Genomic DNA, 227,249 nt, shown 5'->3' with positions numbered 1-227,249 from the left:
CGTCGTGCGTCAGGCAAACTGGAAAAGGCTTCCACAATGGCAAGCGTTCTCATAGCTCGATAAGAAAAATTCGTTGAGCTTTAGCTTACTGGATTTCACCCTCTCTGTCTAGAATGAAATAGCCCTGACACCATCGTGATACAACTTTCCTAAATATGTGTGGATGGCTCGGTAAAAACTTTAACTCTGTTCAATGGGAGACTTTCTCTGAATCAGAGTTGCTAATTGTCCTTTCTTCAATGCTAGGACAGCGGTGTTGTTGCTGTTTTGGCTATCAGTAAAGTGCAAAATAACAGGATGATGAAACGATACCTCACCATGCCAAATATTTTGCCGTTAAAGTATTCGGTTTTAATTTTAGCAAATGCCGAAAATGCCAAATACTTCTACGGCAAATATCTTTTTCCATTTTGAGTGACATCGCTATTTCCTAGGGCACCCAAATTTAAAGTCCTGGCAAGGAGTTCTGAAAGTTGCGAGGACCTGTATAACTCGATAAATCAGCCAGTTTCTCTAAAGATTTCACACCTGGCTCGATCAATTTACCGTTGACTTCCCAGCTGGGGTAGCTTTGAATCCCTGCCTTTTGGCAGATTTCTGCCTGCTTCTGTGGCTCTTTGGGATCGGCGCACTCAATGTAATTGATTTGGCTGAATGCCTCTTTACCAAACAATTGCTTTTGATCGTGGCAGTGAGAACACCAGAAAGCACCGTACATCTTAGCTCCTGCTTCTTTGAGATGTTTCGCTAGAGCAACTTCTGCAACGCTAGAGACGGTGGTAATGGGAAACGTTTGCGATCCGGTAGTGGCGGAACCACCACCGGAAGCGACGGGTGACTTCACAGTGGCATAGACGCCCAGAGTACTAATCAGCGCTACCATTCCCACGACGATGCCAGTAAAAAATAGTTGTCCCCAGTCCTCCCAAGCGCGACCGATCAAGGTCAGCACTAACAAGCTAAGGGAGAAGAAAGCGGAGGCAAGACAGTAGAGACAAACAGCTTTGATTTCAAATGCCAGTAAATACATCAAGTAGCCGCTGAAAACCGTCATAGCGGTGCCACCGGCAAATAATAGCATCCATGTCCAGTTGTCCAGTTGAGAGTGCAGGTCTTTCTTTTCAACTGGGTTCACTGCCATCGGAGCGAGGGCGAAAGCAACCATGCTGACATAAGCCAGCAAGCCAAACAAAGTTAAGGGAAGACCAAAGACGCTGGCGTAGGGGCTGGAGAGGACTTGATTGCAACCGCTGGTGGGGCAGGCAGCAGAGCCTCCTGCTAGCTTGACTACGGTTAGATAGCCTGTTACTAAGGCACCTAAAATAGCGATCGCCGCAATCAGCAGACGGGACCAGCGATGAATCCAGGGAGTAGAACGTCGGCGGCTCATGTCAAAACTGAGGTAGGAGGACACAGAAGTGAGAATCGAAAACTGAAGATGTGAAACTATCGCCAGTTAGAGGACTCAGTAAAAAATTTGGGGATGTTAGTTTTTTGGAGTTAATTAGAAAACTAACAACTAAAAACTAACAACTAACAACTAATAAGTGACCGAAGAAACTGGCTTGGGTTCCGCTTTGGCGGCAAAACTGCGTCGGGTTGCTTCCACAAATTGGCTGACCCGAATCGGATCGATGGGCTGCTCGATCCGCCCGTGGCGCTTGAGAGAGCTGGAAACAATCACGCCATCTGCGGCTTGCATCAGTGTAGAAATATTTTCCCAGTTGGCACCACTGCCGATAAATACGGGCGTCCCGTTGGCAGCGGCGGTTGCCAGTTCCAAGTCTTCCAGACTGGGAGGGCTACCCGTCGCCCAGCCACTTAAAATGACGCCATCTGCTAAACCCCGCTCAATCGTCTCTTGCACTGCTGTGGTTAGATTTGGGGAACCTAAGGGGCGACCGTGCTTGACTAAGACATCTGCCAAAATTTTTACATTGCTGCCCAATTCTCGACGGTAACGGAGCAATTGATGCGCCTCTCCCTCAATCAGCCCTTGGTCAGTTGCCATGACGCCGGTGAGGACGTTGACGCGGATAAACTGAGCGTGGACGCAGGATGCAATGGCGATCGCGCTATGAGCATCATTGCGTAATACATTAATGCCCACAGGTAACGTCACCAAATTCATCAGCCGCTGCACAATCAGTGTCATCGCACTAACGACCGCTGGATCTACCTGGTTTTTAGTAAAAGGGGCGTCGAAGAAATTTTCCACAATAATGCCGTTCACGCCGCCCGCTGCCAACGCTGTCGCTTCCTGCTCAGCTCGATCGATAACCGTTTTCAGGCTACCTCCCCAGCGGGGAGATGTCGGCAGCGGCAGAAGATGAACCACGCCAACGATGGGATTCGGTGTCTTGAAGATTTGATTTAAGTCCACTTGTCTACCTGAAAACACCGGCGAATTCTTGCTACACCTGTCGGTTATTCTCCTCCAAGCGGCAAAAATGGCAGTGAAATGAATCGCATCTCGGATGATGCCATTCTAGAATTTTATCTAGAATGGAGACCGGGGAAGATACCACTATCCAGTTCCCTACTCTGGTTGGTGAGTGGAAGATAGATTCTTTAACTGCTCATCTCCCATCTCCATACCCCATCCCGATCCTCCCAGTTTGAGACTCACGTCCCACTGGGCAGTACACTGCTGTGCCTAAAATAGGGTATAATATTTTGGCTTCAGCTTTTCACAGATTTTCTTTAGCCGTATCTAAACCGCATGGGCAATAAGCCAACAATTGCAATTTCTCACTTGGGCTGCGAAAAAAACCGTATTGATACCGAACATATGTTGGGTCTATTGGTACAAGCAGGGTACCAGGTAGACAGTAATGAAGAATTAGCAGAATATGTTATAGTTAATACATGTAGTTTTATTGAGGCTGCAAGGGCAGAGTCTGTCCGCACCTTAGTAGAACTGGCGGAAGCGAATAAAAAGATTGTAATCACAGGCTGCATGGCGCAGCACTTCCAGGAGCAGCTGCTGGATGAATTGCCAGAAGCGGTTGCCGTGGTGGGCACCGGCGATTATCACCAAATCGTCGATGTGGTTCAACGAGTGGAAGGCGGCGAACGGGTCAAGCAAGTTTCAGAGCTGCCGACCTACATAGCCGATGAAACAACGCCTCGCTACCGCACGACATCGGAAGGTGTCGCGTACCTACGGGTAGCGGAAGGATGTGATTACCGCTGTGCGTTCTGCATCATTCCCCATCTCCGGGGAAATCAGCGATCGCGCTCCATTGAATCCATCGTCGCCGAAGCCCACCAGCTAGCATCCGAAGGAGTCCAAGAGTTAATTCTCATCTCCCAGATCACCACCAACTACGGTCTGGATATTTACGGGAAACCGAAACTGGCGGAACTTCTACGGGAATTGGGAAAGGTTGACATTCCGTGGATTCGGATGCACTATGCCTATCCCACTGGCTTAACACCAGCTGTCATTGAAGCAATTCAGGAGACTCCTAACGTATTGCCTTATTTGGATTTGCCGTTACAGCACTCCCATCCGGAAATTCTCCGCGCCATGAACCGACCTTGGCAGGGACAGGTAAACGATCAAATTATTGAGCGGATTAAAACAGCCCTGCCTGATGCCGTGCTGCGAACCACGTTCATTGTCGGGTTCCCTGGCGAAACGGAAGAGCATTTTGCACACTTGCTACAGTTCGTCCAGCGCCATGAATTTGACCATGTAGGTGTGTTTACTTTTTCCCCAGAAGAAGGAACCCCTGCCTACACCTTGCCCAATCAACTGCCCCAAGAAGTCATGGATATCCGCAGGGATGCCTTGATGGAAGTTCAGCAGCCAATTTCCTTGAGAAAAAATCAAGCTTGTGTCGGCAAGATGGTTGATGTCTTGATTGAGCAAGAACATCCAGAGACTGGGGAACTAATCGGTCGATCTGCCCGATTTTCTCCGGAGGTAGACGGATTAGTCTACGTCCAAGGCGACGCCCCATTGGGGTCGATAGCATCGGTGGAAATTACAAGCACTGACATCTACGACCTGTATGGTCATGTCGCCAAGCCCGAAGCATGAAGAATGACAACTCAAGAATGAAGGCTGAAGAACCAAGGCAAATATTAATTCATACTTCAAACTTCATACTTAAAAACTTCATACTTCGCCATTTACAATTCTCGAACACTAACAACTAACAACAAATTATGACCCTTTCGTTCACAAGCCTAGGCCTTTCAGAAGCTCGCATTCAGCAACTAGAAAAACTAGGCTTTACTGCACCCACCCAAATTCAATCCCAAGCCATTCCTCATCTGTTGGCTGGTCGGGATGTGGTGGGACAATCCCAAACCGGAACCGGCAAAACAGCAGCTTTTTCGCTGCCGATTTTGGAACGGCTCGATATTAAAAATCCCGCAGTCCAATCGCTGATTTTGACGCCAACGCGAGAATTAGCTCAGCAAGTCGCTCTGGCAATTCGCAGCTTTAGCAGCGATCGCCGGTTGGGCGTGCTGACAGTATATGGCGGTCAAGCCATTGACCGGCAAATCCAGCGCCTAAGACAGGGCGTTCAGATCGTGGTCGGAACCCCAGGACGGGTGATTGATTTGCTCCAGCGGGGGGATCTCAAGCTCGATCAAGTCAACTGGTTGGTATTGGATGAAGCCGATGAAATGTTGAGCATGGGCTTTATTGACGATGTGGAAACTATCCTCAAGCAAGTCCCCGCCGAACGTCAGACGGCATTTTTCTCGGCGACAATGCCGCCAACCATTCAAAAATTGATTGCGAAGTTCCTGCGATCGCCGATGAACGTCTCCGTCGAGCAGCCCAAAGCCGCTCCCTCCCGGATTAACCAGTTGGTGTACATGGTGCCCCGTGGCTGGTCAAAATCTCGCGCCTTGCTGCCCATCCTAGAACTGGAAGATCCCGAATCTGCCTTAATCTTCGTGCGGACGCGCAAGACAGCCGCTGAACTGACCAACCAACTGCAAGCTGCCGGTCACAGTGTAGACGAGTACCACGGCGACCTCAATCAACAAGCGCGGGAACGGCTGCTGATGCGGTTCCGGCAACACCAGGTGCGCTGGGTAGTCGCCACAGATATTGCGGCGCGGGGTTTAGACGTTGACCACCTGAGCCATGTGATCAACTATGATCTGCCCGATAGTGTGGAAAGCTACATCCACCGGATCGGTCGCACGGGTCGCGCTGGTAACGCAGGAACAGCCATTTCCCTGATTCATCCAATGGATCGACGGAAGTTGGTGCTAATTGAGCGCAAAGTCCGACAAACCCTGAAAATTGTCCAAATTCCCACACGGGCGGAGATTGAAGGGCGGCGTCTGGAAAAACTGCAAGCTCAAGTACGCGAAGTATTGAGCGGAGAGCGTATGGCTTCGTTCTTGCCCGTCGTGGCGCAACTGAGCGAAGAATACGACGCCCACGCGATCGCAGCAGCAGCACTGCAAATGGTGTACGACCAAACTCGTCCCTCTTGGATGTCAAGCGAACAAGAAATGCCAATGGACGATCGTGGAATGTCTAGCAAGCCAAGGCTGATCAAGCGTTCCAACCCAGAAGCTAAAAGCGAGAACATAGAAGTCAGAAGGCAGAAGCCCGAAGAAATCCGCAATTAAGTAGCGTAGGTAGCGAAAATTTCTCCTAGCTTCTGTTTAAAGAGAGAGAATAAGTGACAGGGGTGAACTTCTCCCCGTCCCCCTCTCCATTTTGAAAAGAGTGGGTTTAGTTCAAGGGTCAGTTTCTAAAGACAGGCTCTGGATCAAACCCACTCCTACAATCCCCTTTCCCCTCTCTGACTCCTGTGGCTTTAACTGTATCTGCTGCGAATTCCCCTGCCCTAAACAACCCTGTTGGACGGCAGTCCTGGCCTGGACTGATTCAGGCATACCGGCAATATCTGCCGGTGACGGACACAACGCCGGTCGTGACGCTGCTTGAGGGCAATACCCCGCTGATCCCGGTTCCCGCGATCGCTCAGATTGTGGGTAAACAGGTGCGCGTGTTGGTGAAGTACGACGGTCTCAATCCCACTGGTAGTTTCAAAGACCGGGGGATGACGATGGCGATTTCTAAGGCAAAGGAAGCGGGTGCCAAAGCCGTCATTTGTGCCAGTACCGGCAACACTTCAGCCTCTGCCGCTGCCTATGCCCGTCGGAGCGGAATGCGGGCGTTTGTACTGATTCCCGATGGCTACGTGGCGCTAGGCAAGTTAGCTCAGGCGTTACTGTATGGGGCCGAAGTTTTGGCAATTAAGGGAAATTTTGACCGGGCGCTAGAAATCGTGCGGGAGATGGCCCAAAGTTACCCCGTGACGCTGGTGAACTCGGTAAATCCCTATCGATTGGAAGGACAAAAAACTGCTGCTTTTGAAGTGGTAGAAGCGTTAGGGAATGCTCCAGATTGGCTGTGCATCCCCGTAGGTAATGCCGGAAATATTACAGCATACTGGATGGGATTTTGTCAATACCATCAGGAAGGGAAATGCGATCGCTTACCCCGAATGATGGGATTTCAAGCGGCTGGTGCATCTCCTCTGGTTACGGGTCAGGCGGTGGCTCATCCAGAAACCCTGGCAACCGCCATTCGCATCGGCAACCCCGTTAACTGGGAACGCGCGATCGCCACTCAACAAGCCAGCATGGGTCAGTTCAACGCGGTGACAGACGCCGAAATTCTAGAAGCCTATCGTCTCTTGGCATCCGAAGAAGGTATTTTCTGCGAACCGGCTAGTGCGGCTTCCGTTGCTGGGTTGCTGAAAGTAAAAGATCAAGTGCCCGCAGGCGCTACCGTGGTGTGCGTCCTGACCGGGAATGGTTTAAAAGACCCAGATACGGCAATTAAACACAGCGAAAATTCGTTTAAACAGGGAATTGAGCCAGATTTAGCGACCGTGGCTCAGGTGATGGGATTTTGAGCAGTTAGGCTCGGTTTCATCGCTTATTTCTGGCTTGTGCGCTCCCTCCAAACCTCCCTGATGAAGGCGGCAAGGAGGAAACTGCACGCGCTTTAAGCTTTTTGTCCGGGATTGCGCCCCTCCTCTTCTCCAGAAGACGGAGGGGTTTGTTTGTTGTTTTTGCTAGCTTGAGTACTAACCCCTACCCACTGACCGCGAGGAGCCGACTGACCTGAATTTGCCGCTGGTTGGCGGGTTATGCGCTCTCGGCTAAGCCGATCGAGGGTATCCCCAATCGCCGTAGTTAAACTTCTGCGGGTTTGTGCATGATTGGTCTGCTCAGATTTTAAAGCCTGGGCAAGGCGATCGCGCTCGACCATCGCCTCGGTCAGTTTCGCTTTCAAATCCTCCAGATTTTCTAGTTGTTCTACTTCGGCACGAATCGCCTCCACAGCACCCGGATCGTCCTCTGTGGGTTGCGGTGAACTCTGGAGTTGCCGTAGTTGGCTTTTGAGCTTTTCAATCTGTTGTTGAGCTAGCTTTGCCTCAGTTCGGCGTTGCTGCGCTTCTGTGGTGTACAGTTGACGCCAGTTTGCCGCACTTTCCAAAGCCGCATCGCGATCGCGCTCTAACTCTGCTAGCTGCTGTTTCAGCGTCTTAATTTCAGCCAACCACTGCGCTACCTCGTGGGTCATCAAAAACGACTCCTCATCGGTTACAACGATCAATTTTTAACAAAATTTGCCTGTTTGTAATAGACACTATCGATAGTTTGACAAAACCCCTGTAACCTTAGTAGTTGATTTGGCACAGTATAGAAAACGTTGTATACGGAATCAAACAATAATGCGCTCGTTCTTAGCCCATGCCGCTCTTAGAGGCTCCTCAATCCGTTTTTTCCGTTTCTTTCGACATCTCAGCTGGGCAACCTTAAAGAAAACCTTCCAGCGCGTAGGCCAACGGCGGTTAACCGGGCTTTCGGCAGAAATGGCCTACAACGCCATGTTAGCTTTGTTTCCAGCCATTTTGGCAATCTTGACGGCAATCGGTCTGTTTCAATCTTCATCAAACACTTTTGAAGGATTGGCTAAGCAATTGAGTGAAATTGCCCCCCAAGAAGCTCTTTTCCTCATTGAAGGTTTTGCCCACGAAATCAGTCAATCGCAAAATCAAGGGCTGTTTTCCCTCAGCTTCGTTGCTGCTATTTGGGCTTCTTCTGGGGCGTTGAGTGCTGCCATGACCGCCCTCGATCAAATCCATCAGATTCCTCCAGAACAAACACGACCCTTTTGGAAAGCCAAGTTAATTTCTATCGGTCTGACGATTGGCACCATTGTGCTACTGATCATTGCTTCCTTTTTAGTGTTTATTAGCGACCTGATTGTGAAGCTATTAATCAGCCAAAGTGGATTATTAGAATTGTTGAGTATTTGGCGGCTTTTTAGCTGGCCTTTGGCATTAGGCATCGTCGCCTCAGCCTTTGCCTTCATCTATCGCTATGGTCCCAGTCGCTGGGTTACTGGAACTCCCATTATGCCAGGAGCAATTTTGGCGGCGGTCTCCTGGGCTATCATATCAGGTTTATTTCGGCTTTACGTCTCTAACTTTGGTAATTACAACAAAGCCTATGGTGCAGTGGGTGCCGTTATTGTTTTAATGCTATGGCTGTATATGAGTTCTCTGGTACTCCTGATTGGCGATCAGTTAAACGTTACGGTGGGAGAGTCTATGCAGCACCACAGCAAGGCGTAATTAGCGTCTTTAGAGACATCGGCACCAGAATCAAAAGCTGGGTAAATCAAGATTTAAACTTTTTCTGTGTACTTCATTGAGGGAACCTCCGGTGTTTCCTCCTCAATGCGGATTTGCACTTCTTTGATATATGAACTCATGTAGGACATCAGCGCATAAATGAACAGAACCACACCTACCATCTCCAAGCATTCTTCCAGGTTCGACATCAGCATATATACGATTGCCTGTATTGTCTGCTTGCTTGAGGTGGCTCCCCAAATTAAACGACTATAGTTAGATACGTAAAATCCACTCACTATCTCCATGCCAATCGAGCCTCCAACAAAGACACCTCCGGCAATCAGAAATAAACGCCGTGTCTTTGCGGGAAGATGGGCGAGAAATTTTAAAAAGAATAGTAAGACAAGAACTACAAAAGCGATGCCGAAAAGTACCCAAGTATAGTATAAAAATCCGGTAGCTTTGAATGAATCTCGAAGTGGCTCAATCGTCTTTTCATGGAAACTCAGCCATTCGTCCGCCGATAAAAGTAGAAAAAGAATCGACAGAGCGCCCCAGTGGAACGCATAGCGATCGCTTTCCGTTTTCTTAGCGTAGGTAATAATCGCTAGCAAAATTGAACAAAGTAATAACAGCGATGCTGAAAACAACGCCGGAAAATTTTTCTCGCGATCGACGTTGAATAGCTCTACTAATTTATTCAACCATAAGAGCTTATAGCCTTGCTGGTACAGGAAGTGCCTAGTTAACTGACTGGCAAGGCTGGCAAAAATGAAACCCAGCACTGCGAAGCTCAGAAATTTCCTGGCTTTCTTTGGAGAGATGAAAAACTGCATTTTGAAACCTCTCTTAAAAAATTTAAGGTCGGTAAAACGGAGGATTGAAAAATCTCCCCTCATTTTTAGAGTGCTATTTGAGTGCTAATTGCGATTAAAAAGCAGGAAGTAGGTGCGATTTCTCCGCTGGCGATCGCTATATCCAGCACAACGGACACGAGGTGGCGCTCGTGTTTTTGTAGAAGCCCCGCGTTGGAATGATTAACAATAAGTTAATGATAGATTAAGCAAGATTTAACGAAGTGTCAAGTCAAAGTCTGTTGAGATTTCTGCCAAAGTATGGACACTGGCACCCAAAAGTGTTGCTAGGTTTGCTTTTCAGGAAAGTTTGGCTCTGAACTATTAATAATTAAAATAATAATTAAAACTAAGCTCTATCAAAAGCAAAAACCACCTTGTACTTTTGGGTAGAAGGTGGTTTGAGAAAGTAATTAGAAGTGGAGCCTACGGGAATCGAACCCGTGTCCAAATTGGGTATTAACCTATCGCTCATTCACAGGTTTAGCCTATCTAATCCTCAAGGCGGGAACCATCCATTATCCCGGATGACAGGATTCTCTGATGAGGTCTTAGCTAGCAAATCTACCAGAGACAACTTGCTATCGCATCCGTTGGGGTTGTTCTGTAGCCCTTAACGGAGTCAGACTACAGACGCTCAGAAACCTATGAGAGGTTTTTAGGCAACTACAGCTGCCTGACGAGCGAATGCTACGATGTTATTTTTCGCAGTTACTTTTTTTTGAGTCCAGTATTAACGAGAGAAGACTCACTCTCGACCTGAATCACGGGGCAGCGTTCGCCAACCTGTCGAAACCATTAAGGCCCCCTGTCTTACATATCCTATTATAGTTATTTGTTGAAGCAGTGACTGGATTTAGGAAAGTTTCCAGAGAGATTTTTGGGGTGTAATAGCCGAACGATTAAGTTCGGTTTAATAGCGGTTGGCATCTCAAATTGAGAGGGAAAGGCGATCGCTGTCAACTGCAAACGTCGATCCAAGCAGTAGCTAATTATCCTTCTGCTTGTCCAGCTTGTTCTGCTTGTCTGGTTTAGACTTCTTTTCCGATTCCGGTTGGGGTTGAGTTTCTGGTTTTGTAATCGGCACGATAACTGAACTCGGCGGTGCGGAAGTCTCTGGTGCAGAAGATGAGGGTGCAGGATTAGTCGGCTTGCGATCGCTGCGAGGGAATGGCGGAGTCACCTCCGAAGCGGGGGGAGGCTGCGGACTGGCAGCCGGGGATGGTGGCGGCTGTTGGGAAGCGGGAGAAGGTTGTGGATTGCCAGCAGCAGGTGGAGTTTGTTCGGATGTAGGAACCGGCTGTTTTTGCTCCCGACGTTCTATGTTTGCCTGTCCGGCGTTATTGTTCGTCTCACCACGGGATTGCGGCTTGTTCGAGTTCGAGGATTTCGATGAAGTGTTTGAGGCAGGAACATCGCGGTTAAGGCGCTGCTGCTGGGATTTTCTGCGGAAGGATTTTTGAACTTCAACGGGTTTCCGTTCAGACTCAGCAGGAGTGCTATTGACTTTCTCTACGGGTTCGGGAGTGACGATTTGCGCCTCTTGCGGCTGATTTTGCGGCTGAGAAACCGGGGCAACAGGGGAGGCGTCGGGCGGTTGAGGCTGACGCCAGATAGAACTCAACGCGATCGCTAAACCCGATGCTAGAGCGACTCCTGTAGCAATGAAAAGACTGCGGGCACTTCGGAAGGAGGAAGGACGGGATTGATGGTTTCTGGCTTCTGGTAGGGGCGAAGCGATCGCGTCCCCATCTCTTGAACCCGAATTTTTTCCCGCCAATGCTTCTCCTCTAGGCGGTGAGGGGAGGATAACTGGGACAGTTGCCGCCGTATGAGTTGGCGGCGTTGTTCCGGCAATGGAACCTTCAAACTGAAGATCGGGCAACAGAGACAGCCACTCATCTACACTGCCAGGTCGATATTGAGCATCAACAGCCATCCCGCGCATCACCGCCTGATTTACCGCCGGACTTAGGTAGGGTTTCAAGTCGCGGAGTGCTGGCATCGGTTGCCTGTCTCTCAGTACCGCAGGCGTCGGTACTGTCGCCGTCAACAGCGCGTAAAGTGTGGCGGCTAACCCATAAACATCCGTCGCTGGGGTGCGCTTGGCTTGGGGTAGGTACTGCTCAATAGGGGCATAACCTTCAGAAACAATACTTGTGTGAGTTTGGGTTGAGTCTGGCGTAAACTCCCGCGCAATCCCAAAGTCAATCAGCACCACCTCTTGAGTTCCTTGGCGCAGAATAATATTCTGGGGCTTGATATCCCGATGCAGCAGATTATTTTGATGCACCACTTTGACTGCTGCCCCAATCTGCTGCATGAAGTGGATGGCAGCTGACTCTGGCAGAGGCTTGTCCGGAAACACAACCTCTTGCAAAGTTTGACCGGCGATATAGTCCATCACCAGGTAGGGCAACCCTGCTTCCAAAAAGAAATCGTTAACCCGAACAATATTGGGATGGACGCACAACGCCAAACGTCTTGCTTCATCCTGAAACTGACGCCCAAATCGAGCAAAGTCAGGATGCCGACACAGGGAATCGTTGAGCGTTTTAATCACTACGGGTTGACCCAAGTAGTGGTGGGTGGCTTGAAAGGTAACGCCAAAACCACCCCGTCCCAGTTCTCGATCGAGAGTGTATTTGCCACCCTGCAAAGTTTTGCCAACTAGCGTGTCCATGCAATCACCAAGAATCAAGGATGAGCTAATTTGAACTCATTTTAAATTTCTCCTTCGCCTGCCGATGTTAGAACCTTTGACCGATGCCGAATTGGAGTCGGCTTTCACCGTGGTCGTTGATGCCAAAGTCAGCCCTGAGCAAGCCAATCGGGGACTGGACGCGCACACCGGCTCCATAGCCAAAGCCAGTTCCTTGTTTGCCGCGCACGGTTCCAGGTTCTCCCGGCACCGTATCGCCAGAGCCTAAGTCGGAGCCAAAGTCAGCGAATAAAACGCCACCTACCGGCTTAAAAACTGGGAAGCGATACTCGGCAGAGGCTAACACATAGCTGCGACCGCTGGCAACATCACCACTTCCGTAACCCCTTACAGAATTGATGCCGCCAAGATTAAAGGCTTCATAGGGCGGGAGATTGCCGATGGTTGTGCCTCCCTGCACGTTAAAGGCTAATACATCTGGAGTTTCACCGTTCGTTAAATTAAAGGGGACGTACTGGCTGTAGTTTGCCTGAACCCGGTTCATCAAAATACTGCCGTTCCCAACTGGAATCGATTGTTCCGTGCTGAGACTGACGACTGAGCCTTTCGTGGGGTTAATCGGATTGTCTCGTTTGTCTTGAGCGATACCAGCAGACAAGGAAACTTTGTCGTCAATACCGCTTTGGCTATAAGAAAGGCGATTTCCTAATTCATCTACGGGTGAGAGATTGCCTTTGCTATCGCGGATGCTGGTGCGGGCGTAGTTCACTCCTACCGATGCCTGCACATCCCCCACAGGTTTCGTGAAGGTGACGCCGCCGCCAAACTGCCCTTCCCGAACTTTGTCCCCATTCGGCAGCTTGACATCTTCATTAAAGGTTTCGGAAAGTTGCCGCTGTCGAAATGCCTCGATATTATATCCAGGGCGGTCTGGATTGCTGGCGCGATAGGGACTGGTAACATTCCCATTAAACTGCAAGTCGCTGCGGCTTGCTTGCACATTCAAACCCACCTGCTGGTTAATGCCGCCAAAATTCTGGTCTTTATAATTAATGCTGCCGAAGATGCCGCTGTTCTCGCTGTAACCACCACCGACGTTGACGGCGCGGGAAGTGCGTTCGGTAAGGTCGTAGCTAACGTCAACTTTTCGAGAATCGCCATTCAGAGAAACGTCCGCGTTGTCAAACAGCCCTAACTGATACAGTCGTTGCAAGTCTGTCCGTGCCGCATCGACCCGGAAGGGTTGACCGGGCTTCAGTTTTAACTCCTGACGGATGAAATTTTCTTGGGTGCGTCCTTTGGTTGGCTTGCCCTCCGTGTCTAAAAAGCGGATTTTCACATCCCCAACGGTGCCCTCAGCGACTTCAATGGTTATTACGCCGTCGCGGCTGGGTTGCACGGCTAGCACTTGTGCTACTACATAACCATTTTGCTTGTACCACTGGTTGAGTTGTTCGGCACTTTGGTTGAGGGCATTGGGGCTAATTTTTGCCCCTAGTTGGGATTTGAAAATGTCGTTGGCAACCGCTGGGGTCAGGACTTGGGCACCTGAAAGTTTGAGCGATCGCACGACGAGGGGTTTCACCTCGAAGATTGTCCTCAGTCCACTTGGCTCGGTATAAGTGGTTACGTTGGCATCAGTAAATAACCCGGTCGCTAAAATCGCCGTCACATCCTTTTGCAGCTGGCTTTGACTGGTATCTCCACCCGGACGAGTTTTAATCGTTTGACGGACAATTTGCTGCAACTCTGGTGTCGCTCCCGCTACCTCTATATCTGTTGCTGTTACTACCAAATCTGGTGAATTGATAGAGCCAGCAGGCGTTTTTTGGGGAATGCGAGTCGTCTGAGTAAATTGAGGCAGTGTCCGCGTTTCCGGTGCAGCAATGGCTCCCACGGAACGGATCGTGGCACGATTAACTGGAACTACTACCTGGGTATTAACTGGTTTTTGAGCTGGGGCGGTTGGCTGGCGCGTACCAGAATTAACCGGGACAACGACCTCAGCATCTGCTATTTTTTGAGTTGTGGCTGTTGAGGAGCGCACATCCGAAGTGACTGGGACAACCACAACTTCTTCAGTGTCTGGTGTCTGGGTCACAGAGGGAGAAGTTGTACTGGCGCTAGCAAGGAAACCGAGATCGCTTGCAGCCAAAACCGCTAAGGTACAAATAGCAACAGAAGGAACGCGCATTACAGAAAACCACACAGAGAGAGGAGGAGGAGAGGGAGATTGCATACAGATATCCAGCGAAATGGTATAAGACGGTAGCTAGTGTAAAATCGCTAATTGCTTATCGCTTACGAGGTTTTGTTAAATTTGACACTCGTTATTGCCGTCTGGTTCCATTCGTCGATTTTGAATTTGGAAATTTCCCCCTGGCTTCTCTGGAGCAAGGAAGGTTGGATTTTGGATTGGCGATGGAGAAACAATCAAAAATCTAAAATCTGTGGAGGTCTGGGATGAGGATACTGTGCCTCAGCAATGGTCATGGGGAGGACATTATTGCCGTCCGGATTTTACAAGAACTTCGGCAACATTCTCATTCTTTGGAACTAGCAGCCTTGCCATTGGTGGGTGATGGGCGAGCTTACGCTGAGTTAGATATCCCCATCATTGGCCCTGTGCAGACGATGCCCTCCGGTGGCTTTATCTATATGGATGGGCGTCAGCTGGTGCGAGATGTACAGGGCGGTTTACTACAGCTCACCCTAGCTCAGCACCGCGCGATCAGAAAGTGGGCGTCCCCAGGCAGAACCAAGGAGCGAGGTAGAGGGGTAATCCTGGCGGTGGGGGATATTGTCCCGCTGTTGTTTGCCTGGTTAAGCGGCGTTCCCTATGCTTTTGTGGGTACGGCTAAATCAGAATATTATTTGCGAGATGAAGCGGGGCCATTGCCACGCCGCGACCAACGAGGGCGCTGGGAAGGTTGGTCTGGGTCTGTTTACTTGCCTTGGGAACGTTGGCTGATGAGTCGGCGGCGTTGTAAGGCGGTGTTTCCCAGAGATGGACTGACAACTCAGATGTTACAGAAGTGGTCTATCCCGGCGTTTGATTTAGGGAACCCGATGATGGATGGTCTGGAACCACCCAGACCTAGGGCAATATTTTATTCGTCAAATGCTGAACAGGAAGAGATGAGGCGATCGCTAATTGTGACTCTTCTCCCCGGTTCTAGACCTCCAGAAGCTTACGCCAATTGGCAGCAAATTATGCAAGCTTGTGTGGGGTTAATGCAGGCGTTTGCACCCCGATCCGTCCTATTTCTGGGAGCGATCGCACTTGGGTTAAATTTAGACCCTTTGCGCCAAACTCTTGAAGCTCACGGTTGGCGAGAATCTAATGCACCGGCAGAAAGTACCTCACCGATTTCTGACCCAGAAGCACTGACTTTTACTAAAGAAAATGGCACTCTGATTCTGACTCAGCACGCTTATAACGATTGTTTAAATCAAGCAGATTTAGCGATCGCAATGGCTGGTACGGCAACCGAACAGTTTGTCGGATTGGGGAAACCTGCGATCGCGATTCCAGGCGTTGGCCCTCAGTTTACGCCCGCCTTTGCCGAAGCTCAATCTCGCCTGCTGGGACTATCCCTGATTTTGGTAGATCAACCAGCTAAAGTTGCCGGTGTTGTGCAATATTTATTACGCGATCCCGACCGGCTGCAACTGATTGTTGAAAATGGACGCCGCCGCATGGGAGAAGCAGGAGCCGCCGATCGGATTGCCGCTTGTGTGATGGAGCGCTTGTTGGGTTTTTACTTTTGAATTTAGGCTCAACTCATTGCTAATTGCCATCGGCAGTAGGGGAGCAAATTTGTTCCTCCCCTACTCTGATGGCGTAGCATTGTTGAAAGGAACGATTGCCCAATCCGTTTATTTAATTGAGTTGATGTCCAAACTATAATAGAGAATAGAGGATGAGGTTCTGTGAGAGTAGATTGCTTGACTTTAGCAAATAAATTTTAGGTTTGGGTTTCGCCCAGCTATTGATTAGAGAGGGATCAAAATCCATGTACAAGATAGGTGTATTGGATGATGATGAGAATTGGTGCTTGATCGTAGAGCGTTTTTTACGAAAAGATTTTGAAGTCCATATTTATAAAACAGTCTTTACATTTTTACAAGAAATAGAAGGTTACGATTTACTGATTATAGATTTTTCTCTTCCACCGGCTCCTTATGAAAAAGGTATGGATGGTTGCGAGATCATCAATCATATAAAAAATAATTTAATAAATCCTCCTTTATTAGTTTTAGCAACCGGATTTATTAGTGCCAACCAGTTAGAATTCGGTAGGGAAATTTGCCCAGAGGCGGATGCTTTTTTAGCTAAAGATGCAGGATTAGATACAATTTTGAATGAAATCAAACGACTGCTGGAGTCTAAAGATCGTGATGCATCCGATCGGGCGAACGCAAATCCACCCAGTTAGATGCTTCATGACTCTAAGCAACGCTAAATTTCCCGTTCGTATTAGCTTTATAAACTGCATTCTACCGGCGGGGAAAAGTGAAAAAGCGTGCTTAGATATTCTTGACCAACACTCCGAGTTCTCGCTGGATCGGCAGCACATCTAAAATATCGGTTTGAGAGCAATATTTCAGGTCTTCTTGACAGTCGAGGCGTAACAGCCGTTGACCGTGACTGGCGTTGTAAAACAGCTCTAGTAAATTATTCTGCCACTGCTGGTAAAGAGCGATCGCGGCAAATCCTTCATCATTACCTAATTCTAGCGACCCTTTTTCTTGTAAAGAGTGAGCGATCGCACCTGCACACACCGTATCCTCCAGGGAAAAACTGCCTTCCCAACCCGATCCCAGCAGCCAAACCGTCTCTGGCTGCTTGCTGAGAACGTACTCCACCACCGCTTGACGATTCACCAGCGCTGCTGCCAGAACCGCTGGAGCATTCTGCACGCGCTGTAGGGCGCGAGTGCCATTCGTGGTACTGATAAACAACCGCCGTCCCTGTACGCGCTCTGGAGTACAATCCAGGGGAGAATTGCCCAAATCGCAGCCAGACACTTTAGCACCACCGCGTTCTCCGGCACGCAACCGGAGATCGGCTTGCCACTGTTCGCTGACTTGCATCAAGGTTTCCATATCGCTGAAGACTTGGACAGCCTCAGCACCCGCATTCAGTGCGGTGGCGATAGTGGTAGTGGCGCGGAGTACATCGATCGCGATCGCGCACTCAGGTACGCTGTCGGAGGGCGTAAGTTCGGGCGTGTGGTAGACAAATAACTTCACAATTAAAGCTTTACCTGCAATCAAAACTATTGATTTAACATTTTAGGTAGCATTAGGTAGGAAAGCCTACCAATTTAGATTAAACTGCCGAAAGTCGTGCCAACGCATCCTTCATCGTGGGTGGTAACTGGCGCATAATCTTACCCTTCTCTCGATCTACTACCACTAACGTGACTTTGGCAGTGACGTACAACTCTTGTCCATCGGCAGATTGAATCTGATAATCCCAATTGATGCGGACGCCCTCGGTATCTGCCATGCGCGTCTTCAGCACAGCACTCATTCCCATCCGCAGGGGGCGGTGGTAGCGCACCGAAAGATCCACAACCGGCATATCGCATCCCAAGGCGACTAAATCTGCAAATTCGATGCCAATTGAGCGCAGGCATTCCACCCGCGCTTCCTCCATCCAGGCAATATATGAGCCATGCCAGACAATACCTGCATAGTCAGTATGGTGAGGTTGCGCTTTGACTGGGTATTCAAACCAGTTCTCCGTCGTAGCTGTTAGAGATACGCTTTCAATCGCGCCCGTAGGTGGCAGTGATGGCGAGGTTTGTGGTTCTTCTGACACGTTGCCTATCGTCCTCAGTACACCTAGAGGATTGTACCTCTAGACTGAGCGCGATCGCCTCCTGAGATCGTCAGATAACTCTTCTCCCTGATACCCATCAACAGCGACAGCCAGCCTGTACGCGATCAACCCGTTTCAACGAGTTGCGAGCTTTTAGCCCAAACTTTCGTTTAGGGCTTTAGTTCAGTGCGATTCGTCCGTAACGAGCGATCGCAAGCGTGGATCTCTTCCAGTAGCATAGAAATTTTACTGTCGCCAACCGTGATTTCCTCAGAAAGCATCTGGTTTTTGCCGATTCCCTACTGATGAAATTACCAATTTCTAAGCCAGCCATCTGCTAAACCGCTTGTGGAGGAGTCGTCCCATGCATCGTCGCGTCTATCACCTCAGCCTTGTCACTATCACCCTGCTTCTCTCCCTTCACCCTTCATCCTCCATCCTTCATCTTTTAGAAAGCGCTTTAGCACAGGCACCAACGTCTCAAGACCGGAAAACCGAAGCAGATCGACTTTTTCAACAAGGAGTACACCAATATCGCCACGGGCAATACCGAAAGGCAGTCGCTACCTATCAACGAGTGCTGGAGATACGCCAACAACTGAATGATAAAGCCGGAATTGCCCAAACCCTCAACAACATAAGCGAGGTTTACCTCGGTTTATCGCAACCTGACAAAGCCGAAGAAGTTTTGCCGCAAGCATTGACTATTCGTCAGGAACTCAAAGACCGCGCTGGAGAGGGAGAAACCCTGGATAACCTTAGCTCAGTTTACAACCGCAAAAACCAATATGACAAAGCCTTGAAAATTTTACAGCAAGCCTTAGCAATTCGTCTGGAAGTAAAAGACCGTGCTGGGGAAGCTAAGACACTCAGAAAGATAGGGGCGAACTACGCTGATTTAAAACAATATCCTAAAGCCTTAGAAACCTTAAACAAGCCCTAGCGATTCAGCAAGAAATCGGAGATAAATTTCAAGCCGGATTTACCCTGTCTGTAATAGCATCAACTTACTCCGATTTACAAGACTATCCCCGTGCCTTGGAATGGTACGAGAAAGCCTTAACCGCCCACCGAGAGGTAGGCAACCGCGCCTTGGAAGGCGTTACGCTACTGCAAATCGGGTTTGTTTATGTCTCCCAACATAAATATGACCAGGCTTTGGAAACTCGCCAGCAAGCACTACCTATATTTCGAGAATTAGGGTTGCGGTGGCACGAGTCCTTAGCGCTGTCGCAGATAGGCAACACTTACATCCTCAAAGACGACAAAGAACGTGCTGTGGAGTTTCTCCAACAATCATTGGCAGTTCAACGCGAAATTAATGACAGCACGTCCCAACTGCAAACCCTGGGGCTGATAATGCTGCTTGATGATTCTAAAGCACGTAATCTCTCCACAAAAGGATTACATTCTCAAGCCAGAACACAAGCAACCCGCGTGATTAAGTTAGCGCAGGAAGTTTTGACTTTTGCAAGAGAAGAGAAAAATCCTGAATGGGAAGCAGAGGCTTTGTCTAATTTGGGAAGTGCTTACCGAATTTTATATGACAACGACAAAGCAATCGAATTCTTGCAACAAGCAGTGAACATTGCTCGCCAAATTAAGGCATTACAGGCAGAATCAAATGCTTTGTCTGCTCTTGGCGTCATTTACTCTTTTCAAGGAGATGATCACAAAGTTATTGAGTTAAATAAGCGATGATTAGAAATTGCACGAGAACAAAAGGATACAGTGGGAGAAGTAAGTGGTTTAAACGGTCTTGGTAGCACCTATTATGTTTTAAGAAAAATTCAGAAAGGGATTGAATTATTCCAGCAAGCCTTAGCAAAGTCGCAAGAAATAAATTTTTATGAATTAGCTCCAATTCGACAAAAGGGTGCTTTGCAATTGCAGTCTAATGCACTAGCCGGGTTGAGTTTAGGTTATAGGAATCTAGGGGAATATGACACAGCCATTGAGTTTGCCAAGCAACGCTTAACATACGTGCAAACCCTCAACAAACCAGATTGGAAGGCAGAGGCGGTACTGAGTTTAGGCGAACTATACACAGATTTGCGGGATTTCCCCAAAGCTATTGAATCAACTCAGCAAGCCTTAACCATTGCACGGCAAATTAAAGACTCCAAACTAGAGACACAGGCGTTGCAACAACTGAGTCAAGCTTACACGAAACAGGGCAACCATCCCCAGGCGCTAGAGTCAGCAAACCAAGCATTGCAAATTGCCAAGCGTCTGGAAAACACCGATATAGAGCAGCGTATTTTGGATGAATTCAACGATATTTACAATAACCAAGGGAACTATCAAAAAGCGCTAGAATTTGCCCAACAACGCTTGATGCTGCTGCGACAAACTAACAAGGGTTCCTATGAAAACTCAGCTTTGTATAGTTTAAGCCGCAGTTTTCTTGCTTTGGGAGACACCCAAAAAGCAATTGAGGTAGCTAGCCAAGTTCTAGAAAACGCCCAACAACAACAAAATCCGGGTTGGGAACTGCAAGCTTTAGCAACGCTAGGGGAAGCATACACCTCTCAAGGAGAATTTGACCAAGCAATTGATGCAGGGCAAAAAAGTTTAGCTATTGCCCAAAAAATTAAAGACTTTCGCGGCGAAGCTTGGGCGGCTAGTGTATTAAGTCAGGCTTATCAAAAGCAGGGAGACTATCAAAAAGTAATTGCCGTCGCTGAACCCGGTTTGGTATCTGCACGCAAATACAAAAGGCGCGAACAGGAAGCAGAGTTGCTGATGAATTTGGGTGATGCTTACCAAGTTTTGGGAGAATACAGCAAAGGTAAGGAATTCATCGAACAAAGTTTGGCAATAGCACGAGAATTAAAAAATCCCGCTTTGGAATCAATGGCATTAGCTTATCTAGGTAATCTTTACAACAATAGCAACGAATTCCAAAAATCCCTAGAGTTGAATCAAAAAAGTTTAAAAATCGCTGACGAAATCAAAAGTCCTCCTGCCCAAGCTATCCCCCAATTTGAATTAGGCGATGTCTATTATAGCCTGGGAGATTACCCAAAAAGCCGCGACTATTACCAACAAGCACTTGCCACCATGCGGCAACTGAAAAACCGCCAAGGCGAAGGGGTGGCTTTATTGAATATCGCTTCTACCTACTTTGTCCGACGAGAACCACAAAAAACTGTAGAATTTGCTCAACAGGCGTTAGCAATTTTCCAAGAAATTAAAGTACCTGGATTAGAAGCGTTTGCCAATAAAATGCTGAGTACTGGTTACGGTGAGTTGGGCAATGATGCCACAGCAATGGAAACAGCTCAAACCTTTTTGGATTTTACTCGAAAAACCCAAAATTCCATTTGGGAAAAGCAAGCACTTACTCTTATTGGAAGTCTACATCGCAAATTCGGACGCAAAGAGCAAGCCATCGCCGCCTATCAACAAGCCTTAGCTATTACAACAGATAACCAAGTTACGGGTGGTGATGCTTACATATACGCCGGGTTAGCTCGCATTTACCGCGATTTAAATCAGCCTAACATTGCCATTGGCTACTACAAGCAATCCGTTAATAAAATCGAGGAAGTACGGCGCAATATCCAAGGTTTACCCCCAGAGTTACAGAAATCATTCTTGGAAGCTATCGTCGATTTTGACCGAGTTAAAATATCTGATATCTATCGCCAGTTAGCAGCCTTATTGCTCTCCCAAGGACGAGACAAAGAAGCACTGCAAGTACAACAACTGATGAGAGAACAGGAAATTCGAGAAGCTATTAGTCCTAGAGGTAATACGGGTGATAAGCCAAACATTCCACTCACTCCAACAGAGACAAAGATTCCTCCTCAAAGTGAGTCTATAATTGCCTTGGCAAGAGAAATTAATGAGTGTGAAAGCACTAAATGTAGTCAACTTAAAGAGCTTACGACTCGCCGCACCTCTCTGATCGTTGAATTTGACCAACAATTGCAAAAAATTGACCAAGAAATTCGCGCTAACCGTGCCAAAGATGACGCTTTCTTTGACCCTAACAAACTGGCAAAAGCTCAAGAAATTGTCGAAGCACAACCAGGCACGGTGATGATTTATCCCTTGGTGCTAGAAAATGAACTGTGGTTACAGCTATATGCCCAAGGGGGTGCGGTCAAAACCGTTAAAGTTAACGTCACAAGAGATGAATTAGGAAATGCAGTCAAAGAGTTTCGCGATTTAATGAATGAGTGCGAGAAGGTTGCTAATTGCGGTTCTGCTGAAGCTACCAAAGTGCAAGCAGTTAGCCTAAAACTTTATAACTGGCTAATGAAAGACTTAGAGGCGGAACTTCAAAATAAGAATAGCCAGGTGAAAAACTTAGTCTTTGCCCTCGATAGGGTGACGCGCTACATTCCCATGAGCGCCCTTTATGACGGGAAACAATATCTGATTGAAAAATACACAATCTACAATGTATTGACAGAAGATACGGACACCCGCGATAAACTACCTGTAGGTACTCAAAATAGCCCTGTTTTGGCAATGGGATTATCTGATGCTGTCCCTGGTTTCAGTCCTCTACCAAATGTGCCTGCCGAAATCGATGCCATTGTGCGTCAGGACACCAAAAATAATCATGGAATTTATCCAGGTCAAAAGTTCCTGAACCGCGCCTTTGACTTCGCAACCCTGCAAGACAATCTCAAAGGTTATAAAATTTTACACCTAGCGACTCATGGTGTATTTGTTCCTGATAGCGCCGATAAATCCTACATTCTTTTAGGAACCGGCGAACAACTCACTATTCCCCAGATAAAAACCTTAACCGGGTTAAGCAACATTCATTTGGTAGTGCTGTCAGCTTGCCAAACCGCCTTGGCTGGTCCTCGTCAAGACGGTATAGAAATTGCTAGTATGGCTTACCACTTCTTGAACCGGGGGGCAAAGGCGGTGATGGCTTCTCTGTGGCTCGTGGACGATGGCAGTACCAGTCTATTGATGCAACAATTTTACAAAAATTTAGCCAACAGCACCTCTGAAAAGCCGATGACCAAAGCCGAAGCGTTGCGCCAAGCTCAACTCAATCTGTTACAAGGTAATGTCTCAACAGCAGCCAATACCGAGCCTCGCGGTGGCATTCTTGTCGAACAAATACCTGACTCTCGACCGCCGATAACCCCTAGCAATGGCTCAGAATTTTCTCACCCCTATTATTGGGCACCCTTCATTTTGATTGGAAATGGACTTTAAAGAGTTTTGAGTTTTGAGTTAAGACAGTAACACCAATCTAGTTAAAAGTGATTATGCCTCACATTAAGCGCCGTCAGTTTTTGCAGTTTGCCGGATCTACTTTGGCAACGCTGGGTTTGAGCCAGCTGGATATTATGCAGCAAGGCGATCGCTTTGCTCGTGCGATCGCTCAAGGGACGCCTCGGAAGCTTGCCTTGCTGGTGGGGATTAATGCCTATCCAACAGCACCGTTGCGAGGATGCATCACCGATGTCGATTTGCAGCAGCAACTGCTGATTCACCGATTTGGCTTTCACCCGAAAGACATTCTGATCGTGACCGATCAACAAGCGACTCGCAAAGGCATTTTGGACGCCTTTGAAGAACACCTAATTAAACAAGCGAAGTCCGGGGATGTCGTGGTGTTTCACTACTCCGGGCACGGTTCTCAGGTCGCTGACCCCGACTGCGACTTCAAAGACCCGACAGGGAAGTGTCTCAATAGTACCTTTGTGCCCATCGATAGTTCGCTCCCTACCGGATTTCCCGGTGAAAGAGGCGTTGTAGAAGACATCATGGGGCACACTTTATTTTTACTGATGGACGCCCTGAAGACAGAGAACGTCACTGCGGTGCTAGATAGCTGTCACTCAGGTGGCGGCAAAAGGGGGAATTTAGTCGTGCGATCGCGTGATGGTGGCGCTCAACTTCAACCAGTTCCCGCCGAAATAGAATATCAGCAGCAATGGCTAAAGCGCCTGAATCTCTCACCCGCTGAATTTGTGCGCCGCCGCCGCGAGGGTGTCGCCAAAGGGGTCGTCATTGCCTCAGCCAAGCGCGACCAGTTTGCCGCTGACACCCCCTTCAGCGACTTTTATGCCGGTGCCTTTACTTATTTAATGACTCAATATCTGTGGCAACAAACCGGCAGCGAATCTTTCGCCAGCGCCCTCCCCAATATTGGTCGTAACATCACACGAATGTCATCTCGTCAAGATCCAGAATTTGAGGCGAAACCAGGCAGCAGTAATCTCAAGCAACCCATTTACTTTATTGGTCAACAAACGCCTCCAGCGGAAGCTGTAATCACTAAAGTAGAGGGCAACCAAGCTCAATTATGGCTGGGGGGACTCAACCCCCAAAGTCTCGTAGCCTTCGATCAAGATGCCATCCTGACCGTAGTAGACTCCCAAGGGCGCGAACAAGGAGTCGTGCAGTTAGAATCTCGTCAAGGCTTAATCGGACGCGGCAAATTGTTAAATACTGCCAAACCCGGATCGCTGTTGCAGGAACGCACTCGCGGAATTCCCAGTGATGTAACTTTAAAAATTGGTCTTGACCCCTCTTTAGGCAACGACACCGCGCCAGCGAAACAAGCTTTACAAGCGATCAAGCGCCTTGAAGCTCTACCTTTACAACAGCAAGAGGTGCAATACATCTTTGGAAGGATGAACAGTGGCGGCAGTTTAGGTTTATTTTCTCCAGCGATGGAGCCGATTCCTGGCTCCTTTGGTGCTGCCGGTGAAACCGTAGCCGATGCTGTCAATCGCCTGCAAGCCAAACTGAAGTCCTTACTCGCAGCCAGGATTGTCAAACTCACTCTGAATACCAATTCATCGCGCCTAAAGGTCACTGCTTCGATGAATCGAGCCGGTCAAAATGAAATTCTTGCCAGCGCCTTCACCGTTCGTGGTATCGGTCAAGGGACTTCTTCCAATAATCCTTCGCAGAATCTTCCCTCGGATGATCGCAAGTTACCGCTCGGAACGTCGGTGCAGTTCCAGATTACCAACAATGAGCCGCGCGACCTCTATTTCAGCGTCCTAGTAATTGACCCAACTGGAGAAATATCAGCGATCTTTCCGAATCAATGGACGGCGACCGATGATGTTACGCAGGTGAGGGCTGGGCAGACACTACAAATTCCTGGGGCTAACGATCAATTTAACCTCATCACCCAAGAACCCAAAGGAGTCGCAGAAGTCCTGATTGTTGCCAGTAGCACGCCCCTGCGAAAAGCCCTGCAAGCACTGCGAAACCTGGCACCACGGGATAAAAGAGGCCCCGTATCTCTTTCGGAGCCAACTCAAGTGGTCGGCGATTTGCTCGATGACCTCGCGGAAGGCACGCGCGGCACCTCTGGAACCTCACCCCAAGGCGTGAGCAACGTGGATACAACTCAGATGGCGGCGATGTCGATTACCTTTGAAGTTATTTGACCGTTCCGGCGATAACAGAAGGCAGTATCTTGAGAACCGATCCACTTGGGGTGTGGAGGTTGAGTGCTTCAGTCCTGAAAATACTGCTAAAGACGGAAATCTACTATTTAAACTAGCCCCATCGCAGAGACCGTGATACCTTTAGAAATAATGTAAATATCCTGCAATAATTGGGAGCAACCAAAAACGTCTTGCTTCGATACTGCTGTAGACAACTCGATATCCATAAAGGTCGAGTGCAAAGATTACAGTAATTTAGGATACAATTCTCTAATGAGAATCGCCCATCAGTATCGATTGCGCCCAACTCAGCAGCAGTTAGTTACAATGAAGGAGTGGATAGGAGCGCTCAGATGGCAGTACAATTATCGGTTGACTGAACGCTTTAACTGGTGGGAGCAAAATGGTTGCAACACCAACTGCTATTGCCAAAGCAGTTGTTCAATCGCATCACTTAAAGATAAGCCAGATTCTTGCAGCCAAAAGCGCAAATTTAAAAAAACAAACCCTTTATTTCCAGCCGATAAAAGACTTTTTTTTCAGCTATTACAAAACTGCGTTGAGCAGGTGGCAATCCCTCGATACAATAGGAAAGCCCAGAAGCGGATTGAGCGGTTACAGCGTCGGTTGTCTCGCCAGAAACAGGGCAGTAAGCGTCGAGTTAAAGCTGTCCAGCAGATTGAATTGTCACCGTTAAATGTTGCTTCCCAGCGTCAAGATTTTTCCCAACAAGTTGCCAACTGGCTATTGAAACAATTAATGGTCGTTGCCGATCGAGATTTGATCAATAATAAACTCGCCGGGAGCAAATTGGCAAAGTTTGTTACGGGTGCTGGATGGGAACAATTCTTGTCTATCTTGGCGCTCATCGGTGCTGGGAAGAAGCGCTATTCGGCGTTTAAATGGTTGATAGCAGGAAGGCGTTTCTATGGGCTGATACATCCATCTGGCACGATTCAAGAAGATTCTAGCTGTGAGGCGGAATTTTCCAAGACGCAGGCTGACAGATGGTTTTTCTATTCTGATGACGGATTGGCTCTTAATCGAGATGAAAACGTTTTCAGGAAAATGAAGAAAAAGGCGGCGGTCATCCCATCAGGCTGTCGGGTTGGGGTAGACCAAAAGGCTCTCGCTGAAACGAGAATCCAAATAAGCCGTAAGGTTGATTGGGAGAATCTGTCACCGAAGATCGGGTTTAGTGCGAGCAGCCCCATCGGGCATACGCTTTGCGATCGCAATTTTTGTTTAAAGATATTGAGTCTGGAGGTATTTTTCCATGTCTATCCGTTTGTATGTAGGCAATTTGCCCAAAGAAGAAGTAGACCGTCAGGAGTTACAAGCCATCTTTGGGGACATGAGCGATTCTGTTTCCACCAAGGTGATTAAAGACCGGAAAACCGGCAAATGTCGGGGTTTTGCTTTTGTAACCGTGAAGACGGATGAACTAGCTGATGAAATTATTGAAAAGTTCAACGGTCAGATGTTCCAAGACAGCCCTTTAAAAATAGAAAAGGCATTGCCAAGAGCTAAGGGTGAAGGAGAAGAAGAACCTCGCCCAGCAGCGCCAGCTCCTATCAAGGAAAGCAACAAAGCTGCTGGCGGTGGCGGTGGCGGTGGCGGTAGCGCTCCCGCTCCCACTCCCACCGGGGGTGGTCGTCGTGGCGGCAGTAACAAGAAGTCGCGACGCTCTGAAGGGTCAACATCTAATGAATCAGATACCTTTCAACCAGATCCCCGCTGGGCTGGCGAATTGGCGAAGCTGAAAGAACTGTTGGCTGCTCAAAGCAATTAGTCATTAGTCATTAGTCATTAGTCAAAGGCTAATGACTAATGACTAATGACTAACGACAAACAGCTAATTACTCAAAGGTACTTGCAACCAGTCTTGTAGGTAGCAGCGTAGCTGCTTGGCAAATTCTGGTCGCTGGTTAAATCGTTCGGTGCGAACGGGCTTGCGATCTTGATCGAGAGTCCAGCCATAATCACTGCTTAGACGCAATTTGCCTTGCCAGTCTGCTACTGAGACAATCAGCTGACTTGCAGGGCTGTTGTCTATCTCTAGAACCCGAAATACGTAGTTAAACGTATTCTGGCTGGCTGCGGCAATTGTAGAAGGCTGACCGTATTTGAGGTCGAGGCGCTCTAGCACTTGTTCTATTAAGCCCGGTTGCTCCACTTCCTCCAAAGTTTTTACGGCTAAGGTTAGTGCAAAATAAAATTCTTCGACTGGGATAAATTCAAGCTGCATAGATAAGAGTCAGTTGTAACAGGAAAGCATCTTAGCAGCATCTGGTTTTAACAGGTGCAGGGATCTGTGTAAGACAAAATCCTGAGCGACGACTTCACCAAATCGAGCCGTTGCTGCTGCAAAGTCACCTGTGGCATTGCCAACCCAAATCCCTGCCCGTAATCTACCTCTATCTCGCAGCAGAACTCAATATCTTCCATGTCTTCAAGTCCCTCAGCGACGACTCGAATGCCCAAGTTATGAGCAGAATTCACTAAACTTTTGAGCATCACCTGCTTGAGAGAATGCTGACTGCAACCATGTACCAATCGACGATCTATCTTGATCAAATCCGGGCAAAACTCCATGAAGTAGTTATCTGGGGAAACACAGGCGCACAAATCATCCACAGCAATCCCAAACCCCCATTCTCGCAGGCGGTTGATGGTTTTCAATAGTTTTGGGCAACTAACCAGCGCTTCTACTTCGGTTAATTCAAATACAATTTGTTCGGGCTGTAATCCCAGATCGAGAATTAACTTGATGTTCTGATCTAGGGATGCAGGATCTTTGCTAATTACATTGGGTAATATATTGATAAAAAAGGTTTGATGGCTCTTCGTGTCAGCAATTGATTGTAAACAAATTGTCCGAGCCAGTTCATCAAACTCGCAAGCCAATTTCGTCGAAAGAGCTGCTTCAATCAACTGATAACCGCTAAAGTGTCCTTCCCGATCATCTTTGGCGCGTGCCAAACATTCATAAGCAATTATTTCGCCTGTTGATAAATTAAAAATAGGCTGATAGTGAAAAAATATCTGCTGCTTCGCTAAAATCTGAAAAAACCAAGCATATTTAACCGCCTGGGTAATCGTGCTAATCGGTTGCGCTTTTAAAAAATCCCCTAGTAAATTTTGATAATCGCGTGGCGATGTCCCAAGGGAAGAATCTCTTTGCTCGGTTCGCGTCAGGAAAAAGCGTGAGGAAGCTTGACTGGTTTCTGAAAGTACTTGGCTGATCTTGAGAAAAATACTAACCAGTTCACGATTAGTTACAGTTTGATAGAGAAGCTGAGGCATGGCAGGAAGCTCCTGAAACCCAATGCTGGAAAGACAGCAGCTAGTTTCTTTGTCATCAGGTTGGATAACCAGATTAAGCGGATGAATCTGTGACATTACAGCAGAGACTACCAATATTTTCTTCTAACGAATAAAGATATATCAACCTAGGAAATACCCTGTATCAACTGAAACTGTCTTCTATCTGAGGGCGTAAGAGGTATTCCCAACGGTACTATAGGTTAGTTTTCAAAAAATGGGAAGCTCGTAGCAAACATTATTCGCTCCTAGGCTGCGATCAAGAAGCCATGAGCCGTTTTAGGCAATAACTTTGGCTTATCTATATTCGGGAACCCACAGGAGGTGTCCCCGCAAAATCATGCCGCAATTGGGCAACACCTTGGTATAGAGACTAAAAAATTTTACCTATAGCGGGCAAGCAGTTGAGTCCAATACAGACCTAACCCCTTCCCACCTCTCCCTAACCCTCTCCTATAAGGAGAGGGAAGCGGAATAAATATTTTTTACGGGGAAGGGGAGTAAGACTCAAAGCCTATCTCCTATAAGCAGAGAGGTCATGCACTGTACTGCACCCAACCAAAAACCGCTATAGTACAGGGAGGTTTCTTGCATAAATCCGCACGTAAGTAAAGAAGTCTGTTGTGGACAGATGGATGCTACCTTCGCCGCTGCTGGTGGAAGTGCTAGCTTAGTGCATCGCTTCTATGAAGGGAATACTGCTGGCGCGGCGCTAGGTGAGTGACATGAGAATAGAGAATGCGATCGCATCCTTATCTGATTACGCCGTTAACATTACAAAAACCAAAAAAGTTATCAGGATCGCATTGTAGATTGCATGATCTGCTGTACTTGCCTGAACTCCTGCTTCCTGAGCTACTTTTTCATTATTATTTTTTCTGAAAGACTTGTCATGTACAAATTTATAGCGACAAGCAAATAAGAAGCCAGGAATAATTAGCAGAAAACCTGCATAAATTGGAATTCCTACGGAGATATGCACTAAGCCAAAAGCTGTAGAATTTCCGATTATCTGCTTCCAGGTGTTAGCACCTTGACGAAAAATCTTTTCCTCCAATCCAGCCCAAAACGGAACCATTAAAATTAAACATAGCCAAAAAATAACCATTAAAACTTTTGTGTAATCAAAAGGTGCTTTCTGAGCCGTACTGTTGGTTGGGACTGCTTTATAAGTCTGAGTTGCAACCTTTTCATCGGGTAAGTTCTGGGGTTGAGTTGCAACATTTTCATCAGGTGACTCCTGGGGTTGAGTTGCAATCTTTTCATCAGGCGGTAAGCTTTTACTGGGGCTGGGAAGTTGAGAATTGAGATTTTCTGGTGGAGGCTGAATGCTTTTAATAGTATCAAAGGGTTGAAATATGATATTTCCCGAATTTCCGAAAACTGCACTAGCCCATCCCCATTGCATAAATTGGGGAACGTAAGGCGTTACTACTGCAAATGTCGTTAGGGTAACAAATAGAATAAAAACTGCCCGGACATAACTTAAAATGCCACTTTTAAAATAAATTCCTAATACCCAATTTAATTGGGACTTGTTTTTCCAAAGATCGCGGAGAATAAACCAAATGATTGCAATCGAAAACAAAGTAGAGAATAATTGCTTAAAATTTGTTGCCCAAGGCGATTGAGCAGAACTGATGACAAAAATAAAGGCGGCGAGAAATAATAATTGATACTTAAAGGCATTGACAATAATTTTCAGTTCGTTGAACAGGCGCTTTCTTTTTTCAGAATGCACTAGATGTGGAAAAACCTTACCTGTTACGAGCAAGCAGATCAGTTTATAGAAGGCAGCCGCAGGGTATTCTGGTTTAAGTTGTAGGGCTTTTTCAAAGCTAGCGATCGCTTCTTGATAGCGATGTAATTTTCCCAGGACAAAGCCGCGACCATACCAGGCTTGGGGAAACCAGAATTCTTGACAATCTGGTTGAATTGTGATAGCTTTTTCAAAACTAGCCAGTGCTTCTTCATTTCGTCCTAAATTCACCATTAACAAACCGCGATTGTACCAAGCTCGCTGGTAGTCTGGATTGAGTTCCAAAGCTTTTTCAAAATTGGAAAGTGCTTCTTGGCGGCGTTTGGGTAGCGGTAGCACAACCCCACGGGTACACCAGGCTTCATAGCTATCCGGCTGAATTTCCAAAGCTTTATCACAGCTAGCGATCGCTTCTTGACGGCGATTTAATTTGCTCAGCACCCAACCCCGCTTGTACCAGACTTGATAAGATTCCGGTTGAATTTTCAAAGCTTGTTCGCAACTAGCCAGTGCTTCTTTACCGCGACCTAACATCATCAGTGCATGGGCGCGATCGCTCCAAGCTTCGGAATAATCTGGATTTAACTTTATGGCTTTATCGTAACAACTAACAGCTTCGTTGTAGCGGCTTAGATAAAATAAGGAAAGTCCATAGTTGTATAGAATTTTATCAGAGTTAGGTTGAATATCTAAAGCTTCTTGATAACGGGCAACAGCCTCCTTATACTTTCCTAATTCTGCTAATTTTAATCCTTCTTCAAGCAGCAATAAGGCTTTGCGTGTAGTGCTTGTTTGCTCATCCTGAATTTTTTGACGGTGTGCTTCTGGAGTTAGATTTGAGTCGTGTTGATAATCTGAATGAGAAAAATTTTTACCCTGAGTCATAGGAAGGGAACTCCAGATAGTAGACTGATTGCAGCTGAGTTGGTTTAGGTTTACGCGATCGCCTACTTTTCGGATCGGATCGCACCCCTCAAACCCCCCTTCCATACACGGGAAAGAGGGAAATTGGACTCTCCTCAAAGCTAAAAACACTCTTCTTTTAGAAGTGGTGCATGGCAGAGGTGGAGAGGAATGGGGGAGAAATTAACCGAGTAGTATTGCTAAGCGATCCTAGCCTACAGAGCCAAGTTGTCAATATCGCCAGGAGTTTTCAGAATGACCGCAGAACAAGATCCCGTTAAGGTGATGAAGCAGGAAGTCGGGAAAGCCGCCGCCGCCCGCGTCCAGTCGGGTACGATAGTGGGGCTGGGCACCGGATCGACGACCGCTTATGCAATTGAATTTTTGGGCGATCGCTTGAAGTCCGGCGATCTCAAAGACATCAAAGGCATCCCTACCTCATTTCAAGCATCCGTGCTGGCTAAACAGTACGGAATTCCCTTAACCACCCTGGATGAAGCCGATCGCATTGATATTGCCATTGATGGAGCCGATGAAGTCGATCCGCAGCACAATTTGATTAAAGGGGGCGGTGCTGCTCACACTCAGGAAAAGATAGTAGATTATTTGGCAGAACAGTTTATCGTCGTGGTCGATAGTTCCAAGCTAGTTGACAGACTGGGTTCCAGCTTCCGCGTGCCAGTAGAGGTAATTCCGATGGCGATGACACCCGTGATGCGGGCGATCGAAAAGCTAGGCGGTAAGCCAGAATTGCGGATGGGCGTCAAAAAAGCGGGTCCCGTCGTCACCGATCAAGGCAATCTGGTAATTGACGTAAAATTTGACACCATCGATAATCCTGGAGAACTGGAAAAGACGCTCAATAATATTCCTGGCGTTTTGGAAAATGGTTTATTTGTGGGCGTCACAGATTTAGTGTTAGTGGGCGAAGTGGTAGATGGTAAGCCGATTGTGCGAGAAGCTTAATCTTCTTTTGTGATGCTCAGAGCAAAATTACCAATCTGCTCTATATCAGGATTTTGTCTCTTTTACCGTGCGAGACAAAATCAGGACTTACGCAACTTGCGCGACATCTCTTGGGCAACCACAGGGGGATTGAACCGACAAGAACGCTATATGTATAAGCTTTGCGTAAGTCCTGAAAATCCGACCCTATCCTAGTTTCAGGCGTTTTTTTGTTGACGCTAAATCCTAGCGATCGCATAAACTTAAACTCGGATTTTTAACGATTTCTCCTTAGCACGGCTACCTGATAGTTGCGCTTGAGAATCTCCTGTCCTCCCCAACTAATATTGCAATTGCTACCGACAATTTTTCCGGGATGGACGCCATTATTGTGAGATGCCCGACAGATAAATATATCTCGATCTGCTTCTATACCACCAGCGATCGCACCTGTTGGCACCCGTCCGTTCGATGCTTCTATCCAAGCAATCCGAACGTTTCGCGGCGCGGTTAAAACTTCATAGAAAGGGCTGAGAATTTCCTCTTCTCCCCAACCAAAATTACAATTGTTGCCGACAACTTTTCCCGGATGCACGCCACCGTTATATTCGGCACGACAGATGTACAAACGACGCCCTGATTCATACCCACCAACCACGGCATCGGGCGGAATTTCTCTATTCGATGCACCTACCCAATTCAAGGCTCCTTCAGGACGGGGGCTATTCTGAGCCAGGATAGCAGAACTTGATGCCAGCAGCAGGGTTGCTGGTAAAAAAGATAGCAAGGTAGTACGAACAACGTTTGCAAGCATACTGAATTACCCTAAAAATAGTTGTGCTTAACTACAAGCACAATTCAGCAGTTTTCTTATGTATTTAGAAAGATGCAGTATCGGCGCTTTGGGCGTACAGAATTACAAATGCCCGTGTTTTCTTGTGGGGGAATGCGCTATCAGTTTAAGTGGCAGGATGTCCCCGCCTGGCGAATTCCCCGCGATAATCAACGGAATGTAGAAGCAACGATTCGCCGAGCCTTAGAAGTCGGAATCAATCACATTGAAACTGCCCGTGGCTACGGCACCTCCGAGATGCAATTGGGGCGGATTTTGCCGACTTTTCCCAGAGAAAAACTGATTGTCCAGACGAAAATCAGCCCGAAAGCAGACGCTAAAGAATTTCGCCAAGAATTTGAGAAGTCGCTGGCTTACTTGAAGCTAGATTACGTTGATTTGCTGTCGCTACACGGCATCAATAACGCCGATTTGCTGCACGATAGCATTAAACCTGGCGGCTGTCTGGAGGTGGCGCGACAGCTACAAGATCGAGGCAAAGTTCGGTTTATTGGCTTCTCGACTCACGGACCGACCGATATGATTGTGAAGGCGATTGAGACGAACCAGTTTGACTACGTTAACCTGCACTGGTACTACATCAATCAGTTCAACTGGTCGGCAATTGAGGCAGCTTCTCGGCACGATATGGGCGTTTTTATTATCAGCCCTTCGGAGAAAGGAGGAATGCTGTTTAAACCACCGCAAAAATTGGTGGATTTGTGCTATCCCCTCAGCCCAATGGTGTTTAACGATTTGTTTTGCCTGAGTCATTTACAGGTGCATACTCTTAGTGTGGGGGCGTCACGACCTGAGGATTTTGACGAACACCTGAAGACCTTGCCGCTGTTAGAGAAGGCAGAGTCAGTTTTGTTGCCAATTCTTCATCGCTTGGAGAAAGAAGCGAAGTCTACCCTAGGAGAAGACTGGGTAAAAACCTGGCACATTGGCTTACCAAAGCCAGAAGCAACGCCTGGTGGACTGAATATACAAGTGATTCTGTGGCTGAGAAATCTAGCGATCGCCTACGATATGATTGAGTACGCTAAAATGCGCTACAACCTACTGGGCAACGCCAGCCACTGGTTTCCCGGAGCCAAAGCGGATCGGGTGCGAGAACTAGACCTCCGGCAATGTCTCGCCCATAGTCCCCACGCCGACAAAATTCCCGCATTACTGGAAGAAACTGACCGACTGCTAGGAGGTCAAACGCTCAAACGCTTATCCCAAACATAAGATGGTATTAGGTAATGGCTAATCGAAGAGTGCTTGAACAATCCTTCAATTAGCCATCAGCAATTAGCCATTAATATTTAATATTTAACAATGCCGCGATCGCCCAATTATACTCAGCTATCTGAGGCAGAAACTTACAGCGAAATTATTGATGTCCGCTCACCCAGCGAATTCGCTGAAGATCGGATACCAGGTGCCATTAACCTGCCCATTCTGGATGACGACGAACGCGCTAAAGTCGGAACGCTCTACAAACAAGTTTGTCCTTTCACCGCCCGTAAACTAGGCGCTGCCTTCGTCTCTCAAAATATTTCCCATCACCTCACCCATCACTTTGCCGAAAAAGGCAAAGACTATCATCCCCTTGTATACTGCTGGCGTGGAGGACAGCGTTCTAACAGTTTGGCGACAGTCTTAAGTCAAATTGGTTGGCAAGTTACTGTCCTCCAAGGTGGCTACAAAACCTATCGTTCCTTGGTACGAGAGCAACTGCAACACCTACCAGAACGCTTTACCTTCCGGATATTATCTGGAATGACTGGCAGCGGTAAAACCCACATTTTGCGCCGTCTGGCTCAGTTTGGCATTCAGATGCTGGATCTGGAAGGTTTAGCAAACCATCGTGGTTCTCTCCTGGGTGAAGAGTGGGAGAATGGGAGCCAAGGAGCTAAGGAGCAGCTTGTAGAGACAAGGGCGATCGCATCTGAAGCAGAGAGACAATTATCGATTACCCATCCCCAGCCTCAGCCATCCCAAAAACACTTTGAATCCCTGCTACTGCAACAGTTGCAAAGCCTCGATCCCAACTTTCCGGTGTGGGTGGAAGCAGAGAGTAATAAAATTGGGCGCATTTATTTGCCCCCATCTCTCTGGCAGCAAATGAAACAAGCAAGCTGTTTAGAAATTCAGCTGCCTGTAGAAGCTAGAATTCAGTGGCTTTTGCAAGAATATCCTCACTTAATCGCCCACCCAGAGGTTTTGAAAGGGAAGTTGCACAGACTGAAATCTCGCTATGGTTGGGAAAAACTCCACGAATGGTACCAGCTCATTGATGCTGGGCAGTGGGAAAAATTGGTGAGAGACTTACTAGAGTGCCACTACGATCCGAGCTACAACCATGCTATCCGCCGCTGCTTTCCCAATTTAGAGCGAGTGGTTTCCCTGGCGGATTTATCGGATGCCAGTGTTGATGCTTTGGTCGAAATTTTAGATTTTAGAGCGGGTTCTACGAGCGAACAACCAGAATCTATCCGTTGCTCAACCCCAGCCTAATCATCCAAAATCCCAAGTCGAAAATACGGAAGCCCCATTAGATGCTCTAAATTGTTCTGACATCAATGGGGCTGAGGACGCAGTTAGGAGGTATCTTGCAGTCCAAGTTATCCGCAGAAATTTCCCCAAGCCGAGACTCTTAATAAGTTCTTAAGAAGCTATCAATCAGTCATTCGTCATTTGCGCTTAGCTTCGGTCTTTTTGCAGTTCTCTGAGGGCGGAATTCGCTCTCTGAGAGCCTTCCGTCTGACCCTGACGCTGGTAAAGGTCGCGGGCTTGCTCAAAAGCAGCGATCGCTTCGGGTACCCTTTCTCTCCCTCTGAGCGCCATTCCCAAGTTGTAGAAAGCTTGGGCATTTTCCGGCGACATTTCCACCAGCCGCCGATAGGCAACAATTGCCATTAGGTAGTCCTGCTGCTTTAGCAAAATATCAGCGATCGCTGTCTGAGCTTCCACTAGATCGGGTTTGATCTGCACTGCCCGTTGATAAGCCTTTAAGGCATCATCCAGATTATTCCCGGTTTGGAAAATTTTGCCAATCTGGAGGCTAATCTGAGCATTGCGAGGTTCTATCTTGGCTGCCCGTTCTAAAGCCGCAATCCCAGCCGTGACGTTGCCTTGCTTCATGTAAGCGGCTCCCAAGTTCAACTGCACGCCGCTGTCATTAGGGGCGAGGGCGACAGCCTGCTGGAGAGCTTGAATGGCTTCTGCGGGACGTCCCTGCTTCAGGAGGGCGGAGCCGATAAATTCATAAGCTTGCAAATTTTTCGGATCGAGCTGGAGGGCAGTTTCATAGGCTTGCATCGCGCCTTGATAATCTTCCTGACGCTGTAATACCACCCCTAATCCTAGATAGGCATTCAGGTTCTTGTTGTTGAGCTGGGCAGCACGCTGGTAGGCGGTTGCGGCACTGGCATTGTCTCCAAGATTCGCGAGAGTGTAACCCAAAGCATACTGAAAATCAGCATTCTTGGGTTCGAGGGTGACAGCCTGTTGATAAGCTTTGGCTGCTTCTCGGTAGTTGCCCTGAACTGCTTGTAAATAGCCGATGCCGGAGAATATGCGGGCGTTTTCGCGATCGAGAACGGCAGCTTGTTGATAAACTGCCAAAGCTCTGGCAATATCTCCCGCATCCACCAACTTACGCCCCTGCCGCAGCAGTTCGCTCACCTGCTGTTGATTGTCCTGGGCTACCAGTTGAGCAGCTTGGACAACTGGCATTTTGACGGTGGCGATCGCTGGCACCAACAAGAGACTGGCTACTAATAAAGTCTGTTTTTGCACGGTCGATTTTATCTTGAGTTTCTACAATTTTTCAGTGTTTCCATTCCGGAAGCATAAATCCCGAAGCTTTAAACACAGCAGATAGCTTGGCTTTACCTCGTCTATGCCCCAAATTCCCAGAAAAAGAAATTTTTGACGAGGATAGTTAATGATTGTAACAACAACTGATGTCATTCAAAAAGCTGTGTTAAAAGCATTTTTAGCAATTGTCACCGTTGAAGTCGTCTAGGGTAGTCATGCCCTGCGGATTTTTTTGCTGGGATTCCGGATATTATCGGCGGACGGAGTGGCAGTTATTTGTTGTGTTTTTGAGCGGAACGGGATGCGATAGTACAGCGACCAGTCTGGCTTTTTATTGCTCATCACTGCCATCGAAACAGCCGTAAAGCTCAAATTTTTTGGCTCTTCATTACTTGGTATGCTAAAAAGTTGATTCCAAAACTTGAAAGGCTTACCTAGCAAGGTATAACGATTTTGGACTGTATTTTCTATTTAATAAACGCTAAATTGGCTTAAATTCATGGCTAGTATAGCTTGTGGCGCTTCTTGACTATAAATTTAGCATACCAACTACGGAAGAGCCAATATTTTTTTAATGATTGCGATCGCGCTTTTCAACTAAATAGAACACTTATTATTTCTAGCGATAGATATCATGATTCTTCCTACTGATAGATATACTCAGATAAATACCAGCATAAAGTATAACCCAAGGGTGAAAGTTAGAAAAAAGTAGCTCTATAAAAAATAAAAACAGGAAAAGCGGTGAGCTATGTCATACACAAATCGCGAAGACAGGGTTGTTGTAGAGCCAATTGCTGGCAATCAAATTGTTGAGTACCACGATCGTGTAAGGTGGGGTCCCATTTTTGCCGGTATTGTCACTGCTTTAGCCACTCAGCTAATTCTGAGTGCTTTAGGAGCCGCAATTGGTGCTACTAATATTGCCGGTTCAGGCGCACCCAGATCCTATGCCGATGATGTTGGGAGAGCAGTCGGAATTTGGTCGATTATCTCTTTGTTCCTTTCACTTTTGGTTGGTAGTTGGGTAGCCGCCCGTGCCAGTGGCCCGATGAACCGAAATACGGCAATGTTAAATGGAGCCATTCTCTGGGCGACTACTTTGGCATTGAGTTCCTGGTTATTGGCAAGTGGAATATCGGGTGCATTCGGCATCGTCGGAGCAAATGCTGGAGAAATCGTCAACCAAGCACAACAAGGTGGGGTAAATGTACCCAACAACGCGCCTAATGTAACGGCTCAGCAAACTCGTGATATTGCGGGTGCCACAGCTAAGGCAGGTTGGTCGTTTACAATCGGTTCTCTATTAGGTTTAGCAGCATCGCTAATTGGCTCATCTTTAGGTGCCCGGACTCCCCGGCATCATACATAAAAATTGATGACCAACATTTAAAACACCTTTTTCAAGGTGTTTTTTTTGCAGATTAATTGTGAACTGCGGCAAGATTATCGCTGGCGACTATAACGCCCAATGAGTTCTGCTGCTGCCAGAATATGACCATTCATTGCCGCTTCCAACTGGTTTTTAGTGGCACCCGCTGCTAAATTTAATAGTCGATCTAGTGCGTAGAGTTTGAAAAAGTATCGATGCGTACCACTAGGCGGGCAAGGGCCACCATAACCTAAATTGCCAAAATCATTTTTACCCTGGACTCCCCCTTCAGCTAGGTTTGCTTGACTAGGAATGCCTCCAGGCAGATGGCGAATTTCAGGCGGGAGATCGTAGAGAACCCAGTGGACAAAAATTTCTCCAGGCGCATCCGGATCGTCAACGATTAAAGCGAGGCTCTGAGTACCCTCTGGAGGGGAATTCCAGCTAAGAGATGGGGAAATGTTTGAGCCGTCGCAGGTGTATTTAGACGGAATTACACTATTTGCAGTAAAAGCCGTACTTTCAAGTTTCATCGTTAGTGTCAGTTTAGAATAAAAGTTGTTCGCATTCATTCATATATAACAATCCTATTTGAGTCGTGAGATGTCAGCCCTTCAGATCCGCGACAACTCTTACGAAGTCGCGGATCTCGCCTTCACGAATCTAGGACTGCTATAGAGATAGAGAAGGATGCGATCGCGCGTTGCGCTGACTTGTCAGTTCCCATCTTCCTCTAAACTTGGCGAATCCACCCCAGCCACTTCATCTGGCTTGTTTCCACAACCATAGCGTGAGACGCGATCGCCTTAGCTCAATCAAAATAAATATAGATAAGACAATCGATTCAGCACAACGAATGACCACAATCGCAGTCAATCCCTATCTAGATGGCAACTTTGCACCAGTACGGGAAGAAATCGCACCCACCAACCTGAAAGTAATTGGCAACCTCCCCCCCGACTTATCTGGGATGTTCGTGCGGAATGGCCCCAATCCCCAATTCTCACCTATCGGTCGCTATCACTGGTTTGACGGGGATGGAATGTTGCACGGAGTGCGAATAAACAACGGCAAAGCTCAATATCGCAACCGTTATATCCGGACGCGGGGATTTAATATTGAGCGCGAAGCAGGTAAGGCGATTTGGACGGGGTTGGCAGAACCGTCACCAGGCAACAATCCTTACAATTTCCCTAAAAATACTGCTAACACGGCTCTGGTGTGGCACGATGGACGACTGCTGGCGCTTTGGGAAGGAGGCGAACCTCACGCTATCAAGGTTCCCAGCTTAGAGACATCCGGCGCTTACACTTACGATGGCAAGCTGGTTTCTGCCTTCACCGCCCATCCCAAGGTAGATGCCGAAACTGGGGAGATGATGTTTTTTGGCTACTCCTTTGCCCCACCGTACCTGAAATACAGCGTCGTTTCAGCTAACGGTGAGCTTTTGCGGACAGTTCCCATCAACTTGCCGATGGCGGTGATGATGCACGATTTTGCCATCACCGAACACTACACCATTTTTATGGATCTGCCGCTAACTTTCAGCATGGTACGAATGCAGCAGGGTAAACCACCGTTGATGTTTGAGCGCGATCGCCCTAGTCGTTTTGGTATTGTCCCCCGTCATGGCGATAACAGCAACATCCGCTGGTTTGAAAGTCCTCCCTGCTATGTCTTCCATACTCTCAATGCCTACGAGGAGGGGGATGAAGTGGTGCTTGTCGCTTGTCGCATGAGTTCCACCAGTGTCTTAACGACTGATATGACCCCCGGTGAAAATGAGGGAGACGCTGGTCGGTTGTATCGCTGGCGCTTTAACCTCAGCACGGGTACGGTAAAAGAGGAAATGCTGGACGATGCGCCTTCTGATTTCCCGCGTCTGAACGAACAGCGAATGGGACGACCAATGCGCTACGGTTATACGGCAAAGATGGCAAATAATCCCATGCCTCTATTTGAAGGTGTCATCAAGTATGACTTCAATAGTGGTAAGTCCGAAACTCACAAATTCGGACGGGAACGCTATGGTGGCGAGGCGGTATTTGTTCCCCGTCCCAATGCTACTGCTGAGGATGACGGTTGGCTTATGACTTTCGTCCACGATGATCGGGCAGATACTTCTGAACTGGTGGTCGTAAATGCCCAGGACGTGACTGCTGAACCAGTGGCGCGTGTCCTCATCCCCCAGCGAGTGCCTTACGGTTTCCACGGTGCTTGGGTTTGGGAGGAACAGTTAGGCGCTTCTGTCTAGCTTGTGGTGAGACGCGAACTGACAAGTCAGCGCAACGCGCGATCGCATTCTTGCCAAAATTATCTTAACTTGACAATATTCAGCTAGGTTTGGGACTGTAGCAAGGTTTTTATGGGGAAAGCGAATCTCCTTCGGAGACGCTTCGCGATCGCATTTGGTTGCGCTGGTATGATGCCGATGATAACTGGATTCCTACTCCTCAAGAGCGAGAAAGTCAACTACTTGAGCGAGAAAGGCGACGAGTAGAGAGATTAGCATCACAATTGCGCGCCCTTGGCATTGAACCGAATTTAGATTTTGAGACAGAGTTATGGAAGGAGAGAATGAAAATTGCAATTCCAAGAAACACTCTAGAAGAATTCTTACAACTTTCGTATATTGATGAATCACCAGCTTGGGAATATATCAATGGAGAGGCTGTTCAGAAACCTATGGGAGGCGGTAAACATAGCCTATTACAAAAACTTTTAGTTGCCAAAGTTGATGCAGCAGCTACTAATTACGAAGCTTTTCCAGAATTGCGTTGTAGTTTTGGTAATCGTTCGGTAGTTCCTGATGTCGTTGTCGTAGCTAGCGATAAACTACCATTGGATGAAAGCGGTGATATTTCTAGCACTGGTATTAATTTTGCACCAGAGTGGGTAATTGAAATACTTTCACCCGACCAAAGTCAAACTAAGGTTACTGGTAACATTCTGCACTGTCTGCGACATGGTACTCAGCTAGGATGGTTGCTCGATCCCAGCGAACGCTCAATTTTAGTTTATCAGTCGAATCGCCTACCAGATTTGTTAGCTAAAGCAGATGTTTTGCCTGTTTTAGAGAGTATAACTTTGACGCTTACAGTTGATGAAGTATTTGCTTGGTTGAAGCGGAGATAATGTTTTAAGACAAAGAGTAGAGAGATTAGCAGAACAATTGCGATCGCTTGGCGTTGAAGCCAATCTAGATGCTGAGGTGGAGTGATTGGAGGAGAGAACGCGAACTGACAAGTCAGCGCTTCGCTATCGCATTCTTGAAATCGTAAAAGATGCGATCGCTCATGTCTTGTTCGTACTCAAACAGGACTTACGCAACATCACTAGATATGGGGGCAACCACAGGGGGATTGCCCCTACAAAACACTATATGTATAAGCTTTGCGTAAGTCCTGTCAAATTCTAATTTTCTACCTCTTTTGTCGCCTCGCGCAGAATCGGTTTACCCATTGCCTTCTCAATCCGATCTAAAAGTGCATTTTTTCTAGCTTGGAAGAAGGTATCGAAGTTATCTATACGTAGTCTAGCTGGCTCTATAACGTGCGATCGCAAAATCTCATCAAGATTTTCTACTGAGATGTCGGATTTCTTCTGAATATCTGTTAAGTAGATGCTTGGTGCTTTACCTCCAATCATCTTATTAGTTTTGGCTGAAAGTGGGGTTTTGTTGATCGCGCAGTCGTAAACCTCGGCTGCAATGCTGTTGTTCTTACACCACTGTCGCGGAAAAATGTGATGGATATCAATAGCTTTATTAAAGTCCATCAAAGTGTCAATGGGATAACTTGTAAAGAAGTCGCACCCACCATCCCTCAACAACAAAGCAGATAAACCTTTATAAGCAGCACTTCTGCGAGTATACAGGCTTAAAAGACGATCGGGAGTAAAGTTAGCATCTCTGATAGTGTCAGGTTCAGCACCACCATTAATCCAGTCCCGCACTTGTGATACATCTTTCGCTAAACGACTTTCAATAGCACTACTGTAGAGTTCGCCAAAAACTCCACACCAATACCAATTAGCTAATTTTGCATTTGCTCCCGCTCCAATAGCGCGATCGCTAAGTGCTGCGAAAATAGCTGCAAGGGCTGTAAGTTGAGTTTGATAAGGCAGATCGCGATCGCTAAATATCTTTTGCGTGTGGAGAAATTTTGCTGCTTGCTCAAACCCTTGAGTAACTAAATCAGCCCATTCCTTGTATTGCTTCAAAGTCAGGTTTAGAATATCCTTGCGCTTACAACTTACTGAGGAATCTTCTAAGGTAGCAAGCAAAGTCACCGCTTGTAAAAAATCAGTTTTTTGAATATTTTTTAGTACCGAATGCTTCTTCAATTCCTTCTCCCGCTTAGTCCAATCTTCTCGGAGTTTGAACTTATAAATAGCAAAAGTTGCTGTAACTAATTCAAAAACATCAAGAGGTACGCCACCTGTATTCATTTTCTCAAAAACTTTACATACTGCCTCTCTAGGTGTTTCCTTATGTAGCAGAATAACTGGTACGTCGTAATGCTCAAACTGCTTTAAGATGTCATTATTAAATTTATTAAAAAACTTGACTTTTTCCTTTTCGTAATCCCAGTATTCGTTATGACTTGTCATCCAGTCGGATGAGTCAAAAATTTGTGAAACCGGAAACATTTCATTTTGGTACTCTTTTTCAGAGGTCGAGTAGTCTGATACAATTTCTTTACCAAAATTGCGGATTATCTTGTCCTCTGGTACGCTGACAATCGCTTCCTCCCGGTCAATACTTGGGTTGAGCGCTTTGGCGATATCAATGTAATACCATCTGTAAATTTCTTTGCCTCGTATATCTTTTGTTTTGACTGGTTTTCCTGATAGCAATGTCTGAAAAAGCGAAGTCAATCGCTGCTGTCCATCTAGAATTAGTTGCCCTGGTTCTGTCGGATTATTCAGTGTCACTCCTTCAATTGGGCGAGGTTGAAATCGCACATCAGGATTACCTGTTTCGAGCATCATCACTGCCCCAATTGGGTAAGAAAGTGAAATGCTGGCTAACAAGCTGCATATCTGGTCATCGTTCCAAACCCAGCTACGCTGAAAATCTGGCAGTTGAGTTTTTCCTTCTTTAGCGCTTCGCAACAGGTCAAGTAATGGCATACTGTCGCTGTCAAATTTTTTAACTGGTGGCATATCGTTTCTAGTATTGATTGCAGCAGAACTTATCAAAAAGCTCTATTTAAAGTATTCCCAAGAACAGGCCCCAGCTAACAGTAACAAAAATTAATAAAGCACTCATATAGAGGTTTATGCGATCGCTACAATTAAAATAACCACCCTCAAGCTCCAAACAAAGCAAGATGGTACAACAACTACCAACCGATACCGCAGCAGCGATCATCTACCCAGACAGCGACGGTCAACCAATGGCAGACAATACCAAGCAATTTGAGTTGATAGTGTTGATCAAAAAAAACTTGGATCTGCTGTTTGCTAATGACCCAAATGTATTTGTCGCTGGAGATTTACTTTGGTATCCCGTCGAAGGAGACAATAAAACTCGCCAAGCGCCGGATGCGATGGTTGCCTTTGGCAGACCAAAAGGCGATAGGGGTTCCTACAAGCAATGGGAAGAAGATAATATTCCACCACAAGTAGTATTTGAAATCTTATCTCCTGGCAATCGTCTTAAAGCAATGGCTCATAAATTCAAGTTCTACGAACGCTATGGCGTAGAGGAATATTATGTTTACGATCCAGATGACATTGAGCTAATCGGTTGGCTGCGCTTAGGAGAGGATTTAGAGATAATTGAGGAGATGAATGGTTGGGTTAGTCCTCGTCTAGGAGTGAGGTTTCAGGTGACATTTGAGAATCTGGAAATTTATACACCCACAGAAGAACGGTTTCTGAGTTTTGTGGAATTAGCTCAACTTAGGGAACAAGAACGCGATCGCGCAGATGAGGAACGCGATCGCGCAGATGAGGAACGCGATCGCGCAGATGAAGCGCTAAATCAATTGGAACAAGAAAGACAGCGCTATCAAGCCTTAGAGGCGCTACTGCGAGAACGAGGGATTAACCCGGAACAGTTGTAAAGTGTCATGGCGATGCTTGCAACGGCATCGCCACCCGCTTACGCACTGAAATATTTTGCTGCTGGATGATAGGCGATAATCGCCGTTGTAGATTGTTCGGGATACAGTTGTTCGCTTTCATCCATGTGAAGGTTGATGCGATCGCTTCCCAGTAACTCCAACAACTTATACTGATCCTGAATATTCGGACAAGCCGGATACCCAAAACTATACCGAGAACCCTGATAACGCTGCGCCAGAATATCCCGAATATTATCCGGTTCTGATGCCGCCAAGCCCAACTCCCGTCGGATTCGGGCGTGAAGCCACTCCGCCACCGCCTCCGCCGTTTGTACCGCCAAGCCGTGGAAATACAGATAATCGCTGTATTGATTATTTACAAACAACTTCTGCGCGAACTCCGTCGCAATATCCCCCACAGTCACCGCCTGCATCGCAAACACATCAACCTGTCCCGACTCAACAGGTGCAAAGAAATCAGAAATACACAGACGACGCATAGACTTTTGACGAGGGAAATTAAAAGTAGCAATTACCTCTTTCCTCTCTTCCTTGGCGTCCTTCGCGTCTTGGCGGTTCATTCCTTCTTGACTATAAATGTGCAAAGAATTTCCCTCACCCTGACACGGAAAATACCCGTACACAACTTGCGGATGCAGCAAATTCTCCTCTACAACCCGTTGCTTCCACTCCTTCAAAATCGGGTAAACCTTATCCTCTAAAAACTGATTGTACTCCTCGCGAGACTGTTCCTTCGGCTTGCGGAATTGCCACTGTCCAGCAATCAAAGCCTGCAAATCCAGATACTCAAACACCTCCTCTAATGGGATATCTTCAGGCTGTAATAATTTCGTACCCCAGAAAGGTGGAATTGGACGATCGATGTCAATCGCCACAGCCTCAGAACGCCGCGTATCTACTTCTACAGGTTGAGTTTCTTGAGTGCTATTCTCTAATGGCAGACGAGACGCTTCCTCTACAATAGGTGCATGACCAGTTTCCTCAACTTCATCCAAAAATCCCTGCAAATCATCCCAATTTCCAGTGGATTTAGCAGGCATTAATTTATCCATGAAATGCAGATCGGAAAAAGCATCTTTGCCGTAAATAACTTTACCTTTGTAAGTGTTTTGGCAATCTTCATGGACGAATTTAGGAGTCAGCGCCGCACCGCCTAAAATTACTGGGACTGTAATTCCTTTTTGGTTGAAAACCTCCAAATTATCTTTCATAAAAGCAGTTGATTTTACCAGCAAGCCGCTCATCGCAATACAATCAGCTTTGTGCTGCTCAAAAGCATCAACAATTTTATCAACAGGCTGTTTGATGCCAATATTAACCACCTTGTAACCGTTATTTGACAGGATGATATCCACCAAATTTTTACCGATGTCGTGGACATCTCCTTTAACGGTGGCAATTACTACAGTTCCTTTGGCATTATTTCCAGCATCTTTCTTTTCCATCAATGGTTCTAAATATGCCACCGCTGCTTTCATCGTTTCCGCAGATTGCAATACGAAAGGCAACTGCATTTGTCCGGAACCAAACAACTCGCCTACAACTTTCATGCCATCTAGCAAGAAGGTGTTAATAATATACAGAGGCGCATATTTCTCTAAAGCTTTGGTAAGTTGTTCCTCTAAGCCGATGCGTTCGCCGTCGATAATGTGACGCTTCAGACGTTCTTCTACGGGGAGATTTTCGTCATTAGAGCGATCGCGCTTCGTCGTTTTCCCTTCAAACAGCGTTGTCAACTCTCCCAGCGGATCGTAGGTGCAGATGTCTCCATCAAATTGCCGCTCATCGTAGATTAACTTGCGGCAGACTTCTTGATGCTCTGGCTCAATTTTCGCTAGCGGCAGAATTTTGCTAGCGCTGACAATTGCCGCATCCATCCCCACCGCGATCGCTTCGTGCAGAAACATGGAATTGAGGACGACTCGCGCCGCTGGGTTTAAACCGAAGGAAACGTTAGAAACCCCCAACATAACGTGGCAACCTGGAAGTTCTTCTCGAATGCGACGGATGGATTCAATGGTAGCTTTTCCATTAGCGCGGTCTTCTTCGATACCCGTAGAAATAGGTAGAGCGAGAGTATCAAAAAATATCTCGTAGGGTGGAATGCCATATTCGACAGCGGCGCGATAGGCACGTTGCGCGATCGCAAACTTCTTTTCAGCCGTCCGTGCCATCCCATCTTCATCAATCGTGCCAATAACGACACCGGCTCCGTACTTCTTCGCCAACTCCAGCACCTTGAAGAAGCGCTCCTCTCCATCTTCATAGTTAGTCGAATTCAGCAGGCACTTGCCCCCGGCAACCTTCAATCCTGCCTCCATCTTTTCCCATTCTGTGGAGTCGAGCATTAGCGGGATTGTCACATTTGTTACCAGCCGCGACACTAATTCATGCATATCTCGAACGCCATCGCGCCCGACATAGTCCACGTTGACATCAAGGACGTGCGCCCCTTCCCGCACCTGCGACTTCGCCAAAGAAACCAACCCATCCCAATCTTCCCCATTCAGCAAGTCGCGGCACTTCTTAGAACCGCTAGCATTCAGCCGCTCGCCCACAATCAGGAATGAATTATCCTGGTCATAAGGTTGGGCACTGTAAATTGACGCCGCCGCAGGCTCATAGCTAAAGTGCCGCTCTTTTGGCTTCAGAGTTTTGCCAATTTCTGCTAATTGTTGAATATGCTCAGGGCGCGTGCCGCAACAGCCGCCAATTATCTGCACGCCCCAATCTTCTACAAAGTGCATCAGCGCCATCCGCAATTCCATCGGCGTCAGCTTATAGTGAGCATGACCGCCAATATTTTCTGGTAAGCCAGCATTGGGAACGCAGGAAACCACAAACGGGGAGTGCTGGCAAAGATACTTGATATGCTCAGCCATCCGGTCTGGTCCCGTGGCACAGTTAAGTCCGAGAATATCAATCGGGTAACGTTCCAAAATCGTCACTACGGCGCTAATCTCAGAACCGACTAGCATCGTACCCATGACTTCCATCGTTACCGACACCATCAACGGGCGTCGTTCCCCCTTGCGCTGAAAGACTTCCTCAACCGCATTCAGTGCTGCCTTAATTTGCAGCACATCCTGACAAGTCTCGACAAGAAATAAATCAACGCCGCCGTCGTAAAGCGCCTCAGCTTGCTCTACAAAGGAAGCTTGCAGTGTGTCAAAGTCAATATGTCCCAGCGTTGGCAGCTTGGTCGTTGGACCTATCGAACCAGCCACAAACCGGGGTTTCTCCGGCGTCGAAAATTCCGCCGCCACGCGCTTCGCCAGTTCCGCCGCCTTCTTATTCAAATAGTAGGCTTGATCCGCCAGGTCGTACTCTGCCAGCACAATCGAGGCACCGCCAAAGGTATCTGTTTCAATCACATCGGCACCAACTGCCAAAAAGTCCCGATGCACCTTCTCCACCGCTTCTGGTTTAGTGTGTACCAGATATTCATTACAGCCTTCGTATTCTGGTCCCCCAAAGTCAGCGGCGGTCAGGTTTTGCGTTTGGAGGTTGGTTCCCATTGCGCCATCGAAGACGATGACAGGACGTTCAGGACTGTGGAGGCGAGTCAGGAAAGGGCTGTTCATAGATGACGAAGGCTTTTAAATAGGTGTTTGGGTTAAGCTTTGAACGATCAGCTTAATCTATTTTGCAGAATTTCTCGCTTTCGGGAGTAATCAAAACTATGAATGTACAGAAAGTAACGGCGTCTTCTCTCCCACAGCAGCAAGTTCCTCCCGAAGTCAGAGTCATTTTAACAGGCGTCACCTGGCAAACCTTCAAGGCACTACTAGCGGATCTCGGAAGCGATCGCGCCTGTAGACTCGCTTATGACCAGGGAATACTAGAAATTATGGTTCCATACCAAGAACACGAAGAATCTAAAATACTTATAGCGGAAATTGTTACAGCCTTAGCAGATGAGTTAGAAATTGAAATCATCCAACTCGGTTCTCTTACTCTAGAACGAGAAGATTTAACCCGTGCCGTGGAACCGGATACTTGCTTCTATATACAGAATGAAGCGTTGGTCAGAGGAAAAAAAATAGACTTGCAGACCGATCCACCACCAGATTTGGTTGTAGAGGTTGACTACACAAGTCCCTCTCTCAATAAGTTTCAAATCTATGCTTCTCTGGGCGTTCCTGAATTCTGGAGATACGAGAATTAGCGTCTTTATGTCTATCAATTAGGTGGTGGACAATATAATTTTTGCGCTCAAAGTCTGGCTTTTCCATTTCTACCAATTGCAGAAATACCAGCCTTGATTGAGCAAAGCAAAATTATTGGTCAGAGAGCCGCAGTCCGTTTATTTAAGGCAAGAATTCGAGAAATTTTGCAAAATTCTGATTTGGGGTGAGGCTAATGAGTAAAAACTTGGAAGCGATCGCGTTGCGCTGACTTGTCAGTTCGCTACCTGCTTCCCTCACCCTCCCTGTCATCTGTCCTATACTAAGCATGAATACTTACCTACATTGAAGGAAGCAGCGAACTGACTTTTTGGAGCGCTTCGCGATCGCTTTCCAATGTAGTTAAACTGAGATAACAACGCAGCAAAAGCGCCCCAATGTAGCCTATGTCTCCTGTTACTTTTGACCGCACTCCCTGTGTTTTACTCGTCGAAACCGACGAAATTCTTGTCCAACGTGTCAGCATGGATTTGCGAGAAGCTGGATATACTACTGTTGTTGCGCCAGACACCACCAGCGGTTTCCATCAAGCTTGCGAACTTCAGCCAGCTTTAGTCGTCGTAGATCGAGTGCTAACAGGAGATTCTGGACTGAAGTTGTGCAACCAACTGAGGAATGCCGGATCTCGCGTGCCAGTGCTGCTGTTGATGGCTCGCGATACCGTAGAAGATCGGGTTGCTTGTCTAAATTCGGGTGCCGATGATTACTTCCTCAAACCTTATCGCACGGACGCTTTTTTGCAACTGGTGCGTCTCTACTTACAGCCAGAAGCAGGTGCTAGCGAACAGTTACGGTTTGGCGAACTGGTTTTAGACTTGTCCACCCGCAGAGCAATGCGGAACGGGCGAGTGATTGACCTGACAATGAAGGAATTTGAACTCCTAAAGTATATGATGTCGCATCCCCGCGAAGTCTTGACCCGCGAACAGATTCTAGAAAATGTTTGGGGATACGACTTTATGGGAGAGTCAAATGTGATTGAGGTGTATATCCGTTATTTGCGTCTCAAAATTGAAGAAGAGAGCGAAAAGCGCTTGATTCAAACAGTGCGAGGTGTAGGATACGTTTTGCGAGAAGCTTAGAAAGGATTGAGTTTTGAGTTTAAATATCAAGGATAAAGGATGAATTTGGATTGGAGCGAACAGCACTTACGCGCATCCGCCAAAGGCGATCGCAACGCCAGAAAGCAGGCAAGTTTAGTGGTAATGATGCTGGCAGTTTTGCTGATGGGATGTTCAGCATCGGTGCCATCAACCTCCTCTCAGAGTGGGGAACCCGCACAACCATTGCAGCAGGCGTCGCCAGTATCAGCACCGACAACCCCTGCACAACCAGCGCTGTCATCATCGGAGGCATCACCCGCACAGAATAAGATGGGTCAAACTTTGCCAATTTCAGCTAAGGCAACGATGGCAAGTCAGGTGATTCAGCTGGAAGTGGCGCGGACACCCCAACAACAGCAAATGGGGTTAATGTACAGGAAGTCTTTGGCGGACGATCGCGGGATGCTATTTCTTTTCAACCCACCGCAACCGATCAATTTCTGGATGAAGAATACGCTCATTCCGCTGGATATGGTTTTTATGCTGGATGGAGTGGTGAAAGCGATCGCTGCCAATGTTCCTCCCTGTACAACCAGTCTTTGCCCCACTTATGGTCCGAATACGCCTGTTAACCAGGTGATTGAACTCCGAGGAGGACGAGCGGCGGAACTCGGTTTGAAGGCGGGCGATCGCGTCACCATTCAGTAACTCGATGCCAATACAGACGGACTTCCTGGCTCTCTTTTATAGTCCTTATCAAGGTGATTTAAAAATTTACTCGCTCTTTAGACGTATTTGTCGCCAAAATAAGGTACTCTTTCCCAAGATAGAGTTTGAGGCGGCAAATTTCAATTATTGTTACGCTTAAACCTAGATTCTCGCTTCCAGAGACATGGTTCTTCCAAGGATGAGAGCGCTTTGCCTGGAATTTGGTGTGAGGTTAGTGGAATAGACGCTCTAGGCAAGCAAATCTCTCCTATTACAGAGGAATTTCAGTGAATTGCTGAAGAAAATATTAAGCAAAGTTCACTCTTCTAGAGTCGGCTAGGATTTCAGAAAAAAGTGGAGTGAGCCTAAGTTTTTAGTCTCATTCTCTAGGTCAACCCGGAAGGGATGCCTAAAGTGCTGAATCTACTATGAACATTCTTCTGTTAATACCCATACCGGCTGCCGTAATTGTCACACCAGGCTGGTGATCTGTGACACTAGCGTTCCAGTGGGTAGCGGCAAAATAGTATAAAAGGAGCCGAGTAAAGGTGGACAGATAAAATACTGACTACTATCACTCAACAAACCAAGGTTTCAATTACAAAATAGATTCTACAAAGGAGGTAAAAGCCATCATGGCACCTACGAACTTTTCTCGATTTCTCCGTTTTCTTCAAGAAGATTTAGCAATATCCAAGGCATCGATTGCGATCGCTTTGCGGCGTCGAGAACAAGATCCCGGTCCATTGCCGATGATCTTATGGCAATACGGTTTAGTAACGCTGGAACAGTTAGATCAAATCTATGACTGGTTGGAAACTGCATAAGACTTGATGATTCGGCGAGGAGCAAGAAAGTTATGTCAGAGCAATTGGGCGTTGGTACTTTCCCGACCCATCAGCGAAGACTCAACAAATGTTGTCAATTACAATTTACTGCACCAAAAAGAGCGGGTCAAGTATTTGACCCGCTCTTTTTAGTTGTTAGTTTTTAAAAGCTAGTTTTACCACATAATATGCCTCGATTAATTAAGCTTTATTCTACATTTTGCCAATCCATGAATCAAAAACTGTTCGTAAATATAGCAATTCTAAATAAATTGTGAGAAACAGCCATAGGTGAAAAGCTTTGGAAAGTCAAAGAATTGACGATAAGTTACGAACTCAAATAAATACTTCACGACACCAAAAGATTTGCACAGGCGATCGCACTCTCGGATACATTGCTTTGCTTGCAACCAAATATCCTCAATTGGGTTCTGCTGGGAGTTATGGGGCGCAAAGCCTAACTTGTGGATAGAGGAGGGGATAGGTGAAAGCGATCGCTATTGGTGGAGGTGTACTAGCGATCTACTTTGCACGAATGAGTTAGAAATGATGACGTATATTCCACAAGCCCCTATATTTACAACAGCTAAGCTAATTCTTACATCATCTGACAAACTGCAACTTCAAGGCTGATTATTTTAATTCAGCGAAAGTCTCCCTTGCCAGTCTTAGCCTTTCCTTTACATTATATTCGTTAGTTAGATCGCGTATTTTCACGGATACGCCTAGAAATTCTTCATCACTTATTAGACGTTGATAGATTTGTTGGAATTCCTCAATATTCTGAATAGTACCTTTTTCTAGCCTTTTCGCTGTACCGACCATGACTGCCTCAAACCAAGTAGGAACAAATGCCTTTTCTCGTCTGAAAGCTTTATTGCCAACGCATTTATAAATTATTTCAATTGTTGGGATAAATGCTTTGATAATTCTATCCCTAGACTGCTGCTTGAGTTGTCTGTTTTTGGTCATATATCTATTTAAAAATTCCTTCATTGATGGCTTGTAATTATTCCCTTCAAAATAAATTGCCAGGAAGCGTAGAATAAGTTCTTGGTCTTTTTTATTCTTATCACAAATGCCAAATATGTTACGCCATGCTCCGTTCTTGTTCATTTCCTCAAGCAAATCATTGAATTCTCCGTGATAAATGCAACCCCGAATTTCCTGGGGTTTTAATAAAGTCCCACCTGTATTCAACCTTTCAAAAATATAGTATATGCTTTCTTCGTTGTTATCATGTGGTTGAACAACAGTTGCAGATAAAACCGAGTTGTCTAATTGCCGCCGATAGGTATCCGCGAGTGTTTTATATGTCTGGCGCTCAAAGTTTGAATGAACCCCTTTCAAGGAAAACGATGTCCGACCTTCTGGAAATTTACCATCGTAAAAAGATTTAAGACTAATTAATCTTTGCTGACCGTCAAGTACTAGCAACTTGTTCGTTTCTGGCTCTCTTGCCAGGAAAATCCCTGGAACCGGCAGACCAAGTAAGAGAGACTCTATCAAACGCGAAGCTTGTTTGGGTTTCCATACATAGGCACGCTGAAAATTAGGAATATATATATCATTATTTCTCAGACGCTTAACTATGCCATCAACATCAAAATCTGTTCGAGAAACTGATATGGAGAACCTGGAAGGGAGGATGTCATCATCATCTTCCAAGCTTTCTTCAATTTGTGTTTCCTGTTCCTCATCTGCTAAATTTTCTGGGTAGTCTGCTTCATTATTCGGTACAAATGTACTCATACTGTAGCGTCGCTTGTGCATGGGTTATTACCGATTATATGGCGATCGCTCTCACCGCCCAAACCTCACCGAAACGCGATCGCTTCTTATTCAAACTCCCCTTGTCCTGGTAAATCTAAAGCAATTAGCAACGCTTGTTCTAGTTGCGCCAACGATGAGGATGAAAGCATCCCACGCAGACGTAAAAAACGAGTTTTAGCTAAAGTGCGAACTTGCTCTCCCAGTGCCACCGAATCTCGCTCCAGCCCACCATCCGGCGCTTGCAGGAGTACCTGACTCGGATAGATACGCTTTCCAATGCGATAAGTTGTACAGGGAACTGCCAGCACAACCTGACTGGCAGCATTGATGGCATCACGGCTGACAATAATTACAGGTCGAATCTCTGCCTGTTCAGAACCTTCAGTCGGATCGAGACGAGCATCGTAGACTTCCCCTCGCCTCATTGCTGAGATTCACCTATCTGAAATGATTCCCAATCAGCCGTAGCAAATTCATTACTAATTTTCACAACTTCCGCCTGATATTCGACATCATCAGCCATTCCCGCAAAAGCTGCATCAATATCAGCTCGTTTTTGAGCCGCCAACTCATGACGCAATGCTAGGGCAACAAACTCATTACGACTCTTGGCTTTTCCTTCCCGCACAGCCCGATCGGTTGCTTCTAAAAGCTCAGATGGTAATGCCAGTGTTGTTCTGACAGTAATATTTTCCATATAACGATGGCATATTGATGCTTAGTTGGATGCCTATTATGACATCAATTACGGTTTGCAGGCGATGAATTACACTGTAGCCACTTCACAGAGTGATGCAAAACATCAAGTTTTGGGAACCTTCCAGCCCTAACCGGAGCTTGGTGGTAATATTGTCAATCAAGCTAGGGGTGCCTGGATTTACAGGCTGAGATTACACCCTTAGAACCTGAGTCCGGCTAATACCGGCGGAGGGAAGCTGTTAATTGAGGAATTCAATATGCGGACTGAATGGATCGCTAAGCGGCGTGGACAGAGCAACGTCTCTCAAATGCACTATGCCCGTCAAGGTGTGATTACTGAAGAAATGCAGTATGTAGCACAGCGGGAAAATCTCCCAGTTGAGCTGATTCGGGATGAAGTGGCGCGGGGACGAATGATTATCCCCGCCAACATCAACCACACCAACCTAGAACCGATGGCGATTGGCATCGCCTCGAAGTGTAAGGTGAACGCCAATATCGGCGCTTCCCCCAACTCTTCCAATCTGGATGAAGAGGTCGATAAGTTAAATCTGGCTGTAAAATATGGCGCTGATACCGTCATGGACTTGTCCACCGGCGGCGGCAATTTGGATCAGATTCGCACGGCAATTATCAACGCCTCGCCCGTTCCCATTGGCACAGTGCCAGTTTACCAAGCCTTAGAAAGCGTCCACGGCACGATTGAAAACCTCACCGCCGATGACTTTCTCCACATAATTGAGAAGCACGCACAGCAGGGAGTAGATTATCAAACCATCCACGCCGGGATATTAATTGAGCATTTGCCTTTAGTGCGCGATCGCATCACCGGGATTGTTTCTCGCGGTGGCGGCATTCTGGCACGGTGGATGTTGCATCATCACAAGCAAAATCCGCTTTATACCCACTTCCAAGACATCATCGAAATTTTCAAAAAATACGATGTCTCCTTCAGTCTGGGAGATTCCCTGCGTCCCGGTTGTCAGCACGACGCCTCAGATGCCGCTCAATTAGCCGAACTCAAAACTTTAGGAAAATTGACCCGCAAAGCCTGGGAACATGACGTGCAGGTGATGGTGGAAGGGCCAGGACACGTCCCAATGGATCAAATCGAGTTTAATGTCAAAAAGCAGATGGAAGAGTGTTCTGAAGCACCCTTCTATGTGTTGGGACCACTGGTTACAGACATTGCCCCCGGTTACGACCACATCACCTCTGCGATTGGTGCAGCAATGGCTGGTTGGTACGGTACGGCGATGCTGTGCTATGTGACACCCAAAGAACACTTAGGGCTGCCGAATGCTGAAGACGTGCGGAATGGATTAATTGCCTATAAGATTGCGGCTCATGCTGCCGATATTGCACGGCATCGTCCGGGGGCACGCGATCGCGATGATGAACTTTCCAAAGCGCGTTACAATTTCGACTGGAACCGCCAGTTTGAATTATCCCTCGACCCCGAACGCGCTAAGGAATATCACGACGAAACTCTGCCAGCAGATATTTATAAAACTGCTGAATTCTGCTCAATGTGCGGTCCGAAATTCTGCCCGATGCAGACGAAAGTGGATGCCGATGCTTTGACAGAACTGGAGAAATTTTTGGCTAAGGAACCCGTAACTCAAGGCTAAAACAATGTTAAACATCGTTACCAAGTTGAGCATGGTAACGATGTTTTAGGTAGCACGCTATTAAGTAAAATTATAAAATGGAATTCTTTCTATGGCTTTAGATTTTGAAACTGCAAAAGCAGTAGCTGCTTTTGGCGGTTTTATAATAGCTATAGTTAATTTCTGCTATAGCATTTGCTATAAAGAGTTTTTGTTGCAACCTATCTTAAAAGGAAGAATAATTAGCATTGTTTACATAAGTCCAGAAATGATGTTTAATTATGATAATTTTGGTGTGCATAAGCAAATAAAAGGTATTGGATATGCACTAAAATTATCTATAACTGCCTCGAACAAAGCTTTTAATATCAAGCAAATTAGGATGAATTTTAGATATAAAAATGATTCTAACTTGTACGAGGGTTTGATTTATACAAATCCCCGTTTGTCTTTATCATTAATAGATGGAAAAAAGAAGGATTTATGTATTCCAAACTCAGAGCTTCTTCCTTTTTTAAATGTATTAGAAAAAGATAAAAATAATGTATGTTATGTAACTTGCATAGTTGAAAAGCCAATTAATGAAGAAACAAAAAGAAAATTAGATTTTAAGATTAGTGAATCTAATCCTAAACAGATTTTGCTACAGACTGAATTGTTTTTATTTTCAGAAGTAGAAATATTTTTTTATGATTATGATAATAACTGTAAATCTTTAACTTTGAAGCAAAAAGATATTGATCCAAAGCTTCAATTTTATGAAGAGCGTCTATGGGTAGATATGGGTGATGCTCACTAATTTAGGTTTACTTCGTCAACCCAAAATATTCAAAGCTTATTGTAATAGGAAATACTGGGTTGTGTTTCTTAGCCCAACTTGGGGCAATGGGCTTTGGCGTAGCGTACCGTAGGCGATCGCGCTATCTCGCACTACACATAAGTGCGATCGCGCAATTTTTAACAGCAATAGAATTCGCTCAAGTTACGGGAATATTCACTCGGCGAACATCTCAGCCAAGCTATCGAGAACAGCTCTTTGCTCATCGGGGCTAATTTGACCAAGGTGTTTAACTAATCGAGTTTTGTCTACTGTGCGGATCTGGTCGAGAATAATTTGTCCATCTTTACTTTGAAATTGAGAAGCTATACGGGTAGGATATGTTTGACCCTTTGTCGTCATTGGTGCAATGATGACTGTAGCAATATTGCGGTTCATTTCATCTGGAGAAATCACTAAACAGGGTCGTGTTTTCTGAATTTCACTACCAACAGTAGGATCGAGATTAAATAGGAAAACATCAAAACGTTTGACTATCATTCCCATTCAACCTGTTCCCAGTTAGTAGGGATAACATCGTCAAGCAAAATATCATCGTGTCGTTCGGACATTTTGGCAAAGGCTTCATCCCATCCCACACGAGATCTTGCCGCTGGGCGAATAATCAAGCTCGCGCCTTGCACTTCAATTTCAACTTCTGTATGAATACCGCTTTGTTCTAAAAGCGGTTTAGGAATACGAATTCCCTGAGAATTACCAATTTTAACAATTCTGGTTTTGATAGCTGCATTCATATCTAAGTAGCTTTAAAAGGAAAAGTAGCTACATTGTACTTACAACAATCAGACTCGTCAATAGTCGTGGGTGAGAGTGGCATAGTGCGATCGCGTAGCTTACCGTAAATAATCACCTAGCATTGCCAGTGGCGAATACTGAGTTTATTTTAGGTTTAGCACTGCTCAAAAGTCTTTCTCATGAGCAGGATTATCAGTCAGCTAAATGTAAACTTGAGCGACAATATTAAGCCTGCATCTGCTTATATCGTTCCTGAAGATCCTGAATCGAAAACACCGCCTGAAACTTTAGCCCAACTGACTGGTATAACTCGGCACCGCCTTGTTGTCTATCTACCAAAGAAATTACCTGTTCAACCTCATAACCGGCATCTCGCAGACGCTCAACTGCTTTCATTGCAGATTTACCAGTTGTAACCACATCTTCCAAAACTACCACTTTCGCACCCGCAGGGAGAGTAGGACCTTCTATATATGCCTGTGTTCCGTGTCCCTTGGCTTCTTTCCGAATAATTAACGCCGGTAAAGGTCTATTTTCATAGGCGGAAACTACGCTTACTGCTGTCACAATCGGGTCGGCTCCCAGCGTCAATCCGGCAACTGCCTGGGTATCCATCGGCAGCAGCGATAACAGAATCCGACCTGTTGCTAAAGCTCCTTGGGGATGAAGCGTTACTGGCTTGCCGTTAATGTAGTAAGAACTGCACTGCCCCGATGACAGCACAAAATCTCCCTCTTTATAAGCCAGATGGCAAAATAAATCCAGCAGTTGCTGGCGTAGCGTTGTTAGCTCGGCAGTAGCATAAGAGCCAGTTAAATCAGTCTGGGGTTGGATTTTGTGGATCATCACTAGGACAGAAAAAGAGTGGAGATATGACAATTTGACTAACAATCATCCTAAACTTAAACTTTAGATAGTATTCAGCCAAAGTTGAGGGACGAGATGGGAATGCGCTTGACTAATTTAATCAGTGTGTTGGTTCTCAGTGCCGCTTCGACTGTCATTGCCTCTAGCGCGATCGCTCAGCAAACACTCTCTAACTTCCAGCCAGTACCTTATACCTCGATTCCGGACTTATTTAATCGAGCTATCAGTGAAAACTCTAAAGACTTTTTCGGCAACCAATCTTACCGACGGGAGTTAAATTTCATCATTGGCCCTAGTTTTCCAGAAAATGAGATCGAGCAAGACACTAAGATAGTCGATAACCTTTACCGGGAGCTACTCTTTCAGCAGACTTCCAGTGACTTTATTATTCGCACTCCCGATCTCCCTAATCCTTTCAATACCTCAATTCTGCAAAGCCCAGCTATCAATGTAAACGTTACTGGTAGTGGTAGACCCGTAACAGGCAGCGAGTTCGTGTTTGAGAACCCCCCACAGCCCTAAATCAGAAAAAGAGGAAAAGACAAGCAAAGATTGTTTGTCTTTCTTACTTCTGCCTGGTCGCGGTTTAAAATTTGACTTTTTCAAAATTCACGGGGCGAGATTTTGACAAGCTATCAGGGCTGGCTTTTTATAAACTCTATTTCTTGAACTGACGTTAAGCTTCCAACTTACTTTGTTCAGTTGCTTTCCACCATTGGGAAACATCTGGCGTTTTAGATATTCTGCTGAAATTTTCGATAAAAGTAAATTATCGAGAATAATTTTATTAATAGGTTTCTTAAGATCGTGATACGCTAATAAACTGCATTTATCCTGAGCGCATTGTACTTTCCGCTAGAGCGCTTCTGGGGAATTTGCTTCAAGGATACTGAATTTATGGGAATGCGCCCTACCGGAATCGAACCAGTCTGAAGGCGAATTATGAGTTCGCTGCCTCCCCAATCGGCCAAGAGCGCATGATTGATTTCGTTGCCAGGATTGACTGATTTGATGACTGCATCCCATCAGTCAATCCTGGCTGGATTGTTATTTTATACAATTATGGACGCTAAGTCCACTCCAAAGCGGATGCGTAGTATGATTCCTGATAATAAATTATAAGCGCTGTTTTCTAAAATAGAGATAAATCTTCGGCGTGACATTGACCGATTCGCTATCATAGGTTCCACTGCTGTCAGTCGTCAGCTATGTATAGCAGTTAGTCGGTGTCGCGGCAATTTTTGTAGCTTGAGCAACCAATGAAACTAAATTCAACTGTCGCACTTACGTTAATTTTGCTTGCCATGATGTTAGGCGCTGGCTTTGTAAGTGCGATGTGGGGGTTTACTGTAGGTCATGAAGCCCTTAAAGGAGTAACGCAGCCGGATGTGCGCCCTACCAATAAATTGGCTGGTAGCAAGCGGGCAACTCCTGGTAAAGAAGGAGTGGCAATTTTGCGCGAGGTTGATATCCTGGCAAGTGTCAAAGCACAAATGAGCGGTAAGGGTAAAACCGTTATTAAGCCTGAACCGAAAGAAGAGGAAACCAAAAGCAACAGCGAGCCTAACACTCCTGAGGAGACCTCTGAGCAGGAAAATAAACAGCAAAATTTCCCGATTACAAGTCAGGACAAGGGCGTGAAGTTGGAGATAGGCTCAGCGCGTCAGCAAGGAGGGTCTTTGTTGCTGAATGTGAGCCTGAAGAATGAGGGAGGGAATGCTGTACGGTTTCTGTATAGTTTCTTGAATGTAACGGACGACCAAGGTCGAGCTTTAAGTGCTGTGACTGAAGGTTTGCCAGGAGAATTGCCACCAAATGGGCAAAGCTTTTCGGGGACGGTGAGTATTCCCACGGCTTTACTAGAAGACGCTAAGCAGCTTTCTTTGACTTTGACAGATTATCCCGATCAAAAACTCCAGCTGAAAATGTCTGGAATTCCAGTGGTGAAGTAGGCGTTAGGTGGTAGGTAATAGGGGCTTTTCTTGTACCGTGACCGTACAGTGGGTAGTGGATTCTACCCACTACTCATTACCGACTACCGATTACCAACGATTCGTTGCCCAATACCCAATACCCAATACCTTCGTTACGGATGGATACCCCCGTGTTGGCGATCTTGACGGTGAATGCTTTTCCTAGGCTCACCGCGCAAGACGTTCTGCTGCGATTATTATCGGTGCTACTGCTGATTGCCATTAATGGTTTTTTTGTCATCGCTGAGTTTTCGATAGTTTCGGTGCGGCGATCGCGCATCAATCAGCTAGCCGAAGCGGGCGATATTCAGGCAAAAACGGTTCAAAACTTGCAAGGCAGCATCGATCGGCTGCTTTCTACTACTCAACTAGGGATTACTCTCTCTAGTTTGGCTCTCGGCTGGATTGGCGAGAGTACAATGGCAATTTTAGTGTCCGCTTCAATAGCGCACTTGCCTCTATCTTGGAAGGTGAAAGTAGCGATCGCTCATTCCCTTTCGGTGCCGGTTGCTTTCTTCCTGATTGCCTATCTGCAAATTGTTTTGGGTGAACTATCCCCGAAATCAGTGGCACTGCTTTACTCGGAACAACTGGCGAGGTTTTTGGGACTGCCAATCAGAGCGATCGCCCGCTTTTTCAACCCGTTCATCTGGATTCTCAACCAATCAACGCGCTTGCTGTTGCGGCTGGTAGGCATTCAGTACACCGGACAAGGCTGGTATGCGCGCGTTACCCCCGAAGAATTGCAAATGATTATCACCACAGAGCGCGAGTCTACAGGTCTGGAAGCCGAAGAACGAGAGTTGCTCAACAACGTGTTTGAGTTTGGTGAGGTGTTGGCGGAAGAAGTGATGGTTCCCCGCACCAGCATTGCCTCCATTCCCTGTGACGCCACTTTTCAAATCTTTCTAGATGAAATTACCTCCACGGGTCACTCCCGCTATCCCGTCACGGGAGAATCCCTCGACGATATTCGCGGCATTATTTACTTCAAAGAGTTAGCTGAACCTTTAGCCAAAGGGGAACTAACCCTAGATACACCGATTCAGCCTTGGATTCGACCCGCTCGATTTGTGCCCGAAGGACGACCTTTAAGCGAACTTTTGCCGATGATGCAGCGAAGTCACCTGGCAATGGCGATCGTTGTGGATGAATTTGGTGGCACCGCTGGGTTAGTAACAATTGAGGATTTGATTGCTGAAATTATCGGCTACGAGCCAAAATCTGAGAATAAAGAAGAGTTAGCTGTACAAATTTTGGATGAGCAGACTTTTCTGGTGCAAGCACAGATGAATTTGGAAGAAGTCAACGAATTTCTGGATCTCAACTTGCCCCTGATTGATAAATACCAAACTTTGGGCGGCTTCCTGCTTTACCACTATCAGAGAATTCCTACCCAAGGCGAAACCCTACGCTATGACAACCTTGAGCTGACCATCGTTTCTGCCGAGGGTCCACGCCTGCACCAAATTCGCATTCACCGACGAGAGACGACATTTGCTAGCAATGGAGCCAACGGATCTGATGTCTCAGATGATGTCTCAGATATAGATGCTAAGGTTGCAGCAGATGACATAAAGGAATCAGAAATTGCGAATCAGGAATCAGGAGTCAGCATAAATTTTGAATGATAAAGTTTAGATTCTAACTTGCCATTCGTTTACATCTGGGACATCCCCAGCTTTAGTGACTCTTCGCTGCATAGGGAAGCGGATCTTGTAATCCCAGCTCAGCAAAAGCAGCTAGACGCAACTGGCAGGAATCACAAACGCCACAAGCCACTTCGCCTCCGGTATAGCAAGACCAAGTTTGCTCCCAAGGAACGCCTAGCTGATTTCCGAGCTGAATGATTTCCGTTTTTTTCAGGTTTATCAGGGGCGTCATGATGCTAATCGGCTGTCCCTCTCGTCCCTGTTTCGTTCCCAGTCGAAAGATTTCCTGCATTGCCTGGATATAATCGGGACGGCAATCTGGATAACCGGAATAATCTAAAGCATTAACGCCAATATAAACCCGCTGAGCGTTGATAGTTTCTGCATAAGCTAGGGCAAAGCTCAAAAAGATGGTGTTTCGGGCGGGGACATAGGTTACAGGGATACTTTGAGCCATTTCATCAAGCGATCGCCCTTCTGGTACGTTAATAGCACTGTCTGTGAGCGCAGAACCGCCCCAGCGACGCAAATCAAACGCCACTACCTGATGTTCTAGTACACCAGCGAGGTGGGCGATCGCTGTCGCAGACTCTAACTCTCTCTGGTGCCGCTGCTGGTAATCAAACGAGATAGCATAACACTCACAGCCATCAACCTTTGCCTGATACAGTACCGTCGAAGAGTCTAACCCCCCAGACAACAAAACAACCGCTTTCACTTCCCAGCCCCCTCATACCTGGATTTTTACTTCTGCCAACTTTTAGCTCAGGACTTACACAACATCACCACATTTGGGGGCAACCACAGGGGGATTGCCCCTACAAAACACTATATGTATAAGCTTTGCGTAAGTCCTGAGATGTTTCCCTCCGTCGGTTCTTGTAATTGACCGCTGTCCACTGCCTACTAAATCCCTCAGTCCTCACTCCTCACTCCTCACTCCTCACTATTGAATCCTCACTTCCTCAGTCCTCACTTCCTCAGTCCTCACTCCTCACTCCTCAGTCCTCAGCCCTCAGTCCTCACTCCTCAGTCCTCAGCCCTCAGTCCTCAGCCCTCACTCCTCAGCCCTCACCCCTCAGTCCTCACTCCTCACTCCTCACTCCTCACTCCTCCCCAGATGGACGGGAGAGAAAGTGACACATTTACCAGCTGCTAATTTACAAACCTCAACAAAATGGAAGATGAGCCAACTCTCACAAATTTGAGAAAGTTAGACACAGCTTTGAAATTCTTCACAAAAGAAGGCACTATGATACCATCTGGATCGTCTCAGGCGACTAAACGTTGCCAATTGATTTAATCCTAGTGGTGGAGGAGCATACAGGAGTGCAAGATAGCATGTCAGCAAGACAGCCAGACGCTCATCAGCAGCGCAACCAGCCTCAACCAATCCGCATTGGCGTGATTGGGGTCGGCAATATGGGACAGCATCACACCCGCGTTCTGAGTCTGCTTAAAGATGTTGAACTGGTTGGTGTATCAGATATTAATGTTGAGCGGGGTTTGGATACTGCGAGTAAGTATCGCGCCCGCTTTTTTGAAAATTATCATGACTTAATCCCCTATGTAGATGCTGTCTGCATTGCCGTTCCGACAAGGCTGCATCACGAGGTTGGCATAACTTGCCTGCAAGCCGGGATTCATGTCTTGATTGAAAAGCCGATTGCCGCCAGTATTGCTGAGGCTGAATCCCTCGTCAATGCCGCAGCCGAATCTCACTGTATTCTCCAAGTAGGGCACATTGAGCGGTTTAATCCGGCTTTTCAAGAACTCAGCAAAGTTCTGAAAACAGAAGAATTGCTTGCCCTAGAGGCTCATCGCATGAGTCCTTACTCGCAAAGGGCTAACGATGTTTCTGTAGTCTTGGATCTGATGATTCATGATATTGACCTGCTGCTAGAACTATCCGCTGCACCCGTAGTCAAATTGACCGCCAGTGGTAGTCGTGCCGCTGATTCTGGCTATCTAGATTACGTGACGGCTACCCTTGGTTTTGCCAACGGAATTGTCGCTACGCTAACAGCCAGTAAGGTGACACATCGCAAAATTCGTCGCATTGCTGCCCATTGCAAAAATTCTCTAACTGAAGCAGATTTTCTCAACAATGAGATTCTGATTCACCGACAAACGACTGCCAATTATATGACAGATTATGGTCAGGTGCTTTACCGACAGGATGGGTTAATTGAGAAAGTCTACACCAGTAATATTGAGCCGCTTCACGCGGAGTTAGAGCATTTTGTTAACTGCGTGCGTGGTGGGAATCAACCCTCTGTAGGCGGCGAACAGGCGCTTAAGGCGTTGCGTCTGGCGAGTTTGATCGATCAGATGGCTCTTGATGGTCAGGTTTGGCAGCAACCAGACTGGGATTGTCGGTGTCTGAGTTCTCCGGCTGTAGCCGTTTCCTTTTAAAAAATTAAAAATTAAAAATTAAAAATGGGAGTAGTGTTGTAGAAGTAGTGATAATTAGCTTGGAAACCTTTGTATAACAGAGGTTCCACTACTAATTAACACTATGTGTTTACCACTACTAAAATAAAAATTCCGCAATTTTTAATTTTTAATTTTGCATTTTTAATTGATTGAGCGATCGCCCAATTTCTTCATTAACCAGCTGATTTCCTTGAGGGCTGAGATGGATATGATCTCGGTACAGGGTTTCTGGCTGCTCTTTTGAGTTGAAAATGGGCAGAAAATCTATGTAGGCAATGTGTTGGTTTTGGGTTAAGTCGATGAGGCGCACTCGCGCTTTTAGTTCATAATCACGGGGACCCGGTTCGCCGACTTCCCGCTTCAGGGGTGTCATTGCTAGCAAAAAGCTGGCACCTTTTTGCTCTGCGATGGTCTGGATTTCTTGAATGGCTTTTAAATTAAAGCCAACGCGATCGCCTGATTCCGCATTCACCGCTTTCATCTCTGGTACTGGCGGTGCCTTTAACAAATAGCGGCTGAATGCCTCTACAAGAGCTAGGGGCGGTTTTTGGTCGGGGTAATTGCGATCGCGTCCTACGGGGATTGAAGTCGGCGCAGTCCCGAATAAATCGTCGGTATTAATCAGCAACACGACTACCTGAGCTTCAAAAGTACCAAACTGCTTTAGGTAAGCTAATTCATTGCGCGGACACCAGGAATTCGCCGAAGCGTTGAGAACTTCAATCTGGTTAAAAGTCTTACCATCGCTAGATGATTGCAACTGCTGAGTCATCATGGCTGAAAGCGTCTCAGCCTGATCTGTCCACCAGCCACCATTAGCGATGGAATCTCCTAGTAATAGTACCCGCAGCGTAGATTCTGGGCGAGTTTCTGTTATTTTTGGGCTTCGCATCGAATACTGATTAATTTCTATCAGATTGCCAAAGCGACGAGTGCGCTGATTTGGCGCTAATAAATATCCAATCTGCTCATCGGCAATATAAATGAGGGGATTTCCGAAACCGAATAGCAGTCGCAATCCCACCTCTACCGCCAGCACCAACCCCACAACAACTGCCAAAACAATTAGCGCGATTTTCACGGATAATCCCCTGTGTACATAGAGCGTGAACCAATCTAGCTTAAATCTTGCAGCACTTCAGTTTTGCAGTATTAAAAGTCGCTCCCATCTTAGCCCAACCCATTTATGACCCATTCGGGTGATAGACGAATGCTCTAACACCCGCTAACCTAGTCATGAGTACGATATGTTTACAAATCGTTGTCTAGCTCCGAGCCAAGGAGGATCGCAGCCTTATGTCAGACTTGAACCGTGGAATTATGAAGTTCGAGGGAGCTGATAGCCCAAAAGCGATCGCTATCTCATCCGTGTTGGTTTTGGGCGGTATTGCTTTTCTCGTCTGGTGGGCACTCCACTCAGCCTACGCTATGTAACCCGCTACTAAACCGAGGCCACCACCGATGCTGATAAAGCCATAAGTTCAATCGATGGGTTATCTCAAAGTTCCTGTAAAACTCCCTTATTCGGGGAGTTACTTTGTTGTTTAACCCAAAATATCTTTCGCGTATTTTTTGCCCTTAGGCTGCATGGGGCTACACAAACATTTCGCTCGACTAAAGACAAGTGAAGAGTTTTCACGCCCCACGGAGATGGGCTTGGTGTGTGTAGCCGCGATTTAAAGTCGCTGGATGCAAGATACGAGTTTTTCAGAGTCGCTTTTTGAACCGGACTCTGGAATTTTTTATTGGCTATTTTTCATCAAGAAAGAATTATGGCAAGCATTCGGGATATCCTCGGTTATTACCGAAAATATCGGGTAGTCGCGCTTTTGAGTATTGCAGCGTCTAGTCTCTTTGAAATCATCGATCTGGTAGTTCCTTACACAATTGGGCAGATTCTCAACGTGCTGTCCAGTCAACCGCTGGATAAGGGATTGCAAAATGCGATCGCTCTTGTCGCCGACATTACTAACTTACCAGCAAATCGGTTTTTTTCCCTATCAGTGCTAATGGGGTTAATCTTCCTAGTCACCGTAGTTAGAGCGCCCATTCAGATTTGGACAAGTTGGTGGTTTCATTGGGATATCGCCTTGCGATCGCGTCGAGATCAAGCTCAAAAAATACTAGGAAAAATCCTCACTCTGCCCCTAGAATTTTACGAAGAAAACAACCCCGGACGTATCGCCGGACGAGTTGCTAAAGGACTTGAAAACCATACTTGGACTTACCCAGAAATCGCCGGACAGTTGATTCCCAAACTATTCCGAGTGTTGGGTATCTTTGTAATTATCTGGTTTATTGAGTGGCGCATCGCCTTACTATTTCTAGTTTCGTTCTTGTTTATACTCAGCTTCAGCCTCAAAGGTTTAAAGCATCTGATGCAACAAGAACAACGGCTAGATAAATACATGGAAAATACCCAAAGCCGGACCTCTGAAATCGTCACCAATATCAAAACAGTCAAAGCATTTGCCACAGAAGCAATAGAAATGAAACGGCAACGGCAACGCTTAAACCGCGAGTTTAAAGTCATTGTCTACCGCATTCACCTTGGTTACATCAAACTCGCCACTTGGCAAAAAACTCTCATCCAGTTTTGTGTTTTGATGGTGCTAGGTTTAACTCTCGCTGCTGCGCTAAAAGGTCAGATTTCACTTGGTCACTTTGTCACCACTTTAACCGTTTCCAGCATGGCTTATGCAGAGTTGGAACCAATCGCCAATATAGCAGAAATTTTTGCTCGTCGCTATGCCTCAATGCTGCGGTTTCACGAGTTTATGCAGCAGAAAACTGGGGCGGATGCAGCTAATTTTGTTATGGATTCATCTGCCACCGTCACATCCTATCAATTCACCGGCAAAGTCGAGTTTTCTCATCTGACCTTTGGCTACGACAGCAGCCGCCCAGTTTTAGAAAACATCAACCTACTCATCGAACCGTATCAAACTGTAGCCCTGGTGGGACGTTCGGGGTCGGGTAAGTCTACCTTAGTCAAGCTTCTGTTCCGGTATTTTGAACCCCATCAAGGGCACATTTTAATAGATGGTCAAGACATTCGCACTATGGATGTCACAGGTTATCGGCGGCGTCTGGCGATTGTTCACCAGGAAGTAGACATCTTCAACGGTACTTTGCTTGAGAACCTTACCTATGGCAACCCCAAAGCTACCTTTGAACAGGTTCAGGAAGCTTGCCGCATTGCCAGAGTAGACGAAGTCATCGAGCATCTACCGCAAGGGTACTACACCGTTGTAGGAGAGCGGGGGATGCGGCTGTCTGGCGGACAACGGCAGCGCTTGGGGATTGCTAGGGCACTCTTGGTCGATCCGGATATCCTCATCTTTGATGAAGCAACTTCTAGCCTCGACTACGAATCTGAGCGCTCAATTCAGTTGGCAATGCGTAGCATCCTCGGCACCCGCACTACCATCATCATTGCCCACAGACTTAGTACCGTCCGGGAAGCAGACAAAATTGTAGTTCTCGATCAAGGTCAAATTGTAGAAGTCGGCAGCCATGCTGAACTACTGCGCCGCGAAGGGATTTACCGACGTTTGCACTCTTTACAAGAAACGGGTGAGCTACTCTAAAGTTAAAAGGAAAAAGGCAAAGTGAAAAAGCTTTCTTTTGCCTTTTGCCTTTTGCCTTTTGCCTTTTGCCTTTTGCCTTTTGCCTTTTGCCTTTTACAGTTTCCCGTGATTTTTTTACCCGTTCAGTCATATATTCTCGTTACTTCCGATCTTGGTCCCCTTTTAGGAAGTATTTGGCTCGATATCGCGGCGCTGGGATTGATGCTTTTGCTTTCCGCTTTTTTCTCCGGCTCGGAAACTGCGATTACAGCCCTCGACAACCTTAAACTCAGGGCGATGATTCAAGAGCAGGGAGACCCGCGTCGGATGTTTGCGCTGGTCTTAGAAAATCGGGGTCGGTTTATCACTACCCTCCTAGTGGGTAACAACCTGGTCAATAATTTTTCGGCGATTCTGACCAGTAACTTATTTGCCCTCTGGCTGGGGAATGCAGGATTAGGAATTGCTACTGCTGTTGTTACTTTTCTGGTGCTAATTTTTGGAGAAGTTACACCTAAATCTCTGGCAATCAACAATGTGATGCCAGTTTTTAAGTTTGCCGTTCGCCCGATTTACTTGTTATCTATCGTTCTCGGTCCACTCATTTATTTATTTGAGAAAATTACTCAGCAGGTAATTCGCCTGTTTCAGGGGGGCGTTGTCCAAGAGGGAGAGTCTTTAAGAGATCTCCATCTGATGATTGAAATTTTGGGAGGCAAGGGGCACCTGGATTTACACAAACACCAGCTGCTGAACAAAGCCTTGATGCTAGACAGCCTCAGCACCCGCGATCTGGTTAAGCCACGAATTGACATGAGGACAATCTCCCATGAAGCGACGTTGCAGGAGTTTGTGAATCTGTGTCTGGAGACAGGATACTCCCGTATTCCCGTGCAGGAGGAGTCTAAGGATCAAATTGTGGGCGTTGTTCACCTGAAGCGAGCGCTCCAGCAGCTGAGGTTTTTGCAAAAAGAAGGAATTGATAATGGCTTGGTGACAGAGGCGATGGACCCGCCAGTATACGTGCCGGACACGAAACGAGCCGCCAATCTACTTAAGGATATGTTGCAACAACGCCTCCACATTGCGATCGTCGTTGATGAGTATGGGGGCACGGTGGGGTTGATCACGCTGGAAGATATTCTGGAGGAGCTGGTTGGCGAAATTTATGATGAGAGTGACTTTCCCAGTCGGGCGATCGCTACGAGAAATGCCACGCGCTCTGGTGGCGGCTCTGGTGGCGGCTGATTCAGGGGACACGGATCAATGTAAGCGATGTAGACTCGCGCTCTCATCCTCCTGCTTTCACCCCCTGTCACTTTTTCCCAAATCTCTAAAATCAATTTTCAAAAAATCTTTTGCATTTTCTAAAAGTTGTGCTACGATTATTAATCGTGGATCAAATGGGTCGATGCCCGAGTGGTTAATGGGGGCGGACTGTAAATCCGCTGGCTATGCCTACGCTGGTTCAAATCCAGCTCGGCCCACCATACAACTAAAGTTCTGAGTCATAAATTTTGAGTTATTATTTTAAGATAACCCACTCAAAATTTAACACTTAAAACTTCTAAAATTGCCCGTGTGGCTCAGTGGTAGAGCACACCCTTGGTAAGGGTGAGGTCACGAGTTCAATCCTCGTCACGGGCTTTTTCAGCAGATAACTTATCAAGGTTTCATCCGGATGAACCTACCTCAGAAGTTAAGTTTCTGGGGATTATACCCAATCTTTTGGGTATAAGGATTTGTATTGAGTTTAAAACGGGTGCGGAGGGACTCGAACCCCCGCCAAACTGCTTAGAAGGCAGCTACTCTATCCACCTGAGTTACGCACCCACATAAAAACGCATCAGCAACCTTGGCTCTGTCGTAAATTGTATCTGTGCCGAGCGCTGCAAAGCAACCCAGAAAGCCAAAGCTTTCCAAATATATCGCTCAAGCAGCTTTAAGCTCAATGTAAACTAGAAACCAACATACTCAGACGTTTGGATACGATAGTGTATTAGTCAAGGCGATATGCGCTACGCGGACGCACTCGCGACGCTGTCCGATTTTAACCCAGCACCAGCGCTGGATCGCGCCCTTGATAGTTGCGTGGCGATCGCTTTTTAGCCGCACAACGCCCCCGGCCAAGTCAGGAGTCATTTGCCAGTGTCATGTTTATTCTGAAACGGCAGGATGTTGAAATTTCTAGCATTCAGCACCCCAAGCGGGAACAGCAGATCCCGATTCTCACTTATCAGGGGCAAACTTTTCGCTTGATCAGTGTATTTGCGGCTAATCAAGCAGAAGAAGCCAGGGCCTTTTGGCGAGAACTCACCGATAACCGTGGCAAAGCCTGCGTTTTGCTGGAAGAGCCAGATCGGTATAGTGTCTGGGGCAAAATTCGTTTAGATCAGCTGGCTGCGGAGGCTAGTAGTGACCTCAAAATTGTCCCTCTAACCCAAGCTTGCCTATTGTTGCTTCAGGCAGTTTTCATAGACGTTGAAGACCTATTAGGAAACAGACAAGCCGGATTATTTCAAAAAGACCTCACTGATGTCTTGCGACAGTGGCACTTTCCGGGTGCGGATGGGTCGGAAGCAGTAAAAAACTTGCTAACGATGGACCCCTTGACTAGCCTCCAGATTCCCGCTTGGGAGGAACATCATCTGATCACCTTGTTACAAGAACTACATCGCCTGGGTAAGGAATATTTTGGCAATACCAACTTTGCCCAAGGAGTAAAGGATACATTACAAGATATGCAACCAGGGGAGCGGACTCAGTTCCTAGAGTGGCTGAATCAATCTCCCCTAGGTAAGCTGTGGCGATAATCTGAAAAATGTTTAAGAAATATGCCAAAGCTTGCATTAAGATGAGACACTTGCGCTTCTTAGAGGAGATTTGTTAGCCGATTATTAATTGAATTGCATTTGCGATTAAACCTTGCGTGCATCCTTGTTTTGAAAAACTATGAGCAGTTCTTTAGAAAAGTCATCGGAAAAGGCATCCGGTTTACAATCCTTTCTGAGCGTACAGACCGTAATCGTTGCGGGAATAACCTGGGGTGTGCTAGCACTGCTGTATTTTCTGTTGTTTAGCATTTCAGCGCCCGGAGAGGAGCGTCCGCTTTGGTACTCGATTGGGACTTACATTTTTGAAGAGGTGGCTTACCTAGGGGCAGCAGTGCTGTGTTTTAGAAACTGGCGCAGTCCCCAGATTGTCAGCGGACGTAACGTCTGGCTGGGATTTGGACTGGGGATGTCGTGCTATTTTCTGGGGAACCTGTTGTTTTGCTACTGGGAACTGGTTTTACACCAAGAACCGATTGTGTCACCTGGGGATTTGTTTTTTGTACCTGCCTATCTGTTTCTTGCCTGGGGAATGATTTTAGCTGTCATCTCCCGGCGACTGAATCTAGAAGTTTGGCAGTGGGCAATCGTTGCAGCGATCGCAGTCGCCGGAATTGCCTTGGCAGTCTGGCTACAGGTTGCCTCCCCTGATGATGCATCATCAGCAACGCCACCTTTACCCGCAGTAACAACACAGGTAGCTAAGGCGACTTCACCCAAGAAAGCGATCGCTGCCACCAAAGTACCAGCAGTTAATAAAACCGCTACTGTGGTGAAAACAGCACAAGCAAAACCCTCTGCCATTAAATCCCAACCCGCTCCTACTGGAGAAAATCAGGCTCCAGCCTGGGTCATATCAGTGGAAAAATTTCTAGAGCCATTAGGCATATTTTTGGACATTTTTTACGTCGTTAGCGATATCTTTCTGTTGATCGTTGCCTCGACTGTATTGCTAGCATTTTGGGGGGGTCGTTTTTCTCAGTCTTGGCGGATGATTGCTGGGGCAGCTTTTTCATACTACGTTGCCGATATGTGGCTGAAATACGCCAATGCTTTCATTGGTAAGGATTATCAAAGCGGAGGACTATTGGAAGTATTTTGGGTTTTCAGCGGCGTCCTGTTTGCCATCGGCGCTGTCCTGGAATTTGATACATCCAGTCGTTCCCGTCGTACCGGACGCAAACGTGCTTAGGAAGTAGCATGAGTGTGAGAAAACTCTCAGAATTAGATAAGCGCGACATCCTCAACCTGTATCGACAGCCAGGAGAGACAACCTCAACCCTGGCTAGTCGCTATGATGTCAGTAATTCAACGATTAGCCGTCTTTTAAAAACTCGTCTATCCGAGCAAGAATATGAAGCTCTGATACAGCAAAAGCGAACCAATCGCTCCCACTCGATTTCCGAACCTACCACTGAAGCTGACGAGGAGCCAGTAGAAATATCGCTTACCACATCGGTAGAGAGCGAAGAATCCTTTCTCGACAGCCAAGAATCCTTTGCAGACAACGAAGAATCCTTGGATGCAAGCCCTACCTCCCCACGGCGGCGTCGCAGGCGCTCCTCAGTCTCTACTGAGGAAGAGAGGGCACAAGAGCAGGAAGACATTCCTTCCGACATTCTCTCAGGGATCGATTCCTCCATGCCACTTTTCCAGGTGGCTGTGGATGCACCACCGAGCAACAGCCGCGATTTACTTGATAACAATTACAGTGCAGAAGCCAGTGTCATAGAAGAGATGCTGGGGGAAGACCTAACTGATTTGGAGGACGACGAGGACGACGAGGACGACGATTTAGAAGACCTCGAAGACGAAGACGACTGGGAGGATGATACACCAACTCTAGAAAGTCCGATTCCAGCAGGAACGTTTAAGCGAGAAAACCGCGCTAGCGTTCAAGTTTTACCACTGTCCAACGCTGTGCTTCCCAAAACCTGCTACTTAGTCGTAGACCGAGCAGCAGAATTGATCGCAAGACCCCTGCGAGAGTTCAGCGACCTCGGACAAATTCCTGCCCAAGAGGTTCAGCAGAGAACACTGCCAGTTTTCGATAACCATCGGGTAGCTCGAAGGTTCTCTAACCGCACCCAACGAGTGATTAAAGTTCCAGATGGCAGGATGCTTCAGAAAACTTGTTCGCAACTGCAAGCCAAGGGAATTACCCGCTTGCTGATTGATGGTCAAGTTTATTCGTTATAAGAGGTAGCGGTGAAACGCCGTCAAGTTCTCAAACATCTGCTACAAACATCCGGCGGACTGATTGCTGCTAACTTGCTCCCTGGCTGTAAGTTAGCACGGTCAGTGGAGCCGCTGTTTTTGCTTGACCTGCTCAAGCCAGACTCAAAACTGCCAGAACACCTGCTCACGCCATTGAGCGAATTTTATGTGCAATCTTACGCCTCTCCTCCCAGGATTAATCTTGACAACTGGCGGTTAAAAGTTACTGGTGCCGTTGCCCAGCCGCTGACGCTGACCTTTCAAGACATCCTGGCAGCGCCGCCGGAAAATTTCTACCTGACTATGGAGTGCATTGGCAATCCCACCGGCGGTAACCTGATTGGAAACGCTCAGTGGACGGGTACCCCTTTGCTACCTTTTCTAGAGCGAGCTGGTGTTAAATCAGAGGCGATAGAATTTAGGCTGCACGGAGCTGATTCCTACGAGACAACATTGCCGGTTGCAGAAGTCATGCGAAAAGAAGTGCGACTGGTTCACCAGATGAATGGCGAAGCTCTCAATCAGGAGCATGGCTACCCTTTACGAATGATTATTCCCGGTCACTTTGGTCAGAAGCAACCCAAATGGCTGGTCGAGATTGAAGCTATCAGCAGCCAGAAGCAAGGTTTTTGGGAACGTCAGGGCTGGTCTAATACAGCAGAAATTCCCACTCATGCGCTGATACGCCAAGTGCAAAACACTCGCGTCTGGAACCGACAGCATCGGGTGCATTTGGGGCGCACGGGTGAAACAGGTTGGGAAGGCGGCATTTTGATTGCTGGTGTTGCCCTAGACAAATCTAGCCCGATTACAGCCATTGAGGTAAGTACCAACGATGGTAAGACTTGGCAGGATGCCGAACAGAATCAACCGGCGTCTCCTCATGAGTGGACGCTCTGGCGTTATTTATGGATGCCCCAGCAGCCGGGAAATTATACTTTACTCGCTCGCGCTACGTCTTTAAGCCAACAGCAGCGACTGAAAGATGAGAATCGGATGGATGGTAGTAGTGGCGTTCTGCGAATTCAGGTGAATTTGCAAGCCTAAACCCTAGCTCTTCAGTGATTTAAGAAAATTGAGAAATCAGTAGAGACGCGAAGTTTTGCGTCTTTGTTTAAAAATAGGGTTTGAGGAACGGATGTCTGTGTAGGATGTATGGCAGTCTGCCCACACACGCAAGCAGAGTAATCCCCTGTTATGGATGAATCTTGACTAGAGAACTATATTGATCGTTGAACGACGCTTCACCTGTCTATAAAAATTAGAGTAATTTATAGATAAACTGACCACCGTATTTTTACGGAAAATAAGCTTTTTATAGAATTTTTATTAAAAAAAATACTCAATTATTGAGTTTTGAAAAAAGATTAAAAAATATTTGTAACATCATCTGTTTGAGCCTTATAAGGGGAGTAGTCTAGAGAAGTAAAATATTTATTAAGGTTTCGATGAGTAACAGTTAAAAGTTGAGTGAAGAAAGATTCTGTTATAAAAGTAACCGCCAAAAATGTGGTTATTAAGCCAAGTAAGATTTGTTTCAAGCCTCTTCAACGGTTTATATAAACTAGGGAGCGATCGCGCTATGGAAGTAAGCCATTTACTTAAGCTTTATGAAGACGGACAAAGAGACTTTGCCGGGATCGATCTCAACGGAGGCGACTTGAGAGGAGTCACGCTCATTGGGGTCAATCTCACGGGCGCTAACCTGAGGGGAGCCAATCTGAGTCGGGCTTTCCTAACAAAGTCCGACTTGACGGGTGCTTGTCTGAACTGGGCGGATCTGAGTTTTGTCAAACTTAGTGAAGGCAAACTGGTAGAGGCAGACTTGACGAAAGCCAACCTTAGCGGCGCGTTCCTAGTTAAGTCAAAACTGCCAGGAGCCAAACTAAGCGGTGCAAATCTCAGCAGTGCCAATCTTCGAGTCGCTAACCTCTGGGGCGCTAATCTCTGTGGAGCCAATCTGCAAAGGATTAACCTGCGGGAAGCGAATCTCAGCGGTGTTAACCTTAGTTGGGCTAATTTGTGCGAAGCGAGACTCACAGGCGCGAAGTTGTATGGAGCTTCCTTAAATGGTGTTAACTTCAGCAGAGCTTTTTTAAAAGGATTAGACCTGGCTGGAGTCGATTTAGAGGGAGCCAACCTTAATAATGCCAAACTGAGTGGCGCTAACCTGGAAGGCGCTAACTTGGTAGCAGCGGATCTGGGCGAAGCGACACTGCGTCGAGCCAACCTGAAAGGGGCAGACTTGCGGGGAGCAAACCTAACAAGGGCGTCTTTGGAGGGGGCAGACTTGAGCTGGACGATGCTGAGTAAGGCAAACTTGAGTGAAGCAAATCTGAGTGAGGCAAAGCTGGTAGGAACTAACTTGGAAGATGCCCAGATGAATGGCGCTGTGCTGCCGTCAGAAAACCAAAACTCATACTCACAAGCAACCGTAAGTGCCAGTGTGACAACGTTTGAACAACCAGTCAGAGCAATGGTTGGGTAGTTGAGAGAATCGCTAACTGATAGATTGGGGCTTTTTTGGGGAGTAGGTTGCAGGTTATGGATTGGGATTCTGGTACAACTCGTTACGGTGTGGTGTTGGTAACAGCGTCTTCGCGGCAAGAGGCAGAAGCGATCGCCCAAAAATTAGTTGAATCCCAGCTAGCGGCTTGTGTTAATTTAATGCCAGTGCATTCTATTTATACCTGGCAAGGTAAGGTTAACTTAGAAGAAGAATGGCAGCTAACCATTAAAACAGATTTAGCGCAATTCCCCGCCCTCGAAGCTAAGATTCGAGAGTTGCACTCTTATGAAGTACCAGAAATTATTGCTTTGCCAATCTTAGCTGGCTCTCCAGCCTACCTTCAGTGGATTTCCGATAATGTGAAAGGTTAGCTGTAGATAGCTGCTTCCAGACGTGTTGCTAAGTCAATGATGTCTTCAATACTGGCAATTTGATTTATCCATTCTTCGGGAATATTTTCAACGCCGTAATAAATTCCCGCTAAACCACCAGTAACGGCGGCAGTGGTATCAGTATCGTCGCCTAAATTCACCGCTTTTAGCACCGCTTCGGCATAAGAGGAGCTATTTAAGAAACACCAAAGCGACGCCTCTAACGTATCAATTACATAGCCTCCAGAGCGGATAAAGTCTATCTGTAAACTGGCAAGTTCACCGCTGTTAACTCGGTGGAAGTGATGCCTTTCCTGTGCATAGAAAGATTGGGAATAAATTTTTTGGGCATCTTGAACGCCTTGGAGATAAGCAGCTTGTGGATCAAGACCTTGCAATAAACAAACAGCAATGCTGATATAAATTCCACAGGCAATTTGACTCCTTAGATGAGCGTGAGTGATGCAAGAAACTTGATGCGATCGCTCTATTACAGCACTTTTGAAGCTAGTGAGGTACGAGGATCGCCTAAAACCTTTGATTTTGGAAGCTTGACTGTACCTCATCCAGAAAGAAAACGCTGTAGTTCTGAAAAATCTAAAGTTTTGTGATAGTAAACTAGAGGCAAAATTCTCATCAAAGAACCATTGCCATTACTCCTGTCATCTCTTCCTCCCGCTTCCAGGGGTGGAACGCCCTGTTTTAAACGCTTAATAGCATCATGGGTGGTATTGCCGATGTCAAAAACCTTGCCGTGGGGAGTCCAGAAACCTTCGTTCAACCAACGACAGAAAGAGTTAGCTATTACATCCAGAGAAAATCCACCACACAGAGATTCCGCTAAGCAGAAGGTGAGAGAGCTATCATCTGACCAAGTGCCAGGGGGTTGATTATGAGTTCTGTAACCGATCATAGTTGTCACAGGTGACTTCACCCGCTCAGTTCTGCTAGTAAATTCGACGGGAACACCCAACGCATCACCGACACACACACCGATTAGCCCTGCCAAAATTTTAGAGCTAGTTTTCATTTCAAGTGTTTCATCCAGACTACTGATGATTCCAGGGTAGTTTGCGATCGCGACTGTGCGTACATTAAGAAACCAGTGATTTAAGAGCTAGCACGTATCGCATCATTTCAAGGAAAATTAGAGGCTCGAAGGCGTCATTGCTCCTCTACGCTGCCAAAATTCCCCAACTCTTCGCTCCCACTGCTGCCAGTAAATCATCATATTATCTGGTTCAAACCAGAACACCTCAGCAGGCATTTCCGGAACCGCTACAACCAGCAAAGTGTGACTCAGATGGATGCCGTACTCTTGGTAAAATTGATTAACCGCGCCTGTGTAAGCCGCTAACTGGATCGGGCTATCGCGGAGGCGTTCGACTGACCCTTTGGGCTTATCGGCGGTTTTCCAGTCACAGACGCAGGGAACGCCCTTATAATTAGCAACGCAATCGACTCGACCCGCATAACTCAAATCGTAATGGAAGACAGAACCTTCCACCAGCCGCACCTCGTGAATGTCTTGCAATACCGGCTCTATGCTTTCCCAGTAGGGTTTAGCCGCGTCTGGACAGGCGACATTTTCCCCCAGTAGATAGCGCTGAATGTGCTTGTGGGTGGACGTACCACGACGACTAGCAGCACCAGAAATGCGGTTAGCTTCCTCTACTCCGACGCGGTTGCGCCAGTTGAAGAGTGCTTCTCGATCTTCTTGTGGTTTGGTGGCGTTGAGGATAGTGGAGACACTGGGAAAGCGATCGCCCTTCGCATCTACATAATATTGTTTCCCATATTCCCGCAGCGTTTTAGCACGGTGATGAGGCAGCAAATTGATATTTAGCGTCATTATTGTCTAGTTATTAAATCAGCCAGCGATAATGTTGATCAACGGCGGCGTTTGTAAAATATCCATCAGACGCATAGTTTTTGATAGGGTGCAGCTTAATGCTTGCAAATATACGCCCAGAAGCTGAAGCTTGGGGTTACACAGACAAAGCCTGCCAACCCAGCTGCCATTATTTGTTTAAAGCCGATGGGCGGATTTGAACCGCCGACCGTTCGATTACGAATCGAATGCTCTACCACTGAGCTACACCGGCACTGCCGATTTACTATCGTAGCAGGTTTAGATAGAAACTGTTGCACCCAATTCCTGGTGGAAAAGCGATCGCGTCCAAATTTTCTAGCACCAGCCGCTGCCGACCACCATCATGTCAAGATGGATCTAAAGTCGGTGGGGATCTAGACGGATGGTAGACCCAAAATTAAAAAATCGCGCCCGCAACACCAAAGCCACTCGGCAAGTCAGCGTCGAACAGCATGAACGACTGAAAGCTGAACTTGCTACTCCCTACAAAGGTCTGAGGCAATTTGTTTATGTGGCGTGTGGCGCTTCTGGCTTCATCGGAGGCGTGGTCTTTCTTGCCAAACTAGCCTCCGGTCAGGAAATCGCCTCAGCCGTGCCTAACTTGGCGCTACAAATTGGAGTGGTTGCTCTAATGGTTTGGCTGTTTCGCCTAGAACAAAAATCCGAACGTAAGCCATAAAGCTGATTATTTCCAGTAATCTTGCGGATTCCCTAATGGGTAAGACAATCTAAGCTTGAAAGAAGGGATCTGGTGAATATTTCACACCTTTAGAACTTGCGAGGAAAATAGGCTAGATAAGTTATTTGGCTTAACGACCTTCTTGCAGTCTTTGGCTTCCCTTATTGAAAGCCGATAAGGTTCTGCGTTACTTCATCGGCTGACGCCTAACCTAAGATTGAGTTCATCCCCATACATGGAACTAGAACAACGCTTGGGTCTATATCAGGTATTCCTTAAGCTCTATGAGCATCATCGTGGTTTACTAGATGAGATTCTGAAGCTGGAAGATAGCGGCAATAAATTTCTTAGTGGCATTGGACCTCGATATGTACAGGGCGTGGCGCAGGAACAGCAAGTCTATCTGGTCACAAACTTAATCGATGCTAAAACGCAGATGTTGTTTCAGCCGCAGCAGATTTGGACCCTGGGGCGGGCGCGTCAGGTTGCGCTACCGATTCCAGATAGGCGGTTGTCTCGCAATCATGCAGCGATTCAATATATCGACAACCAGGGTTTTTATCTGGTTGACCTAAATAGTACAAATGGGACTTTCGTCAATGGCGAACCCGTATACAAACGTGTTCTTCTTAAGGATGGCGATCGCGTTCGTCTAGGTGGTCTTGCTTTTTCCTTTTTCCTGGGCAATACTATCCGCACGGTGGATAATGTCCCTGCAAGCCTGATGGCAGAAATTAACGCCCTGACAAATGCAGAGCTATCGCTTCCGCCTACAGAGTTAGAAACAGCGACATCTTCTACAAAAGTTCAGACTCCCAACACCGAGTGTCAAAAGGATACTTTACATTTCCTAGGCGACTCTTCTGCCGTTGGAGATCCATTAGTCTCAGTCTTAGAGAATCATTTAGAGCCTCAGCTAACTCCCACTCAGCAATCAGAAATTTTAGACCGTTTTTTTAGTAGACGAATTTCCGATGCAGGTACAAAAAACTAAACTTTATGCGAAAAACCCGTTTTCAACAAGAAAACGGGTTTTTTATGTGTAGGAGTAGCCTTAAGCTTCCCAAAAAGCAATTAATAGGGTAGGATAGCCCACCCTAAAGTGCTTTTAGTCGTCTAGAATTTCTTCCTCTAACTCTTCGTCTTCGGCGTCAACTCGCGTGACAGAGTTGGCAGCAACGACTGCCCCCATCTCCAGCTTTTGACGCACCTTTTGCTCAATTTCTTGAATTAATTCCGAGTTTTCTTCCAGGTACTTAATGCTGTTATCCCGACCTTGGGCGATGTTATCACCGTTGTAGCTGTACCAAGCTCCTTTACGGGTAATGACCCCAGTTTGTTCTGCTAGGTCAACCATACATCCTAGTGTCGAGATCCCTTTGCCAAAGATAATGTCAAACTCGGCGACGCGGAAGGGAGGGGCGACTTTATTTTTGGCAACTTTAACTTTAGCGCGGTTGCCAAATTCTTCGTTGCCTTTTTTCAGCGTTTGAATCCGACGAATATCCAAGCGCACTGAAGCGTAAAACTTGAGAGCATTACCGCCAGTGGTTGTTTCTGGGTTGCCGTAGGTGACGCCAATCTTTTGTCGCAGCTGGTTGAGGAAAACGACCGTACAGCCGGATTTACCAATGTTTCCGGTAATTTTGCGAAGAGCTTGGCTCATCAAACGGGCTTGCAAACCCATGTGGGAATCGCCCATTTCGCCTTCAATTTCAGCCCGAGGCACCAAAGCGGCTACCGAGTCAATGACCACGATATCCACTGCCGCAGAGCGAACTAGCTGATCGACAATTTCTAAGGCGGATTCTCCGGTGTCGGGTTGGGAAACCAAAAGATTGTCAATATCAACGCCCAGTACGGCTGCATAAGCGGGATCTAGGGCGTGTTCAGCATCAACAAAAGCAGCGACCCCTCCTAATTTTTGCACTTCGGCGATCGCGTGCAAAGCCAGGGTTGTCTTACCGGAACTTTCCGGACCATATATTTCAATCACCCGTCCCTTCGGCAAGCCACCGCCTAAAGCTAAATCCAGTGTCAGCGCTCCAGTGGAAATTGTTTCCACCTTCATGCGGGTGGCATCTCCTAGGCGCATAATTGCTCCCTTGCCAAAGCTGCGCTCAATTTGGTTTAGCACCAGGCTCAGGGCTTTTTCCTTGTCGGGATTGTTCGTGATTTGGATAGCCATTAATGCCTCAAGAACAGAATCAGGTGTGGTGAGATTTTTTTCACACTTAGCAAAAGTTGCTTTTGTGTGGGCTTCTCCGCCTTGCGGACTGGAGCTTCCTGCTAGTCTATATAGGAATGTCTAACAAGACACCCTCACAGCCTCCACAGGCAGAAACGATGGAATCCACCGCCTTTTGATACATAATGAATGCTGATTTTAGCTGTTTGCCCACTCAGGTTTACCAAGTTTTTGGCTTTGTAAGTGAGTAGGAAATTTCGACTAACTAAGGTTACGTCAAGAATTGGCACCGAAACTGAAAATTGTCCCAAACAGCGACAGATTTTAGTTTCAGATATTTTATTATATCACTTTTGGCGACAAATTAGAGCCGCAAGTGCCCTTACATCAAGCTTTACACGGATGAGGGAACACCCTGGTAAGGCTAGCGATGGGAACCTCTATTGTAGTTCAAATGTTCTACTTTTATCCAACCCTGAGAGATGAAATCGGTAAATAAACCCCTAGCCTCTTTCAAGCAACGAGTGAGATTAGCGATCGCCACTATGGTCAAAAGTAAACGAATGCAGCCGAGGATCGCTAATCTAGAGACAGAAAGAGTAAATGGCTTGATCTAGGCTTATTTGAGCATCCCCTGCATTTACTGATGTCTCAATTCCTACATTCTCCTTATCTTCAGGCGATGAACTATTATCTTTCCAATCAGCTGGTTCCAGATACAGCTGTATCGGTGGCTGGGTTAACGTCTTATCTGCAACTGCTGTTAGAGCAGGATGAACAACTACAGCAAGTTTGGGTGACAGGTGAAGTCTCTAGCGCCTCTCAGTATCGCAGTGGGCTATTCTTCACGCTGCAAGATCCGGATGCTAAGGCGGCAATGAGTTGTGTGGTATGGAACAGCCAGCTGAATAAACTGATGCAGCTGCCGGTGCAAGGAGAGCAGTTGATTGTTTTGGGCAGTATCCGAGTTTATCCCCAGCGAGGACAGTACCAGATGATTGTCTGGCAGGCGTTACCGGCAGGAGAGGGGTTGCAGGCATTGCGCTACCGCCAGCTACGAAATCGGCTGGAGGCAGAAGGATTGTTCGATCCAGAACGCAAGCGATCGCTCCCCACCCATCCCCAAATCATCGCTGTTGTCACGTCACCGCAAGCTGCTGCTTGGGGAGATATTCAACGCACGCTCAAGCAACGTTATCCGGGTTTGCAAGTTTTGTTTTCACCGGCGTTAGTTCAGGGCGAACAAGCCCCGACATCGATTGTCGCAGCAATTGAGCGAGTCGAACGGGATGGTCGCGCCGAAGTGCTGATTTTGTCGCGCGGGGGTGGTGCGGTTGAGGAGCTAGCTTGCTTCAATGATGAACGGGTGGTGCGAGCGATCGCAAATTGTTCGATTCCCGTGATGACTGGGATTGGTCATCAGCGAGATGAATCTTTGGCTGACTTAGTTGCCGATGTTTATGCTCACACCCCCACAGCCGCCGCCGAACAAGTGGTTCCAGAACTGTCAAGTCTTTACGCGGAACACCAAGAGCGCGTCCTCGCCTTGACTGAAGCCGTAAATCAACACATGGAAAACGCTCAAGAACAATTGCAACGAGTGCGAAGCCGCTTGCGGCGGATTCCTCTAGATCGACAAATTCACCAAGAAAAGCAAGCGATCGCTTGGAAACGTCAACAACTGTTACAAGGAACGGCGCGGCATTTAGCGCAGGCAAATCAACACTGTCAGATGCTCCGACAAAAGCTAACCGCGCTTGACCCGGAAAGCGTTCTGCAACGAGGTTACGCCGTAGTCCGACAACAAGATGGCGCGATCGCGCGTTCCACAGAAGGACTGGCACTCGGACAGGAACTACAAGTTCAGCTGGGCACAGGACAAATTAAAGTCAAAATTAGTGAAATTATAAATAGCAAGGAGTAGCAATTTAACGCAATACGGGTATTTTTTCATGAGCAAACCCACCAGCACCACCGACGGCTCAAGCGATCGCCGTATTGATACCCAATTTCCGCAAGATTGGAACTACGAAGCGACGGTTGCCAAAGTTGAAGCCATCATTCGGCAAATTGAAGCCGGTAAACTAGAACTCGCCGACGTTTTTGAAGAATTTACCGCTGCTGTAGAATATTTGCGCCAATGTGAAAGCTTTCTGCAAAAGCGCCAACAGCAGATGAATTTATTGATTGAGACGCTAGCGGATGAGCCAACGTCCTTTTGAGAGATGCCATCAAGCGATACTACCGCGCTTCCTGGCTTCTTTATAGGAAGTCCCGACATTTCTCAAACCAGCCTTAATCATTTGTTGTTCGAGTAAGGCAAAGAAACGAGCGCGATCGCCCCCTCGCACCACTGCCTGATTGTGCGCCTCTGCAAGCGCCACCGGATAGCCATAACCCTTCTGCACCTGAGCCAACATCAAGCTGAGCGCAACATCCAGCTTCTCTGGATTCTCAGCCACCCAAGCAGGAACTTCCACACGAGCAATTTCAGTCCCGACGTGGACGTAGCAGAAGTAGATTTGATGGGCACCGTACAATTCCAGAATCCGTGCAGAACTGCGCCACAGAGGACTGCGTTGACCGGGCTGCAATTGAGACGCCCAGAGGGCAGTATCCCGCAAGGGGTCGAAAACCTGGCAGGGTGCCCGGTCAAACTGACCGGGGCAATGAGTCATGCAGTCGGGAACTGGGTGCGGACAGGCTGGCAGACGCAGGAAGTTCAGCGCTTCGCTGCTACGAGAGGCACTCAGGTAGCCCAGGATCGGAATCCCCGTGTCGCGCAGAACATCCCAAGCTTCCAGAATCGGAGGCAAAATATGGTCGCGGGCTTCCCCCGGTAACTGCTCTAGAAACCAATAAATTAGCGATCCATCTACCATTGCCAAGGCAGGGATTCGGGATTCGGGATCGGGAATTGGGGATGGGAAACTTTCCGATTCCCTGTTTCCGTTTCCCTGTCTTGAGGTTACTTGCGAAGGTCGGTTAATCCAGCTAGCAGCCAATTCTGCCAACACAGACGCCTCCGAAGCCGTGCGTCGATAGCCCATCCATTCCTCAGTGCGAATTCCCCACTGGCGAGAAATGTAAAGGTCTTCCGAGCGATAAAAGACTTCTGGCAGGCTATCCAAGAGCGGGTACAAGCTTTGCCCATAATGCAGCACCACCCGACCCACGTTAATCAGATAGCAGTAGGCGATTTCATGGTGATTTGGGGCAATCTGAGAACCGTCTGTGGCGATGATAGTATGAACAGATGGAGGGATAGGAAGGTCAATGGCAGTGCTTAGCGACTCAATGGGTGCGGCTGCCGAAAACCCCAAGCGATCGCGCCACTTTTCTTGCAGCTTCACCAAATCTGCCTGAGACTTTTGAGCCAGTGTCAGCAACTGCTGGGCGCGTTCTAAGCGTTGGCGACTGGCAGCAGCCTCTACACTCAGGTGTTGACTAATCCCCTGCATTTGCCGCGCGAGTTTGGTTAGGTCAAGCATAGTCAGCTATCCGCTTTTCGCCTATCAGCTCTCAGCTTAAAGCATGAAACATCAAGGCGATCGGGATGAATTTATAATTTACACTTGACAAGACTTACGCAAAAACTCTCTCAAACTCTTATTCCTTCGTGTCTTCGCGGTTCATTTTTCCGTTACTGGTGCGGTAAGTCCTAACTTGATACTTCTTCATCCCTCTAACCCTCAGTTCTCTGTCCTCATCTAAGCCCAAGCCGAGAAATCTTGAGCAAACTGAGAGAGAGATAAAAGCTCAATTCGCTCCTGATAACCGACAGACTCCCGCTGAGCAGCGGTATTGTAGCCCCAGTCGGCAAGAAACAGCTTGATATCATTGAGGTCTGGTTGCTGTTGCACCGTTTGCAGAGTTTTAAGGCGATCTTCCACAAACCAAAGGCGAACCGATGAATCGCTGCTGAGTTCGCGCAAAATTTCGTACTTAGGACGACGATTTTCTTTGCCAATAATGCATCGATCGGGTAGTTGGATGCCCTGTTGCTGCAACAACTGGCGGACAAAGCGCCCCTCTTTGGTCGTGACAATGTACGTTTGGATGGGTGTATCTGGAAGCGATGCCTTCTCCGATTGCATCCGATGCATTTTTTCTACAACACCCGGATAGAAACGATGCAAAGCTAGCCAACCATCTAAATCGCTAGCAATCCACTCATCCCGGATGCGATCGAGTTTCGTGCCGATATCAGCCGCATTCAGATTATCTTCTAGCAAGATTTGCTGAGCCACCCCTGACCAGTCCTGCAACATCTTTTCGTCAGGAATGCCCAATATTAGCGCCCGGATTGCCACCGGCATTTCCCAACCGATTTCTATAATCGGTCGTAGCGGGTAGAAACTTTCAGCCAAACCATCTGGAGGTATGAGATTAGGAGGTGCCCAAATTTGACAGTAGGTGCGCCAAGCTGTCTGAAAATACTCGATTAGCCCGTCACAGATAACACCGTCAAAGTCAAGGGCGAGAATATTTGGATAACTTGCACGCATGGTTCTAAAGCCGCAATTTTACGGTTTATCTTGGCACAATTTGCCCAACAAGCCCAATAACCAGTAGAGACGCAATGTATCGCGTCTCTACTAGTGTTTTTAAATTTAACTGGGGTGCAAGGATTCGAACCTCGGAATGGCTGGACCAAAACCAGCTGCCTTACCACTTGGCGACACCCCATCGCATCAACCTTCGTTATAGTAGCAGTTCCTACTAGGGACTTGTCAACAACTTTTAGAAAATTTCTCTTCAATACTTCTGCACCAGTGGATAAATGCTGAAGGATTAATATGGATTCCAGAGAGTTGACTCATAGAAAAGGCTTCTCTAACGCTTACCAGCTAAACAGTGTGGTCACAGCAGACTCCTCCTGTGGAAAGCTTACCTGGCAGATGTTTTAGCTTTTTTTGACATCTTTAGCTCCCCGAAACCCATATAGGGTGTTGCACAATCATGCGATGATTTTCCTTTGAATTTCGCGCTGCCGTCGCCAAGACGCAAAGTTTTTCTGAGCATCTTTGCGACTGCCGTCGCTCATGGGGGAAAACCCCAAAACCGCGCTGCCTCGTCTTTGCAAGAGATTATCATCCGTCCACTGTGCAACACCCCATATAGAGCCACAGCTTTTTCAATTAGGCTGGGTAAATTCGCAGCCGTCGGTTCGGTTCTTCCCCAAAACTGTCAGACTTGAGGCGATAGTGTTCGACGAGTTCGTGTTGCATTTTACGAACTTTAGAGGAACGCGGCAGGAGTTCCACCGGCTGTCCTTTGGGAATCACGATTTGCTCCACGGCAAGGCGGGCTTCTTCGAGAGCCTCAATCTCGTCTTCACTACCGCTACTGGTAAATAAGCTAAGTTCCGGGACATCAAGGATGTGGGAGTCATCCATATCCAGCAGACGCCGCAGGGCGCGGGTAATCTGAGGAATGGTACTTGCCTTAATTGCATGGATGGGAACCTGACGGGCTTTGGCAATATGCCGTAGTTTGGAATGGTTTTTAACGTGCGACCGAATCGCCAAAACTGCATCCGCGCTATCCATATCCTTCGTCAGCAAGATGGGCAAATTCAGCACCCGAATGACTTGCTCTAATTGTTGGCTGCTCACCCCATAAGGATAAACGTGCAGCGGCAACTCTTCGCCATTTGGCCCCACAAAGGTCTCATTTTCCATCATCTGAGGTTGATGCCAAGATTGATCCAGCATCTGCTCAAAAGAAGGTGAAAGGCTAGAAGAGACAGGCGATAAACTAGAGTCAGATTCTTCTCCTCTAGTCAATAGATTTTGCGGTTCTGCCCTCATGCCTCGTGTCGGTTCTGGCTGAGTCGGTAGTGGCGTCATCTGCCCAGAAGCTCGCCAGCCCATTGGTCGCGCTGGGGCGTCGTAGGTGGAAGATATGCGGCTGCCTCCGCTCATCGCGGGTCGCATGAGTGAGGGCGTTTGGGGGGTCTCGTGGGTAATCGTAACTTCCCCGGTTTCGCTGGTTGCCCTGACTTGATAACCCGGCTGACGCCCCCGCAGCAGGGTGTCAACGGTATCGGCAACACTTTCATGCACCACCCAGCGCTGCCGTTCTAGCATTTCAACGGCGATTTCAAAGGTTGGCGGGGCTTTCCGCTCCAAAACCGTCTTTTGGCTGCCCCGGCGTCTGGCTTCTTCATCTCCCAGGGTTACAGCCTGAATGCCGCCTACTAAGTCAGATAAAGTTGGATTTTTAATCAGATTTTCAATCCGATTTCCGTGAGCCGTGCCCACCAGTTGCACGCCTCGTTCAGCAATGGTTCGAGCTGCCAAGGCTTCTAGTTCCGTACCAATTTCATCAATGACGATGACTTCTGGCATATGGTTTTCCACTGCCTCAATCATCACTTGATGCTGGAGTTCTGGACGGGCGACTTGCATCCGTCTGGCTCTACCAATTGCTGGATGAGGAACGTCACCATCCCCGGCGATCTCGTTGGAGGTGTCGATAATTACAACTCGTTTCTGTAAATCGTCGGCTAAAACTCTGGCGATTTCCCGCAGTGCTGTTGTTTTGCCAACGCCGGGACGTCCCAGCATCAGAATCGATTGACCTGTTTCTACCAGGTCGCGAATCATGCCGATGGTGCCAAAAACGGCTCGACCTACCCTCAAGGTAAGACCAATAATCTCGCCGCTGCGGTTGCGGATAGCGCTAATCCGGTGCAGAGTTCGCTCTAGTCCAGCTCGGTTATCTCCACCAAAGTGTCCTACCCGGTCTATACAATAATTCAGTTGTTCTCTAGACACTGGCGTTTCGGAGAGATACTCTGCCTGTTTAGCAAACCGAGCCTCTGGAAGACGCCCCAGATCCAGGACAACCTCAACTAACTTATCCCGTTCGGGATGCTGCTCTAAAGGTTGCCGAATTTCATTAGGTAACACGTCCAGTAATTTCTGGAGATCGTCTGTAATCTGCATTCTTTGTACAGTGACGTTTTTATCCACAATCGGCGATTTAAATAACTGCTGTTTGTTTTTTGCCTGGGAATGGTTGCAGGTTGGCGATCGCTAGCTTGAAAAGTTGCTTTGTGCCAACTGTCAATCTTTTAACTTTCAACCTTTTAACCGATGACATATCTAAAATCGCGCTTCAATTGGCTATTGGGGAAAGGCTTTGAGTTGAGAAACTAGTGAGTGAGCAAGACCAACAGCCTGCCAGAGTAAATCTGGCTTTTCTTCCAGGCGTCCAGATAAAGATGTCTGACTTGACGCGGATGCATTCCCACATACTTCGTTCATATTCATTTTTTCCAATTCGTCCAGAATGGGTGATAACAAAACCCTAGCGTAGCTGCCGTAAGCAATCCCGGCGATATAGGAGGATTGAGCGGGAAAAGTTTGAGTTTGTTGGGGCGGGTTTTTCTGCAAGACCGAGTTTCCCCTAGGGATGCTCGATAAATATGCCTTTACGACTTCTGACTCTTGGCGGCTGTTGAGCAGTCCCATTGTCCTGAGTTTGCCAACAGTGTGACGATTGGTGCCTCCTGCTAACTGCACATATCCAGGTAATCCGGCAGTTAGAACTTTTTGACCTAACTTTACAGCAGCTCTAGTTGTGCCATCACCAATATCGCCACTCATGGGACGCCCATCGGTTTGCCAGATCAGGGGGCACGGCAGGGGTGCCATCAATTCGTGCAGTGCCCGGAGGTAATCAATCATACCTTCACCATCCGGACAACTAATGGCTAAAAGCTTGAGCTGGTTTACCCAAGGCGCGATCGCACTCCAGAGTCGTTTAAAATCCTCTACTCTGCCAACTTGCGTGTGAATTTCTAGGGCATCTACGCCGCTTGGAAATACCAAAGGTGCGATCGCTTCCGGTGCGGATACATAAGAACGAGTATAAATTAAATTATTTGGGCATACAGAAATACACCGTCCGCAGCCATAGCAACGTTGATCGATCACCCCAGAGAAACCGTTCTGGCTAAAGTCAAAAGCGATCGCATCAGCCGGACAAATACTTTCACAAGGTCGCCAGCAATCTGTCGGACACTCGGTTGAGTTAAATTCAGCTTTCCGGAAATGAGGATCTTCCCCATCATTCAGGCTGACCATCAGCCACGGCAAACCTTCTACGCAGTAGCCGCGATCGCGGGCGGCATCGGCAAGGGTAGCGGCAGCCTTTAGACCTTCTTGTGCCGCAGCAATGACTGCTGGGTCAGCGGCAACATCGATACAATCAGCCCCAGCTAGGGTATACGCCAACGTGAGATTTCGGACGGCAGGGAGGTGTTGGAAACTAGCTCCGCAAATGAGCTTAAACCAGTGACCCTCTCTTAAGGAACGTAAGGGATAGTAGGTATCAGTCACCTTTATATGCTAGTGCGTTCCCGAACAAATGGGGAGATACAAACAGTAAAAATAAGGGGAGTTTTCACGACTCCCCTTTCATAGAAAACGTAAAGATCTAGCGTTTGCCCTTAGTCAGCGATCGCATTGAGCAGCACTTCCGCCAAAGTCATGTCCGCCATGTCATCCAGCGTTATTGTGTCGCAGATATCAAACTTTGCCCCTGCACCTTGTAAGTCATCATCCAATGCCTTCAGAAACCGAGCTGCTGTGGCGTCTGACCCTACTTGAATCATCGAGATCGCCAGTTCTTCATCCTGTTCCATCTGACGGGATGCCTCAATAATCGCCCGCATCACGCCTTTTCGGTCATCGGGTTCCCCATCTGTCACTACTAAAATGGTTTCGCCACCCGCCTTAGTCTGACCTGCTGTTTTTCGCTGAAAGTAGACAGCGATCGCATCTTGTAATACACCTGCCAAATTAGTTGTGCCAGCCGGGTCGTTTTCTTGAAAAATTTGTGCGACTTTGCTGGAATTTACATTCTCGTAGCGTTTAAATCGGCTGGAAAATAAGTAAACTGTAATCCCATCTGGGTCAAATTGTTCGCATTTTCGCGCCAACGCCAAGGTAGACTCCTGTGCCGCATCCCAGCGGCTTCTGCCTCCCGGTTGGTCTGGCGTAGACATACTACCGCTTTTGTCAATAATTAACGTGTAATCCCGATCTTCTGCGCTCATCAGCTAATCTCCACATTATTTTTTTAGATTGAATGACTTGCTGCTGATTCCACAACAAAGTTGCGATTTAAAACTGGCAAACAAAACTTGGGATTTTGGATTCCACATCCAAAATCCCAAATTAACAAACAGCACCTAGTCGTTAATGGCGTTGAGCAGCACTTCCTGCAAAGTCATGCCCTCCATATCATCCAGCGTTACCGTGTCGCAAATATCAAACTTTGCCCCAGCACCTTGCAAATCATCATCCAAGGCTTTCAGAAACCGACTCGCCGTTTGATCTGAACCCACTTGAATGAAGGAAATGGCTAATTCTTCATCTTTATCCATCCGGCGAGAGGCTTCAATAATCACCCGCATCACGGCTTTGCGGTCATCGGGTTCACCATCTGTAATCACTAGAATTGTCTCGCCATTTGGCTTGGTCTGACCAGCCGCCTTCCGCTCAAAGTAGTTGTCGGTAGCGTTTTTCAAGACATCGGCAAGATTCGTGGTGCCAGAGGGATCGTTTTCTTGAAATATCTGTGCGACCTTGCTAGAAGTCACATTGTCAAATCGCTTAAACCGACCTGAAAACAGGTAAAGCGTAATCCCATCGGGGTCGAACTTTTCGCATTTTCTCGCCAACGCCAGAGTAGATTCCTGTGCTGTTTCCCAGCGACTTCTACCGCTCGGTGGCTCTGGGGTAGACATACTGCCGCTTTTATCGATGATTAATGTATAGTCACGGTCTTCTGCCACAGATCCTCCTTCCACCAAAGATAACCTCCAGTGTTTGTCAAGATTTCCAAGCTCTAGCCTAGCCCACCTGCCGTGACTATCTAGTTGGTTTAGATAAAAGAAACATAAAAATTTCTACACGAGAGAGGGGGGAATTATCATTCTGGCGATCGCTCGTGGCTTTTACGCTTTAGTTTCCCCCAAGGCTTGCAAATAATCAATCGCTGCCTCTAGTTTAGATGGGTATGCATCGGCAAACTCTTCAAACCAAAGACCTTCTTCTGAGAGTGGCTTTAAATTTTTCAGCCATTCTTGCGCTTGGTTCTTGAATACCTCCCGTTGTTGCTGCCTTAGCTGCTCCTGTTTGAGTTGTTCTTCTCTGAGTTGTTGCTGTTTTTTTAGCTGTTCTGCGCGTTCTTGTTCTTCAAATTCAGACCTGACTTGGGCAAGAATTATATCGTCAGCTGAGGCAATGGTATGATTTTGCCATTTTTGTCGGGGCAATTCCGGAATTGAGTTGGCAAGAGGTATGTTAGCAGAATGATTCTGTAAGAAGTTCGCAGATTGCGGTTTGACTGGTTCTTCTTTCAGTTGTGGCGGTTTTGGCAGTTCTTTTGGTTGATCTTTTGTCTCATACTCAGCCTTGACTGCCGCGAGTATGTCATCTATTGATTCCATAAATTTGGACGCCTCTAGAGAGATTTTAGATTTCTCTTCACTATCAAAATCCCAAATCCCAAATTAGACTTTAACCTTAGTCAATAATGGCATTGATCAACACTTCCGTCAGGGTCATGTCCTCCATGTCATCCATCGTGACTGTGTCGCAAATATCAAACTTTGCCCCAGCACTTTGCAGTTCATCATCTAGCACTTTGAGAAATTTCGTTGCCTGTGCGTCTGTGCCAACTTGAATAAAGGAAATCGCCAGTTCTTCATCTCTATCCATGCGGCGAGACGCTTCAATAATTACCTTCATTACCGCTTTCCGGTCATCCGGTTCCCCATCCGTGACGACCAAAATGGTATCTCCATTTGTCTTGGTTTGTCTCGCTGCTTTACGCTGAAAGTAGTTATTCGTCGCATCTAGAAGGACTGCTGCTAAGTCAGTGCGTCCAGACGGTTCGTTTTCGCGGAAAATCTGTGCGACTTTACTGGCGTTTACATTGTCATACCGTTTAAATCGACCGGAAAATAGGTAAATAGTGATGCCATCCGGATCAAATTCTTCACATTTACTGGCTAAGGCGAGAGTAGATTCCTGCATCATTACCCAGCGACTTTTCCCACCTGGTTGGTCTGTAATCGACATACTGCCGCTTTTGTCAATAATTAACGTATAGTCGCGGTTTTCTACCATAAGAGTTTGCCTGATTCGCTTGCTTCTTTAAAGGTATCAAAATCCTCTAGCCGAGTTAAAGGAGCTGGTGGGTCACAAAGCTTAACCATTCAGACGTTCCAGCTCGTTTTGGCTCGGCATGAATGAGCGCCGCACCAGTGCTTGGGTGTGACGCTGAGATTGGATTGACTGACGCTGATTTTAAGCGGCAGCGATCGCGTTTTTAAGCGGTGTCCAGCGGAAAGCGCGATCGCCTCCCATTTCTACAGCAATTTTTAGGCGTGGCTCTATATTTGGCAACGTGGTTAAATATTCCACTTCCTCACGCGACAATACGTGTCCTTCAATCATCCACAGCACCAGTCCCTTCGATTTGGGAGGCAGTTGTTCCAACTGATAGGTCACGATAGGTGGCACGTAGTAAACGCGAATGTCTTTCTTACCCAAATGCGCGGGACGAACGCCGTGTACGCTCGTTAAATACGTTGCTACGTCGCCGAGTCCCCGTGCTGTGATGCTTAAAGTGGTATAGCCAGCTGCACGCAACCGCCGCTGGTAACGCCCCTCAAACCCTCCTTCTAAGGGTACATACATTCCTAAAGCACCTGACTTTTCCAAGTCTTTGACGAATTGATTGCCGATGGTGATCAGTGCCATATTTTTATGTTCTACCCAGCTTTAAGTTTTGTTAATTGCCGCTGGCAATTTATTATAGTTGGACGCTGAGGAACCTATCAACTTTGAGCGAAGAGCGATGTGCAACAAAATCTTTGGTGATTCTACTGAGGAGGGTTGCACTTTTTCAGGACAGTGTTGAGTTTTGAGGCTCTTTTGAATATAGGCTTACAGGCAATCGATCGGTTGAACTGCTTGAGCGATCGCGCTTTTTGTGGAGGTGCAACTGCTACTTAGAGCTAGTAAAGATTTAACTTTATTTGACTCAACATCGACTCAAAATAAGCGAACAGGCTTCTCCCTCACAGCACTTTATACCGCAAGTCGGAAAAGTAAAACTCAAACAGGTGACGTTGAACGGCTGAATCTATGGTTGAAAGCCTGCTTTCAACTATCTGCAATCTCTTGTAGTCCTCTGGGCTTCGGGGGATGTGTAGCCATTGTAATACTGTGTTTACAAATACTGTGCAGACAAATCGTGAAATGCTATAACCGACCTAAATGCCGGTCGTCGGGTTAGCGATCGCCTTCTTCCTTTCTATCCGTTAACCGGACAGTCGTCTTCTGGATCTGGAGTTGCACTTCAAGCGAGGCATACGATCCAGCAGACTAAATTTTTTTTGGAACAATCGCTAGACAAGTTGTAACAAATCGTTTATAGTAAACGATTGTGGTCAAAATTCGAGCAGCTATTACCGCTGAAGTTGAAATCGAGTCCAGGGACAGCACGACTTCCAAGTGAAAAACTATTGAGTCTTTCTCACAAGAGTTCAGTGCCCCCAGCGAGCGTCAAGCGTACCGCGACATCGATTTCAGAATTAGCGATCGCATCTAGAAGGCTTCTTGAGAAGAACTCTTCTAAGCCGGAAAAAGCCCTTTCGCCTTCTCGGGATACTGGATGGCTTGCCATCTAAGTCCCCGCGAATATAGGCAACGCGCTTCTAGCGCTTACCCGACCGTCGAATAGCTTCATACCAGCTAAAGAAAAAGCCTAAATTAGGCTGACTTGAAAGCTTGCCTCTCTCAATCCGAGGATGCGCCACAGCTGGCTGGTTTGATAACAACGTTTGTTGGAGCAAGCGGATTTACGAAACACTCGTAATCCCGCCTCTTTGTACTGTGTAAAAAGGAGAGACCAGAAAGCCGTGTCTGTTGGTATCCTCGGCACCAAACTCGGCATGACCCAAATATTTGACAAAGCAGGAAAAGCGATTCCTGTGACGGTCATTCAAGCAGGGCCATGCACCGTTACGCAAATTAAAACCAAAGAAACAGATGGCTACACTGCCGTCCAACTTGGTTATAAAGAAGTCAAACCTAAGGCTTTGAACAAGCCAGAATTGGGTCACTTGGCAAAATCAAGCGCTCCTCCTTTGCGGAAACTGCGGGAGTATCGCTTCGAGAATGTGGGAGAGTTTGAGCTAGGTCAACAACTCAAACCAGATATTTTTACTGCTGGTCAAATTGTGGACGTGATCGGCACCAGCATCGGAAAAGGCTTCGCCGGTTATCAAAAACGCCACAACTTTAGGCGGGGGCCCATGTCCCACGGTTCCAAAAACCACCGTCAACCCGGTTCGACGGGTGCTGGAACCACACCGGGACGTGTTTATCCCGGTAAGCGGATGGCAGGTCGTTTAGGCGGCACGCGCGTTACCATTCGCAAATTGACAGTAGTGCGGGTAGACTCAGAACGCAATTTACTGCTGATCAAGGGAGCGATTCCTGGTAAACCAGGGGCGCTGGTTAATATTGTTCCTGCCAAGATAGTAGGTCGAAAGTAGTCATTTTCTAAGGTCAGGCTGGCTAATCGCTAATAGCTTTTGATACTTAGCAATCCTTCAATTAGCAATTAGCAATTAGCAACGAACAAAGGACAACGGATATGGTTAACTGTGTAGTACGAAACTGGGACGGGGAAGAGGTCGGACAGGCAACTCTAGAATTAAAGGTTGCCAAAGAAGAGAATGCAGCTCATATTGTCCACCGAGCCTTGGTAAGGCAACAGGCGAATGCTCGTCAAGGCACTGCCAGCACCAAAACCCGCGCGGAAGTTAGAGGGGGAGGTCGTAAACCTTGGCGTCAAAAAGGGACTGGTCGCGCTCGTGCTGGGTCGATTCGTTCACCACTGTGGCGAGGCGGCGGTGTCATCTTTGGTCCTAAGCCAAGAGACTATGACACTAAGATGAATCGGAAGGAACGGCGTTTAGCGCTGAGAACCGCCTTCTTTAGCCGATCCGAGGACATGATTGTGGTGGAGGAATTTGCTGACAAGTTGCCTCGGCCTAAGACTAAAGAATTGGTAGAAGCGATCGCACGTTGGGGCGTCGAACCAGACTCTAAAGTCCTGCTGATCTTATCCGAACGTGAAGAAAACGTTTATTTGTCAGCGCGGAATGTTGCCAAGATGAAGATCATCCCTGCCACCCAGTTGAATATCTTTGACCTGCTGGCAGCTGACAAAATTGTGACGACGCCATCCGCCCTTGTCAAAATTCAGGAGGTTTACAGTGAGTGAGTATAACCCCCGCGAACTTGCGGATTTGGTGTATCGACCAATTGTAACTGAGAAGGCAACTCTGCTGATGGAGCAGAACAAGTATGTCTTTGAAGTCGTTCCCAAAGCAACCAAGCCAGAAATTAAAGCAGCAATTGAAGAACTGTTTAAAGTAAAGGTTGTGAGCGTGAATACCCTTCGTCTACCGCGCAAAAAGCGTCGCGTCGGCAAATTTGCAGGGTTTAAGCCTCAGTACAAGCGAGCAATCGTAACTCTGGCAAGCGGAGATACCATTACCCTTTTCCCAGAAGTTTAATAAGTTGGAAAGTTGACAAGTTGAAATTAAAAATTTCAACAAATTTCAACTTCACTCAACGGAAAGCCGCCCTACAAGCGTCTACAACCTTCAACCTTCAAACCTCTTTTTTAAGTTATGGGCACCCGTTCTTATCGGCCTTATACTCCCAGTACTCGTCAAGTTACCATTTCGGACTTTGCCGAAGTTACGCGGAGTGAGCCGGAAAAGTCACTAACCTACACAAAACATCGCCCCAAAGGTCGAAACAATCGTGGGGTAATTACCAGCCGCCGTCGGGGTGGCGGTCATAAACAGCTTTACCGGGAGATTGATTTTCGGCGCGACAAGCGCAATATCCCGGCCAAAGTGGCAACCATTGAGTACGATCCCAATCGCAATGCCCGGATTGCCCTGGTTTATTACCGGGATGGAGAAAAGCGGTATATTCTTCACCCAGTCGGCTTAACCGTGGGTACAGTTATCACCGCTGGACCAGACGCCCCAATTGAAATTGGCAATGCGTTACCTTTAAGCAAGATTCCTTTGGGAACTGCCGTTCACAACGTAGAACTGACTGCTGGACGAGGTGGGCAAATTGTTCGCGCTGCTGGTGCCACTGCACAAGTGGTCGCTAAAGAAGGCGACTATGTCACCATCAAGCTGCCCTCCGGTGAAGTCCGCATGATCCGCCGCGAGTGCTACGCTACCATCGGACAAGTCGGCAATGTTGAGCATCGAAACTTGAGCGCCGGTAAAGCTGGTCGCAATCGCTGGAAAGGACGCCGTCCGAAAGTAAGAGGCAGCGTCATGAACCCAGTCGATCACCCCCACGGTGGTGGTGAGGGACGGGCACCGATTGGTAGAAGTGGACCAGTAACACCTTGGGGCAAGCCCACTTTAGGTGCCAAGACCCGTAAGCCAAACAAGCCAAGCAATAAATTAATTGTCCGGCGTCGTCGCAAAGCTTCCAAGCGAGGTCGGGGCGGTCGGGAGTCCTAGGATTTAGATTTTGGATTTTAGATTAGCAATAAGTCCAAAATCCAAAATCCAAAATCCAAAAATCCAAAAGTAATTGGGGTTATTTGAACTATGGGTCGTTCTCTTAAAAAAGGTCCTTTTGTTGCGGATCATTTGCTGAAAAAGATTGAAAATTTGAATGCTAGGGGCGATAAGCAGGTTATTAAAACTTGGTCTCGTGCTTCAACTGTATTGCCGCAAATGGTGGGTCACACCATCGCGGTTCATAACGGGCGGACTCACGTGCCAGTTTACGTCAACGAGCAAATGGTAGGGCATAAGTTGGGAGAATTCGCTCCAACTCGCACATTCCGGGGACACTCGAAAGATTCCAAGGCAAAGAGGTAATTTTGAAGTTTGGATTTTGAGATTATTCAGAATTCCAAATTCAAAATTATTAAAAGGGAGAAATCTATGGCAGTTGATACTACAGAAGAAGTGAAAGCGATCGCGCGATACATCCGGATGTCTCCCCACAAGGTGCGCCGGGTTCTCGACCAAATTCGGGGACGATCCTACCGGGAAGCCCTGATCGTTCTGGAATTTATGCCCTATCGGGCTTGCGATCCAGTCCGCAAGGTATTACGCTCAGCAGCCGCTAATGCCGAACATAACGCCGGTTTAGACCCAACAAAATTGGTAGTTTCTCAGGCTTATGCTGACCAAGGATCAACCTTAAAGCGCTTTAGACCCCGCGCTCAAGGTCGCGCATATCAAATTCGCAAGCCAACGTGTCATATCACCGTAGCCGTTGCCCAAGCAGCGGCAGATGAATAACACTACTTTGGCTAAGCGCTAATTGTCACAAACAAGCTTTTGAACAATTAGCAATTAGCAATTAGCTGATTTAAGAGGACGCATTCGTGGGACAGAAAATTCATCCAATTGGTTTTCGGCTGGGGATTACCCAAGAACATCGCTCCCGTTGGTTTGCGGATGCTAAGCGCTACCCAGAACTCCTGCAAGAAGACTACACCATTCGGCAGGTCGTGGAGAAAAAACTCAGTAACGCTGGCATCTCTCAAGTGCGGATTGAGCGCAAAGCCGATCAAATTGACTTAGAAATCCACACCGCTCGACCGGGTGTTGTGGTAGGTCGCGGTGGTACTGGCATTGAAGTATTACGCGGCGATCTTCAAGAAGCTTTAGGCGGTGGCAATCGTCAAATTCGGATCAACGTGATCGAAGTGGCACGGGTAGATGCCGACGCCGGACTGATTGCTGAGTATATTGCCCAACAGCTAGAGCGACGAGTTTCCTTCCGGCGGGTCGTGCGTCAGGCGATTCAACGTGCCCAACGCGCTGAAGTCCAGGGAATTAAAGTACAAGTCAGCGGACGGTTAAATGGGGCGGAAATTGCCCGAACCGAGTGGACGCGGGAAGGTCGAGTGCCTCTGCATACCCTTCGCGCCAACATTGACTACGCTTACCGCACCGCCAAAACCATTTACGGCATTCTTGGCGTTAAAGTTTGGATCTTCAAAGGCGAAGTGATTCCAGGTCAGGAAGAAATTCCGGCTCCTAACAACGCTCAGCCCAAGCGTCGTCAACAGCGCCGCCGTCAGCAATTTGAAGACCGCTCTAATGAATAGGTTGATAGGTAATCGGTAATCGGTAATGGGTAATCAAAAAGAAAACGCCCAATTACCAATTACCAATTACTAATTACCAATTATCAATTACCAATTACCAAGTCATGTTAAGTCCCAGAAGAACAAAATTTCGCAAACAGCAGCGCGGGCGGATGAACGGCTTGGCGACTCGGGGCAATAGCCTAAACTTTGGTGACTTTGGCCTCCAGTCCACAGAACCGGCTTGGATTACCTCCCGTCAAATTGAAGCCAGCCGCCGAGCCATGACCCGCTACATCCGTCGGGGTGGCAAAATCTGGATTCGGATCTTCCCCGACAAACCAGTAACAATGCGTCCTGCTGAAACCCGTATGGGTTCTGGTAAAGGCTCGCCGGAATTTTGGGTGGCTGTCGTGAAGCCCGGACGGATCTTGTTTGAGATTGCCGGGGTTCCGGAAGAAACCGCCAGGGAGGCGATGCGTCTAGCTTCCCACAAGCTGCCAATTAAGACGAAGTTCATCACTCGTGAAGAAGAAGGGACTGTGTGAGTTATGGCTCTGCCCAAGATAGAAGAAGCCAGAAATTTAGGCGAACGAGAACTGGCTGAAGAAATTTTAGCTCTCAAGCGTCAGCTATTTGATTTACGACTGCAACAGGCAACTCGACGCCTGGAAAAGTCACACCAGTTCAAGCATACGAAGCATCGTTTAGGTCAGCTCCTAACCGTAGAAGGGGAGCGGCAACGGGCTGCAAAGGCTCAAAAGCCACAACCAGATGCAACATCCGAGGAGTAGACCCCAATGGCAGTTAAAGAACGAGTTGGCTTGGTCGTCAGCGACAAGATGCAAAAGACCGTAGTGGTCGCCATCGAGAACCGCTCGCCCCACCCGAAATACGGAAAAATTGTAGTGCGTACAAAGCGTTACAAAGCTCACGATGAAGAGAATCAGTGCAAGGTAGGCGATCGCGTCCGAATTTTGGAAACGCGACCTCTGAGTCGCACCAAACGATGGACAGTCGCTGAAATTCTCAATCGTGAGGCTCAATAAGTAAAGTTATGAGTTTTGAGTTTGTAAAGGCGGGTTAATCGAAATTTTCGATTTTATACCGATATTTAATCAAGTAAACCCGCCGGTAACAAGTTCTGAGTGAAAAATCCAAGTAAAGAATTCCGGAAATAAAACCGAACATCTTAAGTTCTTTCTCTTGTTCAAAACTCAAAACTTACAACTCAAAACTATTATTCAAAACTCACGCATCCGAAGCTAAGAACTATGATTCAGCCCCAATCCTACCTTAATGTCGCAGACAACAGCGGCGCTCGCAAATTGATGTGCATCCGCGTCTTAGGTGCTAGTAGCCGACGCTATGGCGGCGTTGGCGATGTAATCATTGCTGTCGTCAAAGACGCCATTCCCAACATGGCAGTTAAAAAGTCAGATGTTGTGCGAGCCGTGATTGTCCGTACCCGAAAAAATATGCGCCGGGACAGCGGTATGAGTATTCGCTTCGATGATAACGCCGCCGTGATCATCAACGCAGATGGCAACCCTAGGGGAACGCGCGTTTTTGGGCCAGTGGCACGCGAACTGCGCGACAAAAACTTCACCAAAATTGTTTCCCTAGCTCCGGAGGTACTCTAATGGCCGCAAAACAGTCTAAAAGAAACGGGATGAAGCTTCCCCAGCGCTATAAAATGCACGTCAAAAAAGGCGACACAGTACAAGTGATTGCCGGTCGTGATAAAGGCAAAGTTGGGGAAATCTTGCGGACACTTCCCCAGGAAAGCCGGGTAATTGTCAAAGGCATCAACATCAAAACCAAGCATGTTAAACCTCAGCAAGAAGGCGAATCCGGTCAAATTGTCACGATAGAGGCACCGATCCACAGCTCTAACGTGATGCTTTATTCGGCTCAACAAAAGATTGCCAGCCGCATTTGCTATACCTTGAATGAAGAAGGACGCAAGGTGCGGATGCTCAAAAAAACTGGTGAAATTATTGACTAAATAGTTGTTAGTTATAGCAAATTGCTAATTACTAACTGCTATTTTCCCTGACCAAGCCCAGGGGTATTAAGGAAAAAACAATGACACAAAAACTGAAAACGCTGTACCAAGAGACGATCGTTCCTAAACTGATGACTCAGTTTAATTACACGAATACCCATCAGGTACCCAAAGTCATAAAGGTCACGGTTAATCGAGGTCTAGGGGAGGCTTCTACCAACGCCAAAGCGCTGGAATCTTCCCTGACTGAAATTGCCAAAATCACTGGTCAAAAACCAGTGGTGACGCGGGCGAAAAAGGCGATCGCTGGATTTAAACTTCGCCAAGGTATGCCAGTAGGCGTGATGGTGACTCTGCGAGCGGATCGGATGTATGCCTTTCTCGACCGATTAATTAACCTGTCGTTGCCACGGATTCGGGACTTTCGCGGCATCAGTCCCAAAAGCTTTGATGGTCGGGGAAATTACAGCTTAGGCATTAGAGAACAGCTGATATTTCCCGAAATAGAATACGACAGCATCGACCAAATTCGGGGCATGGACATTTCCATCATCACTACAGCAAATACCGACGAAGAAGGCCGCGCCTTGCTAAAAGAAATGGGAATGCCTTTCAGGGATCAATGAGGCAGTCAAAATAAGGAGGGAATAATGGCGGCAAACGACACAATTTCAGATATGCTAACTCGCATTCGGAATGCGAATCTGGCGCGGCACCAAACAACAGAAATACCAGCAACAAAGATGACTCGCAGTATTGCCAAAGTCCTCAGGGATGAAGGCTTTATTGCTGAATTTGAAGAAGTTGGCGAAGGGATCAAGCAACACTTGCTAATTTCTCTAAAGTACAAAGGCAAAAACCGTCAACCGATTATTAATACCTTGAAGCGGGTCAGCAAACCTGGTCTGCGGGTCTACTCTAACCGCAAAGAACTACCCCGTGTGCTGGGCGGTATCGGAATTGCAATCATTTCTACCTCCAGCGGGATTATGACTGACCGAGAAGCGCGGCGTCAGGGTGTAGGTGGGGAAGTGCTTTGCTACATCTGGTAGATAAGCTAATAGCTATTAGCTCGATTGGCTGGTAGGTTTCAAAAACCTAGAAAAGCACAGACTTTGGGACTCACCGATAGACCAAAAGCTAACAGCTAACGGCTAACGGCTAATTGATTAGGAGGATTAAGTCATGTCTCGTATTGGCAAACGCCCTATTAATATTCCCGCTAAGGTACAAATTTCGATCGAAGGGCAATATGTTGCAGTTAAAGGACCTAAAGGAGAACTCTCCAGGGTTCTGCCATCTGAGGTAAGTGTAGAGCAGGAGGGAGAAACGATCCTGGTCAAGCGGCGGGATGAATCTCGTGCAGCTCGTCAGCGTCACGGTCTTTCTCGTACCCTGGTTGCCAACATGGTCGATGGAGTTTCCCAAGGATTTCAGCGTCGTCTAGAAATCCAGGGAGTCGGTTATCGTGCCGCAGTTCAAGGTCGCAATCTGATTCTGAACGTGGGTTACAGCCATCCAGTTCAGATTGAACCTCCCGACGGTATTCAAATGGCTGTGGAAAACAACACGAATGTGGTTGTAAGCGGCATTGATAAAGAAATCGTAGGAAACATTGCCGCTCGAATCCGTGCTGTCCGTCCACCGGAAGTCTACAAGGGTAAAGGCATCCGCTATGCGGGTGAAGTGGTAAGACGTAAAGCTGGAAAGGCAGGTAAGAAGTAAAGATGAAGCTAACTCGTAAAGAATTAATCCAACGTCGGCACTACCGGGTGCGTCGTAAGGTAAATGGCAGTGGTGAGCGTCCTCGGTTAGCTGTCTTTCGATCTAATCAGCACATTTATGTCCAGGTAATTGACGACACTCAACAACGCACTCTTGCCTGTGCCTCAACTTTGGAGGCGGATCTGAAATCACAGTTAACAACAGGAGCTACCTGTGCCGCCTCTGTTGAGGTGGGCAAGCTAATTGCTCAGCGAGCGATCGCTCAAGGCATTTCAAAGGTTGTCTTTGACCGAGGCGGCAACCTTTACCACGGTCGAATCAAAGCACTCGCAGACGCGGCTCGCGAAGCTGGGTTGGATTTCTAAAGACAAGTATGCAAAAGGCAAAAGTAAAAAGAAAGAAGTTTTTATCTATATATTTCTACCTTTGATTTCTCTTTCTTTTGCCTTTTTACATTTTTAGTTTTTACTTTCACTCTCAAGGTTCAGGATAAAACTATGGCAAAAGAGCGTCGGAAAAGTTCTGCGCGTCGGGAAAAAGAAATCACCTTTCAAGAACGGGTGATCCAGATCCGTCGTGTTAGTAAGGTCGTCAAAGGCGGTAAAAAACTCAGCTTCCGCGCCATCGTTGTTATTGGCAATGAGCGCGGTCAAGTTGGCGTTGGTGTTGGCAAAGCAAGTGATGTAATTGGAGCTGTTCGCAAAGGCGTTGCCGATGGCAAAAAGCACTTGATTGACATCCCCTTGACCAAGGCAAATTCTATCCCCCATCCGGTCAACGGAGCCGGGGGTGGTGCCCAAGTGATGATGCGACCCGCCGCCCCAGGAACTGGTGTTATTGCCGGTGGTGCTGTACGCACTGTGCTGGAGTTAGCTGGTGTCCGTAACATCTTAGCAAAGCAACTGGGTTCTAATAACCCCTTGAACAATGCTAGAGCCGCCGTCAACGCTCTTTCCACCTTGCGGACATTTTCCGAAGTGGCTGAAGAACGCGGGATTCCTATCGAAAACCTCTACGCCTAAATTTAGCCATCAGCGATTAGCTATTAGTGGTTCTCAGTTTAAAGGCAACTTTAATATCTTAGACAAAAGGCAAAAGACTAACAGCTAATAGCTAAAAGCTTTCTCAAAAAAATTAAGTCGTCAATCCTCTAGGTCAAGCGAATGAGATTAGAAGATGCAGTCCCTAAAAAAGGCTCAAAGAAGCGCCGCCGACGCATTGGACGAGGCATAGCGGCTGGTCAAGGTGCCAGCGGTGGCTTTGGTATGCGCGGTCAAAAATCGAGATCGGGGCGGGGCACACGACCCGGATTTGAAGGCGGACAAATGCCACTGTACCGACGCCTGCCTAAGTTAAAGCACTTTACGGTCATTAATCGTAAACAGTACACTACGATCAACGTAAGTAAGCTGGCATCACTCCCTGCTAACACGGAAGTGACTCTGGACTCATTGATGGAGTCTGGTATTATCACCGCCAATCAAGGTTCGCTGAAAATACTCGGTGACGGGGAACTGAATGTGGCTCTGAACGTAAAAGCAGCTGCTTTCACTGGCTCGGCTCGCAGCAAGATTGAAGCCGCTGGTGGCAGTTGTGAAATCGTTGCTGCCCGTGCCCGTAAGGGTTAAGCACATTGTATGCCAGCGTCTCTTGCTCATCGTTGAGGTACCCCTTCATGGTCGTTAGTCGAGACAAAAGCCCAACTGCTCAGGAAACCTTTGCACAGATGGCTCAAGCAGCCGGTCTTAGAGGTCGGCTGCTTCTCACCATCGGCTTGCTAATTTTAGTTCGCATTGGCATCTTTTTGCCAGTACCGGGAATTGATCGGACTAGGTTTGCTCAAGATATTCAAAATAACCAATTAATTGGATTTCTGGACATCTTCTCTGGGGGCGGCATTACCGCCTTAGGGATTTTTGCTTTGGGGATTTTGCCCTATATCAATGCCTCCATCATTATCCAACTGCTAACAGCCGCTATCCCTGCTTTGGAGAAATTGCAGAAGGATGAAGGAGAAGCTGGAAGGCGAAAAATCTCTCAGGTTACTCGCTATGTAGCGCTGGGGGGGGCTTTGATTCAAACTAGCTTCATTGCGGTATGGCTTGAACGCTATGCAACGAACGTTCGAGGACCTCTGTTCATTGCGGAGACTGCACTCGCTCTAACAGCTGGTTCGATGTTTGTGATGTGGGTGTCAGAGCTGATTACCGAGCGGGGGGTTGGTAACGGTGCTTCTTTGTTGATCTTTATCAATATTGTTGCAGTTCTACCCAGGTCGCTTGGGCAAACCATTAATTACGCCCAGGTTGACAATCGCAATGTGGGACCGGTGATCATTCTGCTATTAGTTTTCCTAGTCATGATCCTGGGAATTGTTTTTGTGCAGGAGGGAACCAGGCGGATTCCGATTATTTCGGCACGCCGACAGGTGGGTAAACGACTCTACCGGGAAAGGACGAGCTACCTGCCCTTGCGGCTGAACCAGGGTGGCGTTATGCCGATCATTTTTGCGTCTTCCGTCTTGATTTTCCCAGGTTTCCTAGCTCAGATTACTCAAAATCCTGGCAACAACCCGTTTTTGGTGCAACTCCATCAAGTTCTGAATCAAGTTGCGAATGCTCTAAATCCCAATAGTCAGACGCCCGGAGTTTATGAGGTCGTTTATCTGATCTTGATTCTGTTTTTCAGCTACTTTTACGCATCTTTGATTGTCAATCCCGTGGATTTGTCACAGAACCTGAAAAAGATGGGAGCCAGCATCCCTGGCATTCGTCCGGGTCGGGCTACTAGCGATTATGTGGAAGGGGTTTTGAATCGGCTAACTTTCTTAGGCGCTATCTTTTTGGGATTAGTGGCAATCGTGCCAACAATTGTGGAAAGAGCCACTGGCATTACGACTTTTCAAGGGCTGGGAGCTACTTCTTTGCTGATTCTGGTGGGCGTGGCAATTGATACAGCCAAGCAAATCCAAACGTATGTCATTTCCCAGCGCTATGAAGGAATGGTGAAGCAGTAGTGACGCGATTGATTTTTTTGGGGCCGCCAGGGGCGGGGAAGGGAACTCAGGCACATATCCTCGCTCAAGAGCTGGAAATTCCTCACATTTCCACGGGTGACATCTTGCGAAATGCCAAGGCTGCCGGAACCGAACTTGGTTTGAAGGCTAAGTCTTATATGGATCGGGGTGAGTTGGTTCCCGATGCTTTGATATTGGATCTGGTGCGCGATCGCCTTAGCCAAACGGATGCCCAACCCGGTTGGATTCTAGATGGTTTCCCGCGTACCGTCTCTCAGGCGACGTTCCTGGATGAATTGTTGCAGGAATTAGACCAAGTCTCCGATAGCGTTCTCAACCTGGAAGTTCCGGACGAAGTGTTGGTGGAGCGGATGCTGGAACGAGGGCGCAAGGACGGACGAACGGATGATACGGAAGAAGTCATTCGTCGTCGTTTGGAAGTTTATCGCAACCAAACGGCTCCGTTAATTGATTTCTACGAGCAACGCCAACAGTTGGTTTCAGTTGATGGCGATCGCTCCCTAGAAGAAGTTACTTCCGCACTCAAACAAGTTGTTCATTCTTGACAGGAGCGGGTGCGATCGCCCAGATGTTTGGGGTCAGTTCGTTGCCAATCCACTTCCCAGGCTGGCGGCTGGGACTGACCCCAAACCGGATGAAGTGAATTTTTGATAAAATATGTTAATAAGACCTTGACTGTCAGTCAGGGGCATGATCCGTGAATGACAATAGGCAAGCTGAAGAATTGAGGAAAAGGATAACTTGGCTAAACAAGATTTAATTGAAATGGAAGGCACGGTAACAGAATCCCTGCCTAATGCAATGTTTCGGGTCGATTTAGACAATGGGTTTAATGTATTAGCCCATATTTCCGGGAAAATCCGCCGGAATTACATCAAGATTCTACCGGGCGATCGCGTCAAAGTGGAACTCACCCCATACGACCTAACCAAAGGCAGAATTACTTATCGGCTGCGTAACAAAAAGTAGTGGCGAAAAAAAGCGATTCGCTCCTCTTAAAAAGCTTGTCTTATTAAAAAATTCGTCAAGCAGATGAACTTTAAAATCCACTTAAAAAGTGATATAATGTAGAGCTTGCAATGTAGCCAAAATAGGCATGAAAGTTCGAGCATCAGTCCGAAAAATTTGTGAAAAATGCCGCGTCATTCGGCGGCGCGGTCGAGTCATGGTGATTTGTTCTAACCCAAAACACAAGCAACGCCAAGGTTAACGAAGGCCCGATCCTCAGGACAAGTTTATAGCACTAAAAGCAAGACTAGGGAGACAACAAGCGTGGCACGGATTGCTGGGGTAGACCTTCCTCGCGATAAGCGCGTAGAAATTGGTCTGACTTACATCTATGGAATTGGACTCTCGCGCTCCAAAGAAATTTTGGCAGCATCCAAAGTTAATCCAGACACAAGAGTAAAAGACTTAAGTGATTCGGACGTAGCTGCCCTGCGCGAAGCAGTGGAAAGCAACTATCAAATTGAAGGGGATCTCAGACGCTGGGAGGCAATGAACATCAAGCGCCTGATTGACATTGGCACCTACCGGGGTCGGCGTCATCGGATGGGCTTGCCAGTTCGGGGTCAACGAACCCGTACAAATGCCCGAACCCGTCGCGGCAGGCGTCTCACAGTCGCAGGTAAGAGAAAGGCACCAGGACCGAAATAACCTTCTTCTGTTAGCTGAAAAGCTAAAAGCAGAGGCTCGAATTTCGTTTGCTAAAGGCAAACTTGACCAAGCAATTCAGCCAACCCATTATAACTACTGTCAACTAGATCCACATGGCGCGACAACCAACAAAAAAAACGGGTCCAAAAAAACAAAAACGCAACGTACCCAATGGCGTAGCCTTCATCCAGTCCACTTTTAACAACACGATTGTCACGATTTCCGACACGAACGGGGACGTACTTTCCTGGGCTTCAGCTGGCTCAAGTGGCTTTAAAGGAGCGAAAAAAGGAACTCCTTTTGCAGCGCAAACCGCAGCTGAAAGTGCGGCTCGCCGAGCGACCGATCAGGGGATGCGTCAGATTGAAGTGATGGTTAGCGGTCCAGGAGCTGGTCGAGAAACCGCGATTCGAGCGCTGCAAGGGGCGGGGCTAGAAATTACCTTAATTCGAGATGTGACGCCAATCCCCCACAATGGCTGTCGTCCGCCCAAGCGACGTCGAGTCTAGGATTGCTTTGAGTGCGATCGCACTCAAAGCAATTAGTAATTAGCAGCAAGTGGCAAACAGCTAACTGCTGAATTGGCATTGGGACAGCAGTGGCAATGCTAGGAAAGCGCTTTCAGCGTTCTTTCCAGGGGTTTTATGAAGAAGGGAGGTCACTCCGTGGCGCAGTTTCAAATTGAGTGTGTAGAGTCCAAAACTGAGAATAATCGGAGCCAATATAGCAAATTTGTCCTGGAACCTCTAGAACGCGGTCAAGGCACCACCGTTGGCAATGCGCTGAGGCGGGTTCTACTGTCTAACTTAGAAGGGACAGCAGTCACAGCTGTTCGGATTGCGGGGGTTAATCATGAGTTTGCCACAGTTGAGGGAGTGCGGGAGGATGTCCTAGAAATTCTACTGAACATGAAGGACATTGTACTCAAAAGTCATTCCTCCCATCCCCAAATTGCTCGATTAACTGTCACAGGCCCAGCAACAGTGACAGCCGGACGATTTGATTTACCCTCCGAAGTTGAGGTGGTCGATCCTAATCAATACGTTGCCACCCTAGCAGACGACGCTAGGCTGGAAATGGAATTTCGCATCGAACGAGGCAAGGGATATCGCGCAGTAGACCGGGGACGAGACGAAACTGCTGCTTTGGACTTCCTCCAGATCGACGCTGTGTTTATGCCGGTGCATAAAGTTAACTACAGCATTGAAGATGCCCGGATTGACGGTTCTTTGGAAAGAGACCGACTAATCCTGGAAATCTGGACGAATGGCAGCCTCAGTCCCCAAGAGGCACTTTCTCAAGCGGCGAGTATTTTGGTGGATTTGTTCAATCCTCTGAAAGATATCACTCTCGATCCGATGACGGTAGACTATACCGATGATGAAGATCCTACCAGCCAGATCCCAATCGAAGAATTGCAGCTTTCGGTGAGGGCATACAACTGTCTCAAGCGAGCGCAAATTAACTCCGTAGCCGACTTGCTGGATTACAGCCAAGAGGATCTGCTAGAGATTAAAAACTTTGGTCAAAAGTCGGCAGAAGAAGTCATCGAAGCCTTGCAGCGGCGACTGGGAATTACCCTGCCCCACGAAAAGGCGGCGAAAACAACTTGAAGTAAGGAGTAATGGGTAATAGGTAGAATCATTTACCTGTTACCAATTACTTTTTCACCGAGTACCAATTAGCAGTTACCAATTACCAATTAGCAATTCAAAATCGTTATGCGTCACTGTCGTCGTATTCCAAAACTGGGTAAGCCCTCCGACCAGCGTCGAGCGCTTTTGAGGTCGCTGGCAACCGAACTAATCCGTCAGGGTCGAATCACTACCACCAAGACGCGAGCCAAGGCGCTGCGCCCGGAAGTGGAAAAAATGATTACTCTGGCAAAGGACGGCTCTCTGTCAGCCCGCAGACAAGCCTTGGGCTACATTTATGACAAACAGTTGGTTCATGCCCTGTTTGAGCAAGCCGCTAGCCGTTATGGCGAACGCAACGGAGGATACACCCGTATCCTGCGAACCGTGCCACGTCGGGGTGATAATGCCGAAATGGCAATTATCGAGCTGGTTTGAAGTGAGGACTGAGAGAATTTAGAACTCAAAACTCACAACTCAAAGCTCATCATGTTAGAAGCCATGCCATTATCGACCCAGCGAGTTGCCCTGGTAATCCAATACCTGGGCACTCATTTTCATGGCTGGCAGCGGCAACCCAATGGGCGCACCGTGCAGGAAGAGATTGAAACAGTTCTGTCCAAGGTGCAGGAGCGACCTGTTACTCTACACGGTGCGGGGCGCACCGATAGCGGTGTCCATGCAGCAGCACAAGTGGCACATTTTGAGGCTACGGGTCCCATTCCGGCTGATAAGTGGGCGGCGATTCTTAATTCTCATCTGCCCGATGATATTCTGATTCGAGCCTCAGCTGCTGTGGGTTCAAACTGGCACGCTCGGTTTTCTGCGAACTGGCGTCGGTATCGATACACGATCTATACAGATCTCAAGCCAAACTTGTTTGTGCAGCCCTTCAGTTGGCATTATTATTATGCACCGCTAGATGAATCTTGCATCCAGGCAGCTTTAACCCCTTTGATAGGCAGCCACCATCTAGCTGCTTTTCACAGGGCGAATTCGGCGCGATCGCATTCCTGGGTGGATGTGCAGGCGGCAGAGTGCTACCGAGACGGCTCATTTATTCATATTGAGATTCAAGCCAACGGATTTTTGTATGGCATGGTGCGGCTGCTGGTGGGATTACTGGTACAGGTGGGAAGGAAAGAGCGATCGCCAGAAAGCTTTACCGAGTTGTGGGTAAACCAGCGCCGTCACGAAGTGAAGTACTCTGCACCCGCTCAAGGTCTGTGCCTGTTGCGAGTTGGCTACCCGGAGTTTCCCTTTCCCCCGGAAGTCTGGTTTGACACCCAGCCTAAGTTGGTCTTGCCGACTGTCACCACTGCCGAATATTGCCTAAGTTGAAAGGTTGAAGGTGAGAAGGTTGAAGGTTAAAAGGTTCTTCAACATTCAAAGCTCCAACTTACCAACTTTTGACTCACCCCTTGAAGCGTATAAAAAGAACCATGAACAAAACCCCCATCCCATCTCAAGACTCCATAGAACGCAATTGGTACGTCGTCGATGCCGCAGAGCAGCGTCTGGGCCGTCTGGCGAGTGAAATTGCCATGATTCTAAGAGGCAAAAACAAGCCCATCTTTACGCCCCATCTGGATACCGGCGATTTCGTGATCGTCGTCAATGCCGAAAAAGTAGTAGTCACGGGCAAAAAACGCACTCAAAAGCTCTATCGGAGACATTCGGGGCGTCCGGGCGGAATGAAGACTGAAACCTTTGCCAAGCTACAGGGCCGTATCCCAGAGCGGATTATCGAACAGGCCGTGCGCGGGATGCTGCCCAAGAGTTCTCTGGGGAAACAACTGTTCACCAAGCTGAAAGTTTATCCGGGACCATCCCATCCCCATGAATCTCAAAAACCCCAGGAAATCAAAATTCAAACAATTCCAGGAGGAGAAAGTTAATGCAAGCAGTAGAACAAAGTGGTCGAGTCGTGTACTGGGGAACAGGTCGCCGCAAGTCTTCCGTAGCAAGGGTTCGCTTGGTTCCCGGAAGCGGTCAGATGATTGTTAATGACCGACCGGGAGACAATTACTTCAATTACCAAGCGGCTTATCTGTCAGCAGCAAAAGCCCCCCTGGAAACCCTGGGTCTGGAAAATGAGTATGACATTCTGGTGAAAGCCCACGGCGGTGGATTAACCGGACAGTCTGATTCGATTCGGTTGGGAGTGGCGAGAGCCTTGTGCCAACTCGACCCGGACAATCGCCAGCCGCTGAAAAGCGAAGGTTATTTGACCCGCGATCCCAGAGCTAAAGAGCGGAAGAAATACGGCTTGCACAAAGCCCGGAAGGCTCCGCAGTACTCGAAGCGATAAAGAAGCGATCGCTTTTGAGTTGGTTATCGATGGTAGGTGCGAGGCAGACCTCGCACTCGCTAATGCTGGAAAGCTAGAATTTGTATAGGGACATTACCCAGTCGAGGAGCAATCATGGCAAAACAAGGAATTCATCCGCAGTGGTATCCAGAAGCAAAAGTTTACTGCAACGGAGAAGTGGTAATGACTGTCGGCTCAACACAACCAGAACTTCACGTTGATGTTTGGTCGGGCAACCACCCCTTTTACACCGGAACCCAGAAAATTATTGACACCGAAGGTCGGGTAGAGCGCTTCCTGCGGAAATACGGAATGTTGGAAACCAACCAAGCCCAAGGTGATGATTCGGGTTCCCAAGGCAAAAAGTAGCGGGTCGGCTTGCTCGTAGCGCGACCCACCTGTTGGGTCGAAGTTATTGATGATAAGCTTTCCTGCTGTTTTTGTGGAGCGATCGCATTTCCTATGGCTGAAACATACCTGCTGGAGAAATTAAATTCCGTTGAGCAAACCTTTAATGAGTTAACCCGCCGACTGGCAGATCCAGATACCGCCTCCAATCCAGATGAGTATCAACGGGTGGCAAAGGTTCGTTCCTCATTGGAGGAAGTTGTCAACACCTACGAAAGTTGGAAAACAACTCAGCAAAACTTGGTGGGCGCAAAACTCGTACATAAGGAATCTGCTAGCGATCCTGAGTTGCAGGAAATGGCAGCCTTGGAAGTGGAAGAACTGGAAAGCAAGCTAGAGCATTTGGAAATACGCCTCAAGATTTTACTTTTGCCCCGCGATCCCAATGATGACAAAAACATCATGCTGGAAATTCGTGCTGGCACAGGTGGAGATGAGGCGAGTATCTGGGCGGGCGATTTGGTGCGGATGTACTCGTACTACGCCCAAACTCAAAACTGGAAGATTAAGTTACTGGGCGAGTCGCGGGCAGAGTCGGGTGGTTTTAAAGAAGCCATCTTGGAAATCCAGGGCGACAACGTTTACAGCCAGCTAAAGTTTGAAGCTGGCGTCCATCGGGTACAACGGGTGCCAGTGACGGAAGCTGGAGGACGGGTTCACACCTCAACGGCAACAGTGGCGGTGATGCCAGAGGTGGATGATGTAGAGATACACATTGACCCGAAGGATATTGAAATGAGTACAGCTCGGTCTGGCGGTGCTGGCGGTCAAAATGTGAACAAGGTAGAAACTGCTGCCGACTTGTTCCACAAGCCGACGGGGATTCGGATTTTCTGTACCGAAGAGCGAAGTCAGTTGCAAAACAAAGAACGCGCTATGCAAATCCTCCGTGCCAAGCTTTACGAAATGAAGCTGCGCGAACAACAGGAAGCTGTTACCTCCATGCGGCGTTCTCAGGTAGGTACCGGCTCCCGTTCGGAAAAAATTCGCACTTACAATTACAAAGATAACCGTGTCACCGACCACCGCCTGAATCAGAACTACAGCCTTAACCCTGTTCTGCAAGGCGACCTGGAACATATTATTCAGGCTTGTATCTCTCAAGACCAGCAGGAACGCTTGGCAGAATTAGCCGCTTCCACTACTAACGCTGAGTCGCTTCATTAAGATCAGAGCTAAAGGTATCGAAAGACGCGATTAATCGCGTTTTTGCCATCCCGCACCCAGCCGACGTGTAAGCGGCTGGATTTTTTATGTCTTTTCATAATATCATCTCCGGTAAATTGCCCATCATTAGAGAAACCCACCTTGCCAGAGAATTAACAAACTTGCTCTCAGACGCGATCGCTTCAACAGCAGGACTTTTGCGTTCTATATCACTATCCGCAAGATGAAATTCTGGCAAAATTAGCTAAGGAACGGTTGTACCCTGCTGTTTTGCTCGAAAATCGGGATGGCAATCGCCCTTACCTAACAAAAAGCTGACTTTCCCCCCTATCTATCTGGGTTGGAAGTGAGAGCAGGATGAATCCAACTGTTCAAAAGCCTTATTTTCTTGTATTTTATTCTTATTAGAGAGATATGAATAATTACTCATATATTATTAATAACACTATTAAGTCAAGTTTCTCTAACTTTAGGCTCAAGTAAAACGGATGTAAAAATAGACTCGTCTAAATTAATTGAAAAAACTGCTTTAAAGGCTTGTATAAATAGCGTTGACCAGAGGTGCCGAGATGTCAAACAATAATAATCAAGCTTCGGATTGGAATTACGATCCAAACGATCCCTATTCTCCAATTTACTATAAGGGAGCCGTCGTTGGATTTATAAAACCAGAATATGCCCTCCGAATCGTTGATTTTCTCGATGAAGATGAAAGGCTACGCAAAGCTCTCAAAATGGCTTGTTTTGACTTGATAACTGAGGCGGGGGGCGATACGAATAGAGTTGATATTCTAATGAAAAAATATATTGCAAGCACCGAACGTCCTAGATATGGATCGGCGGCGATCGCCTTGCTATTAAGGGATAGACAAGATGAACTTGATATTAGTGATAAAGAATTTGCCCGGTTCTGCGATTCTTATCGATTGTCTTGGAAAGAGCTGAAAGAAATTTTTCTAGGAAAAGAAATTAACGATAATCAGCTAGGACCAATTGCACGAATCGTAGGAAAATCCATTGAAGAGTTGATTGAAGTGAGGGATGGGCCAATTCCCAGAGGCGATCGCTAATGCGAGTAAGCGGGCGGAATTAAATACAACTTGTTATTTGGGAAATTTGGGACTAGATAAAATTTCCCAATCTTTAATCACTATCCTGAATCAAAGAATACCAGTAGTTGTTGTTTGCGCTTACCGACTTATAACAAAAGCGCCTGAAGTGATAGGCGAGAAGAAGGACTCAGGTAATCCAAAATCAGCCTTCCCATCGGTACACCTAGAGAAAGACGATCGCGATCTGGGATCTTCAACCTGCCTCCCAACAGTTGCCAGTTTCTAATTTAGAATTAAATTTTGTTAAGATAAACTGGACTCTAGCGATCGCCTGACGGACTTACTGGCAATACCAACTGACATCCGTCAAATAATTCGCTCATCCCCTCAGCATCCTTGGAGACTCTTGATGTTACGACTTGAACATATCAGCAAAATTTACGCGACCGGCGAAGTTCTCAAGGATGTCAGCTGGGAAGTCAAACCGGGCGATCGCATTGGCTTAGTCGGCGTTAACGGTGCCGGAAAATCGACTCAGCTCAAAATTATTGCCGGGGAGATTGAACCCACTGCTGGGGAAGTGATTCGTCCTGCCAATTTGCACATTGCCTACCTGACTCAAGAATTTGAGGTAGATCCTACGCGCACTGTGCGAGAAGAACTTTGGACGGTCTTCAAAGAAGCCAACCAAGTGCAGCACTCTCTGGCGCAGGTGCAGCGAGACATGGAAACTGCCAATCCAGAGGAACTAGATCGACTGATCCACAAATTGGATCGGCTACAGCGGCAGTTTGAAGCGTTGGATGGCTATGGGTTAGACGCACGGATTGAGAAGATGTTGCCAGAGATGGGGTTTGTGCCAGAAGATGGCGATCGCCTCGTTAGTGCTTTCAGCGGCGGTTGGCAGATGCGGATGAGTTTGGGCAAAATCTTACTCCAAAAACCCGATTTATTACTGCTGGATGAACCAACTAACCACCTGGATCTAGAAACCATTGAGTGGCTGGAAACCTATCTCAAAGGGCTGAAAACCCCGATTGTGATAGTATCCCACGACCGGGAATTTCTCGACCGCCTTTGCACCCAAATTGTAGAAACAGAACGCGGCATTTCTACCACCTACTTAGGCAACTATTCGGCTTATTTACAACAAAAAGCGGAAAACCAAGAAGCCCAACTCAGCGCCTACGAACGTCAGCAAAAAGAACTAGAAAAACAGCAAGTCTTTGTTGACCGTTTCCGTGCCAGTGCTACCCGCAGCACCCAAGCAAAAAGCCGCGAGAAACAACTAGAAAAAATTGAGCGGATTGAAGCACCGGCTGGGGGATTAAGGACTCTGCGCTTCCGTTTTCCCGACGCTCCCCGCAGTGGTCGTGAGGTAGTGGAAATCAATAATTTGGTGCATACTTACGACGATAAAATTCTATTTTTGGATGCGAATCTGTTAATGGAACGAGGCGATCGCATTGCCTTCCTCGGCCCGAACGGTGCTGGCAAATCTACTCTATTGCGTCTAATTATGGGCATGGAAAAACCTACCGAAGGCTCAGTTCAATTAGGCGCTCACAACGTTATTCCTGGGTATTTCGAGCAAAATCAGGCGGAAGCGTTGGATCTTTCTAGAACTGTCATGGAAACTATCCATGATGAAGTACCTGAATGGAAAAATGAGGAAGTTCGCACGCTTCTAGGACGTTTCTTGTTCAGCGGTGACACCGTATTTAAAAAGGTTGAGGCTCTTAGCGGAGGTGAAAAAGCTCGTCTGGCGTTAGCAAAAATGCTCTTGCGTCCAGTTAATTTAATGATTTTGGACGAGCCTACTAACCACCTGGATATTCCAGCTAAAGAAATGTTGGAAGAGGCAATCCAAAACTATGAGGGTACAGTGATTTTAGTCTCCCACGACCGTTATTTTATTTCCAAAGTTGCCAATAAAATTGTCGAGATCCGCGATGGAGAATTCCGCCTGTATCGAGGAGATTACCATTACTATCTAGACAAAATTGCTGAGGAAAAAGAACAGGCAAGATTAGATGCGATCGCTGCTGATAAAGCTGCCAAGAAAGCTGCTAAAGCTGCTAAGGAATCAAGCAAACGCAAATAACACAAATAAATTAGTGGGGTGGGTAATGCCCACCCTACAGTTTGTTTAGAGAATATCAAACTTAGGTAAATCAAGCTGATTATTCGCAGCTAATTCTCTCAACTTTTTATCCAAAAGAATATAGTCATTTCGGGTCTTAACTCTAGCAAATTGACTATTCAACTCCTTGATTTCTAAATTGCTTAGATGAGGAGAACAGATAGATATTGCTTGCTTAATATGGGCTATAGCATTCTCTTTATACCAAATATTAGCGGATTCAGATATTATCGAACCAAAGCAAAACAACGCTAAAATTCCAAATATAAATGTATATTTAAGATCATGGGTAACAACACTGTACATTAAATAAGGTTGGCAATAAAGAAACATCGTAATTGAAACAGAGAAAGTAAGCTTACAAACAAATCCTTTAGCTATATCTTGGTAGGTTTTGTTATTCATTTATAAGATTCCTCCCACAATTATTGTTCAGTGCGCTTGATGGGTGGGTACGTTAAGCGATCGCTAACACACCGTATATATTTTATGACTACCGCATAAAATCAGGATTTTCCCAATTACCTCCTTTGCGTTACTCTGCGTAAACCTTTGCATCCTTTGCGTTAAAAAATAGATAAACTCCTCCCCTAGAGGGATGCAAGCTAAAATAGTGGAACAGTTGCCTAAGTCAGGGTGGGGAAATTGTTTTGTTTTTATGACATACCACAGTCGAACTATTTGCAAAGCCAAGAAACCAGCGTGTAACGCTTGTGTAGTGACAGACTTGGGTCCCAGTTGCGTTCAGGTGGGTTAACAGACCAAACCTCGTAAACGCGATAAGTTATGCACAGTATAGGATACGTGACTTGTAAAACCACTGGCGATCGCATCCTGCATTAAGCAATTCTCAGCGTGCGATCGCTTCCTCCCCGGACCCTGTAAAAAAACAGTCATCTCATCTAAAGAGAATTGCTGTGCTGTCCCAGGGAAAAAAACCAAAAAAGCTGACAGGAGCTGCTAAAAATAACACTGCGAGTACAAAGGGCGATGATATCATGACGGAGAAATTACTGAAAACAAAGGGCAATTGAGTATGGCGCAAGCACCTGTCTCTCCCGTGGTGCTAGTCATTCTAGACGGCTGGGGGTACCGCGAAGAAACCGATGGAAACGCCATAGCCGCCGCTAACACACCTGTAATGGATAGCCTCTGGGCAGTCTATCCCCACACACTCATCTATACCTCCGGCAAGGCTGTAGGGTTGCCAGAAGGTCAGATGGGTAACTCAGAAGTGGGTCATCTCAACATTGGTGCTGGTCGGGTTGTACCGCAAGAATTAGTTCGCATCTCAGACGCCGTGGAAGACGGTAGTTTACTGAGCAATCCCGCATTGGTGCAAGTCTGTCAGGAAGTCAAGAGTCGGGGTAGTAAGCTTCACCTAGTTGGGCTTTGTTCCGAAGGTGGGGTGCATTCTCATCTGGCGCATCTTCTAGGATTACTGGATTTAGCGAAAGCACAAGAGATTTCCTCGGTTTGTATCCACGCGATCGCCGATGGGCGCGATACCTATCCCCATGAGGGTGTGGAGGCAATTCAGAAGATTCAAGACCACATTGACCAGATTGGGGTCGGACGCATTGTCACCCTCAGCGGTCGCTACTACGCAATGGATCGAGACCATCGGTGGGATCGGGTTAAACGCGCCTACGATGTGATGACCCAGGATGGCTTGGGAGATGGTCGCTCGGCGCGGGAAGTTTTGCAGGCTTCCTATGCTGAAAATGTCACAGATGAATTTATCAACCCAACCCGGATTGCTCCTGGAGCTGTGGAAGCGGGGGATGGTGTCATTTTCTTTAACTTCCGACCCGACAGATCCAGACAACTTACTCAAGCCTTAGTGTCTCCCGGCTTTAAGAGCTTTGAACGACAGCACATCCAGCCGCTGAGCTTCGTCACTTTTACTCAGTACGAACCGAATTTGCCAGTTTTGGTGGCTTTTGAACCCCAGAACCTGAGTAACATCCTGGGAGAAGTCATTGCCAATCGCGGACTGCGCCAGTTTCGGACTGCTGAAACAGAGAAATACGCCCACGTTACTTATTTCTTCAACGGCGGTCGGGAACAACCTTTTGAAGGGGAAGACCGGGAACTGGTACCGAGTCCAATGGTTGCAACCTATGACCAAGCACCGGAGATGTCAGCAGCAGCGGCGACGGATGTAGCGATCGCTGCCGTTGAAAAACGCATTTACTCCTTCATGGTCATCAACTACGCCAACCCAGACATGGTAGGGCATACGGGTCAGATGGAACCCACGATTCAAGCACTGGAAACGGTAGACCGATGTTTGGGACGCCTTCTGGAAAGCATCAATAAGGCGGGTGGCACGGCGATAATCATTGCCGACCACGGGAACGCTGAATATATGCAGGATAAAGAAGGCAACCCTTGGACGGCTCACACAACCAACCCCGTGCCCTTTATCCTGGTGGAAGGGGAAGGGTTAAAAATTCCCGGCTATGGTACTGAAGTGACTTTGCGAAGTGATGGACGTTTGTCGGACATGGCACCGACGATTCTGGAAATCTTAAAGCTGCCACAGCCACTAGAGATGACGGGTCGTTCGATGCTGGTTCCTCTGGAATTTGATGTCCGCGCCAATCGCACACCCGTGCGAGTTTCTCTGTAAGTTGCTAATCCTTAATAGCTAATTGCATTTTGCTGACAATTAGCTATTAAGGATTAGCAATTAACGATTTTTGAAAACTGACACCTAACAACAAACTATGAATCTATATAGCATCCTCCAAATTATATGGGCACTGTCTTCCATCATTCTGATTGTTTTAGTGCTGCTACATAGTCCTAAGGGAGATGGCATTGGGGGGATTGGCGGACAGGCTCAGCTGTTTACCAGCACCAGGAGTGCAGAAACAGCGCTGAACCGAGTAACCTGGATATTCACTGTCATTTTTCTGGGCTTGACGGTGATTTTGAGCATGGATCGGTTATGGCGATAGCATCAAATCGTGATGCATTATAAATGATGAGTTTTGAGTTAAAAAGTGGGAAAGTTGAAAAGGCGAAACCATCAAACTTTCAAACTCTTAAACAAAGCCTACAGAACCGCCTGCGACATCCAAACTCTTTTCAAAACTCAAAACGATTCATCAGGGTGGGAATCGCGATCGCTACTTGCTTGTTGGCGGTTTTAGTCCATTTTCAGATGGTGGACGCTGGCGATGTTTGGGCATCTGAAATGTCACGCCAGTTATCTGCAACCTCCCTCCCGCCACCCCAAGCGCACGTCCTACCGCCGACACTATTGCAATGGCAAGATACCAGCAACAGTGGTGATTACTTCTCTCAGGTGAAGCCTACCCCCGTTGGCTATCTGGTTTGGTCGCAGTTTCCGGTTAAGGTGTACGTAGAGAGACCAGAAACTTCCACCGTCAGCCAACAGTGGGCAATTGCTGTGTTAAAAGCCGTGCAGGAATGGGGCGTTTATTTGCCCCTCCAGGTGGTCGAGCAGGCAGAGATGGCTGATATCAAGATCGGGCGATCGCTTCCTCCCCTCAAGCCATCCTTCAACCGCCGCACCGGGGAATTTCATCTGCCTCGCGCTCGTTCTGCTGAAACCCGCTATGAATTCTACCTGAACCAAGTGATAGGCACCCCATCTGTGCTTTCCCATCGATTTACGATCCAACTTAGTCCTACTCAAACCGGCGACTATATTCAATCAGCTGCCCGTCACGAACTGGGGCACGCATTGGGGATCTGGGGGCACAGTCCTTTAGAAACAGACGCCCTGTATTTTTCCCAGGTGCGTAATCCTCCCCCGATTTCTTCGAGAGACATCAACACCCTCAAGCGGATCTACGAGCAGCCAACGCGACTGGGATGGCCTTTGCCAAATACCACCCAAAGCCACCTCAAGCGTAGCGTATTGGCTAATAGGCTCATCGTGCCATCTAGGCGTGCAGTGGTGGGGCTAGGGGGCACCTGCAAGCCGTCAATCACTTGCTAGATGGTTCGGAGTATAACTGAACACGGCGTATTTGTTGCCTTTGTGTTCGACTGGAAGTTATGCCGTTTCTCTCATTAAGAACGGAAATCGGGAATCAGAAAACAATCCGCGATTACCCCTTCAGAATTACGATTAGCTGATTTTTGTTCTACCTTGATAACGCCAATCACTCAACTGGACTCGCCGCTCCTCTAGCAACTTAGTATAAAGTTTTACTAATTGCTCGATGTTGCGGCTGAGGGTGTATCGCTCTACAACCCTAGCGATCGCTTTTTGTCCCAGTCGCTTTGTAAACTCCGGGTTGCCTCTTAACACAGGCAGTAGGGTTCGCAACTGCCCAGCTACCCCTTGAGTTCTGAGAATTATCCCAGCGTCTCCCTCCAACGGCTTCCCCTCCAAAACTTCGCCATCAGCACCGGCATCGGTGGCTACACAGGCGACGCCACAAGCCATTGCTTCTAGTAAGGAGAGTGAAAGCCCTTCCACCAGAGAAGGCAGAATAAACACATCGGCTCCCCGCAAAATTTCGATTCGCCGTTGCTCATCCGGTTCGGTTCCCCACCAGATGATGCCGTATTCTGAGTCATAAAAAGGCTCTAAAGACGGTTTCAAAGGCCCATCGCCGACAATTAATAACTTGCACTCCGGCCCCATTTCTGACTCTTTCCAGCCTCGGAGCATTGCTTCCACATTTTTTTCTGTGGCAATTCGACCCTGGTAGACAAATAGACGCTTAGCGTTTAATTCAGATTTGATGTTAGAAGGTCCTGGACAATACTTCTGGACATCAACGCCATTGGGAATCACGGCTACCTTTGACGCCGCGACTCCCAGTCGTGCTAGTAAATCCCGCTGAACTTGAGAAAAGATAATTGTTCGGTCGTAATATGCCAGGAAAGGCGCATACAGCTGATAAGTCAGGAGTTGAGTCCCTGATTTGAGATTGCGTCGCTTTCCATCAAAGGGGGTATGGAAGGTGGCAACCAGAGGTAAATTCAGTTCTTCGCAGATTTCCGGCAGCAGGAAGTCCAGAGGTGATAGGGTGAGCGAGGCGTGTACCACGTCTGGCTTTAGCTCTTCGAGCGATCGCATCAAGACTTTGCTCGATCTCAGCGTCGGGATCGTGTAAACCTGGGACTTGTACAGGAAAGGCAGAGAGACTTCCTCGCATCCAGGCCAAGTCTGGAGGTCAGATTCTTCGTCTAGGGCAAAGTGGAGGAAGCTAACTCGATGGCCCTGATCTAACAACGCATTGGTAACTTCTCGACTGTAGGTGACATTGCCGCAAAAGGGTGATTTTTTTCCGAGCCAGGCTATGTGCATTTTCTAAGAGTTTTGAGTTTTTAGTTTTGAGTTTTGAGTTATGAGTTAATCATTCAAAACTCGTGATTCAAAACTCATCACTTTTCTTTTCCTGTACCGGAAATATACCAGGTTAGGAGTCCTCCTGCGATCGCGATCGCTGCTAAACCCAGAAATACTGCCTGTAACCCCAAAATCGTCTCTGCAACGCCTGCTAAGGCTAAAGGCAGGCTTAGAGCAATATTAATGACGTTGTTTTGTAACCCAAAGACTTTCCCTCGCATTTGGTCGGGGGTTTCTGCTTGGATGGTCGTCTGCATCGGGATAGCCACCATCGACCCGAAAAAGCCCAAAAGCGTTGTCAACAGGAACGCCAGCAATAGATGTTTCGTAAACAATCCCAGACCAACCAGAGATGCCGCCGTTCCCATAGAACCATAGAGGCTGAGCCGATTATGGGAGAACCGCTGCCCAAAGTGCCCCAGAACCGTCGCCCCCCCAGCCATACCAACCCCGCCAGCCGCTAGTAAAAAGCCGAACTGAGAGGATTTCAAGCCAGGGATTACTTCTGCCATCCGCACGGCCAGAACCGACAGCGCCGCAAAGACTGAAAATAAAATTACCAGTTGGATCAGAGCATTGCGGACGCGGCGTTGTTCTTTTAGGTAACGCAGTCCGTCGCGCAGGTCTTCCCAAACGTGGGGTGAATCTTGTTCGGGGTCGTTAGTTTTTTCCCCAGTGCGGAGGAAGAGCAACAGCAATCCCGCGATCGCATAACTGCTACCCACCACCAATTCTTTGCCAATGTCCGCCCCCACACCCAAGCGTCCCACCAGGGTGTCGGCAATTCCCAGTAACGGCTCTCCTACGGCAAATCCCACGATCACCGAAGCCATCATTGTCATCGTGTACAGCGAGTTCGCCGAAAGCAGATGATGGCGTCCCACGACCAGCGGAATCACTGACTGCTCGGCGGGGGCAAAAAACTGCGTCAGCGTAGAAATCAGAAACGTTAATCCCAGCAGAATGCAGAATCCCACCGGCAACCCTCCCAGAGTTGACCAGCCATGCGAGATCCACAGCAGCGGCGGCACCGCCAAAACCAGTGCCCCCCGCAGCAGGTTCGTTGCCACTAGCACTGCCTTCTTAGGCCACCGATCTACAAACACACCCGCAACTGAACCAAACAGCACGGCGGGAATCGTAAATGCCATCATGATCGCCGATACCCACACGCTGATCGTCTGATCGGGTGCTTGAAAGTGAGTCGCAATCAATGCAATCACTAGCACCAGATACACCTTATCCGCTATCTGCGAGAAAACTTGACCACCCCACAGCGCCAGGAAGTTACGGTTTTTTAAAACCGGCAAAAACCCTTGTGCTTCCTCCGTTGCTGCCTCATCGACAACCAGACTGGACGGTGAGGCGCTGTGGCTCAACCCCTCACCGGAGGGATCGTCTGTTTCTGTATCTATCTTTGGGGTTACAGCATCGTCCACTGGGGAGTGGGGGAAAGAAATCGCCGGGCGAACCTTTTCCCATTCAGAGGTTTGAGGGGGTGTCAAGCGCTCGTCAGACAAGGGGCGCGATGTGGTAGGTGTTGACGATCCAGTAAAAGCAGGGTGGGGGCGCTCGGAAGCGGGAACATTGAGTCCGGAAGAGCGAGGAAATTTTCCTTCCTCCGTCCACCGTTCGCCGTCCTCAATTCTCTGTCTAGACTGACTTAGAGACAAACTTCGCGCTTGTAGATCGGAATCATACCGTTGCATCATGGTTCAGGATAAATTCAGCTGGGACGAGAAACAAGCATCCATCAAAGCCGCAGAGCGAATTGACCGACCAAAGTGATACTGGACGTACTGACGTAAGAGTTGCTCTACTGAAACCCAAGCGGCGTCTTCGGAAGGATGAGGGATGAGGGATGTTGGATGAATTAATTCTTCATTGCTCTTTCTGCTCTGGGGTAGCTCTGGCTGAGCCAGCTGCTGTAGCAGCGCCAGCTCGACGGCGTTCAGTTTGGTGTTCAGCATCAGGGGTGTTTGTGGATGAACAACCGTTTGGTAGTTCCCACTGGGTTCCTCTGGTATTGTGCCTTGATCTTGAGGTGAAAAGCCGATGGCTGTAGGCGAGAATTTCTCTACTGCCAAATTGCCTTTTGCTGTACTACCAGAAGTGCGCGATCGCGCTTCGGCTTGCAGGCGTTCTAATGCTGGTAAACTCACCGTTCCACCGGCAGCAGTACTAAACCCAACCCGCCAGTCTGGATCGGTAAATTCCGGCATCAGGGGATGCCGCGAGACACAACAATGTTGAACCTGAGGCGCAACGCCAGCCAAAGCCATCAGGTGAAACACGCCGTGGGTTAAGTGAGCTAAAACCAGAGCAGCGCTGTTGGCAGGCAATCGCTCTAACCGATGCAGATGTTCGTTGAGCAACTCATACAGTTCCATTTGCGGCTGGTCGCTCAACGCCTGACAGAGAACCACTTCCGCCAGGTATTGGCTGGCTGTCAGTTTTTGGAGATCCTGACTTAAGCCGGGGTAAGATTCTAGCGTCTCTGCTTGAGTAATTTTATCGAGCGATCGCCCTTTGGCAATCAGTAGCTCATTCACTACAAACAAAGCACTCCTTCCACCTAGCTTTGAGTGGTGCTTGCGTGCCCCCGGTGCCACAGCCCGAATCAAACCAAATTCAGTCGTCAAAATCGTTAGCAGCCGGTCAGACTCGCCCAGCGCCATACTCTTTAGATTGATTCCGGTTGCTTTGTAAGTTCGACTCATGACGTAGGGTAATTGGTCAAGAGGTGATGGGTAATTGGTCAAGAGGTAATTGGTCAAGAGTTAGCGACTCATTCCCGATTACCCATTACCGATTCCCCTTTCCCTCCTTCTCCAGCGTATCGCGCTGACGAAGCAGATCGGGACCGTGCGACGTGCCTAACCGCGTCGCTCCTGCCATGATTAACTCCAAGGCTTGCTCAGGGGTTCGGATTCCCCCCGATGCTTTAATGCCCACCCGTTCTCGTGCTACTTCTTTCAAAAGTTGGATATCCGCTACTGTGGCACCCCCAAACAAACCAGTGCTGGTTTTTAAAAATGCCACTCCTGCATCCATACATATTTCCGCTGCCAGTCGTTTCTCTGCATCTGTCAGGCGGGTGGTTTCCAAAATTGCCTTGACGATTTGATCCGTTTCACAAATTTCCGCAATTTCCCGATGTAGTTCCTCAGTCTTCCCAATTTTCAACCAACCCTGGTTGATGACAACATCCAATTCCACCGCCCCATTTTCGACGGCTTCTTGGGCTTCGTAGAGCTTAACCGCCGATGTTGTCGCTCCAGAGGGAAAACCGATGACTGTACAGACTTTCGGCTGTTTGCCTTTGAGAAGCTCAGCCGCTTGCCGCACGTATGCCGGATAGACGCACACTGCCGCGAACTGAAACCTGTCAGCCTCTTCACACCACTGCTTAACCTGCTCTGGAGTTGCCGTTGGATTTAGCAGCGCATGATCGATCAATGGAGCAATATCAATATTTGGCTGAGTGACAGCCATTGCTTCTCCTCTCGCTCACCTTACCTATTGTTAAGTTTTATCAGATATTTAAGCAAAATTAAACAAAAGATCGCGGAATCTTTACAGGTTAGTCTGTAGCTTTGACCTTTAATGTAGAAAGATTATATACTTTGAGTCTTAGCTTATTTGAAGGAATTTTGGAACCTTGTCCCGATAATAAGGCAGTTAAGTTTAAAGTGTAAGCTTTAGAGCGATCGCTTTTTGTAACATACTCTAGCTTCAGTTTGATGCAGGTGAGGATAGGGAAGCGATCGCTCTTTATCTTGATTGACGCTAGTTAATCTAAACAGCTTATTTCTTCGGTGTCTTTGCTCCCTCAAATGGCGTGTATTTACCCCCCAAAGCTTCCACAATAGTGCGGGTATTCGCAACCATCATATTAATATAAGAATCTCCATCGCTACCAGCAGCACCAATCGAGTCAGAATAGAGTTGGCGTGGGGCTAATTTTACTCCAGATTCCTCTGCTACCGTCTTAATCAAAGCTGGGTTAATCGTTGTTTCTGCAAAAATCGCCGGTACAGTTGCCGCCTTCACAGATTCTACTAATCGCTGTACTGTTTGGGCACTGGGTTGTTCTTCCGTACTGATGCCAATCAAAGTGCCAGCAACGGGAATGCTGTAGGCACGAGCATAATATTGAAAAGCGTCGTGGGTTGTTACTAATTTGCGCTTATTTTCTGGGATAGTTTTAATTTCCTGGGTAATCCAACCATCCAGTTGTTTTAATTCACCCGTTAGCTGTGCCGCATTCTGAGTAAATTTCTCTCTGTCTTCGGGTAATAGCTCAATCAAGGCGTCACGAATGGCATCTACCATTTGAATGACATTATCAACATCGCCCCAAACATGGGGATCTGGCACCACTTCTCTGCCTTTATCCAGTTGCAAAGGCTTCACGGCTTCCCCCACAGCAACTTTGCGAATCTCGCCGCCGGTTGCGTTCATCAGCTTAATCAGCCCTGGTTCGAGGTTGTAGCCGTTATACAGAATCAGGTTCGCTTTCTCCAAAGCCTGACTATCTTGGGGCACAGGTTCATAAACGTGGGGATCAGTTCCCGGTTTGAGGATTCCTTGGAGCTGAATTTCGTCTCCCGCCACCTTTGCAGCCAAGTCTTCAATGATGGTACTGGTGGCAACTACATTAGGTTTGCCGTTGGCAATTGGATTCGCACGATTTGAGTTTGGCTGGGTACAGCTGAATAAGGCAAAAGGCAAGAGTATTCCCAGGCAAAGGCTAGAAACCAGAGCTAGAGGATTCCCAGATTTTGCTTGGGAACCAGGGCAAAAATAACTTTCTTTTGCCTTTCGGTAGAGTCTAGGGTGCTGTACCATCAATTTCACCTATCTTTCAGATTATTTCTCTTTATAGATGTTTTCATATTCTTTTCATTATTAGAGTAATCTAAAAAGAAAGCAAGATAAAACCACCCTATGAATACTGCCACCTTCTCCCCTGATACTGATTGGGCAAAAATGGTTTGCCATCTGACAGCCGCCCCGCTAGACGCATCTGCAACGATTAACATCAGCCAGGTGGGAGTGCAGTACCGCACGGTTGAGGCGCTACGGAATGTCAGTTGTGTGGTGGCACCGGGACGTTTAACAGGGATTATTGGTCCCAATGGTGCCGGAAAGAGTACCTTGATGAAGGCGATGCTGGGGTTGATTCCCGTGGCGGGTGGCACGGTGCTGTATGGCGATAAACCTTTGATGGAGCAACGGGAACGGGTGGCGTATGTGCCGCAGCGATCGCAAATTGACTGGACTTATCCCGCGACCGTTTGGGATGCGGTAATGATGGGGCGTGTCAAGAAAACTGGCTGGTTTCGTCGCTTCTCATCTGTGAGCCGACGAGTGGCGGCAGATGCCCTGGATCGGGTGGGAATGAGCGATTACCGCGATCGCCCCATTGGACAACTCTCTGGAGGACAGCAGCAGCGGGTATTTTTAGCCAGGGCTTTGGCGCAGCAGGCAGAGGTTTTCTGCTTTGATGAGCCGTTTGCCGGGATCGATCAGAAAACCCAAGCGATTATTTTTGACATTTTCCACGAACTCGCCGACGCTGGGAAAACAGTTCTTGTCGTCAACCACGACTTGGGAGCATCTATCACCCACTTTGATGACTTAATTTTATTGAATACTGAGTTAATTGCCTCCGGTTCGCGCCAAGAGGTGCTGAGTCAGGAAAATCTGTATCGTGCCTATAGTGGACAGGTGATGTTCTTTACAGATGCAGCTGCGTAGAGGCGGTTTTGAGCAAATTATCTATCCGCCTAGAAATATATTGAATCAACCCGCCCGGAGTGAGTTTTAAATTAAAGAAATCACTTCTCACTCGTCCTTCTTAAACTTTGTATCCTTTGCGCCTGGAGCGGTTAGAATCCTCTAAATTTTTATGTTAGAAGTGTTGATTGAGCCGTTGCAGTACGGCTTTATGCAGCGATCGCTGATTATTGCCATTCTCGTCGGTTTGCTGTGCGCTGTTGTCGGCAGCTACCTGATGGTGCAACGGCTGGCATTGCTGGGAGATGCCATCAGCCACTCGGTTTTGCCGGGGTTAGCGATCGCGTTTATGGTGGGAGCTAATATCTTTGTCGGGGCATTTATCGCCGGGGTTTTGAGTACAATGGCGATCGCTTGGATCAGGACGCGATCGCCAATTAAAGAAGATGCTGCAATGGGTATCGTTTTCTCCGCCTTTTTTGCCCTCGGCGTTACCCTAATTACCACGATCCAAAAAGATAACAAAATCGACCTCAATCACTTCTTATTCGGCAATATTCTGGGTGTTACCGTTGAAGAAGTCCGCGACACCGCCATCATTGCCGCAATTGTCCTATTGGTGGTCGTGCTACTGTACAAAGAATTATTGTTTTATACCTTCGATCCACTGGGAGCGCAAGCAGCTGGATTGCCTACCAACTTGCTCAATTTTGGCTTAATGCTGCTGATTGCCTTAACAATTGTTGCCAGCATGAAAGCCGTGGGTGTCATCCTAGTGCTATCGCTGCTAATTACACCAGGAGCAACCGCCTATTTATTAGTGAAGCGGCTGCACAATGTAATGATAGTTGGGGCAGGAATTGGCATTATTTCCAGCATCAGCGGGATGTATCTCAGTTATTACCAGAATCTGCCTTCTGGCCCAGCGATTGTATTAGTTGTATCGGGATTATTTGTTTTAGCTTTATTATTCAGCCCCAGCTACGGAATCTTCACTAATAAACAATCGGATTTTGGGCAAATCCCGCCATTTTGGCGAGAGTTGAAACAGCTGATGAGATCGCGCTTGTAAGACGTAGAGATATCCAAATCAAGTCAATATTTTTTGTCCAAAAACTTCTTGGATGTCTCTACCTGCTCCTGTGCTACCTGGAGGAACTCCTTGTACGAGAGTGCGATCGCCTACAATTCTCAAACCGTCTTAAAAATATCTCTTTACTATATATAGCTCGATAAGTCAAGGTTAAGTTGAAAAAGTTTATCTATGACTTGTGGGGCGATACTGTGAAATCGATACTGTACGAGCATTCCTTGTGGATAACCCTACAGTATCGACTAAGCCTGGGGACGAGAATCTAGATGCTCTTCAGTTCGGTTTATCCCTTTGCAGAGCTTGACTTTTCTGGCGTTCCACTGCTGTGGTGGTCAGTTTTGCCATTTTTGCGATCGGTATGTCCATTGCCGTTACGCGGCAGAATCACTCCATAACCACCGTGGTTGCGCTCATAAATGACGTTAATCTCACCGCTTTCGGCATTGCGGAACATATAGAAGTCATGATCCACCAGTTGCAACTGTTCCAAGGCTTCGTCCATCGTCATTGGCGGCATCGCGAAGTATTTGGTACGCACCACTTCTGAGGGGAGTTCGGGGGTGCGCGAACCAATCAGATCCTCTGCCACTGGCTCTGGTTCTACCACGATGCCAGTCTTGAGCTGAGCTTGGGTCTTCTGATCCAGACGTTTTTCTTTATATTTCCGCAGTTTTCGAGCAATTTTATCTGCAACCAGGTCAATGCTCGCGTAGAGACTCTCGCTGCTCTCTTCAGCGCGGATCACTGTACCATTGGCAAAGATAGTCACTTCAGCCGCTTGTTTTGGATTTATCCGGGGATTGCGAGCCACACTAAGATGCACGTCTACTTCGCTCGTCAAACTCTGAAAGTGGCTGACTGCCTTTTCAATTTTTTGATTTACATACTCACGAATCGCGTCGGTAATTTCAATGTTTTTGCCGTGGATAACAAGCTTCATACCGGATACTCCATGCTGTACCGTTGTGATAATTCAGAAAGCCCACAAGAATTGCGACTTTCTCAGTAGCAATCACGTGCCCGTTTTTTGGTGTAAGCAAACGTTGAACGGAGCCAAAACTTTGAGAGATACAAATTTTTTCCCGATTTCACACTGTTGCTAGGATGTTCTTGCTTGCAGCCCCCTCAGCTAGAGGAGTTGCCAGCAGAGCGATCGCACGAGTAGCAACTGCCGATGTTCACAGTTTAGGTTTCCTAGGGTGCTATTTAACCGAATGTACGTTCCCCAGCTTGGTTGCGATCGCCAAGTCTAATTTTGGGGTGGTTTTGAAGAGGCGTCCTCCCTCAACACTTGAGGTTATAACTTCAACACTAGCACTTTGTATTCTAGAGAACTTCTGCCTTTGACTTCTCTTCAGAATCCTTTGCATCTTTTGACATTTCTTGATTCCAGCAGATTAATTATGCAGAAAATATAAGTCAAATTACTGTTGATTTTTGCCATGATTTTAAGTAAGTCTGAAGATTCTGTCGGGAATGCCTCTGAGCAACTGCGCCAACTCTGGCTATACAATCGGGGGCGGATGCCCTATTCGGCAGCTTGGGATTGGCAGCGATCGCTGGTTTCCGAACGCATCAACGACCCTAGTATGGCTGACGCCCTGATTTTGCTAGAGCATCCGCCGGTTTACACGCTCGGACAGGGAGCCAGTCTGGAATTTCTTAAATTTGACCCCGCAGCGACCGACTGGGAGGTTTTCCGAGTGGAACGAGGGGGTGAGGTGACATACCACTGTCCGGGTCAGCTGGTGGGCTACCCAATTCTCAATCTGCGCTATTACCGGCAAGATTTGCACTGGTACTTGCGACAGTTGGAAGAGGTATTGATTCGGGTGCTGGATGTTTACGGGTTAAAGGGCGATCGCGTTGCCGGAATGACTGGCGTTTGGCTGCAAGGCTGTAAGGTGGCAGCGATTGGCATTAAGGTCAGCAAGTGGATTACCATGCACGGCTTTGCCTTAAATGTTTGTCCCGATCTCAGCGGATTTGAGCGCATTATCCCCTGCGGCATTGCCGATAAGTCGGTTGGCAGTCTCGCCCAGTTCGTTCCCGGAATTGACTTGCACCAGGTGCGCCAAGAAGTGGCGAAAGCCTTTGCGAAAGTTTTCCGCGTTCAGCTAATTGTGCAAAATTGCTAATTGTTTATTGTGACCATTAGCCATTAGTTATAGCCATTAGTTGTAGGTTGGGTTGAGGAACGAAACCTAACACGCATAAGCATTTGTTGGGTTTCGTTCCTCAACCCAACCTACGCAGATTTTGGATTTTTAGCTTTTGCGGAAATTTTCCATTCTTCCATTAGCCCTTATTGAGCGTGTTAACCTGCAAAAAACTATCCAAGTCAGCGTAGGAGCCTGCATAGGTCACAGTGGGCACTTCATAGCCCTTTAGATTGACGATATATTGCTTAAAACCAGTCTCTTGTTTTGCCAAAGAGATGAGATATTCGTGAGTGGTTTCTCCCACAGCAATATCCAGACCCAGTTGCTTGGTGGCAGATTCCAGACGAAATGCCGCATTCACCGTATCCCCAATCGCGGTGTAATCGGGGCGATCGCCACTGCCCGTGTTACCAACCATTGCAAAACCCGTATTAATTCCTGCCCCAATTCGCAGCGGAAAGGGCACGGGATATTTATTACTCAAGTCCATTGTGATTTTATGGAGGTCGCTCACCGCTTGACAAATGTTGAGCATATCCTCCTCGGTCACTCCTTGGGGGCCATGAAACCAAATCGCCATGACCGCATCGCCAATATATTTATCAACCCAGCTGCCATACTGTCGGATGATATTTCCTGCATGACGGAACCAGGTGCCAATCACCGCCGATAATATCTTTTCATCCAGTTGCCGGGTGAGTACCGTGAAGTCGCGGATGTCTACCACCATGACTGACATCAGGCGGCGTACGTGCAAAGTTGAAGTCAGCGTATCCTTGTCCCCACTTGGCAATGGCTCATTGTTGCGGTTGGCAGTGGGACAGTGAAACTCTAGATCCGTCTGACCAAAGGTGAGGCGATCGCCATTGCGTAAAGTAACCGGAATACTGACTCGTCTGCCATTGACAAAGGAGCCGTTGCGACTTCCTAAGTCAATTAGGTAGAACTCGCCGGTTTCGGTACACTGCAACATTGCATGGTTGCGAGAAATCCAACGATCTGGCAACACAAAATTGTTGTCGTCACTGCGACCAACTGTCCAGCAGTTACTACTCACCAAGGGGAGATAGCGATTGCCGGACTCGGTACGAAGGAGCAAGTAAGGAGTGGGTCGCAAAGTCACCACAGGCTAGAGAAGCGACGACGCATCGTATGAAGTGGTTAAATTTTAGCTTTCTTCTGGAAGCTCTGATGGGTAATTTGGGAACCTTGGTGGCTAGATGTCCCTACACCAATAAATTTTTCAGGGGACACTTTCAGATATTTTCAAGCCATAGTAGCAGCCAGCCAAAACAGACCGTCTACCAAAATTGTACTCAAAACGGCTCCACCAAACGCCCACCAATGCAGCTGGCGCGATCGCAATGGTACCAGACCAACACCTAGTAGGACTGCCAGAAGCACGATTGCCCAACTTGTTCCCCAGGGGGTGCTAACTTGGGCGATCGCACTTTGAAAAACCAATGATGCCTCGCTTGGTGCAACTTGCATGACGGTTCGCCAGTGTGGAATCAAACCAGCTAAGTAGAAGTATATATCTGTTACTGCCGTGCCAAACAGGGAGCCAAGATAAAATAGGTTGCCGACTAGACCCCAACGACGCCCCAAACACCATAAGGCAAACGGTAAACCAATTGCTTCCACCGGCAAGTGGATCGTGGGTTCCCAACGCATCCAGCCCCAATAAATCGAGCCTGCCAACCAACTCCAGCTAAATCCCAGCAGCAAATCTCCCCACACATGAGTCGCAGGACGCCGTCTGAGAACCACACTCAGCCAAACCCACCCGGCTGTCATCACTAAACTCAGTTCTGGCAGCAGCCGCACTAAAGGGGCTTGCACAAACACTGGCACTGACACCAGAAAAGACGCAGCTGCGAAAACTAACCAAGCTTGACGGGTGCCAATTCCCCAATCAAAAAGCCCCAACAGAGTTTTACTTGGCTTTTGGAGATTACCAGGGACAGAAGAAGATGAGTTAGAAAACCAGGTATCGTTAAACAAGATTTTGTTAATATTCTTTACTTTAGTTTACATCTTTCAAGATATCACAAGAAAAATGCCCTAGGGGGGGATATGGGAATCTTAGCTGAGTTTTATTGAGCAAGACAAGTAGCTTTTAGGAGTGCGGGGGTGAGAAAATTTGTTGGAATTTGGGGTAGACTCGGCGCTGAGAGTAGGAGATTTCGTAAAAAATGCCGTCTCATGTGTAGTGGCGCAAGATGCCTCTGCTGGTGACTCTCCAAGAAGAAAGGCTGACTTGTCTGCAATGCTGCTTACTAGAGGATTTCATGGCTGTATCAAAACGGAAAATGTTCGCGCTTTTAGGTGCTGGTGCTGCGTTGACTTTCCCCTTAGAAGCGATGATGGTAAGGGCGCAAGACGTGGCACCCGTCGCCGCAACGACACCCCAGATGAATATCTTTCAATCGGTGGTTCTGGGCGTGGTGCAAGGGCTGACTGAGTTCCTGCCCATTAGTAGTACGGCGCATTTGAAGGTGGTGCCGGTGGCGCTGGGATGGGGCGATCCAGGGGTTGCCTTTACCGCCGTGATTCAGCTGGGCAGTATTGCCGCAGTGCTGTGGTATTTCTGGGGGGATCTGAGGCAAATCACGACGGGTGCCCTCAAAGCGATCGCCCACAAGAATTACGAATCCAACGACTTCCGCATGGCACTGGGGATCGTTTTGGGAACGTTACCCATCCTCTTTTTTGGACTGCTGATCAAAAAGTTTATTCCCGACTTTGACAACTCCCCGTTGCGGAGTATGGCAGCGATCGCTATTGCCTCTATTTTCATGGCTTTATTGTTGGGCATTGCAGAGCGCATTGGGAATAAAAAGCGTAACTTTGAGCAATTAACACTTCGGGATGGCATTTTGATGGGCTTGGCGCAGGCTTTGGCGCTAATTCCCGGCGTTTCTCGCTCCGGCTCCACCCTGACTGCTGGACTATTTATGGATTTAGAACGGGCAACTGCTGCACGCTTTTCTTTTTTATTGGGAATACCAGCAATTACTTTAGCGGGGTTAGTGGAATTAAAAGATGTTTTAGAAACAGGGTTGGGAGATGCTGGGTTGCTTCCTCTGGTGGCAGGAGTCATCTCAGCTGCGGTATTTTCGTATCTAGCGATCGCATGGCTGCTGCGCTTCCTGCAAACCCAGAGTACCTGGGTATTTATTTGGTATCGGTTAGCATTTGGGATAGCTATCTTGGGCGCGCTCTTCGTCAAACTAATACCTAATGTCTAATTACTTTTTCCTCTGCGCCTGAAGCGGTTCGTTTCCTCCTAGTTTTATGAGCGATTCTATTCGTCCAGCCTTAATTACCCAGGTTCTCCCCGACTCCATTGCCGCCGAAGTCGGTTTTGAACCGGGAGACGCAATTGTTTCCATCAACGGGATGCGCCCTCGTGACCTCATCGACTACCAGTTTTTGTGTGCTGATGAAGTGCTGGAACTGGAAGTTTTAGATACTGCTGGGAAAAGCCACTCGGTGGAAATTGAGAAAGACTACGACGATGACTTGGGGTTGGAATTTGAAACTGCCCTATTTGATGGCTTAATTCAGTGCAATAACCGCTGTCCTTTTTGCTTCATCGACCAACAGCCACCCGGTAAAAGGCGATCGCTTTATCTCAAAGATGACGACTACCGCCTCAGCTTTCTCTATGGCTCATACTTAACTCTGACCAATCTCACCCAACGGGAATGGGACAGGATTGAGCAGATGCGCCTATCTCCCCTCTATGTTTCCATCCACGCTACCGAACCAGAAGTACGCAGCCGCCTGCTAAAAAATCTCCGCGCTGGTCAGATTTTGCAGCAACTGCGGTGGTTTCAAGAACGGCGTCTGCAAATCCATGCCCAGGTTGTTCTCTGTCCCGGCATTAACGATGGCGATCGCCTTGATACCACTCTGGGGGATTTAGCATCTTTTCACAAGGGAGATATCCCGGCTGTCGCCTCCGTGGCAGTGGTTCCGGTCGGTTTGACACGTTTCCGTCCAACCGAAGACGAACTAACCCCAGTGACCCCCCAGAAAGCCGCTGAAGTGATTTTGCAAGTTCAGGCGCTCCAGGAGAAATTCCGCAACCAGATGGGATCTACTTTCGCCTGGTTAGCCGATGAGTGGTTTTTAATTGCTGGGCAAGAATTACCGCCAGAATCAGACTACGAAGACTATCCTCAAATTGGCAATGGGGTTGGTTCGATTCGCCAGTTCCTTAAGGAATTTCAGCAGGTGCAAGAGAAAAAACTGCCGCGACGTTTAAAGACACCCCGGAAATTAACTTGGGTAGTGGGTAATGCCGTGGAAAAAGCCTTTGAACCCATCGTGCAATGCCTCAATCAAGTGGAAGGATTGCAAGTAAATCTGGCGGCGTTGCGTAGCGAATACTGGGGACAAGAGATTAGCGTCACCGGCTTGTTAACGGGTCAAGATTTGCTGAAATTAAAGGGAAGAGATTTGGGCGATCGCATTCTTCTCCCCTCAGTCATGCTAAAACACGGCGATTCTTGCTTCTTGGATGACATGACTGTGGAACAACTCGCCACTGAGTTGAGTACACCAATCTTGCCCATCAACGGCATCGAAGAACTCATCGACGCCTGCATTCACTGAATCCTTCATGTTCAGGATAAGTCTGGAATTCCTCGTTTTTAAACTGAGGATGGACTCGCCGCACATCACCACATAGTAAGGGCAACCACAGGGGGATTGAACCCGAAAAAATGCTATATGTATAAGCTTTGCGTAAGTCCTGTTCTTACAAAAGTCGAATTAACCCCCACAGTCCCCGAAACAGGGGGAGAAAATCTTACTCCCTCTCCGTTTCGGGGAGGGTTGGGGAGGGGTTCTGGGTATTTTTGCAGGTCTATTCTGCGGTAACTGAAGTCCCGATAGCAGGCTGAGGCAGCATTTTTTCATACAAATCGAGCAAAAGCCTTTCCTTGAGATCCCAATCAAAGACTTCCTGCACCCGCTTTTGTCCTGCTTGTCCCATTCGCACCCGTAACGCTGGATCTTCAGCTAAACGAGTCATCGCCGCAGCTACGTCGCGTGCTACTTGTTCGGGATCTATCGCAGCCACCTTAATCCCAGTTTCCTCCGTTACCTGTACCGCTGGTCCTCCCAAATCCAAGCAAATGACTGGACGCCCCGCCGCCATCATTTCCGCACAGACAAACCCCCCAGATTCGTGCAGACTGGGGTGAACGAGGACGTGGCAATGCCCAATTTTAGATAGGGTTTCCTGGCGCGGTAAAGCGCCCCAGAAGCGAACTTTATCCGCCACTCCCAGGGAGTGAGCGATCGCTTCCAATTGTTGCCGTTCCCGTCCATCTCCCACAATCCAGTATTCTGCTTTGGGAATTTGAGCCAAAGCAAAAGCTCGAATCCCCAGATGGACTCCTTTCCAGTGGATGAGGCGACCCACGGTAATAAACCGTATTGGACTATCATCAGGCAGAATATGGTGCGCCAATTGACTAATTTCTTCTTTAGATAAACCCACTTGCGAAGCGATTTGGACATTTTTTACTCCAAGCGATCGCAACCGTTCTGCTGTCTCCTGAGTGGTTGCTAATCCCACACAACTTCGCTTTGCTGTCAGTCGCACAAACGGATCTTGCTCACCCACCGATTGAGCCAAGTTTCGCAGCAATTCGTAAACCTTGCCACGCCGACTAAAATCTTTCCAGAAAGCTTTTGGAGCCGATTCAGCGCCTCCGACAGGTCCCCAAATAAAGGGAACTGGCAACAGTACTAAAAAGCTAGGAGACCAGTGTTTCACATAAGTGACATGACGCACCAAGTCAAAGCCAATCTCCCGATGTAGCTGCCTTGCCAGAAAATAAGCTTGTATTTGCCAAAGGTAGTAATGAAATTGCACCAACCCTTGCTTATTCCGCCAATCTTCCGTCCAATTAAACGGATCGAAATAAACAAAGTGCAAGTTGGGAACCGGGTGACGATCTAGCTCTGTCTCAATTGCTGCACGATAACCAATTCGAGTTAACACCCAAACTTCGTGATGATTCGCTACTTGCCGAACCGTATTCCAGCCTACCCCTTCCTCAGAGCCGCACCCAGGCTCGCAAGCGTATGCGGACAGAAGGATTTTCATAGGCTTTTTACCTCTTATAAAATTAGCAACTTTCCCTATCTATAGTTCCCACCCACTTTCAAAATTACCCACTTTTCCAAAATTATTTTTCTGGTTCCCCGCCTAAGCTGGGAAACGCAATTTTAGAGACTCTGCCTTAATTCAATATCGTTCGGCATTTATTTGACTTTTTTGTAAAACATTCATTGCTACTTCTGCCATTGATTTTGCTGCTGTCTCTGGAGTGTACTGTCCTATCAATTGCTTGGATTTTTCTCCCATTGAAGCAATCAAATTTGGATTATCTATAAAACGGCGCATCCCTTCAGCAATTTCTTCTGGATTTTGCGGATCGAACAAATACCCATTCTCTCCTTCTATCACCATTTCATAAGCGCCTGCACCTTTAGAACACAATATGGGTTTGCCAAATACCATCGCCTCCAGCACCACCATTCCCCAGACATCTTCAAAGGTAGGAAAAACAAAGACATCGGCATTCTGAAAATATGCCCCTAGTTGCCCGTAATCCACCCATCCCGTCCACGTAACCAGCTCTGTCAAATTGTTGTCTTTAACAAAAACTTCCAGCTCCTCGCGTTGCGCTCCATCCCCAATAATCAGCAGCGAATAATTAGAATATCCCTGACTTTGAAGCAGAGAACACGCCTCCAACAACGGCTTTATCCCTTTCCTAGAAATTACTTGTCCGACAAATAGAAAAACCGGACGTTTTAACTCTAATTCACTAGGTTTAGCAGCTTCAAGACGTTCCCGCAAAGCTTGCGGTTCAGGCACTAGATAAGTTTTAGTAAAAATTTTACTTTTATCCGCTCCAATTGCCTCATAAAGATACTTTTTGCCATCATTACTATTGGCAATAAAAGCATCTGTAAATTGAACCATTAAACGACGCGACAAGGTACGAAGTTTAGAATCTTCAAAGTTCGTATTAGGTGAACTGCCATCATAAATAATTACAACTTTCCAACCTCCTAACGGTTTGAAAAGCAGTGCCAAAACAGTCCATATAGAGAAAGCACTGGCGAAGACAACATGAGGCTTAAACTCAAGTAACTCATTCACAATCTTCGGTGAAGCTACCATAAAACCGCGACCATAGCCACCCGATACTTGAGTTGCTTCTACAAATTTAAATTTTCCTACAAGTTTAACCGCAGAAGCTCCAGGAGCGTCAGCATCGAATTTCGGCCAAAGACAGCCAGTATAAAAAATTGTATTTTTACATATTTTCGTAAGTTCGTACAAAACAGGTCGCCAATAAGAGCCAAATTCGACTGAGGGAATCACAATGGCGATGCGGAGAGCGTCTATCTTTAATTTTTTGCCGTCAGAATGTCTAACTTTCATGTTCCCACCTGTCCCCGTTTGATAAAGCTTGAAAAAAGCAATTTTCTATACGGTAGCAACCAATAAATAGGCCATAAAATCCCAGCATGGCGCTGAGCAAATAACTTCCGTTCTTGGAATGTGAAATTTTTAGGTTGTTCTGCCTTTTGCCATCGTTCGCGAATCGGCAAATTAGAATCCATCCAGTTCGCGTATAAAGGGTTTCCCGAACAGGTTCCGATGTAGCTCGGAGCTAGCCAAACTGTATATCCTTTGCGTCTCGCGCGTAACCCATAATCAAAGTCTCCCGCATAATGCTTGAAGTCAGGATCTAAATTTCCGATTGCTTGGAATATTTCTTTAGGAATCAATACACAATTTCCATGCATGGTGTCACATCGTATAGCTTTTTCGCCCGGTTCTAGCCAGCGAAATTTGAAGGGATGCCACCACGTACTTCTCACGACGCCGCCATAAGAAACCGTATTCGTATCTGGATCGCAAGTCGCCCCTGCTACAATGGCTGCATCTCCTTTCGAGGCTAAAAGATGAGAGGTTGTCAGCAAATTACTTAAAGCTTCTGGGTAAATCAGCGTGTCATCATTCAGCCAGAGATGGTAGTCATGAGGGTGCTTGATGGCTTCAGAAAATGCCACCCGCATTCCTCCATTCCAGAATAAATTTCCATCTCCCTGGATAATCTTTACTTGAGGATAGTTTTGGTTGACGGCTGCTGCTGTACCGTCACTGCTGCCATCATCTACAAGATATATGCAAAGATTAACGTCAGTTGGGAGTACCTGGTTAAAAAGTGCCTGTAGACTTGCTAAGGTCTTTTGCTTTCGGTTATAGCAAGTGATAAGAACGGCTATGCTAGTATTTCCCATCAGCGCCTCAAATTATTAAAATGAATGTAAGTTATCATAATAGCTATGTTATCCCTAAAATTGGGAACGATGGGGAACATTGACAGCGAAGCAAGGTAATCGATTTTTTAATTAACATATATTTTATAATTTAACAAAGTCTGTATTCATTATTTTTACAAATTAAAGAATCTTTTCAATATTCTTGCTATCAATTTTTATTAAGCTAGATTAAAGGTGCTTAATTCACTTTCTGAGGTTAACAATATGTCTGCAACAATGAAATTAAATTTAGGCTCTTTTGACCGAATCTTCTCCGGCTGGATCAATACTGATATTACTCCTCACATTTGGGTTTCAAAAATCCCCTTTTTACCCGATATTATGTATAAAATGGGGAAGCTCGATCGAGAACGATATGAGGAGCATCAAAAAGGTATTTTTCGTCAGCTTACATATCTGGATCTGACTAAAAAATTTCCCTGGCCCGATAATAGCGTCGATGCAGCATATACCTCTCATGTACTAGAGCATTTATACCTTGAAGGTGCCTTGAATTGTATCTCGGAAGTTTATCGAGTTCTCAAGCCAGGTGGAATGTTTCGGGTGGCAATTCCAGACCTCGATCAATTAATAAAGAGTTACGATTCTAGCTGTCCCGAAGTATTTCTGACAGAATTTTTAGAGGCAACGCAGACGTTAGAAAAAAATCGTCACCACTGGCACTATAACGAAAATTCGTTGCGAAAAATCCTCTTAGATACTGGATTTCGGGAAGTGGTTAGATGCAACTATCGAGACAGTCAAATAGCAGGTATTGCAGAACGAGAAGAACGCCCAGAATCCCTATTTATGGAATGTATTAAATAATAATTAAAACCAATAGGGTGGGCAATGCTCACCCGAAAATTTTATATCTATGGAACATAAGTGGAGGGGAAGAGAGGGATAAGATGATAAAGCCCCGTATAAGTCTGAAACCCCGTGTTTAAACCTATATAATAGGAAGGAAGAATAACATTCACGAGGGCAATATAAAACAATATACGATGCCCCGGAAAAACTTTCTCTTCCCGAATTAGGATAGCAAAAGCGATTAACATTCCAAAGAAGCCATAGCCTACATTTCTGCTAGTATCTACAATCAAAAACATTGTAGAAATAGGGAATGCAATGATACTAGCGATCGCGCCTACCAAAAGTGTCTCGCCCTGACGCCAAAGTATCCACAAGATATAGAGGGTAATAATCCACAATAGCTTGTAGGAGAAGAAAAAGCCTGCTAACCCCAACATTGGGTTTTCAGCTAAATACTGCAATGCCGTCTTATTCTCCAGTATCAAGTGTGCCTTTACTGGACTATCCAGAGAAAATCCACTGCCAGCAAACCAGATAAAACAGTAAATGGGGACTAAAGATAAAGCGGTTAATACTTCTCGTCTGGGAAAACAGAAGATAACAATTGGGATGAAGACAAAAGCACTGGCTTCATGTGTCGCCAAGGCAAAAGCAAGAGTTGCGAGTCTTCCCTGCCGAGTCATAGGAATACAAGCTGGAAGTAATAGCAGACTAAAAAATAGCTGATCTACATAACCCGGAAATTGACAATTAAAAATTAAATAACTACTGGTTGCAATTGAAAGGTAATATAAACCAAGTTTTTGATAATTTATCGATTTTGATTCAATTTCTTGTTGTCCCTCCTCAGTCTCCTTTGAACCAAAAATTTTAGACTCGATAAATGTTAAGCTCAAGAAGATTAAAAGATAGGTACAGGCTAGAGAAAAAATGTAATATAGGAACGGCCCACTCATGTGAATAAAGTTAGCGATCGCTAGCATAAACAAGCGTCGATAGTACCAGTCAGCATTTTGGCTAAAAGGCTCTAAACTCCTAATGGCATACTCTAAACCCATTACACCTGGACCTAAAGGATAGCGAAAAGGAACGATGAGTAAAGATATAATTGCGAAGATGGCTAGGGACGCGATCGCTCTCCTTTTAAATCCAGCTTCAAATAGTGAATAGCGCGACTTAATAATCGATATTAAGATTGGGTATGCAATTACTAAAGTCGCTATAAAAAAGAGAAATCCTTTGATAGGGATTATGCCGTAGATAGTAGTAATCTCGGCTAGTTGCTGCGGAGCATTTCCGGCTAAAATTTCTGGGCGAATCAACCCTTGGGTGAAACGACTTTCGATTGCTTGAACAGTTATAGAAACCCAGTCTTGGGGCAGGCGATTGAAGATTGCCTGAAACGCCATGATTATCCTATTTTTCGGCGCATTCGCTACTGCATACAAAGTAGTTACAGCTATCCAGAAAAAGACTGGAGGAATAACATTCTTATCTTTCAGCGTATCAAAGACTACGTAATGTAAGTATTTCTCTGAGCGTTTCAACATCTAAAAAATCCCTAAATAAAATTTGGCTAGTTATACAACGCTGCGTACTATCTCTAAAAAACGTCTACCATATCCTTTGATTTTCTCAACATTATCCTGTTTAGCTAAACTTTCCTTTTCTACATCTGGTCCTGGTGTTAAGGTAGTAAAAGTTTTATCAATGAGTGCTGCTAGCTGTTCCGCATTACTGCGCTCAAAAAAGTGAGAATCAGGAGGATTCTGCTCCAGGTGAACTGGAAAGTCAGAAAGTAACATGGGTTTACCCAGAGAACGTGCGTCCTCTACAACCGTACTCCAACCTTCAAATAAGGAAGGCTGAATTACAGCTAAACACCTCCTCATGAGCTGAATTTGATCTACACGAGGAATTAATCCTAAAAGACGCACTTGTTCGCTAATTCCTAATTCCTCAATTCTTGTCAGGAGGTGATTGTAATAATCAGGATTGCGATAATCAGTAGCACTTCCAGTACAGACAACTGTAGGTGTAAGTCCCTGTTGTTTCAGTAACCCCAAAGCTTCAATTACTACAGCATGATCTTTGTGTTTCCAGAATTGATTACTGACTAGGAAAAAATTATCTGGAAGTTGATAATTTTCTTGAGTTAGTTTGGGATCTAACTCAAACCATTCGGGTGCGGGACAGCTTACGAAGTTCATTACAACACTTCGAGAAGCAGCGTCTGGATAAAGATGTTTAAAGTCTTCCTGCGCCATTTTGCTACTGAGGACGATGATAGGAGCAGCGTGAGCAATTTGTTGCTGATCTCGATTACGTTGAGCGATTTCTTCTTGAGAGAAAAGGTGGGGTAAGTGATAGTGTTGAAAGTCAGGAATCCAACCTCCCCATTGATAAGGTGCGCGGGTTCCTGCTATAGCTGGGTAGAGAAAATTTATTTTTTGAGGATTCAGTAGTTCCAGAGGAATGAAAGAAATACGCTCAGCTAAAAGATTACAAATTTTCAGGTAGGCACGCTGCCACTTGGAAGTAGCATAAATTTCGTTAACGTAACAGCGGGCTGGTTCTATTAAATTTATATCTTTATCGTGAACGGCTATTGTTAGCTTGATATTCGCTTTTTCTATTTCTGGTAAAGTGGCGATCGCGCGAGCTAAATTCTGAATATATAGCACGCCCCCTAGCCAGCCAGAGCCACCCACCATGTTGAGGCAAATATGTAGATTTTTCACCATCCTAAAATCTCAGCTCGACACCATTGAACGTAGACGTTTACACCCCTTTCTATCGTTACTTCAGGGGTAAATCCAATTTTGGCAAGTTTGCTCATATCGGCTTGCCAGTTTATCGGAGTTCCTACAGGAGTATTATTATCAAATCCAACTGGAATATCTTCCCCCAGTTTGGCTAACACTAATGTTGCTAATTCTTTGATTGTTGTTTCGACGCCATTCGCTAGGTTATAAACCTCGGCTTCAAAATTAGCTTTTTCAGAAAGAATATGAAGTGCCCTTGCTACATCTCTACCATGAATAAAGTCGCGGCTTTCGTTGCCAGTTCCTCGTAACTTTAGTGCGGAGTTTGTCAAAGCTTTTTGACACATATCCCAAAGAACTTGCCGCCTCAGTCCTGGTCCATAACCAGAAAAAATGCGTACTATAGCAGTGGGTAAGTTATAAACTTGGAAAAACTCAGCGCAAAGTTGCTCGGACATTAGCTTATGAAAGCCATACGGGGAAATTGGCTTCAAGCTTTGGTTTTCCCGAATGGGTAATGTTTCTGGATTTCCATAGACAGCAGCACTAGAAAGATAGATTAAACGACATTTTGGAACATAAAGACGTAATGTATTTAAAAGGTTGAAAGTGACGGCGACACTGTTGCTGAAATCTGCTGATGGATCGCTAATTGAAAGCTCCACTGATGCTCTTCCAGCGCAGTGAATACAAACTTCCGGTTGCAACTCTTGAACAATTTTTGCTAGCTCGGCAGAAGGCAAATTTAATTGTTGATAGCGAAACAAATCTTGTCTAGGTGCATTCTCTGGAGGACGATTTCCCAACCCTACAACACTCCATCCAGTTTCTGTAAACTGACGAGCAACATATCGCCCGATAAACCCTGTCACACCTGTAATTAGCACGGTTTTCATAAAAATAAAAATTTTAATTTGTTCATAAAATCAGCTATCTCTCTTCTTGGCTTCTGTAGTTTGTCACTCTAAATCTCCGAACAATTTGCTAACAGCGATTGTTGGCATTCTAGTAGCGGGAAAATTTTTCTTTAATATTGCTAAATATTCATCTTCACCAGGAAGATATTGATCGCCATCTTCAGAATAATCTTTAGTCCTTACCCACTCTTGCGATCGCATATCAAATCTTTTAACGATTCGACATGGATTTCCTACTACCACACTGAATGGGGGAATATCACAATTTACTACGGTGCAAGCTCCAATGATTGAGCCGTATCCTACTTTGACCCCTTTCAAAATAGTCACGTCTACACCCAGCCAGCAATTTGTGCCGATATCTATTACTCCATCAGTAGTTGTTGAAGCAGTGTGATAAGGAATAAAGGGAGAAATGTAATCGTGCCCACTTCCTAACAGTTTACAGTCATTGCCAATTAAACTATAGTCGCCGACTTTTATCAAAGCTCCAGCACTATAAAAGTTTCTGCGACCTACAAAACAGTTATCACCAATAATGACAGAGATTTTGTCTTTTTCCCGTTTATTAATTACAATTACTGTTTCTTCACCGATGACTGAATTTTGACCAACTTTTACATTACCCCACCCCAGTACATGAACAGATGGATCAATATAAGAGTTTTTACCTACATTCTGCCTTTTAGTAAAATAGGCTTTTAAGTTACCTCCTAACCATTTAATTCTGTCTATTTGAGCGTCTGTTAGTTTAGATACTATAAAGCGCTTCATTAATTTTTACCCGCGATCGCTCACTACTTCTTTGCCATTTAAAATCTTCTGTTCACCTTCAGGAACCTTGCCAATAATCCGGGCTGGATTCCCCGCGACAATCGTCCAAGCAGGAACATCTTTAGTAACGACTGACCCAGCACCGATAATCGAGCATTTTCCAATCGTCACCCCTCTCAAAATAATTGAGTTACAAGCAATCCAAACATCCTCTTCAATAATGACGGATTTTCCATTTAGGTTTAAATCTTTAGGAAAACCTTTTTGGATAATGTGAACAAATTGCTGATGACGTGCTACCGGATCGAGCGGATGAGTTTGATTGTCGAATATATTGACATTATGAGCAATAATTGCTCTATCTTTTATTTCAATTAAAGTGTCTGACCAAATTCTAGAGCCTTGGGCTAAATAACAGAAATTTCCTACTTTTATTTTTCCTCCGGGGAAAGTCATTAACTGGCCTTCAATGTGAGTGTTGTCGCCCAGAATAATACTATTTTTATCACGATCGTGGCTCACCAGTAAATTATGGTCTAAAACACTTGAATTATTGCCAATTACACATTTTTTATTGACTAAAGCAGCATTAATCTTAGATTTAATTTTGAAGAAGGGGTTCATCTGACAATTACTCCTTAAGCAAACTTTTTTGAAATTTATTTTTGACTTTAGTAAAAAGGCTTCTATTGTCAAAAAAATTTTCTTGAAACAAGGTGTCTGCCTCCACATCTCGAATCATAAAGGGAGGATGCTTTAAAGGAAATATAATTTCTTGCGTCTCCATTTTACCTAGTGGATTTTCAGTGGAAAAAGTGTGAGTTGCATTAGCTCCAAAACCAATATTCGTAATTAAATTAACTTCGGGCACTATTTTTAATCCATGTTGAAGCCAACAAGCTAGCAGCCATTGATAATCCCAACAGGATCTATTTTGATTTTGGTAGGCATTTTGAAATATTTTTTGCCAAAATAAATAATATTTCGGTACCATTAAGTAATTTTCTAGAAACCGACTCTCTAAAATTTCAGGCCATTGCTTAATGTCATAATCAAAATATTTCCAGGCTCTGCGCCAGGATGCCCAACCCCAATTTCCACCAAAGTAAGAAAAGTAATAACTTTGTCTAGGTAATTTCCGTTCGCCTAAAAGATTGGTTCCCGCGATACTCATTACCCTTTCATCATCACGATACTTTTCTAATAACTCTTCGCAAAACTGGAAGAAAGTCGGATGAGGTAAACAATCATCCTCGAAAAGGATGGCTTCTTCTACTTGTTCAAATACCCAATTAATACCCGTAGCTGGACGTAACCCGCAGCCTAAGTTGACATCCGAATAATTTTTTAGAACTTCGCAGTCCCAATCTACAGTGTCAATAATTGCACGAGCAGCAGCGCACTTTTCCGCTTCACCTGGCCGATCGGCACGAGGGCCATCAGCGACTACTAAAAGCTTAGGCGGTTTTGCCTGACGAATTGCCTCAAAAACCTTGGCTGTAGTCTCAGGTCGCTTAAAGATTAACAGAGCAACGGGAGTTTTCATGGTCACTTGTCAGCAGTCATATTCTGCTTAAATTCGGAGTAATGTAGGAGCATACTGGAAGCGATCGCTCCTATTTCATCCAGAGGAGTTTGAAGCGAAACATAGCGATATCGAAAAGCAGCCAATCTAGGATCTGTCTCTTGATAGAGGATATCTTGCGCCAGGTTTCCCCAGCGCTCTTCTGGCATCAGATCGAGAGTCATGCCAGCATGACCAGAAGGTAGCAGCATATTAGAGCCATGTACACCAATCACCAAGCGGCTTTGGGAATAAACTTGACACATCTGCCTCTCAGTGTCTGAATCAAACTTGTTTACCCGCAAATCTTCAATCCAGTCGGGAAACTGAGTTTTCCTTCCCAAACCAGCGATCGCAAACTTTGCTAAAGGAACTCTAGCTCGAATCTTTAAAAATAGTTTTTGCACCCGTTCATTCTGAAGCTTGAGGGCAATATCAAGCATTTTTAATTTTCTCAAGGTTTTGAAGAGAAGCGGATTACACCAGATCCGATCGTCGCGCCAAATAAAGGTTATTTGGTTTGGATCTTTATCAAAGTTATGGCTGGGAACCCGCGTAAATTTACTAATGTCAAAATGCCTCGGATGAGAATATGCTTTGCTTACGCAAATTTCATCAAAACGCTTAGATTCCTCAGAGATAAATTGCTCAAATTTCGGATAGTAGCATTGCCCCCGTCGTAAAGGGATATTCACCGTCCAAATTTCTGTAACGTCCTCTGGAACCATCCATCTCAAGAACTTTGGTACGATGACAATTAAGCCCCAATCCGGATAATTATCCAGATGTCTTTGGACATTTAGCAGCTTTAATAAGCTATGCCCATAAAGATAATCGATACAGTTTAAGATGATGACACGTTGATGCTGCTTAAAAACTTCTTTAGATACCTCAATCTCTTCAGATTGTGGATTTTGCAGAGAGGAAAGAAGCTTTTCGCCTAACCAATATTTACAAGATTCATTTCCAAAAACGTCGCCTTTTGCTAAATCAACTTGATAAGGAAAGGTGACAGCATGACCAACTTCTAAATCCTCAATAATTTCTGTATTGCAAGAGTCGCATTTAGATTTTACGCAAATATGCATTCCTTGCCAAAGAATACCTTGAGGCTTAAGAGCTGTACCGCTGTGGGGACAGGTAGATTGGTGCTGAATATTTGGCTTTATTTCAATCATCGCACTATTCCTTTAATTCTTGTAGCAGCCTTATATAAATTACAAGAACGTAAAATAAACTTACCGATAGGCTTTAAATCAGGAATTATAAAATTGAGAAGTATAGTCACAATGAAATAAGTAATCAAAGTCGCTATAGTGGCTCCAACAGCCCCATACTTGGGAATTAAATATAAATTTAAAATTATATTTACTACTGCTCCTGTAAATGTTAAAACTAATTCATTTTTTGCTTTACCTTCAATCATAATAAACGCATTTCTGGCCAGACCAAAACCACTACCAAACTGTGACCAAACATAGATTGATAGTATTGTAGCTGAAGCTGCATACTTATCTCCGTACAAGAAATGAACGATGTAAGTGGAAAGCAGTGAAACTGGAATTGCTATTATCAGCCATAAAATTAAGGTTAAATCAAAGTAAGCCTGAAATTTTTTGAGATATTCAATCTCCCCTTGAGCCTTAGCTTCGGTGAGTTTGGAAAAAAAAGATATCTGCATGATAGAGGGGATGAAATCAAATATCTGCGATATCTTCACAGCAGCTGCATAAATGCCTAATTCATATTTAGGATCGAACTTCAGTTCTTGGGCAGAGAAGGAACCTAGCATGACCTGATCGATGGTGGAATAGACATAAATTGCGATTCCCGATACAATCAGGGGCCAACTTTCTTTGATTAAGTCCTTCGCCTGAGGAAGACTGCTGCGCCATGCTTTTATATCCTGTCCGCTTGTCTGATAAATTATTACCAATCCCACAGCAGCTAAGGCAAGTTCTCCACATCTTGCCCAGGCAAATGCAATGAGAGGAGCTTTAATTTGAATTAAGACAATTCTGACAGCGCAGACAAGTAAATAGGCGCTATTTTTAACAACAACTGTATATTTGGATTGAACTTGCGATCGGAACCAAAGATCGATCGTCTCGAAAGCTTGAAAAATGGTTCCGGCAGCGATAATTCCTACCAACCAATGAGTTAAAGTGTCCTGGGGCTGTAGTAAGGAAATTGCGCCAACCGCTAACAAAGTTGTTACAGCACCGCCAATAAGTTTTAGTGCTAGGGAAGTCCCAAGCGTTTCATTCTTGGTAAATGGATCGCGCACAATGTCGCGCACTACGATGCTATCAAGCCCAAGATTGGCAATCGGCCCTAACAACGCTACAAATGCGATCGCATAATTAAATAAGCCAAACTGTTCCGGCCCTAGATAGCGAGCCACCCATATTCCTACAATTAGGCTCAAGCCCATTTGGAGGATTTTGTCAGCGAACAGCCACGCGATGTTGCTGAACACCTTGCGTAGACCAGGGCTAAGCTTTTGATTTATCAGACTCAGCTTGTCTAACATCAGAATTGGGCAATTTATGAAGGAATAAAGATAGGGTTTGAGAACTGGGTCGTGCTACAGAACCCTATTTGTTGTTGCGGTAAACAGAATGGAATTGATTATTTACCTTTAGCACCTTGCAAAACTTTTCTTACAAATTTTGCGGTTCGCATCAACTTTGGTTGCTCCCACAAATACTGCAAGAAATCGGTTTTCAGTTTTGCAGCCGCTGAATAATTTTTATACATTGAAGGAATCAAGCGATACTTCATTCCTTTGTACGTGGCATAATCTACAGCAGTCGGAGATTCTGCATTGCGGCTACCGAATTCATACACCGCTGGTAGATAATGAGCTGTTAGAGATTTTCGAGAATATTGGGGATTGAGTGTTTCCAAGGAACCGTGAATAGTTCTAGAGTTCCAGAACAGGACATCCCCTTTTTTCAAGGCAGGAGCTTGAATATTACTCTTGTGAGTGTTGATATACTCCTTCAACTTTTCTAAGTAAAACCGATTAGATAGTTTTTCATCATCCGTTAACTCAAAGTCAACGAGATGGGATGTTGGTAAAACATAGAATCGACCAGCTTCTTCGTGGATGTCTTCCAGAGCAAACCATCCAGCTAACAAATGACCATTAGGCATGGAATCTAAATAGTACCAATCCTGATGAGCTGGAGTAGCCGTGTTCATATCAAAGAACATCGTTTGCATGAGGTTATGCTCCTCACTACCCGTCAGTTCAGTCAGTGCTTCTCTAACCTGCTGTAAACAGAAAATTTCTTTGGCTGCCTCAGTAAATGCTGGATAATCTGGGTAATCGTGAACATCCCGGAAAGATTCTTCAGAGTATCCGTTGGGAGTAATTCTATTGGTTTCCCATTTATTAGTTGACTGCCTAAAGAAAGGAGATTTGGATGAAAGAATATTAGAGTTATACTCTTTTAAAATATTATCAATCACATTTTCAGGAATGAGATTTCTAAATACGTAGTATCCGTTGGTTTCGTAATAATCTTTAGGTCTGTCCATAAACTCAATCCTTTATAAACCGATTGTTTTAGTTCACTTTTAACCGTATATTATTAGATATCGAGAAAAATTTCCTACGTAAATATCCTGAAATTAGATATTGAGAAAAATTTCCTACGTAAATATCCTGAAAAAAACGTTGAATTTTGTGGCAACACGGCTTAACATATTTTGCGAAACTCATCCTTATTGGAGCGATCGCTTACCGATCCTCTGCCCCTTCTAGCGATCGCCTGATTGGTCAGACACCCCTCAATACCGGCGAACCAGTTTAAACTCTGGAATTCTCTTGAGAACTTTTTCCTGTAGCGTCCAGGCACAATCGAACTGTTGCTATAACATAAAACAGCCAAGCAGAGGTAATTGACATCAATCCAGTTTCAGTAATATTTGTCATGACTGCCCAGGTAATCAGTAGCAGGGGCATGACTAATTCAGGTTCTTGAGTACGCTTCATGTACTGGACTGCCAAAGCAATATTGGTTAAGAAAGAAAGACAAAAGAACCCTAATCCCACCAATCCCAAATCTACGGTGATATCTAAAAAACCATTGTGAGAATGCTCTGGCTTAAATTGGGTTTTCACCACTATAATGTCAGCCGCCGGATCGGCTGCTCCTCGCCAAGACTGCCAAAAACCTTGGTATCCATAGCCCAGTAGTGGATGTTGTTTAATATGGTTAATTACCAAGGGCCAGAAGTCTGTGCGTCCGGTCAATGTCAAATCTTTATTCAGGGTATCTACAATAATAAATTCGGCATTTTGGGTAATTACAATACACAAACACATCGCAAGAGCCATAAAAAAGATTATGCAAGCAAAAGCTAATCGGGGAGGCAAGTTTTTGATAAAGCGGATAACGACTAACACGCTTATCAGTAAAACTAATAGAACTTTTCCCATCCCGCTGTTTGAGCGTTGTAGAGCAAAAATAGATAAAGCAGCGAAACCAAGAGATTGCCATTTAGTTTTCGGTTGGCGAACTGACTGTATATAACACATGACCGCCGTTAGACCCATCAAAAAGCCGAAGGCATTTCCGTGGGGTAAAATTCCTTGCCAGCCTTTGGTAGTTACTCCAATTGACGGTCTGAATAAAGCATAAAATATACTCAGCACAAGTATAACTTTGTTAATTGTAAGCAATAAATCAAATAGTTCTTTCCACTTATACTGCTTGCCAACGTAAACACAAAAAGCAGTTGTCCCCAAAAAAACTATACTAGCTTTGAGTGTGTAACTTGGAGTTTCTGACCAAGCCGCAGATAGAACTAACACGAACAGTAATCCGCAAAAATAAATATTATTAATTAACAGCCTAGAAACAACAAAAACTGAATCCTTAAGGTTATGCAGGAGGCGCGAATAGATAATAAACATAAAAGTGGCATAAATGCCGATTTGCAAAATTGTAGAATAAAGTTTTTTTCCCTGTAAATATAAAGCTCTGGGATGGATTTTATCAAAACCACTTAGGGTGACTCCAGCGATCGCAAATATTAATAAAGCAATAAAAACTTTTTCCAAAATTTTAGAAGTGGCTTTACTTCTACCAGCAAAATTAAATAATAATAAAACATAAATGATGGCGCTGGCAGCCGCTATTAGCAAAAATAAAGGGTTTGAAGCTAGAGTATTCATGTTTAATATTCTTAACCGAAAGATAAAGCAAAGCTCACCCTATACGAGTATAGCGGCTGATTAAACAAGAGAGAAACAAGCAATTTGCGTATATTTACGAGTATTTAATTATTTTAAAGATACCAATTAAAAACAAGTATCTTTAAAAAGCTTGCTATAGATAGGGTTAAGAGTTTTACCAAGAAAACTGAGGATAAATAACTACTATTTAGAGTGGCAGATTTATCCTCACACAGCTTAGATTTAAAAATATAAAACAAGTAGGTTATGTATGGGCGATCCAGGTTTTTATAGACAACTCACCCGAACTTCTGCCGGTATAACCTTAGTGGCAACATTTGCCATTGCTTGTCCCTCTCCTACCCAGGCGACTCTGCCGCGTTTTCAGAAACCTACGATTCTTGCACAAGCGAATACCAATCCCGCTCGACCTGATATAGCCTATACATTGGGTGGAGGCGATCGCATCCGCCTTGATATCTTCGAGGTTCCCCAATATAGTGGCGAGTACCAAATTCTAGCAGATGGCTCCTTATCCCTACCCCTGATTGGTACCCTATCGGTTCAGGGGCTAACCGTGCCACAAGCGACTAATGCCATTTCATCTGCATACTTTCGCTTCCTCAAACGACCCATAATCAGCATTAGCGTTCTGTCTCCTCGCCCTATCAATGTTCGGGTGGGAGGAGAGGTGACTCGCCCAGGCGGCTTCACAATTCCCCTGATAGCCGGAGTCGGGAGCGTGCCTGGGTTCCAATATCCCACAGTAACGCAGGCAATTGAGCAGGCGCAGGGAATTACGCTGACGGCTGATATTCGTAAGGTTCAGGTGCGTCGCAAGCTAGCATCCGGTTCCGAGCAAGTTATCAATCTTAATCTTTGGGATCTGATCCAAACCGGCGACAGCAGCCAAGATTTAAATTTGCGGGATGGAGACACTGTTTTTATTCCCACAACCACCACCATTAACTTAGACGAAGTACGGCAAATCGCCACGACTCGTTTTTCACCTCCTTTAGAAGAACCCCGCAGTGTTGCAGTCGTGGGGGAAGTCAACCGTCCTGGCACTTATGTTGTTATCGGAGGAAAGACAACACTAGAGCAAAGAACCCTAGGACTACCAACCGTAACGCGGGCAATTGATTTGGCTGGGGGGATTAAGCCATTGGCAGATATTCGCCGTATCCAGTTGCGGCGACTCACCAAAGCAGGGACAGAACAAATCATCGATCTAAATCTTTGGCAACTCTTGCAGGCTGGTGATTTCAGTCAAGATACACTTTTGCAAGATGGAGATACCATTTTTATTCCCACTGCATCAGCAGTCAACCCGGCAGAAATTTCTGAATTAGCGACCACTAGCTTTTCTCCCAGTATTATTAAGGTAAGTGTGGTAGGAGAAGTGAAAAGCCCAGGAGTGGTGCAGGTTGCGCCAAACACAACCTTGAATCAAGCATTGCTGACTGCGGGAGGATTCAATGATGCTAGAGCAAATCGAAAGGCGGTCGATTTAATTCGCCTCAACCCCGATGGCACAGTGTCAAAAAGTAAAGTCAATATTGATTTAACCCAAGGAATCAATGAGGCAAATAATCCACTCCTCCGCAATAACGACATTATTGTAGTCAGCCGATCTGGAAGCGCCAAGACTTCTGACAGTGTGCGAACATTCTTAGAACCGATAGAGAAGGTTTTCACATTTTTCAACATTTTTAATTTATTTGGAATCTTGGGAAACAATGACTAGGTAAGTATATCTTCAGGGTGTATCTATAAACGTTCTCTTAAACTGTAGTTAGCTGCTTTTTTTCTATCTAATTCTATCTAAATAGGTAAATGGATACCGAACACAATTCACAGCCATTCTTCAATAAACGCAATAGCAAGCCGACTCAGTCGTTGCCTGGGCAACTCACTCGACCGTCTGACGACAGTGATGAACAGAAGCTGGACTTGGCATGGTTGTTGGGCGTTGTGCGCCGCCGACTCCCGGTTATGGCAGGGGTAACAATTGTATTAACTGTCATCTCAGGGAGCATGATTGTCTTCAGCTCAAAGCGGATTGTTCCAGAATATGAAGGAGCCTTTCGGCTTTTGGTGGAACCCGTTACCGCTGAAGATAGATTAGCAAAGCAATTTTTATCGTCTCAAACTAACAACGCAGATATCCAAAAAATTGAAGTTGAAAAATCTAGCTTGTTGGATTATGAGACGCAAATCCGAGTTTTGCAAAGCACGAAATTGATGTTGCCAGCCATCAAAGAATTGCAAAAAAAATATCCGGAGATTACTTATAACTATTTGATGACGAAACTCTTAATTTTTCGAGTCAATTATGAAAAAGATGGAGTTCAATACGGCACCAAAATTTTAGAAGTTAGTTACCGGGATCAAGATCAGCAAAAAATTCAGTTTGTATTGGATAGTCTTTATAAAAATTATCTGAACTATAGCCGCCAAGAGCGCCTGTCAAGCCTCAAACAGGGAATTGAGTTTATCAATCAGCAGCTACCTCAGCTACAGGGGCAAGTTGATACGCTGCAAGCACAACTCCAAAAACTCCGGCAGCAGTACAATGTCAGCGATCCGGAACAAGCAGACTCCTTGCTGTATCAGCAGGCTTTGACGATTGAAAGACAAAGATTAGATACCCAAGCGGAACTGGCTGACGCGCAAGCGCAATATGCCAGTATGCAAAAACAGTTGCGGGAAGGAAATACTACCGCAATTTTGTCTACAGATGCGAAGACTTACGAAACCTTGCTAGCGCAGATTCAGACTCTAGACAGTACCATTGCGGCACAATCCCCCCAATTTCGGGACGACAGCCCACCGATTCTAGTTCTTAGGGAAAAGCAGCAAAATTTGCAACAGCTGATGAGGGAACAAGCCCAAGGGGTTCTAAAAAAATTGCAGGGAAGAATCCAAGGAACACAGGAGCGCTACCAAACAATTCTGAGAACTGAAACTAAAATCAAAGCACAACTGCAAGAATTACCTGCGGTTGCCCGCCAGCACGCGGATATACAGCGAAAATTATTAGTTGCAACTGATAACCTCAAGCAATTTTTAGGCAAACGAGAAGCCTTAAAGTTAGATGCTGCCCAACAGGAAGTGCCTTGGGAACTGATTGAGGAGCCTCAGCTACGGCGCGATGAAGATGGCAACCTGATATCAGTAGCGACCAAACAAACTAAAAAACAGTTAGCGATCGCTATCGTTTTAAGTGCGCTATTGGGCATCGGACTGGGTTTTCTCATCGAGGCTCTCAATACAGTCTTCCACACCCCCGAAGATGTCAAAGGGGAAACGAAACTGCCGATTTTGGGAGTGATTCCTTTTGCCAAGGAACTCAAGAAACCGCCCAAGAAACCCAGTAAACCCGCTACCGTAGCGGAGGTTGCCGGTTTAAATCAACTGTTGGGTGACAATGCAGCAAATGGCAATGGTCGCAAGAAGCTGAATGTATACACCGATTCGCCATTTTTGGAAGCCTTCCGTTCTCTCTATACCAATATTCGCTTGCTCAGTTCTGGGACGCCAATTACCTCTTTGGCAATCAGTTCGGCGACACCGGGAGATGGGAAATCAACGGTTGCCATCCACTTGGCGAAAGCCGCAGCGGCAATTGGTCAGCGGGTATTATTGATAGACGCCGATTTGCGGCGTCCGAGTCTGCATACTCGCTTGAGCTTACCGAACGTGCGAGGACTCAGCGATACCATCGCCACCGATCTGAGTTTGAATGATGCCATTCAGCGATCGCCAGAAGACAACAACCTGTTTGTCTTAACATCGGGTCAAAACTCTTCAGACCCGATCAAGCTGCTTTCGTCAGATAAAATGCAGTATCTCATCGAGCAATTTCAAGCCCGTTTCGACTTAGTGATCTACGACTCACCACCTCTGGTCGGTTTGGCAGACAGCAACATCTTGGCTGCGAATACAGATGGCACCATTTTAGTTGTCGGGATCGATCAAACAGACCGTTCCATGCTAATGAAAGCATTAGATGGACTAAAAATTTCTGGTGGCACAGTCTTGGGTATCGTCGCCAATGGTATTAAAGGGTATACTTCTCCCGCGTATCCTTCCTATAGTCGCAATTAAGGGAGCTTCAGGACAGGGGCGCATTCTGGTGTTCTCTGAGTCTGTGCTTGGCTTTGTGCTAACAGCACTTGAGTCCCCAGTTGCTATGAGAGCGATCGCTCTCATAGCAGAGCTTTTCAAAAATGGGAACAACCGCAATCGAATTGCTTCTACATTACGGCGCTGCTGCACTCAAACGGGGTGAATGGAGATGATGAAGTTAAAGCTGAATTGGTTTCGGGACAAGGTTTTCCCAAAAACGCTTCCGAGAACGCGATCGCCATTTTCAGCAACGGCAAAGCCGATCGGGCGGACGCGCTTACTCGCTCAAAGCTGCTTATGGGGCGTCACCATAACTTCCTTAAGCAACGCTTTCGCACTTTTGTCAAGTGTTGGGGCACCCGTCTTAGCAGCGGAACGGGTAACGCTGCGCTTGGGGCCGTTTCAGCAATCGGTAGCAATCGAAGATTTAGAGGATTTTGCCAAAACGGGGGAAGTTCCCGCCAGTCTCAAGCCTTATAAGGCATTGCTAAGCTCAGAATTTCGAGAAATACTCAACCGTCGCTTGCACCTAGATCCGAATTTGGGAGACAAAGTGGTGAAAGACGTGTTGCGATCGCCCGTTGGAGAAGAGTTAATCAAGAAGCTGGGATTGGCGCTACCGAATAGTACGGTTGAACAACTGCAAGCTGGTCTAACCCTAGCCTTGCGGCAAGCCAATGGCTTAAGCGTCATCAGCTTTTTGCAGTCCTATCCAGCCGACACAATTACCGTAGACGCCTCCTCTGCGATCGCGATCGCCCTAGAATTCAACGCGCCCTACTGGCAAAGCGGAGCTTTAAGCCCGCTACTGGAGCGAGAACTGACCGTCACCAAAGGAAAATTCCGTCCCGCCTTTAACCCCGCCCAAGCGGGTTCCGAAACAGTACAGCAGCAGACTCTGACCTTTCACGACTGGCGACGCCAGGAGCCGATTCTGGGGACATACACCAGCGATCGCCAGATCGTCGTCGATCTCTACTGGGCAAACACAAACGAGAAACCACCTTACCAAAACTCTCAAAATCCCCTTGTCGTCCTCTCTCACGGCTTTGGAGCCGATCGCTCCTTCCTAGCCTACATAGCCCGTCACCTAGCTTCTCACGGCATCACCGTCGCCGCCATTGAGCATCCGGGCAGCAATGCCAACCGAATCTTTGGAGGGCATTTTGGCAGCAACTCCGTGGGAATGCCCGGTTTGGTGTCCTTGTTACCGGCGTCCGAGTTTGTCGCCATGCCCAAAGATATTAGCTTTTTGCTCGATGAGCTGGCTCGGCTAAACCAGCTACCAGGTTCCCTTCAGGGGAAGCTGAATACCGAGAAAGTCAGCGTTATTGGTCATTCCTTGGGCGGCTACACAGCTTTGGCGTTGGCGGGAGGCGAACTGAATCTGGATGCGTTGCGGCAATTTTGCAAAAATCGCAATCCCCTAGGGAAATCGGGAGGGGATTGGTTGCAGTGTGCAGCAGCGGGTCTGCCCGACCAACGTTTGAACTTGCGGGATCGGCGCGTGGTGCAAGCGATCGCGCTTAACCCCGTTGTGGGAGACTTGTTTGGCGAAAAAGGTCTTGGCAAAGTTAGCACTCCCACCTTAATCTTGACTGGCACCAGTGATTCTCTCACCCCATCGCTGAACCATCAACTACGACCTTTTACCCAACTGCCCAGCCCTAAATATCTCCTCACAGCAATTGGCGGAACTCACTTAAGCATTAGCGATTTTGGTCCAGGCAGCCAAGGCGAACTTCTCACTCAAACAACCCTCGTCAACGAACGCACCGGCAAATCAGCGGCTCCCCTGCGCCAGTTGCTTGAAGGCGTCACCTTGGCATTTGTTAAACAACTGACCCCAGCCGCCTCAACTTACGAACCCTTCTTGACACCCGCCTACGCCCAATCTCTCTCTACCCCAGAACTGGCCCTGCGCCTGAATACGCAACTACCCCCAAGCGTCACTTCCTGGCTGGCTTTGCCACCTCTGCCTTAGAAACGCTGGCATCACGGTGGAAATGTTTCTCGGAACTAGGGCAAGGCTCCGAGTCTTGGGCGGAAATCCCGATTTACTTAAAGTAAAGCTGCGACTAATTAAAAGTTAGCATTAAGCTAATAGCTACTTTTAACAGTAGCCTCTTCAGGAGAGAGCGCATTATGGACCCCATCACGATTCTTGCCCCCCTCGTCTTGGTGATCGTTGGCTACACAGTGGGTTCTGTGAAAATTATCAACGAAGGAAATCAAGCTTTAGTAGAGCGCTTGGGTCAGTACAATCGAAGACTCGCGCCCGGTCTCAACTTCATCGTTCCCTTTGTTGACTCAATTGTGGTGGAGGAAACCAGCCGCGAGAAGTTTTTGAACATTGACCCTCAACAGGCAATTACCAAAGATAACGTTTCGCTGAAAGTTGATGCAGTGGTGTACTGGCAGATTCTGGATTTGGAAAAAGCCTACTACGCCGTTGAAGATATTGAGCAGGCAATCGAAAACTTAGTTTTAACGACGCTTCGCTCTGCAATTGGTCAAATGGAACTGGAGCAAACTTATTCTTCCAGAACCGAAATCAATCAGACTTTGTTGCAGCAGTTGGATGAAGCGACTGCTGCGTGGGGAGTTAAGGTGACTCGCGTCGAGGTGCGAGACATTACGCCCGCAAAAACTGTCTTGGAGTCTCTGGAGCTGGAACGAGCAGCGGAAAGTAAGAAACGCGCTTCTATCTTGGAAGCGGAGGGAACTGTGAAGTCGATAGAAATTCTTAGCCAAGCTTTGCAGTCACAGCCTTTAAGTAGAGAAGTATTGCAGTTTCTCGTTGCTCAAAGATATGTCGATGCCAATCAGAAATTGAGTGCCAGTCCTAACTCCAAGGTGGTATTTATGGACCCGAAAGCCTTATCAGAAGCCATGACTGACTTAATGACTACTCCTGAGCCTCCCAATGGCTCTAATGGCAATGGAGCAGGTAGTGTTTAAAAGGTAAAAGGTCAAAAACAAAAAGTAAAAGAGTTTTAAGAGTAGAGAGTCTGATTTGAAATTAAAAACATCAATTTTTAAGGCATTTCAAGACAGCGATCGCTCTTAGCTTTTTTATTTTTATTTTCTGAAAATGGCATCAGCGACGCGACAGACATCGTGCATTGGTTGGACATCGTGAACCCGGAGGATGTCGGCACCTCCCGCGATCGCTCCGCAACAAGCCGCCGCTGTTCCCCACACTCTGGCTTTGGGATCGGGTTGATTTAAAATCCGCCCGATAAAACTTTTCCGGGATGGTCCCACTAACAGAGGAACACCCAAGGAATGCAACATCGGCAGGCGTTGCAAGATTTCCAAGCTTTGGTCGTAAGTTTTGGCAAAACCAATGCCGGGATCGATGATAATCTTCGAGCGATCGATGCCAGATGCGATCGCCCGCTCAATTTGACTTGACAAAAACTCGGAGATTTCCCCCATCAAGTCCTGATAATTCGTCATCTGCTGCATGGTAGCTGGCGTCCCTCGGATGTGCATCAACACAATTGGGACACCCAACTCTGCCACCACAGCAAACATCTCCGGGTCGAAAGTCCCGCCGGAAATATCATTGACCATATCAGCCCCCGCTGCAACAGCTGCCCTTGCCACAGATGCCCGCGTCGTATCTACAGAAATCGGCACCTCAGAAGGATGAGGGATGCAGCGCTTTGCCCTTCCCGAAGAATAGGATAAGGGATTGCAGTGTTGAGCGGATTCTATGACTCCCACCGCCGAATCGGATTCATCCTTCCTGCTTCCGCCTGCATCCTTTCGGAGCGCCTGCACCACTGGCAGCACCCGATTCAATTCCTCTTCCAAAAGAGTTTCAGCGGCTCCTGGTCGAGTTGATTGTCCCCCCACATCGAGGATATCGGCACCGGCTGCCACAAGATGCTTAGCGGCAGCCAAGGCGTCTCCTAGCGTGTTAAAGTCTCCGCCGTCACTAAAACTATCAGGCGTCACATTCAACACACCCATTAAATAAGTGCGCTGTCCCCAGTCAAAGATGTGACCCCGGAGGGTCAAGGGATTTTGGATTTTGGATTGATTCATCCGTCATCCGGCAAAGATTGCGCCGCAACGAAGAGCATCCTTCATCCTTGTTTAAAGTTGACAATTCGGGCAAAACTCGCAGGCTCCAGACTTGCTCCCCCTACCAAAGCCCCATCGATTTCTGGCTGTGCCATGATTTCATCAATATTATTGGGCTTGACCGAGCCACCATACTGAATCGAGACATTTGGATTCGTCAATTGAGTGCGAATTAAGCCAATCACCCGATTTGCTTCTTTTGCCTCGCAGGTGTCACCAGTGCCAATTGCCCAGATAGGTTCGTAGGCGATAACCAGGTTATCTTGGTTAATGTCAACCAGGTCTTTTTTCAGTTGGGTAGAAATCAGGGATTCTGTTTCACCAGCATCGCGTTGTTGCTTGGTTTCGCCAACGCAGAGAATGGGCGTTAAACCATAGCGTTGCGCTGCTTTCAGCCGCAGATTTACAGTTTCATCGGTTTCGCCAAAGTATTGACGCCGTTCGCTATGACCCACAATTACGAAACGCACCCCAATTTCTGTCAGCATGGGTCCGGCAATTTCACCTGTGTAGGCTCCCATTTCGTCCCAGTGGACGTTTTGGGCACCCAGCTGCACGCGGCTACCGTGCAGATTTTTAGACATGATGCTCAAAGCAGTGAAAGGAGCCGCTAGCACTACTTCCCGCTCGTCTGGGGTTTCTTCTAGGTGGGACATGAATCCTTGCAAAAACTCCAGACTCTCTGTCTGAGTTTTGTACATTTTCCAATTACCGGCAATAACTATTTTCCGCACAGCTAACTCAGTCAAGTTCAGAATGCTAAAAAGTGTAATCTCCAGTTTAGTACGGCGGGGGAACCCCTGCTTTCTCATGCGATCGCATTTACACTTTCTGGCTGCTAAAAGCGTAATTCCTTGAGCGTTGCCATGATTTCACCCCGCAATACGCAGCGTACCAACACTCGATCCCCAGAGCGATCGCTCCTGCGAATGCTGTTCTTAGCCGCTACTCGCTTCAAAAATCTTTTTATTACTTTAGTTAAGTATTCAACCGAAAGATTCCTTAAATATTTGACAAAAACGCCAAAGCTCGGTCTATTACCGACCGAGCTTGTGCAAGAGCGATCGCCCAATCGCCCAAAGCGCAGATACAGCAGCGCTCTTGCTCTATCGTGCAGCCTTTGCCGAAAGCCGAGAGGCTTCTTCTGCCTCTACCAGAATCCATGACGAAGACAAATCTTCTACAAAAGTCTTTTGGCTCAAACTTGCGGCTTCAGCCACTCTGACGATGAGTGTTGGTAAATAAGTGCTATTAACCATCTGATAGCCATAGCCAAAAACCTTGCCAGAGCGCCCGGTTTGCTTGTGTAGCACGCAATCTCCGATGTTAAGCATGGTTTTAATCCTGATTCGGTAATTTGCCGTTTTCTTACTTCTTGAATTGCTCTCAAGTTATTGGATGGATATCTCGCTTTGACCGACAATCCATCGATTTGGCAGCAATTTGTCTAGCGTTTGGGAACGAAGAATAGAGTTCTTGCAAAAATATTGAAAACCTTTCCCAACTTCCGGAAACGAAGAGGGAGTCTCATTTCCTCCTTAGGAGGAATACAGAGGATCGTTTGTTTTTTGCAAGAGACATCTATGCACTGAAAGCACACAAACGTTGGATGAAAAATCTCTTTTCTACTGCCTTTTCTTGCTCAGTATCGGTAGGAAAATCCCACCGCAAAAGACTCAGCACTTTTCATTGAAAAAAATCTTAAGCGACTAGCTGAGGTTTGCTCGCAGATCCAGCAGCGGCTTGGCACAATAATTTGGTGTACAGATGGCTGAGTCTTAATGCCACGCTATTCCAGCTAAAGGCAATTTCCACCCGTTGCCGACCCATTTGACCTAATTGGTCTCGCCAATCGGGATTAATTAGGATGCGGTCAATCGCCTGTGCAAAGGCGACTTCATCTTTGGGAGGCACCAGTAAACCCGTTACCTCTGGCACTACGGTAAACTGCAAGCCGCCTACATTGCTGGCAACTACGGGAGTCCGGTTAGCCATTGCTTCAATGGCAACCAAACCAAAGGGTTCATAGTGACTGGGGACAACACACACATCGGCGGCTGAGTAGTAGAGAGGCAAATCGCTATCTTCTACGCGACCGGGGAAGCAGGTGAGATCGCCAATGCCTTGTTCAGCTACGATTTTCTCAATGCGATCGCGTTCGATTCCGTCACTCTGTCCCGGACGACTTCCGCCTGCAATGAATAGCTTCAGGTCACAAGACTCGCGTAAGCTTGATTTTGCTACCGCTCGGACTAGAGTTTCAATTCCCTTTCGCCGATCGAAACGACCCACATACAGCACTACTTTGGCGTCGGTGGCAATTCCTAGCTGTTGGCGTGCCTCTTGGCGCTGAATGGAACCAAATCTTTCAATATCTGTACCGCAGGGAATCATTTCAATCTGTCCCTGAGTGGAAACAAGCGATCGCATTTGATCCGCTTCTTGTGGACTCGTGGCAACAACCCGATCCACTGTTTCCAGACACGCTTTTTCAACTGCTAGTCGTGTGGAAGCGATCGCGGGAATATCGGAAACTGTACGATACTTCACTGCACCCAGAGAGTGATAAGTATGTACCTGCTTCAAAGATTGGTGCTTCTTCAGTTCCATTCCCACCCAAGATGACAACCAATAATTGGTATGCACCAGCGTATATTGCCAACCTTCACGCTGCTGAAATGCCTGGAATTGTTGAACAAACTCTGGTAAATACCCGAAGAGTCGATCCCGACTCATGAATTGGGCTGGCCCAGCGACTAATCGGATTGTCCGGCACTTAGGTGTATGCTGAACTACATCCAGTTGCTCCGGAGTGCTGCGGCGAGTGAACATATCCACCTGCCATCCTTGCTCAGCCAGTGCTAATCCTATTTGACGCACATAGACATTTTGACCTCCAGCTTCTTCTTGCCCAATTTCTACCGCTGGATCGCCATCTACCGAAATTAAGGCAATACGATTTTTTTGGGTCAGTAACATCGGTTGATTTTCTCCTCATGGCTAGCGTACCTGCTTCAGACGCCAGCAGTTGAAGCACGAAATGTGCCTCTACTCATAGTCGAGGGCAGGTACAACGAAGCGAACAGATACCAGCCAAGGACACTGATGAGATCGCGCAAATTCTATAAAATTGCTGACTCTTCAGTCTCCTCTCAATGCCGACGGAGTTAGCTGACGGGCGAGGACTGAGAGATGTCCCTTTCTGAGGAATTAAGAATGCAAAATTAAAAATTAAAAATAGTAATCCTATTTTTTTAATTTTTAATCTGAATTTTTAATTTCCCATAGATAAGCCCCAAAATTTGGTTCCTCCGCTCCAGCTTCACCTTAATCAGATAAGGAACGTTTTTAAAAGCGAGATACTGGATTAGGCTGACTTATGTAGACTGACTGCAAAGGTAACACTACAATTCTAAAATCGTCAATCTATCCTAAGATTGATGATTTTTTGAGATGAGATGATAGTTTTTATGCTTACCATCTAAGGGTCAGGCTTGCTAGGTTAAGCGTTTGATGTTTGCTGAGGTAGTAGACAGAGTAGGGAATGGTTAAAGTAAAAAAAACCATAAGCCTGTTTTTGTTGGGGAACGTTCGCGCACGGGATTAACCTAGACGCGAAGAACTGCAACTCGTTATCAATAAAAGCTTGTACGTCTTTAACCCTTAGTCATTAGTTCAATAGCAACAATACTAATGACTAAGGCAACAACTCGTTACCGTTGCCACTACTCATCAATTAATTCTAATTTTTATATAGCAGTGCTAAATGATTACTTAAAGGGGAGATCCCCGACTTCTTCAAGAAGTCGGGGATCTAAACCGCTGGAGCGCAACTCAAATAGGATTGCTATAGATTCGAGACAATTTATTAGATTTAATCTCAGAAGTAAATCGTAGTTGTTGAGCAACAAAGGTTGTCTTAGCGATTAGGGGTTAGCAATTTCAGTTCCTAATCGCTAACAGCTAATCGCTAATCGCTAATTGCTTTTTTAGCGACTTGCTGCCGCTTCACGAGCCGCCGCCGCTTCATCTGGGTGAATCCCCAAGCGCGTCAGATTAATCCGACCTTTGCTATCAATTTCCCGCACCTTGACAATGACTTCATCCCCGACAGCCACCTCATCTTCGACGCGACCGACTCGGTAATCAGCAAGTTGAGAAATGTGGATCATCCCTTCTTTTCCGGGAAGCACCTCCACAAACGCCCCAATGGGAATAATCCGGGTTACGCGACCGGCGTAGACATCACCCTCATTCAGCCTCCGCGTCATCCCTTGGATGATGTTGCGGGCTTTTTTCGCCTTCTCTCCATCTACCGCTGAAATCGTGATCGTGCCATCATCCTCAATGTCGATTTTGGCACCCGTTTCTTCAGTGATGCTCTTAATCATCTTGCCTCCAGGCCCGATGACCATGCCAATGAGTTCTGGCTCAATCTTGATCGTCAGCAAGCGAGGTGCATAAGGTGACATCTCGGTGCGAGGTTGGTCAATGGTTGCCAGCATTTTCTCTAAAATGTGCAGCCTAGCACCCTTTGCTTGCTCGACGGCTTTGGCAATGATATTCAGAGGCAGTCCGCTGATCTTCATGTCCATTTGCAAGGCAGTGATACCAGTATCGGTACCTGCCACCTTAAAGTCCATGTCACCTAAGAAATCTTCAATGCCCTGAATATCAGTCAGAATGCGAACTTCTTCGCCTTCTTTAATCAGTCCCATTGCTGCGCCACTCACTGGCTTCGCAATGGGCACGCCAGCATCCATTAAAGCGAGGGTAGAACCACACACCGAACCCATCGATGTGGAACCATTGGAAGAAAGAATTTCAGACACCACCCGAATCACGTAGGGGAACTCTTCCTTCGACGGTAACACCGGCACCAGTGCCCGTGCGGCTAGTGCCCCGTGACCAATTTCCCGACGACCGGGTGCCCGCATCGGCTTGGTTTCCCCAACAGAATAGGGCGGGAAATTATAGTGATGTAAATAGCGCTTTTCATCTTCTGGGTGCAGGTCATCTGCGAGATCCTGGGCATCGCCTGGGGTGCCGAGAGTACAAACAGATAACACCTGGGTCAGTCCTCGGTTAAACAAACCGCTACCATGAACCCGATTGGGCAACAGACCAACGCGACAAGAGACAGGGCGCACTTCATCAAGCTTGCGACCATCTACCCGCACGCTGTCTTCGAGAATCTGACGGCGCATCAGCTTCTTGGTGATCTCTTTAAAAACGTTACTCACCGTTTTAGAGTTAGCCGCAGAGGCAACTCGGATGGGGTCGTCTTCTGGTAATTGTGCGATCGCTGCCAGGACTTGTGTCTCTTTGATCTGATCTAAAAGAGCATCGCGGCTATTTTTGTCTAGTTCAAATTTGGAGAGGACTTCTTTGATTTGGGCAGTCGCGCGATCGCGGATAAAATTCTCTAGGGTCGAATCTACTTCCGGCGGCGTCTCTTGCACCAATTCAATCCCCAGTGCTGCCATCAGTTCTCGCTGCGCCTCAATCAAGTCGCGCACCGCCTCATAGCCGAAATCAATCGCCTCAATGACATCCTGTTCTGGCAGCTGGTTCGCTCCCGCTTCCACCATAATCACGCCATCTGGGGAGCCTGCCACCACCAGATCCAAATCCCCTGCCTCGATTTCGGCATAGGTGGGATTGATAATAAAATCATCCCCCACCAAACCAACCCGCACCGCTGCCATCGGCCCCTGGAAGGGAATCTTTGCCAACAGTACCGCAATTGAAGCACCTGTTACAGCCAGGACATCCGGCGGCACCTGCTCATCCATCGACAGCGTGGTTGCCACTACCTGAATGTCATCTCTCAGCCAGGAAGGAAATAAGGGACGCAGGGGACGGTCAATCAAACGACCCGTGAGCGTTACTTTTTCGGGGGGACGCCCTTCTCGCCGCAAGAAACCACCGGGAATCCGACCGGCTGCATAAAGCCTTTCTTCGTAATCTACCATTAACGGCAGGAAATCAATGCCTTCTCGACCTCCGGAGCGAGTCGCCGTGACTAAAACTGCGGTGTCTCCTGACTGAATTAAAACTGAACCCCCAGCTTGAGGGGCAAGCAAACCCACCTTCAGTCGAATATCCCGTCCATCAAAGGATATTGACTTGTCTAGCTCTACCATGTGGTACTTTGTCCTTCTATCATTTTTCTTTATCTTTCGCAATCGTAGCACTTAGGTACTGGTGGTGCCTTTAGGTAGATGACGGCACTCAGGAGACGAGGAGGGACAGGGGAGCAAGGGCGCAGGGGAGCGACGATGACTACTGATGAATTAACTCAAAGAGCGGTACATCCGAAAGGGCGTCTACTACCCCGTCCATCAGATAAATGTCCAGGACTCGGAATCCGCCCGATTGTCTCAAATCCCAAAGATTGCCACAATCGGATAGAGGGCGTGTTAGTTGCAAATACAAAATTGAACATCACCGCCGTGTAACCCTTAATGGGAGCAATTTCTAGCATTGCTCCCATCAACCTAACCCATGCCTTGACCCCGCTCAAGCAGGTTGTACAATAAATCCAGCATTGCAGATGTGGCTGCACCATCCGGGAAAGTTGGGTTTGAGATAGAAAAATCCCAAGATTTTCATCGGCGTTGGTGGATTTAGTGTGGTTGTAAGTGACAACAAAAGCATCGTGGCTCATCCTGTAGTCAGCAAATTCTACTTTGGATAGAGGTTGATTTTGGGGATAAGTTTGACCCTCAATAATAATCTGATTCAGTAACTCTCTGACTGCATCTTGCTCCTGAGGAAACATCCGGTCTAGTTCGACTTTAGTCTCATTTTGCAAGGTAGTTAAAAAAGACAGATTAATTTTCATTTGTTAGTAAAATTTGTAATAATTGATGCTTGTAATTTAGCTGGAGAAAGAAAAAGATCGGATTATCTAATAGCTAATTTTTGATTTAATAAACCTTAATAAATTGAGTTAATTTTCCCAAAAAAAGCTTCTAAATATGGCAATTTTACACGGTAGTTGGCTCGTTCAACCTCAGGGTGGTTATCTATTTGTTTGGGGAGAAATTTGGCGACCCATGACGCCAGCGATGTCTTCTCAAACCGATACGGCGGCATCCCATCCGATGGCGATGACGCAGGCAGAATTAATCGCTTTTTTGCGATCGCGTAGTATCTTTGGAGAATCGAGCCGCCTTTCGAGAAGTCGCGCTAACGAGAAATGGCACAAGAAAGCGATCGCTCTGCCCAGTCAAACTTTAGAAACAGGCGAGCCAATTTACCCGGTGCTGTCTACCAAAATGCTTTCAGAAGGTGCGGATGCTTCAACCTTATCCTTACACCTCTGGCAAGTTGAAGGGCTGTGTCTCCATCCTCTGGAAGCAATACAATTTTTGCAAGCGCTACCCCTTGGCTCTTTTAAAGCGTCTGATGCTTATGTAGGGGGAGATTTACGCTATTGGGCACAGGTTAGCCGATGGATTTTGGATCTTCTGGTGCGATGTAAGTTTTTACCAACCCTGCATCGGCAGTTGGATGGTACAGTTGTCGCCGGTTGGCAACCCCTACTCGATAGTGCGTTAGATCAAGCGCGTTTGGAAAAGTTTACCCAGCTAATGCCCTCTGCTTGCCGCACCTATCAACACTCAGAGGTCAGTAGTAAAGAAAAACCTAACGAACAACTGACACCAGACGCACCAAAGGAATTACTTTTGGGATTCTTAGGCAGTGTGATAGACGCGCAAGTGCGTTCGGGTGTTGGTAATTCTCCCTTACCAGCAGTAGAACCGATAGTTCGGGAGTGGCTGCAAGCCCTTTCGACCGCATCAAATACCCTGAAGGCAGAACCGACGGCAATCGGACGCTTGGAAGTGGCACTTCAGACTTGGACATCGCCAGTGCAAGATCATTTAGTCGCCGCAGTGTTCGCTAGCGGGGAGTTGAGAACCAGCCAATACCAACAAAACCGATTTCGCACCTGTTTCCTTCTCCAACCACCCGCATCAGGCGATGAGAATTGGAGTTTAGAATACTCTCTCCAGGCAACGGGCGACCCAGAATTTTTGGTAGATGCAGAAACTATCTGGAACCATCCCTTAGAGCGTTTGGTCTTCAAAGGGCGCACGATTGAGCATCATCAGGAGACTTTTCTGAGTGGCTTAGGTTTGGCTGCCCGACTTTATCCTCCCATTGAATCCAGCTTGCATGACCGTCGCCCGCAGTTTTGTCGCTTGACACCCGTGCAGGTGTACGAATTTATCAAGGCGGGTGCATGGCGACTAAAAGACAGTGGATTGGGAGTCGTGATGCCGTCCAGTCTGATGCCTGCGGAGGGAGAAAATAGGCACTTGGGGCTGAAAATTCGCTCCAGCACCACACCGGGCAGAGGTCAATCGGGATTGCAAAGCTGGCTGTCTTTCGAGTGGGAATTAGCGATTGGCGATCGCACGATTTCTAAACAAGAATTTGACCGCCTGATCGCCCTGCAAAGTCCGCTGGTGCAAGTAAATGGGGAGTGGATAGCCCTGCAACCCTCCGATGTTAAAGCCGCTCAGTTGCTGCTGGCAACGCCCAAAGACCAGATGGCTCTCTCCTTAGAAGATGCTCTGCGGCTGAGTACCGGCGATACCAAGGTGATTGAAAAACTTCCGGTGGTTAGCTTTGAGGCAGCAGGGCCACTTCAGCAGTTGCTAACGACTTTAACTAATAATCAGGCGGTGGAAGCGATCGCGCCTCCTGCCAATTTCCAGGGGCAGTTGCGACCTTATCAAGCGCGGGGCGTCGGCTGGCTCTCTTTCCTCGAACGCTGGGGTTTGGGAGCCTGTCTCGCAGACGATATGGGTCTGGGAAAAACTATCCAGTGTATTGCCTTTCTGCTAAATTTGCAAGAAGAAGAGAAATTAGAGGCACCGACGCTATTAGTTTGCCCAACTTCAGTTTTGGGTAACTGGGAACGGGAAGTTAAGAAGTTTGGCCCCACGCTGAAAGTGGTCGTCCATCACGGAGATAAACGACCGAAAGGGAAAGCGTTGGAGAAAGCTGTTAAGGGCAAAGATTTGGTGATTACCAGTTATTCACTGGCATTTCGAGATGCCAAAGACCTTCAGAGTGTTTCTTGGCGGGGTGTGGTGCTGGATGAAGCTCAAAATATTAAGAATCCACAGGCGAAGCAATCGCAAGCAGTGCGTCAGTTAAAAGCAGGTTTTCGGATTGCGCTAACAGGAACTCCGGTGGAAAATCGCTTGGCAGAACTGTGGTCAATTTTAGATTTCCTGAATCCGGGGTATTTGGGAACGCGGGATTTCTTTCAACGCCGGTTTGCTTTGCCGATTGAAAAATATGGAGATATGGCTTCGTTGCAGACATTGCGATCGCTTGTTAGTCCTTTTATCCTGCGACGACTGAAAAGCGATCGCAATATCATTCAAGATTTGCCAGAAAAGCAAGAAATGACTGTATTCTGCGGACTCTCTGCCGAACAAGCTGCACTCTATCAAAAATTGGTGGAAGAATCGCTGGTTGAAATTGACAACAGCGAAGGTGTGCAACGCAAGGGAATCATTTTAGCTTTGTTGATAAAATTAAAGCAGATATGCAACCATCCTGCCCAATTTTTAAAGGAAAAAGAACTGGTAGCACAGCGTCGATCTGGTAAACTTCAGCGTTTAGAAGAGATGTTGGAGGAAGCTTTATTAGAAGGCTATCGCGCTTTGATTTTTACTCAATTTGCCGAGTGGGGAAAACTTCTCCAACCTTATTTAGAGAAACATCTAGGTTGGGAAACTTTGTTCTTGTATGGAGGTACTCGCAAACAACAAAGAGAGGAAATGATCGACCAATTTCAGAACGATCCTGAAGGTCCGAGAATCTTTATTCTTTCTTTAAAAGCAGGTGGCACTGGACTCAATTTAACACGGGCAAATCATGTCTTTCATTTCGACCGTTGGTGGAACCCAGCAGTCGAAAATCAGGCAACCGATCGGGTATTTCGGATTGGTCAAACTCGGAATGTGCAGGTACATAAATTTACCTGCACTGGCACTTTGGAAGAAAGAATTAATGAAATGATTGAAAGTAAGAAAGCATTGGCAGAACAAGTGGTGGGCGCTGGTGAACAGTGGATTACGGAACTGAATACTGACCAACTCCGCAATTTATTATTGTTGGATCGTACTGCTGTAATTGATGATGAATAACAAACTGTTTATGGTTCATGGGTTTAAGACTGTAAGGCTGAACCTGGAAATGATAAAAGGGATAATAATGCAAGATGGGATTAGGATAAAAAATGAATAATTACGAAATTCAAAGCCGCGAATGGTGGGTACAAGAATGGATTGATCTATTAGAGAAATCCCGGTTCAAAAAGCGATTGGAAAGGGCACGAAATTATGCAATGCAGGGAAATGTTCTCAGCATTGACTTTCAAGGGTCAAAGGTGTTAGCGAAAGTGCAAGGTACGGCACCAGAACCCTATCAAGTTTCCCTATCGCTAGACCCTTTTACGGATGAACAGTGGGATTATGTGATTGAAACCATGTCTCAACGGGCGATTTTTTCTGCCCAATTATTGGCAGGAGAAATGCCGCTAAACATTCAAGAAGTGTTTACCGCCAATGGTTTGAGCATATTTCCCTTTACCCTGTCCGATATCCAGGCACGGTGTAGCTGTCCGGACAAGGAAATTCCCTGCAAACATATTGGTGCAGTTTATTATCAGTTAGGCGATCGCTTCAGTGAAGATCCTTTCGTAATCTTCCAGTTGCGGGGACGCACTAAAGAACAAATCCTCGATACCTTACGCAAACTAAGACGCGGTAGCGAACAAAATTCTGAGACAGAAACTTCGATGGCTGAGACATCCCAGCCATCGGGCGAGGGTACTTCATCCCTACCAGTAACCCCACTCAAAATTGAGCAATTCTGGCAATACGACGAACCGTTAGATTCTTCACTGGTGGTAATTGCACCTACCGGCGACACCGTATTAAATGTACTGGGGTCAATTCCTCTAGCATCCGATTCTAGTCAAGCGGTGATGCAATATTTAGACACCGTTTATCAAACAGTCAGTCAGCAAGCTTTTCTAGCGGCGATGAATTTAGAAGAAAATTGAGCGTTTGAGAGGCGCAATATTGCATCTCATAAAACCTCTTGTTGTAGCTATACTACCCACAATCCGTCCTTTGAACTGTCACAATCGATACTTTCACAAAACAGTTGGATTGTACGTAGTTCACTTATTTAAAGGGTGGAATTGCAGATGGTAAGCCCACCCGCATAAACAACCGCGCGAAGGCTTGTGAAAAGTGTTCTAAAAATGGTGACTTTAATCGCCAACGCAAGCTGAACTCAGTCGCATATTTCACAAGATAGTCATAGGGCAAGCTATATATTTCTCGAAAATCTACAACGAGTGCTTCTCGATTATTGGCTGGATTTGTTGGCGATGCTAGCAAATGCAATCCTTCAACTCTACCTTTCAATACCTCATTCCATTTACCCTTTTTTGCAAAATCTGGGTTAGCTTCCTCAAACTGTGATAAAGAGAAAATTGGACTCAGCGCCACTAAACGCACCTTTTTGTTTTCCAAGTCACAGCTTTGATTCAAAATTATCAAATCAAATTCGTTTATTTCTACCTCTATGTCTTGTATTTGGTCGTTTTTGCCAAAAGTGGTTGGATCAAACACTGGTACAGGCACAAGACATCCAGGCAGGTAGTCACCCTGCCTGAGGGTTGGCTCATTTACCTGCACCCAGAAAGGCTCTATCGTCATTCTTCGTCTAGTGGGTACGGCAGAGGTTTTCCACGCCCTTTGAACTGGGCACGCATATGCACACGCTCCGAGCGCTTTGGTGGCACTAGATTGTAATTGATTTCTCTAATATTTTCCAGAGACTCTAAGAATTCCTGAATAGCTGTCAAATCTAGCAAAATGTTTTCAGTTACCTGTGCAATTTTTCGCCCCTCAGGGCTTTGCAGCTGAGATGTAACTTTTGATTCTCGCACCAGTAATTTGGGCGGGGTTGTAATTTCGTTAGGACGTAGGGGGGAAACTGTAGCCATTAGTTGATCAACTCCCTTGTGCGATCTGTGATGCAAGCTTCAAAGACCTGATCTGTCCGGATGTGCAGTTGTTCCAGATAATTCCAAAGTCCTACTTGATCGTTGGGTATGTCCCGTTCTCGAAATACGTCAATATCCAAGAGTACAGACACCACATCAGGGGCTGGTGGAGGAACTATCGCTTGATTGAGAACAAGCATTGCTTCTAGATCGTGCTGGGGAATTTGTAATTGCATGAAGTAGCCACTTAGCCCTTGCGGCAAGTCGGGCGAGACTTCAGGCACCGTCCGTAGGTAATCCTTAAAATCATTCAGTGGAAGAGGGATATCTAGTCGATTAATGTACCGAACTGCTATCCGGGCGATCGCCTTTGGGTTCGTCAGTGACCGATAAATACTCCAAAGCCGATGTGCTTGTTCTCGGAATGTCTCCCAAGAGTCGTAGGGAGCAAGCTGGCTGAAGCTGAAGCCATCCAGACGTGCCTGAAAAATCTGTTTTTGATTACTACTGGAGAATCTATAGCCTATTTGGGTTTGACTGGCTGTAGCCCCAACACTAGCACCAGCTATCATTAGCCCCTCTACAACAAACATATCCTCACGGATTGGGTAGTCAGTCTGGATGGTAAGGTACACTTGCGCCAATGTGTCGAGTTTAACTTCTTCAGGAAGTTGAACCCGTAGGTCTATCACCGCTTCGGTGATCGGGGCGCGTGAATAGTGTTTTCGGGCTTGCATACCAATTATCGTAGCCTCCTCCGGCTACGGAAGCAATGGCAGGCTATAGCACCTCTACAAACTTTTCGGCTTCTTGGCTCTCCTGACTTTTTGGGGATAAATAAAAGTAAAAATTATTGTCATGCTGTAGCTTGCTTCCGAAAGATGCCACGCTACTACGCAAGCCAAATTCGTTTATTACTGCCCAAATTCTAGCCGCGCCTGCTCCACTAAATCAGCGGTGACAACTTCCAAACCCCCTGCACGAGCGATCTGCTCAATTCGCTGACGCGCTTGGGAACGAACAAAAAAAGGAATATTTTTCAGCTTTGCCTTTGCTTCCGGCGTCCACTGTAAAACATCTGTAAAATCAGAATCGCGCATGGCACACCAGCCCTTAGCTATCAGCCGGTCGGCTTTTAGCTGGTAAACTTAATCGCATTTTATCAAGTTGCGATCGCGATCGCGTATGCCGCTCCTCGCGCCATGACACACCAGCTTTAGGAGAATCAATTCTTTGGCTGAGCTTGCTTTAGTTTCTTCTGTGCCGATTGCAGCAGTTGTTGGGCTTCTCGATAGTCGCTTGTGCCTGGTTTGACCATTTTCAACTGATGGATAATTTCTTGCATCTGGCTGAATATCTGGTTGCGATCGACTTGGGAACTATCTTTGGGTATAGACACCAGCAAAGCGTTGATTTGTTGTTGAACATTATTGAAGGCTTCGTGAGACTCGCGTTCTGCTTTCAATCGAATTTGCACGGTGTCTAAATTAGTCTGGTACGTTACCAGTAACTTTTGCGCTTCCACATAGTCAACGTCTTCCGCGCGAATGTTTTGCAGCCGTTCAATTGCCTTGCCCCACAAGTTTTCAAGTTGTTGCCACCGCTGTGCTGTATGGGGTGGATTCTGCCCAGCTTTAGCAGCAGCGAAGGCAAATTGCTTGGCACCTTCGATTAACTTGCTGGTGTGTCCCTGAGCCTGGTTTTGCTGTGAAAGCTGGTTCTTTATCTGCTCCAGTCGAAAATGAATCGAGGCTGTTTGCTCATTAGGGATTGTCTGCGTATCATATCCGCTAACATAGCGCCGACCCTTGCGGTTGTAAGAGTATCGCCGGGAGGAGACTGTATCTGAAACAGGCAGATAATCGATTTGTTTTTTGGCTTCACTTAATTTATTTTCGCCCAATGCCAAATCTGTTGCGGTCTTGGCTTGGTTAATTAATTCTTCTGCTTTTTCTAAAGATGCGATCGCTTCCTGATAGCGATCTTCTGTACTCATGGGAGCATTTTGTCCCACTGGCTGATGAGCTGTGGGAGATAGCAAAATTGCCAAAACAAGCGTCCCAGTTCCCCCAACTAGCAACACAGTCCCTCCAACTACCGCACAGCCAGCTAATTTGATTGCGCCGAATATTCCCAGCGGACGGTTGGCTTTTGCTGCCGCTAGCAGTGCCTTCTGGCTGAAGTTTGCATAGGTGGAGATGACGATCTTCCGCAGTTCTTCTAAGGAGGCAGGTGAGCCTGGTTGCGATCGCAGTTTTTCTAATTCCTCTAGTACAAGCTGCTGCTCCATTTGACTTAGAGGATCATTACCAGCGCATTTCTTCACTTCCGCACGGAGGATTTGAAAGGCGCGATTGTTGAGACGGGACATAAACTACACCTAGCAACTCATCTTAGTGTTCCCGTAACTGACTGGAAAATCCCACAAATCAGATTCGCGCAGTGGTTCCCAGAAACTCGCTCAGATGGCAATAACATCTGCTCAGCGTGCAGACGGTGCAGCTCTTATTCCAAAACATCTCCCGCTTTGCTAGACAGTAGAACACGCTTAGTTGAACTAATATCTTCAGGACTCGCCGCACATCACCACATCTGAGGGCAACCACAGGGGGATTGAACCCGAAAAAACGCTGTATGTATAAGCTTTGCGTAAGTCCCGATCTTGCCCCTAGCGAATTATATTTGCTAGGGGCAATCTTTTTAGGAAAGATAAAGTTCCGACTTAGGGTTGAAGATTAAAGATGGCAATCTTTAGATAAACCGTGTCAACTGCACGCGGTAACGTTCTTTTTTAGTGACCGCAATTTCCCCAATCTCTAGCCGTCCTTTGCCGCGAATCGCAATTAAGTCTCCAGACTTAAGAATATGACTTGCCTGGGTGACTTCTTTCCAATTCACTCGCACATCACCGCCGTCAATAAAATCAACCATTTTGCTGCGAGACATTCCAAAGCCAGCGGAAGCGATCGCATCCAGCCTCAAAGAAGCCTCAACCGTGGTCAATTCTTTCTTTTTCGGTTCCCGAATTTTTAACTCGCTCAACTCAATTTGCCGGGTTTTCACCGGGACGGAACGCACCTGATTGAGATGCATTCCCAAAAACTCCACCATTTCTGGAACGACAATCGCCTGCGCTCCTTGCTCTCCCAGCACAATCACGTCGCCAGTTTTTTCGCGCACAATCCCACACCCCAACATTGCGCCGAGGAAGTCTCGGTGGGTGGATTGGTCAAACAAAAAATTACCGGCAATATCGATAGCAGCAATAGAGACTTGTGACGAATCGAGGGGCAATTCTGCACGCGCGATCGCAATTCTCTGTCGTTCAGCTTGCGGATAACCTCCCCAAGCGACCAGTTGGACTTCTGTTAAACGATTAAACGCTTGCTGAATCTCAACCAGTTCTGGAGGAGACAGAAAATCCGTAAACACCACTTCCCAAGTTTTAATTGCTTGATCCGCTTGGTCGATAACACGCGCCACAGTCTCTCGATTTTCGACTCCTTTGAGGAGTTCTTCCCTTGGCAACATACAGCAGATGCTTGATTGAGGTGAAACTGTCTTGATTCTATCGTTGCAATTATGATCCAATGTTTTAGCGATCGCCGTACCGAAACTTTGAGACGGTTCTACCCAAACCGATTATCGAGCCGACAAGCGCAACTCCCAAACAAGTTAGCAATATTTGCATCTATACCACCTCCCAGTGACTTGCGCTCAGGCTGGTACTTAAAGTAACAACGTTCTGTTGATTACTTTCTCTGTCCGTGGATGGAAGCCCCAGCCAGCTCAAACGCTTGGGAGATGTTTATTTTCTAGACTCCCTCTGAGTCAACGTAGCCTTGAATATTTTCTGGCTCAAACTGACGGAGAATCCGAGTAGCTTGGCGGGTGATCGTTTCGGAAGCTTTCACGACAATCAGATACTTACCGGCATTGAGGCGATTGCGGTAAGGCAAGGCGTCACCACTCCCCAGTGCCAAGCCTACCCCACCTCCCACAAACAAGCTACCCATCGCACCAGAGGCGGCACCTAAAAGTCCAGCAATCAGGTAATTGCCGATTTGACCCGCCCAGGCAAAGGTTTCTAAACCCGTGGTGATGTTGAAAGCTACTCCAGCGAAGAATCCAAAGGGGATCAGCCAATAAGCCATCAGCTTTGATTGCTTTTTAGCTTGCTCATTAGGGTCAATTAAGCCAAATTCATCAGCGCTTTTGTATCCTCTGCCCAGGATACTGACTTTTTTCATCGGTAAGCCTTCTTTCTCTAAAGCGGAATAGGCGGCTTCTGCCTGGATGCGGTCTGGCAGTACGGCGACGAGATAATTCATAGCGATTCGTTAAATGCTGAGATAGCCTTAGTTAAAGCCTAGCAGTGCAGGGACAGCAAATCTTCTACCGTAATTAGGATGCACAAGTGCGATCGCGAAGCGCAGAAAAAGTCAGTTCGCGCGATGCTGACGCTGAGGCTGTGTTTTGTTTCCTTGGGCTATCGGCGAGAAGCACTTCGCCCACGCGAATGAAAGTTAAAAACTTTCAGCCAACTAGCCGTACAAAGACACCTGATACAGTTAAAATGACCTTCTGCCTCTGTTGTTCGTGGTGGCGAGTGATTAGACGCGATGCCTAAGCCAACTCCCATCAAGCAAGCCTGCTCCCAAGGTTTTACCTGCACGCGATCGCGTAATGCCAGGGAGCGCTCCTGGCGAAGTGTATGCAACACAACGTGCGACTTGCGGTCTTGACCTTTTAAGAGTCGTGCGTGCGTGTCGCGATGAAATTTTTATCTAGACTCACCTGCCGATCATGTCCAAGGTTCTTGTTTCCGATCCCATAGACCAAGTTGGAATAGACATCCTCTCCCAGGTTGCCCAAGTTGATATTAAAACAGGTCTTTCTCCAGAAGAACTGGTGCGAATTATGCCAGAGTATGACGCTCTGATGATTCGTTCTGGAACCCACGTCACCAAAGAAATTATCGAAGCTGGCACCCAGCTAAAAATCATTGGTCGTGCTGGAGTTGGCGTCGATAATGTCGATGTTACAGCCGCCACCCGACAAGGAATTGTGGTGGTCAATTCCCCCGAAGGCAATACAATTGCAGCGGCAGAACACGCCTTGGCAATGATGCTATCGCTCTCCCGTTATATCCCCGATGCCAATCAGTCGGTGAAAAGCACTCAGTGGGATCGCAAGAGTTTTATCGGCGCTGAAGTTTACAAGAAAACGCTGGGTGTTGTCGGTTTGGGGAAAATTGGTTCCCATGTCGCCAGCGTTGCCAAAGCGATGGGGATGAAACTGCTAGCTTACGATCCCTTCATTTCGGTAGAACGGGCTTCGGAACTAGGTTGTCGTCTGGTAGAGCTGGATTTGCTGTTTCAGGAATCAGACTACATTACCCTGCACATTCCCAAAACTCCAGAAACGACTCACCTAATTAACGCCGAAGCGATCGCTAAAATGAAACCCACGACGAGGATTATCAATTGTGCCCGTGGTGGCATTATTGATGAGACAGCCTTGGCGGAGGCTCTGAAAGCTGGCAAAATTGCTGGGGCGGCGTTGGACGTTTTTGAGACAGAACCTCTCGGCGAGTCGGACTTGCGATCGCTGGGGAAAAATCTCATCCTCACTCCCCACTTGGGAGCCTCTACAGCAGAAGCGCAGGTAAATGTCGCCATTGATGTTGCCGAGCAGATTCGGGATGTCCTGCTGGGGCTACCAGCGCGTTCAGCAGTGAATATTCCAGGCTTGCGTCCTGACGTATTGGAAAAACTCAGACCTTATCTTCTCTTGGCGGAAACCCTGGGTCATTTAGTCGGGCAACTGGCTGGAGGACGGATTGAGTTGTTGAATATCAGCTTGCAGGGAGAATTGGCAACCAATCAAAGTCAGCCTCTCATCGTGGCAGCACTCAAAGGGCTGCTCTCTCAAGCGTTGCGAGAGCGAGTGAACTACGTCAATGCCAGTATTGAGGCAAAGGAGCGGGGAATTCGCGTGATTGAAACGCGGGATGCCTCGATTCGAGATTATTCGGGTTCGCTGCAACTGGCGGCGAGGGGTTCGCTAGGAGAACACTCTGTTACTGGGGCTTTGTTGGGCGATAACGAAATTCGGATCACCAGCATTGATGATTTTCCCATCAACGTCCCCCCCACTTCTAATATGCTGTTTACGCTGCACCGCGATATGCCAGGAATTATTGGGAATATTGGTTCCCTATTGGGCAGCTTTAATGTCAATATTGCCAGTATGCAGGTGGGTCGTAAAATCGTGCGCGGTGATGCAGTGATGGTGTTAAGCCTGGACGATCCCCTACCTGAGGGAATTTTGGCGGAAATTCTCAAGATTCCCGGCATTCGAGATGCCTATACGGTAACTTTATAAGTGCTGAGGACTGAGGACTGAGGACTGAGTATGAAGAAAAGAGGTACAAAAAGAGTAAATTCTTTTTAATTTCTCTTTACTGTAATTCCTAAGCTCTACGCTCTAACCTTCCTTAGTCCTCAGTCCTGATGTATGGCAATTGCGAATTTTCGGCTTGGGTGGGGAAATTTTGCTAACCTTCCTTAGTCCTCAGCCCGTGCTTCGCACCGCGCGTGCTAACAGTCCTCAGTCCTGATGTATGGCAAACACCTGGTGGGAAATTCAAGTTCTCTGCGACCCAGCCTTAGAAGATTTAATCTTCTGGCGGCTGGAAAAATTTGGCTGTCGCGGTACATCCATTGAGGTCAAAGGACACTCGTGCCTGGTATGTGGTTATTTATCCGCACTCCAAGCGCAGTTATTGGATTTGGCAGCGCTGTCTCTGTGGCTGCGTCAAGATGCGCTGAATGTGGGAATGCCGATGCCGGTGATGGATTGGCATTTAATTGATGAGGAGGATTGGGCAAGTAGCTGGAAGCAATACTGGCAACCTCAAGAAGTTGGCGATCGCTTATTAATCTACCCCGCCTGGTTGCCCCCTCCAGAGCAGACGGAACGGCTTACCCTACGCCTCGATCCCGGAGCCGCTTTTGGCACCGGCACCCATCAGACGACTCAGCTGTGTCTGGAAGCATTGGAAATGCGATTGGGGTTGGGCACCCCCGATATCGTCGTGGCAGATATTGGTTGTGGTTCTGGCATTCTCTCAATTGCCGCGATGCTGTTAGGTGCCGAAAGAGTTTATGCCGCAGATATTGACCCGATGGCGGTACGAGCCACTCACAGCAACCGAGAACTCAACAAAATTAGCCCCGAACAGTTGATTGTGGAGCAAGGCAGTATCGAGCGCTTGATGGAACTGATAGATGAGCCGGTCGATGGCATTCTTTGCAATATTCTAGCGGAGGTGATTATCGATTTGATCCCGCAGATGACAGAGATGGCTAAACCCAGCACTTGGGGGATTATTAGCGGCGTTTTGCTGGAACAAGCCAAACCAATTGCCGATACTTTAGAGCAACACGATTGGATTGTTGCCACCCTCTGGCGGCGTCAAGAGTGGTGCTGCTTTAATATTCGGCGCTCATAAATTAGGACTGAGGAGTGAGGAGTCAGGACTGAGTGCTGAGGACTGAGGACTGAGTGAGGAGTGCAGAGTCAGAACTCAGGACTTAGTAATTAATCACTCATAGCTTTTTATAGCTTTTTACTCAGTCCTCAGCCCTCAGTCCTGACTCCTCAGTCCTCAGTCCTGACTCCTCAGTCCTCAGTCCTGACTCCTCAGTCCTCAGTCCTGACTCCTCAACCCTCAACCCTTAATCTGTGCGGACGACATCCTGATAGAATCTGGTGCATATTCACGACTGCACCAATAATGGCGATCGCGGGTGCCCCAAATCCAGTCGCCTCAACTTGCGCCACAATCGTGTCTAAGGTGCCAATGAGTTCTTCCTGTTCCGGTCGAGTTCCCCAGCGCACCAACGCCACTGGCGTCTCTGGGCTTAAGCCTGCTGTCTGAAGTTGTTCCGTAATGTAGGGTAAGTTGTGAACGCCCATGTAGATGACAATGGTTTCGGAACCCTGGGCGATCGCTTGCCAGTTCACAGCAGGTCGATACTTCCCGGCGGATTCGTGTCCGGTAACAAATGTCACCGAGGAGCTATAAGCGCGGTGAGTTAAAGGGATTCCTGCATAAGCGGGTGCTGCAATCCCAGATGTCACCCCCGGTACTACTTCCACCGGCACTCCCGCATTTACTAAGTCTTCCATCTCCTCGCCGCCACGACCAAACACAAAGGGATCGCCACCTTTGAGGCGCACCACGATTGCCTCAGTTTGTGCTTTTTCAATTAACAGTTGAGTCGTCTCTTCCTGCAATAGGGAATGACGCCCCATCCGCTTTCCAGCGTCAATTTTTTCGGCTTGGGGATTAATCATTGCCAAAATTTGGGGACTTACCAGAGCGTCGTAAACTACGACATCGGCACACTCCAACAGCCCTTTCCCTTTGAGGGTTAACAAACCGGGATCTCCCGGCCCTGCACCCACTAGATATACTTTACCCAAACACGTTCTCCTGTTTACCTGTGTGTTCTCTGTAAGTGTGAGGTTCATTGACTTCTCAAATCCCAAATTAAATCCGCTAATTCCGCACTAGCGCCGATTGGTTCAGCCATCTGGAGTTTTGCCGAGGGAAACTGCTGGGATAATCGCTCAACTGTTTGAGCGATCGCATCCGTAATTCCCCCAGCAAATAGAAAATAAGGCAGGATGGCGATTTTCTCCTTCCCCGCCTCAACAAACGCTTTCACCCTGTCCTCTAGGCTGGGTGGCACCGACCAGTAAGCAGGCACTGCTTCCAAAGTCCTTGCAATTGTCTCTACTGGCTGATTTCCCCCGCTACGGCGGCTTCCGTGAGCTAAGAGAATTCGGGCGTCTGCTGTTATCGAAGCGAATTGACTGGCTAACAGACGACTCAAGCCAAGGTGAGTCCCTAAGTGAGGACAAATGTCAAGTTTTAATTTAGAGCCAAACGCGGCTTGAGCGATCGCTACTTCTTCTGGGATATCCTCCATTACATGAACTCCCGGCAGTAGAAATAGCGGCAACACCTGAATGCAGTGGTACTCAGATGCAACAGCGCGATTCTGCTTCACAGACGCTACGCGATCGCCAAATTGCCGAATTTGCTCGTGCAACGGCTGGGTTGCCAATTCAAGCACTGCTGTACCTACCAGTGGTTCTTGTAGAAACGCAAAATTTCGCGTCTCTAGCATCGGCGGCGCAGCCAAGCGGCGAACTGGTTGAGATGCCTGCACCCAGGCAATATCCGACCGCCGCACCTTCTCGTAGATCAGGGTTGCCAGCTGTTCTACAGCGGCTTGGGGGCGAGGGTCGCGGCTTCCGTGAGAGACCAGTAGATAGGCAGATGACTTGGGCAAGAGCGTAACTAAAAGCTTTTGAGCAGTTTCTTTATTCAATTTGATATCTTTTCTAGCAACAATTTCTGTATCAATCGTTTCCAATTGACAATTTATCCTGGTGGTTTACCAATTTGGGCACCGCTGAGGGTTAGAAGATTTCTAATATTATTAATAACTTATTCATAAAAATAGAGCCACTGGACTACACCTCCCAGTGACTCTATTTTTTCTAATTGACTTCTGCCGCTGACTGTTTACTGTTTAACTTACTGTTTAACTTCAGCAGATGGATCGGCGATATACTGGAAATCTGGCTCCGAGTTCCAAGGCCCACGCTCATCTTTACCATTCGTAGACAAGTTGAAGTAAAGATTGACAGTTTCATCAGGCTGGATATTGCCAAAGAAAGGATCGGTCAATTTACCCAACGAAGAAAGCGCATTCATGAACATCTTCGTATGAGAAATTTCGCGGGTCAGCAAATGTACCAAGGTGTCTTTCGTCCCTTGATCTGGAGCCATTTTGATCAACTCCTCATAGGTTTGACGCGCCCCAGCTTCAGCGGCAAGATTTGCCCTCAGATCGCGCACAACATCGCCACCTTCATTGATATACGCCGCTGTCCAAGCGCTTCCCTGGCTATCTAAAAAGTGTGGCCCCATGCCGCGTACAGCGAAAAGCGTACTCCTGTAAGCTTCTGTTTGATCGACATTCTTGGTGTGTGATTCGATCAGTTTGCCCACCATTTCTAAGTGGCTGAACTCTTCGATGGCAATATCTTGGAGCATATCCCGAATACCGGGATTTTCGCAGTGAAAGGACTGCACCCAATACTGTAAAGCGGCTGTTAATTCACCCGTTGCTCCCCCAAACTGCTCTAGCAGCAGCTGGGCAAAACGTGGATTAGGCTCTTTGATACTAACAGTATGGATGGGTTCTTTTTTATGGAAAAACACGAATCAATTCCTCCCCTCTATTTGCCGGATCGCTGAGTGTTTACCAAGATTTTTTGTAAAGAAATTCTAAAAAAGCAATTCTTTTTCTTTTACAAATCAAGGTATATAGCCATACTTTAGATCGGGTATCAAATCTATTCCTGCCTCATCAGGTAGACTTAATTGGGGGATTCTTCTATAACCAGAGGAGGACACAAAAAACCAAATTTAAATGAGCCAATTTTTTAGCTAAAACCGTTCCAATCGCTCAACCGAGGATGAAAATAGCCGAGAAGGCAGAAAAAACTAAGCGATACTGCACTGTTCTAGTTTCCCAGCCATTGCACTGGCGTGACGCCACCATTCATAACCACCCACCCACCGCCGCGATGGCAGATGTCCGATGGGTGCCTTGTCGCTAAATTTTAAACCAGAGTCAGCAACATACGGGTTGTGGGTAGACCAGCCAACGCGATCGCAAAAATTGCTATATTCTCCCCCAACCTCTAGAAAAATTTGCTTTTGCACGCTGAAGCCAAAGCGCCCCTGGCTGTACTTTATCCATAACTGGTCAATTGTCCATAAATCCTCGCAAGGAAACTTTTGAATATCGCTGTTGAATAGATAGTTATTGCTTGACTTGCCGACTACCAGACACATCACTACCCAGGTTTCTTGGTCGGCTTCTTTCCATTTCTTTTTAGCGAGTAAATCCCGCAATTTTGTATAGTCAACTCCGACTTCTGAATTCAAAGCACTACCACCCAATCGTTGAGATTGAGTTGGAACTAGGGGTGTAGGACTGGGGTTTAAATTCTGCTGTACCGCTTGCAAGGCAGAGACACCGTCTTGGTAGCGATCTTTAATATTATTTTGCAGCAGCCGATCCAAAATTTGACCCAGGCGATCGCTGACCTTTCTCTCCTTGGGCAAAAAATCGCGCCACCCCCACCCGTTATTCATAATGTCATACATCTTCAGGGGCGGAACGCCAGTTAGCAAGTAAATACAAGTGACGCCCAGACTGTAGAGGTCGCTGGAAGGAAAGGCTTTACCCCGCGTTTGTTCGGGTGCCATATAATCCGGGCTACCGACAATCGTGCCGGTGTTGAACAAAGCAGTATCGGTGAATAGTTTGGCAATCCCAAAATCGATCAAGATCAACTGACCTTCCCTTTCTCCTGGGGAAGAGGAGGTTGAGGGGGTGCGTCGGATAATATTCGCTGGCTTAATGTCTCGGTGAATTACCCGATGTTCGTGGATATATTGCAAAACTGGCAACAAATCCTGCAAAAATTCCCAAATCTGCGTTTCGTTATAAATGTCCCGTCGCTGCAATTCCTCCGCTAGAGTGTGTCCGGAAATCAACTCCTGCACTAAATACAGTTGCTGCTGCTGTTCAAAGTGGGCTAATAGGGAGGGAATTTGCGGATGTTTCCCCAGTTCATTGAGGTGTATCGCTTCCTGACGAAATAAGGAAACTACCTTTCTAAAATTGGCTGGATCTTGCTGTGGGAAGCAGAGTTGCTTGATGACACAACTGGGTTTGGAGGGAATATGCTCATCCACCGCCAAAAAAGTTCTCCCCATACCGCCTTTGCCGATTGGTTTGACTGGGCGATAGCGGTCTTTAAGCAATAACACTTGCCCGCAACACAGACAAAATCTTTGATCGGAAGGATTTTGGGGTTTTTGACATCCAGAGCCAACACAGTAGATCATGGCAGCCGCGATCGCCCTCCCTGTTGATGTTCATCTCTAAGATATCCTCAATTAGAGAGATGATCGCAAGGCGTATCTATTATATAGCTGAGTAAAGCTGTCAACTCGCAGCGTTACCCGGTTCTCAGCACTTTAAGAGCGATCGCGCATCTTCAAGCAAATATTCGCCGCCAAGAAGATTATTGCTTCTCGGCCTGGTAAATATAGAAATTGTCGAACGCTCCCACCGATTCAAAATGATAAGAAGGCAAGAACGAACTAACCGCCAAATCGGTGCGGTAAATGCTAAAGAAGATAAAATTTTGCCGATGTGTAGTTTCGGCAATCAGCTGCTTAACTTGCGGACTTCCTGTCTCGACTAATAAACTGCATTGACGCTTCAAAAAACTATCGAAGTTTTCTGGAGCTTTTTCACAAACATTGTCTTTTATGTACACCGTTAGTTGCTGTAAGGCAAATTCTTCGTACTCATCCTGACTGGGATTGGTCAGCGCCATCGCTACACCCACTCCAGCCAAGGCGACTCCCGCAATCGTTGTAATAACCTGTAAACCCTTCATGGGATGTTAAAACCATTATTGTGTAGCCTTTGACTACGGCGATCGCAGTCTGAGTTCCAGGTTAACTGACGAAAGACTGGATCAACTGGCAAGCACAATGCTATATTAAAAATCTGAAATGGCGAGCGTAGCCAAGTGGTTAAGGCAGTGGATTGTGATTCCACCACTCGGGGGTTCAAGTCCCCTCGTTCGCCCTGGCTCTTTCTTGTACAGACGTAGATCGTCCGTCTCTCGAAAGTCTATCGCTTTTGGGTGCGACTACTACAAACAAAGACCCCTCCCAGTGTTGCAGCCCACCGAATACGGCTGCAACACTGGGAGGGGTTATTAATATTTTTGTGGAACACACTACTTGACGGGAACAGCCTTTACATCAACCGTGTCTGAATTGGCAGTTGAGCCAACACCTGCGACATCCGCTTCCGCCACCACTTCCTCGTCACGAGACTTGAGGCGTTGAGCTAGCATTTGGGAAACCTCGGAAACCAGCAGTGTCAGAATCACACCATCGTCAATCCATCCGATGATCGGCAAGAAGTCGGGGGCAATATCAATCGGACTGAATAGATAGAGTAATGACCCTAGAATCACCCACCAGCGATACTTGGGATTGCGGATCGTGTTGCGATACCAGTTGTAAATTGATTGGATTGAAAAATTATTCATTATTTAATCCTCCAGTTATTTTTAATATTGACAAATCTACCAGCATTATGTAGGTGTGGATATCCACCCGAAGTTTGACTAGAAGATTCGACAACAGCGGGAGAACCTCGCCCTTTGGTTCAGACTGAATGACAATGCTTGTCTAAAATTGGAATGGCTTCAAGTTGTTAAAGAAAATTAAAAGCTTGGGGAGTGTAGGAGGAAAAAATCGACCGTGACTTTTCAAGAACTGATTGAGAAGGGTGGGCCAACGATGTGGCCTCTGCTGGCTTTATCGCTGCTGTCTCTGGGCACTATTTTTGAGCGCCTGTGGTTTTGGGCAAGAATCTTGACCAAAGAAAGAGAAACTGTGGATCGCGTGCTGGAAGCAGCAACTCGCAACTGGGGAGTTGCCACTGAAATTGCTCACCAAGCTAGAAGACAGCCGATTGGGCGTTATCTATATGCTCCCTTACGACTCTCTGACCCCGATCCAGAAATGTTTAGGCTGGCACTGGAGGCAGCAGCAGACGAGGAATTAGCTTCAATGCGCCAGGGCGATAAAATCTTAGAAGCGGTGATTGCCCTGGCACCTCTACTAGGATTGCTGGGAACCGTATTGGGATTGATCAGATCCCTGAGTGGGATTCGCCTCGGCGATCTCGGAACGTCTTCAACCGCTGGAGTGACTCTAGGGATTAGCGAATCTCTAATCAGTACGGCAGCTGGGCTGATAGTCGCAATTACCAGCCTTGTCTTCTATCGACTGTTTCAAGGTTTTTTGTTTAACCAAGTCAAAATTTTCCGTAAAGCCGGAAATGAGCTGGAGTTAATGTACCGGCAGGAATGGCCCAAACTTGGTATCGATCGTCATCCGATGAAGGCGAAAGTAGAAACTTCAGATACGGCTGAATCCTAGAAGTCATTCGTCATTAGTCATTTGTCATGGGTTATTAGTCAGTAGCGAAGAATTAGGGACTAAGGACTCATGACTTTTTAAATTACCCCTGTTGTTTGAACTTATGAAGATTAACTTGGATGTTCCGGGTGATGACGCCCGAATTGAGATTATTCCGCTGATAGATGTCATCTTTTGTATCCTGACGTTCTTTCTGTTGGCTGGTTTGCAACTCACTCGTCAGCAAGCAATTAGTGTAGATTTACCCAAGGCTAGTAGCGGCACTCCGCAGATGCGAGAGATGTTGATGGTGAGCTTGGATGATTTTGGTCAAATCTACGTGGAACAACAGCAGATCAATTCAAAAGATCAGCTGACTCAGTCTTTGCAGAATTACCGCTCAACAAATCCCAATGGATTGATGGTGCTGTATGCTTCTCGGACTGCAAGTTACAACGATGTCATCCAGGTTTTGGATTTGCTGCGAGATGTGGGAGGCGATCGCGTGTCTTTAGCGACTCTACCCGGAGCCTCTGAAGCGGCGGCTGGCTCTAATACGCAGGTTCCTACGGCTCCCGGTACTCCCGGTTTAGCTCCCTATTCCGGCAACGCTCCCATCCAACCTTATAATCCCTATGCGCCACCCAGTCCATCAGCCAACCCATATAATTTGGGTCAGCCGCAATTGCCGGTGAATCCGGGACAAGCAGAGATTAATCCCACGATTCCCGGCACTATACCCGTGACACCGATTCCTGCTCCCCAAAGGACTGATTCTGCTCCCAAGAGGTAGAGACGATTCTGCCAATTTACAGAGGTCGAGGCGCAATTGTTCGTTTAAGGTAGGAGCATCAAAAGATTTTTTCACGCCTCAACTTCTGGATAGGAGGTTCATAAATATGGATTTAATCGATGTGTTAATTACCTGGTTGGTAACAGCTTCCAGTTTGTTGATTATTAGCAAGTTGCCACTAGGAGTTGAAATTGATAACCCAGGAATCGGCTATATTTCGGCAGCCGTTTTTGGGATTTTAAATGCAGCTATCAGTTTTGTATTTTTCACCTTGCCGAATACGCTAACATTTGGCATCTACGGATTTTTTGCCAAGATCCTGACTTTGGGTTTATTCTCTTTTACTCTCAATGTGATTGCACTGACATTAGCCGCTAGATTGATTACTGGCTTTCGTTTGGAAAAAGGGATTTGGAGTGCTGTCATCGGTGCGATCGCTCTCGCCGCTGTCAGTAGCTTTATTACCAGTGTCGTGATTGGTCAGCCAACAGCAATTGCGTAGGAAGTCGATCGAGGGGTAGGCATCAATTAGCGTAAAATGACCAACAACTTTAAAAACCCGTTTTCTTAGAGAAAACGGGTTTTTTGTTGCTCAGTTTTTCGGCTGGATATCTCCCAACCCCCGCTGAATTGGGGGGTTATGAAAATGTTGCAAGAAATTTAAGCGGGAACTTGGATTTTCTGGCTACCGGCAAGTCCAAAAGCGGCGTGGATGGCTTGTAAGGCGGTGACACCTTGATTTTCCGCGACGACGCAACTGATTTTTATTTCAGAAGTTGTAATCATCTGAATATTGATTTGGTGTTGGGAGAGCGCTTCAAACATTCGGGCGGCGACACCGGGTTGTCCGACCATACCGGAACCGACGATACTTACTTTAGCGATCGCTGTATCCACCAAAACTTCACCGCATCCTAAAGATGGTGCGAGTTTTTCGAGTGCTGCTTTCGCTTCTTGGGCATCTGCTTGGGCGACGGTGAAGGCAATATCGCGGGTCGCGATCCCATTCACCACGCGACAGCGTTGGGACTGGATAATCATATCCACGCTGATATTTTTCTGGGCTAAGAGTCCAAACACTTGAGCTGCCATCCCTGGACGATCGGGGATGTGGCGAATGGCGAGACGCGCTTGATTGAAATCGAGGGCAACACCTCGCACTGGGGGAGAGGAGTGCTGAGGACTGAGGACTGAGGACTGAGGAGAAATTCTGTTTTGTGGGACTGGGGAATTGTTCACCTCGAAGGTTTGGCACAACAGGGCGATCGCGCGATCACCATCATCCGCATCAATGACGCAACTAACTTTCACTTCCGAGGTGGAAATCATCTGAATATTGATCCCAGCACTAGAAAGTGTGGCGAACATCTGCGCCGCCACGCCGGGACGCCCAATCATTCCCGCACCAGCGATCGAGACTTTGGCAATTTGCCTGTCTACCATCACCTCGGCTTCTCCCTGTTCTGGGTTATTTTGGGTGCAAAGGGCGGGCGCGATCGCTGCGGCTACAGCTTCCGCCCGATTGATAACGTTTTTGCTAACCGTAAATGCAATATCGTTAGTATTGCCTTCGTGAATCGACTGGATAATTAGGTCAATATCTAAGGCTTGATGGGCAATTTCACCGAACAACCGCGCCGCCACGCCCGGATAATCTGGCACCCGCAACAGCGCTATTTTCGCTTGGTCGGTATCAAATTCTACCCCATCTACAGGACGGGCAATTTCTAAATCTTGGAGCGATCGCGGCTTGGGCATTGGAGAAACTACCCTAGTACCCGGATCGTCCGTCCAGCTGGAACGCACCACCAACTCTACGCCATAATTCCGGGCAATTTCCACAGCGCGGGGATGCAGCACCTTTGCCCCTAAGCTGGCTAACTCCAGCATTTCATCGGAGGTAATCTCCTCCATCAGCTGGGCTTGGGGCACTAACCGGGGATCGGTCGTAAAAATCCCCGGCACATCTGTGTATATTTCGCAACAGCTTGCTCGTAAAGCTGCCGCCAGTGCTACCGCCGAAGTATCGGAACCGCCGCGCCCCAAGGTGGTAATTTCCAACTCTTCGGTGCTGGTGATGCCTTGGAAACCCGCCACCACAACCACCTTACCGGCGTCTAAGTGACGTTCCATCCGCTGTGTCTGGATATGCAGAATCCGGGCGCGGGTGTGTTCGGCTTCGGTAACAATTCCGACCTGTGCGCCGGTGAGAGAAACCGCTGGCTGTCCCAATTCTTGCAACGCCATACTCAGCAGGGCGATAGAAACTTGCTCGCCAGTAGAGAGCAGCATATCCATTTCCCGACGACAGGGATTTGTAGAGATTTGGTTGGCTAATTTCACCAATCCATCAGTCGTCTTACCCATTGCCGAAACCACAACAACCAGCGAGTTGCCCATCTGGGCTGTTTTTAAAACCCGCTGAGCGACTGCCTGAATGCGTTCCACCGAACCAACTGAAGTGCCACCGTATTTCTGGACAATTAGCGCCATAATTATCTCACCAATCCTGCCTAGATATACCCACAGGCTAAAGCCTGAGGCTACACAAACCAAGCCTGCCTACGCGCGTAAGCACACCAAAGGTGCGATAGGCTGACACGGCAAGGCATCTTATCTTCTTTTAACCTAATTAAATTATCAGACTTGCCGGGACAAAACCGGCTGACTTTAGGTTGCGTTGGTTAATTATTGTGAGGCATCTATCGTGGGTAGTGCGTTAGAGATAAAGCGAAGCGCTTGGGGATTTTCAAGAAGAGGTGATTTCGCGGTTGCAGCAACAGGTTGAGCGGGAACGGTAACGGGTAGCAGAGATGGAGTCTTTGTTAGCTAAGTATCGGAACGCTTTGGCGAGTTGCCGGTAAATTAAAATAAGCGCGATCGCGTTTATACAAAACCGACAGTATCTAAATCAGGGACGTTCTGTAACTGAGTATCTGCTGTGACTAAACTCGCTCCAGATTCAATTGAAGTAGCGGCAATAAGTGCGTCGGGAAGTCGAAGACGATACTGTTGTCTCAGTTGAATTGTCAAATCAATCAAAGATGATTGACTTGATTCTATCCATACAACTTCAACGCGGTGCAAAAATTCATTGAATACTTGTCTATGTGCCTCAGTCAACCCGGCAAAAGCTAAGAACTCAATCTGACTGATAATTGAAATACCAACCCATTCAGCATCTTGCAGGAGTTGCGTTAACTGCTCATTCCCTTGAAGTAGAGCGATGATAGCATTTGTATCTAGTAGGTAACGCTCACCACGCATTTCGCATTTCTTTCTCAATAGCGACTGGATCGCCCGACAAGGTTAATTTGCCTGATAGATCAGAAAAATCATATTTTCGACTACTTGCCTTTTCTGGAGATGTCGGGTTAATGACCAAAACTAGCTCTACCTTTCCTGCTGGCAGTTGAGTCGGTACATCTAGGTGTAGATGTCCGTCTGGGTTAATTGTGCCAGTAAGTGTTAAGACTTGCATTCCGGTGCCTCCAAGTATTTCCATAGTAGCTTTGCTAAAGTATCAAGGTAGCGATCGCTCTTTTTACAACTTCACCCAATTTCATCAAATATTACTAATTAAGTAACAGCAGTAGTAAGTTGGTTTTGACGACAGTGAAGGAGCGATCGCACTAACATTTTTTATTTGTTAGCCATTAAGCAAGCGATCGCTTGCTTGACTGTGAATATTTCAGGAGAGTGAAGCGCTGAGGCGCTACCGCACTCTTTTTCTCCCCATCATTCCATTATTTTATCTGTCGCAGGTTCACCTGGATAGAAGACTTCGCTTAAAGTTTCCTCCAACGTATAAGGACATTCTTGGGGAAAGGTTGAAAAGGGCAGGTTGGCTTCTCCCGATGCTAAATCCCTGCCGTTCTCATAAGCTTCCTGTAGAGCCTCATCACGATAAGGCTTCAGACTAGGGTTATCTCTGAGCAACTTTAAGCTCTCCCGCCGTTGTACTCGAATCGTTGCTAACCAACTACGACTGCGTCGTTCTTGTTGATATTCCCACTTCAACAAATGCCCAAATAATACACTCAGACGATTCCGTAGTTCTGCACGTTCTTGTTTTCCCAATGATTCAATTTCATCGATTAAATTGGGCAGATCAAGTTGGCTCCACTGCTGCTGTTGGAGGAGGAGTGCTTGTTCCTGAGTCCAAGCGTAGAAGTCAGTTTCATAAAGGTTTTGCATCAGATTTCCCGCTGTCTGTTCAGTTTCGGGTGTTTGCATCGTGCGATCGCAACCTAGAAATAGTTATCCTAATTTTAGAAAATCGAACGGTTCTTTTAGTCCCGACAAGCGATCGCGCTAAAGGCGAAATTAATTTAATTCTCGCTTGCTAATTTTTGTCGTAACTCCCGAATCGCAACGCTAGTATTGCGCTCGTAGGCAATTCGGAAACACTCCGCGATCAGTCCTGAAACATTAAGATTGGGGAAATAGCGGCTGCTGGTTACAACTGTGTAGCGATCGCTCTGCAATTGGTAAATCTTAAGTTGGTTCTTTTTATATAACCAAACTTCCGGTACTCGATAAGGCAGGTAGTCGTTTACATCCGTATAGCTGGTTACGTCTATCTCTATTACTAAATCGGGTGATGGCTCGACACCCCAATTAATGCGATCTTTCCTTGCAACTGCTGCCCAGTTATCGATATAAAAGCAGTAGTCTGGTTCAATGCCGCTAATCTCTGGCAGTTCCATCGTAATCGGGGTAAAAGCCTCATAGTCTCGCCCCAAGTGATCCAATAAAACTTTGACCACATCAGCAATCACATTTGCTTCTCGTCCGTGTCGGGGTAGCGGTGACATTAACAATATCTCTCCGGGTCGATACTTGATACGAGGAATCGAGCGATCGCCTAGTTGCTGAGTTAGTGCTTGATAGTCTTGCCAACTGGCAAGTAGGCGCACTATTGCTCCTGGGGGTAACTGGATTTTCTCTGGCGTGACAACTGCAAACATTGAACTTACACCTCCACCTCCACTGTAATCCTTGTATCGCATCTAACACCAAAAATGTTCTGCCTCAAAAAGCATAGAGCGTTCGATCAAAAGGCTGACTAAATCCTTTCATAAACTGATAAAAATTGATGTGGGAAAAATCAGGACTTACGCAAAGCTTATACATATAGCGTTTGTACGGGCAATCCCCTTGTGGGTGCCCTTACTATGTGGTGATGTTGCGTAAGTCCTGAAATTTTGGAAAACGCTCTGGAAGCAATGAATCGGTAATTTAGACAATGTGAATATTCGAGTTTAGAGTGGCAAGGCAAAAGGGCGATCGCGTCTTTTTTGATTCTTAATGCGATCTCGCCATTCCCAAGCATTGGCTTAAGCCTGTGCTGAATACCTTTTACGGCAGACTTATCCTCGCACAACAATCTACCTGTAGCCGTCGCTACGCCTATTTCGACCCTGGCACACTAAGCTAATATGAACATCTGTAACGAAAGCATCGCCAGTTGGTAAAGAAATGTTAGTTCAACGGTAGCCACGGGCAACATAAAACAAAGGATGTCAATTTTATGGTAGAAGCAGTGGAAAATCAGTCTCCTCACCATGTTGTGATTGTCGGTGGCGGCTTTGGCGGACTTTATGCTGCCAAGGCATTGAGCGGCGCACCTGTCCATGTGACACTGGTCGATAAACGTAACTTTCATTTGTTTCAGCCACTCCTTTATCAAGTCGCCACTGGAACTCTATCCCCAGCAGATATTTCATCTCCCCTGCGTGCGGTACTCAGCGACAGCAAAAATACTAAAGTGCTGATGGGAGAGGTGAAGGATATCGATCCACAACAGCGAAAAGTCATCCTTAGTGGCGAAGAACTAATATACGACACGTTAATTGTTGCCACAGGTGTGAGCCATTTTTACTTTGGCAATGAGCATTGGGCAACCGTAGCGCCAGGATTGAAAACAGTTGAAGATGCCCTGGAAATGCGGCGTCGGATTTTTATGGCGTTTGAAGCGGCAGAAAAGGAAACCAATCCCGAAAAACGGCGTGCCTGGTTGACGTTTGCGATCATCGGCGGAGGACCGACGGGGGTAGAATTAGCGGGAGCGATCGCCGAACTCGCTTACAGCACCCTCAAGCGAGATTTCCGCAACATTGACACCGCTGAAGCCAAAATTTTATTGCTGGAAGGAATGGATCGCATCCTACCTCCCTACGCACCAGAGTTATCCGCAAAAGCAGAAGCCTCTCTCCAGCGCTTAGGCGTCACCGTGCAGACAAAGACCCTCGTGACGAATATTGCAGATAATATTGTCACCACAAAACAAGGCGATAAAATCGAACAAATTCCAGCGAGAACTACCTTATGGGCGGCTGGAATCAAAGCTTCACCAATGGGAAAAGTTCTGGCAGAACGCACCGGCGCTGCAATCGACCGCGTGGGGCGGGTTATCGTCGAGTCTGACTTGAGTATATCAGGACATCCTAATATCTTTGTGGTGGGCGACTTGGCAAGTTTTTCTCATCAAAACGAGAAACCACTACCGGGTGTTGCACCCGTGGCGATGCAGGAAGGGGAATATGTTGCCAACCTGATCAAACAGCGGATTGCCGGTTACAGTATGGCACCCTTCCAGTATGTTGACCGAGGAAGTATGGCAGTCATCGGGCGGAATGCTGCGGTAGTAGATTTGGGTTATGTGAAGTTTTCCGGTTTGTTCGCTTGGCTCACTTGGGTGTTTGTTCACATTTACTTCTTAATTGAGTTTGATAATAAACTCATCGTGATGCTCCAGTGGGGTTGGAACTATTGGACTCGCAAACGTGGGGCAAGATTGATTACAGGCGACGAGGTAATTGGAAAGGTAGGAATTGACGCCAACGGCGATTATTACGTGCCACTGAAGAGTAAAGAAACTGTGGAAGTGTAGCTGAAAAAGTTTAAATGCTCTCGGTACGCGAAGGTTTACGCTCTCGGTTCGCAGAGGAAAGATAGTCTTTGCGAACCGAGAGCGTTTAAAAAGACCAAATTAACCTTAAACTCGTCGATTAACTAGCGTAGCAGTGGCTTGATCGGTGGGTACTAAAAGTACCTCGCTGATATTAACGTGAGCGGGTCTGGTGACGCAGAAAAATATTACATCGGCAATATCTTCTGGCGTTAAAGGTGTTAAACCTTGGTAAACTTTTTGAGCGCGATCGCTATCTCCATGAAATCGCACTTGACTAAATTCTGTTTCAACTAACCCAGGATCTACTGAAGTGACTCGCACGGGCGTTCCTAGAAGGTCTTGCTTTAAACCTTCGTTGAGAGATTTCACGGCGGCTTTAGAAGCACAGTAGACATTGCCACCTGGATAGGTTTGATGACCGGCAATGGAGCCAAGATTCACCACATGACCTTTACCCCGATTTACCATTCCTGGCACTAGATAGCGGGTGCAATAAAGTAAGCCTTTGATATTGGTATCGATCATTTCTTCCCAGTCTTGAATGTTGCCTTCGTGGAGTTTATTTAACCCCCGGCTAAGACCGGCATTGTTAATTAAAATATCCACATCAGACCAAGCATTTGAGAGAGAAGAAAAGGCAGATTCAACAGAAGCGCGATCGCGCACATCTAGCGATAACAGATGCAACTGACAAGAAAATTTGCTAAGTTCATCTGCTAGTTCCTGCAACCGCTCTTGGCGTCGAGCCACTAAGATCAGTTTGGCACCCGCTTGGGCAAACACCTTGGCACAGGCAGCGCCAATCCCACTGCTAGCGCCAGTAATTACAACGATTTTGTCTTTGATAGAAATCATTAGCTTTAATTAATTCTATAGCAAGCCTAAGTGATTCGTAAAATTCTCTTCTTTTTCTTTCTCCCTTGTGCTTTGCGATTTGTAAAAAATATTTCTGACAAATCAAACAAGATTGCTATAAATTCTGAAGTTTGAGTTTTTAATCTTAATTAAAAACTCAAACTTCAGACGCGATTAATCGCGTCTCTACAACTCCAGGACTTACGCAAAGCTTATACTATATAGCGTTCTTGTCGGTTCAATCCCCTTGTGGTTGCCCTTACTATGTCGCGCAAGTTGCGTAAGTCCTGAACTCAAAACTATTTGGAGGGGCGAGCGCCTTCTACAACCCGCAGGCGCTGAGTGACTGTTGTCATACCTTGTTCGCGGATTAAAACTGTTGATACCCAATAATTACCTTTTGTAAGGGGGGCGCGACCTACCTTAAAAATTCCACCCGATGACAGTAACTCCAGATCCACCGGCGCGGATTTGACAAAACGATCGCTCCGCACGGGTTCTTCCACAGCTGCTCCCAACATTAAATCGTCACCTAGGGGTTCTTGGACGATAGCATCAAGGCTATAGGATTGACCAATGCGAACCTGCTCCGGTAACTTCATGTCCACCGTGGGAGGCTTTACGCCTGCGGTCATCTGAGTACGCTCTCCCAGAATCTCCTGCTGGACAATTTTTTGACCTTGAAAACGCTGGCGCGATCGCAAGGCGGACTCAAACTTCATATTTTTGCCATCCATTTGCTGGGTGCCAGTAATCTGAGTCACTGTCTCCACAACCAGCGCATCGCCTTCCTTTTCCCAAGATTTGAGTTCTGTACGATAATTCAGGTTTGGGTAGCGCTTCCAGAGTTGAGTTAAAGTCTGTTGCAGACTCTGACGATTTAAGCCATCAGAATGGGTAAAATTCTGGCTATAGAACTGCATCACCGCATTGACATCCTGACGATTGGCAGCCGCATCAATTTGCGTGAGGGAATTTTTTAGCTCGGCGGGTGCTGTTTCTGGACTCGCTGCCCGAACAGTGTTTGGATAAAGCAGGGACGTAAAAATTATCAAGGCAAAAATTTTCGCCTTTTGCTTGATGAGAGACTGGAACAAGCTGGCAGAAGGAGTTATCTGGTTACGCATCACAGACGTGTTTGAATAATTGGATAAAGGAAACCGTGTCGAGCAACAGACGTGCTAAAGAGTAGAAATCCTGGATGCTCTATTGGCTAATTTATAACTGATTTTTAATCTTATCCGAGCCAGGACAGCCAGTAGGAGATAGAAACTTTGGCAAATGAACCGAAACGATTGTTAATTGCGGCGAGTGGGACTGGGGGACATTTATTTCCCGCGATCGCCCTAGCCGAGCAACTGCCAGACTATGAAATTGAGTGGCTAGGTGTCCCGAACCGCCTGGAAACCCAGTTGGTTCCAGCTCAATATCCCCTCAACACCATTGAGGTGGAAGGGTTTCAACAAGGGTTTGGACTGGGGACATTGGGCATTCTGCTGCGACTGACGGGTTCCATCCGACAGGTACGCCAGCTACTCAAAGACAAGAATTTTCAGGGTGTATTCAGCACTGGCGGTTACATTGCCGCACCGGCGATTATTGCAGCGCGATCGATTGGAGTCGCAGTGATTTTGCACGAATCCAACGCCCTCCCCGGCAAAGTGACTCGCTGGTTGAGTCCGTGGTGTAGTAGCGTGGCGCTGGGGTTTGAATATGGAGCGCATTACCTACCCCGCGCCGGAACCGCATACACTGGCACCCCGGTTCGCGCCCAGTTTCGCGCCCCCCAAAAGCTGGAGTTGCCGATTCCTGAAGACGTGCCCTTGATTGCGGTCGTCGGTGGCTCTCAGGGCGCTGTTGCCGTCAATCAAATAGTCCGCGAGTGCGCCCCAGCTTGGTTGAATGCCGGTGCCTGGATTGTCCATCTGACGGGCGATAATGACCCTGATGCCCAAAGTTTCCAGCATCCTCAGTATTTTTCCATGCCGTTTTATGACAACATGGCGGCACTCTTGCAACGGACGAACCTGGCAATTAGCCGCGCTGGCGCTGGGACATTAACCGAACTTGCCGTTACGCAAACCCCAGCCATTCTCATTCCCTACCCCTTCGCCGCCGAAGATCATCAAGTCTACAATGCGGCAATTTTTAACTCAGCGGGCGCTGGTTTGGTGTTCCGGCAGTCAGAACTGACGCCTCAGTTACTAGAAAGTAAGGTATTGAATTTATTGCAGTCGCCCGAACAGCTACAACAAATGGCTCAAAAAGCTGCTACCCTAGCAGTTCCTGACAGTGCCGAACGTTTAGCCGATCTCGTGCGCCGAACGCTGTAGCCAAAAAGTTTTTAGTCACAAAGTCAATGGAATAGGAAAATCAGGGTTTATCTACAAATTGGAACAGCCAATGCAACGCTAGTAATTGTTAGTTTTGAGGAGGGGCAACTTTAATAGAAAGCTGCCCGTACAGTTGTTCCTCGCAGACTATGAAACTCAAAATCGCAACAGTTATACTCCTTGCCACCATTGGCTTCGTGGCTCCAGCTAAAGCGCAGAATCCCGAACCGCACGAGTCCACAACGCCCTCATCTCCAGAGCAACCGACTTCAGATCCAGTTTTGGAAGCCTGTGCCCAAGACCAAGCCGATACTTTACCAAATCCTTTCTCAGATGTGCCGTCGAATCATTGGGCATTCAAAGCGGTTCTAAGTATGTATTATTGTGGCGCTTATCGAGGGTCAAGTCCACCCACTAAAGTTAAACCATTTCTGCAACAACAGATTCCTCAAACATTGCAGCAACCCGGCTGAAACCAGAGTAGAAGTTCCCCGAATTTAGTAGGATTTTGTGTATAAGTTAAGGATGCGATCGCTCTTTGCACTTTTCTCAAGAGCGATCGCTTCTCCTTACGATAGTAAATAGCCGGGTCTATACCCGCTTATCACACAATGCAAGCGCTATACAAGTGGGGTCAGTTGACAATGACTCAAGAACTCACGGACTTAAGAGCTTTCATTCTAGAAGGAAGATATGAAGATGCTTTGTCCCTAGTGGATGAGTTGGAAGGGATGAGCAAAAAAGCTATCTTGCAGAATATTGAGACTTTTCTCAGTAGAATGCTTGTTCACTTGATAAAAAATCAAATTGAGCAGCGTTTAACTAATTCTTGGGCAGCTTCTATTCGAGATTCGCTTCTGAAGATTCAAGCTTTGAATCTTAAAGAAAATAAAACTTCATACTATATCAACTGGGATGAATGGGCATTTCATCTAGAAAATGGTTTTGAAGATGCTATTTTTGCGGCAAGCGTGGAAGTTTTCAATGGAAATTATACTCCCTTTAAACTCCAAGAAATGGTAGATAGAATGCAGATTATTGTCGCAGCGAATAAACTTCTAAATTTGACATATTCCCATTCAGCGAAGGCATTGCGCGACGTTATCAGTGAGGAATTGAGTCAATTACCAGGCGGGGAAGATTGGAAGTTAGGAAGATAAAGTTGATTCGTTTCGGGTAGGATGCAGTAATTACACTGCTACTCTTAAGAAACAAGTCTTCTTACTCGCGCAAAAATGCGATCGCGCCGCCGTCACTAACCTTTCTTCCTCTTTCTCTTTCTCTACGTCCTGGAGCGTTAGTCAAGCGGTTCTCCAACTTAAACAGTGAATTCGTGAATTCCCCCCATTCAATCTCCCTCGAAGTTCAAGAAACAGGCAGTCGCATTGACCGCTATCTTTCCCAACAACTACCAGATTTATCCCGTTCTCGCATCCAGAAACTTATCGAAGAAGGCAACTTGGTTCTTAACGGCACCGTCTGTACGTCCAAGAAAGCAACCATGCAAATGGGCGATCGCCTATCTTTAACGATTCCAGAAGTGCAACCGCTAGACCTCCAACCAGAAGAAATCCCTTTAGATGTTCTTTATGAAGATGATTCCCTGATTATCATCAACAAACCGGCTGGTTTAGTCGTTCACCCAGCAGCAGGACACGAAGCAGGCACTCTCGTCAATGCTCTTTTAGCCCACTGTCCTCTCGCGGAAATTGGCGGAGTGCAACGTCCGGGAATTGTCCATCGTCTTGACAAGGATACAACGGGGGCGATGGTTGTTGCCAAAACCGACCAAGCCCATCAACACCTGCAAGCTCAACTAAAAGCCAAAACCGCACGTCGGGAATATCTCGGCGTCGTCTACGGTTCGCCCCGGACTGAGTGCGGCACGATTGACCAGCCTATCGGTCGTCATTCGGGCGATCGCAAAAAAATGGCTGTCGTACCTCCAGAGAAGGGAGGACGAGCGGCGATGACTCACTGGCGGGTGCAGGAACGCCTGGGACACCACACGCTGATGCTTTTCCAACTTGAAACGGGTCGCACCCACCAAATTCGCGTCCACAGCGCCCACATCGGTCATCCCATTGTGGGAGATCCCGTTTACAGTTCTGGTCACTCAGTCGGCGTCAATCTACCGGGTCAAGCACTGCACGCTTGGCGGCTCCGATTGCAGCATCCGGTAACTGGGGAGTTGCTAGAAGCGATCGCCCCTTTGCCTCAGACCTTCACCACCCTGCTGGAAGTTCTCCGACGACGATTTGGCTCTTTTGATGGAAAAAATTAATACATCATCTTTAATCTTGTTTACATACCCTTACAAATCTATTGCCCAAAAATACCCGAAAGCGGCGAGGAGGTGAAGCCAAAAGTTGTTGATATAACTGACTTTCCCAGAATCTTCACCCGCGTCATTGGTTGCAAAAATTTATGAAGACAAATCAATAAAATTTTCAGAATGTAACGCAATCGGTTGCCGAGTCATGTCAGAAGCTTTGTTTCACAATAAAACACGGCGATAATCTAAATTTGCTTAATTTATTTTCGTGTAAATTAATCATAAAATCGCTCGGTCGGAGATTGCCTACCACGTAGACCTTTACGCCTCTAAAGGCTACGATGCTGAGATCGATTCTTACATTGACAGCCCTGAATACAACAATGCCTTTGGTAGTGATACCGTTCCTTAATTACTGGGGATTTCAGTCAATACCAGGGATGAAAACGGTTGGATTCAACTGAGATATTACACCAGTTGCAATAACCCGCTAGGGGTTCAAACCCCACAGCTTATAGCTCAAGTCCACGTTTCGTGGACTGGGGAAGAATTTCAGTCCATGAAACGTGGACTTGATTCTGTTAGCCCGGAACTTGAGTTCCGGGCGGGATTGGCGGCTTGTTGAGAATGGTGCAAGATCAGGACTTACGCAACTTGCGCGACATCTCTTGGGCAACCACAGGGGGATTGAACCCGAAAAAATGCTATATGTATAAGCTTTGCGTAAGTCCTGAAGATGTCAGATTCAACCTAATGTTTGCGGTTTATCGAGGCAGTGGTAACAGTGATAACGCTCAGTTTGGCGGTAAAAATTCCCGCCTACAGACGAAAGTCGCTCTTGTATCTGACCAACTGGATTATGGCACCCTCATCTTGTTTGGCGCTAACTCAAGCCTGTCGTCGAGCGCTCTCAGTCGCTTTGGTCAGCTCTGGGTGTAGGCTCACATCTGTGGGTAGAGGCAACCTCAATTCAAGGGTTGCCTCTACCTAGTCTTTTGTACGCTCCTTGAGGTTTTATGCCCTCAAGGAGTAGACAATAGGGCGTGCAAGTCAGGAGCGATCGCCAACTCAAAACTCTTCTCTACCCTCAGATCCCTAATAAATCGCTCAACTTACTTTATATATCTATACAAAACTATATGGAGAGATTTTGCAATCTAGAACCCGAATTCCTTGTCATGTCTATATCTTAAGCAAATATTAAGAAAATATAAAAGCACTCCTACTTGAATTCATAAGTATAAATACTTGAATTAATGTAACAACTCATGTGGAAATAAAAAACTACAATCCTTGTTGGTAAAGGGTTTGGAATTTTTTTCTTCCTGTTTAAATAGCTTAATAAATCTTAAAAAACAAAGCTACAAAGGCGTTGTATAAAAATAACCGGAGGGATCAATAACAGACAAAAGTTAAACAAAACACGGATTTATCAAGGTTGCGAATCTCTCATAAAAGCACGGACTTTTCTCATATTTCTGTGAAAACTAGTTGATTGCACGGTAAAGTAACAGAAGGAATGGGAGAGCGACTTAAAAGCGTGTTTAGGCTAATGTCTGGAGTTGACCCATCCTAGAGCTGATTCAATAGATTGAAGTAGCTCTGCTTGACAAATATCGACGTTTTAAAAAACCACACTCGACCAAATCAGTAGGAGATTGAGTTCATGTTAGATGCATTCGCCAAGGTTGTTTCTCAGGCTGATGCCCGGGGTGAATTCCTGAGCATTGAACAGCTTGATGCCCTGACCAATGTTGTCAAAGATGGCAGCAAGCGGTTGGATACCGTCAACCGCATCACCAGCAATGCTTCCAGCATCGTTGCCAACGCCGCTCGTGCTTTGTTTGAAGAGCAGCCTCAACTGATTCAACCAGGTGGAAACGCATACACCAACCGTCGGATGGCAGCTTGCCTCCGCGACATGGAAATTATCCTGCGCTATGTCACCTATGCCACGATTGCTGGTGATTCAAGCGTTCTGGATGACCGCTGTTTGAACGGTCTGCGCGAAACCTACCAAGCTCTGGGTGTACCCGGTGGCTCCACCGCTGCTGGCGTGCAAAAGATGAAAGAAGCTGCGCTCAAAATCGCCAATGACCCCAATGGCATCACCAAGGGCGACTGTAGCCAGCTGATGTCTGAAGTAGCTAGCTACTTCGATCGTGCCTCATCTGCTATTGCTTAAGAACAACTAGCAAGCTTGCTGTTGGATAGACGCGAGCGATCGCGTAGTTTAGCCGAAAACTTTGCAAACACTTTTAGGGAGATACCTCAACAATGAAGACCCCGATTACCGAAGCCATCGGTGCAGCCGATACCCAAGGTCGTTTTTTAGGCAACACCGAACTGACAGCCGTTAACGGTCGCTTTGAGCGTGCCGCTGCCAGCATGGAAGCTGCCCGCGCTTTGACCCAAAAGGCTCAGCAACTGATCGATGGTGCCGCCCAAGCCGTGTACCAAAAGTTCCCTTACACCACCCAAATGCAAGGGCCTCAGTATGCTGCAGACTCTCGCGGCAAATCCAAGTGTGCCCGTGATATCGGTCACTACCTGCGGATGGTTAGCTACTGTCTGGTTGCCGGTGGCACCGGACCAATGGACGAGTACCTGATTGCCGGTTTGGATGAAATCAACCGCACGTTTGAGCTGTCTCCCAGCTGGTACGTGGAAGCCCTGAAGCACATCAAAGCCAATCACGGTCTGAGCGGTCAAGCTGCTAACGAAGCAAACACCTACATCGACTACGCCATTAACGCCCTGAGCTAGTATTCAGGTGCGGTGCCCGGAAGAATCAGCGAGTGTTGGCGTGCTTGCTAGCAGTTGCTAATTTTTCCGGGCATTGTTTTTCTCAATTTGAGTATAAAAATCTTAAAAAGTTGTTGCGTTGGGAGAGCAAGGATGACCGGTTTAGTGGCGTCAAACTTAGCAGCAGCGGGCCGTCTGGGTCTTTCTGCATTTGATGAGACAAGAGTGGAACTGCGACCTGATTGGACGGAGGGCGATCTGCAAGCAGTGTTTCGAGCTGCATACCGTCAGGTATTGGGCAACGACTACGTGATGAAATCCGAACGTCTGACCTATGCAGAGTCGCAACTTCGGCAGGGAAACATAACGGTCAGAGATTTTGTCCGGGCGATCGCCAAGTCGGATCTATACAAATCAAAGTTTTTCTATCCGAATTCAAATCAACGCTTTGTTGAACTCAATTTCAAGCATTTGTGGGGTCGGCCCCCTCATGATGAAGCCGAACTAGGCTACCACACCGGCCTTTGTGAAGAAAAAGGCTCCGATGCTGAAATTGATTCCTACCTCGACAGTAACGAGTACGAAGCAAACTTCGGTAACAACGTAGTCCCATATTATCGGGGATTTATGGTGGAATCGGGGTCGAGAACCATTGGCTTTAGCCGGATGTTCCGCCTGTATCGGGGTTATGCCAACAGCGATCGCTCTCAAGTAGGAGGGAAATCTCCCCGTCTCATGGGCGAAGTCGGTCGAAATCAAGCTTCCACAATTTTCCAACCCTCAGGCGGTTCGTCAACCTGGAGATCGGCTGCTATTCCTAGCGATGCAGCCCCTAGAAAAGCGTTAGGCGGTACCAAGGAACAAAGCGGACGGATCTATCGCTTGGAAGTAACTGGGATTCTTTCTCCAGGCTACCCCAGGGTTCGTCGCAGTAGCAACGCCTTCTTGGTGCCCTACGAGCAGCTGTCCCAAAAGATCCAGCAAGTCACCAAGCAAGGTGGCAAAATTGTCAGCGTTTCACCAGCTTAAGGTGGATTGTTAATCGTTCATAGTTAATAGTTTATTGCAATAAACTATTAACTATGAACGATGCACAAAACTCAACTGTTTTAAACCCAATTACAGGAGCTATTTCAACGATGTTTGGACAAACTGCACTTGGGAGCGGTACTCTGAATGACGCCGCAAATCGGATGTTTCGCTACGAAGTCGAAGGTCTGCGTCAGACTTACGAATCTGACAAACTCAGCTATCCCATTCGCCGTAGTGGCAGTTTCCAGATCACAGTGCCCTACAGCCGAATGAATGAAGAAATGCAGCGGATTAACCGTTTGGGGGGCAAAATTGTCAGCATTCAACCCTTGACTCTTGACGGGAGCAGCGAAGCCAAAAGCCAAGCTACAGCAGCCAATCAAGACCTGGATGCTAAAGGCAAGAGCAAAGCTACAGCCGCTGACAAAGCTGACAAATCAGAAAGTTAATTCGCGCCATCTTGTCTAACGCAAGCCATTGCACTCCTACAATGCGGTCGTCTGATCCCGATCGGTATTCTGAATCAAGCTCACTGCCCGGAAATCCGCCTCCTGGTAGCGAACCGCTAACGGTGGAGCAGGCGATTGCCAATCTCCGCCATGAAGACTTAAGTCTCCGCTACTATGCTGCCTGGTGGCTAGGTAAATTTCGCGTGCGCGAGTCGGCTGCTGTGGAAGCTCTAATTGCCGCTTTGGAAGATGAGGCTGACCGGACTGAGCTGGGTGGATACCCCCTCCGCCGCAATGCCGCACGGGCATTGGGGAAATTGGGCGATCGCCTAGCCGTGCCAGGGTTGATTCGTTGTTTGGACTGCTCTGACTTCTACGTTCAACAAGCAGCCGCTCAGTCACTGGAAATGCTAGGCGATCCAACCAGCATTCCAGCACTGATGAAGCTCCTAGAGGGGGGTGTGGCAGCCGCTGAACCAGTACCGGGGCGACCCCATCTGGCACAACCCTATGAAGCCGTGCTGGAAGCCTTAGGATCGCTCCAAGCAACAGAAGCAATTGCCCAGATTCAACCGTTCCTGGAGCATCCCGTAGTGCCGGTGCAGTATGCAGCAGTGCGAGCGATGTACCAGTTAACGCAAGATTCAGCTTATGGGGAACGTCTGGTTCAAGCGTTGGAGAACAGCGATCTGCAACTGCGCCGGATAGTCCTATCAGACTTGGGTGCAATTGGTTATCTAAAAGCAGCGGAAGCGATCGCTGCTGCTGCCACCGAAAATAGCTTCAAGCTCATCGCCCTCAAAGGGTTGTTGGAACACGTACAAACACAAAATTCTGCATCTGTACACCCAGATGAACCGAATTCCCTATCCGCTGACGCCATCCGGGTGATGACCCTGATGGACGCCCTTCTATAAGTTATGAGTGTTGAATTTTGAGTTTTGAATTAAATACACAACTCAAAACTCAACACTCATAACTCATAACTGTTGAGTTTTTCAATGACTGATTCGCCCCAAGAACTGATTCGTGCCATTGAACAGGCGGATTCGCCCGGACGCTTGGTGGCATCTGTCCGAGCCTTAGCTGCCGCTCGTCTAGAAGCCGGGATTCCTATCCTGATCGCCGCTTTGGGTTACAACAACCCAGGAGCGGCAGTAGCAGCAGTAGAAGGGCTGATTCAGATGGGGGAAGCAGCCGTGCAACCCTTGCTCGAAAAGCTGGACGGCTATGACTACGGTGCCAGGGCTTATGCAATTCGCGCTCTAGCTGCGATCGCTGACCCCCGCGCTTTAGACATCTTAGTAGAGGCAGCAGCCACCGATTTCGCACCCAGCGTCCGCCGCGCCGCCGCTAAAGGACTGGGAAACCTCCGCTGGCACCAGTTGAGTGTTGACCAGATTCAAAGCGCTCTAGCCAGAGCATCGGAAACGCTGCTCCTCATTTCTCAAGACCCTGACTGGGCAATTCGCTACGCTGCTGTTGTCGGTTTGCAAGCGCTCTCCAGCCAGTTAGAAGTCCTTCCGTCCATCCAAAAGCGCTTAGAGGAAATGGCTCAAGACAATGACTCAGCGGTTCGTGCCAGAGTTCAGCTGGCTCACCAGTCATTAGTCATTAGTCATTAGTCACAGGTCATTAGTCCTGAGTCAATCAACGCAGGATTAACGGCTAAAGACTAATAACTAACAACTCGCCAACTAACAACTAACAACTAAAAATATGCCAATTCCACTTCTTGAAATTACACCAACAACCCAGAATCAGCGGGTAGAAGGTTACGAAGTACCCGATGAGGACGACCCGCCAATTTATCGGTTCACAGATGCCACCTCCGATACTGCAATTGATAAATTGATCTGGGCTGCCTACCGGCAAATCATTAGCGAACACTTAATTTTAGAAAGCTACCGCCAACCCTTTCTAGAATCTCAACTGCGGAATCGAGCCATTTCCGTACAAGAGTTTATTCGGGGATTGGGCAAGTCCGATGTTTATCGACAGTTGGTAGGAGAAACTAACTCTAACTATCGCTTAGTTGACATCACCTTCAAGCGGTTTCTGGGACGCGCCACTTACGGCAAAGACGAGCAAATTGCTTGGTCAATTGTAATTGCTTCCAAGGGATTACATGGTTTTATCGATGCCGTTGTTGATAGCGAGGAATACCGTCAAAACTTCGGCAATGAGATCGTACCTTATCAGCGCCGCCGGTTTAACGAGCGCCCCTTTAACTTAGTTAACCCCCGATATAGCGATTACTGGCGCGGTCGCATGATCGGCATGGATACTCGCAGTTACTTTCAAGTCGGGCGTCCAAAAGAAACGGGTAAAACATCAGTTCGTGAAGCAATTCCCAGCAACTTCTTGGCAATGGCTCGGAGTATTGCTCCCAGCGAAGTTAACTACCAGCGCACAAGAGATCGGGCACTCTCTCAAATTAAAAACATCGAGATTCCCGACATGAGCAGCAATGTTGCCAACCCGCAACCTGCTGTAGGTCGCAACGAGGTAGCCCTCCCCTATCGCTACCTATATCCGACGCCCAAAGCCTAAAGGCTAATGGCTAATCGTTCATAGCAACTAACCAATTTACCTATGTCAATTCCTTTGCTTGCATACAAACCCAGTTCGCAGAACCAGCGAGTATCGGGTTACGAAGTGCCGAACGAAGACACTCCCCGGATTTATCGCATTGAAAACTGCATCGATAATGGCGACCTTGAGGAATTAATCTGGGCAGCCTACCGTCAGGTTTTCAGCGAACACGAAATCCTCAATTCTTTTCGTCAGGTTGACCTGGAATCTCAAGTGAAGAACCGCGCCATTACTGTGCGCGACTTCATCCGGGGTTTGGCGAAGACCGAGGGATTTTACCGCTTGGTTGTTGAGAAAAACTCCAACTATCGAGTCGTCGAAGTTTGCCTCAAACGGATCTTGGGCAGGGCATCCTACAACAAAGACGAAGAAATCGCCTGGTCGATTAAAATTGCCACTAAGGGACTGAGCGGCTTCATTGATGCCCTGGTCGAAAGTGAGGAGTATCAGTCTAACTTTGGCGAAAATACGGTGCCTTATCAGCGTCGTCGCTACAAAGATCGACCCTTTAACTTGGTGACGCCTAGCTACGCCGACTACTGGCGCGACAAGGAAGAAACTGAGCGCTACAAGTGGGGCAATGTGCGTAACTTCTTGGATATGGCACGGGCGCTCAACCCGAAAGCTGTCACCAATACTGTTACCGTTAATACGGCTAACATCAAAATTCCCGACATGACACGGGATAATACAGCGCAAGAGACACGAGTCTCGATTAACTCAATTGCGAGTTTTCCGCTCCGGTAGCACGGGCATCCGCTCGACCAGAGGACACCCTGATGCTGGAAAATAGAAAGTCTCAACCACTTTATAAGGGAGATTTTTAAATGGCACTGCCATTACTTGAATACAAACCAACCACCCAAAACCAACGAGTTAAGAGCTTTGGAAAGGCGGATCTCGACGAAGATACTCCATATATCTATCGCGTGGAAGATGCAAATTCACCGGCAGAAATGGAAGTGTTGATTTGGGCAGCTTATCGCCAAGTCTTCAGCGAGCATGAAATCCTCAGATTCAACCGTCAGATTACCCTGGAATCCCAGCTGAAAAATGCGGCGATTACAGTACGGGAGTTTATTGCTGGTCTGGCGAAGTCAGAGGCATTTTACCGTTTGGTTGTCTCGGTCAATAACAACTATCGCCTTGTAGACATTTGTCTCAAGCGTTTTTTAGGTCGGGAACCTTACAACAAAGCCGAAGAAATCGCTTGGTCAATTAAAATTGCCACTTTGGGCTTCAGCGGTTTTGTTGATGCCTTGGTGAACAGCCAAGAATATACCGACAACTTTGGGGACTTCACCGTACCCTACCAGCGCAAGCGGATGGAACAGCGTCCTTTCAACCTGGTGACGCCTCGCTATGGCGAAGACTTCCGCGAAACTGCTGGCACCGTCAAGACCGATTGGCGCTTCACTGTGGAGAAGTTTTACAGCCGCAAGAACCAGGAACGGCAACTTCCCGAAGGCGACCCCCGCAAGTTCCGCGAGGTAGCGGCGTCGCTCAGTACCAAGCGCAACTACGCCCAAAACGTCTCAGCGTTTAACATTGATTACCTGAACAAAGTGCCTAATCGGGGCAGACGCTAAGGGGTAAAGTGTTAGTTTTCTAGACTGCTTGCACTTCTTATAAAACCAAACTGTGGCTCTGGTTCCCGCTTTCAAGACAGCTAGATAATGTCCTATAAAGACATCTAGTTGTTAGAGTGAGCGGTAATCAGAGCCACAAACTTTTTGAGTGCATAGAGTACAGGCGGGTACAGGCGATCGCTTTCTATTAAACTAAAAGAATGTCCAAAGAGCTAGAGCCTACTCAAACCTCATCAGGATTAATCCCCATTGAGCGCAATCTTTCTGCTAATTGCTCTGCTCTAGCTTGAGCCAATTCTTTCTCTTGTCGCTCCGTTTCTGCTCTAGCTTGAGCCAATTCTTTCTCTTGTCGCTCCGTTTCTGCTCTAGCTTGAGCCAATTCTTTCTCTTGTCGCTCCGTTTCTGCTCTAGCTTGAGCTAATTCTCTTTGCGTTTCTAATTCCACATAGGACAAAAACTTCTGTCCATCGGGGCGATAGATTTCTAACTTATCTGACTCTATCTCAAAGCGTATCCCTAAACGAGGACTCACCCAACTCGCCATTGACTCAATCTCATTAAATCCTTCATCAGAAACCAGCCACCCAGTTAAATCACCGTCGTCAGGGTCGTATATATAGTATTCTTCAACTCCATATCGTTCGTAAAACCTGAACTTCCTCAACATTTCTGCTTTACGATTTCCGGGTGATAATATCTCAAAGACAACTTGAGGGGGAAGATTGTCTTCTACCCATTGTTTATAAGAACCGCGATCGCTCTTTGGTCTGCCAAACACTATCATCACATCAGGCGCTTGGCGAATTTTATTATCTCCCTCAACTGGATACCAGAGCAAATCGCCTGCTACAAAGACATTTTGATTATCTTTAAATAAGGCATCTATCCCCAGCTTAATTTTTACAATATAATCAAACTGTTTGGTATTATCAGCCATCAGTTGTCCATCACTGTCTGGGTAAATAATCTCTTGCTTAGTCAGCGGTTGAACTGGTGCAGTCATGTGGATGTCTCCATTTTTTCTAGTAGCATCGTGCAAATACTATTGCTGATTGCTATGGCGCAATATTTCTCGCACTTCCATTAAAATCTGCCCCAACATATTTTTGCCACTGCCATCAGCACCGCAACCCCAATAATAATCACCGGGTGCATTCTCAACAATTAACTCATCGCCTGTAGAAAGTAATTCTTCGCGAATGTCGGCATGAGTTTCAAATTTGCGTAGTACGGCTTTTCGCATAATGTCATCTTTTACCTGTTCCCAATCAGGACGCAGGGGACGCGATCGCTCTCGTCCCATTTTCGCCGCATCCTTCGGTGTCTTTACCTGGCGAATTTGGTCAGCGTGAGGCGTCCCAACAAACTTTTGTGCTTGGAAATAATGTTCGCTGGTAGGCCAATAAACATCATCTAACACAAAGCCGTGAGGCGAAAAATTGGAGAAACAACCATATCTTTCGCGGGTACTGTAAAAGTAAATTGTCATTTTAAAAGTAGTTAGTCTAGTGAATCCGGCGCGATAAAGTTAGAACAGGACTTACGCAACATCACCACATAGGAAGGGCAACCACAGGGGGATTGAACCGACAAGAACGCTATATGTATAAGCTTTGCGTAAGTCCTGTTAGAATTAACGACTGAATTATTGCTCATTTATTTTTAGCACCTGTTTTAACAAATTGCGTTCTTCGATGGGAAGCTCTAGCAAGACACGCGGATCGCCTTTTGTCTGGCGATAGGAAACAGCAGCATTGAGAAGACGCAGAGGGATTTGAAATTCTTTACAATCGCTCGTCAGTTCCCGCCATACCTCCAACCATGCCCATGCTGCTTTGTCGCTAATAAATATTGACTGACTGAAGCGATCGCTCTTGATAATGGACAGATGCGATCGCCGCCAAAGCATCTCGACCGAGTGCGCGGTAGGCAGCATTCAGCAGTTTGGCAGCAGCCGCTTCTCGTTCCGGATTACCACCGGAAAGCCAGTGCAAGTCACGACCTAACGCCAGCGCCTCAGCCGGTTGACCCTCAGCACAAGCTTCTAGCGCTGCCGCAATCCAGTCTTGGACAATTGGCGCATCCGCTAAGATAGCCGTTCTCATGGCTTCAAGATCCCGCTGAGGACAAGTTTCGGCACTTAAGCCGGGAATTGCCACACCCGCGCCATCATCAGTAGCAATTCTGGCACCCAGCGGCTGTTGCTTGTAGGCTTTCTCGTACAGACTTCCCATTTCAGGGCGTTCCGCCGTTTCAAACGCCATCACCGCATCGCGGAGTGCTGAGAGTCTGACTCGTCGATGCCGGGAATCGTTGTCGTAGCGGTCATATTCCAGCTGAGAGACCGCTTTTTCGATTTGGAAGCGAACCTGCTGGAGTAATGTTTGACAACCATCATCACAGACGGGAATGCCGTCGTTGTTCCAGTAATACATCACACTCGTGGGAAGTTCTCTGGGGTCATCGTACCAAAGACCAAAATGCAGACCATCGCCACCACCGTACAGCAAAGTGAGAAACTCCGGCGGATCGCGGTAATAGCGGTAATGTAAGCGATGGTCAAGTTCTGGTATGGGTTTTCGCTGCAAACTTTCCTCACTGAATAAATCAAACAAACCGCAAGGCGTTGCAATCCAGTGCATTTCTTGCCGCTCAATGGGAGTTAAGCTGAGCCAGAAAGCCCAGAATGCGAAAACATGGTCGGGTAAGGTCAAGCCGTGGGTTTGTTGTACCAGCGATCGCACTATTTCCACCAACGCCTGCGCTTTTTGTCGGGCATCCAGGCGCATCTGCTTGATCGTGGCGGCATCCGGCAGATTTTCCTGACGCCATGCCATATATTCCGCCTTCCAGGAACGTTCATTTGCCGCTTGCCACAGATGCCGCCAGATATCCGTCCAATGACCTGAGTCATCAGGGCATTCTTTAATTTGCTGACGCGCTGCTTTGTAGAATTCTTCGTGCCGATAGGAGTTTGGCGTCCAGCGTTCTGTTTCTGTTTCCCAGCGTTGTTTTGCCCATGAGACACCATGTTCTGCGATCGCTGTAAAAGATGCTTCAAAAGCATCTAGCAAAGTCTGTCGTTCTACGGCAGCTTTCGCCTCAAATTCTTGACGAAATGCCTCGAAAGCAGACCACTCGGCAACTAAATCATCCTCTGGTCGATCCAACTGCTTCAGCCACCAATTATCAAATTCCTCTTGAAGCATCTGTTCGATATCTTTTTCAATCTCGTCGCGGAAGCGGGGACGGGGGTCTTCACCCAGTAACTCGAATTGCTCTTGATTTAGCGTGACTTCTGCTTTGCGACCCAATATTTCGACTTCAACGACAATCTTTTCTCCAGGCTGCAACTTGACTACAACACCCTGAAAATCACTGAATGGTCCTGCGGTAATCGCTCCTACGCTTCCTGGTTTGAAATTTTTCATTTCCTCCTCACAGCATCGCCAAGCGGATGCGGGGTAAGCGCAGCGGTCTTGCAACTAGCACTCCTCGCTTTTCTGAAGTTCTTTTGTCAGGCTTCTAAACTATCTTAATTTTACTCTGATGACTGGCGGCAAATCTAAACTTTTGGGCATCCTTCCGGTAGGCTCGGAATCACTACAATTAAAAATTAAAAATTAAAAATTAAAAATTAAAGAAATAAATAAGTTTTGATTAATTTATTTAGGGTACACAAGGAATTTTAATTATGTAAAAAAAGCTGCGAAACATCATTATTCAATGCCCAACTTTTGATGATGGGGATTGTAATACGTGAATTTTAAATTGATAATTTTGAATTTGAGCGAAGCGAGTGACAAGTTATCGAGAATCAGAAATAAAATTTTAATTCACTATTTCATACTTTTTATAATTGTTATTTTCAGTTGTAATTACTAAGAATGTTGAGAATCAATTCAAATAAAATATAATATAATAAGTTATTGAGATAGGTTTCTTTTAAAAGAGTTGCTTTTGCTATAAACTAATTTAAGCGTGACCAAATTCAACAATATTTTCCCACGCTGAAAACATTCGCAGGCAATTTCTACCTTCATGCTTCGCTCTGTAAAGCGCTCGATCGGCTTGATGTAATAAATCTTGAGAATCAACTAAATTAACAGCGCTAGCGATCGCGCCACCGATACTAATAGTAATGGGTAGCAGCAGATCGTTAGAAATCTTGAAAGGACGCTCGGCGATGCAAGAGCGCAAACTTTCACCATACTCTAAACCATTGTGCAAATTCAGTCCCAGCGTGATGCAGACAAACTCTTCACCGCCATAGCGATACAACAGACTGCTAGGGCGTGCATTGGACTGTAATCGTCCGGCGATCGCTTGCAGCACACAATCTCCCACTGTGTGACCATAGGTATCGTTCACCTGCTTAAAATGATCCACATCAATCAGGAATACACACAAATAACGATAGCGAGTATTCGCATCGCGGGTGCCGACTTGCCGCAGCATATGAGGTAACGCCTGATCCATTGCCCGACGATTTAATAAACCCGTTAACTGATCGGTCAGCGACAAAGATTCTAGCAATTCATTACGGGCAGTCAATTGCTGATTCGCTTGTCGCAGTGCCTGATTCGCTTCGCTCAATTCTTGCGTTAACCGCTGCGATCGCAATCCAGCTCCCACCCGCGCCCGTAATTCACTCATATCAATCGGTTTCGGAAGATACTCATCAGCTCCAGTATCTAAACCCTCCACCCGGTCTTTTACATCCCCACGAATCGTCAGCAAAATAAAAAATGTCAAAGATAATTCTGGATCGGATTTAACCTGGCGACACACTTCCAGTCCATTGATGACTGGCATCATCCAATCGCAAATAATCAGATGAGGGCGTAGCTGTTTTGCTTTCATTAATCCCTCTTCACCATTAGCCGCTACTATGACTTCATGACCTAGAAGTTGGAGTGAGTTTTTGACGACTAACCGAACGCTAGGGTCGTCATCAATCATTAAAATTTTTGACATGGAACAAGCCTGCGTGCCTCCAGTCCGATCGGCGGCAAGAACGACTGGAGTTTCACCCTCCAACTTCTCCCAGTCAATTATCTCAAATAAAAAAGATTGAATCTTTTGGAAATGATTTTCTAGTTTTAGCACCAATTCAGTAACTTCTTTAAAGTTTTTTTGCTGACTTTGAAGTTCTAATCGATCGGCTAAAATTTTTAATTCCTTGACGCCTACATTTGCACTAGCGCCGCGAATTTGATGAGCTTTATGTTCGATTGCTTCAAAATTTTTAGAAAAAGTTGCAGACTTTATCGATAATAAGTTTACTTTTGTATCTTCTAAAAAGGCTTGTAAAATTTCTTTTCGCAATTTCATATCTCCCAGGGTTATATCGTCCAAGCGATTTAAATCCACCAAGTCATTGACATTTGATTCATCCAGGTTGGCACTGGAGTCAAGGGGAAGGGATTTACTTGGTAATTCTATAGATGTGAAGGCGATCGCCTGCTTATTTTTAACAATCGCACGACTCCAACTTTCTAACTTAGCTGCCAATTCTTCCTCACTAACAGGCTTAAGTAGATAATCATCCATGCCGACATTTAGGCAGCGCTCCCGATTTGCTTTCATGCCGTTGGCAGTCATCGCAATCACGATTGTCTGTCGCGCATCACCTTCTAATTGACGAATTTTTTGTGCAGTTTCATAACCGTCTAGTACCGGCATCTGACAATCAAGGAGGATTAGGTCATAATTCACTTGGGATCTCATCCATAACGCTTCTTGACCATTGGCAGCAACATTGGCTTCATAACCTAACTTCTTTAACTGTTTTAATACAATCTTCTGACTCACAAGGCTATCTTCAACTAATAGGATTTTTAGGTGTTCTTGCTTGGTCATAAAACTGATGAATGATTTTACTCTTGACTAAAGGCAATCTAGAACGTTCCAGCAGTTTCTGGCAATCGGCATTTTTGCGGATGTTAACAGAAAATTTGGGCGATCGCGCTTAAGGAAGCCATAACGGAGCAGAAGATATGGCGATCGCCCTCGATTTGAATAACTTTACAAATAGGGATTGCTTTGAGTACACCTGTAAAAATTAGGATGCCATCCTTCAACAACGTAGATGAAAGCACCTTTACCTGATAACGAACCAGAACGGATTCAAGCGCTGCGGAAGTATGAAATCCTTGACACCAGTGCTGAGGAGGCATTTGACGATTTGACGCTTTTGGCAGCACACATCTGCGGCACGCCAATTGCCGTAGTTAGCTTAGTGGATACGGATCGGCAGTGGTTTAAGTCAAAAGTTGGCATTACGGCGCAAGAAACTCCTCGTGACATCGCTTTTTGCGCCCATGCTCTCTTGCAAACCGACCTGTTGGTCATCCGCGATGCATCCGCTGACGAGCGGTTTGCCACTAATCCCCTAGTGACTTCCGATCCGAACATCCGGTTTTACGCGGGTGCTACCTTGATGACACCAGAAGGCTTGGCACTGGGTACATTGTGTGTAATTGACTCCGTACCGCGAGATTTGAGTCCCGAACAGAGGTTGGCGCTGCAAGCGCTCAGTCGGGAGGTGATGACGCAACTGGAGTTGCGGCGGAATAATCGTGAATTGGCACAGGCGATAGAACAGCGCGACAAGGCACAAGAAGAACAGTTTCAATTTTTCACCCTCTCTCTCGATATGCTGTGTATCGCCGGGATGGATGGCTATTTTAAACGCCTGAATCCGTCATGGTCAAAGACTCTCGGCTTCACAAATGAGGAACTGCAAAGCCAACCCTTTATCGAATTTGTCCACCCAGACGACCGGGAAGCAACCATTGCCCAAGCACAAAAAATTTCTATAGGTATAGATACAATTTCTTTTGAAAATCGCTACCGCTGCAAAGACGGCTCCTACCGATGGCTGTTGTGGAAAGCAACGCCCTTGACCGAACAGCAAGCGATTTACGCAGTCGCTCATGACATTACCGAGCGCAAGCGTCGTGAAGAAGAAATGCGGAATACCCAAACATTTCTGAACTCAATTGTCGAAAATATTCCCCACATGATTTTCGTCAAAGATGCTCAAGAACTTAATTTTGTCCGTTTCAATAAAGCGGGTCAAGAATTAATTGGTTGTAACACCGAAGAATTACTGGGAAAAAATGACTACGCCTTGTTTACCAAAGAAGAAGCAGATTTCTTCACAGCCACAGATCGAGAAGTGCTGGCAACCGGAAAAGTTTTAGATATCCCAGAAGAGCAGATACAGACAAAAGATAAAGGTTTAAGAATATTACATACTAAAAAGTTACCCATTTTGGATGCCCAAGGAAACCCGCAGTATTTATTAAGAATTTCCGAAGATATTACCAGTCGCAAGCAGGCGCAAGAGGAGCTGCGAAAAAGCGAAGAATGCTTCCGCTTAGTCGTAGAAGGGGTAAAAGATTATGCAATTTATATGCTCGACCCCAAGGGATATGTTGTGAGCTGGAATGCGGGAGCAGAAAGGATTAAAGGATATCGAGCGGAGGAAATCATCGGTCAGCATTTCTCTTGTTTTTATGAGCCAGGAGAAAATCAACAAGCGATCGCGCAAAGCGAACTAGAAATCGCGATCGCTCAAGGTAACAGCGAAGCCGAAGGCTGGCGCGTGCGGAAGGATGGCTCGCGGTTTTGGGCGCACGCTGTCGTGACCGCCTTATATGATGACGCTGGACAACTGCGCGGCTTCTCCAAAGTGACGCGGGATATTAGCGAGCGCAAACAAACAGAAGAAGCATTGGCTCTGCAAGTCCGTCTGGCTCACTTTCGCGCCGATGTGGATTCTGCCCTCACTCAGAGCGACACGTTGCAAAGCATTTTGCAGCGCTGCACCGAGGCAATGGTGCGGCATCTAGAAGCGGCATTCGGTCGCATCTGGACGCTCAACCGCGAGCAAAACGTGCTGGAGTTGCAAGCCAGCGCCGGGATGTACACGCACATTGAGGGCTTCTATAGCCGCGTGCCCGTAGGTCAATTTAAAATCGGCGCGATCGCCCAAAATCGCCAACCCCACCTGACCAATTCCGTCGTAGACGATCCTCAGATTATTAACAGAGAATGGGCGGTGCGGGAAGGAATGGTCGCCTTCGCTGGATATCCCCTAATTGTTGAAGGTTCTGTGATGGGAGTGATGGCAATATTTGCCCGTCAACCCCTGAATGAATCCGTTCTCCAGTCACTGGAATTTGCAGCGGACAGGATTGCCCTGTGGATTGAGCGCAAACAGGCACAAGAGGAATTAAAGCGGCAGAACTTGCGATCGCAATTATTTGCCGAAATCACCCTGAAAATTCGCCAGTCCTTACAACTAGAAGAAATTCTCCAAACCACAGTAGAGGAAGTGCGAAAATCCCTCGCTTGCGATCGCGTGGTGATTTATCGTCTGGGAGCAGATAAAACGGGTACAGTCGTCACCGAAAATGTCGTTTCTGGCCCACCCGCCATATTAGGGCAAACCTTCAGCGCGGAAGTCTTCCCCGAAGCGTACCATCAGCGCTACTGCCAAGGACAGATCGGGATCGTTGCTGACGTAGAAAATGCCGAGATTTCACCTTGCCATCGGGAATTTTTGCAGCAGTTGGCAGTCAAGGCAAAATTAGTCATCCCTATCTTGCAGAAAAACCAACTTTGGGGACTGCTGATTGCCCACCAATGCACCTCGCCCCGACAGTGGTCTAGCTTTGAAATCGAACTGTTGCAACAACTCGCAGACCAAGTCGGCATTGCCCTGGCTCAATCCCAACTCCTAGAAGAAGAAACCCGCCAGCGCCAGGAACTAGAAATCGCCCGTCACCAAGCTGAGTCAGCTTCTCAAGCCAAAAGCGCCTTCTTGGCAAACATGAGCCACGAAATCCGCACCCCCATGAATGCCGTTTTGGGGATGACCGGGCTGCTTTTAGACACCCCCCTGACCGTAGAGCAAAAGGATTTTGTTGAAACCATTCGCATTAGTGGCGATGCCCTCCTGTACCTGATTAATGAGATTTTGGACTTGTCCAAACTAGAGGCTGGAGAGATGGATATCGAAGTTTTAGACTTTGACCTATCCACCTGTGTAGAAGAAGTCTTAGATTTATTAGCTCCCCAAGCTCATGCGAAGGATCTGGAAATTGCTGCCTTGGTATATCGCAACGTTCCCACCCACCTCCAAGGCGATGTCGGTCGTCTGCGGCAAATTCTCACCAACCTGATTGGCAATGGCATTAAGTTCACTAACGCCGGTGAAATTGTGGTCAGGGCAGAACTGCAATCAGACACCTCCCCAAATTCTCTTGGGAAGAGCGAACAGGAGGAGGTCACTATCCGCTTTTCTGTCACCGATACTGGCATTGGCATCACCCCAGAACACATGAGTCAATTGTTTCAACCTTTTTCCCAGGTAGACTCCTCCGCCACGCGCAAGTATAGCGGCACTGGCTTGGGACTCGTCATCTGCAAACAGCTCGTCAGCTTAATGGGAGGAGAAATTGGCTTTGAGAGCCAACCAGGGAAGGGAAGCAAGTTTTGGTTTACGGTGCCATTCAAAAAGCCAGCGCAACGGATAACACCAGCCATCCACACTTCTAGCAATCTAGCGGGACGGCGTCTGCTGGTGGTCGATGACAATGCCACAAACCGCAAAGTGGTTCGCTCTCAGGCGGCGCACTGGGGGATGCAAGTGGATGAGGCGGATGGTGCTGCCGCCGCCATGAGAGTTTTGCAAGAAGCTCTGGAGTGGGGAATTCCCTATGATGTGGCGGTGATTGATATGCAAATGCCCAACGTTGATGGCATTACTTTGGGCGAGCAAATCAAAGGAAATCCCATGCTGGCTAATTTACCCTTGATTATGCTCACTTCTGCCGATCAGCGAGGGGAGGCACAACGGGCAACTAAGGCAGGATTTGCTGCCCATTTGATTAAGCCAGTCAAGCCATCTCGCTTACTGGATACCATTCTCTCCATCTTGGGGAAGCAAGAGGAACCGAGGGACAGAGGCAAAGAGGCAGAGGAGAAGAATTTTTCACCCCAGCATTCCCAAGTCCCGATTCCCAAGTCCCGATTCCCAAGTCCCCAAAGCAAGTTGCGAATTTTGCTGGCTGAGGACAATCTGATTAATCAAAAAGTTGCCCTCAAGCAGCTAAGCACTTTGGGTTATGAAGCCGATGTCGCTGCTAATGGGAAGGAAGTCGTACAGTTATTAGAAAAAATTCCTTATGACTTAGTTCTGATGGACTGTCAGATGCCGATTCTCGACGGTTATGAAGCAACGCGAGAGATTCGGCGGCGACAAACAGAAGGTTCGCGCCGTACCATCGTCATTGCCCTAACGGCTAACGCGATGAAAGAAGACCGCAAACGCTGTCTTGATGCTGGGATGGATGACTATTTGAGTAAGCCAGTATCAAGGGAACAGTTATCAGCGGTAATTGAGCATTGGGCGGAAGTGATTTTTCAGGGTGCAAATGTCAGCAGTGGGGGTGTTGCCACACCGGAAGATGTAGAGACGCCAAAGAAAGCGTCTTTACGAGATTTGGTGGATTGGGAACATCTGCATCGACTTTCTGAGGGCAGCACGGGGTTTGAGCTGGAACTGTTGCAAATGTTCTTCACGGAAGTTCAAGAGCATCTGGAATTGGTGAAAAGAGCGATCGCTATCAATGATTTTGATAGTCTTGCAAAAGAAGCCCATCACATCAAAGGTGCGAGTGCCAACGTCGGAGTAGAGGGGATGAGAAACAATGCAGAAAAGCTGGAGGAACTCGCCTCCCATCAACAACTTGAGGGAGTTATTGAAATAGTATCTGCGTTAGAAACAGCCCTCTGCCGCATTCAAGCTTGGGTTAAGGATAATGAATAATTAAAAGGGAATTGTTCATCTCACATCTTGCATTCGCACCAACCGCTAGCACCAACCGCTAGCACCAACCTCCAGGGATTTAAATCCCTGGCTAACAACAAAAGTCCTCTCAAGAGGACTAAATACAGATCAAACAATACAGATCAAACAAAGGTTTAAGTCCACGCTTCGTGGACTTGGGCTATCAGCCCGGAACTTTAATTTCGGGCGAGATGAAAGGTCATCATAAAAGTGATGCCAGATTTGAGTTTATTGTTCATTAGCCCCCTGCTTTTCTGCTTTGGTTGCGTTACCTGCCGTGTCTGTAGCGGAAGCCGCAGGAAGTGCTGATATGACGACTTCCTTGGCAAAGGGGTTGTGAAAAAACGATCCGGTTTGGGGTGGCAGCATGGGATTGAGGACAATTTCTGCAAGACTTTTTCCGACACCTGTTAGGGGAATTGCCAAAATCACCCCTAACAATCCTCCCAATTTCCCTCCGAGTAGGAGAGAGACGAAGATAATGACTGGGGATAAACCTGTCAAATTGCCCATAATGCGAGGTGCGACCAAATTATCTTTTATCTGCTGAAGTGCGATCGCTACGGCTAAGACTTGCAGCGCCTGAAACCAATTGATAAACGCTACCACAATGACAACCGTGGCAATTCCTAAAGTTGCTCCGATAAAGGGAATGATTTCCATCAACCCAATAAAAACCGCAAATACTAGGAAAAATGGCACGTGCAATGCCCAAAATGCTAGGGAAAGAGTAGTCGCCATAAACACACCCAATAACACCTGACCCGACACAAATCGCTGCAAATTTCGTTGCAGTGATTCTGTCAAACCGCCTTTAATTTTGGGTGAGAAAATACTCGTCAGTCCCTGCCAAACTCGCTCACCATCAATGAGCATATAAAATGAAATGACGAGAATTAGAATTAAGTCAAAAAACCAGTTAAAGGTGCCTAATACTAAGCCAAAGCCTCTGGTAGCGATCGCTTGGGCTTGCGCTTGTACTCGTGCCAACAACTCAGAAGCCAAAATTCGCACGTCAAATGGCAAATTGTGTTCTGCACTCCAAGCTTGGAAGGTAGCTAATTGCTGTTGTCCAGACTCCAGTAGCGAAGGTAAATTTGTCACCAATTGCCGCCCCTGATTAAACACTGGCGGCACTACAGTCAGGGCAATGAGTACCAGCGTTAAAGCTGCTATCAAATAAACTAAGATCGCTGCTACACTCCGGGGCAAGAAAGTTTGCAAAACGGCAACAGCATAGTTGAGAAAAAATGCAATCAGTCCGGCGGTGAGCAAAATGCTAATCAACTCACCCACATATCTCAGAGCCAAAATCGTCACCCAACCGCTTGTCAGAACGAGCAGCCAAGTGATTAGAAACTGTTGGAGTGGTGAAAAGGCACGATTCATCTTTGCTCTATCTCAATGGGGGAGAGTAATCCGCCGGGGGTTGAAACCCCTGCCTCATAGCTAAAGTCGTCTTTAGACGACTATACATTAGTATTTGAGTCGTGTTTAGACGACTTGGACTATTAGCTCGTGGACTTAAGTCCCTGGCGGGTTTTAGCAGAATGAAATAGCCTTGGTTCATGGCGATGAACCATCAAGAGCCTAAGTTTATTTACATTTACCTACTTAGTTGTGGGTTTTTATAGGCAACGCGATCGCAAACTCTGTTCCTTGTCCCGGCTCCGAAATAACCTCGATTTTCCCCTTGTGCTTTTCAACAATTTGGTAGCAAATGGATAGTCCTAAGCCAGTGCCTTTACCTACCGGCTTCGTAGTGAAGAAGGGATTAAACAGCTTGTCTCTAATTTCTAGAGGAATTCCAGAACCATTATCACGAATTCCCACTCGAATATAGTTAGAGTTGAACCGTTCCGTGCGAATTAGAATTTGCGGATTGTGGATTTTAGGATTGTGGATTTTAGATTTTAGATTGGGGATTGGGAACTCTCCTTTGTTTCTCTGCTCCCCCTCTTCCTGTCTCTCCTTTTTGTTCTTTGCCTCTTCCAAAGCATCAATTGCATTACTGATAATGTTCATAAATACCTGGTTTAGTTGAGCTGGGTAACACTCAACTAGAGGCAAATCTTCATAGTTTTTGACTACCTCAATCCCCAACTTAAGACGGTGATTGAGAATCAACAGCGTGTTTTCTATCCCTTCATGGATATCGACTGGTTTCATCTCAGATTCATCAAGGCGGGAGAAGTTTCGCAAAGACAAAACAATTTGCCGGATACGTTCAGTACCCATTTTCATAGAAGACAGTATTTTGGCAAAATCTTCTGTAAGAAAGTCCAGGTCAATTGCTTCAATCTCCTCTTGAATGACAGGGGTAGGGTGGGGGTACTGCTGCTGATAGAGATGTACTAAATTAAGCAGTTCTTGCGTATAAACGTTAGCGTGTTCCAAATTACCGTAGATGAAATTGATGGGGTTATTAATTTCATGAGCGATGCCAGCAACTAGCTCTCCCAAACTGGACATTTTTTCAGTTTGAATGAGTTGAGATTGGGTTTGTTGAAGTTCTTGGAGCGCTTGTGTCAATTCCTCAGTTCGTTGTTCTACTCGCTCCTCTAGTGTCTGACGAGCTAACTCTAGTTCGTGGGTATATTCTCCTACCCACTGCACCAGACAATTTAGAGAGGTTGCTAATGACCCCACTTCATCCTCAGTTGTGACCGGACTGCGGAGGTCAAAGTTAGATTCTTGGGTGATTGCTCTAGCAACTTGAGTGACGGCTTCTAGGGGACGAGCGATCGCACGAGTAGTAATAATCGCCAACGCTACCGCGATCGTAACTGACAGCAGCATACTCCCAACAACAATTTGCAGCCTGAGTATCTGTGCTTGCTCAAGCTGGTTTCTTGCTTGCATCTGTTGAGATTCTGCCGTTTCTTTCAACCCAGTTAAACTCTCTGCCAGTCGATCGAATTTAACAGTGATATTAGTTGCTGTTGTGCTTCTGATAGAATTCAACAACTGTTGCTGTGCTACCGAAATCTCCTCTGGTTTCAAGTTAGCTGGCTCGATTTGCTGCCAGAGTAACTTAATTAAGTAAGTGTAGGATTCGGTATTTGTTTCATAACCCTTCAATAAATCTTTTAACTCTGTAGCCTTTGTTGCTAAGTTATCGGGGTAGCTATCTATAAAAGAATTAAATTCAGTTAACAGTGCCTCGATCCGATTAACACTTCTAAAAAACTTAGCAGTTTCGTAGTCAAACCAAATTGATTCTCCTAGTACAGTAACCAGCCGCTGTGGGTGCGATCGCACTTCGCCAACAGCATTTTCTAAATTACTGAGGAGGTTTTGCTGCTTCTCGGCAATTATTAGCTGCTTTTGAGCCTGTTTTTCGTAGTAATCTCCACTAATTAGACCAATCGTTGTTCCTAGAACTGCTATGCCGATAGCCAAAGAATAGCCGTAACCAATTTTTTTGGCTATACTCAAGTGCGGAATAAAGCGTCCTATCCAGTTTGTAGGAAATTTCAAGGTATTCCCTTGGCTATCTAAAGTTAGGCTTATCTGCAACCCGTGTCCTTGGAGACTCTTTGAGGAAAGTCTAAAGGTTTTAAAAAGCATAAACCAAATATCCCCAAAAGAGTCGAATCAAGTGATTAAACCTATTGAACAAAACTGCCTTGTCCTATGGCTTTATAGACCTCCCGAATCATGTTGTAATCAGCATCATTCGCCGCAACTAACTGAGAGCCTTTGTACTTACCTTCCTCGACGGATAAAAGACTTTGAATCAGTTTATTCTGATTTTTAATTGCGCGCTCACTCATCTCTTTAACGAAGTCAGGATCGAGCTTACTACTGGCAACAAATAAATCGTTGGGAAGAAGCGGTCCTTTCACTATTAGTGGTAACTCACTCTCAGATAAGCCTTCATCTCGGAGGAATTTCTCATACTTAACAGCAGACCCTCCCCAAGCATCAACCTCACCTTTTTTCAAGGCGGGTAGTCCCTTACTTCCTAACATGAGGATTTTTATGTCAGATTTAGGATCTAATCCAGCGTCTATCAAAAACTTGGTGGGACCAAGATAACCGCTGGTCGATCCTACCTGCCACATGGCAATTTTTTTACCTTTTAACTGTGCTACTGACTTGATCTTGCTGTTAGCAGAGACACAGATAACTGCATGGTAGTTGGGTCGCGTGATACCGATGACAGGAACTGCGTTTGTCCTTGCACGCATCACCACGTATTCCGAGGGACCTGTGAGAACAAAATCTAGCTGATCGGACTGTAAGGCGGCGGCTGCTGCTGTGTAGCTTTCAACGGGGACAAACTCAATTTTCTTTTCCAGTACCTCCTCTAGTGCCATTCGCAATTCCCCATAATCGCGCTGCAACTGTTCAAGACTTTGAATATCTGTCACTGTAAATCGAAGCTTTTCAGGGGAATTTTGTGCAGATGAAGGCGAATCTCTATCATTAGGGTTACTTGCTACCGTACAGCTGGTGATTAATATTAGGGAATACCAGAGAAAGTGCCGTCGTTTCATAACTATTTGCCTACAAATAAATAAATATAATTTTAGCTAATTTAAATTATATCTTGGTTAACAATAGGTCGTAAATTATTTAAATCTAATTGTAGAATAAAAAAATAAATTTAAAAGTCTTATAAGAAGGTTTGTCCTTATCAAAGTTACAGGCATCTGCGGCTCTAAGTTCCCGTTCTGCAGGAACTTAGAGCCGCATATATTTCTATGAGATTAACCAAGGCGATCGCGCTTGTCTTACTGAAATTGCCGATCGATAAGACTTTAGGGCGATGTGAATGCGATCGCTTACACTAATTCCGTAGAGAGCGCATCCCACGTTGCATTCTTTTCTAATTTCTAAAAACCGATTACCACAGCGCCTGTACCGGCTCTTCTTCGGGTGGTATCTCTTCGGCTGGTATGGTATACGGACTGCTGCGAGTTGCAGGTTGCTGTTGCGTTACTGTAGGGATTGTTCCCGTAGGGGTTACGGTTGGCGCTGGGGTAACAGTAGCGGTCGGCGTAGGAGAGGGCGATGGTGTTGTAGTTTGAGTACCCGCAGGAAGCACTTGGCTCGCACTCCGACTACCGAGGGGGAAGCGCACGCCCACTATACCGCCTAAAAAAATAGCCAGAGCTACTACGAAAATCACGCCAGGGATTATTTGATCGCGCATCGATTAGGGGTGAAGGCTTACTTTAGTTCATCTTAGCCTAGTCAAAAACCCTAAGCTGTTAGCTCAAGGAAATAACTTTGTGTATTTTCACGAATTTTCTGTCAGTTCCACTCACCCCACCGACGGATTTCTCAGCGGCAGGACTTACACAACATCACTACATCTGAGGGCAACCACAGGGGGATTGAACCCGAAAAAACGCTATATGTATAAGCTTTGCGTAAGTCCTGAGCGGGTTGTCCTGAAAAAGTAGAGGCGGGGAAACCTACCCCTATTCGCCGGTTTCTTCAGCAGAAAAATTGTCATCCAACTAGAAAGATTAAATCTAAGTTAAATCTAAGGTAAATACTTTTGCACCACGCTCCAGCCGGTTAGCGAAACCCAGGCTAATCCCACCAATAGCACCAGATTGGTTGCAATATGAACCGAACGCGCCCAAGCTCGGTTGGGATTAATGAGAATTGCACTTCCCGCTGAGAGCAACACTAATACCACCACGACCCAACCGGCAATCCAGTGCGCCGAGTGAGCGAGGCTGCCATAATGACCTAACGTGCCGACAACCCCAATGGCTAGCAGCAGCAAGACGAGAGCCACCAGAATTGCGCCAGTAGCGTAGTGAAAAAGACGCAACCATCGCGGTTGCGAACTTCTTTGCTGACGAGCCGCAAACATCCAACTGCCAGTGACTCCCAGCAATAGGTAGGCTAACAGAGACAAGCCCATCGACCACGCAGCAATTTTCCAGAGCCAGAGAAAGGAAGGTAGATTCACTCGTTACTTATTTACATTCAGCTACAGCCGCATCTACTTTTCATCTTAAGCTGTTCGCTTGGCGCTATAGCAATCCTATTTTAGTGGTGAGATACCAGCCCTTGAGATCCCCGACTTCGTAAGAGTTGCCCTAGGATCTTGCTTTCACGAATCATTTAGGACTGCTATATCAGTGAGAAAAAAAAGAATTTGTCTACCTAAGTATACGAGAATTTACCAGTCAATTCCTCTAAAAGCTAATCGCTAATCGCTGAAAATCCCATAAAAAAGAGTTGTCGCTCATGACAACCCTAAAATTACTGAATTTTCCCAGCAAAACTAGCCAATATAAGCGGTTGTTAAAGATTCTACGGTTTCTAAATTTCTTTTTTTCTGGATTTCAAGCTTCCGGGTGTTATCGTTTATTGCCTTTTTTTCCTCATCGTGTAGGTCGATTGTATTATACTCGGAATCATTGCCTTCGTTGATACACAGGCGATCGCACGGAATTTTATCTGAAAGAATGGCACTCGCCATCATCCCTGTATGAATTTCCAGATGAGCCTCTGGTATTGCTTCAAACACTAAGCGTTGTCCTGGAAAGACAACCCGCTCAAAGTACCAGTTCGGAAGATTACTAATCCGAGCAATTTGAATGTGGCTTGTAGCATTAACGTAGCAGCAGAGAATGCGATCGCTGTTACCAGAAGGAAGGGGATCGAGTATTTGAGCCATAACTGCCGAGGAGCTTTGCGCCACTGTTGAAGATTACAATAACTAAGCTAACATTGGGCGATCCCGGCTTGTTGTAAACACGACTACCAACTGAGTATTTTGGTGAGATATCTCCCCAAAGTTAGAGGCAAAAATTCCACTTTTAGTAATCCTTGCTACTTGCGATTGTAAGGGCAATTCCCCGTGCCTTAGCCTCCGACTTGGGCCACTACTCCCTGTCAAAACACCTTCCCCACGCCTCATGCCAGCTTTGCTAGATGAAAATGCCAGCGAAGTAAAGATTTCTTCAGGATCGGCAATGAATTCGTGCTTAATTTCGGCTTGCTGCCGAGAATAGACTTCCGATCTTGGAGCGATTTTTGCAGCGTTGCGTTCCCTTTTTCGCCTCCAGAACCAAAATCAGGGCGAGACTGAGGATAGTAAATGTTATCGTAAAGTTATATAAAGACCTTTCAGAATCATTTCATTTATAGATACAGAGGTGCTGCTGTCGCCAGTAATTCCTGCGGGTCAATGGCGGATTCACATCTAGTCGCTAAAGATACCCAACATGGCTCAAATCCTGAGAGCAAGTCTTAGTCAGAAGAATTTTTGAGAAAGCGATCGCATTTGTCGCTTTCGATCTCAGTAGTAGTAAATTTAGATACAAAAAACCACGATGAATAATCGAATTCTCTACGTCCGCCTCCCCTGCAACCCGATTTTCCCCATCGGAGTGGTTTACTTATCCGATCACGTACACAAGCAATTCCCAGAAGTAGAACAGCGGATCTTTGACTTGGGAACCGTGCCGCCTCTGGATTTCACTGGGGCGTTGGATACTTGTGTCGATGAATTCAAACCCACACTACTGGTATTTTCCTGGCGCGATATTCAGATTTATGCGCCCGTGGGAGGCAGAGGTGGCAACCCACTCCAGCACGCCTTTGAGTTTTACTACGCCAAAAATCCGCTGCTGAAATTGCGCGGGGCACTGGGAGGGCTGCGCGTCACCACGGCATACTACACCGAACTCTGGCGCAACCTGGGATTAATCAAACGGGGACTCAAACGCGCTCAAAAATATCATCCAGAAGCCAAAGCCGTTGTCGGTGGCGGTGCTGTGAGCGTATTTTACGAACAGCTGGGTAAGAGTCTGCCATCCGGGACAGTTGTTTCGGTGGGTGAAGGCGAAGCGCTGCTGGAAAAAATGCTGCGAGGGCAAGATTTTCGGGATGAACGATGCTATGTGGTGGGAGAGACAACGCCACGCGATCGCATGATCCACGAACGTCCCACTAATATCGAAAAAACCGCCTGCAATTACGACTACATCGAAACCATTTGGCCTGAGTTTCAATATTATCTGCAAGACGAAGATTTCTATGTCGGCGTGCAGACAAAGCGGGGTTGTCCCCACAACTGTTGTTACTGCATTTATACAGTTATTGAGGGCAAGCAGGTACGGATTAACCCAGCCGATGAAGTTGTCGCCGAGATGCAACAACTTTATGACCGAGGAATTCGTAACTTCTGGTTTACCGATGCTCAGTTTATCCCAGCTCGGAAATTTATCGATGACGCCATTGAGCTATTGCAGAAAATCCTCGACGCTGGGATGAAAGACATCCATTGGGCAGCTTATATTCGGGCAGACAATTTAACGCCTGAGTTATGCGACTTGATGGCGAAAACCGGCATGAACTACTTTGAAATCGGCATCACCAGCGGTTCCCAAGAACTTGTGCGGAAAATGCGGATGGGCTATAACCTGCGGACAGTCTTAGAAAATTGCCGCGACTTAAAAGCAGCAGGCTTCAACGACTTAGTTTCCGTCAATTACTCATTTAATGTAATAGACGAAACTCATGAAACAATTCGCCAAACCATTGCCTATCACCGGGAGCTAGAGCGAATCTTTGGTGCGGATAAAGTTGAACCGGCAATCTTCTTTATTGGCTTACAACCCCATACTCATTTAGAAGAATATGCCTTCGATAAGAATATCCTTAAACCAGGATACAACCCGATGAGTATAATGCCGTGGACAGCTAAAAAATTACTTTGGAATCCAGAACCCCTCGGCTCATTCTTCGGTGAAGTTTGCCTGCAAGCATGGCAACAAAATCCTAACGATTTCGGTCGAGAAGTGATGAAAATTCTAGAGGAGAAACTTGGTTGCGCCGACTTAGAAGAAGCCCTCGCGGCACCTATTCAGTCAAAAGAAAAACACCTAGTTACTGTATCTTAGTTTCATGAATTGCTAAGTAGACATTGCCCACCCTAGCCTGCATTTCTCTTCTTTCCTTGTTCTTTGCGTCTTTGCGGTTCATTTAATAAAACCAAAATTATGTTAGAAGGCTCCATTCTGCAACAGCTAGAAGTTGCCCACAGATCGAGTAAAAGACCGATTCGATTTGGGGTGTACTACAAAAACACCCTCGTTGCCCTGTGTCATGCCCTGGAAGACCACATCTTAACTGAGGACAGTTCCCCCTTGACCATCGCCGCCTTCCAAAGAGGCAAATGGTATCTGCAAGAAGCAGATCGCTATAGGGACATTGCACAGAAATCGCGTCAGATTGCCATCATGGCGTCACCGGATACGGGGTTTACCGAACACCCCACCAGCCAACTGCCCAATGTAGATATAGTGGCATTAGACACATCCGACCCGGTGGCTGAAGAATGGCACTTAATCATCTTTTCGCCAACATACACGGCAATGGTGCTTTGTCAAGAGATTTCAGAAGAAGATTATGGTGCAGCAGGGCTACCCGCGTCAGATTTGGAGCGTAAGTTCTATGGTTTGTGGACGTTTGAGCCAGAGTTGGTGAAAGAGACGGTGGATTTAGCGATCGCCCATATTGGTCGCTACAACCCGGAACTAGAGAAAAAACTCATCGCCTGTAAAGAGTCAATCCAGCCATCCTTAGCAACCCCAGAGAATCTAAGTTCAGTGGTGTCTTCCGTGGTGGAGTATCTCCAGCATGGGCAAGAAGATATATCGACTGGCACAAATCTAGACATCCCCGTTGGATCTCGCCAACAAGCGCTGGATCGGAATTTAGTTTCCAATGAAATTCAGGCATTCTTGCGGATGGCGCAGCTGATGGATATGGCAGATATTACCAATCCAATGGCAGCAGCGGAAGTGGTGGCACTTTCCGAAATGATAGGGCAACTACTAGATTTACCCGCTTGGCAGATGAAACGCCTGCGCCTTGCCGGGTTGCTGCACCGCATCGATCCGATGCAGGGAGCGGAAAGTGTTCTGGCTGCTGCTAAGTCGAGTCGCTACGACGAGGATGCACCCAGTTATGCGCTGACTTGTCCATTGGTGCCGGGAGCGCAAGTATTGAGAAGAATGTCACAACTGCGGGCAGTTGCCCAAATCGTCACTCACCAAACCGAGTGGTGGAACGGCACGGGTGAGCCAGCCGGGTTAGCTGGTGATGAAATTCCCTTGGAATCGAGAATTTTGGGATTAGTCGCAGACTTTCAGTGGCGACTCGTGCAAGCGAGAAATGCCAATCCCGACAGCGAAGAGAATTTATCAAAAGCTATAGAAGAGTGTCGGCAACAACAAGGCGATCGCTTCGATCCCAAATTGGTTGAAACTCTATCACTCCTCGTCATGGGTATGCAACAGGGTTTGAGTCTACCTGTCACGCCAACCAAAGTGACGGCGGGAATGTGGCTCTTGGATGCAAATCTCTATGGCGGTACAGCCGTGCAACCTTCATTAATGGGGAATGGGTAATGGAAGTTATGAGTTTTGATTGAAAAGATAGTTCTTTCATGCAAAACTCAGACGCGATAACCACAAATCTTACAACTTAAAACTTTTTCCCCATTCGCAATCCTTCAATCCTTAAAATGGACATTCAAGCAATTCGTTCCGGCAAACTCAAGCAACTGCAAGGTACAGATTTAGAAGACGAAGATTTTTCAGGAGTAGATTTGCGAGGCATCAATCTCGCCGGTGCTAACCTCGTTGGCACAAATTTTAGTGGCTCCAACTTAGAACGCGCCCGTCTCGATGGTGCAAATTTAATCGAAGCGCAACTAACAGGCGCTGACTTGCGGGCGAACCTGCTGGGCGCTAACTTGATGCAAGCTGACTTATCCGGTGCTGACTTGCGCGGTGCAAATTTGCGAGGCGCTAACTTGATGGGAACGAAACTCACGCAAGCGTCTTTTGCCGGTGCCTTCTTGAGCGGTGCTAACTTGATGAGCGTCAACTTGCAAGGCGTGGATTTGCGGAGTGCTGACTTGCGGGGTGCTAACTTGAGCGGTGCCAATTTGCAAGGTGCAGACTTAAGCCAAGCGGATTTACGGGGCGCTTTGCTTAGTGAAGCGAATCTAGAAGAAGCAGACTTGCGGGGTGCAAATCTTGCCGGGGCAAATTTGACTGGAGCAAATTTGCTCTGCGCTGAGTTAGATAGTGTTAACTTGACTGGCGTGACTTTGGATCGAGCTTGTTTGACTGGAACCTGTGCGGACAAAATGGCTTCAAAAGCCTGAACAAACAGCCGCTATTAGCGGTTCTCAGTTGGCTCAAAAAACCTAACAAGAACAGCCCCTTCCCTACCTGGTAAGGGGCAGGGCTATTTCATTCTAGACAGAGAGGGTGAAATCCAGTAAGCTAAAGCTCAACGAATTTTTCTTATCGAGCTATGAGAACGCTTGCCATTGTGGAAGCCTTTTCCAGTTTGCCTGACGCACGACG

At 46.9% G+C, this 227,249-nt stretch carries 215 protein-coding genes, 7 tRNA genes, 1 other RNA gene, 4 pseudogenes and 2 riboswitches; of the genes and pseudogenes, 123 read left to right on the top strand and 104 right to left on the bottom strand.

The genetic code is table 11. The features are described from left to right. Positions 1 to 445: 445 nt before the first annotated feature. The gene (locus tag ACFW2W_RS04880) at positions 446 to 1,390 is read right to left on the bottom strand and encodes a vitamin K epoxide reductase family protein (protein WP_378174093.1); all 945 of its coding nucleotides are present in this window, start codon (positions 1,388 to 1,390) and stop codon (positions 446 to 448) included. 150 nt (positions 1,391 to 1,540) lie between these two features. Next, positions 1,541 to 2,383 carry a photosystem I biogenesis protein BtpA gene (btpA, locus tag ACFW2W_RS04875; protein ID WP_378174057.1) on the bottom strand — a complete coding sequence of 281 codons (843 nt, stop codon included), beginning with the start codon at positions 2,381 to 2,383 and terminating at the stop codon, positions 1,541 to 1,543. 339 nt (positions 2,384 to 2,722) lie between these two features. Here btpA and rimO point away from each other — a divergent pair, with 339 nt between their 5' ends. The 3 genes from rimO to thrC all read left to right on the top strand — a co-directional run bounded on the left by rimO (position 2,723) and on the right by thrC (position 6,908). Further along, a complete protein-coding gene (rimO, locus tag ACFW2W_RS04870; RefSeq protein WP_378174055.1) occupies positions 2,723 to 4,048 on the top strand; it encodes a 30S ribosomal protein S12 methylthiotransferase RimO in 1,326 nt (441 codons plus the stop codon). Positions 4,049 to 4,176: 128 nt separating this feature from the next. Then, positions 4,177 to 5,610: a DEAD/DEAH box helicase gene (locus ACFW2W_RS04865; protein WP_378174052.1), complete on the top strand. Its 1,434-nt coding sequence runs from the start codon at positions 4,177 to 4,179 to the stop codon at positions 5,608 to 5,610. A 185-nt stretch (positions 5,611 to 5,795) separates the two neighbouring features. After that, positions 5,796 to 6,908 (top strand): threonine synthase, encoded by a 1,113-nt coding sequence (thrC, locus tag ACFW2W_RS04860; protein ID WP_378174049.1) that lies wholly within the window; start codon positions 5,796 to 5,798, stop codon positions 6,906 to 6,908. Between the two features lie 92 nt (positions 6,909 to 7,000). Here thrC and ACFW2W_RS04855 read toward each other — a convergent pair whose 3' ends face one another. Further along, positions 7,001 to 7,582, bottom strand: a complete 582-nt coding sequence (locus ACFW2W_RS04855; protein WP_378174047.1) for a hypothetical protein — start codon at positions 7,580 to 7,582, stop codon at positions 7,001 to 7,003. Between the two features lie 151 nt (positions 7,583 to 7,733). Here ACFW2W_RS04855 and ACFW2W_RS04850 point away from each other — a divergent pair, with 151 nt between their 5' ends. Beyond that, complete coding sequence (locus ACFW2W_RS04850) at positions 7,734 to 8,639, top strand: YihY/virulence factor BrkB family protein (RefSeq protein ID WP_378174044.1); 906 nt, start codon at positions 7,734 to 7,736, stop codon at positions 8,637 to 8,639. A gap of 53 nt (positions 8,640 to 8,692) precedes the next feature. On the opposite strand, the gene ACFW2W_RS04845 is transcribed toward ACFW2W_RS04850, so the two are convergent. The 4 genes from ACFW2W_RS04845 to ACFW2W_RS04830 form a co-directional block, all read right to left on the bottom strand. Next, positions 8,693 to 9,478, bottom strand: a complete 786-nt coding sequence (locus tag ACFW2W_RS04845; RefSeq protein ID WP_378174041.1) for a hypothetical protein — start codon at positions 9,476 to 9,478, stop codon at positions 8,693 to 8,695. Between the two features lie 435 nt (positions 9,479 to 9,913). Further along, positions 9,914 to 10,304: a transfer-messenger RNA gene (ssrA, locus tag ACFW2W_RS04840) on the bottom strand. Positions 10,305 to 10,484: 180 nt separating this feature from the next. Then, positions 10,485 to 12,179 carry a serine/threonine protein kinase gene (locus ACFW2W_RS04835; protein WP_378174039.1) on the bottom strand — a complete coding sequence of 565 codons (1,695 nt, stop codon included), beginning with the start codon at positions 12,177 to 12,179 and terminating at the stop codon, positions 10,485 to 10,487. A gap of 67 nt (positions 12,180 to 12,246) precedes the next feature. Next, positions 12,247 to 14,397, bottom strand: coding sequence for a BamA/TamA family outer membrane protein (locus ACFW2W_RS04830; protein ID WP_378174036.1), 2,151 nt, complete (start codon positions 14,395 to 14,397; stop codon positions 12,247 to 12,249). A 224-nt stretch (positions 14,398 to 14,621) separates the two neighbouring features. Here ACFW2W_RS04830 and ACFW2W_RS04825 point away from each other — a divergent pair, with 224 nt between their 5' ends. Both ACFW2W_RS04825 and ACFW2W_RS04820 read left to right on the top strand, forming a co-directional pair. Then, positions 14,622 to 15,929, top strand: coding sequence for a lipid-A-disaccharide synthase-related protein (locus tag ACFW2W_RS04825; protein ID WP_378174033.1), 1,308 nt, complete (start codon positions 14,622 to 14,624; stop codon positions 15,927 to 15,929). A 245-nt stretch (positions 15,930 to 16,174) separates the two neighbouring features. Next, positions 16,175 to 16,597, top strand: a complete 423-nt coding sequence (locus ACFW2W_RS04820) for a hypothetical protein (protein WP_378174030.1) — start codon at positions 16,175 to 16,177, stop codon at positions 16,595 to 16,597. Positions 16,598 to 16,688: 91 nt separating this feature from the next. Here ACFW2W_RS04820 and ACFW2W_RS04815 read toward each other — a convergent pair whose 3' ends face one another. Both ACFW2W_RS04815 and ACFW2W_RS04810 read right to left on the bottom strand, forming a co-directional pair. Continuing rightward, positions 16,689 to 17,414 carry a 2-phosphosulfolactate phosphatase family protein gene (locus tag ACFW2W_RS04815; protein ID WP_378174090.1) on the bottom strand — a complete coding sequence of 242 codons (726 nt, stop codon included), beginning with the start codon at positions 17,412 to 17,414 and terminating at the stop codon, positions 16,689 to 16,691. Between the two features lie 79 nt (positions 17,415 to 17,493). Further along, positions 17,494 to 17,988 carry an acyl-CoA thioesterase gene (locus ACFW2W_RS04810; RefSeq protein ID WP_378174028.1) on the bottom strand — a complete coding sequence of 165 codons (495 nt, stop codon included), beginning with the start codon at positions 17,986 to 17,988 and terminating at the stop codon, positions 17,494 to 17,496. A 364-nt stretch (positions 17,989 to 18,352) separates the two neighbouring features. Between ACFW2W_RS04810 and ACFW2W_RS04805 the strand changes: the two genes are divergently transcribed. From ACFW2W_RS04805 to ACFW2W_RS04780, 6 genes are all read left to right on the top strand, one after another. After that, positions 18,353 to 18,931 (top strand): tetratricopeptide repeat protein, encoded by a 579-nt coding sequence (locus ACFW2W_RS04805; protein WP_378174025.1) that lies wholly within the window; start codon positions 18,353 to 18,355, stop codon positions 18,929 to 18,931. A gap of 2 nt (positions 18,932 to 18,933) precedes the next feature. Continuing rightward, entirely contained in the window at positions 18,934 to 19,689 is a 756-nt protein-coding gene (locus ACFW2W_RS04800; RefSeq protein ID WP_378174086.1) for a tetratricopeptide repeat protein, read from the top strand. Between the two features lie 30 nt (positions 19,690 to 19,719). Beyond that, positions 19,720 to 23,178, top strand: a complete 3,459-nt coding sequence (locus ACFW2W_RS04795; RefSeq protein ID WP_378174022.1) for a CHAT domain-containing protein — start codon at positions 19,720 to 19,722, stop codon at positions 23,176 to 23,178. 53 nt (positions 23,179 to 23,231) lie between these two features. Then, entirely contained in the window at positions 23,232 to 25,376 is a 2,145-nt protein-coding gene (locus ACFW2W_RS04790; RefSeq protein WP_378174020.1) for a caspase family protein, read from the top strand. 273 nt (positions 25,377 to 25,649) lie between these two features. After that, complete coding sequence (locus ACFW2W_RS04785; protein ID WP_378174017.1) at positions 25,650 to 26,762, top strand: helix-turn-helix domain-containing protein; 1,113 nt, start codon at positions 25,650 to 25,652, stop codon at positions 26,760 to 26,762. Continuing rightward, entirely contained in the window at positions 26,653 to 27,168 is a 516-nt protein-coding gene (locus tag ACFW2W_RS04780) for an RNA recognition motif domain-containing protein (RefSeq protein WP_378174014.1), read from the top strand. Before ACFW2W_RS04785 ends, ACFW2W_RS04780 begins: the two co-directional genes overlap by 110 nt. A 63-nt stretch (positions 27,169 to 27,231) precedes the next feature. On the opposite strand, the gene ACFW2W_RS04775 is transcribed toward ACFW2W_RS04780, so the two are convergent. The 3 genes from ACFW2W_RS04775 to ACFW2W_RS04765 form a co-directional block, all read right to left on the bottom strand. Continuing rightward, the gene (locus ACFW2W_RS04775) at positions 27,232 to 27,624 is read right to left on the bottom strand and encodes a hypothetical protein (protein ID WP_378174011.1); all 393 of its coding nucleotides are present in this window, start codon (positions 27,622 to 27,624) and stop codon (positions 27,232 to 27,234) included. Positions 27,625 to 27,671: 47 nt separating this feature from the next. Continuing rightward, a complete protein-coding gene (locus ACFW2W_RS04770; protein ID WP_378174009.1) occupies positions 27,672 to 28,682 on the bottom strand; it encodes an EAL domain-containing protein in 1,011 nt (336 codons plus the stop codon). A 778-nt stretch (positions 28,683 to 29,460) separates the two neighbouring features. Then, a complete protein-coding gene (locus ACFW2W_RS04765; protein WP_378174006.1) occupies positions 29,461 to 31,344 on the bottom strand; it encodes a tetratricopeptide repeat protein in 1,884 nt (627 codons plus the stop codon). Positions 31,345 to 31,617: 273 nt separating this feature from the next. On the opposite strand from ACFW2W_RS04765, the gene rpiA reads away from it, so the two are divergent. Further along, on the top strand, positions 31,618 to 32,328 hold the full coding sequence (gene rpiA / locus ACFW2W_RS04760; RefSeq protein WP_378174003.1) for a ribose-5-phosphate isomerase RpiA: 711 nt from the start codon (positions 31,618 to 31,620) through the stop codon (positions 32,326 to 32,328). 256 nt (positions 32,329 to 32,584) lie between these two features. Here rpiA and ACFW2W_RS04755 read toward each other — a convergent pair whose 3' ends face one another. Beyond that, a complete protein-coding gene (locus ACFW2W_RS04755) occupies positions 32,585 to 33,121 on the bottom strand; it encodes a DUF3421 domain-containing protein (RefSeq protein WP_378174001.1) in 537 nt (178 codons plus the stop codon). Between the two features lie 72 nt (positions 33,122 to 33,193). On the opposite strand from ACFW2W_RS04755, the gene ACFW2W_RS04750 reads away from it, so the two are divergent. Continuing rightward, entirely contained in the window at positions 33,194 to 34,375 is a 1,182-nt protein-coding gene (locus ACFW2W_RS04750; protein WP_378173998.1) for an aldo/keto reductase, read from the top strand. A gap of 90 nt (positions 34,376 to 34,465) precedes the next feature. Continuing rightward, positions 34,466 to 35,647 (top strand): tRNA 2-selenouridine(34) synthase MnmH, encoded by a 1,182-nt coding sequence (gene mnmH, locus ACFW2W_RS04745; RefSeq protein WP_378173995.1) that lies wholly within the window; start codon positions 34,466 to 34,468, stop codon positions 35,645 to 35,647. A 186-nt stretch (positions 35,648 to 35,833) separates the two neighbouring features. Here mnmH and ACFW2W_RS04740 read toward each other — a convergent pair whose 3' ends face one another. Beyond that, positions 35,834 to 36,931, bottom strand: coding sequence for a tetratricopeptide repeat protein (locus ACFW2W_RS04740; protein ID WP_378173992.1), 1,098 nt, complete (start codon positions 36,929 to 36,931; stop codon positions 35,834 to 35,836). A 148-nt stretch (positions 36,932 to 37,079) separates the two neighbouring features. Here ACFW2W_RS04740 and ACFW2W_RS04735 point away from each other — a divergent pair. Further along, positions 37,080 to 37,228: pseudogene (locus tag ACFW2W_RS04735) on the top strand (heavy metal-binding domain-containing protein); the annotation flags it as partial. A gap of 475 nt (positions 37,229 to 37,703) precedes the next feature. Beyond that, positions 37,704 to 38,324, top strand: coding sequence for a hypothetical protein (locus ACFW2W_RS04730; protein ID WP_378173990.1), 621 nt, complete (start codon positions 37,704 to 37,706; stop codon positions 38,322 to 38,324). A gap of 74 nt (positions 38,325 to 38,398) precedes the next feature. Here the strand turns inward: ACFW2W_RS04730 and ACFW2W_RS04725 are convergent, their stop codons facing one another. Continuing rightward, positions 38,399 to 38,857, bottom strand: a complete 459-nt coding sequence (locus ACFW2W_RS04725; protein ID WP_378173987.1) for a YbhB/YbcL family Raf kinase inhibitor-like protein — start codon at positions 38,855 to 38,857, stop codon at positions 38,399 to 38,401. A 323-nt stretch (positions 38,858 to 39,180) separates the two neighbouring features. Here ACFW2W_RS04725 and ACFW2W_RS04720 point away from each other — a divergent pair, with 323 nt between their 5' ends. Together ACFW2W_RS04720 and ACFW2W_RS04715 are read left to right on the top strand one after the other, a co-directional pair. Further along, positions 39,181 to 40,578: a carotenoid oxygenase family protein gene (locus ACFW2W_RS04720; protein WP_378173984.1), complete on the top strand. Its 1,398-nt coding sequence runs from the start codon at positions 39,181 to 39,183 to the stop codon at positions 40,576 to 40,578. 323 nt (positions 40,579 to 40,901) lie between these two features. After that, entirely contained in the window at positions 40,902 to 41,459 is a 558-nt protein-coding gene (locus tag ACFW2W_RS04715; protein WP_378173981.1) for a Uma2 family endonuclease, read from the top strand. 279 nt (positions 41,460 to 41,738) lie between these two features. On the opposite strand, the gene ACFW2W_RS04710 is transcribed toward ACFW2W_RS04715, so the two are convergent. Further along, on the bottom strand, positions 41,739 to 43,490 hold the full coding sequence (locus ACFW2W_RS04710; RefSeq protein ID WP_378173978.1) for a DUF262 domain-containing protein: 1,752 nt from the start codon (positions 43,488 to 43,490) through the stop codon (positions 41,739 to 41,741). A gap of 167 nt (positions 43,491 to 43,657) precedes the next feature. On the opposite strand from ACFW2W_RS04710, the gene ACFW2W_RS04705 reads away from it, so the two are divergent. Beyond that, entirely contained in the window at positions 43,658 to 44,395 is a 738-nt protein-coding gene (locus ACFW2W_RS04705) for a Uma2 family endonuclease (protein WP_378173974.1), read from the top strand. 38 nt (positions 44,396 to 44,433) lie between these two features. Here ACFW2W_RS04705 and metH read toward each other — a convergent pair whose 3' ends face one another. Next, positions 44,434 to 48,000 carry a methionine synthase gene (gene metH / locus ACFW2W_RS04700; RefSeq protein ID WP_378173971.1) on the bottom strand — a complete coding sequence of 1,189 codons (3,567 nt, stop codon included), beginning with the start codon at positions 47,998 to 48,000 and terminating at the stop codon, positions 44,434 to 44,436. A gap of 98 nt (positions 48,001 to 48,098) precedes the next feature. Here metH and ACFW2W_RS04695 point away from each other — a divergent pair, with 98 nt between their 5' ends. Beyond that, positions 48,099 to 48,584, top strand: a complete 486-nt coding sequence (locus ACFW2W_RS04695; protein ID WP_378173968.1) for a Uma2 family endonuclease — start codon at positions 48,099 to 48,101, stop codon at positions 48,582 to 48,584. Positions 48,585 to 48,726: 142 nt separating this feature from the next. Here the strand turns inward: ACFW2W_RS04695 and ACFW2W_RS04690 are convergent, their stop codons facing one another. Next, positions 48,727 to 48,873 (bottom strand): hypothetical protein, encoded by a 147-nt coding sequence (locus tag ACFW2W_RS04690; RefSeq protein WP_378173965.1) that lies wholly within the window; start codon positions 48,871 to 48,873, stop codon positions 48,727 to 48,729. 116 nt (positions 48,874 to 48,989) lie between these two features. On the opposite strand from ACFW2W_RS04690, the gene nblR reads away from it, so the two are divergent. From nblR to ACFW2W_RS04675, 3 genes are all read left to right on the top strand, one after another. Further along, positions 48,990 to 49,685, top strand: coding sequence for a response regulator transcription factor NblR (nblR, locus tag ACFW2W_RS04685; RefSeq protein WP_378173963.1), 696 nt, complete (start codon positions 48,990 to 48,992; stop codon positions 49,683 to 49,685). A gap of 144 nt (positions 49,686 to 49,829) precedes the next feature. After that, positions 49,830 to 50,354 (top strand): DUF192 domain-containing protein, encoded by a 525-nt coding sequence (locus ACFW2W_RS04680; RefSeq protein ID WP_378174083.1) that lies wholly within the window; start codon positions 49,830 to 49,832, stop codon positions 50,352 to 50,354. A gap of 635 nt (positions 50,355 to 50,989) precedes the next feature. Beyond that, positions 50,990 to 51,181: a DUF2949 domain-containing protein gene (locus ACFW2W_RS04675; protein ID WP_190411931.1), complete on the top strand. Its 192-nt coding sequence runs from the start codon at positions 50,990 to 50,992 to the stop codon at positions 51,179 to 51,181. A gap of 263 nt (positions 51,182 to 51,444) precedes the next feature. Here the strand turns inward: ACFW2W_RS04675 and ACFW2W_RS04670 are convergent. The 4 genes and pseudogenes from ACFW2W_RS04670 to ACFW2W_RS04655 form a co-directional block, all read right to left on the bottom strand. Beyond that, a pseudogene (locus ACFW2W_RS04670) lies at positions 51,445 to 51,636 on the bottom strand (IS630 family transposase); the annotation flags it as partial. 178 nt (positions 51,637 to 51,814) lie between these two features. Next, positions 51,815 to 52,954 (bottom strand): DUF262 domain-containing protein, encoded by a 1,140-nt coding sequence (locus ACFW2W_RS04665; protein ID WP_378173960.1) that lies wholly within the window; start codon positions 52,952 to 52,954, stop codon positions 51,815 to 51,817. Positions 52,955 to 53,019: 65 nt separating this feature from the next. Further along, positions 53,020 to 53,379: a type II toxin-antitoxin system PemK/MazF family toxin gene (locus tag ACFW2W_RS04660; protein WP_378173957.1), complete on the bottom strand. Its 360-nt coding sequence runs from the start codon at positions 53,377 to 53,379 to the stop codon at positions 53,020 to 53,022. Continuing rightward, positions 53,376 to 53,651 (bottom strand): ribbon-helix-helix domain-containing protein, encoded by a 276-nt coding sequence (locus tag ACFW2W_RS04655; RefSeq protein ID WP_378173954.1) that lies wholly within the window; start codon positions 53,649 to 53,651, stop codon positions 53,376 to 53,378. The genes ACFW2W_RS04660 and ACFW2W_RS04655 overlap by 4 nt, the downstream gene beginning before the upstream one ends. 156 nt (positions 53,652 to 53,807) lie before the next feature. Continuing rightward, positions 53,808 to 53,904, top strand: a riboswitch (TPP riboswitch). A 6-nt stretch (positions 53,905 to 53,910) separates the two neighbouring features. On the opposite strand from ACFW2W_RS04655, the gene thiC reads away from it, so the two are divergent. Then, a complete protein-coding gene (gene thiC, locus ACFW2W_RS04650; RefSeq protein ID WP_378173951.1) occupies positions 53,911 to 55,284 on the top strand; it encodes a phosphomethylpyrimidine synthase in 1,374 nt (457 codons plus the stop codon). Between the two features lie 91 nt (positions 55,285 to 55,375). After that, the gene (locus ACFW2W_RS04645; RefSeq protein ID WP_378173948.1) at positions 55,376 to 56,062 is read left to right on the top strand and encodes a hypothetical protein; all 687 of its coding nucleotides are present in this window, start codon (positions 55,376 to 55,378) and stop codon (positions 56,060 to 56,062) included. Positions 56,063 to 56,098: 36 nt separating this feature from the next. Here the strand turns inward: ACFW2W_RS04645 and ACFW2W_RS04640 are convergent, their stop codons facing one another. The 4 genes from ACFW2W_RS04640 to pyrE form a co-directional block, all read right to left on the bottom strand. Next, positions 56,099 to 56,230, bottom strand: a complete 132-nt coding sequence (locus ACFW2W_RS04640; protein WP_378173946.1) for a hypothetical protein — start codon at positions 56,228 to 56,230, stop codon at positions 56,099 to 56,101. Positions 56,231 to 56,257: 27 nt separating this feature from the next. Continuing rightward, positions 56,258 to 56,587 (bottom strand): type II toxin-antitoxin system PemK/MazF family toxin, encoded by a 330-nt coding sequence (locus ACFW2W_RS04635; RefSeq protein WP_378173943.1) that lies wholly within the window; start codon positions 56,585 to 56,587, stop codon positions 56,258 to 56,260. Beyond that, positions 56,578 to 56,835, bottom strand: a complete 258-nt coding sequence (locus ACFW2W_RS04630; protein WP_378173940.1) for an AbrB/MazE/SpoVT family DNA-binding domain-containing protein — start codon at positions 56,833 to 56,835, stop codon at positions 56,578 to 56,580. Before ACFW2W_RS04630 ends, ACFW2W_RS04635 begins: the two co-directional genes overlap by 10 nt. 226 nt (positions 56,836 to 57,061) lie before the next feature. Next, positions 57,062 to 57,682: an orotate phosphoribosyltransferase gene (gene pyrE / locus ACFW2W_RS04625; RefSeq protein ID WP_378173937.1), complete on the bottom strand. Its 621-nt coding sequence runs from the start codon at positions 57,680 to 57,682 to the stop codon at positions 57,062 to 57,064. A gap of 102 nt (positions 57,683 to 57,784) precedes the next feature. Here pyrE and ACFW2W_RS04620 point away from each other — a divergent pair, with 102 nt between their 5' ends. Further along, a complete protein-coding gene (locus ACFW2W_RS04620) occupies positions 57,785 to 58,225 on the top strand; it encodes a hypothetical protein (protein WP_378173935.1) in 441 nt (146 codons plus the stop codon). Between the two features lie 382 nt (positions 58,226 to 58,607). Here ACFW2W_RS04620 and ACFW2W_RS04615 read toward each other — a convergent pair. After that, positions 58,608 to 58,680 (bottom strand) — tRNA-Met (locus ACFW2W_RS04615). A 282-nt stretch (positions 58,681 to 58,962) separates the two neighbouring features. Between ACFW2W_RS04615 and ACFW2W_RS04610 the strand changes: the two genes are divergently transcribed. Continuing rightward, positions 58,963 to 59,655, top strand: coding sequence for a hypothetical protein (locus ACFW2W_RS04610; RefSeq protein WP_378173932.1), 693 nt, complete (start codon positions 58,963 to 58,965; stop codon positions 59,653 to 59,655). A gap of 140 nt (positions 59,656 to 59,795) precedes the next feature. Then, on the top strand, positions 59,796 to 61,307 hold the full coding sequence (locus ACFW2W_RS04605; protein ID WP_378173929.1) for a hemolysin family protein: 1,512 nt from the start codon (positions 59,796 to 59,798) through the stop codon (positions 61,305 to 61,307). Positions 61,308 to 61,359: 52 nt separating this feature from the next. On the opposite strand, the gene queC is transcribed toward ACFW2W_RS04605, so the two are convergent. Then, positions 61,360 to 62,046: a 7-cyano-7-deazaguanine synthase QueC gene (queC, locus tag ACFW2W_RS04600; protein WP_378173926.1), complete on the bottom strand. Its 687-nt coding sequence runs from the start codon at positions 62,044 to 62,046 to the stop codon at positions 61,360 to 61,362. Between the two features lie 167 nt (positions 62,047 to 62,213). Between queC and ACFW2W_RS04595 the strand changes: the two genes are divergently transcribed. Then, a complete protein-coding gene (locus tag ACFW2W_RS04595) occupies positions 62,214 to 62,468 on the top strand; it encodes a hypothetical protein (protein ID WP_378173923.1) in 255 nt (84 codons plus the stop codon). Positions 62,469 to 62,669: 201 nt separating this feature from the next. Continuing rightward, a complete protein-coding gene (locus ACFW2W_RS04590; protein WP_378173920.1) occupies positions 62,670 to 63,743 on the top strand; it encodes a Gfo/Idh/MocA family oxidoreductase in 1,074 nt (357 codons plus the stop codon). Positions 63,744 to 63,891: 148 nt separating this feature from the next. On the opposite strand, the gene ACFW2W_RS04585 is transcribed toward ACFW2W_RS04590, so the two are convergent. After that, on the bottom strand, positions 63,892 to 64,845 hold the full coding sequence (locus ACFW2W_RS04585; protein ID WP_378173916.1) for an SGNH/GDSL hydrolase family protein: 954 nt from the start codon (positions 64,843 to 64,845) through the stop codon (positions 63,892 to 63,894). A 215-nt stretch (positions 64,846 to 65,060) separates the two neighbouring features. Between ACFW2W_RS04585 and ACFW2W_RS04580 the strand changes: the two genes are divergently transcribed. The 5 genes from ACFW2W_RS04580 to ACFW2W_RS04560 all read left to right on the top strand — a co-directional run bounded on the left by ACFW2W_RS04580 (position 65,061) and on the right by ACFW2W_RS04560 (position 68,980). Continuing rightward, positions 65,061 to 65,198: a hypothetical protein gene (locus ACFW2W_RS04580; RefSeq protein WP_190411922.1), complete on the top strand. Its 138-nt coding sequence runs from the start codon at positions 65,061 to 65,063 to the stop codon at positions 65,196 to 65,198. Between the two features lie 338 nt (positions 65,199 to 65,536). Then, positions 65,537 to 67,354 (top strand): ABC transporter ATP-binding protein, encoded by a 1,818-nt coding sequence (locus tag ACFW2W_RS04575; RefSeq protein ID WP_378173913.1) that lies wholly within the window; start codon positions 65,537 to 65,539, stop codon positions 67,352 to 67,354. A gap of 105 nt (positions 67,355 to 67,459) precedes the next feature. Next, complete coding sequence (locus ACFW2W_RS04570; protein ID WP_378174080.1) at positions 67,460 to 68,581, top strand: hemolysin family protein; 1,122 nt, start codon at positions 67,460 to 67,462, stop codon at positions 68,579 to 68,581. Positions 68,582 to 68,738: 157 nt separating this feature from the next. Beyond that, a tRNA-Tyr gene (locus ACFW2W_RS04565) sits at positions 68,739 to 68,823 on the top strand. Between the two features lie 85 nt (positions 68,824 to 68,908). Continuing rightward, positions 68,909 to 68,980: transfer RNA gene (locus tag ACFW2W_RS04560), tRNA-Thr, on the top strand. Positions 68,981 to 69,092: 112 nt separating this feature from the next. Here ACFW2W_RS04560 and ACFW2W_RS04555 read toward each other — a convergent pair. Next, positions 69,093 to 69,166, bottom strand: a tRNA-Arg gene (locus ACFW2W_RS04555). A 320-nt stretch (positions 69,167 to 69,486) separates the two neighbouring features. Here ACFW2W_RS04555 and ACFW2W_RS04550 point away from each other — a divergent pair. From ACFW2W_RS04550 to cutA, 6 genes are all read left to right on the top strand, one after another. Next, positions 69,487 to 70,146: an Npun_F0813 family protein gene (locus ACFW2W_RS04550; protein ID WP_378173911.1), complete on the top strand. Its 660-nt coding sequence runs from the start codon at positions 69,487 to 69,489 to the stop codon at positions 70,144 to 70,146. A 139-nt stretch (positions 70,147 to 70,285) separates the two neighbouring features. Beyond that, positions 70,286 to 71,356 carry a hypothetical protein gene (locus ACFW2W_RS04545; RefSeq protein WP_378173908.1) on the top strand — a complete coding sequence of 357 codons (1,071 nt, stop codon included), beginning with the start codon at positions 70,286 to 70,288 and terminating at the stop codon, positions 71,354 to 71,356. Between the two features lie 8 nt (positions 71,357 to 71,364). Then, on the top strand, positions 71,365 to 72,363 hold the full coding sequence (locus tag ACFW2W_RS04540; RefSeq protein WP_378173905.1) for a hypothetical protein: 999 nt from the start codon (positions 71,365 to 71,367) through the stop codon (positions 72,361 to 72,363). Positions 72,364 to 72,372: 9 nt separating this feature from the next. Further along, positions 72,373 to 73,428: a molybdopterin-dependent oxidoreductase gene (locus tag ACFW2W_RS04535; RefSeq protein ID WP_378173902.1), complete on the top strand. Its 1,056-nt coding sequence runs from the start codon at positions 72,373 to 72,375 to the stop codon at positions 73,426 to 73,428. A gap of 535 nt (positions 73,429 to 73,963) precedes the next feature. After that, on the top strand, positions 73,964 to 74,869 hold the full coding sequence (locus ACFW2W_RS04530; RefSeq protein WP_378173900.1) for a pentapeptide repeat-containing protein: 906 nt from the start codon (positions 73,964 to 73,966) through the stop codon (positions 74,867 to 74,869). 56 nt (positions 74,870 to 74,925) lie between these two features. Continuing rightward, complete coding sequence (cutA, locus tag ACFW2W_RS04525) at positions 74,926 to 75,261, top strand: divalent-cation tolerance protein CutA (protein WP_378173897.1); 336 nt, start codon at positions 74,926 to 74,928, stop codon at positions 75,259 to 75,261. Here the strand turns inward: cutA and ACFW2W_RS04520 are convergent. From ACFW2W_RS04520 to ACFW2W_RS04510, 3 genes and pseudogenes are all read right to left on the bottom strand, one after another. Continuing rightward, a pseudogene (locus ACFW2W_RS04520) lies at positions 75,258 to 76,291 on the bottom strand (ADP-ribosylglycohydrolase family protein). The gene cutA and the pseudogene ACFW2W_RS04520 overlap by 4 nt on opposite strands. Before the next feature lie 117 nt (positions 76,292 to 76,408). Next, positions 76,409 to 77,113, bottom strand: a complete 705-nt coding sequence (locus ACFW2W_RS04515) for an exonuclease (protein ID WP_378173894.1) — start codon at positions 77,111 to 77,113, stop codon at positions 76,409 to 76,411. A gap of 181 nt (positions 77,114 to 77,294) precedes the next feature. Further along, a tRNA-Thr gene (locus ACFW2W_RS04510) sits at positions 77,295 to 77,366 on the bottom strand. Positions 77,367 to 77,516: 150 nt separating this feature from the next. On the opposite strand from ACFW2W_RS04510, the gene ACFW2W_RS04505 reads away from it, so the two are divergent. Next, positions 77,517 to 77,813 carry a DUF3493 domain-containing protein gene (locus ACFW2W_RS04505; protein ID WP_378173891.1) on the top strand — a complete coding sequence of 99 codons (297 nt, stop codon included), beginning with the start codon at positions 77,517 to 77,519 and terminating at the stop codon, positions 77,811 to 77,813. Between the two features lie 217 nt (positions 77,814 to 78,030). Continuing rightward, positions 78,031 to 78,807 carry an FHA domain-containing protein gene (locus tag ACFW2W_RS04500; protein WP_378173888.1) on the top strand — a complete coding sequence of 259 codons (777 nt, stop codon included), beginning with the start codon at positions 78,031 to 78,033 and terminating at the stop codon, positions 78,805 to 78,807. Between the two features lie 114 nt (positions 78,808 to 78,921). Here ACFW2W_RS04500 and recA read toward each other — a convergent pair whose 3' ends face one another. After that, on the bottom strand, positions 78,922 to 80,001 hold the full coding sequence (recA, locus tag ACFW2W_RS04495) for a recombinase RecA (RefSeq protein WP_378173885.1): 1,080 nt from the start codon (positions 79,999 to 80,001) through the stop codon (positions 78,922 to 78,924). A gap of 682 nt (positions 80,002 to 80,683) precedes the next feature. On the opposite strand from recA, the gene xseA reads away from it, so the two are divergent. Beyond that, on the top strand, positions 80,684 to 81,925 hold the full coding sequence (gene xseA, locus ACFW2W_RS04490) for an exodeoxyribonuclease VII large subunit (protein ID WP_378174077.1): 1,242 nt from the start codon (positions 80,684 to 80,686) through the stop codon (positions 81,923 to 81,925). A gap of 28 nt (positions 81,926 to 81,953) precedes the next feature. Then, positions 81,954 to 82,223 carry an exodeoxyribonuclease VII small subunit gene (gene xseB / locus ACFW2W_RS04485; protein WP_378173882.1) on the top strand — a complete coding sequence of 90 codons (270 nt, stop codon included), beginning with the start codon at positions 81,954 to 81,956 and terminating at the stop codon, positions 82,221 to 82,223. 9 nt (positions 82,224 to 82,232) lie between these two features. Here the strand turns inward: xseB and ACFW2W_RS04480 are convergent, their stop codons facing one another. The 10 genes from ACFW2W_RS04480 to ACFW2W_RS04435 all read right to left on the bottom strand — a co-directional run bounded on the left by ACFW2W_RS04480 (position 82,233) and on the right by ACFW2W_RS04435 (position 91,787). After that, complete coding sequence (locus ACFW2W_RS04480) at positions 82,233 to 83,492, bottom strand: DNA double-strand break repair nuclease NurA (RefSeq protein ID WP_378173880.1); 1,260 nt, start codon at positions 83,490 to 83,492, stop codon at positions 82,233 to 82,235. Between the two features lie 219 nt (positions 83,493 to 83,711). After that, entirely contained in the window at positions 83,712 to 84,509 is a 798-nt protein-coding gene (locus ACFW2W_RS04475; RefSeq protein WP_378173877.1) for an HAD family hydrolase, read from the bottom strand. Positions 84,510 to 84,618: 109 nt separating this feature from the next. Further along, positions 84,619 to 84,690: transfer RNA gene (locus ACFW2W_RS04470), tRNA-Gln, on the bottom strand. A gap of 452 nt (positions 84,691 to 85,142) precedes the next feature. Continuing rightward, a complete protein-coding gene (locus ACFW2W_RS04465; RefSeq protein ID WP_378174075.1) occupies positions 85,143 to 86,954 on the bottom strand; it encodes a R3H domain-containing nucleic acid-binding protein in 1,812 nt (603 codons plus the stop codon). A gap of 180 nt (positions 86,955 to 87,134) precedes the next feature. After that, a complete protein-coding gene (gene ldpA / locus ACFW2W_RS04460; protein WP_378173874.1) occupies positions 87,135 to 88,352 on the bottom strand; it encodes a circadian clock protein LdpA in 1,218 nt (405 codons plus the stop codon). A 110-nt stretch (positions 88,353 to 88,462) separates the two neighbouring features. Next, complete coding sequence (locus ACFW2W_RS04455; RefSeq protein WP_378173871.1) at positions 88,463 to 89,071, bottom strand: vWA domain-containing protein; 609 nt, start codon at positions 89,069 to 89,071, stop codon at positions 88,463 to 88,465. Between the two features lie 135 nt (positions 89,072 to 89,206). Beyond that, positions 89,207 to 89,812 carry a vWA domain-containing protein gene (locus ACFW2W_RS04450; protein ID WP_378174072.1) on the bottom strand — a complete coding sequence of 202 codons (606 nt, stop codon included), beginning with the start codon at positions 89,810 to 89,812 and terminating at the stop codon, positions 89,207 to 89,209. Between the two features lie 162 nt (positions 89,813 to 89,974). Next, positions 89,975 to 90,469, bottom strand: coding sequence for a salt stress protein, Slr1339 family (locus ACFW2W_RS04445; protein WP_378173868.1), 495 nt, complete (start codon positions 90,467 to 90,469; stop codon positions 89,975 to 89,977). 76 nt (positions 90,470 to 90,545) lie between these two features. Continuing rightward, positions 90,546 to 91,151 carry a vWA domain-containing protein gene (locus ACFW2W_RS04440; protein ID WP_378173866.1) on the bottom strand — a complete coding sequence of 202 codons (606 nt, stop codon included), beginning with the start codon at positions 91,149 to 91,151 and terminating at the stop codon, positions 90,546 to 90,548. 180 nt (positions 91,152 to 91,331) lie between these two features. Beyond that, positions 91,332 to 91,787, bottom strand: a complete 456-nt coding sequence (locus ACFW2W_RS04435; protein ID WP_378173863.1) for an NAD(P)H-quinone oxidoreductase subunit N — start codon at positions 91,785 to 91,787, stop codon at positions 91,332 to 91,334. A gap of 1,163 nt (positions 91,788 to 92,950) precedes the next feature. Between ACFW2W_RS04435 and rplC the strand changes: the two genes are divergently transcribed. The 34 genes from rplC to ACFW2W_RS04265 all read left to right on the top strand — a co-directional run bounded on the left by rplC (position 92,951) and on the right by ACFW2W_RS04265 (position 114,290). After that, on the top strand, positions 92,951 to 93,589 hold the full coding sequence (gene rplC, locus ACFW2W_RS04430) for a 50S ribosomal protein L3 (protein ID WP_378173860.1): 639 nt from the start codon (positions 92,951 to 92,953) through the stop codon (positions 93,587 to 93,589). Positions 93,590 to 93,690: 101 nt separating this feature from the next. Then, complete coding sequence (gene rplD / locus ACFW2W_RS04425) at positions 93,691 to 94,323, top strand: 50S ribosomal protein L4 (protein WP_378173858.1); 633 nt, start codon at positions 93,691 to 93,693, stop codon at positions 94,321 to 94,323. After that, on the top strand, positions 94,316 to 94,618 hold the full coding sequence (locus ACFW2W_RS04420; protein WP_378173856.1) for a 50S ribosomal protein L23: 303 nt from the start codon (positions 94,316 to 94,318) through the stop codon (positions 94,616 to 94,618). Before rplD ends, ACFW2W_RS04420 begins: the two co-directional genes overlap by 8 nt. 117 nt (positions 94,619 to 94,735) lie before the next feature. Next, positions 94,736 to 95,599, top strand: coding sequence for a 50S ribosomal protein L2 (gene rplB, locus ACFW2W_RS04415; RefSeq protein ID WP_378173853.1), 864 nt, complete (start codon positions 94,736 to 94,738; stop codon positions 95,597 to 95,599). Between the two features lie 90 nt (positions 95,600 to 95,689). Beyond that, the gene (gene rpsS, locus ACFW2W_RS04410) at positions 95,690 to 95,965 is read left to right on the top strand and encodes a 30S ribosomal protein S19 (RefSeq protein ID WP_378173850.1); all 276 of its coding nucleotides are present in this window, start codon (positions 95,690 to 95,692) and stop codon (positions 95,963 to 95,965) included. A gap of 66 nt (positions 95,966 to 96,031) precedes the next feature. Beyond that, on the top strand, positions 96,032 to 96,394 hold the full coding sequence (gene rplV / locus ACFW2W_RS04405) for a 50S ribosomal protein L22 (protein WP_378173847.1): 363 nt from the start codon (positions 96,032 to 96,034) through the stop codon (positions 96,392 to 96,394). A gap of 86 nt (positions 96,395 to 96,480) precedes the next feature. After that, positions 96,481 to 97,209 (top strand): 30S ribosomal protein S3, encoded by a 729-nt coding sequence (gene rpsC / locus ACFW2W_RS04400; RefSeq protein WP_378173844.1) that lies wholly within the window; start codon positions 96,481 to 96,483, stop codon positions 97,207 to 97,209. A gap of 104 nt (positions 97,210 to 97,313) precedes the next feature. Further along, positions 97,314 to 97,736 (top strand): 50S ribosomal protein L16, encoded by a 423-nt coding sequence (rplP, locus tag ACFW2W_RS04395; protein WP_378173841.1) that lies wholly within the window; start codon positions 97,314 to 97,316, stop codon positions 97,734 to 97,736. A 3-nt stretch (positions 97,737 to 97,739) separates the two neighbouring features. Beyond that, positions 97,740 to 97,982, top strand: coding sequence for a 50S ribosomal protein L29 (gene rpmC, locus ACFW2W_RS04390; RefSeq protein WP_378173839.1), 243 nt, complete (start codon positions 97,740 to 97,742; stop codon positions 97,980 to 97,982). Positions 97,983 to 97,988: 6 nt separating this feature from the next. Continuing rightward, positions 97,989 to 98,237, top strand: coding sequence for a 30S ribosomal protein S17 (rpsQ, locus tag ACFW2W_RS04385; protein ID WP_378173837.1), 249 nt, complete (start codon positions 97,989 to 97,991; stop codon positions 98,235 to 98,237). A gap of 225 nt (positions 98,238 to 98,462) precedes the next feature. Continuing rightward, positions 98,463 to 98,831, top strand: a complete 369-nt coding sequence (gene rplN / locus ACFW2W_RS04380; protein ID WP_378173835.1) for a 50S ribosomal protein L14 — start codon at positions 98,463 to 98,465, stop codon at positions 98,829 to 98,831. A gap of 29 nt (positions 98,832 to 98,860) precedes the next feature. Next, positions 98,861 to 99,196: a 50S ribosomal protein L24 gene (rplX, locus tag ACFW2W_RS04375; protein WP_378174069.1), complete on the top strand. Its 336-nt coding sequence runs from the start codon at positions 98,861 to 98,863 to the stop codon at positions 99,194 to 99,196. A gap of 80 nt (positions 99,197 to 99,276) precedes the next feature. Further along, positions 99,277 to 99,822 (top strand): 50S ribosomal protein L5, encoded by a 546-nt coding sequence (rplE, locus tag ACFW2W_RS04370; protein WP_378173833.1) that lies wholly within the window; start codon positions 99,277 to 99,279, stop codon positions 99,820 to 99,822. Between the two features lie 24 nt (positions 99,823 to 99,846). Beyond that, the gene (rpsH, locus tag ACFW2W_RS04365; RefSeq protein WP_378173831.1) at positions 99,847 to 100,248 is read left to right on the top strand and encodes a 30S ribosomal protein S8; all 402 of its coding nucleotides are present in this window, start codon (positions 99,847 to 99,849) and stop codon (positions 100,246 to 100,248) included. Between the two features lie 133 nt (positions 100,249 to 100,381). Then, on the top strand, positions 100,382 to 100,921 hold the full coding sequence (rplF, locus tag ACFW2W_RS04360; RefSeq protein ID WP_378173829.1) for a 50S ribosomal protein L6: 540 nt from the start codon (positions 100,382 to 100,384) through the stop codon (positions 100,919 to 100,921). A 2-nt stretch (positions 100,922 to 100,923) separates the two neighbouring features. After that, entirely contained in the window at positions 100,924 to 101,286 is a 363-nt protein-coding gene (gene rplR / locus ACFW2W_RS04355) for a 50S ribosomal protein L18 (protein ID WP_378173826.1), read from the top strand. Positions 101,287 to 101,418: 132 nt separating this feature from the next. Continuing rightward, on the top strand, positions 101,419 to 101,943 hold the full coding sequence (rpsE, locus tag ACFW2W_RS04350; RefSeq protein ID WP_378173823.1) for a 30S ribosomal protein S5: 525 nt from the start codon (positions 101,419 to 101,421) through the stop codon (positions 101,941 to 101,943). Positions 101,944 to 102,084: 141 nt separating this feature from the next. After that, complete coding sequence (gene rplO / locus ACFW2W_RS04345) at positions 102,085 to 102,549, top strand: 50S ribosomal protein L15 (RefSeq protein WP_378173820.1); 465 nt, start codon at positions 102,085 to 102,087, stop codon at positions 102,547 to 102,549. Between the two features lie 47 nt (positions 102,550 to 102,596). After that, a complete protein-coding gene (secY, locus tag ACFW2W_RS04340; RefSeq protein WP_378173817.1) occupies positions 102,597 to 103,937 on the top strand; it encodes a preprotein translocase subunit SecY in 1,341 nt (446 codons plus the stop codon). Beyond that, positions 103,937 to 104,503 carry an adenylate kinase gene (locus tag ACFW2W_RS04335; protein WP_378173813.1) on the top strand — a complete coding sequence of 189 codons (567 nt, stop codon included), beginning with the start codon at positions 103,937 to 103,939 and terminating at the stop codon, positions 104,501 to 104,503. The genes secY and ACFW2W_RS04335 overlap by 1 nt, the downstream gene beginning before the upstream one ends. 196 nt (positions 104,504 to 104,699) lie before the next feature. Then, positions 104,700 to 104,927 (top strand): translation initiation factor IF-1, encoded by a 228-nt coding sequence (gene infA / locus ACFW2W_RS04330; RefSeq protein ID WP_015203280.1) that lies wholly within the window; start codon positions 104,700 to 104,702, stop codon positions 104,925 to 104,927. Between the two features lie 127 nt (positions 104,928 to 105,054). After that, positions 105,055 to 105,168 (top strand): 50S ribosomal protein L36, encoded by a 114-nt coding sequence (gene rpmJ, locus ACFW2W_RS04325; RefSeq protein WP_071782548.1) that lies wholly within the window; start codon positions 105,055 to 105,057, stop codon positions 105,166 to 105,168. Positions 105,169 to 105,230: 62 nt separating this feature from the next. Beyond that, positions 105,231 to 105,614 (top strand): 30S ribosomal protein S13, encoded by a 384-nt coding sequence (rpsM, locus tag ACFW2W_RS04320; RefSeq protein ID WP_190411879.1) that lies wholly within the window; start codon positions 105,231 to 105,233, stop codon positions 105,612 to 105,614. A gap of 113 nt (positions 105,615 to 105,727) precedes the next feature. Further along, positions 105,728 to 106,123, top strand: a complete 396-nt coding sequence (gene rpsK, locus ACFW2W_RS04315; protein WP_190411878.1) for a 30S ribosomal protein S11 — start codon at positions 105,728 to 105,730, stop codon at positions 106,121 to 106,123. A gap of 135 nt (positions 106,124 to 106,258) precedes the next feature. Further along, positions 106,259 to 107,227: a DNA-directed RNA polymerase subunit alpha gene (locus tag ACFW2W_RS04310; protein WP_378173808.1), complete on the top strand. Its 969-nt coding sequence runs from the start codon at positions 106,259 to 106,261 to the stop codon at positions 107,225 to 107,227. Between the two features lie 108 nt (positions 107,228 to 107,335). Further along, positions 107,336 to 107,686, top strand: a complete 351-nt coding sequence (gene rplQ, locus ACFW2W_RS04305; protein ID WP_378173805.1) for a 50S ribosomal protein L17 — start codon at positions 107,336 to 107,338, stop codon at positions 107,684 to 107,686. Positions 107,687 to 107,737: 51 nt separating this feature from the next. After that, the gene (gene truA / locus ACFW2W_RS04300) at positions 107,738 to 108,589 is read left to right on the top strand and encodes a tRNA pseudouridine(38-40) synthase TruA (RefSeq protein ID WP_378173802.1); all 852 of its coding nucleotides are present in this window, start codon (positions 107,738 to 107,740) and stop codon (positions 108,587 to 108,589) included. Between the two features lie 101 nt (positions 108,590 to 108,690). Continuing rightward, positions 108,691 to 109,146, top strand: coding sequence for a 50S ribosomal protein L13 (gene rplM, locus ACFW2W_RS04295; protein ID WP_378173799.1), 456 nt, complete (start codon positions 108,691 to 108,693; stop codon positions 109,144 to 109,146). After that, entirely contained in the window at positions 109,146 to 109,559 is a 414-nt protein-coding gene (rpsI, locus tag ACFW2W_RS04290) for a 30S ribosomal protein S9 (protein WP_378173796.1), read from the top strand. Before rplM ends, rpsI begins: the two co-directional genes overlap by 1 nt. A gap of 114 nt (positions 109,560 to 109,673) precedes the next feature. Beyond that, the gene (gene rpmE / locus ACFW2W_RS04285; protein ID WP_378173793.1) at positions 109,674 to 109,928 is read left to right on the top strand and encodes a 50S ribosomal protein L31; all 255 of its coding nucleotides are present in this window, start codon (positions 109,674 to 109,676) and stop codon (positions 109,926 to 109,928) included. A gap of 93 nt (positions 109,929 to 110,021) precedes the next feature. Further along, positions 110,022 to 111,134, top strand: a complete 1,113-nt coding sequence (prfA, locus tag ACFW2W_RS04280) for a peptide chain release factor 1 (protein ID WP_378173791.1) — start codon at positions 110,022 to 110,024, stop codon at positions 111,132 to 111,134. A gap of 569 nt (positions 111,135 to 111,703) precedes the next feature. Next, positions 111,704 to 112,204 carry a hypothetical protein gene (locus ACFW2W_RS04275; RefSeq protein WP_378173788.1) on the top strand — a complete coding sequence of 167 codons (501 nt, stop codon included), beginning with the start codon at positions 111,704 to 111,706 and terminating at the stop codon, positions 112,202 to 112,204. Continuing rightward, positions 112,176 to 112,472, top strand: coding sequence for a hypothetical protein (locus ACFW2W_RS04270; protein ID WP_378173785.1), 297 nt, complete (start codon positions 112,176 to 112,178; stop codon positions 112,470 to 112,472). Before ACFW2W_RS04275 ends, ACFW2W_RS04270 begins: the two co-directional genes overlap by 29 nt. 123 nt (positions 112,473 to 112,595) lie before the next feature. Further along, complete coding sequence (locus ACFW2W_RS04265; protein WP_378173783.1) at positions 112,596 to 114,290, top strand: ABC-F family ATP-binding cassette domain-containing protein; 1,695 nt, start codon at positions 112,596 to 112,598, stop codon at positions 114,288 to 114,290. Positions 114,291 to 114,335: 45 nt separating this feature from the next. Here ACFW2W_RS04265 and ACFW2W_RS04260 read toward each other — a convergent pair whose 3' ends face one another. Further along, on the bottom strand, positions 114,336 to 114,734 hold the full coding sequence (locus ACFW2W_RS04260; RefSeq protein WP_378173780.1) for a hypothetical protein: 399 nt from the start codon (positions 114,732 to 114,734) through the stop codon (positions 114,336 to 114,338). A 193-nt stretch (positions 114,735 to 114,927) separates the two neighbouring features. Here ACFW2W_RS04260 and ACFW2W_RS04255 point away from each other — a divergent pair, with 193 nt between their 5' ends. The 4 genes from ACFW2W_RS04255 (at position 114,928) to ACFW2W_RS04240 (ending at position 118,305) form a co-directional block, all read left to right on the top strand. Next, a complete protein-coding gene (locus ACFW2W_RS04255) occupies positions 114,928 to 115,086 on the top strand; it encodes a hypothetical protein (RefSeq protein WP_378173777.1) in 159 nt (52 codons plus the stop codon). Positions 115,087 to 115,365: 279 nt separating this feature from the next. Further along, on the top strand, positions 115,366 to 116,964 hold the full coding sequence (gene gpmI, locus ACFW2W_RS04250) for a 2,3-bisphosphoglycerate-independent phosphoglycerate mutase (RefSeq protein ID WP_378173775.1): 1,599 nt from the start codon (positions 115,366 to 115,368) through the stop codon (positions 116,962 to 116,964). 97 nt (positions 116,965 to 117,061) lie between these two features. Continuing rightward, entirely contained in the window at positions 117,062 to 117,295 is a 234-nt protein-coding gene (gene secG / locus ACFW2W_RS04245) for a preprotein translocase subunit SecG (RefSeq protein ID WP_378173772.1), read from the top strand. 23 nt (positions 117,296 to 117,318) lie between these two features. Further along, the gene (locus ACFW2W_RS04240; protein WP_378173769.1) at positions 117,319 to 118,305 is read left to right on the top strand and encodes a peptidase; all 987 of its coding nucleotides are present in this window, start codon (positions 117,319 to 117,321) and stop codon (positions 118,303 to 118,305) included. A gap of 132 nt (positions 118,306 to 118,437) precedes the next feature. On the opposite strand, the gene ACFW2W_RS04235 is transcribed toward ACFW2W_RS04240, so the two are convergent. The 5 genes from ACFW2W_RS04235 to ACFW2W_RS04215 form a co-directional block, all read right to left on the bottom strand. Continuing rightward, positions 118,438 to 119,628, bottom strand: a complete 1,191-nt coding sequence (locus ACFW2W_RS04235; protein WP_378173766.1) for a glycosyltransferase family 4 protein — start codon at positions 119,626 to 119,628, stop codon at positions 118,438 to 118,440. Between the two features lie 77 nt (positions 119,629 to 119,705). Then, positions 119,706 to 121,382 carry an MFS transporter gene (locus ACFW2W_RS04230; RefSeq protein WP_378173763.1) on the bottom strand — a complete coding sequence of 559 codons (1,677 nt, stop codon included), beginning with the start codon at positions 121,380 to 121,382 and terminating at the stop codon, positions 119,706 to 119,708. 3 nt (positions 121,383 to 121,385) lie between these two features. Further along, positions 121,386 to 122,390 (bottom strand): DNA repair protein RecO, encoded by a 1,005-nt coding sequence (gene recO, locus ACFW2W_RS04225; RefSeq protein WP_378173760.1) that lies wholly within the window; start codon positions 122,388 to 122,390, stop codon positions 121,386 to 121,388. An 85-nt stretch (positions 122,391 to 122,475) separates the two neighbouring features. After that, positions 122,476 to 123,165: a deoxyribose-phosphate aldolase gene (gene deoC / locus ACFW2W_RS04220; RefSeq protein WP_378173757.1), complete on the bottom strand. Its 690-nt coding sequence runs from the start codon at positions 123,163 to 123,165 to the stop codon at positions 122,476 to 122,478. 312 nt (positions 123,166 to 123,477) lie between these two features. Then, positions 123,478 to 124,521 carry a metal ABC transporter substrate-binding protein gene (locus ACFW2W_RS04215; RefSeq protein WP_378173754.1) on the bottom strand — a complete coding sequence of 348 codons (1,044 nt, stop codon included), beginning with the start codon at positions 124,519 to 124,521 and terminating at the stop codon, positions 123,478 to 123,480. 99 nt (positions 124,522 to 124,620) lie between these two features. Between ACFW2W_RS04215 and ACFW2W_RS04210 the strand changes: the two genes are divergently transcribed. Together ACFW2W_RS04210 and ACFW2W_RS04205 are read left to right on the top strand one after the other, a co-directional pair. Continuing rightward, positions 124,621 to 125,433, top strand: coding sequence for a metal ABC transporter ATP-binding protein (locus ACFW2W_RS04210; protein ID WP_378173752.1), 813 nt, complete (start codon positions 124,621 to 124,623; stop codon positions 125,431 to 125,433). Positions 125,434 to 125,584: 151 nt separating this feature from the next. After that, the gene (locus tag ACFW2W_RS04205; RefSeq protein ID WP_378173749.1) at positions 125,585 to 126,484 is read left to right on the top strand and encodes a metal ABC transporter permease; all 900 of its coding nucleotides are present in this window, start codon (positions 125,585 to 125,587) and stop codon (positions 126,482 to 126,484) included. Between the two features lie 304 nt (positions 126,485 to 126,788). Here the strand turns inward: ACFW2W_RS04205 and hpf are convergent, their stop codons facing one another. Beyond that, the gene (gene hpf, locus ACFW2W_RS04200) at positions 126,789 to 127,445 is read right to left on the bottom strand and encodes a ribosome hibernation-promoting factor, HPF/YfiA family (RefSeq protein WP_378173746.1); all 657 of its coding nucleotides are present in this window, start codon (positions 127,443 to 127,445) and stop codon (positions 126,789 to 126,791) included. Positions 127,446 to 127,947: 502 nt separating this feature from the next. Here hpf and lipB point away from each other — a divergent pair. Beyond that, complete coding sequence (lipB, locus tag ACFW2W_RS04195) at positions 127,948 to 128,643, top strand: lipoyl(octanoyl) transferase LipB (protein WP_378173743.1); 696 nt, start codon at positions 127,948 to 127,950, stop codon at positions 128,641 to 128,643. Between the two features lie 160 nt (positions 128,644 to 128,803). Here lipB and ACFW2W_RS04190 read toward each other — a convergent pair whose 3' ends face one another. Both ACFW2W_RS04190 and ACFW2W_RS04185 read right to left on the bottom strand, forming a co-directional pair. Further along, the gene (locus ACFW2W_RS04190) at positions 128,804 to 129,793 is read right to left on the bottom strand and encodes an FHA domain-containing protein (RefSeq protein WP_378173741.1); all 990 of its coding nucleotides are present in this window, start codon (positions 129,791 to 129,793) and stop codon (positions 128,804 to 128,806) included. Positions 129,794 to 129,933: 140 nt separating this feature from the next. Further along, positions 129,934 to 130,599 carry a DUF3120 domain-containing protein gene (locus ACFW2W_RS04185; RefSeq protein WP_378174066.1) on the bottom strand — a complete coding sequence of 222 codons (666 nt, stop codon included), beginning with the start codon at positions 130,597 to 130,599 and terminating at the stop codon, positions 129,934 to 129,936. Positions 130,600 to 130,958: 359 nt separating this feature from the next. Here ACFW2W_RS04185 and ACFW2W_RS04180 point away from each other — a divergent pair, with 359 nt between their 5' ends. Together ACFW2W_RS04180 and ACFW2W_RS04175 are read left to right on the top strand one after the other, a co-directional pair. Continuing rightward, complete coding sequence (locus ACFW2W_RS04180; RefSeq protein ID WP_378173738.1) at positions 130,959 to 131,918, top strand: undecaprenyl-diphosphate phosphatase; 960 nt, start codon at positions 130,959 to 130,961, stop codon at positions 131,916 to 131,918. A 46-nt stretch (positions 131,919 to 131,964) separates the two neighbouring features. Continuing rightward, a complete protein-coding gene (locus ACFW2W_RS04175) occupies positions 131,965 to 133,290 on the top strand; it encodes a TIGR03279 family radical SAM protein (protein WP_378173735.1) in 1,326 nt (441 codons plus the stop codon). Positions 133,291 to 133,543: 253 nt separating this feature from the next. Here the strand turns inward: ACFW2W_RS04175 and ACFW2W_RS04170 are convergent, their stop codons facing one another. The 3 genes from ACFW2W_RS04170 to ACFW2W_RS04160 all read right to left on the bottom strand — a co-directional run bounded on the left by ACFW2W_RS04170 (position 133,544) and on the right by ACFW2W_RS04160 (position 137,010). Next, positions 133,544 to 134,794 (bottom strand): glycosyltransferase family 4 protein, encoded by a 1,251-nt coding sequence (locus ACFW2W_RS04170; RefSeq protein ID WP_378173732.1) that lies wholly within the window; start codon positions 134,792 to 134,794, stop codon positions 133,544 to 133,546. 141 nt (positions 134,795 to 134,935) lie between these two features. Continuing rightward, positions 134,936 to 136,144 (bottom strand): glycosyltransferase family 4 protein, encoded by a 1,209-nt coding sequence (locus ACFW2W_RS04165; protein WP_378173729.1) that lies wholly within the window; start codon positions 136,142 to 136,144, stop codon positions 134,936 to 134,938. Further along, positions 136,141 to 137,010: a glycosyltransferase family 2 protein gene (locus tag ACFW2W_RS04160; protein ID WP_378173726.1), complete on the bottom strand. Its 870-nt coding sequence runs from the start codon at positions 137,008 to 137,010 to the stop codon at positions 136,141 to 136,143. Before ACFW2W_RS04160 ends, ACFW2W_RS04165 begins: the two co-directional genes overlap by 4 nt. Before the next feature lie 246 nt (positions 137,011 to 137,256). Here ACFW2W_RS04160 and ACFW2W_RS04155 point away from each other — a divergent pair, with 246 nt between their 5' ends. Further along, entirely contained in the window at positions 137,257 to 137,859 is a 603-nt protein-coding gene (locus tag ACFW2W_RS04155; protein WP_378173723.1) for a methyltransferase domain-containing protein, read from the top strand. A 47-nt stretch (positions 137,860 to 137,906) separates the two neighbouring features. On the opposite strand, the gene ACFW2W_RS04150 is transcribed toward ACFW2W_RS04155, so the two are convergent. The 9 genes from ACFW2W_RS04150 to ACFW2W_RS04110 form a co-directional block, all read right to left on the bottom strand. Further along, positions 137,907 to 139,397 (bottom strand): hypothetical protein, encoded by a 1,491-nt coding sequence (locus ACFW2W_RS04150; RefSeq protein WP_378173720.1) that lies wholly within the window; start codon positions 139,395 to 139,397, stop codon positions 137,907 to 137,909. Positions 139,398 to 139,427: 30 nt separating this feature from the next. Then, positions 139,428 to 140,591, bottom strand: a complete 1,164-nt coding sequence (locus tag ACFW2W_RS04145; protein ID WP_378173718.1) for a glycosyltransferase family 4 protein — start codon at positions 140,589 to 140,591, stop codon at positions 139,428 to 139,430. Next, positions 140,585 to 141,508 (bottom strand): NAD-dependent epimerase/dehydratase family protein, encoded by a 924-nt coding sequence (locus ACFW2W_RS04140; RefSeq protein ID WP_378173715.1) that lies wholly within the window; start codon positions 141,506 to 141,508, stop codon positions 140,585 to 140,587. Before ACFW2W_RS04140 ends, ACFW2W_RS04145 begins: the two co-directional genes overlap by 7 nt. 63 nt (positions 141,509 to 141,571) lie before the next feature. Beyond that, a complete protein-coding gene (locus tag ACFW2W_RS04135) occupies positions 141,572 to 142,303 on the bottom strand; it encodes an acyltransferase (protein ID WP_378173712.1) in 732 nt (243 codons plus the stop codon). Positions 142,304 to 142,309: 6 nt separating this feature from the next. Then, the gene (locus ACFW2W_RS04130; protein ID WP_378173710.1) at positions 142,310 to 142,927 is read right to left on the bottom strand and encodes an acyltransferase; all 618 of its coding nucleotides are present in this window, start codon (positions 142,925 to 142,927) and stop codon (positions 142,310 to 142,312) included. Positions 142,928 to 142,934: 7 nt separating this feature from the next. After that, positions 142,935 to 143,849, bottom strand: coding sequence for a glycosyltransferase family 2 protein (locus ACFW2W_RS04125; RefSeq protein ID WP_378173707.1), 915 nt, complete (start codon positions 143,847 to 143,849; stop codon positions 142,935 to 142,937). 2 nt (positions 143,850 to 143,851) lie between these two features. Then, positions 143,852 to 145,045, bottom strand: coding sequence for a hypothetical protein (locus tag ACFW2W_RS04120; protein ID WP_378173704.1), 1,194 nt, complete (start codon positions 145,043 to 145,045; stop codon positions 143,852 to 143,854). Then, positions 145,042 to 146,400 (bottom strand): flippase, encoded by a 1,359-nt coding sequence (locus ACFW2W_RS04115; protein ID WP_378173701.1) that lies wholly within the window; start codon positions 146,398 to 146,400, stop codon positions 145,042 to 145,044. Before ACFW2W_RS04115 ends, ACFW2W_RS04120 begins: the two co-directional genes overlap by 4 nt. A gap of 98 nt (positions 146,401 to 146,498) precedes the next feature. Beyond that, positions 146,499 to 147,413: a phytanoyl-CoA dioxygenase family protein gene (locus tag ACFW2W_RS04110; RefSeq protein ID WP_378173697.1), complete on the bottom strand. Its 915-nt coding sequence runs from the start codon at positions 147,411 to 147,413 to the stop codon at positions 146,499 to 146,501. Between the two features lie 146 nt (positions 147,414 to 147,559). Here ACFW2W_RS04110 and ACFW2W_RS04105 point away from each other — a divergent pair, with 146 nt between their 5' ends. After that, positions 147,560 to 147,688 (top strand): hypothetical protein, encoded by a 129-nt coding sequence (locus ACFW2W_RS04105; protein ID WP_378173694.1) that lies wholly within the window; start codon positions 147,560 to 147,562, stop codon positions 147,686 to 147,688. Here ACFW2W_RS04105 and ACFW2W_RS04100 read toward each other — a convergent pair. Then, positions 147,685 to 149,055, bottom strand: a complete 1,371-nt coding sequence (locus tag ACFW2W_RS04100; RefSeq protein WP_378173691.1) for an O-antigen ligase family protein — start codon at positions 149,053 to 149,055, stop codon at positions 147,685 to 147,687. The genes ACFW2W_RS04105 and ACFW2W_RS04100 overlap by 4 nt on opposite strands. A 271-nt stretch (positions 149,056 to 149,326) precedes the next feature. Here ACFW2W_RS04100 and ACFW2W_RS04095 point away from each other — a divergent pair, with 271 nt between their 5' ends. From ACFW2W_RS04095 to ACFW2W_RS04080, 4 genes are all read left to right on the top strand, one after another. Further along, positions 149,327 to 150,802: an SLBB domain-containing protein gene (locus ACFW2W_RS04095; protein WP_378173688.1), complete on the top strand. Its 1,476-nt coding sequence runs from the start codon at positions 149,327 to 149,329 to the stop codon at positions 150,800 to 150,802. Positions 150,803 to 150,891: 89 nt separating this feature from the next. Then, positions 150,892 to 153,165: a GumC family protein gene (locus ACFW2W_RS04090; RefSeq protein ID WP_378173685.1), complete on the top strand. Its 2,274-nt coding sequence runs from the start codon at positions 150,892 to 150,894 to the stop codon at positions 153,163 to 153,165. A gap of 190 nt (positions 153,166 to 153,355) precedes the next feature. Beyond that, entirely contained in the window at positions 153,356 to 155,170 is a 1,815-nt protein-coding gene (locus ACFW2W_RS04085) for an alpha/beta hydrolase (RefSeq protein WP_378173683.1), read from the top strand. Between the two features lie 161 nt (positions 155,171 to 155,331). Continuing rightward, positions 155,332 to 156,147: an SPFH domain-containing protein gene (locus ACFW2W_RS04080; protein ID WP_378173680.1), complete on the top strand. Its 816-nt coding sequence runs from the start codon at positions 155,332 to 155,334 to the stop codon at positions 156,145 to 156,147. A 120-nt stretch (positions 156,148 to 156,267) separates the two neighbouring features. Here ACFW2W_RS04080 and folP read toward each other — a convergent pair whose 3' ends face one another. The 6 genes from folP to ACFW2W_RS04050 all read right to left on the bottom strand — a co-directional run bounded on the left by folP (position 156,268) and on the right by ACFW2W_RS04050 (position 164,128). Beyond that, positions 156,268 to 157,242 (bottom strand): dihydropteroate synthase, encoded by a 975-nt coding sequence (gene folP / locus ACFW2W_RS04075; RefSeq protein WP_378173677.1) that lies wholly within the window; start codon positions 157,240 to 157,242, stop codon positions 156,268 to 156,270. Positions 157,243 to 157,283: 41 nt separating this feature from the next. Beyond that, a complete protein-coding gene (tpiA, locus tag ACFW2W_RS04070; protein WP_378174063.1) occupies positions 157,284 to 158,015 on the bottom strand; it encodes a triose-phosphate isomerase in 732 nt (243 codons plus the stop codon). 372 nt (positions 158,016 to 158,387) lie between these two features. Continuing rightward, on the bottom strand, positions 158,388 to 158,615 hold the full coding sequence (locus tag ACFW2W_RS04065) for a hypothetical protein (protein ID WP_378173675.1): 228 nt from the start codon (positions 158,613 to 158,615) through the stop codon (positions 158,388 to 158,390). Positions 158,616 to 158,982: 367 nt separating this feature from the next. Further along, complete coding sequence (locus ACFW2W_RS04060) at positions 158,983 to 160,260, bottom strand: glycosyltransferase (RefSeq protein WP_378173672.1); 1,278 nt, start codon at positions 160,258 to 160,260, stop codon at positions 158,983 to 158,985. Positions 160,261 to 160,422: 162 nt separating this feature from the next. After that, positions 160,423 to 160,634, bottom strand: a riboswitch (cyclic di-AMP (ydaO/yuaA leader). Positions 160,635 to 161,270: 636 nt separating this feature from the next. Beyond that, a complete protein-coding gene (locus tag ACFW2W_RS04055; protein ID WP_378173669.1) occupies positions 161,271 to 163,427 on the bottom strand; it encodes a polyribonucleotide nucleotidyltransferase in 2,157 nt (718 codons plus the stop codon). A gap of 155 nt (positions 163,428 to 163,582) precedes the next feature. Further along, complete coding sequence (locus tag ACFW2W_RS04050; RefSeq protein WP_378173666.1) at positions 163,583 to 164,128, bottom strand: GNAT family N-acetyltransferase; 546 nt, start codon at positions 164,126 to 164,128, stop codon at positions 163,583 to 163,585. Positions 164,129 to 164,264: 136 nt separating this feature from the next. Here ACFW2W_RS04050 and ACFW2W_RS04045 point away from each other — a divergent pair, with 136 nt between their 5' ends. Together ACFW2W_RS04045 and ACFW2W_RS04040 are read left to right on the top strand one after the other, a co-directional pair. Next, positions 164,265 to 167,459, top strand: coding sequence for a DEAD/DEAH box helicase (locus ACFW2W_RS04045; RefSeq protein WP_378173663.1), 3,195 nt, complete (start codon positions 164,265 to 164,267; stop codon positions 167,457 to 167,459). A 92-nt stretch (positions 167,460 to 167,551) separates the two neighbouring features. Continuing rightward, positions 167,552 to 168,379: an SWIM zinc finger family protein gene (locus ACFW2W_RS04040; protein WP_378173661.1), complete on the top strand. Its 828-nt coding sequence runs from the start codon at positions 167,552 to 167,554 to the stop codon at positions 168,377 to 168,379. 124 nt (positions 168,380 to 168,503) lie between these two features. Here the strand turns inward: ACFW2W_RS04040 and ACFW2W_RS04035 are convergent, their stop codons facing one another. From ACFW2W_RS04035 to ACFW2W_RS04000, 8 genes are all read right to left on the bottom strand, one after another. Then, on the bottom strand, positions 168,504 to 169,043 hold the full coding sequence (locus tag ACFW2W_RS04035; RefSeq protein WP_378173658.1) for a hypothetical protein: 540 nt from the start codon (positions 169,041 to 169,043) through the stop codon (positions 168,504 to 168,506). Further along, positions 169,040 to 169,333, bottom strand: coding sequence for a hypothetical protein (locus tag ACFW2W_RS04030; protein WP_378173655.1), 294 nt, complete (start codon positions 169,331 to 169,333; stop codon positions 169,040 to 169,042). Before ACFW2W_RS04030 ends, ACFW2W_RS04035 begins: the two co-directional genes overlap by 4 nt. Continuing rightward, positions 169,333 to 170,070 carry a TIGR04255 family protein gene (locus ACFW2W_RS04025; protein WP_378173652.1) on the bottom strand — a complete coding sequence of 246 codons (738 nt, stop codon included), beginning with the start codon at positions 170,068 to 170,070 and terminating at the stop codon, positions 169,333 to 169,335. The genes ACFW2W_RS04030 and ACFW2W_RS04025 overlap by 1 nt, the downstream gene beginning before the upstream one ends. Before the next feature lie 177 nt (positions 170,071 to 170,247). Continuing rightward, the gene (locus tag ACFW2W_RS04020) at positions 170,248 to 170,433 is read right to left on the bottom strand and encodes a PCP reductase family protein (protein ID WP_190430618.1); all 186 of its coding nucleotides are present in this window, start codon (positions 170,431 to 170,433) and stop codon (positions 170,248 to 170,250) included. A 125-nt stretch (positions 170,434 to 170,558) separates the two neighbouring features. Then, on the bottom strand, positions 170,559 to 171,704 hold the full coding sequence (locus tag ACFW2W_RS04015) for a hypothetical protein (protein ID WP_378173649.1): 1,146 nt from the start codon (positions 171,702 to 171,704) through the stop codon (positions 170,559 to 170,561). Positions 171,705 to 172,084: 380 nt separating this feature from the next. Then, positions 172,085 to 172,864: a photosystem II S4 domain protein gene (locus tag ACFW2W_RS04010; protein ID WP_378173646.1), complete on the bottom strand. Its 780-nt coding sequence runs from the start codon at positions 172,862 to 172,864 to the stop codon at positions 172,085 to 172,087. A 284-nt stretch (positions 172,865 to 173,148) separates the two neighbouring features. Then, complete coding sequence (locus ACFW2W_RS04005) at positions 173,149 to 173,664, bottom strand: hypothetical protein (RefSeq protein ID WP_378173644.1); 516 nt, start codon at positions 173,662 to 173,664, stop codon at positions 173,149 to 173,151. 158 nt (positions 173,665 to 173,822) lie between these two features. Beyond that, positions 173,823 to 174,056, bottom strand: a complete 234-nt coding sequence (locus tag ACFW2W_RS04000) for a hypothetical protein (RefSeq protein ID WP_378173641.1) — start codon at positions 174,054 to 174,056, stop codon at positions 173,823 to 173,825. A gap of 83 nt (positions 174,057 to 174,139) precedes the next feature. Between ACFW2W_RS04000 and serA the strand changes: the two genes are divergently transcribed. Then, positions 174,140 to 175,720: a phosphoglycerate dehydrogenase gene (gene serA, locus ACFW2W_RS03995; protein ID WP_378173638.1), complete on the top strand. Its 1,581-nt coding sequence runs from the start codon at positions 174,140 to 174,142 to the stop codon at positions 175,718 to 175,720. A gap of 238 nt (positions 175,721 to 175,958) precedes the next feature. Then, positions 175,959 to 176,849 carry a 50S ribosomal protein L11 methyltransferase gene (prmA, locus tag ACFW2W_RS03990; RefSeq protein WP_378173635.1) on the top strand — a complete coding sequence of 297 codons (891 nt, stop codon included), beginning with the start codon at positions 175,959 to 175,961 and terminating at the stop codon, positions 176,847 to 176,849. 212 nt (positions 176,850 to 177,061) lie between these two features. Here prmA and cobA read toward each other — a convergent pair whose 3' ends face one another. The 5 genes from cobA to ACFW2W_RS03965 form a co-directional block, all read right to left on the bottom strand. Continuing rightward, complete coding sequence (gene cobA, locus ACFW2W_RS03985; protein ID WP_378173632.1) at positions 177,062 to 177,874, bottom strand: uroporphyrinogen-III C-methyltransferase; 813 nt, start codon at positions 177,872 to 177,874, stop codon at positions 177,062 to 177,064. After that, positions 177,871 to 178,701: a sirohydrochlorin chelatase gene (locus ACFW2W_RS03980; RefSeq protein WP_378174060.1), complete on the bottom strand. Its 831-nt coding sequence runs from the start codon at positions 178,699 to 178,701 to the stop codon at positions 177,871 to 177,873. The genes cobA and ACFW2W_RS03980 overlap by 4 nt, the downstream gene beginning before the upstream one ends. A 248-nt stretch (positions 178,702 to 178,949) precedes the next feature. Then, positions 178,950 to 179,639, bottom strand: a complete 690-nt coding sequence (locus ACFW2W_RS03975) for a manganese catalase family protein (protein WP_378173629.1) — start codon at positions 179,637 to 179,639, stop codon at positions 178,950 to 178,952. Between the two features lie 285 nt (positions 179,640 to 179,924). Further along, complete coding sequence (locus ACFW2W_RS03970) at positions 179,925 to 181,340, bottom strand: GUN4 domain-containing protein (protein ID WP_378173626.1); 1,416 nt, start codon at positions 181,338 to 181,340, stop codon at positions 179,925 to 179,927. A gap of 179 nt (positions 181,341 to 181,519) precedes the next feature. Next, positions 181,520 to 181,900 carry a DUF4359 domain-containing protein gene (locus ACFW2W_RS03965; protein ID WP_378173623.1) on the bottom strand — a complete coding sequence of 127 codons (381 nt, stop codon included), beginning with the start codon at positions 181,898 to 181,900 and terminating at the stop codon, positions 181,520 to 181,522. A gap of 121 nt (positions 181,901 to 182,021) precedes the next feature. Between ACFW2W_RS03965 and ACFW2W_RS03960 the strand changes: the two genes are divergently transcribed. Then, positions 182,022 to 182,094 (top strand) — tRNA-His (locus ACFW2W_RS03960). A gap of 154 nt (positions 182,095 to 182,248) precedes the next feature. Here the strand turns inward: ACFW2W_RS03960 and ACFW2W_RS03955 are convergent. Next, positions 182,249 to 182,566, bottom strand: a complete 318-nt coding sequence (locus ACFW2W_RS03955) for a YkvA family protein (RefSeq protein ID WP_378173620.1) — start codon at positions 182,564 to 182,566, stop codon at positions 182,249 to 182,251. A 214-nt stretch (positions 182,567 to 182,780) separates the two neighbouring features. On the opposite strand from ACFW2W_RS03955, the gene ACFW2W_RS03950 reads away from it, so the two are divergent. From ACFW2W_RS03950 to ACFW2W_RS03940, 3 genes are all read left to right on the top strand, one after another. After that, on the top strand, positions 182,781 to 183,464 hold the full coding sequence (locus ACFW2W_RS03950) for a MotA/TolQ/ExbB proton channel family protein (RefSeq protein ID WP_378173617.1): 684 nt from the start codon (positions 182,781 to 182,783) through the stop codon (positions 183,462 to 183,464). Positions 183,465 to 183,567: 103 nt separating this feature from the next. After that, positions 183,568 to 184,236 (top strand): biopolymer transporter ExbD, encoded by a 669-nt coding sequence (locus ACFW2W_RS03945; protein WP_378173614.1) that lies wholly within the window; start codon positions 183,568 to 183,570, stop codon positions 184,234 to 184,236. Positions 184,237 to 184,342: 106 nt separating this feature from the next. Beyond that, positions 184,343 to 184,738, top strand: a complete 396-nt coding sequence (locus ACFW2W_RS03940; protein ID WP_378173611.1) for a phage holin family protein — start codon at positions 184,343 to 184,345, stop codon at positions 184,736 to 184,738. 158 nt (positions 184,739 to 184,896) lie between these two features. Here ACFW2W_RS03940 and ACFW2W_RS03935 read toward each other — a convergent pair whose 3' ends face one another. The 5 genes from ACFW2W_RS03935 to ACFW2W_RS03915 all read right to left on the bottom strand — a co-directional run bounded on the left by ACFW2W_RS03935 (position 184,897) and on the right by ACFW2W_RS03915 (position 189,206). Further along, positions 184,897 to 186,729 (bottom strand): aspartate kinase, encoded by a 1,833-nt coding sequence (locus tag ACFW2W_RS03935; RefSeq protein ID WP_378173608.1) that lies wholly within the window; start codon positions 186,727 to 186,729, stop codon positions 184,897 to 184,899. A gap of 393 nt (positions 186,730 to 187,122) precedes the next feature. Beyond that, positions 187,123 to 187,503 (bottom strand): type II toxin-antitoxin system VapC family toxin, encoded by a 381-nt coding sequence (locus tag ACFW2W_RS03930; protein WP_378173605.1) that lies wholly within the window; start codon positions 187,501 to 187,503, stop codon positions 187,123 to 187,125. Then, positions 187,493 to 187,741 carry a hypothetical protein gene (locus ACFW2W_RS03925; RefSeq protein WP_378173602.1) on the bottom strand — a complete coding sequence of 83 codons (249 nt, stop codon included), beginning with the start codon at positions 187,739 to 187,741 and terminating at the stop codon, positions 187,493 to 187,495. Before ACFW2W_RS03925 ends, ACFW2W_RS03930 begins: the two co-directional genes overlap by 11 nt. Positions 187,742 to 187,974: 233 nt before the next feature. After that, positions 187,975 to 188,472, bottom strand: coding sequence for a DUF29 domain-containing protein (locus ACFW2W_RS03920; protein WP_378173599.1), 498 nt, complete (start codon positions 188,470 to 188,472; stop codon positions 187,975 to 187,977). Positions 188,473 to 188,567: 95 nt separating this feature from the next. Further along, positions 188,568 to 189,206, bottom strand: a complete 639-nt coding sequence (locus ACFW2W_RS03915; protein WP_378173596.1) for a Uma2 family endonuclease — start codon at positions 189,204 to 189,206, stop codon at positions 188,568 to 188,570. Between the two features lie 563 nt (positions 189,207 to 189,769). Here ACFW2W_RS03915 and ACFW2W_RS03910 point away from each other — a divergent pair. Next, positions 189,770 to 191,131, top strand: coding sequence for an NAD(P)/FAD-dependent oxidoreductase (locus ACFW2W_RS03910; RefSeq protein WP_378173593.1), 1,362 nt, complete (start codon positions 189,770 to 189,772; stop codon positions 191,129 to 191,131). Positions 191,132 to 191,236: 105 nt separating this feature from the next. Here ACFW2W_RS03910 and ACFW2W_RS03905 read toward each other — a convergent pair whose 3' ends face one another. Both ACFW2W_RS03905 and ACFW2W_RS03900 read right to left on the bottom strand, forming a co-directional pair. Then, on the bottom strand, positions 191,237 to 192,007 hold the full coding sequence (locus ACFW2W_RS03905) for an SDR family oxidoreductase (protein WP_378173590.1): 771 nt from the start codon (positions 192,005 to 192,007) through the stop codon (positions 191,237 to 191,239). 299 nt (positions 192,008 to 192,306) lie between these two features. Further along, positions 192,307 to 193,134: a nuclear transport factor 2 family protein gene (locus ACFW2W_RS03900; protein WP_378173587.1), complete on the bottom strand. Its 828-nt coding sequence runs from the start codon at positions 193,132 to 193,134 to the stop codon at positions 192,307 to 192,309. A 147-nt stretch (positions 193,135 to 193,281) separates the two neighbouring features. Here ACFW2W_RS03900 and murG point away from each other — a divergent pair, with 147 nt between their 5' ends. The 15 genes and pseudogenes from murG (at position 193,282) to ACFW2W_RS03825 (ending at position 205,025) form a co-directional block, all read left to right on the top strand. Then, the gene (gene murG / locus ACFW2W_RS03895) at positions 193,282 to 194,340 is read left to right on the top strand and encodes an undecaprenyldiphospho-muramoylpentapeptide beta-N-acetylglucosaminyltransferase (protein WP_378173584.1); all 1,059 of its coding nucleotides are present in this window, start codon (positions 193,282 to 193,284) and stop codon (positions 194,338 to 194,340) included. A gap of 149 nt (positions 194,341 to 194,489) precedes the next feature. Then, a complete protein-coding gene (locus tag ACFW2W_RS03890) occupies positions 194,490 to 194,813 on the top strand; it encodes an S-layer protein (protein WP_378173581.1) in 324 nt (107 codons plus the stop codon). Positions 194,814 to 194,984: 171 nt separating this feature from the next. Beyond that, the gene (locus ACFW2W_RS03885; RefSeq protein ID WP_378173578.1) at positions 194,985 to 195,500 is read left to right on the top strand and encodes a DUF29 family protein; all 516 of its coding nucleotides are present in this window, start codon (positions 194,985 to 194,987) and stop codon (positions 195,498 to 195,500) included. A 173-nt stretch (positions 195,501 to 195,673) separates the two neighbouring features. Then, positions 195,674 to 196,624: an RluA family pseudouridine synthase gene (locus ACFW2W_RS03880; RefSeq protein WP_378173575.1), complete on the top strand. Its 951-nt coding sequence runs from the start codon at positions 195,674 to 195,676 to the stop codon at positions 196,622 to 196,624. A gap of 283 nt (positions 196,625 to 196,907) precedes the next feature. Then, positions 196,908 to 197,076, top strand: a pseudogene (locus ACFW2W_RS03875) (phycobilisome rod-core linker polypeptide); the annotation flags it as partial. A 166-nt stretch (positions 197,077 to 197,242) separates the two neighbouring features. Next, a complete protein-coding gene (locus ACFW2W_RS03870) occupies positions 197,243 to 197,554 on the top strand; it encodes a hypothetical protein (protein ID WP_378173573.1) in 312 nt (103 codons plus the stop codon). A 727-nt stretch (positions 197,555 to 198,281) separates the two neighbouring features. After that, positions 198,282 to 198,800, top strand: a complete 519-nt coding sequence (locus ACFW2W_RS03865; protein WP_378173570.1) for a phycocyanin subunit beta — start codon at positions 198,282 to 198,284, stop codon at positions 198,798 to 198,800. 92 nt (positions 198,801 to 198,892) lie between these two features. After that, a complete protein-coding gene (cpcA, locus tag ACFW2W_RS03860) occupies positions 198,893 to 199,381 on the top strand; it encodes a phycocyanin subunit alpha (protein ID WP_378173567.1) in 489 nt (162 codons plus the stop codon). Between the two features lie 132 nt (positions 199,382 to 199,513). Further along, positions 199,514 to 200,389, top strand: a complete 876-nt coding sequence (locus ACFW2W_RS03855) for a phycobilisome rod-core linker polypeptide (RefSeq protein ID WP_378173564.1) — start codon at positions 199,514 to 199,516, stop codon at positions 200,387 to 200,389. Between the two features lie 53 nt (positions 200,390 to 200,442). After that, a complete protein-coding gene (locus ACFW2W_RS03850) occupies positions 200,443 to 200,841 on the top strand; it encodes a phycobilisome linker polypeptide (RefSeq protein WP_378173561.1) in 399 nt (132 codons plus the stop codon). Between the two features lie 41 nt (positions 200,842 to 200,882). Beyond that, positions 200,883 to 201,758 (top strand): HEAT repeat domain-containing protein, encoded by an 876-nt coding sequence (locus tag ACFW2W_RS03845; protein WP_378173558.1) that lies wholly within the window; start codon positions 200,883 to 200,885, stop codon positions 201,756 to 201,758. A gap of 84 nt (positions 201,759 to 201,842) precedes the next feature. Beyond that, on the top strand, positions 201,843 to 202,466 hold the full coding sequence (locus ACFW2W_RS03840) for a HEAT repeat domain-containing protein (RefSeq protein WP_378173555.1): 624 nt from the start codon (positions 201,843 to 201,845) through the stop codon (positions 202,464 to 202,466). Between the two features lie 94 nt (positions 202,467 to 202,560). After that, positions 202,561 to 203,394 carry a phycobilisome rod-core linker polypeptide gene (locus tag ACFW2W_RS03835; RefSeq protein ID WP_378173552.1) on the top strand — a complete coding sequence of 278 codons (834 nt, stop codon included), beginning with the start codon at positions 202,561 to 202,563 and terminating at the stop codon, positions 203,392 to 203,394. Between the two features lie 42 nt (positions 203,395 to 203,436). Continuing rightward, positions 203,437 to 204,183 carry a phycobilisome rod-core linker polypeptide gene (locus tag ACFW2W_RS03830; protein ID WP_378173549.1) on the top strand — a complete coding sequence of 249 codons (747 nt, stop codon included), beginning with the start codon at positions 203,437 to 203,439 and terminating at the stop codon, positions 204,181 to 204,183. 80 nt (positions 204,184 to 204,263) lie between these two features. Further along, a complete protein-coding gene (locus ACFW2W_RS03825; RefSeq protein WP_378173546.1) occupies positions 204,264 to 205,025 on the top strand; it encodes a phycobilisome rod-core linker polypeptide in 762 nt (253 codons plus the stop codon). Between the two features lie 223 nt (positions 205,026 to 205,248). Here the strand turns inward: ACFW2W_RS03825 and ACFW2W_RS03820 are convergent, their stop codons facing one another. The 5 genes from ACFW2W_RS03820 to ACFW2W_RS03800 form a co-directional block, all read right to left on the bottom strand. Continuing rightward, positions 205,249 to 206,028 (bottom strand): Uma2 family endonuclease, encoded by a 780-nt coding sequence (locus ACFW2W_RS03820; RefSeq protein ID WP_378173543.1) that lies wholly within the window; start codon positions 206,026 to 206,028, stop codon positions 205,249 to 205,251. Between the two features lie 39 nt (positions 206,029 to 206,067). Continuing rightward, the gene (locus tag ACFW2W_RS03815; protein ID WP_378173541.1) at positions 206,068 to 206,514 is read right to left on the bottom strand and encodes an NADAR family protein; all 447 of its coding nucleotides are present in this window, start codon (positions 206,512 to 206,514) and stop codon (positions 206,068 to 206,070) included. A gap of 156 nt (positions 206,515 to 206,670) precedes the next feature. Further along, positions 206,671 to 206,961, bottom strand: a complete 291-nt coding sequence (locus ACFW2W_RS03810; RefSeq protein ID WP_378173538.1) for a hypothetical protein — start codon at positions 206,959 to 206,961, stop codon at positions 206,671 to 206,673. Then, on the bottom strand, positions 206,867 to 208,456 hold the full coding sequence (locus ACFW2W_RS03805; RefSeq protein ID WP_378173535.1) for an ADP-ribosylation family protein: 1,590 nt from the start codon (positions 208,454 to 208,456) through the stop codon (positions 206,867 to 206,869). Before ACFW2W_RS03805 ends, ACFW2W_RS03810 begins: the two co-directional genes overlap by 95 nt. A 544-nt stretch (positions 208,457 to 209,000) precedes the next feature. Next, the gene (locus tag ACFW2W_RS03800) at positions 209,001 to 210,887 is read right to left on the bottom strand and encodes a response regulator (RefSeq protein ID WP_378173532.1); all 1,887 of its coding nucleotides are present in this window, start codon (positions 210,885 to 210,887) and stop codon (positions 209,001 to 209,003) included. Positions 210,888 to 211,116: 229 nt separating this feature from the next. Between ACFW2W_RS03800 and ACFW2W_RS03795 the strand changes: the two genes are divergently transcribed. Further along, on the top strand, positions 211,117 to 215,868 hold the full coding sequence (locus ACFW2W_RS03795) for a PAS domain S-box protein (RefSeq protein WP_378173529.1): 4,752 nt from the start codon (positions 211,117 to 211,119) through the stop codon (positions 215,866 to 215,868). A 249-nt stretch (positions 215,869 to 216,117) separates the two neighbouring features. On the opposite strand, the gene ACFW2W_RS03790 is transcribed toward ACFW2W_RS03795, so the two are convergent. The 6 genes from ACFW2W_RS03790 to ACFW2W_RS03765 form a co-directional block, all read right to left on the bottom strand. After that, complete coding sequence (locus ACFW2W_RS03790; protein WP_378173526.1) at positions 216,118 to 217,278, bottom strand: AI-2E family transporter; 1,161 nt, start codon at positions 217,276 to 217,278, stop codon at positions 216,118 to 216,120. A gap of 225 nt (positions 217,279 to 217,503) precedes the next feature. Then, positions 217,504 to 219,459, bottom strand: coding sequence for a sensor histidine kinase (locus ACFW2W_RS03785; protein WP_378173523.1), 1,956 nt, complete (start codon positions 219,457 to 219,459; stop codon positions 217,504 to 217,506). 41 nt (positions 219,460 to 219,500) lie between these two features. Continuing rightward, positions 219,501 to 220,391 (bottom strand): phosphate/phosphite/phosphonate ABC transporter substrate-binding protein, encoded by an 891-nt coding sequence (gene phnD / locus ACFW2W_RS03780; protein WP_378173520.1) that lies wholly within the window; start codon positions 220,389 to 220,391, stop codon positions 219,501 to 219,503. Positions 220,392 to 220,741: 350 nt separating this feature from the next. Then, a complete protein-coding gene (locus ACFW2W_RS03775; protein WP_378173517.1) occupies positions 220,742 to 221,050 on the bottom strand; it encodes a hypothetical protein in 309 nt (102 codons plus the stop codon). Positions 221,051 to 221,386: 336 nt separating this feature from the next. Continuing rightward, the gene (locus tag ACFW2W_RS03770) at positions 221,387 to 221,824 is read right to left on the bottom strand and encodes a DUF4079 domain-containing protein (protein WP_378173514.1); all 438 of its coding nucleotides are present in this window, start codon (positions 221,822 to 221,824) and stop codon (positions 221,387 to 221,389) included. Between the two features lie 318 nt (positions 221,825 to 222,142). After that, positions 222,143 to 222,538, bottom strand: a complete 396-nt coding sequence (locus ACFW2W_RS03765; protein ID WP_378173511.1) for a DUF1830 domain-containing protein — start codon at positions 222,536 to 222,538, stop codon at positions 222,143 to 222,145. A gap of 658 nt (positions 222,539 to 223,196) precedes the next feature. Here ACFW2W_RS03765 and ACFW2W_RS03760 point away from each other — a divergent pair. From ACFW2W_RS03760 to ACFW2W_RS03750, 3 genes are all read left to right on the top strand, one after another. Next, entirely contained in the window at positions 223,197 to 224,768 is a 1,572-nt protein-coding gene (locus tag ACFW2W_RS03760) for a photosystem II high light acclimation radical SAM protein (RefSeq protein ID WP_378173509.1), read from the top strand. A 99-nt stretch (positions 224,769 to 224,867) separates the two neighbouring features. Beyond that, a complete protein-coding gene (locus tag ACFW2W_RS03755; RefSeq protein WP_378173506.1) occupies positions 224,868 to 226,280 on the top strand; it encodes a DICT sensory domain-containing protein in 1,413 nt (470 codons plus the stop codon). Between the two features lie 116 nt (positions 226,281 to 226,396). Beyond that, complete coding sequence (locus tag ACFW2W_RS03750; protein WP_378173503.1) at positions 226,397 to 227,044, top strand: pentapeptide repeat-containing protein; 648 nt, start codon at positions 226,397 to 226,399, stop codon at positions 227,042 to 227,044. Positions 227,045 to 227,249: the final 205 nt, after the last annotated feature.

It is taken from the genome of Coleofasciculus sp. H7-2 (assembly GCF_042747725.1).
In the GTDB taxonomy this organism is placed as follows: domain Bacteria; phylum Cyanobacteriota; class Cyanobacteriia; order Cyanobacteriales; family FACHB-T130; genus FACHB-T130.
The sequence above is the reverse complement of the archived record's forward strand: the minus strand, read 5'-3'. Positions and strand labels throughout refer to the sequence as shown.

What these genes read in the sequence shown, in the direction of transcription:
- ACFW2W_RS04540 (WP_378173905.1), top strand. Translation starts at nt 71,365, where the DNA reads ATGAGTGTGAGAAAACTCTCAGAATTAGATAAGCGCGACATCCTCAAC.
- ACFW2W_RS04135 (WP_378173712.1), bottom strand. Translation starts at nt 142,303, where the DNA reads ATGAAGCGCTTTATAGTATCTAAACTAACAGACGCTCAAATAGACAGA.
- ACFW2W_RS04095 (WP_378173688.1), top strand. Translation starts at nt 149,327, where the DNA reads ATGGGCGATCCAGGTTTTTATAGACAACTCACCCGAACTTCTGCCGGT.
- folP (WP_378173677.1), bottom strand. Translation starts at nt 157,242, where the DNA reads ATGAATCAATCCAAAATCCAAAATCCCTTGACCCTCCGGGGTCACATC.
- ACFW2W_RS03955 (WP_378173620.1), bottom strand. Translation starts at nt 182,566, where the DNA reads ATGAATAATTTTTCAATCCAATCAATTTACAACTGGTATCGCAACACG.
- xseA (WP_378174077.1), top strand. Translation starts at nt 80,684, where the DNA reads ATGAACTATTATCTTTCCAATCAGCTGGTTCCAGATACAGCTGTATCG.
- hpf (WP_378173746.1), bottom strand. Translation starts at nt 127,445, where the DNA reads ATGAAGCTTGTTATCCACGGCAAAAACATTGAAATTACCGACGCGATT.
- ACFW2W_RS03820 (WP_378173543.1), bottom strand. Translation starts at nt 206,028, where the DNA reads ATGACTGCACCAGTTCAACCGCTGACTAAGCAAGAGATTATTTACCCA.
- ACFW2W_RS04235 (WP_378173766.1), bottom strand. Translation starts at nt 119,628, where the DNA reads ATGCACATAGCCTGGCTCGGAAAAAAATCACCCTTTTGCGGCAATGTC.
- ACFW2W_RS04830 (WP_378174036.1), bottom strand. Translation starts at nt 14,397, where the DNA reads ATGCAATCTCCCTCTCCTCCTCCTCTCTCTGTGTGGTTTTCTGTAATG.
- ACFW2W_RS04165 (WP_378173729.1), bottom strand. Translation starts at nt 136,144, where the DNA reads ATGAAAGTTAGACATTCTGACGGCAAAAAATTAAAGATAGACGCTCTC.
- ACFW2W_RS04530 (WP_378173900.1), top strand. Translation starts at nt 73,964, where the DNA reads ATGGAAGTAAGCCATTTACTTAAGCTTTATGAAGACGGACAAAGAGAC.
- ACFW2W_RS04275 (WP_378173788.1), top strand. Translation starts at nt 111,704, where the DNA reads ATGTCAAACAATAATAATCAAGCTTCGGATTGGAATTACGATCCAAAC.
- ACFW2W_RS04465 (WP_378174075.1), bottom strand. Translation starts at nt 86,954, where the DNA reads ATGCAGATTACAGACGATCTCCAGAAATTACTGGACGTGTTACCTAAT.
- rimO (WP_378174055.1), top strand. Translation starts at nt 2,723, where the DNA reads ATGGGCAATAAGCCAACAATTGCAATTTCTCACTTGGGCTGCGAAAAA.
- mnmH (WP_378173995.1), top strand. Translation starts at nt 34,466, where the DNA reads ATGCCGCGATCGCCCAATTATACTCAGCTATCTGAGGCAGAAACTTAC.
- ACFW2W_RS04620 (WP_378173935.1), top strand. Translation starts at nt 57,785, where the DNA reads ATGCGCTTGACTAATTTAATCAGTGTGTTGGTTCTCAGTGCCGCTTCG.
- ACFW2W_RS04145 (WP_378173718.1), bottom strand. Translation starts at nt 140,591, where the DNA reads ATGGTGAAAAATCTACATATTTGCCTCAACATGGTGGGTGGCTCTGGC.
- ACFW2W_RS04505 (WP_378173891.1), top strand. Translation starts at nt 77,517, where the DNA reads ATGGTAGACCCAAAATTAAAAAATCGCGCCCGCAACACCAAAGCCACT.
- ACFW2W_RS04725 (WP_378173987.1), bottom strand. Translation starts at nt 38,857, where the DNA reads ATGAAACTTGAAAGTACGGCTTTTACTGCAAATAGTGTAATTCCGTCT.
- xseB (WP_378173882.1), top strand. Translation starts at nt 81,954, where the DNA reads ATGAGCAAACCCACCAGCACCACCGACGGCTCAAGCGATCGCCGTATT.
- ACFW2W_RS04065 (WP_378173675.1), bottom strand. Translation starts at nt 158,615, where the DNA reads ATGCTTAACATCGGAGATTGCGTGCTACACAAGCAAACCGGGCGCTCT.
- ACFW2W_RS04240 (WP_378173769.1), top strand. Translation starts at nt 117,319, where the DNA reads ATGATGAGTTTTGAGTTAAAAAGTGGGAAAGTTGAAAAGGCGAAACCA.
- ACFW2W_RS03870 (WP_378173573.1), top strand. Translation starts at nt 197,243, where the DNA reads ATGGTGCAAGATCAGGACTTACGCAACTTGCGCGACATCTCTTGGGCA.
- ACFW2W_RS04035 (WP_378173658.1), bottom strand. Translation starts at nt 169,043, where the DNA reads ATGACGATAGAGCCTTTCTGGGTGCAGGTAAATGAGCCAACCCTCAGG.
- ACFW2W_RS03940 (WP_378173611.1), top strand. Translation starts at nt 184,343, where the DNA reads ATGGATTTAATCGATGTGTTAATTACCTGGTTGGTAACAGCTTCCAGT.
- ACFW2W_RS03805 (WP_378173535.1), bottom strand. Translation starts at nt 208,456, where the DNA reads ATGAAAAATTTCAAACCAGGAAGCGTAGGAGCGATTACCGCAGGACCA.
- ACFW2W_RS04455 (WP_378173871.1), bottom strand. Translation starts at nt 89,071, where the DNA reads ATGAGCGCAGAAGATCGGGATTACACGTTAATTATTGACAAAAGCGGT.
- metH (WP_378173971.1), bottom strand. Translation starts at nt 48,000, where the DNA reads ATGAACAGCCCTTTCCTGACTCGCCTCCACAGTCCTGAACGTCCTGTC.
- ACFW2W_RS04310 (WP_378173808.1), top strand. Translation starts at nt 106,259, where the DNA reads ATGAAGAAGGGAGGTCACTCCGTGGCGCAGTTTCAAATTGAGTGTGTA.
- deoC (WP_378173757.1), bottom strand. Translation starts at nt 123,165, where the DNA reads ATGGCTGTCACTCAGCCAAATATTGATATTGCTCCATTGATCGATCAT.
- nblR (WP_378173963.1), top strand. Translation starts at nt 48,990, where the DNA reads ATGTCTCCTGTTACTTTTGACCGCACTCCCTGTGTTTTACTCGTCGAA.
- thiC (WP_378173951.1), top strand. Translation starts at nt 53,911, where the DNA reads ATGCGGACTGAATGGATCGCTAAGCGGCGTGGACAGAGCAACGTCTCT.
- ACFW2W_RS04575 (WP_378173913.1), top strand. Translation starts at nt 65,537, where the DNA reads ATGGCAAGCATTCGGGATATCCTCGGTTATTACCGAAAATATCGGGTA.
- cutA (WP_378173897.1), top strand. Translation starts at nt 74,926, where the DNA reads ATGGATTGGGATTCTGGTACAACTCGTTACGGTGTGGTGTTGGTAACA.
- ACFW2W_RS04775 (WP_378174011.1), bottom strand. Translation starts at nt 27,624, where the DNA reads ATGCAGCTTGAATTTATCCCAGTCGAAGAATTTTATTTTGCACTAACC.
- ACFW2W_RS04720 (WP_378173984.1), top strand. Translation starts at nt 39,181, where the DNA reads ATGACCACAATCGCAGTCAATCCCTATCTAGATGGCAACTTTGCACCA.
- rplQ (WP_378173805.1), top strand. Translation starts at nt 107,336, where the DNA reads ATGCGTCACTGTCGTCGTATTCCAAAACTGGGTAAGCCCTCCGACCAG.
- ACFW2W_RS03915 (WP_378173596.1), bottom strand. Translation starts at nt 189,206, where the DNA reads ATGTTTGCAGTTGTCACGCCAGAGAAAATCCAGTTACCCCCAGGAGCA.
- phnD (WP_378173520.1), bottom strand. Translation starts at nt 220,391, where the DNA reads ATGAAACGACGGCACTTTCTCTGGTATTCCCTAATATTAATCACCAGC.
- ACFW2W_RS04515 (WP_378173894.1), bottom strand. Translation starts at nt 77,113, where the DNA reads ATGACGCTAAATATCAATTTGCTGCCTCATCACCGTGCTAAAACGCTG.
- rplB (WP_378173853.1), top strand. Translation starts at nt 94,736, where the DNA reads ATGGGCACCCGTTCTTATCGGCCTTATACTCCCAGTACTCGTCAAGTT.
- rpsS (WP_378173850.1), top strand. Translation starts at nt 95,690, where the DNA reads ATGGGTCGTTCTCTTAAAAAAGGTCCTTTTGTTGCGGATCATTTGCTG.
- rplE (WP_378173833.1), top strand. Translation starts at nt 99,277, where the DNA reads ATGACACAAAAACTGAAAACGCTGTACCAAGAGACGATCGTTCCTAAA.
- ACFW2W_RS03930 (WP_378173605.1), bottom strand. Translation starts at nt 187,503, where the DNA reads ATGCGTGGTGAGCGTTACCTACTAGATACAAATGCTATCATCGCTCTA.
- ACFW2W_RS03900 (WP_378173587.1), bottom strand. Translation starts at nt 193,134, where the DNA reads ATGCGTAACCAGATAACTCCTTCTGCCAGCTTGTTCCAGTCTCTCATC.
- secG (WP_378173772.1), top strand. Translation starts at nt 117,062, where the DNA reads ATGAATCTATATAGCATCCTCCAAATTATATGGGCACTGTCTTCCATC.
- ACFW2W_RS04660 (WP_378173957.1), bottom strand. Translation starts at nt 53,379, where the DNA reads ATGAGGCGAGGGGAAGTCTACGATGCTCGTCTCGATCCGACTGAAGGT.
- ACFW2W_RS04825 (WP_378174033.1), top strand. Translation starts at nt 14,622, where the DNA reads ATGAGGATACTGTGCCTCAGCAATGGTCATGGGGAGGACATTATTGCC.
- rplR (WP_378173826.1), top strand. Translation starts at nt 100,924, where the DNA reads ATGAAGCTAACTCGTAAAGAATTAATCCAACGTCGGCACTACCGGGTG.
- ACFW2W_RS04480 (WP_378173880.1), bottom strand. Translation starts at nt 83,492, where the DNA reads ATGCTTGACCTAACCAAACTCGCGCGGCAAATGCAGGGGATTAGTCAA.
- ACFW2W_RS04040 (WP_378173661.1), top strand. Translation starts at nt 167,552, where the DNA reads ATGAATAATTACGAAATTCAAAGCCGCGAATGGTGGGTACAAGAATGG.
- ACFW2W_RS03830 (WP_378173549.1), top strand. Translation starts at nt 203,437, where the DNA reads ATGTCAATTCCTTTGCTTGCATACAAACCCAGTTCGCAGAACCAGCGA.
- ACFW2W_RS04635 (WP_378173943.1), bottom strand. Translation starts at nt 56,587, where the DNA reads ATGGGAATGATAGTCAAACGTTTTGATGTTTTCCTATTTAATCTCGAT.
- ACFW2W_RS04610 (WP_378173932.1), top strand. Translation starts at nt 58,963, where the DNA reads ATGAAACTAAATTCAACTGTCGCACTTACGTTAATTTTGCTTGCCATG.
- ACFW2W_RS04175 (WP_378173735.1), top strand. Translation starts at nt 131,965, where the DNA reads ATGAGCGATTCTATTCGTCCAGCCTTAATTACCCAGGTTCTCCCCGAC.
- rplX (WP_378174069.1), top strand. Translation starts at nt 98,861, where the DNA reads ATGAAGCTTCCCCAGCGCTATAAAATGCACGTCAAAAAAGGCGACACA.
- ACFW2W_RS04140 (WP_378173715.1), bottom strand. Translation starts at nt 141,508, where the DNA reads ATGAAAACCGTGCTAATTACAGGTGTGACAGGGTTTATCGGGCGATAT.
- ACFW2W_RS03910 (WP_378173593.1), top strand. Translation starts at nt 189,770, where the DNA reads ATGGTAGAAGCAGTGGAAAATCAGTCTCCTCACCATGTTGTGATTGTC.
- rplV (WP_378173847.1), top strand. Translation starts at nt 96,032, where the DNA reads ATGGCAGTTGATACTACAGAAGAAGTGAAAGCGATCGCGCGATACATC.
- ACFW2W_RS03755 (WP_378173506.1), top strand. Translation starts at nt 224,868, where the DNA reads ATGTTAGAAGGCTCCATTCTGCAACAGCTAGAAGTTGCCCACAGATCG.
- ACFW2W_RS03885 (WP_378173578.1), top strand. Translation starts at nt 194,985, where the DNA reads ATGACTCAAGAACTCACGGACTTAAGAGCTTTCATTCTAGAAGGAAGA.
- ACFW2W_RS04805 (WP_378174025.1), top strand. Translation starts at nt 18,353, where the DNA reads ATGCATCGTCGCGTCTATCACCTCAGCCTTGTCACTATCACCCTGCTT.
- ACFW2W_RS04180 (WP_378173738.1), top strand. Translation starts at nt 130,959, where the DNA reads ATGGCTGTATCAAAACGGAAAATGTTCGCGCTTTTAGGTGCTGGTGCT.
- ACFW2W_RS04215 (WP_378173754.1), bottom strand. Translation starts at nt 124,521, where the DNA reads ATGGTACAGCACCCTAGACTCTACCGAAAGGCAAAAGAAAGTTATTTT.
- rpmC (WP_378173839.1), top strand. Translation starts at nt 97,740, where the DNA reads ATGGCTCTGCCCAAGATAGAAGAAGCCAGAAATTTAGGCGAACGAGAA.
- ACFW2W_RS04865 (WP_378174052.1), top strand. Translation starts at nt 4,177, where the DNA reads ATGACCCTTTCGTTCACAAGCCTAGGCCTTTCAGAAGCTCGCATTCAG.
- ACFW2W_RS03865 (WP_378173570.1), top strand. Translation starts at nt 198,282, where the DNA reads ATGTTAGATGCATTCGCCAAGGTTGTTTCTCAGGCTGATGCCCGGGGT.
- ACFW2W_RS04155 (WP_378173723.1), top strand. Translation starts at nt 137,257, where the DNA reads ATGTCTGCAACAATGAAATTAAATTTAGGCTCTTTTGACCGAATCTTC.
- ACFW2W_RS04855 (WP_378174047.1), bottom strand. Translation starts at nt 7,582, where the DNA reads ATGACCCACGAGGTAGCGCAGTGGTTGGCTGAAATTAAGACGCTGAAA.
- rplN (WP_378173835.1), top strand. Translation starts at nt 98,463, where the DNA reads ATGATTCAGCCCCAATCCTACCTTAATGTCGCAGACAACAGCGGCGCT.
- rplO (WP_378173820.1), top strand. Translation starts at nt 102,085, where the DNA reads ATGAGATTAGAAGATGCAGTCCCTAAAAAAGGCTCAAAGAAGCGCCGC.
- ACFW2W_RS03935 (WP_378173608.1), bottom strand. Translation starts at nt 186,729, where the DNA reads ATGGCGCTAATTGTCCAGAAATACGGTGGCACTTCAGTTGGTTCGGTG.
- ACFW2W_RS04770 (WP_378174009.1), bottom strand. Translation starts at nt 28,682, where the DNA reads ATGCCTCAGCTTCTCTATCAAACTGTAACTAATCGTGAACTGGTTAGT.
- ACFW2W_RS03760 (WP_378173509.1), top strand. Translation starts at nt 223,197, where the DNA reads ATGAATAATCGAATTCTCTACGTCCGCCTCCCCTGCAACCCGATTTTC.
- ACFW2W_RS04005 (WP_378173644.1), bottom strand. Translation starts at nt 173,664, where the DNA reads ATGAATTATCTCGTCGCCGTACTGCCAGACCGCATCCAGGCAGAAGCC.
- ACFW2W_RS03845 (WP_378173558.1), top strand. Translation starts at nt 200,883, where the DNA reads ATGCGGTCGTCTGATCCCGATCGGTATTCTGAATCAAGCTCACTGCCC.
- ACFW2W_RS04850 (WP_378174044.1), top strand. Translation starts at nt 7,734, where the DNA reads ATGCGCTCGTTCTTAGCCCATGCCGCTCTTAGAGGCTCCTCAATCCGT.
- ACFW2W_RS04205 (WP_378173749.1), top strand. Translation starts at nt 125,585, where the DNA reads ATGTTAGAAGTGTTGATTGAGCCGTTGCAGTACGGCTTTATGCAGCGA.
- ACFW2W_RS04130 (WP_378173710.1), bottom strand. Translation starts at nt 142,927, where the DNA reads ATGAACCCCTTCTTCAAAATTAAATCTAAGATTAATGCTGCTTTAGTC.
- ACFW2W_RS04880 (WP_378174093.1), bottom strand. Translation starts at nt 1,390, where the DNA reads ATGAGCCGCCGACGTTCTACTCCCTGGATTCATCGCTGGTCCCGTCTG.
- ACFW2W_RS04695 (WP_378173968.1), top strand. Translation starts at nt 48,099, where the DNA reads ATGAATGTACAGAAAGTAACGGCGTCTTCTCTCCCACAGCAGCAAGTT.
- ACFW2W_RS03840 (WP_378173555.1), top strand. Translation starts at nt 201,843, where the DNA reads ATGACTGATTCGCCCCAAGAACTGATTCGTGCCATTGAACAGGCGGAT.
- ACFW2W_RS03890 (WP_378173581.1), top strand. Translation starts at nt 194,490, where the DNA reads ATGAAACTCAAAATCGCAACAGTTATACTCCTTGCCACCATTGGCTTC.
- ACFW2W_RS04055 (WP_378173669.1), bottom strand. Translation starts at nt 163,427, where the DNA reads ATGGTAGAGCTAGACAAGTCAATATCCTTTGATGGACGGGATATTCGA.
- ACFW2W_RS03835 (WP_378173552.1), top strand. Translation starts at nt 202,561, where the DNA reads ATGCCAATTCCACTTCTTGAAATTACACCAACAACCCAGAATCAGCGG.
- ACFW2W_RS04445 (WP_378173868.1), bottom strand. Translation starts at nt 90,469, where the DNA reads ATGGAATCAATAGATGACATACTCGCGGCAGTCAAGGCTGAGTATGAG.
- ACFW2W_RS04680 (WP_378174083.1), top strand. Translation starts at nt 49,830, where the DNA reads ATGGGATGTTCAGCATCGGTGCCATCAACCTCCTCTCAGAGTGGGGAA.
- ACFW2W_RS04780 (WP_378174014.1), top strand. Translation starts at nt 26,653, where the DNA reads ATGTCTATCCGTTTGTATGTAGGCAATTTGCCCAAAGAAGAAGTAGAC.
- ACFW2W_RS04010 (WP_378173646.1), bottom strand. Translation starts at nt 172,864, where the DNA reads ATGTTGCCAAGGGAAGAACTCCTCAAAGGAGTCGAAAATCGAGAGACT.
- ACFW2W_RS04150 (WP_378173720.1), bottom strand. Translation starts at nt 139,397, where the DNA reads ATGTTGAAACGCTCAGAGAAATACTTACATTACGTAGTCTTTGATACG.
- ACFW2W_RS04255 (WP_378173777.1), top strand. Translation starts at nt 114,928, where the DNA reads ATGCAAGCTAAAATAGTGGAACAGTTGCCTAAGTCAGGGTGGGGAAAT.
- rpsH (WP_378173831.1), top strand. Translation starts at nt 99,847, where the DNA reads ATGGCGGCAAACGACACAATTTCAGATATGCTAACTCGCATTCGGAAT.
- ACFW2W_RS03810 (WP_378173538.1), bottom strand. Translation starts at nt 206,961, where the DNA reads ATGCTGCCTACCGCGCACTCGGTCGAGATGCTTTGGCGGCGATCGCAT.
- rplF (WP_378173829.1), top strand. Translation starts at nt 100,382, where the DNA reads ATGTCTCGTATTGGCAAACGCCCTATTAATATTCCCGCTAAGGTACAA.
- ACFW2W_RS04845 (WP_378174041.1), bottom strand. Translation starts at nt 9,478, where the DNA reads ATGCAGTTTTTCATCTCTCCAAAGAAAGCCAGGAAATTTCTGAGCTTC.
- ACFW2W_RS04580 (WP_190411922.1), top strand. Translation starts at nt 65,061, where the DNA reads ATGTCAGACTTGAACCGTGGAATTATGAAGTTCGAGGGAGCTGATAGC.
- serA (WP_378173638.1), top strand. Translation starts at nt 174,140, where the DNA reads ATGTCCAAGGTTCTTGTTTCCGATCCCATAGACCAAGTTGGAATAGAC.
- ACFW2W_RS04475 (WP_378173877.1), bottom strand. Translation starts at nt 84,509, where the DNA reads ATGCGTGCAAGTTATCCAAATATTCTCGCCCTTGACTTTGACGGTGTT.
- ACFW2W_RS03795 (WP_378173529.1), top strand. Translation starts at nt 211,117, where the DNA reads ATGAAAGCACCTTTACCTGATAACGAACCAGAACGGATTCAAGCGCTG.
- rpsE (WP_378173823.1), top strand. Translation starts at nt 101,419, where the DNA reads ATGGCAAAAGAGCGTCGGAAAAGTTCTGCGCGTCGGGAAAAAGAAATC.
- ACFW2W_RS04210 (WP_378173752.1), top strand. Translation starts at nt 124,621, where the DNA reads ATGAATACTGCCACCTTCTCCCCTGATACTGATTGGGCAAAAATGGTT.
- ACFW2W_RS03970 (WP_378173626.1), bottom strand. Translation starts at nt 181,340, where the DNA reads ATGATCTACTGTGTTGGCTCTGGATGTCAAAAACCCCAAAATCCTTCC.
- ACFW2W_RS04710 (WP_378173978.1), bottom strand. Translation starts at nt 43,490, where the DNA reads ATGCCACCAGTTAAAAAATTTGACAGCGACAGTATGCCATTACTTGAC.
- ACFW2W_RS04675 (WP_190411931.1), top strand. Translation starts at nt 50,990, where the DNA reads ATGGCACCTACGAACTTTTCTCGATTTCTCCGTTTTCTTCAAGAAGAT.
- ACFW2W_RS04060 (WP_378173672.1), bottom strand. Translation starts at nt 160,260, where the DNA reads ATGTTACTGACCCAAAAAAATCGTATTGCCTTAATTTCGGTAGATGGC.
- ACFW2W_RS04835 (WP_378174039.1), bottom strand. Translation starts at nt 12,179, where the DNA reads ATGGACACGCTAGTTGGCAAAACTTTGCAGGGTGGCAAATACACTCTC.
- rpiA (WP_378174003.1), top strand. Translation starts at nt 31,618, where the DNA reads ATGACCGCAGAACAAGATCCCGTTAAGGTGATGAAGCAGGAAGTCGGG.
- ACFW2W_RS04590 (WP_378173920.1), top strand. Translation starts at nt 62,670, where the DNA reads ATGTCAGCAAGACAGCCAGACGCTCATCAGCAGCGCAACCAGCCTCAA.
- ACFW2W_RS04755 (WP_378174001.1), bottom strand. Translation starts at nt 33,121, where the DNA reads ATGCTTGCAAACGTTGTTCGTACTACCTTGCTATCTTTTTTACCAGCA.
- cobA (WP_378173632.1), bottom strand. Translation starts at nt 177,874, where the DNA reads ATGAACCTCACACTTACAGAGAACACACAGGTAAACAGGAGAACGTGT.
- ACFW2W_RS03785 (WP_378173523.1), bottom strand. Translation starts at nt 219,459, where the DNA reads ATGCTTTTTAAAACCTTTAGACTTTCCTCAAAGAGTCTCCAAGGACAC.
- ACFW2W_RS03905 (WP_378173590.1), bottom strand. Translation starts at nt 192,007, where the DNA reads ATGATTTCTATCAAAGACAAAATCGTTGTAATTACTGGCGCTAGCAGT.
- ACFW2W_RS04550 (WP_378173911.1), top strand. Translation starts at nt 69,487, where the DNA reads ATGTTTATTCTGAAACGGCAGGATGTTGAAATTTCTAGCATTCAGCAC.
- ACFW2W_RS04440 (WP_378173866.1), bottom strand. Translation starts at nt 91,151, where the DNA reads ATGGTAGAAAACCGCGACTATACGTTAATTATTGACAAAAGCGGCAGT.
- recO (WP_378173760.1), bottom strand. Translation starts at nt 122,390, where the DNA reads ATGAGTCGAACTTACAAAGCAACCGGAATCAATCTAAAGAGTATGGCG.
- ACFW2W_RS04820 (WP_378174030.1), top strand. Translation starts at nt 16,175, where the DNA reads ATGTACAAGATAGGTGTATTGGATGATGATGAGAATTGGTGCTTGATC.
- truA (WP_378173802.1), top strand. Translation starts at nt 107,738, where the DNA reads ATGTTAGAAGCCATGCCATTATCGACCCAGCGAGTTGCCCTGGTAATC.
- ACFW2W_RS03945 (WP_378173614.1), top strand. Translation starts at nt 183,568, where the DNA reads ATGAAGATTAACTTGGATGTTCCGGGTGATGACGCCCGAATTGAGATT.
- ACFW2W_RS04170 (WP_378173732.1), bottom strand. Translation starts at nt 134,794, where the DNA reads ATGAAAATCCTTCTGTCCGCATACGCTTGCGAGCCTGGGTGCGGCTCT.
- ACFW2W_RS03855 (WP_378173564.1), top strand. Translation starts at nt 199,514, where the DNA reads ATGACCGGTTTAGTGGCGTCAAACTTAGCAGCAGCGGGCCGTCTGGGT.
- prfA (WP_378173791.1), top strand. Translation starts at nt 110,022, where the DNA reads ATGGCTGAAACATACCTGCTGGAGAAATTAAATTCCGTTGAGCAAACC.
- ACFW2W_RS03920 (WP_378173599.1), bottom strand. Translation starts at nt 188,472, where the DNA reads ATGCAAACACCCGAAACTGAACAGACAGCGGGAAATCTGATGCAAAAC.
- ACFW2W_RS04750 (WP_378173998.1), top strand. Translation starts at nt 33,194, where the DNA reads ATGCAGTATCGGCGCTTTGGGCGTACAGAATTACAAATGCCCGTGTTT.
- ACFW2W_RS04050 (WP_378173666.1), bottom strand. Translation starts at nt 164,128, where the DNA reads ATGAAAATTAATCTGTCTTTTTTAACTACCTTGCAAAATGAGACTAAA.
- ACFW2W_RS03850 (WP_378173561.1), top strand. Translation starts at nt 200,443, where the DNA reads ATGAACGATGCACAAAACTCAACTGTTTTAAACCCAATTACAGGAGCT.
- ACFW2W_RS04655 (WP_378173954.1), bottom strand. Translation starts at nt 53,651, where the DNA reads ATGGAAAATATTACTGTCAGAACAACACTGGCATTACCATCTGAGCTT.
- pyrE (WP_378173937.1), bottom strand. Translation starts at nt 57,682, where the DNA reads ATGATCCACAAAATCCAACCCCAGACTGATTTAACTGGCTCTTATGCT.
- ACFW2W_RS04630 (WP_378173940.1), bottom strand. Translation starts at nt 56,835, where the DNA reads ATGAATGCAGCTATCAAAACCAGAATTGTTAAAATTGGTAATTCTCAG.
- ACFW2W_RS04265 (WP_378173783.1), top strand. Translation starts at nt 112,596, where the DNA reads ATGTTACGACTTGAACATATCAGCAAAATTTACGCGACCGGCGAAGTT.
- ACFW2W_RS04125 (WP_378173707.1), bottom strand. Translation starts at nt 143,849, where the DNA reads ATGAAAACTCCCGTTGCTCTGTTAATCTTTAAGCGACCTGAGACTACA.
- ACFW2W_RS04045 (WP_378173663.1), top strand. Translation starts at nt 164,265, where the DNA reads ATGGCAATTTTACACGGTAGTTGGCTCGTTCAACCTCAGGGTGGTTAT.
- rpsI (WP_378173796.1), top strand. Translation starts at nt 109,146, where the DNA reads ATGCAAGCAGTAGAACAAAGTGGTCGAGTCGTGTACTGGGGAACAGGT.
- recA (WP_378173885.1), bottom strand. Translation starts at nt 80,001, where the DNA reads ATGGCTATCCAAATCACGAACAATCCCGACAAGGAAAAAGCCCTGAGC.
- gpmI (WP_378173775.1), top strand. Translation starts at nt 115,366, where the DNA reads ATGGCGCAAGCACCTGTCTCTCCCGTGGTGCTAGTCATTCTAGACGGC.
- ACFW2W_RS04110 (WP_378173697.1), bottom strand. Translation starts at nt 147,413, where the DNA reads ATGGACAGACCTAAAGATTATTACGAAACCAACGGATACTACGTATTT.
- ACFW2W_RS04030 (WP_378173655.1), bottom strand. Translation starts at nt 169,333, where the DNA reads ATGGCTACAGTTTCCCCCCTACGTCCTAACGAAATTACAACCCCGCCC.
- ACFW2W_RS04160 (WP_378173726.1), bottom strand. Translation starts at nt 137,010, where the DNA reads ATGGGAAATACTAGCATAGCCGTTCTTATCACTTGCTATAACCGAAAG.
- ACFW2W_RS04790 (WP_378174020.1), top strand. Translation starts at nt 23,232, where the DNA reads ATGCCTCACATTAAGCGCCGTCAGTTTTTGCAGTTTGCCGGATCTACT.
- ACFW2W_RS04665 (WP_378173960.1), bottom strand. Translation starts at nt 52,954, where the DNA reads ATGCACAAGCGACGCTACAGTATGAGTACATTTGTACCGAATAATGAA.
- ACFW2W_RS04100 (WP_378173691.1), bottom strand. Translation starts at nt 149,055, where the DNA reads ATGAATACTCTAGCTTCAAACCCTTTATTTTTGCTAATAGCGGCTGCC.
- ACFW2W_RS03815 (WP_378173541.1), bottom strand. Translation starts at nt 206,514, where the DNA reads ATGACAATTTACTTTTACAGTACCCGCGAAAGATATGGTTGTTTCTCC.
- ACFW2W_RS04785 (WP_378174017.1), top strand. Translation starts at nt 25,650, where the DNA reads ATGAGAATCGCCCATCAGTATCGATTGCGCCCAACTCAGCAGCAGTTA.
- ACFW2W_RS04120 (WP_378173704.1), bottom strand. Translation starts at nt 145,045, where the DNA reads ATGATTGAAATAAAGCCAAATATTCAGCACCAATCTACCTGTCCCCAC.
- ACFW2W_RS03800 (WP_378173532.1), bottom strand. Translation starts at nt 210,887, where the DNA reads ATGACCAAGCAAGAACACCTAAAAATCCTATTAGTTGAAGATAGCCTT.
- ACFW2W_RS04015 (WP_378173649.1), bottom strand. Translation starts at nt 171,704, where the DNA reads ATGTCCCGTCTCAACAATCGCGCCTTTCAAATCCTCCGTGCGGAAGTG.
- rpmE (WP_378173793.1), top strand. Translation starts at nt 109,674, where the DNA reads ATGGCAAAACAAGGAATTCATCCGCAGTGGTATCCAGAAGCAAAAGTT.
- rplP (WP_378173841.1), top strand. Translation starts at nt 97,314, where the DNA reads ATGTTAAGTCCCAGAAGAACAAAATTTCGCAAACAGCAGCGCGGGCGG.
- rpmJ (WP_071782548.1), top strand. Translation starts at nt 105,055, where the DNA reads ATGAAAGTTCGAGCATCAGTCCGAAAAATTTGTGAAAAATGCCGCGTC.
- ACFW2W_RS04545 (WP_378173908.1), top strand. Translation starts at nt 70,286, where the DNA reads ATGAGCAGTTCTTTAGAAAAGTCATCGGAAAAGGCATCCGGTTTACAA.
- ACFW2W_RS04705 (WP_378173974.1), top strand. Translation starts at nt 43,658, where the DNA reads ATGGTACAACAACTACCAACCGATACCGCAGCAGCGATCATCTACCCA.
- rplM (WP_378173799.1), top strand. Translation starts at nt 108,691, where the DNA reads ATGAACAAAACCCCCATCCCATCTCAAGACTCCATAGAACGCAATTGG.
- lipB (WP_378173743.1), top strand. Translation starts at nt 127,948, where the DNA reads ATGATTTTAAGTAAGTCTGAAGATTCTGTCGGGAATGCCTCTGAGCAA.
- ACFW2W_RS04765 (WP_378174006.1), bottom strand. Translation starts at nt 31,344, where the DNA reads ATGACTCAGGGTAAAAATTTTTCTCATTCAGATTATCAACACGACTCA.
- ACFW2W_RS04270 (WP_378173785.1), top strand. Translation starts at nt 112,176, where the DNA reads ATGGGCCAATTCCCAGAGGCGATCGCTAATGCGAGTAAGCGGGCGGAA.
- ACFW2W_RS04085 (WP_378173683.1), top strand. Translation starts at nt 153,356, where the DNA reads ATGATGAAGTTAAAGCTGAATTGGTTTCGGGACAAGGTTTTCCCAAAA.
- ACFW2W_RS03790 (WP_378173526.1), bottom strand. Translation starts at nt 217,278, where the DNA reads ATGAATCGTGCCTTTTCACCACTCCAACAGTTTCTAATCACTTGGCTG.
- ACFW2W_RS03750 (WP_378173503.1), top strand. Translation starts at nt 226,397, where the DNA reads ATGGACATTCAAGCAATTCGTTCCGGCAAACTCAAGCAACTGCAAGGT.
- ACFW2W_RS04090 (WP_378173685.1), top strand. Translation starts at nt 150,892, where the DNA reads ATGGATACCGAACACAATTCACAGCCATTCTTCAATAAACGCAATAGC.
- ACFW2W_RS04605 (WP_378173929.1), top strand. Translation starts at nt 59,796, where the DNA reads ATGGATACCCCCGTGTTGGCGATCTTGACGGTGAATGCTTTTCCTAGG.
- ACFW2W_RS03965 (WP_378173623.1), bottom strand. Translation starts at nt 181,900, where the DNA reads ATGAAGGGTTTACAGGTTATTACAACGATTGCGGGAGTCGCCTTGGCT.
- ACFW2W_RS04020 (WP_190430618.1), bottom strand. Translation starts at nt 170,433, where the DNA reads ATGCGCGATTCTGATTTTACAGATGTTTTACAGTGGACGCCGGAAGCA.
- ACFW2W_RS04115 (WP_378173701.1), bottom strand. Translation starts at nt 146,400, where the DNA reads ATGTTAGACAAGCTGAGTCTGATAAATCAAAAGCTTAGCCCTGGTCTA.
- ACFW2W_RS04690 (WP_378173965.1), bottom strand. Translation starts at nt 48,873, where the DNA reads ATGCTTAGTATAGGACAGATGACAGGGAGGGTGAGGGAAGCAGGTAGC.
- ACFW2W_RS03765 (WP_378173511.1), bottom strand. Translation starts at nt 222,538, where the DNA reads ATGGCTCAAATACTCGATCCCCTTCCTTCTGGTAACAGCGATCGCATT.
- secY (WP_378173817.1), top strand. Translation starts at nt 102,597, where the DNA reads ATGGTCGTTAGTCGAGACAAAAGCCCAACTGCTCAGGAAACCTTTGCA.
- ACFW2W_RS04435 (WP_378173863.1), bottom strand. Translation starts at nt 91,787, where the DNA reads ATGGCACTGATCACCATCGGCAATCAATTCGTCAAAGACTTGGAAAAG.
- cpcA (WP_378173567.1), top strand. Translation starts at nt 198,893, where the DNA reads ATGAAGACCCCGATTACCGAAGCCATCGGTGCAGCCGATACCCAAGGT.
- prmA (WP_378173635.1), top strand. Translation starts at nt 175,959, where the DNA reads ATGGCAAACACCTGGTGGGAAATTCAAGTTCTCTGCGACCCAGCCTTA.
- ACFW2W_RS03775 (WP_378173517.1), bottom strand. Translation starts at nt 221,050, where the DNA reads ATGCGCGATCAAATAATCCCTGGCGTGATTTTCGTAGTAGCTCTGGCT.
- ACFW2W_RS04025 (WP_378173652.1), bottom strand. Translation starts at nt 170,070, where the DNA reads ATGCAAGCCCGAAAACACTATTCACGCGCCCCGATCACCGAAGCGGTG.
- rplD (WP_378173858.1), top strand. Translation starts at nt 93,691, where the DNA reads ATGGTTAACTGTGTAGTACGAAACTGGGACGGGGAAGAGGTCGGACAG.
- rpsQ (WP_378173837.1), top strand. Translation starts at nt 97,989, where the DNA reads ATGGCAGTTAAAGAACGAGTTGGCTTGGTCGTCAGCGACAAGATGCAA.
- ACFW2W_RS04260 (WP_378173780.1), bottom strand. Translation starts at nt 114,734, where the DNA reads ATGAATAACAAAACCTACCAAGATATAGCTAAAGGATTTGTTTGTAAG.
- ACFW2W_RS04715 (WP_378173981.1), top strand. Translation starts at nt 40,902, where the DNA reads ATGAAAATTGCAATTCCAAGAAACACTCTAGAAGAATTCTTACAACTT.
- ACFW2W_RS03825 (WP_378173546.1), top strand. Translation starts at nt 204,264, where the DNA reads ATGGCACTGCCATTACTTGAATACAAACCAACCACCCAAAACCAACGA.
- ACFW2W_RS04080 (WP_378173680.1), top strand. Translation starts at nt 155,332, where the DNA reads ATGGACCCCATCACGATTCTTGCCCCCCTCGTCTTGGTGATCGTTGGC.
- rpsK (WP_190411878.1), top strand. Translation starts at nt 105,728, where the DNA reads ATGGCGCGACAACCAACAAAAAAAACGGGTCCAAAAAAACAAAAACGC.
- ACFW2W_RS03925 (WP_378173602.1), bottom strand. Translation starts at nt 187,741, where the DNA reads ATGGAAATACTTGGAGGCACCGGAATGCAAGTCTTAACACTTACTGGC.
- ACFW2W_RS04730 (WP_378173990.1), top strand. Translation starts at nt 37,704, where the DNA reads ATGTCATACACAAATCGCGAAGACAGGGTTGTTGTAGAGCCAATTGCT.
- ACFW2W_RS04645 (WP_378173948.1), top strand. Translation starts at nt 55,376, where the DNA reads ATGGCTTTAGATTTTGAAACTGCAAAAGCAGTAGCTGCTTTTGGCGGT.
- ACFW2W_RS04230 (WP_378173763.1), bottom strand. Translation starts at nt 121,382, where the DNA reads ATGATGCAACGGTATGATTCCGATCTACAAGCGCGAAGTTTGTCTCTA.